At 62.1% G+C, this 168,893-nt stretch carries 157 protein-coding genes, 3 tRNA genes and 1 pseudogene (1 of these 161 running past the window's edge); 90 read left to right on the forward strand and 71 right to left on the reverse strand.

Annotated features, from left to right (window positions below; all coding sequences use genetic code 11):
- Positions 1-247, forward strand: partial view of a DUF354 domain-containing protein gene (locus tag AArcSt11_RS10175; RefSeq protein WP_434803499.1) — the 3' portion only. The gene continues 866 nt to the left of window position 1, outside the view; 247 of the gene's 1,113 nt are visible here — the last part of the coding sequence; the start codon falls outside the window, past its left edge; the stop codon is at positions 245-247.
- 48 nt (positions 248-295) lie between these two features.
- Here AArcSt11_RS10175 and AArcSt11_RS10180 read toward each other — a convergent pair whose 3' ends face one another.
- The 3 genes from AArcSt11_RS10180 to AArcSt11_RS10190 form a co-directional block, all read right to left on the reverse strand.
- The gene (locus AArcSt11_RS10180; RefSeq protein ID WP_250596825.1) at positions 296-1,861 is read right to left on the reverse strand and encodes an alkaline phosphatase family protein; all 1,566 of its coding nucleotides are present in this window, start codon (positions 1,859-1,861) and stop codon (positions 296-298) included.
- Positions 1,862-1,949: 88 nt separating this feature from the next.
- Entirely contained in the window at positions 1,950-2,954 is a 1,005-nt protein-coding gene (locus tag AArcSt11_RS10185; RefSeq protein WP_250596826.1) for a GNAT family N-acetyltransferase, read from the reverse strand.
- A complete protein-coding gene (locus AArcSt11_RS10190) occupies positions 2,951-4,558 on the reverse strand; it encodes an alkaline phosphatase family protein (RefSeq protein ID WP_250596827.1) in 1,608 nt (535 codons plus the stop codon). The genes AArcSt11_RS10185 and AArcSt11_RS10190 overlap by 4 nt, the downstream gene beginning before the upstream one ends.
- Before the next feature lie 326 nt (positions 4,559-4,884).
- Between AArcSt11_RS10190 and AArcSt11_RS10195 the strand changes: the two genes are divergently transcribed.
- The 10 genes from AArcSt11_RS10195 (at position 4,885) to AArcSt11_RS10240 (ending at position 17,101) form a co-directional block, all read left to right on the forward strand.
- Entirely contained in the window at positions 4,885-6,363 is a 1,479-nt protein-coding gene (locus tag AArcSt11_RS10195; RefSeq protein WP_250596828.1) for a flippase, read from the forward strand.
- Positions 6,364-6,870: 507 nt separating this feature from the next.
- On the forward strand, positions 6,871-8,712 hold the full coding sequence (locus AArcSt11_RS10200; RefSeq protein WP_250596829.1) for a hypothetical protein: 1,842 nt from the start codon (positions 6,871-6,873) through the stop codon (positions 8,710-8,712).
- Positions 8,713-8,790: 78 nt separating this feature from the next.
- Positions 8,791-9,000: a hypothetical protein gene (locus tag AArcSt11_RS10205; RefSeq protein ID WP_250596830.1), complete on the forward strand. Its 210-nt coding sequence runs from the start codon at positions 8,791-8,793 to the stop codon at positions 8,998-9,000.
- 232 nt (positions 9,001-9,232) lie between these two features.
- The gene (locus tag AArcSt11_RS10210) at positions 9,233-9,811 is read left to right on the forward strand and encodes an acyltransferase (RefSeq protein ID WP_250596831.1); all 579 of its coding nucleotides are present in this window, start codon (positions 9,233-9,235) and stop codon (positions 9,809-9,811) included.
- Positions 9,811-11,187 carry a nucleotide sugar dehydrogenase gene (locus AArcSt11_RS10215; protein ID WP_250596832.1) on the forward strand — a complete coding sequence of 459 codons (1,377 nt, stop codon included), beginning with the start codon at positions 9,811-9,813 and terminating at the stop codon, positions 11,185-11,187. The genes AArcSt11_RS10210 and AArcSt11_RS10215 overlap by 1 nt, the downstream gene beginning before the upstream one ends.
- 13 nt (positions 11,188-11,200) lie before the next feature.
- Positions 11,201-12,106 (forward strand): polysaccharide deacetylase family protein, encoded by a 906-nt coding sequence (locus AArcSt11_RS10220; RefSeq protein WP_250597044.1) that lies wholly within the window; start codon positions 11,201-11,203, stop codon positions 12,104-12,106.
- 70 nt (positions 12,107-12,176) lie between these two features.
- Positions 12,177-13,181 (forward strand): GNAT family N-acetyltransferase, encoded by a 1,005-nt coding sequence (locus AArcSt11_RS10225; RefSeq protein WP_250596833.1) that lies wholly within the window; start codon positions 12,177-12,179, stop codon positions 13,179-13,181.
- A gap of 16 nt (positions 13,182-13,197) precedes the next feature.
- The gene (locus AArcSt11_RS10230; protein ID WP_250596834.1) at positions 13,198-14,205 is read left to right on the forward strand and encodes a glycosyltransferase; all 1,008 of its coding nucleotides are present in this window, start codon (positions 13,198-13,200) and stop codon (positions 14,203-14,205) included.
- Between the two features lie 5 nt (positions 14,206-14,210).
- Positions 14,211-16,040 (forward strand): hypothetical protein, encoded by a 1,830-nt coding sequence (locus tag AArcSt11_RS10235; protein ID WP_250596835.1) that lies wholly within the window; start codon positions 14,211-14,213, stop codon positions 16,038-16,040.
- A gap of 80 nt (positions 16,041-16,120) precedes the next feature.
- Positions 16,121-17,101 (forward strand): NAD-dependent epimerase/dehydratase family protein, encoded by a 981-nt coding sequence (locus tag AArcSt11_RS10240; RefSeq protein WP_353617748.1) that lies wholly within the window; start codon positions 16,121-16,123, stop codon positions 17,099-17,101.
- A gap of 388 nt (positions 17,102-17,489) precedes the next feature.
- On the opposite strand, the gene AArcSt11_RS10245 is transcribed toward AArcSt11_RS10240, so the two are convergent.
- Both AArcSt11_RS10245 and AArcSt11_RS10250 read right to left on the reverse strand, forming a co-directional pair.
- Positions 17,490-17,570, reverse strand: a tRNA-OTHER gene (locus tag AArcSt11_RS10245).
- 108 nt (positions 17,571-17,678) lie between these two features.
- The gene (locus AArcSt11_RS10250; RefSeq protein WP_250596836.1) at positions 17,679-18,677 is read right to left on the reverse strand and encodes a glycosyltransferase family 2 protein; all 999 of its coding nucleotides are present in this window, start codon (positions 18,675-18,677) and stop codon (positions 17,679-17,681) included.
- A 283-nt stretch (positions 18,678-18,960) separates the two neighbouring features.
- Here AArcSt11_RS10250 and AArcSt11_RS10255 point away from each other — a divergent pair, with 283 nt between their 5' ends.
- Positions 18,961-20,178 carry a CARDB domain-containing protein gene (locus AArcSt11_RS10255; RefSeq protein WP_250596838.1) on the forward strand — a complete coding sequence of 406 codons (1,218 nt, stop codon included), beginning with the start codon at positions 18,961-18,963 and terminating at the stop codon, positions 20,176-20,178.
- 82 nt (positions 20,179-20,260) lie between these two features.
- Here AArcSt11_RS10255 and AArcSt11_RS10260 read toward each other — a convergent pair whose 3' ends face one another.
- Genes AArcSt11_RS10260 through AArcSt11_RS10270 form a run of 3 tightly spaced genes read right to left on the reverse strand, consistent with a single transcriptional unit; the run spans position 20,261 to position 23,730 of the window.
- Complete coding sequence (locus AArcSt11_RS10260) at positions 20,261-21,655, reverse strand: nucleotide sugar dehydrogenase (protein WP_250596839.1); 1,395 nt, start codon at positions 21,653-21,655, stop codon at positions 20,261-20,263.
- Between the two features lie 2 nt (positions 21,656-21,657).
- Positions 21,658-22,623: a Gfo/Idh/MocA family protein gene (locus tag AArcSt11_RS10265; protein WP_250596840.1), complete on the reverse strand. Its 966-nt coding sequence runs from the start codon at positions 22,621-22,623 to the stop codon at positions 21,658-21,660.
- A gap of 18 nt (positions 22,624-22,641) precedes the next feature.
- Entirely contained in the window at positions 22,642-23,730 is a 1,089-nt protein-coding gene (locus AArcSt11_RS10270; RefSeq protein WP_250596841.1) for a DegT/DnrJ/EryC1/StrS family aminotransferase, read from the reverse strand.
- 385 nt (positions 23,731-24,115) lie between these two features.
- Between AArcSt11_RS10270 and AArcSt11_RS10275 the strand changes: the two genes are divergently transcribed.
- Positions 24,116-24,661 carry a DUF7344 domain-containing protein gene (locus tag AArcSt11_RS10275; protein WP_250596842.1) on the forward strand — a complete coding sequence of 182 codons (546 nt, stop codon included), beginning with the start codon at positions 24,116-24,118 and terminating at the stop codon, positions 24,659-24,661.
- An 89-nt stretch (positions 24,662-24,750) separates the two neighbouring features.
- Here the strand turns inward: AArcSt11_RS10275 and AArcSt11_RS10280 are convergent, their stop codons facing one another.
- The gene (locus tag AArcSt11_RS10280) at positions 24,751-25,758 is read right to left on the reverse strand and encodes a DUF1616 domain-containing protein (RefSeq protein WP_250596843.1); all 1,008 of its coding nucleotides are present in this window, start codon (positions 25,756-25,758) and stop codon (positions 24,751-24,753) included.
- Positions 25,759-26,304: 546 nt separating this feature from the next.
- Between AArcSt11_RS10280 and AArcSt11_RS10285 the strand changes: the two genes are divergently transcribed.
- The 3 genes from AArcSt11_RS10285 to AArcSt11_RS10295 all read left to right on the forward strand — a co-directional run bounded on the left by AArcSt11_RS10285 (position 26,305) and on the right by AArcSt11_RS10295 (position 30,226).
- Positions 26,305-26,583: a winged helix-turn-helix domain-containing protein gene (locus tag AArcSt11_RS10285; RefSeq protein ID WP_238477071.1), complete on the forward strand. Its 279-nt coding sequence runs from the start codon at positions 26,305-26,307 to the stop codon at positions 26,581-26,583.
- 895 nt (positions 26,584-27,478) lie between these two features.
- Positions 27,479-28,129, forward strand: coding sequence for a rod-determining factor RdfA (gene rdfA / locus AArcSt11_RS10290; protein ID WP_250596844.1), 651 nt, complete (start codon positions 27,479-27,481; stop codon positions 28,127-28,129).
- Positions 28,130-28,264: 135 nt separating this feature from the next.
- Complete coding sequence (locus AArcSt11_RS10295; protein WP_250596845.1) at positions 28,265-30,226, forward strand: archaea-specific SMC-related protein; 1,962 nt, start codon at positions 28,265-28,267, stop codon at positions 30,224-30,226.
- A 410-nt stretch (positions 30,227-30,636) separates the two neighbouring features.
- On the opposite strand, the gene AArcSt11_RS17215 is transcribed toward AArcSt11_RS10295, so the two are convergent.
- The 3 genes from AArcSt11_RS17215 to AArcSt11_RS10305 form a co-directional block, all read right to left on the reverse strand.
- Positions 30,637-30,786 (reverse strand): DUF7563 family protein, encoded by a 150-nt coding sequence (locus AArcSt11_RS17215; protein WP_434803498.1) that lies wholly within the window; start codon positions 30,784-30,786, stop codon positions 30,637-30,639.
- Positions 30,787-30,909: 123 nt separating this feature from the next.
- Positions 30,910-32,169, reverse strand: coding sequence for a digeranylgeranylglycerophospholipid reductase (locus AArcSt11_RS10300; RefSeq protein WP_250596846.1), 1,260 nt, complete (start codon positions 32,167-32,169; stop codon positions 30,910-30,912).
- Between the two features lie 88 nt (positions 32,170-32,257).
- Complete coding sequence (locus AArcSt11_RS10305; RefSeq protein WP_250596847.1) at positions 32,258-33,037, reverse strand: sulfite exporter TauE/SafE family protein; 780 nt, start codon at positions 33,035-33,037, stop codon at positions 32,258-32,260.
- Between the two features lie 518 nt (positions 33,038-33,555).
- On the opposite strand from AArcSt11_RS10305, the gene AArcSt11_RS10310 reads away from it, so the two are divergent.
- From AArcSt11_RS10310 to AArcSt11_RS10340, 7 genes are all read left to right on the forward strand, one after another.
- Positions 33,556-36,225, forward strand: a complete 2,670-nt coding sequence (locus AArcSt11_RS10310) for a PD-(D/E)XK nuclease family protein (RefSeq protein WP_250596848.1) — start codon at positions 33,556-33,558, stop codon at positions 36,223-36,225.
- Positions 36,222-39,071 (forward strand): UvrD-helicase domain-containing protein, encoded by a 2,850-nt coding sequence (locus AArcSt11_RS10315; RefSeq protein WP_250596850.1) that lies wholly within the window; start codon positions 36,222-36,224, stop codon positions 39,069-39,071. The genes AArcSt11_RS10310 and AArcSt11_RS10315 overlap by 4 nt, the downstream gene beginning before the upstream one ends.
- Before the next feature lie 65 nt (positions 39,072-39,136).
- Complete coding sequence (locus AArcSt11_RS10320) at positions 39,137-41,173, forward strand: S9 family peptidase (protein WP_250596852.1); 2,037 nt, start codon at positions 39,137-39,139, stop codon at positions 41,171-41,173.
- Positions 41,174-41,225: 52 nt separating this feature from the next.
- On the forward strand, positions 41,226-41,885 hold the full coding sequence (locus tag AArcSt11_RS10325) for a queuosine precursor transporter (protein ID WP_250596854.1): 660 nt from the start codon (positions 41,226-41,228) through the stop codon (positions 41,883-41,885).
- A 90-nt stretch (positions 41,886-41,975) separates the two neighbouring features.
- Entirely contained in the window at positions 41,976-42,725 is a 750-nt protein-coding gene (locus tag AArcSt11_RS10330) for a pirin family protein (RefSeq protein WP_250596856.1), read from the forward strand.
- 100 nt (positions 42,726-42,825) lie between these two features.
- Positions 42,826-44,124, forward strand: a complete 1,299-nt coding sequence (gene hflX / locus AArcSt11_RS10335; protein ID WP_250596858.1) for a GTPase HflX — start codon at positions 42,826-42,828, stop codon at positions 44,122-44,124.
- 38 nt (positions 44,125-44,162) lie between these two features.
- Positions 44,163-45,233, forward strand: coding sequence for a CobW family GTP-binding protein (locus AArcSt11_RS10340; RefSeq protein WP_250596859.1), 1,071 nt, complete (start codon positions 44,163-44,165; stop codon positions 45,231-45,233).
- Between the two features lie 18 nt (positions 45,234-45,251).
- Here the strand turns inward: AArcSt11_RS10340 and AArcSt11_RS10345 are convergent, their stop codons facing one another.
- The 4 genes from AArcSt11_RS10345 to fdhF all read right to left on the reverse strand — a co-directional run bounded on the left by AArcSt11_RS10345 (position 45,252) and on the right by fdhF (position 50,904).
- Complete coding sequence (locus AArcSt11_RS10345; protein ID WP_250596860.1) at positions 45,252-45,404, reverse strand: hypothetical protein; 153 nt, start codon at positions 45,402-45,404, stop codon at positions 45,252-45,254.
- 317 nt (positions 45,405-45,721) lie between these two features.
- Positions 45,722-46,891, reverse strand: coding sequence for a glutathione-independent formaldehyde dehydrogenase (locus AArcSt11_RS10350; RefSeq protein WP_250596861.1), 1,170 nt, complete (start codon positions 46,889-46,891; stop codon positions 45,722-45,724).
- A gap of 175 nt (positions 46,892-47,066) precedes the next feature.
- Positions 47,067-48,770, reverse strand: coding sequence for an aldehyde ferredoxin oxidoreductase family protein (locus AArcSt11_RS10355; protein WP_353617749.1), 1,704 nt, complete (start codon positions 48,768-48,770; stop codon positions 47,067-47,069).
- Position 48,771: 1 nt separating this feature from the next.
- Positions 48,772-50,904: a formate dehydrogenase subunit alpha gene (gene fdhF / locus AArcSt11_RS10360; RefSeq protein ID WP_250596862.1), complete on the reverse strand. Its 2,133-nt coding sequence runs from the start codon at positions 50,902-50,904 to the stop codon at positions 48,772-48,774.
- Between the two features lie 167 nt (positions 50,905-51,071).
- Here fdhF and AArcSt11_RS10365 point away from each other — a divergent pair, with 167 nt between their 5' ends.
- A complete protein-coding gene (locus AArcSt11_RS10365) occupies positions 51,072-51,626 on the forward strand; it encodes a hypothetical protein (protein WP_250596863.1) in 555 nt (184 codons plus the stop codon).
- 30 nt (positions 51,627-51,656) lie between these two features.
- Here AArcSt11_RS10365 and AArcSt11_RS10370 read toward each other — a convergent pair whose 3' ends face one another.
- A complete protein-coding gene (locus AArcSt11_RS10370) occupies positions 51,657-53,522 on the reverse strand; it encodes a hypothetical protein (protein ID WP_250596865.1) in 1,866 nt (621 codons plus the stop codon).
- A 172-nt stretch (positions 53,523-53,694) separates the two neighbouring features.
- Here AArcSt11_RS10370 and AArcSt11_RS10375 point away from each other — a divergent pair, with 172 nt between their 5' ends.
- A complete protein-coding gene (locus AArcSt11_RS10375; protein ID WP_250596867.1) occupies positions 53,695-54,309 on the forward strand; it encodes a molybdenum cofactor guanylyltransferase in 615 nt (204 codons plus the stop codon).
- Positions 54,310-54,312: 3 nt separating this feature from the next.
- Here the strand turns inward: AArcSt11_RS10375 and yqeC are convergent, their stop codons facing one another.
- The 4 genes from yqeC to AArcSt11_RS10395 form a co-directional block, all read right to left on the reverse strand.
- Positions 54,313-55,059, reverse strand: a complete 747-nt coding sequence (gene yqeC, locus AArcSt11_RS10380; RefSeq protein WP_250596869.1) for a selenium cofactor biosynthesis protein YqeC — start codon at positions 55,057-55,059, stop codon at positions 54,313-54,315.
- A 6-nt stretch (positions 55,060-55,065) separates the two neighbouring features.
- Positions 55,066-55,554, reverse strand: a complete 489-nt coding sequence (moaC, locus tag AArcSt11_RS10385; RefSeq protein ID WP_250596871.1) for a cyclic pyranopterin monophosphate synthase MoaC — start codon at positions 55,552-55,554, stop codon at positions 55,066-55,068.
- Positions 55,547-56,989 (reverse strand): NAD(P)H-hydrate dehydratase, encoded by a 1,443-nt coding sequence (locus AArcSt11_RS10390; protein WP_250596873.1) that lies wholly within the window; start codon positions 56,987-56,989, stop codon positions 55,547-55,549. The genes moaC and AArcSt11_RS10390 overlap by 8 nt, the downstream gene beginning before the upstream one ends.
- Positions 56,990-57,142: 153 nt before the next feature.
- Complete coding sequence (locus AArcSt11_RS10395) at positions 57,143-57,418, reverse strand: acylphosphatase (protein WP_250596875.1); 276 nt, start codon at positions 57,416-57,418, stop codon at positions 57,143-57,145.
- A 162-nt stretch (positions 57,419-57,580) separates the two neighbouring features.
- On the opposite strand from AArcSt11_RS10395, the gene AArcSt11_RS10400 reads away from it, so the two are divergent.
- Entirely contained in the window at positions 57,581-60,235 is a 2,655-nt protein-coding gene (locus AArcSt11_RS10400) for a glycoside hydrolase family 31 protein (protein WP_250596877.1), read from the forward strand.
- Positions 60,236-60,241: 6 nt separating this feature from the next.
- On the opposite strand, the gene AArcSt11_RS10405 is transcribed toward AArcSt11_RS10400, so the two are convergent.
- On the reverse strand, positions 60,242-60,664 hold the full coding sequence (locus AArcSt11_RS10405) for a universal stress protein (RefSeq protein WP_250596879.1): 423 nt from the start codon (positions 60,662-60,664) through the stop codon (positions 60,242-60,244).
- Between the two features lie 133 nt (positions 60,665-60,797).
- Between AArcSt11_RS10405 and AArcSt11_RS10410 the strand changes: the two genes are divergently transcribed.
- Positions 60,798-61,862, forward strand: a complete 1,065-nt coding sequence (locus AArcSt11_RS10410; protein WP_250596883.1) for an NAD(P)/FAD-dependent oxidoreductase — start codon at positions 60,798-60,800, stop codon at positions 61,860-61,862.
- 18 nt (positions 61,863-61,880) lie between these two features.
- On the opposite strand, the gene AArcSt11_RS10415 is transcribed toward AArcSt11_RS10410, so the two are convergent.
- From AArcSt11_RS10415 to mutS, 3 genes are all read right to left on the reverse strand, one after another.
- Complete coding sequence (locus AArcSt11_RS10415) at positions 61,881-62,180, reverse strand: hypothetical protein (RefSeq protein ID WP_250596885.1); 300 nt, start codon at positions 62,178-62,180, stop codon at positions 61,881-61,883.
- On the reverse strand, positions 62,177-62,419 hold the full coding sequence (locus tag AArcSt11_RS10420) for a hypothetical protein (protein ID WP_250596887.1): 243 nt from the start codon (positions 62,417-62,419) through the stop codon (positions 62,177-62,179). Before AArcSt11_RS10420 ends, AArcSt11_RS10415 begins: the two co-directional genes overlap by 4 nt.
- A gap of 132 nt (positions 62,420-62,551) precedes the next feature.
- Positions 62,552-65,281 carry a DNA mismatch repair protein MutS gene (mutS, locus tag AArcSt11_RS10425; protein WP_250596889.1) on the reverse strand — a complete coding sequence of 910 codons (2,730 nt, stop codon included), beginning with the start codon at positions 65,279-65,281 and terminating at the stop codon, positions 62,552-62,554.
- 160 nt (positions 65,282-65,441) lie between these two features.
- Between mutS and AArcSt11_RS10430 the strand changes: the two genes are divergently transcribed.
- Positions 65,442-65,672, forward strand: a complete 231-nt coding sequence (locus AArcSt11_RS10430) for a hypothetical protein (protein WP_250596890.1) — start codon at positions 65,442-65,444, stop codon at positions 65,670-65,672.
- On the forward strand, positions 65,669-66,061 hold the full coding sequence (locus AArcSt11_RS10435) for a PIN domain-containing protein (RefSeq protein ID WP_250596892.1): 393 nt from the start codon (positions 65,669-65,671) through the stop codon (positions 66,059-66,061). Before AArcSt11_RS10430 ends, AArcSt11_RS10435 begins: the two co-directional genes overlap by 4 nt.
- Before the next feature lie 77 nt (positions 66,062-66,138).
- Here the strand turns inward: AArcSt11_RS10435 and AArcSt11_RS10440 are convergent, their stop codons facing one another.
- Positions 66,139-66,921 carry a mechanosensitive ion channel family protein gene (locus tag AArcSt11_RS10440; protein ID WP_250596894.1) on the reverse strand — a complete coding sequence of 261 codons (783 nt, stop codon included), beginning with the start codon at positions 66,919-66,921 and terminating at the stop codon, positions 66,139-66,141.
- Position 66,922: 1 nt separating this feature from the next.
- Positions 66,923-67,738 carry a diadenylate cyclase DacZ gene (gene dacZ / locus AArcSt11_RS10445; RefSeq protein WP_250596896.1) on the reverse strand — a complete coding sequence of 272 codons (816 nt, stop codon included), beginning with the start codon at positions 67,736-67,738 and terminating at the stop codon, positions 66,923-66,925.
- Positions 67,739-67,848: 110 nt separating this feature from the next.
- Here dacZ and AArcSt11_RS10450 point away from each other — a divergent pair, with 110 nt between their 5' ends.
- The 4 genes from AArcSt11_RS10450 (at position 67,849) to AArcSt11_RS10465 (ending at position 70,484) form a co-directional block, all read left to right on the forward strand.
- Positions 67,849-68,820, forward strand: a complete 972-nt coding sequence (locus tag AArcSt11_RS10450; RefSeq protein WP_250596898.1) for a deoxyhypusine synthase — start codon at positions 67,849-67,851, stop codon at positions 68,818-68,820.
- A gap of 40 nt (positions 68,821-68,860) precedes the next feature.
- A complete protein-coding gene (locus AArcSt11_RS10455; RefSeq protein WP_250596899.1) occupies positions 68,861-69,586 on the forward strand; it encodes a ribosome assembly factor SBDS in 726 nt (241 codons plus the stop codon).
- A 114-nt stretch (positions 69,587-69,700) separates the two neighbouring features.
- Positions 69,701-70,051, forward strand: a complete 351-nt coding sequence (locus AArcSt11_RS10460) for a transcriptional regulator (protein WP_250596900.1) — start codon at positions 69,701-69,703, stop codon at positions 70,049-70,051.
- A complete protein-coding gene (locus tag AArcSt11_RS10465; protein WP_250596901.1) occupies positions 70,044-70,484 on the forward strand; it encodes a type II toxin-antitoxin system VapC family toxin in 441 nt (146 codons plus the stop codon). Before AArcSt11_RS10460 ends, AArcSt11_RS10465 begins: the two co-directional genes overlap by 8 nt.
- Before the next feature lies 1 nt (position 70,485).
- On the opposite strand, the gene AArcSt11_RS10470 is transcribed toward AArcSt11_RS10465, so the two are convergent.
- Entirely contained in the window at positions 70,486-70,791 is a 306-nt protein-coding gene (locus AArcSt11_RS10470; protein WP_250596902.1) for an FUN14 domain-containing protein, read from the reverse strand.
- 131 nt (positions 70,792-70,922) lie between these two features.
- Between AArcSt11_RS10470 and AArcSt11_RS10475 the strand changes: the two genes are divergently transcribed.
- The 8 genes from AArcSt11_RS10475 (at position 70,923) to AArcSt11_RS17250 (ending at position 78,930) form a co-directional block, all read left to right on the forward strand.
- Positions 70,923-72,374: an ATPase domain-containing protein gene (locus AArcSt11_RS10475; protein ID WP_250596903.1), complete on the forward strand. Its 1,452-nt coding sequence runs from the start codon at positions 70,923-70,925 to the stop codon at positions 72,372-72,374.
- Positions 72,364-74,568, forward strand: coding sequence for a PAS domain-containing protein (locus tag AArcSt11_RS10480; RefSeq protein ID WP_250596904.1), 2,205 nt, complete (start codon positions 72,364-72,366; stop codon positions 74,566-74,568). The genes AArcSt11_RS10475 and AArcSt11_RS10480 overlap by 11 nt, the downstream gene beginning before the upstream one ends.
- A 53-nt stretch (positions 74,569-74,621) precedes the next feature.
- Positions 74,622-75,587 (forward strand): aldo/keto reductase, encoded by a 966-nt coding sequence (locus tag AArcSt11_RS10485; protein WP_250596906.1) that lies wholly within the window; start codon positions 74,622-74,624, stop codon positions 75,585-75,587.
- A 291-nt stretch (positions 75,588-75,878) separates the two neighbouring features.
- Positions 75,879-76,769 (forward strand): ATP-dependent ribose-1-phosphate kinase, encoded by an 891-nt coding sequence (locus AArcSt11_RS10490; protein WP_250596908.1) that lies wholly within the window; start codon positions 75,879-75,881, stop codon positions 76,767-76,769.
- Positions 76,770-76,811: 42 nt separating this feature from the next.
- Entirely contained in the window at positions 76,812-77,267 is a 456-nt protein-coding gene (locus AArcSt11_RS10495; protein WP_250596910.1) for a hypothetical protein, read from the forward strand.
- 68 nt (positions 77,268-77,335) lie between these two features.
- Positions 77,336-78,061, forward strand: coding sequence for a guanosine phosphorylase (locus tag AArcSt11_RS10500; RefSeq protein WP_250596912.1), 726 nt, complete (start codon positions 77,336-77,338; stop codon positions 78,059-78,061).
- A gap of 60 nt (positions 78,062-78,121) precedes the next feature.
- On the forward strand, positions 78,122-78,652 hold the full coding sequence (locus AArcSt11_RS10505) for a 50S ribosomal protein L16 (RefSeq protein ID WP_250596913.1): 531 nt from the start codon (positions 78,122-78,124) through the stop codon (positions 78,650-78,652).
- A gap of 143 nt (positions 78,653-78,795) precedes the next feature.
- The gene (locus AArcSt11_RS17250; protein WP_353617754.1) at positions 78,796-78,930 is read left to right on the forward strand and encodes a zinc-ribbon domain-containing protein; all 135 of its coding nucleotides are present in this window, start codon (positions 78,796-78,798) and stop codon (positions 78,928-78,930) included.
- A gap of 4 nt (positions 78,931-78,934) precedes the next feature.
- Here AArcSt11_RS17250 and AArcSt11_RS10510 read toward each other — a convergent pair whose 3' ends face one another.
- The gene (locus AArcSt11_RS10510) at positions 78,935-81,322 is read right to left on the reverse strand and encodes a disk-shape morphogenesis protein volactin (protein WP_250596915.1); all 2,388 of its coding nucleotides are present in this window, start codon (positions 81,320-81,322) and stop codon (positions 78,935-78,937) included.
- 137 nt (positions 81,323-81,459) lie between these two features.
- Here AArcSt11_RS10510 and AArcSt11_RS10515 point away from each other — a divergent pair.
- The 4 genes and pseudogenes from AArcSt11_RS10515 (at position 81,460) to AArcSt11_RS10530 (ending at position 82,919) form a co-directional block, all read left to right on the forward strand.
- Positions 81,460-81,530: transfer RNA gene (locus tag AArcSt11_RS10515), tRNA-Pro, on the forward strand.
- Between the two features lie 313 nt (positions 81,531-81,843).
- Positions 81,844-81,996 carry a hypothetical protein gene (locus AArcSt11_RS10520; protein ID WP_238478685.1) on the forward strand — a complete coding sequence of 51 codons (153 nt, stop codon included), beginning with the start codon at positions 81,844-81,846 and terminating at the stop codon, positions 81,994-81,996.
- Positions 81,993-82,381: pseudogene (locus AArcSt11_RS10525) on the forward strand (PIN domain-containing protein). Before AArcSt11_RS10520 ends, AArcSt11_RS10525 begins: the two are co-directional and overlap by 4 nt.
- Positions 82,382-82,559: 178 nt before the next feature.
- A complete protein-coding gene (locus AArcSt11_RS10530; protein WP_250596919.1) occupies positions 82,560-82,919 on the forward strand; it encodes a hypothetical protein in 360 nt (119 codons plus the stop codon).
- A 519-nt stretch (positions 82,920-83,438) separates the two neighbouring features.
- Here the strand turns inward: AArcSt11_RS10530 and AArcSt11_RS10535 are convergent.
- From AArcSt11_RS10535 to AArcSt11_RS10550, 4 genes are all read right to left on the reverse strand, one after another.
- Positions 83,439-83,762 carry a HalOD1 output domain-containing protein gene (locus tag AArcSt11_RS10535; RefSeq protein WP_250596921.1) on the reverse strand — a complete coding sequence of 108 codons (324 nt, stop codon included), beginning with the start codon at positions 83,760-83,762 and terminating at the stop codon, positions 83,439-83,441.
- Between the two features lie 41 nt (positions 83,763-83,803).
- Positions 83,804-84,910: a helix-turn-helix domain-containing protein gene (locus tag AArcSt11_RS10540; protein WP_250596923.1), complete on the reverse strand. Its 1,107-nt coding sequence runs from the start codon at positions 84,908-84,910 to the stop codon at positions 83,804-83,806.
- 136 nt (positions 84,911-85,046) lie between these two features.
- A complete protein-coding gene (locus tag AArcSt11_RS10545; protein WP_250596924.1) occupies positions 85,047-86,012 on the reverse strand; it encodes an acetamidase/formamidase family protein in 966 nt (321 codons plus the stop codon).
- Positions 86,013-86,184: 172 nt separating this feature from the next.
- Positions 86,185-87,942 (reverse strand): nitrite/sulfite reductase, encoded by a 1,758-nt coding sequence (locus tag AArcSt11_RS10550; protein WP_250596926.1) that lies wholly within the window; start codon positions 87,940-87,942, stop codon positions 86,185-86,187.
- 508 nt (positions 87,943-88,450) lie between these two features.
- Here AArcSt11_RS10550 and nasA point away from each other — a divergent pair.
- Together nasA and AArcSt11_RS10560 are read left to right on the forward strand one after the other, a co-directional pair.
- Complete coding sequence (nasA, locus tag AArcSt11_RS10555) at positions 88,451-90,505, forward strand: assimilatory nitrate reductase NasA (RefSeq protein WP_250596927.1); 2,055 nt, start codon at positions 88,451-88,453, stop codon at positions 90,503-90,505.
- Positions 90,506-90,714: 209 nt separating this feature from the next.
- Complete coding sequence (locus AArcSt11_RS10560) at positions 90,715-92,070, forward strand: MFS transporter (protein WP_250596928.1); 1,356 nt, start codon at positions 90,715-90,717, stop codon at positions 92,068-92,070.
- Between the two features lie 19 nt (positions 92,071-92,089).
- On the opposite strand, the gene rtcA is transcribed toward AArcSt11_RS10560, so the two are convergent.
- The 3 genes from rtcA to tmcA are packed head-to-tail and all read right to left on the reverse strand — an operon-like array spanning position 92,090 to position 95,948.
- The gene (gene rtcA, locus AArcSt11_RS10565; RefSeq protein WP_250596929.1) at positions 92,090-93,118 is read right to left on the reverse strand and encodes an RNA 3'-terminal phosphate cyclase; all 1,029 of its coding nucleotides are present in this window, start codon (positions 93,116-93,118) and stop codon (positions 92,090-92,092) included.
- A gap of 40 nt (positions 93,119-93,158) precedes the next feature.
- Positions 93,159-93,638 carry a DUF456 domain-containing protein gene (locus tag AArcSt11_RS10570; RefSeq protein ID WP_250596930.1) on the reverse strand — a complete coding sequence of 160 codons (480 nt, stop codon included), beginning with the start codon at positions 93,636-93,638 and terminating at the stop codon, positions 93,159-93,161.
- 39 nt (positions 93,639-93,677) lie between these two features.
- Positions 93,678-95,948 (reverse strand): tRNA(Met) cytidine acetyltransferase TmcA, encoded by a 2,271-nt coding sequence (tmcA, locus tag AArcSt11_RS10575; RefSeq protein WP_250596931.1) that lies wholly within the window; start codon positions 95,946-95,948, stop codon positions 93,678-93,680.
- Positions 95,949-96,451: 503 nt separating this feature from the next.
- Here tmcA and rpl7ae point away from each other — a divergent pair.
- The 4 genes from rpl7ae (at position 96,452) to ndk (ending at position 97,936) form a co-directional block, all read left to right on the forward strand.
- On the forward strand, positions 96,452-96,814 hold the full coding sequence (rpl7ae, locus tag AArcSt11_RS10580; RefSeq protein ID WP_238479440.1) for a 50S ribosomal protein L7Ae: 363 nt from the start codon (positions 96,452-96,454) through the stop codon (positions 96,812-96,814).
- A gap of 92 nt (positions 96,815-96,906) precedes the next feature.
- Positions 96,907-97,131 carry a 30S ribosomal protein S28e gene (locus AArcSt11_RS10585; protein ID WP_097007461.1) on the forward strand — a complete coding sequence of 75 codons (225 nt, stop codon included), beginning with the start codon at positions 96,907-96,909 and terminating at the stop codon, positions 97,129-97,131.
- Between the two features lie 2 nt (positions 97,132-97,133).
- Complete coding sequence (locus AArcSt11_RS10590; RefSeq protein WP_250596933.1) at positions 97,134-97,472, forward strand: 50S ribosomal protein L24e; 339 nt, start codon at positions 97,134-97,136, stop codon at positions 97,470-97,472.
- Entirely contained in the window at positions 97,469-97,936 is a 468-nt protein-coding gene (gene ndk, locus AArcSt11_RS10595; protein ID WP_250596935.1) for a nucleoside-diphosphate kinase, read from the forward strand. Before AArcSt11_RS10590 ends, ndk begins: the two co-directional genes overlap by 4 nt.
- Positions 97,937-98,002: 66 nt before the next feature.
- On the opposite strand, the gene AArcSt11_RS10600 is transcribed toward ndk, so the two are convergent.
- A complete protein-coding gene (locus tag AArcSt11_RS10600; RefSeq protein WP_250596937.1) occupies positions 98,003-99,283 on the reverse strand; it encodes an RNA-guided endonuclease InsQ/TnpB family protein in 1,281 nt (426 codons plus the stop codon).
- Positions 99,284-99,606: 323 nt separating this feature from the next.
- Between AArcSt11_RS10600 and AArcSt11_RS10605 the strand changes: the two genes are divergently transcribed.
- Entirely contained in the window at positions 99,607-99,858 is a 252-nt protein-coding gene (locus AArcSt11_RS10605) for a hypothetical protein (protein WP_250596939.1), read from the forward strand.
- Between the two features lie 45 nt (positions 99,859-99,903).
- On the opposite strand, the gene AArcSt11_RS10610 is transcribed toward AArcSt11_RS10605, so the two are convergent.
- Complete coding sequence (locus tag AArcSt11_RS10610) at positions 99,904-100,077, reverse strand: hypothetical protein (protein WP_250596941.1); 174 nt, start codon at positions 100,075-100,077, stop codon at positions 99,904-99,906.
- A gap of 92 nt (positions 100,078-100,169) precedes the next feature.
- Positions 100,170-100,439, reverse strand: coding sequence for a DUF7571 family protein (locus AArcSt11_RS10615; protein ID WP_238479437.1), 270 nt, complete (start codon positions 100,437-100,439; stop codon positions 100,170-100,172).
- 141 nt (positions 100,440-100,580) lie between these two features.
- On the opposite strand from AArcSt11_RS10615, the gene AArcSt11_RS10620 reads away from it, so the two are divergent.
- A complete protein-coding gene (locus AArcSt11_RS10620) occupies positions 100,581-100,787 on the forward strand; it encodes a cold-shock protein (protein ID WP_238479436.1) in 207 nt (68 codons plus the stop codon).
- A 44-nt stretch (positions 100,788-100,831) separates the two neighbouring features.
- On the opposite strand, the gene AArcSt11_RS10625 is transcribed toward AArcSt11_RS10620, so the two are convergent.
- The gene (locus AArcSt11_RS10625) at positions 100,832-102,517 is read right to left on the reverse strand and encodes an acyl-CoA mutase large subunit family protein (RefSeq protein ID WP_250596942.1); all 1,686 of its coding nucleotides are present in this window, start codon (positions 102,515-102,517) and stop codon (positions 100,832-100,834) included.
- A gap of 94 nt (positions 102,518-102,611) precedes the next feature.
- Between AArcSt11_RS10625 and AArcSt11_RS10630 the strand changes: the two genes are divergently transcribed.
- A complete protein-coding gene (locus AArcSt11_RS10630) occupies positions 102,612-102,842 on the forward strand; it encodes a DUF8142 family protein (protein WP_250596943.1) in 231 nt (76 codons plus the stop codon).
- A gap of 19 nt (positions 102,843-102,861) precedes the next feature.
- Here the strand turns inward: AArcSt11_RS10630 and AArcSt11_RS10635 are convergent, their stop codons facing one another.
- The gene (locus AArcSt11_RS10635; RefSeq protein WP_250596944.1) at positions 102,862-103,446 is read right to left on the reverse strand and encodes a GNAT family N-acetyltransferase; all 585 of its coding nucleotides are present in this window, start codon (positions 103,444-103,446) and stop codon (positions 102,862-102,864) included.
- An 89-nt stretch (positions 103,447-103,535) separates the two neighbouring features.
- Between AArcSt11_RS10635 and AArcSt11_RS10640 the strand changes: the two genes are divergently transcribed.
- The 3 genes from AArcSt11_RS10640 (at position 103,536) to AArcSt11_RS10650 (ending at position 107,082) form a co-directional block, all read left to right on the forward strand.
- A complete protein-coding gene (locus tag AArcSt11_RS10640; protein WP_250596946.1) occupies positions 103,536-103,904 on the forward strand; it encodes a hypothetical protein in 369 nt (122 codons plus the stop codon).
- A 68-nt stretch (positions 103,905-103,972) separates the two neighbouring features.
- Entirely contained in the window at positions 103,973-105,010 is a 1,038-nt protein-coding gene (locus AArcSt11_RS10645; RefSeq protein WP_250596948.1) for an NAD(P)/FAD-dependent oxidoreductase, read from the forward strand.
- Between the two features lie 68 nt (positions 105,011-105,078).
- A complete protein-coding gene (locus AArcSt11_RS10650; RefSeq protein ID WP_250596950.1) occupies positions 105,079-107,082 on the forward strand; it encodes an AMP-binding protein in 2,004 nt (667 codons plus the stop codon).
- An 8-nt stretch (positions 107,083-107,090) separates the two neighbouring features.
- Here AArcSt11_RS10650 and AArcSt11_RS10655 read toward each other — a convergent pair whose 3' ends face one another.
- The 8 genes from AArcSt11_RS10655 to AArcSt11_RS10690 all read right to left on the reverse strand — a co-directional run bounded on the left by AArcSt11_RS10655 (position 107,091) and on the right by AArcSt11_RS10690 (position 115,019).
- Complete coding sequence (locus AArcSt11_RS10655) at positions 107,091-107,831, reverse strand: long-chain fatty acid--CoA ligase (protein ID WP_250596952.1); 741 nt, start codon at positions 107,829-107,831, stop codon at positions 107,091-107,093.
- A 100-nt stretch (positions 107,832-107,931) separates the two neighbouring features.
- On the reverse strand, positions 107,932-108,414 hold the full coding sequence (locus AArcSt11_RS10660) for a DUF7504 family protein (protein ID WP_250596954.1): 483 nt from the start codon (positions 108,412-108,414) through the stop codon (positions 107,932-107,934).
- Positions 108,415-108,509: 95 nt separating this feature from the next.
- Positions 108,510-109,676, reverse strand: coding sequence for a molecular chaperone DnaJ (gene dnaJ, locus AArcSt11_RS10665; RefSeq protein WP_250596956.1), 1,167 nt, complete (start codon positions 109,674-109,676; stop codon positions 108,510-108,512).
- A gap of 73 nt (positions 109,677-109,749) precedes the next feature.
- The gene (locus AArcSt11_RS10670; protein ID WP_250596958.1) at positions 109,750-110,490 is read right to left on the reverse strand and encodes an NRDE family protein; all 741 of its coding nucleotides are present in this window, start codon (positions 110,488-110,490) and stop codon (positions 109,750-109,752) included.
- 37 nt (positions 110,491-110,527) lie between these two features.
- Complete coding sequence (locus AArcSt11_RS10675; RefSeq protein WP_250596959.1) at positions 110,528-112,108, reverse strand: class I adenylate-forming enzyme family protein; 1,581 nt, start codon at positions 112,106-112,108, stop codon at positions 110,528-110,530.
- A complete protein-coding gene (menC, locus tag AArcSt11_RS10680) occupies positions 112,105-113,181 on the reverse strand; it encodes an o-succinylbenzoate synthase (protein ID WP_250596960.1) in 1,077 nt (358 codons plus the stop codon). The genes AArcSt11_RS10675 and menC overlap by 4 nt, the downstream gene beginning before the upstream one ends.
- A complete protein-coding gene (locus AArcSt11_RS10685) occupies positions 113,182-114,132 on the reverse strand; it encodes a 1,4-dihydroxy-2-naphthoate polyprenyltransferase (protein ID WP_250597047.1) in 951 nt (316 codons plus the stop codon).
- Entirely contained in the window at positions 114,132-115,019 is an 888-nt protein-coding gene (locus AArcSt11_RS10690; protein WP_250596961.1) for a 1,4-dihydroxy-2-naphthoyl-CoA synthase, read from the reverse strand. Before AArcSt11_RS10690 ends, AArcSt11_RS10685 begins: the two co-directional genes overlap by 1 nt.
- An 86-nt stretch (positions 115,020-115,105) precedes the next feature.
- On the opposite strand from AArcSt11_RS10690, the gene AArcSt11_RS10695 reads away from it, so the two are divergent.
- Positions 115,106-115,489 (forward strand): hypothetical protein, encoded by a 384-nt coding sequence (locus tag AArcSt11_RS10695; RefSeq protein ID WP_250596962.1) that lies wholly within the window; start codon positions 115,106-115,108, stop codon positions 115,487-115,489.
- On the opposite strand, the gene AArcSt11_RS10700 is transcribed toward AArcSt11_RS10695, so the two are convergent.
- On the reverse strand, positions 115,486-116,037 hold the full coding sequence (locus tag AArcSt11_RS10700) for a PH domain-containing protein (protein WP_250596963.1): 552 nt from the start codon (positions 116,035-116,037) through the stop codon (positions 115,486-115,488). The genes AArcSt11_RS10695 and AArcSt11_RS10700 overlap by 4 nt on opposite strands.
- 109 nt (positions 116,038-116,146) lie before the next feature.
- On the opposite strand from AArcSt11_RS10700, the gene AArcSt11_RS10705 reads away from it, so the two are divergent.
- The gene (locus AArcSt11_RS10705; protein ID WP_250596964.1) at positions 116,147-117,049 is read left to right on the forward strand and encodes a DnaJ domain-containing protein; all 903 of its coding nucleotides are present in this window, start codon (positions 116,147-116,149) and stop codon (positions 117,047-117,049) included.
- 5 nt (positions 117,050-117,054) lie between these two features.
- Here AArcSt11_RS10705 and menD read toward each other — a convergent pair whose 3' ends face one another.
- Positions 117,055-118,848, reverse strand: coding sequence for a 2-succinyl-5-enolpyruvyl-6-hydroxy-3-cyclohexene-1-carboxylic-acid synthase (gene menD / locus AArcSt11_RS10710; protein WP_250596966.1), 1,794 nt, complete (start codon positions 118,846-118,848; stop codon positions 117,055-117,057).
- Between the two features lie 2 nt (positions 118,849-118,850).
- Positions 118,851-120,191 carry an isochorismate synthase gene (locus AArcSt11_RS10715; protein WP_250596968.1) on the reverse strand — a complete coding sequence of 447 codons (1,341 nt, stop codon included), beginning with the start codon at positions 120,189-120,191 and terminating at the stop codon, positions 118,851-118,853.
- A 112-nt stretch (positions 120,192-120,303) separates the two neighbouring features.
- Here AArcSt11_RS10715 and AArcSt11_RS10720 point away from each other — a divergent pair, with 112 nt between their 5' ends.
- The 3 genes from AArcSt11_RS10720 (at position 120,304) to AArcSt11_RS10730 (ending at position 126,112) form a co-directional block, all read left to right on the forward strand.
- Positions 120,304-121,833 carry a lipopolysaccharide biosynthesis protein gene (locus AArcSt11_RS10720; protein ID WP_250596969.1) on the forward strand — a complete coding sequence of 510 codons (1,530 nt, stop codon included), beginning with the start codon at positions 120,304-120,306 and terminating at the stop codon, positions 121,831-121,833.
- 110 nt (positions 121,834-121,943) lie between these two features.
- Positions 121,944-123,443, forward strand: coding sequence for a ribonuclease H-like domain-containing protein (locus AArcSt11_RS10725; RefSeq protein ID WP_250596970.1), 1,500 nt, complete (start codon positions 121,944-121,946; stop codon positions 123,441-123,443).
- Positions 123,443-126,112 carry a DEAD/DEAH box helicase gene (locus AArcSt11_RS10730; protein ID WP_250596971.1) on the forward strand — a complete coding sequence of 890 codons (2,670 nt, stop codon included), beginning with the start codon at positions 123,443-123,445 and terminating at the stop codon, positions 126,110-126,112. Before AArcSt11_RS10725 ends, AArcSt11_RS10730 begins: the two co-directional genes overlap by 1 nt.
- A 1-nt stretch (position 126,113) precedes the next feature.
- Here AArcSt11_RS10730 and AArcSt11_RS10735 read toward each other — a convergent pair whose 3' ends face one another.
- Both AArcSt11_RS10735 and AArcSt11_RS10740 read right to left on the reverse strand, forming a co-directional pair.
- Complete coding sequence (locus AArcSt11_RS10735; RefSeq protein WP_250596972.1) at positions 126,114-126,530, reverse strand: VOC family protein; 417 nt, start codon at positions 126,528-126,530, stop codon at positions 126,114-126,116.
- A gap of 70 nt (positions 126,531-126,600) precedes the next feature.
- Positions 126,601-126,996: a DUF7975 family protein gene (locus AArcSt11_RS10740; RefSeq protein ID WP_250596973.1), complete on the reverse strand. Its 396-nt coding sequence runs from the start codon at positions 126,994-126,996 to the stop codon at positions 126,601-126,603.
- A gap of 77 nt (positions 126,997-127,073) precedes the next feature.
- On the opposite strand from AArcSt11_RS10740, the gene AArcSt11_RS10745 reads away from it, so the two are divergent.
- From AArcSt11_RS10745 to AArcSt11_RS10770, 6 genes are all read left to right on the forward strand, one after another.
- Positions 127,074-127,709, forward strand: coding sequence for an adenylate kinase (locus AArcSt11_RS10745; RefSeq protein WP_250596974.1), 636 nt, complete (start codon positions 127,074-127,076; stop codon positions 127,707-127,709).
- An 86-nt stretch (positions 127,710-127,795) separates the two neighbouring features.
- Positions 127,796-128,698 (forward strand): DUF106 domain-containing protein, encoded by a 903-nt coding sequence (locus AArcSt11_RS10750; protein WP_250596976.1) that lies wholly within the window; start codon positions 127,796-127,798, stop codon positions 128,696-128,698.
- Between the two features lie 69 nt (positions 128,699-128,767).
- Entirely contained in the window at positions 128,768-129,343 is a 576-nt protein-coding gene (cmk, locus tag AArcSt11_RS10755; RefSeq protein ID WP_250596977.1) for a (d)CMP kinase, read from the forward strand.
- A gap of 3 nt (positions 129,344-129,346) precedes the next feature.
- Entirely contained in the window at positions 129,347-130,249 is a 903-nt protein-coding gene (locus AArcSt11_RS10760) for an RNA-guided pseudouridylation complex pseudouridine synthase subunit Cbf5 (RefSeq protein ID WP_250596978.1), read from the forward strand.
- A 37-nt stretch (positions 130,250-130,286) separates the two neighbouring features.
- Entirely contained in the window at positions 130,287-131,009 is a 723-nt protein-coding gene (locus AArcSt11_RS10765) for a YqjF family protein (RefSeq protein ID WP_250596979.1), read from the forward strand.
- Positions 131,010-131,052: 43 nt separating this feature from the next.
- Positions 131,053-131,829, forward strand: a complete 777-nt coding sequence (locus AArcSt11_RS10770; RefSeq protein ID WP_250596980.1) for an endonuclease/exonuclease/phosphatase family protein — start codon at positions 131,053-131,055, stop codon at positions 131,827-131,829.
- Here the strand turns inward: AArcSt11_RS10770 and AArcSt11_RS10775 are convergent, their stop codons facing one another.
- Positions 131,830-132,060 carry a DUF7573 domain-containing protein gene (locus tag AArcSt11_RS10775; RefSeq protein WP_250596981.1) on the reverse strand — a complete coding sequence of 77 codons (231 nt, stop codon included), beginning with the start codon at positions 132,058-132,060 and terminating at the stop codon, positions 131,830-131,832.
- Positions 132,061-132,253: 193 nt separating this feature from the next.
- Here AArcSt11_RS10775 and AArcSt11_RS10780 point away from each other — a divergent pair, with 193 nt between their 5' ends.
- Positions 132,254-132,901: a hypothetical protein gene (locus tag AArcSt11_RS10780; RefSeq protein ID WP_250596982.1), complete on the forward strand. Its 648-nt coding sequence runs from the start codon at positions 132,254-132,256 to the stop codon at positions 132,899-132,901.
- A gap of 171 nt (positions 132,902-133,072) precedes the next feature.
- On the opposite strand, the gene AArcSt11_RS10785 is transcribed toward AArcSt11_RS10780, so the two are convergent.
- Positions 133,073-133,145, reverse strand: a tRNA-Pro gene (locus AArcSt11_RS10785).
- Positions 133,146-133,339: 194 nt separating this feature from the next.
- Between AArcSt11_RS10785 and AArcSt11_RS10790 the strand changes: the two genes are divergently transcribed.
- Positions 133,340-133,747, forward strand: a complete 408-nt coding sequence (locus AArcSt11_RS10790) for a DUF7522 family protein (RefSeq protein WP_250596983.1) — start codon at positions 133,340-133,342, stop codon at positions 133,745-133,747.
- 2 nt (positions 133,748-133,749) lie between these two features.
- Here AArcSt11_RS10790 and AArcSt11_RS10795 read toward each other — a convergent pair whose 3' ends face one another.
- On the reverse strand, positions 133,750-134,571 hold the full coding sequence (locus tag AArcSt11_RS10795) for a DUF7504 family protein (protein ID WP_250596985.1): 822 nt from the start codon (positions 134,569-134,571) through the stop codon (positions 133,750-133,752).
- Positions 134,572-134,755: 184 nt separating this feature from the next.
- On the opposite strand from AArcSt11_RS10795, the gene AArcSt11_RS10800 reads away from it, so the two are divergent.
- The 5 genes from AArcSt11_RS10800 to AArcSt11_RS10820 all read left to right on the forward strand — a co-directional run bounded on the left by AArcSt11_RS10800 (position 134,756) and on the right by AArcSt11_RS10820 (position 142,587).
- Positions 134,756-135,952: a carboxylate--amine ligase gene (locus tag AArcSt11_RS10800; RefSeq protein ID WP_250596987.1), complete on the forward strand. Its 1,197-nt coding sequence runs from the start codon at positions 134,756-134,758 to the stop codon at positions 135,950-135,952.
- 66 nt (positions 135,953-136,018) lie between these two features.
- Complete coding sequence (locus AArcSt11_RS10805; protein WP_250596989.1) at positions 136,019-136,579, forward strand: NUDIX hydrolase; 561 nt, start codon at positions 136,019-136,021, stop codon at positions 136,577-136,579.
- A gap of 25 nt (positions 136,580-136,604) precedes the next feature.
- Positions 136,605-138,074, forward strand: a complete 1,470-nt coding sequence (tgtA, locus tag AArcSt11_RS10810; protein WP_250596990.1) for a tRNA guanosine(15) transglycosylase TgtA — start codon at positions 136,605-136,607, stop codon at positions 138,072-138,074.
- Positions 138,075-138,292: 218 nt separating this feature from the next.
- Entirely contained in the window at positions 138,293-140,044 is a 1,752-nt protein-coding gene (arcS, locus tag AArcSt11_RS10815; RefSeq protein ID WP_250596992.1) for an archaeosine synthase subunit alpha, read from the forward strand.
- Between the two features lie 359 nt (positions 140,045-140,403).
- Positions 140,404-142,587 carry a GH32 C-terminal domain-containing protein gene (locus tag AArcSt11_RS10820; RefSeq protein WP_250596994.1) on the forward strand — a complete coding sequence of 728 codons (2,184 nt, stop codon included), beginning with the start codon at positions 140,404-140,406 and terminating at the stop codon, positions 142,585-142,587.
- Here the strand turns inward: AArcSt11_RS10820 and AArcSt11_RS10825 are convergent.
- From AArcSt11_RS10825 to AArcSt11_RS10840, 4 genes are all read right to left on the reverse strand, one after another.
- The gene (locus AArcSt11_RS10825) at positions 142,584-143,369 is read right to left on the reverse strand and encodes an ABC transporter permease subunit (RefSeq protein WP_250596997.1); all 786 of its coding nucleotides are present in this window, start codon (positions 143,367-143,369) and stop codon (positions 142,584-142,586) included. The two genes, AArcSt11_RS10820 and AArcSt11_RS10825, sit on opposite strands and share 4 nt — an antisense overlap.
- Positions 143,369-144,274, reverse strand: coding sequence for an ABC transporter ATP-binding protein (locus AArcSt11_RS10830; protein WP_250596999.1), 906 nt, complete (start codon positions 144,272-144,274; stop codon positions 143,369-143,371). Before AArcSt11_RS10830 ends, AArcSt11_RS10825 begins: the two co-directional genes overlap by 1 nt.
- Before the next feature lie 72 nt (positions 144,275-144,346).
- On the reverse strand, positions 144,347-145,630 hold the full coding sequence (locus tag AArcSt11_RS10835) for a glycoside hydrolase family 68 protein (RefSeq protein WP_250597001.1): 1,284 nt from the start codon (positions 145,628-145,630) through the stop codon (positions 144,347-144,349).
- An 88-nt stretch (positions 145,631-145,718) separates the two neighbouring features.
- A complete protein-coding gene (locus AArcSt11_RS10840) occupies positions 145,719-145,871 on the reverse strand; it encodes a C2H2-type zinc finger protein (RefSeq protein WP_250597003.1) in 153 nt (50 codons plus the stop codon).
- A 285-nt stretch (positions 145,872-146,156) separates the two neighbouring features.
- Between AArcSt11_RS10840 and AArcSt11_RS10845 the strand changes: the two genes are divergently transcribed.
- Both AArcSt11_RS10845 and AArcSt11_RS16970 read left to right on the forward strand, forming a co-directional pair.
- Positions 146,157-147,227, forward strand: a complete 1,071-nt coding sequence (locus tag AArcSt11_RS10845) for an archaeosine biosynthesis radical SAM protein RaSEA (RefSeq protein ID WP_250597004.1) — start codon at positions 146,157-146,159, stop codon at positions 147,225-147,227.
- Between the two features lie 136 nt (positions 147,228-147,363).
- A complete protein-coding gene (locus AArcSt11_RS16970; protein WP_259371254.1) occupies positions 147,364-147,495 on the forward strand; it encodes a hypothetical protein in 132 nt (43 codons plus the stop codon).
- 2 nt (positions 147,496-147,497) lie between these two features.
- Here the strand turns inward: AArcSt11_RS16970 and AArcSt11_RS10850 are convergent, their stop codons facing one another.
- Positions 147,498-149,765 carry a PAS domain S-box protein gene (locus tag AArcSt11_RS10850; protein WP_250597005.1) on the reverse strand — a complete coding sequence of 756 codons (2,268 nt, stop codon included), beginning with the start codon at positions 149,763-149,765 and terminating at the stop codon, positions 147,498-147,500.
- Positions 149,766-149,989: 224 nt separating this feature from the next.
- Here AArcSt11_RS10850 and AArcSt11_RS10855 point away from each other — a divergent pair, with 224 nt between their 5' ends.
- From AArcSt11_RS10855 to AArcSt11_RS10885, 7 genes are all read left to right on the forward strand, one after another.
- Positions 149,990-151,567, forward strand: coding sequence for an ABC transporter substrate-binding protein (locus AArcSt11_RS10855; protein ID WP_250597007.1), 1,578 nt, complete (start codon positions 149,990-149,992; stop codon positions 151,565-151,567).
- 61 nt (positions 151,568-151,628) lie between these two features.
- Complete coding sequence (locus AArcSt11_RS10860; protein ID WP_250597009.1) at positions 151,629-152,618, forward strand: ABC transporter permease; 990 nt, start codon at positions 151,629-151,631, stop codon at positions 152,616-152,618.
- A complete protein-coding gene (locus AArcSt11_RS10865) occupies positions 152,615-153,610 on the forward strand; it encodes an ABC transporter permease (RefSeq protein ID WP_250597011.1) in 996 nt (331 codons plus the stop codon). Before AArcSt11_RS10860 ends, AArcSt11_RS10865 begins: the two co-directional genes overlap by 4 nt.
- Complete coding sequence (locus AArcSt11_RS10870) at positions 153,607-154,824, forward strand: ABC transporter ATP-binding protein (protein ID WP_250597013.1); 1,218 nt, start codon at positions 153,607-153,609, stop codon at positions 154,822-154,824. The genes AArcSt11_RS10865 and AArcSt11_RS10870 overlap by 4 nt, the downstream gene beginning before the upstream one ends.
- Positions 154,821-156,194 (forward strand): ABC transporter ATP-binding protein, encoded by a 1,374-nt coding sequence (locus AArcSt11_RS10875; RefSeq protein WP_250597015.1) that lies wholly within the window; start codon positions 154,821-154,823, stop codon positions 156,192-156,194. Before AArcSt11_RS10870 ends, AArcSt11_RS10875 begins: the two co-directional genes overlap by 4 nt.
- Positions 156,195-156,277: 83 nt before the next feature.
- Positions 156,278-156,469: a hypothetical protein gene (locus AArcSt11_RS10880; RefSeq protein ID WP_250597017.1), complete on the forward strand. Its 192-nt coding sequence runs from the start codon at positions 156,278-156,280 to the stop codon at positions 156,467-156,469.
- A 51-nt stretch (positions 156,470-156,520) separates the two neighbouring features.
- A complete protein-coding gene (locus tag AArcSt11_RS10885; RefSeq protein ID WP_250597019.1) occupies positions 156,521-156,913 on the forward strand; it encodes an SHOCT domain-containing protein in 393 nt (130 codons plus the stop codon).
- A 10-nt stretch (positions 156,914-156,923) separates the two neighbouring features.
- Here the strand turns inward: AArcSt11_RS10885 and purQ are convergent, their stop codons facing one another.
- Positions 156,924-157,604, reverse strand: a complete 681-nt coding sequence (gene purQ / locus AArcSt11_RS10890; RefSeq protein ID WP_250597021.1) for a phosphoribosylformylglycinamidine synthase I — start codon at positions 157,602-157,604, stop codon at positions 156,924-156,926.
- Positions 157,601-157,852: a phosphoribosylformylglycinamidine synthase subunit PurS gene (gene purS / locus AArcSt11_RS10895; protein WP_250597023.1), complete on the reverse strand. Its 252-nt coding sequence runs from the start codon at positions 157,850-157,852 to the stop codon at positions 157,601-157,603. The genes purQ and purS overlap by 4 nt, the downstream gene beginning before the upstream one ends.
- A gap of 207 nt (positions 157,853-158,059) precedes the next feature.
- Here purS and AArcSt11_RS10900 point away from each other — a divergent pair, with 207 nt between their 5' ends.
- The gene (locus AArcSt11_RS10900) at positions 158,060-159,043 is read left to right on the forward strand and encodes a formyltetrahydrofolate deformylase (protein ID WP_254714815.1); all 984 of its coding nucleotides are present in this window, start codon (positions 158,060-158,062) and stop codon (positions 159,041-159,043) included.
- Positions 159,044-159,054: 11 nt separating this feature from the next.
- On the opposite strand, the gene AArcSt11_RS10905 is transcribed toward AArcSt11_RS10900, so the two are convergent.
- Together AArcSt11_RS10905 and AArcSt11_RS10910 are read right to left on the reverse strand one after the other, a co-directional pair.
- On the reverse strand, positions 159,055-159,519 hold the full coding sequence (locus AArcSt11_RS10905) for a DUF7112 family protein (RefSeq protein ID WP_250597027.1): 465 nt from the start codon (positions 159,517-159,519) through the stop codon (positions 159,055-159,057).
- 65 nt (positions 159,520-159,584) lie between these two features.
- Positions 159,585-159,971, reverse strand: coding sequence for a 30S ribosomal protein S6e (locus AArcSt11_RS10910; protein ID WP_250597029.1), 387 nt, complete (start codon positions 159,969-159,971; stop codon positions 159,585-159,587).
- Between the two features lie 108 nt (positions 159,972-160,079).
- On the opposite strand from AArcSt11_RS10910, the gene AArcSt11_RS10915 reads away from it, so the two are divergent.
- Together AArcSt11_RS10915 and lipP1 are read left to right on the forward strand one after the other, a co-directional pair.
- A complete protein-coding gene (locus tag AArcSt11_RS10915; RefSeq protein ID WP_250597030.1) occupies positions 160,080-161,312 on the forward strand; it encodes an MBL fold metallo-hydrolase in 1,233 nt (410 codons plus the stop codon).
- A 37-nt stretch (positions 161,313-161,349) separates the two neighbouring features.
- Positions 161,350-162,303 carry a LipP1 family hormone-sensitive lipase gene (gene lipP1, locus AArcSt11_RS10920; protein ID WP_250597031.1) on the forward strand — a complete coding sequence of 318 codons (954 nt, stop codon included), beginning with the start codon at positions 161,350-161,352 and terminating at the stop codon, positions 162,301-162,303.
- An 84-nt stretch (positions 162,304-162,387) separates the two neighbouring features.
- Here the strand turns inward: lipP1 and AArcSt11_RS10925 are convergent, their stop codons facing one another.
- Positions 162,388-165,033 carry a methyl-accepting chemotaxis protein gene (locus AArcSt11_RS10925; protein WP_250597032.1) on the reverse strand — a complete coding sequence of 882 codons (2,646 nt, stop codon included), beginning with the start codon at positions 165,031-165,033 and terminating at the stop codon, positions 162,388-162,390.
- A 258-nt stretch (positions 165,034-165,291) separates the two neighbouring features.
- Between AArcSt11_RS10925 and AArcSt11_RS10930 the strand changes: the two genes are divergently transcribed.
- Positions 165,292-166,146: an aldo/keto reductase gene (locus tag AArcSt11_RS10930; RefSeq protein WP_250597033.1), complete on the forward strand. Its 855-nt coding sequence runs from the start codon at positions 165,292-165,294 to the stop codon at positions 166,144-166,146.
- A 1-nt stretch (position 166,147) separates the two neighbouring features.
- Here AArcSt11_RS10930 and AArcSt11_RS10935 read toward each other — a convergent pair whose 3' ends face one another.
- Together AArcSt11_RS10935 and AArcSt11_RS10940 are read right to left on the reverse strand one after the other, a co-directional pair.
- Positions 166,148-166,471: a DUF7521 family protein gene (locus AArcSt11_RS10935; protein ID WP_250597034.1), complete on the reverse strand. Its 324-nt coding sequence runs from the start codon at positions 166,469-166,471 to the stop codon at positions 166,148-166,150.
- Between the two features lies 1 nt (position 166,472).
- Entirely contained in the window at positions 166,473-166,817 is a 345-nt protein-coding gene (locus AArcSt11_RS10940; protein ID WP_250597035.1) for a helix-turn-helix domain-containing protein, read from the reverse strand.
- Positions 166,818-166,919: 102 nt separating this feature from the next.
- Between AArcSt11_RS10940 and AArcSt11_RS10945 the strand changes: the two genes are divergently transcribed.
- Positions 166,920-167,309, forward strand: coding sequence for a hypothetical protein (locus AArcSt11_RS10945; protein ID WP_250597037.1), 390 nt, complete (start codon positions 166,920-166,922; stop codon positions 167,307-167,309).
- Between the two features lie 48 nt (positions 167,310-167,357).
- On the forward strand, positions 167,358-168,224 hold the full coding sequence (locus AArcSt11_RS10950) for an aldo/keto reductase (protein WP_250597038.1): 867 nt from the start codon (positions 167,358-167,360) through the stop codon (positions 168,222-168,224).
- Here AArcSt11_RS10950 and AArcSt11_RS10955 read toward each other — a convergent pair whose 3' ends face one another.
- Positions 168,225-168,506, reverse strand: a complete 282-nt coding sequence (locus tag AArcSt11_RS10955) for a DUF6360 family protein (protein WP_250597040.1) — start codon at positions 168,504-168,506, stop codon at positions 168,225-168,227.
- A 48-nt stretch (positions 168,507-168,554) separates the two neighbouring features.
- The coding region (locus AArcSt11_RS10960; protein WP_250597041.1) for a pyridoxamine 5'-phosphate oxidase family protein at positions 168,555-168,893 on the reverse strand (339 nt) is incomplete at its 5' end.

The following is a 168,893-nucleotide window of genomic DNA, read 5'->3' on the forward strand; positions in this document are numbered from 1 at the left end:
GGGGAACGTACGGGAACTTCGCGAGGAGTACGAACTCGTTTACAGCTACGCCGATGGGAGCCGACACGCCGACGCGGTCGAGTGCGCTGTCGAGATCCTGGAGTCGGAGTCCGACGGACGCTGGGAGGAACGGCGTCAGCGATTGCTCTCGGAGAAGATCGATACGACGACGTTTCTCACAACGCTCATCGAGGACGGGCAGGTCGGCGCAGCGGTCTTCGAGAATCCACCGCCAATGGATCTCTGACCCCGAAGAACTTTCCAGCGTCGCTCACGACGGTGCGATTCCTCCGACTCACTCGATGTAGCCGAGGCCACGGAGCCTGTCCTCGACGTCCTGGAAATCGTCATCAGTCTCCGAACTCGGTCGCTCAGTGGACGGTTCGAGAACCTGCCGCTCCGGGGGCGAGTCGATCGTCAGTATCTCTTCGAGCACCCTGCCGTCGATCTGCTCGGGGATCGGTTCTCCGATACTGTGCAGGAGCGTGGGTGCCACGTCGTAGACGGTCGCGTCGTCGACTCGGGTGTTCGCCGCGATCGACGGCCCCCCCGCGAAGAAGATCCCCTCGTAATCGTGTGTCGCTTCCATCGCTCCGGTCTCGGTGACGAGCCTGTCGCTCAGTGCGGACTGGATGAGATAGCCCTCGCGACCCTTCACGATAAAATCCGGCGAACGGTCGTCCCGTGGGAACAGATCTTCGCCGTCGACCAGATCGAACAGCCGATCACCCGTCTCCGGATCCACAGCTGATTCGAACGTCTCCCGTAACTGGCGTTTGACCGTCTCGACGTCGTTCGGGTGAACTGTTCCGCGCTCGAACCGATCCGCCCTGTTCACGTACAGGTGACTGGTGCCGTGGAAGAAGGCGGTCGTGGCGTCGAAATCGACGTCGTACAGTGGGTGATCGCCCGGGACCTGTCTGGCGACGGCGTCGGTGAACTCATCGGGTAGCACCTCGACGAGTTTGGTCTGGTTGATACCGACCCCGTCGAGAACGCGCTCGACTGATGCCTTCGTAACCCCGAGTCGCTCCAGCACTCCCCGCCCGCTGTCGTCGCTCGCCCGGGCGAGGTATCCCTCGCGTTCTAGCAGTCTGTTCGGGTACGCGACCCGCGAGATCGGTCCGAAGCCGTGATCGGAGACGACAAAGAGGTTCGCGTTCTGGCGCTCGGTGTAGGCGATTACCTCGCCCAGGATGTCGTCGAGATATCGGTAGTGTTCGAGGATGACGTCCTCGTCCCAGTTGAGGTGCTGGAGCCGATCCGGCGCGGTGTACACAAAAAAGAACAGCCGCCAGTCGTCGGTGTTCATCAGCATTCGCATGAGTTCGCGGCGGTTCTCGACGTTCGCCTGCAGGTCCTCGACGAGTGCTGCCGGTTCGTCCGCGTACTCGGTCCACTTGAGGCCGATCTCGTACTCCGGAATCGAGCGCCGGATCTCGTCCCGTAACTCCGGTGGATGTGTGAACCCGTCGTTTTGCTCCGGCGTCATCATCCCGGTTACCATCTTGCCGTCGAACTCGCTGGCGGGATACGTCATCGGGACGTTCCCCACCATCGCTGGCGAGAGGTACTCCCAGAGTGCTGTCCCGCCCCGGTCGGCACTCGTCGCCATCCGATGTGTGTAGTTGTCCTGCAGTGTCTGAAAGTCGTATATCCCGTGTGTGTCCGCCCGAACGCCGGTTGCAATCGACGGCCAGGCCAGCGCAGTCTGCGGCGGGGTTGTACTCTCCAGCGGCCCCGATGCGCCCTCTTCGAACAGCGTTGCGAAGTGTTCGAGCTCTCCATCCTCCGCCCATCGTTCGACGAGGTTCCACGGAACACCGTCGAGTCCCAGCACAAACGCTTTGGTAGGCTGCATCTTTCACCTACGAGTCACTGTCCCGTTTCCCGGGTTTTGTAATGCCCGTCTTAGTCCCGTCAGGGATCGGGTATCTCCGCGCTACGGTTCACCGGAGCTGCTTGTATAGCCGCGAAACCAGCCCCATGCCTGGCGTATTGTGATGGATGCTGTAGTAGGTATAGAGGTCGGGTGCGAACTTCGCCTTGTAGCCACAGAGGCGCTGGTTGTTCGCGCCCACGAGGTCGTACCGATCCACCCCACGGTCCATCGCATCGGTCATGATATGCCAGTCCAGCCGATCGTTGATCGGGACGTCAGTTTCCGGTTTCGCGCCACCCTGCCACCGGTAGATCGTCCTGTCGTCTTCGATAGTCACGACGCCGCCGACGAACGCACCGTCGACCGTGCAGACGTATGGCCGCACCCGTTCTGCGCCGAGCCGTTCGTACAGCTTGGCAACGGTTTCTGGCGCCAGCTTGTAACTCTCACCCTGACGGGCGTGACGCTCGGTCACCTGTGTGATGATTCGCGTGAGAGCTCGCCGACTACCGATCGTTATCTCCACGTCGGCGTCGACCTCGTTGGTCGCGTTTCTCCGGGCATCGCTGCTGAACGATTTCAACAGCGTCTCCGGGTCTGGAGTGAGATCGACCACGTAGGTGTAGGCGATATCGACGTCGAACTCGTTCCAGCCGAACGGCCGCGGATCCTCGTACCATGGCCCGGTTCGTAGCTGTGTGAAGTTCGGATTCCACTCCGCGTCGAGGTACTCCACGCAGGCCGCGATGAACCCTTCGTGCCGTTGCTCCCCCTTGCGCCGCTTGAGCTTCTCGAAGTTGAGCAAGGCCGGGCCGAGGTAGCTAACTTTCAGATCGGGCGGCGGCGAGAACGCCGTGCTGATCGGCCCCCGTGAAAGCCCGAACACCGGAAGTATGCCGACCGGCTCCTGACCCTTGAACCCGACCAGCGGGTGTAGCTCGGTGCTGGAGTCCTCGGCGAGCACCTCCAGGGCCTCGTACCGGTGGAACGGAGTGCTGTGTGGCGAGCGCTCGACCAGCCCGTTCCATCGCCCACGACTATCGCTATCGAAGCGCTCGATCTCGATACTCATTCGATATACCCCAGATCGGCGAGTTGCTGTTCGACCTTGGCGTCATCCGTTCGAGTCTTCCCGTCTCGATGGTACTCTGGATACGCCTTCCGACCGGCCGGTTCGACACAGGGCATTGCGGAGCCGTCCATCCGGTCGCTGGCCGGGACATCCAGCGTTGCAAGGACCGTCGGTGCAATGTCGAACAGGTGGGCAGTCGCGGTTCCGGGCGCTTCTATCGCCGTGCCGGATACCGCGAAGCTCCCATCTATCTTGTGATTCCATGGCTCCTGTGGAGGGCCAAACTGGTCGCCGCGAAGGGACGCGGTCAGGAAGTGATCGAACTCCGCTGGAATCGTCACGATGTCCGGCGCGTTCTCAACGTGCTTGCCATGATAGAGCGACTCGCGGCGGACGACCGACTCGAACACCGGATCCCCGTTGGGTGTTTTGGCGCCTTCCAGCGCGTCGATGAGTCTCGTCCGGACGGTCTCGTACTCGCCGGGTTCGACGATCCCAGATGGTTCCCGTCCGACGAGGTTGATCCGGACGCCGAGCTCGATCCGGGATCGCATATACGCCGTTGACGACTCGAAATCGACCTGTTCGGCCGCTGCACGCGCGATGTCGCCGGGGACGCGTTTTGCGACGGTCTCTTTTAGTCCGACACGGTCGAGCGCCGCCGCGATCCGCTGGCTCGTCAGTCCGACGCTCGCGGCTGCTGACAGCGACCGCTCGAGGATCGATCGTTCGTCACTTTTCCCCGATTTTCCCTCCAGAAGCTCCGACTCCGCGATCGAGGACCACGAGGGCATTCCGCTTTCCCCGGCCGTGCGTTCGACGAACCCCTCGTCGGCGAGAAACTCGTTGACCCGGAACTCGTAGCCCTCGTACTCGCCGATCCCGTGGTCGCTGACGACGATTACGGTGTCGGGGTCGTGCTCGTCGATCGTCGCTCGCACCTGCTCGTCGACGGTTTCATAGATCCGCTCGACGACGTTCCAGTGGTCGGGGTACTCGTGAAATACGGTATCGGTCTGCTGGAATTGCAGGAAGCCAAAGTCGGGGTCGAACCGGTCGGCGAGGTAGCGAAATGCCTCACCGCGGCTTCGAGTCAACGAACAGTACTCCTCGATCTTTGCCTCTGATGGGGTCTTTCTGGCCGGGATCTCCCCGTAGATCCTGTACTCGCCGATCTCCTCACGGATGTCGTCTAGCAGGCCCTGGGGGTGACAGCGTGGATCTTCGGGAGCGGTGTAGCCGGGGACGATTGCACCGTCGATCTCGTCCGCCGGACCGGTAACCGGAACGTTGACCACAACGCTTGAGAACCCCTGCCGATCCAGCAACTCCCAGATGGCTAGCTCGTCCACGTCGGTCCGGTTGATAACGTCCCAGTCGTAGCCCTCGAACGTGAGAAAGCTAAAAGCCCCGTGTTGACCCGGGTTGACGCCGGTGTAGACGCCGGGCCAGGCACTCGGTGTCCACGGCGGGATCTGTGATTCGAGGGTACCGGAGACGCCCGACTCGAATAGCGATTCGAGCGTCGGTGTCGCCCCAGCCTCGAACAGCGGGTCCAGTACCCGCTTGCAGGCTGCGTCGATACCGACAAGCAGTGTTTGCATGTGCGATATCCTGGCGGGTGTAACTCTTTGTTATGGATCTCTTTCGGCATGTAGTATACCTCAACTAGTATCAGCTCGGCGTCGGTCCGGGGCCGCTCTGACGGTGGTCAGATTCGGCGCCGCGCCAGTACGTCCCGTAGCCGGTCTGTCCCACTCGTGTCGATCGATTTCTGGCAGTGGTTCGTTCGAGGTATCAGCGGTCGAGCAGTCGGCCCCTGGTTCTGTTGCTGGTAACAACGCTATAACAAAGCCCGTGAACGGCCCCGCTATCATAGAGCCGATCGGACGATCTCCAGCCGGCAGTCGCCGAACAGAACGACAGCTCAATGTCCCTTTCACAACGCATCTCCCGTGGTCTGAAAGCCACGCTGCTCTCACGAATCGTTCGGTCAGTCGCCAACGCCGCGATGATTATCGTCCTCGCGCGCTACTTGCTCGGCCCTGATGGGTACGGGCTGTTGTACTTCGCGCTATCTGTCATCGGCGTCATCGCGATCTTCGCCTCGGCCGGACTCCCGAAGTCGACGGCGCGCTACGTCAACACGTATCTCGAAGACGATCCCTCGCAGATCCCGCTGATACTCCGACAGTCGGCGACGTATATTCTCGTGCTCTCCGGAATAGTCGGGGTAGGCCTGTTCATCGGGAACGACTGGCTTGCGACGATCCTCAACGAACCTGCGCTGGCTCCGTTCCTGCTCGTCGGGATCGCCTACGTACTCTTTCGGGCATTCAACCAGTACTGTATACTCGCGTTTCAGGGATTCAACCGCGTCGACTGGAGCGCAGTGATGGGAATCATCGAGAGCGTCGCCCGGCTGGTGTGTGTCATTACGCTGGTCGTCCTCGGGTACGGCGTGATCGGTGCGTTTACGGGATATATACTCGGCTACGTTGCGTCCGTGGCGTTCGGAGTCGTCGGACTGTACGTCTTCTTTTACAGCCAGTTCGACGGGGCACCACAGCTCGAGCCTGGGCTTTCACGCCGGATACTGGAATACAGCATTCCGTTGACCGCCACCCGCGGTGCGAACGTCCTCGACAAGCGTGTCGATACTGTACTCGTCGGCGTACTCCTGAGCGCGACCGCGGTGAGCTTCTACACGATCGCGAGGCAGGTCGCCGAGTTCGCGGCGATTCCGGTCCGATCGCTCGGCTTTACCATCTCGCCGGCGCTTGGCGAACAGAAGTTCGCCGACGAGCCGGACGTCGCGGCCCGGATCTACGAGGAGTCCTTTCGGCACGTCTCCATGCTGTACATCCCCGGTGTGGTCGGGCTGGTACTGGTTGCGGACCCGCTGATCCGGTACGTCGTTGGTGCGGAGTATCTCGGGGCAGTTCCAGTCCTGCAGGTCCTCAGCCTCTTCGTCCTCGTGAACGCGATCAACCTCATCACGACGGACAGCCTCGACTATCTGGGGCGGGCGCGGATCCGTGCCATCGCGAAAGGCGTTACCGCCATTGCGAACTTCTTTTTGAACCTGCTGTTGCTCCCCCTGATCGGCGTTGTCGGGGCGGCGCTCGCGACGGTGATCACCTTCACGATGTACACGGCGATCAACGTGTACGTAATCCATCGTGAACTGGGCCTCGATTTCGTCTCGCTCGGCAGGAGCGCCGTCGTCGTAACCGGCATCTCACTGGTCATGGGAACGGTCGTCTTGCTTTCGCTCCCGTACGTTTCGGGATTGCTCACTCTCGCCGTCACGATCGCAGCTGGCGTGGCTATCTGGGCGATTCTCTCCGTTGCTGTCGGCCTGATCGATCCCGACGAGGCCGTCGCGTTTCTGGCAGAACGGAACTGAACGGCGACTGTGCCGATCCGGAGGAGGACACGAACTGTATCGATCTCGTGCGCCCCTCCGAAGCGCTCTCTGTCCGACGCGATCAGCCGATACTGGCGGCACCTGAGTCGGATGCTCACGCACCTACTGTAGTAGCATCTAACTGATAATCCGGTCCACTTTGTGTTCGTGTGCCGCCGGTAAGCACATCCTTACGGGCTATTTACGGCATCTGAACGCAGATTCAGGCGAATCCGTATTCTCCCCGCTGTTCGGACTGTAGGGTCAGGAAATATCCTCTTTCCACCTGCTTCCCGTGGTAAATACTGGCATATTTTCGGCAGCGCGGTACTGGTTGCGGCTCAGGTATCTCCCCTGCGAAGTGAGCGTATCTCACCTACTTGCATATGTAACTGGTATGTATTCATAAATATGGCTCGCTATCCGTAGTTAATCATCCTAATACTGGTACTACTACTGCTCAAATCGGTCAAAACCGTTATTATAGTAGGTTGTTCCTACCGGGACATGAGCGATGACCGATTGACCGATAACGACCGGCCGCAGCTGAACAGACGATCCTGCCTGCGAACTGCTGGAACAGTGGCGACTGCTCTCGGTACGGGAAGCCTACTCTCTGGTATGGCCACTGCAACCGAGATACATCTCGGCGAGGAAGGACTCCAGGAGGGCGATGATGCCGGTGCATATCTCGCAAATCATATCGGTGATAACAGGGAAATCGTCATTCCCGCGGGAACCTACCAGTACTCGACGAGAGCGTTTACCAGAGGGCACAGTTCGGGCTATGCCGATCTCGTCGTCCGTGGTGAAGGTGAGTTCGGAGATGTCGTTTTCGAGCATCGCGATGGCTACAGCTTTTCCGAGGTGATCGCCGCCAGCGGTGGGGACGTCCTCGTCGACAACATCATCTGGCGTGGCGTCGCCGGCGGTAATGGGAACATAACCGTCCGAGCGCACGGCGATGACGAAGTGACGCTCCGCCGGATCGCCCGCCCGGACGGAAACCACGACAGCGGTGAGGGAGTGTTCGTCCGGCCGAGACACGCCGGCGTTGCGAACTTCGAGCACTGCTGGCTGGAGAACTTCCCCGATAACGGTCTGTACGGCAGTGCGCCCGGGGGTTCGAACGGCAGCGACGGTGCGATCAACGTCACCGGTGGGCTCTACAAAAACAATAACATCGCGAACATCCGCGTGGGTGGCTCGAACTCGACGATCGAAGGAGCGACGGTCGTCCTGACCGACCAGCAACGTGGTCTGTGGGGATCCAGCCGGGCCGTCAACATGCGGGGGATCTGGATCCGGGAAGGGACGGCGAGCAATGGACACGACATTGCGATCCGCGACTGTGATGTATACAACGAACTGCCGTACGCATCGATCGAGATCAACCCACGAAACGGCGGCGGCAGCGGCGTCGTCGAAAACACTCGCGTGTACAACGAGGCTGACAACCCGGCGATCAACCACCGCGGTGGTGACTGGTCGGGACGGGAGAACCACGCGACAGGGTCCGGAAACCTCCGGATCGAAACTGGGACGAACAACTGTGAGGGGTCACAGTGTGATATGGCGTCGGATGTCCCCAGAGCACCGATCGGCGACCGCGGGGAGAGCCCGTCGACCAGCGAGCATCCGGAGATGGAGCCCCACCTCGTGACGTTCATCACGACGGAGGACGCGCCCCGCTCCGAGTACCGCTTCATCGCCGACGGACCGATCGAGCCGCTGACCGACTCGCCGTACGACAGCCCGAGCGGAAACGCCGTCGCGGCGACCAGCAACTACGTCATCGAGCGCGACGACGACCGGTACGGCGCGGAGGGGAGCTCCGGGAACGGCTTCGGCGACGCGTTCGAGGTGTACGGCGCGATCACCGAGGCCCGGGTCGACTCTCCCGATATGGTGATCGAACTCGACGGCGACCGCGTCGACGCGGACGAACTCGTCGAGCGAACCAAACCAGAGGAAAAAGACGATGACGAGAACGGGGGCGACAACGACGAGACGGAGGGTAGCGACGATACCGATGAGGACTCGTCACCGCCTGACGATGAGCAGTCCGACAGCGACGACGACTCGCTGTCGAACGTCATCATGGTTGACGGCTCCGAAAGCGACGACGTGAGCCAGTACGTGCTCACGGTTTCGGGAGAACTCGAACGGAGTGAAGCACATACTTCGATCGTCAACGAGGGGTTGGCGTGGGATACGCTGCCCTCGAACGTCTCCGGGGACAGGGCGATCGGTGTCGTCGGTCAGGGGACGGACGGCTATCGCTACTCCGGAAACGTCATCAGCGTCGAAGTCCGGGGCAATGCTGCGCTCCACATCGATCGGGAGTAGTGCAATGAACGGAACTACCACCCTTTCGACGGGACCGGCTCTCGATCTCCGTATGGATCTTGCGGGGGGTGCCTGATCGTGGCCTCGAACGAGTGGGAGACCGTCCCGATGGATCCCGATCCCGAATCGGATCTCGGCTACGACCCGATTGAGTGGGACATCGTCTCCACCGATACTGGCGGTCGCGAGCAACTGCTCTTTCTCCCCGCTGACGAGGACGCCCTCCGGTCGGACGCCTTCATCGTCGCCGAACGGTCGGCTGTGACCGACGTCGTCGAGAACCGCTGACGATCCGCGCCCTGTGGTTCGTTTGTCTCCAGCGGCTGAGACCAGTGTGCGGGACCGCGGTAACCCTGGCTTACCCGTCGAAACACGGCTATAACAAAGCGACGCCGTCGCCTCTCGCCGATAACGCCTCGGCGGGCGTGTGACCACGCATGGATCTACTCGACACTCACGCGACGAATGACAAGCGGCGAACGGCATCGAACCGGACTCCACGGCGATTCGAGGTGACCGAATGACCGGCACACAGTACGGCCCGGGTGTCGACGTTCAGCCCAACGTCACGATCGGGACACCCGGCGAGGAGGGCGACCCACCCGCTATCGGTGCTGACGCGACGATCCGATCCGGGACGATCATCTACTCGGACGTCCAGATCGGCGACCGGTTCCAGACCGGTCACAACGCAGTCGTGAGAGAGCGAACGGCAATCGGCGACGACGTGACAGTCGGCACGAACGCCGTAATCGACGGGAAAACGACGATCGGCTCCTCGGTCAGCCTGCAAACTGGGGTCTACGTCCCGCCGTACACTGATATCGGCGATCAGGTATTTCTCGGTCCCCACGCCGTCTGTACGAACGATCCGTACCCGGTTCGGCGTGACGACGGGCTTGTTGGGCCGACGCTCGAAGATCACGTCTCGGTCGGTGCGAACGCCGTGCTGCTCCCCGGCGTCACGATCGGCGAGGGCTCCTTTGTCGCCGCGGGTGCGGTCGTCACGGAGGATGTCCCGCCCGAGACGCTGGCGGTGGGTGCGCCCGCCGTTCACAGAGAGCTACCGGAGCCGCTCGACGGAGGGAATCTGATCTAATGAGCCGAACAGTGTCTGGGCTGCTGTACGATCCCGGTCGCGAGGACGCCCCGACCGAGGCACAGCGCCACGCGTTCCGGTCCGGCGAGATACCGGTCGCCGTCTACGGGCTCGGCAAGATGGGTCTCCCGCTCGCGGGCGTGTACGCCGAGACCTGCGGGAACGTGATCGGTGCGGATATCGATGAGGACGTCGTCGCAGGGATCAACGACGGGAAGAGCCATATCAAGCGCGAGCCCGGTCTCGACGAACTCGTGACGGAACTCGTCGGGGAGGACGCACTGCGTGCGGTTGCGGATCCGGCGGATGCGGCCCGCGAGGCCACGGTTCACGTCATTATCATCCCGACGCTCCTGACCGACGAGCACGTCCCCGACCTCTCGATCCTGCGGAGCGTCGTCGACGACGTGGCGACCGGGCTGTCCCCGGGGGATCTCGTCGTTGTCGAATCGACGGTTCCGCCCCGGACCTGCTCGGAGATGGTCTACCCCCGGCTGCAGCGAGAGAGCGGGCTGGCAGCTGGCGAGTTCGGCCTCGCCTTCTGCCCGGAACGCACAGCGAGCGGGCGGGCGCTCGAAGACATCCGGGGAGCGTACCCGAAAGTCGTCGGTGGGATCGACACGGAGAGTACGCGCGTTGCCGGACTCATCTACGATGCGATCAACGAGCAGGGGACGATTCCGGTCTCCGATACGACCACTGCGGAGGCGGTCAAGGTGTTCGAGGGCGTCTACCGGGACGTCAACATCGCGCTGGCGAACGAACTCGCCCGGATGACGGACGAACTGGAGATCGACGTCCGCGAGGCGATCGAGGTCGCCAACACCCAGCCGTACTGTGATATCCACGATCCCGGACCAGGCGTCGGCGGGCACTGCATCCCCTACTATCCGTACTTCCTGATCGAGGGGCTAGAGACCAGAAACCGTCTGCTCAGGACCGCCCGCGAGATCAACGACGAGATGCCCGCGTTCACAGTGAGAAAGCTCGCCGAGGAGCTGGCGAGCGACGGGAAGAACGTGGCAGAGGCCCGGGTCGCTGTGCTCGGGCTCACCTACCGTCCCGGCGTCGAAGAGACTCGCGCAAGCCCGGCGATGCCGATCACCAACCGACTCGCAGACCTCGGTGCGGACGTCCTGACGATCGATCCGATGCTCGATGACACGAGTGAGTTCGCTGGCGAACAGGTCCCCCTCGAAACGCTGTACGACCACGACCTCGATGCCGTGGTTCTCGTCACCCCTCACGATGAGTTCGAGGCGATCGACTGGACCGCCTTCGAGCGCCCACTCGTCGTGGTCGATGGCCACGCCGCGCTCGACCTCGCGGGGACCGATCACCGCCACTACGCGATCGGTACGGGACGCCCACGATGAGGGGACGACCGAGATGATCGACGATCACCCCTTCGCGCTGTGTCTCACGCACGACGTGGACCGCCCGTACAAGACGTATCAGTCGGCCTACTACGCGCTCGCCGATCGGGACCCCGGACAGCTGAAAAGCCTCCTCCCGGGCCGGAACCCGTACTGGCAGTTCGAGCGGCTAATGGATCTGGAAGATTCACTCGGCGTTCGTTCCGCCTTCTACTTCCTCGACGAGCAACACCTGCTGCGGGACCGTCCCGTCCGCGACTGGTTCGAGCCCGACAACTGGATGCGATATATGGGCCGGTACTCGCTCGACGACCCGGCGATCGTCGACGTGATCCACGAACTCGATGAGGGTGGATGGGAGGTCGGACTGCACGGCTCCTACGAGTCATACGACGACCGCGAGCGGCTTCGCCGGGAGAAAGCTCGCGTCGAATCGGTGCTCGGCAAGCCGGTTCGGGGCGGTCGCCAGCACTATCTCAACCTTGACGTCCCCGAGACGTGGCGACAGCAGCGATCGATCGGTCTCCAGTACGATACCAGTCTCGGCTCCAGTCAAACCTACGGCTTCCAGTACGGCGACTCGATCCAGCGCCCCTTCGACGACGAGTTCGTCGTCTTCCCGCTGACGATCATGGAGGTTGCCCTCCCGGACCCTTCAGAGCGCTTCGAGGAGGCGTGGGCCGAGTGCAAGCGGGTCCTCACGGAAGCAGCTGACCGCGGCGCGGTGATGACGATTCTGTGGCATCCGCGATACTTCAGCCGACGGGATTTCCCCGGCTGGGGTGCGCTCTATCGGCGGATCATCGAGGCAGCACTGGATCGCGGGGCGTGGGTCGGCCCCCCTGGCGAGCTGTACGACCAGCTCGACCACCCCACCGATGACACGTCCGAACCGGCGGTCTCCGACCCCGCCGAGTAGCCGCTCATGGTGCCAGTAAGAACGCGATAACAAAGGATAGCTGTGGTTGATCATAGACAGAATAAGCAGTATGCAAATTGAGGAGCTTACTCTCGATGACTGGAGTGGTGCCCTTCCCAAGGAGGGGATCGAAGTATTTCACACGCCGAGCGCGCTGTCGGTGGTTGCCGACCACGCGCCGGGAGAGCTACGACTGTACGGCGGTTACAAGGGAGAGCAGCCGGTTGGGCTCTTCCCCGTGGTCGTGCAGGATCGTTCGGTCGGCCGCGCCGTTTTCTCTCCCCCGCCGGGAATGGGGATCCCGCGGCTCGGTCCGATCGTCATGCCGACCAGCCCGAAACAGCGAAAACGGGAGCGGGTCAACCGCCGCTTTACCGAGGCGGTGCTGGAGGAGCTCGCGGTCGAGGACTCGCTGACGCTGTTTCGATCGATCTGTACCGCAGCGTACACCGATCCGCGACCCTACCGGTGGGCCGACATGGACGTCGAGACCAATTTCACCTACGTACTCGACCTCGAGGACCGCTCGCCCGAGGACGTCCGACGCTCGTTTAGCAAGAGTCTCCGCCGGGAAATAGGCGACGGCGAAGAGCTGGACCTTCGAATCGAGCGCGAAGGCGTCGAGGGTGCCCGCTCGGTGTACGACGCGACCCGACGACGCTACGAGGAGCAAGACCGGGCCTTTTCGCTCGAGTGGCCGTACGTCCGTGACCTCGTAACTCGACTCGAAGACCGAGCGCGCGTCTACGTTGCCCGGACGCCCGAGGGACGATTTCTCGCCGGAATCACCGTATTGTACTCGAACGACGCGGGCTACTTCTGGCAGGGCGGGACGCGAACGACCTACGAGAACGTCGAGATCAACAGCCTGCTTCACTGGCACGTTATCCGCGACATCATCGAGGACCCCCCGATCGATTCGGTCACCGGCTACGATCTGATGGGGGCCAACACCGAGCGACTCTGCCAGTACAAGAGCAAGTTCGGCGCGGAACTCGTTCCCTACTACGTCACGGAGTCTTCGGGGGCGGGAATGGAGGTGGCCAAACGCGCCTACCGGATGGTGGCAAAGTGAGTCAATGAGGCACAGTATGAGTCGACACGACGAGGTCGGGGTCGTTCCGACAACCGAGGAGGACAGCGAGCCGTCGGGACGGGCGGATCTCTCGGTATTGAATCTGGTGACGACTGCGGAGGCCCGCTTTTTCAAGCAACAGGTGTCGGTCCTGGAGGATCTGGGTGTCTCTTCGACGACTGTCGCAGTGCCGGACGAACGCGTCACCAGGGAGGGAGCGCTCGCCGGTCGTTCGGCGGTCGATTACTTCCGATTCCTTCCCCGGGCGATCAGGGAATCGTTTGGCGAGTACGATCTGGTCCACGCGAACTACGGCCTCACTGCGCCCGCAGCGGTGCTCCAGCCGAATCTGCCAGTGGTTATTTCGCTGTGGGGATCGGATCTGTACGGCCGGTTCGGCCCACTGAGCAAGCTCTGTGCTCGACTGGCCGATGCGACGATCGTCATGTCGGATGGGATGGCCACGGAGCTGGGCGGTACTCCGTACGTCATCCCGCACGGAATCGACCTGGATCGGTTCCAGCCTGCCGATCAGCAGGCGGCTCAGGAAGACCTTGGCTGGGATCCGGGGCGAAAACACGTTCTCTTCCCGTACGCAAAAGGCAAGTCGGTGAAAAACGCGCCACTGGCCGAGCGCGTCGTCGCCGCGGCGCGAGAACGGGTCGGCGAACCGATCGAGCTTCAGTTCGTGACAGGGGTTCCCCACGAGCGGATGTCGGTGTATATGAACGCGGCGGACGCGCTGCTGTTAACGTCCGATCGCGAGGGGTCGCCCAACTCGGTGAAGGAGGCGATGGCCTGTAACCTGCCAGTCATCGCGACGGATGTCGGCGACGTTCGCCAGCGACTGCGCGGCGTTCAGCACTCGTTCGTCGCTCACGACGATGCCGACCTCGTCGACTGTCTCGTTTCCGTTCTCGACGCCGATACCGACTCGAACGGTCGGGCGGTGATCGCGGAACTGCGGATCGAGCAAATGGGCGAGCGACTGCTCTCCGTGTACCGTGAGGTTCTCGATGGGTGATCCCAATGTCAGATAGAGTACCACGCACTGATCCAGCCGAAACACGTACGAGAAAAGTACTCCTGATGATCGGCTTTCTCGCGCTGACCGTCGGCGTCCTCGCCGCGCGCACCACTCCGGCAACGGGATACGAGATCGCGTTCTACGCCAGCACGCCGACCCTCTTCTGGATCGGTATCGGCCTCGCGGGACTCATCGGGACTGGGGTAGGATTCACATCGCCGCGGTACAGACGGGTACGGCAGGGATCGATAGTTCTCACCGGTGCCGCTGTGCTGAGCGTACTCTCGCTTCCCCTTCTCCGTAGTTTTCGGTTCTACGGCCCCGGCGACTCCATGAGCCATCTCGGCTGGGTCCGCATGTTCGAGGCCGGAACCCTCCATCCGGCGAGTATGCGCTATCCGGCCGTGCACTCGATCGCCACGATGCTCTCCAACGGTGCGGCACTCGCGGACACGCATGCCCTGATGCTGACTGTCGTCGTGTTCTTCGCGCTGTTCCTGCTGTTCGTGCCGCTATGTGTCGCCTCGATTACGAACTCCGGTCCAGCGATGCTGGTCGGAGTTCTCTCGGGACTACTGTTGTTGCCGATCAACAACATCGGTGTCCACACTACGGCCCATCCGACCTCGCAGACGATCATGTTCGTACCGGTAGTCTTCTACTTGCTCTTTGGCTACATGCGCGACCGCGGGGAACGTTATCCGATCGGGTCGGTCTCCGGCATTGGGTTACTGCTCGGACTCTCGGCTATCACGACGATGTTGATCCACCCACAGCAGGCCCTGAACCTGCTCGGAGCCTTCCTGTTGATCTCCCTGGTTCAGTATGGGTACTCGACGTTTCGGGATCCGGAACATCCGATCAACCGACAGCGATTGCTTTACGACCAGACTGCGCTCTTTACACTCCTGTTCCTGCTGTGGGTCCCACGCCTCGAACGGGTTCGTGTCGCTGTGGTCGATATCACGACTGGACTTCTCGCCGGTGGGACACCCGGCACAACCGTCGCCGGTCGGACGGTCTCGCTGGCCGTCCTCGGGGGCAGCCTCGAAGAGATGTTCGTGAAACTCTTCAGCGTTACCTTCCTGTACGTGATACTGGCGGGGCTGCTCGTTCTCGCGTTGCTGATCGGCCAGCTCGCACGGGTCGGCCCGAACGGTCGCGGGTTCTTGCAGTACCTGATAGTCGCAGCGATCCCGGCGAGCGTCTTTTTCGTTCTCTTCTTCGTCGCTGATGCAGGCGATCAGTACTTCCGGTACTTCGGGTTTGTGATGGTACTCGTCACCCTCATGGGCGCTGTCGCCATCACGATCTCGATCGATCGTCTCGGCACTCTCGGAGCGAAACCCGTCCTTTCGACCGGGATCGGGCTGCTCTTTGTCGTCTTCCTCGTCATGCAACTGATCGCATTCCACCCGTCACCATACATCTACCAGCCGAGCAACCAGATCTCCGACGGACAGATGAGCGGCTACGAGACTGCCTTCGACGACCGTGTAGAGGAGGTCCAGTTCGCCGGGATCCGCTCCGGCCCGGAGCGGTACGTCCATGCCTACTACGGTACCACCTCGCAGACGGCCGAGGAGTTCCCGGGTAGCCGTGAGGCGATCCCCGAAGACGCGTTCAACGACGATCTCGCGGGAGCCTACGACGACCGGACCTACGTACCGGTCACCACGGCGGACTACGACCGCGAAGTCGGCCTGTTCCAGGAGCTCCGGTACACCGAACGGGGCTTCCAACAACTGGAGCACCGGACAGAGATCGACCGCGTCCAGTCAAACGGTGAGTTCGAACTGTACCTGATCGATCCCGACGATACGGACGAGTAGCGTCCCGACAGCTGGTCACATCCGGTGTGACACGTCAGTAACGCGTCTATAACAATTCGCAACTCTCGCCTCGTACGCGTATGAACGGATCACAGGAGACACCGACCGGCACAACTCCGACAACAGGGGTCGACACGACAACGTCGATGATCACCGACCGGACCGTCCTCGTCACCGGCGGGGCTGGATTCATCGGCGGCCACATTGCGGCCAGACTGGTAGCGGACAACGACGTCCGGGTCCTCGATAATGTCTCGACCGGCGAGATTGATCGGGTCCCGGACGAGGTCGAGTTCGTTCAGGGCGATCTCCGTGACGGCTCGGCGCTCGACTGGGCGACCGATGGCGTCGACGTGATCTTCCACCAGGCGGGACTGGTGAGCGTCGACGAGTCGATCGAGGAGCCGGTGCGCAGCCACCGCACGAACGCAACCGCGACCGTCGAACTGCTCGAACGGGCGCGTCAGGAGGACGCACGGATCGTCGTCGCCTCCAGCTGTGCTATCTACGGCGACCCCGAACACACACCGATCGCGGAGGACGCCCCGAAGCGTCCAAAGTCGCCGTACGCAATCGACAAGCTCGCGATCGATCAGTATACCAGGACGTTCGCCGATCTGTACGATCTGGACGCCGTCCCGCTGCGCTACTTCAACGTCTACGGCCCAGGACAGACCGGCGGCGAGTACAGCGGTGTCATCACTGCGTTCCTCGAACAGGCTCGCACCGGCGGTCCCATCACCGTCCACGGAGACGGTGAACAGACCCGTGATTTCGTCCACGTTTCGGACGTCGTCGACGCCAATCTCGCTGCGGCGACGACCGACCATACCGGGCAGGCGTACAACATCGGGACGGGGACGAGCACGTCTATCCGTGAACTCGCCGAACTCGTCCGTGACGTGATCGGATCGCGCTCCGAAATCGTCCACCGCGACGGCAGACAGGGCGATGTCCGGCATAGCGAAGCTGATCTCGCGCGCGCTCGTGAACTCCTCGATTATAAGCCATCAGTTTCGCTCGAAGACGGGCTCGCCGATCTCGTCGCAGGCAGGCGATGAGAACGGTCCGCTCCTCTGTGGAGTTTTGACGTCGAGCTCCCACACGAACGCCTGGCTCGTCGTGTTCACGCACTGAAGCGGCAAACCGCTTCGAGCCGTCACCCACCCTGTTCGTGACGACCTCGCACAGGCGGACGGGGTGGGATTCGAACCGGAGCAAGACTCGCTTTGCTCGTCTTGCAGGGCTCGAATCCCACGAAACCGTGCCACTCCTCACGTCCGTTCACCGAAGCGACGTGTCGCTTCGAGCCGTCACTCTCCCTGTTCGTGACGACCTCGCACAGGCGGACGGGGTGGGATTCGAACCGGAGCAAGACTCGCTTTGCTCGTCTTGCAGGGCTCGAATCCCACGAAACCGTGCCACTCCTCACGTCCGTTCGTCGTGTCACGGAAGGGGTGGGATTCGAACCACACGAAGCCGTAAGGCCCCCACCGAGATGGTGGTGCTCTGCCACTGAGCTACCCTTCCAGTATGTCGCTGCGACATGGCCCCATGCCGCGGCCGCTATCAGATCTGTTGGCCGATCACTGTATTGTTATTCTGTGGATACTGTACGTATTCTCAGCGTACCGCCACTCAGTCGACCTCCCGCTCTTCTAGCTCTTCGTTTTCTACCATGTCGAAGATCATTGCGAGGACGAGCATCAGCGTGCCAAGCAACACGACTGGGAGCGAACTCTCGCGGTCGTGCTCGCGACGACGAACCACCCCGACCACGTTCCGAAGCCCCCTGAAAATTCCCACGAAGCTCGCCGCCGCACCGATCCCGTAGAGGAGGACAAGCGGGTGGAAGTCTCGTGTCAGGTACTTTACACGCAAGCGCCACAGGAAATTCGAGAGCAACATGAGCGAGACTCTCGGGATATACTCGGGGTAGGAGATGTGGCTCTCCTCGTCGGCGTATCGGCTTGGTACCGGGACGTCGGTGACTCTGAGATCGGCGGCGTTGAGCTTGACGAGCAGGTCGTTGCAGTAGCCGTAGTATTCGTACATATCGTCGATTGCGACGGTCTCCAGCGCGTGGAGCGAGATGGCGGTGTAGCCGTTCTGTGGATCGCCAATGCTCCAGTAGCCGCTTGCGATCTTTGTGAGGAAGGAGAGGATGGCGTTGCCGACGAGCCGGAACGTCGGCATTTCCTCGCGGTGTTCGGGATGTAGCAACCGGTTGCCCTTGACATATTCGGCACGCTCCTCGACGATCGGGTCGAGCAGGCGATCCAGCAGGTCGGGATCCATCTGGCCGTCGCCGCCGACGACCGTCGTGATGTCGACCTCGTCATCTCTCGCACGCTGGTAGCCGGTTTTGATCGCGCCGCCGACGCCCCGATTCACCTCGTGCTGGATCGGAACGACGTGTCGGTCGAACTGGACACCGCCGTCCGCGAGCGCCTGCTCCGTGTTTGCGTTGCGTCGGTCCGCGTGTGCCTGTATCTCTGCCCACGTTCCGTCCGTTGAGCAGTCGTCGACGGCGTACACCCGATCGACGTACTCGGGGAGTGTATCGATGACCTCGCCGACGAAGCCTTCCTCGTTGTACGCCGGGACGACGACGCCGATACTATGCTCTCGGTACATTCTGGTCGGTGGGGGGAACGGTAGTACGGACGATTCGGTTCATCGTACTCCTCACGAGGTGGGAGCGTCTCATTGTTATACTGACCTTGTGCCGGATACTGACACTCCGACAGTCGACACACCGCCGGTAGCAGAGTGAAGGTACGTCGGACGGCCCTCTTCGGGAAAATCGGCTGTTTCCGGCCGTTGTGATCCGTATCGTAATGAGAAGAACGACCCTACGAAACGAAAGTAGCGCTATAACAAAGGCGGCAAAGCGGGAATGGACCGTAACGAACGAGAGATGGATACGAACACCGCCCAATTTCTGAGAACAGCCCTGATTGTCCTCGTCTGCATCGCCTGTGTCACCGCGCTTGTCCCGCCCGGGGCTGCGGGGACGACAGGTGACGATGATACCTACGTGGTCACTCAGGGCGACGAAGAGTTCGAGATCTCACCGGTCGGTGACGGAACCCAGACCGCAGAGGAATTCTACGACTACCGAACGCCGGAGACCCACGACTACCCGGACTACCTCTACAGCTCGTACGGAACCACAGAGTTCCAGGAAGACGATACGAGCATCCTCATGCTCCACGAGGGCAGTGACGGACTCAGCCTCGTTCTCGTCCACGACAGAGTCGATGGGGACACACGCGGGGGATCGCTCACGATGCAGATCGACGGGTTGCCCCAGGAGGGCGAGTGGGTCGTCGAAGACGATGCCTACAGCGAGGGCCACTTCGGTGGCCCCCTCGACACGTTCGACCACGACGACACGTCGAGCCGGATCACCTGGATCTGGACGGAAGGGAGAACTGACGGTGGCGCGTTCACGGGAGGTCTCGACGATGGTGACTGGGAGATCACGATCGACCCGTACTTCAACGAGGAGGCGGACTACCGCTACGAGGATCCCGAGGGATATGACGGCCAGCTCGACGACTGGAAACTGATCTCCGGCGCCGGCAACTCCCACACGGGCACATCTCTGCCAAGCCTCGACGAGCCGATCACGATCACTCCAGGTGGCGTGCCGGAGCTTTCTGTCTCCAGCCTCACTGCGTTCCCGTCGACAGTTGCACCCGGTGAAACGGTCGAGATCCGGTCCACTGTCGCGAACGTCGGGAACGCCGACGGCGAGTTTGATGTCGAGTTCACTGCCGAGGGTGAGGTGATCGAAACAAAGACGGTTTCACTCGGGGCGGGTGAGAGCACGCAGTTGACGACCGAGGTGACGTTCGAGGAGCCCGGAAGCTACGAACTGGGTGTCGCCGGGACGACTACGTCCGTGCAGGTACTCGACGAGCCCTCGAACGGGACCGGCAGCGAGAACGGGAACGAAACTACTGGTAACGAAACCAACACCAACGGAAACCAGTCCGAGGGCAACGGTGACGGAACCGGCACCCAGGGTCAGACTGGGGATGACGGACTGCATGGCTTCGGCGTCCTCGCTGGCGTCGTCGCGCTGGCGGCCCTGATCGCTGTTAGCTACGCTCGTCGGTATCAGTCGTAGACCGAGAGCATCCCGCTCTCGTGAACTCTGTATCCAAAATCGAACAGGAGAGGATTCACTGCAACTTGATTCGGCAGCAGTCTCAGTTCGACGACGAGACGCCAAACCTCGTGACGTGGTGTGCGCCGAGGCTCGCGTCGGTCGACCCATCGAGGCACCCTCTGCCGTCGAGAACTACCAGTGGCGGATCGAAGGCTGACCAGTCGAACTCGTCGAACACATCGTGATCGGTGACTACCACCACGGCGTCGAGATCCATCTCCCGGACGTGATCTACCCCCGCGAAGTAGATGTTCTCGAATGCGGATGTGTCCTCGACGAGTGGGTCGACACCGACGACTGTCGCCCCGAAGCGCGCCAACGTGTCCGACAGCTCGATCGCCGGGGCGGCCCGCGTCTCGCCAACGTTCGGATGATGAGCCAGTCCGAGCAACAACACGACGGCGTCTTCGATATGGGTCTCGGTGGCCGCTAGCTCACGGACGAGCGTATTCGCGAGCTGTTCGGGCATCGACTCGTTAACCCCCCTCGCTGATTCGATCAGCGGGGTCGACGACGCACACTCGTTGATCAGATAGTATGGCGTGTCCGGGAGGTCGTACCCCCCGGTGCCTGGTCGCGGATCGGGGACGTCACAGCGCGGGTGCGTGTTCGCCGCCTCGATCGCACGGGGTATGTCGGTGTCAAGTTCGTCGGCCAGTCCTGCCAGTTCGTTCGCCAGTCCGATCGTGACGTCCCGGTAGACGCTCTCGACGACCCGGGCACACTCGGCGACTGTGCTGGTATTGACTGTGACGACCTCCGAGACCCGGAGTTCGTCGTACACCAGCGCGGCGGCGAGGGTACTCTCGGCGTCGACGCCGCCGACGATCTTCGGATAGCTGCCGCGCATCTCGCGGAGGGATCTCCCCGGGGTGGCACGGGATGGACAGGCCGCAACCCCGAACTCGTCGGCGTCGAGGTCGCTCCCGGCCAGCAGGATCGGCTGAACGATATCGCGGCACGTTCCGGGTGGAACGATCGATTCGACCAGCACGAGATCTCCGGAATCCAGAGCGGGTGCGATGTCCCGAAGCAGCGTCCTGAGCTCGGAAAAGTCCGGTGCATTATCCGATCTGATACCGGTTTCGGCAGCGATAACGTGAACACTCGCTTCCTTTGCGACCGCTCCTGTTCTGGTGGTCACCGAGAACGCACCTGCGGTTGTGGCCGTTCGGACGAGGGAGGGGAGCCGTGGTTCGTCGTCGATGGGACACTCCCCCTCGTCGATACGGGTAACACGCTCTTTGTCGCTGCCGACCCCGACGACACGACCTGTAGTGCTGGCATAGACCATCGACAGCGAGAGACCGAGCCGACCGAGGCCGTATACGGCGACCGGCACGTCGCCGGACTGAAACGCCGCACGCTGCTGGTCGGGTGTGGCGCTGCTGCGGTACAGCCGCGAACACTGGATGTCCTGGAGCGTCTTCGACATCGCTACTGGATGACCCGTTCACCCCCGAGCGCGACGGTTTCGATCTCGCTTGCAACCCTGAGAGCGTCCAGCCCGTCCGTTCCGGTAACGACCGGTTCGGTTCCCGTCCGGACCGCCTCGGCGAAGGCAGCGAGCTCCTTTTTTAGCGGTTCGCCGTTCTCGACAGTCGGATGCTCGACGATGTTCTCGTGTCGATAGCGAAGATCTCCGTTCTCCTCGATGTACTCCGGCAAGGAGTGGCGATGGATCTGAATCGACCGGGAGATGTAATCGACGAACACCTGACACTCGCGGGCTGTAATCGTCAGTTCGCGGACCTTGCGCTGGGTGATCCGACTGGCCGTCAATGTCCCCAGCACATCGCCGAACTCGACCGTTGCGGTAACGTGCTGGTCGTCCGCAGTTGCACTCGCGTGTCTGACCTCTCCCTTCTCGTCGAGCAGGGACAGCAATATGTCGATATCGTGAATCATCAGGTCGAGAACAGGACTGGTTCCCATCTCCCTGTCGAGCGGCGGCCCGAGACGTCTGGCGTCGACCGCGAGCACGTCGAGATCCGGAACGATATCGACGAGCGCCTGTATCGCCGGGTTGAACCGCTCGATATGGCCGACCTGCAGGACGAGGTCGCGTTCGCGTGCGGACTCTATGAGCTCCTGCGCATACTCCGGCGCGTGGACGATCGGTTTCTCGACGAGCACGTGTGTCCCCTTCCTGAATGCCGCCATCGCCGTCTCGAAGTGATACTCCGTCGGGACGGCGATCGAGACGGCATCGACTCGATCGAGGAGCTTCTCGATCGAGAGTGCGGTCGTTTCGTAATCCGATGCAATACCCGTCGCGGCCTCCAGATCGGCGTCAGCAACACCGATTAGCTTCGTCGTCGGGAGTTCCTGATACACCCGCGCGTGGTGTCGTCCCATGTTGCCAACGCCGATCACGCCGACGTCGATCGTATTCGTACTCATGATTGTGGTATCAAACTGTTATCCGTAGTAGGACTGCACAACTGTGGTAATGGATCGCACGTCATCGGTCGAGAGTCCGGGGTGAACGGGCAGGGCCAGCACTTCCTCGGCGGCCTGCTCGGCAACTGGTGCGTCCACATCGATGTGGTCGTAGGCTGGCTGCTCGTGGATCGGTGTCGGATAGTAGACACCGGTACCGATCCCCGCATCGTCGAGATAGGTCCTGAGAGAGTCCCGATTCTTGCATCGAATCGTATACTGGTGATATGCGTGTCTCGCGTACGCGGGCTCGAACGGCGTCGCGACCGCGGGCTGGCTCCGGAGTCGGTCGGTCAGCATTCGGGCGTTCTCCCGCCGCTTTGCGACGTACTCGGGCAACTTCTCGAGCTGAACGAGCCCGATTGCCGCCCCGATGCTCGTCATCCGGAAGTTGTGCCCGAGTTCGACGTGTTCGTAGGTATCGCTCCGCCCGTGATTGACGAACTGGGCGGCACGCTCGGCGACGTCCTCCCGATCGGTCGTGATCATCCCACCTTCCCCGGTCGTCATATTCTTCGTGGGGTAAAACGAGAAACAGGCTGCGTCGCCAAACGACCCAACCCGTTCACCGCTGTAGGTGGCTCCATGGGCCTGTGCGGCGTCCTCGACGAGCAGTAGATCGTGCTCGTCCGCGAGCTCTGCCAGCGGCTCGATGTCTGCAGGCAACCCGTAGAGGTGGACGGCGAGGATCGCGTCGATGGTCCCGCCCTGGGCGTCGAGTAGCTCTGCGACTGCGTCCGGATCGAGATTGTACGTTTCGGGATCGATGTCGGCAAAGACCGGCTCCGCTCCGGCCAGCCGAATCGCGTTTGCACTTGCCACGAACGAGAACGGCGTCGTGACGACCCGATCTCCTGGGCCAATATCAAGCGCCTCGAACGCCGCGTGCAGGGCGGTCGTCCCGTTCGAGGTTGCCACCGCGTGCTCGGCGTCGCAGTAGTCGGCGAACGCCGATTCGAACTGTCTGACGGTCGGCCCGTCGGCGACCATCCCACTGTCGATCACGTCGGCGACTCGTTCTGCCTCAACTCTGCCGAGATCGGGGTCTGCAATCGATATGTTCGCCATTACGGCACCTCACTGCACACTGGGGGTTCAGAGACCCTGCTGGTTGAACTGTCCAATACTGGGCTATTGAAAATCGATATGATGGTCTGTAGCATTGTTACTCCGGTCTCGGGAACTATGACATTGTTGCCGACCTGCTACCTTTGTTATAGACGGGTTGTACGTCAGGTAGCGCGTGTTTTCCCGGCAGGCGGTGGATCAGCGGGTGGCGAACTCTCCGAGCCCAATCGAGAAATCGGGTCGTCTCCCACCTGTCACGGTCAAAGACTGCATATTTTCCATCGATTCGTTTAGCCGGTCTGTAACAAAGTAACGAATAGCTGACCTGCAACTGTAGAGGGTCAAAAGCGCATGCGGGGGATATGACCAGTATGAGACGAAACTAATGTCCAGAGCCGACAGTGACAAGTTGTCACAAGATGTGGTGTTTGATCTGCTGAGTAGTCCACGGCGTCGATTCGTGCTGTACTACCTGAACCAGGTCGACGAACCCGTAACTATCGGCGATCTCGCCGACGAGGTTGCGGCCTGGGAGAACGAAGTCGACGTCGAGGAGTTATCGAGCCAGCAGCGAAAGCGCGTCTACGTCTCCCTGTATCAGACGCACGTTCCGAAGATGGACGATGCCGGAATCATCGAGTACGACTCCGATTCCGGCGACGTTGTACTGGCTGATCAGGCAGTCGATATCAGCGCGTATCTTTCGCGAGACGAGGAAGAACAACCGTGGCAACAGTACTACCTCGCGATTGCGATCGTCGGCGGGCTCTTTTATGGTGCGGTGGCGATCGGTCTCATCGGTGGGATCTCACAGTTCGCCGCCGGGTTGCTCATTATTCTCGCGTTCGCAGTCACAGCGATCGGCCATCTGATCACCACCCAGCGACGTGGGGACGGACTGTCCTCGGAACTGATCGACAAGCGTCAGTAGCCTGTTCTCTACTCGGTACGAACTGACGAGACGGAAAAGCAGTCTGGGGCCACGTGGTTGTCAGATCGCGTGAAGTAGAAAGGAGGAGCTCACACGCCGTCGACGGTAATCCAGAGGTGGTCATCTGCCGTCTCGGAATCGGCGTCCTCTGGTGCATCACCCTCGTAGAGGTAGTAGTTGAGCCGGATGTTCTCGCCCGCCATGGGTGGCGAGATCGTGGTTTCCTGGGTCGCACGCTCGCCCGGCTCCGGAGTGAGCTGTAGCCGACCGAGTTCCGCCTCCTCGAGGACGGCTAACTCGTCGCCATCTTCCTCGACATGCTGGGCCTCGATGACGACGGTATACGTCGACGACTCCGTCCCGTCGCTGGTAACGCCAATGATCATTTCGGCGCTCTCACCCGGTGGGATTGCCTCCGGATACTCTCCGGCGACGAGTTCTCCGTCATCGGTTTCAGTGAGCAGTTGTACCTCTGTCGAGCCCGCTTCCAGCTGGGGTGCAGCCAGCCCGTACGCGACCGCCCCCATCGCGAGAATGACGCTTGCCAGAAGAACGGCGTTGAGAACTCCGTCGACAGGACTACCCTCCGGGAACAGGCTGGTATCCGACGCGGCACCCGGATACTGAAACCGTTCTTCCTCGGGGAGCTGGACCCGCCGTGCGACCCCGCCGAGCATCACGACAACGATGAACACGGCCAGAGAGACAAGCACCGGGCCGGCGGAGAACCCCCACGGCGTTGTCGCCAGAACGAGACCGAACAGGGGCAAGAGTGCGACGCTCATCCCGACCGACAGGGCAAGCCGCTCGTACCACCCCGGAACACCGGTCGCGAGCAGCCCAACTGACGACTCTTCACTCCCCGGGGGCGGCCGTGTTTCGTCGGTCCCCCCCGGAAACGCGAGCGAGACGAGCGCGTAGCCGGGCAAGACGAGGAGGATGGGTAGTCCCAGAATCGTTCGAACGACTCCGCCGATGTCGGCAACATACAGGAGCGTCCCAACCACGCCGACGTAGCCGATGACGAACGTCGCGTCCGCGGAACCAGAGGTAACTAGCTCTCGGGCCCGCTCTGTGGTGGATTTGTCCCCACTCATCCGCGATACCACGGCTGAGAACAGGCTACTCGGCAGATTCTACACTCCCGCTGCACTGAACTGACTTCCCACATTGATCGCTCATCTGCGATGATGGCGACAGTGGCGTTTTGTTATTCCCCTCCTATGGATGGTCCCCGGCCGGTCACAGCGCCATGGGCTGGGTGATCGTTGTTTGATCGGGACCGTTCCCGTGGGTGTCGATCCTCACTGACCGATGACCTGTCTCCTCTGGACGGAGGCGTTCGGTCACATTTCGATCGTTCGATCCAGAGCAAGTATCGTTCAGACTCTGAAAATACCCAAAACCAACGGAGTGTACGATCAGGTATTACTGGGCTACCAGATAGTAACACAATAGCACACAGGATTATACAGTATACAATATTTTCTAACAAACAGTATAAATAGCTTATATCACGCGATCCACGAACGGATATAGTTTTACGAAGCTTAAAATATGATTTATTGGGGAATTCAGTTTTGACGATAGACATGTATTAAGCCGCCTGGCGTAGACCAAGCGATAGCAAGCGAGATCCAATTATGAATGATGAATGGGACGAGATCGGCTTCGTTATCAGCTCGCGGTATCGTGTGGAAGTACTTCGGAGACTGTCAGAGGGTCCGGCGACGCCGACCCAGATAGCCAGCGACTCCGGGGCGGGGATTGCCCACATTTCACGGGCACTCAGTAGTTTGCGTGAGCGAACACTGGTGGACCTGCTCGTTTCGGAGGATCGCAAAAAGGGCCGTGTCTACGGGATTACGGAGGCCGGAGAAGAGATCTGGGAACAGATCCAGGCCGAGAACATGGTCGAGTGATCGGCGACGAATCGAGCAGACTGTTGATCGACCTGCCGTGGCAGCGTGAGCGTTCTCGGAGGTGACTCTCTGGCTCTCTCCGCCACTGGAGTCCGTATGGCCTATCACCCGATAGTAGTGCCTCCGCAGGTCCAGTCGGCGTTATCCCCGACAGAACGGTCCCGTATCGGCGCTCTGGCTCGCCGTGGAGCGGCTCTGGTAGCGCGTACTGGTCGACTCGCCACTGACAGTGAGCGCGTAGTTCCCGGACTCGACGCGCTCTGGACTCCGCACGTGTCCGGCGCGGATGCGTTGATCCAGATCTGCTCCCCCATCGGGGCTGTAGCTAGCGCTATCCGGGAAATGCTCTGGCTCTGGAGGCTCGCTACTCGTCGTCTTCCTCGTCGTCGTCCGGTGCCAGCATCTCGGGGTCCCGTTTGTATTTCGGCGTCGCCGCGAACTCTGCAATACGCTCTCGATCGCTTTCTGATAGCCACTTCGGCATGGAACGTAAGTTCAGGTTAGCCGTATATACATCTGACGGGAGCTGTTAGAAAGTCATCATATTGATCTATCATTGACTACATGGGCGGCTCGACTCGGAACGACACCCTATCGCAGTCTTGCGGTTTGGCGTCCTCGAACCTCAGACGTATACTATCGCTGAAATGTGCTCCCGGCGTGTCCAGTTCTGCCCGCCTCTCGAGTAGTACTCGACCAGATAGTATCTAACACCTACTGTCGAGAGTCGTCGCATTACCGGCTGAACCCTTACTGCTGGCCACGCAGTAGGAACGTTCTTCCAGCGGGTAACACACCATTACCGGCCGAATGCTGCTCTCGACAAGTCACCGTGACGCCCGGTGGTGTCCACTGAAAAGAAAGTATTTATTTCACCACTACGTTGGGTAGAGATGTGAACTCATCCGACGAGCGGTTCGAAGACGTACCGTGTAACTGCAAGGTCGGTCGGGTCCTCGAGGAGTACGACCTCGCAGCGCTGAACGACGAACTGGTGGCCTACTGGACTGGACGTGGCGAGGAGCGGTACAGTTTACGCGAACTGGCGACGTACGTCAACCGATCGACCCTCCGTGCGGCGATGGACGAAGCCGGTGTCGCCTACAAGGACGGCGAGGTCGAGAACACCTACCGCCTGTTGACCGACGACGATGTAAGCAGCGGGATGCGAACCGAGACGCGCCGTGAACTCGAACACGATTCCGTGCCGGTCGAACAGGTCGAGAGTGATTTCGTCTCCCACCAGACCGTTCACAACCACCTGACGGACTGTCTCGACGCGTCCATGGTGACGCCGGACGACGAAGAACGCGTCGAGAGCGCGCGGGACAAAATCCGGGCGCTTCAGAATCGTACCGTGGCGGTAACGGACGATACGATCGACAGACTCGATCGATCGGACGTGATCGATCTCGGTGAGTACGACGTGCTGGTCGACGTCTCGATTATCTGTAGCGACTGTGGCCGCCAGTACACGGCGGGTGACCTTCTCGAACGCGGTGGCTGCGAGTGTCAGACGGACAGCGCCCCTGAGCGTAGTGAGTGACGACTGTTTCGCTGTCACACGTCCGCCTCCCGCGAGAAGTTTACAGATGTACTCGTGTAATACGTGGCTCACGAGACGGTTTCTGATTGCCGGGATGAACAACAAATAAGTAGGATGGCCGAGTCGTTTTGAATAATGGAATCAGGCGCTACTGTAGACGACGAGGTACTCCCCGAAACAGTCACTGTCCGGGCAGAGAATATCGGCGGGATCGACGAAACATCGGTGACGCTCGATCGAGGGATTACGGCGCTTACGGGCCGGAACGCGACGAACCGAACCTCACTTCTGCAGGCGATCATGGCGGCGCTCGGCAGCGACCAGATCTCGCTCAAGGCGGACGCCGATACCGGGCATGCCAGTATCGAGATTGGCGACGATGTCTACGAGCGGTCGCTCGAACGGAGCGGTACCGCGATCGTGACCGACGGCGACCCGTATCTGGAGGACAGCGAGATCGCGGATCTGTTTGCCTTCCTGCTGGAGTCGAACGAAGCTCGCCGTGCCGTAGCCCGTGGAGACGATCTCCGCGAACTCATCATGCGTCCCGTCGATACGGCTGTAATCCGGTCAAAGATCGACGAGCGCACCGAAGAGAAGCGACGGATCGACGACCGACTCTCGGAACTGGACGATATTTCCGCCAAGCTCCCGGGACTCGAAGAGCAACGAACGCGCCTCGACGGCGAAATAGAGGATCTGGAGTCCGAGCTCGCCGCTATCGAGGCGGAGATCGACGATGTCGACGCCGACGTGGAGACGTCGCGCGCCGAAAAACAGGAGCTCGAATCGAAGCTCGACGAGCTCCAGTCGGTTCGGTCGGAACGCGAACGCACGAGGCGGCGGATCGACACCGAACGAGAGAGCATCGACGCGCTGGAATCGGAATACGAGGAACTCGAATCGGAGCTGGCCGAACTTCCGGAGGACCGCGCCGCCGAACTCCAGCAACTGCGAAGTGAGATCGAGATGCTGGAGGGTCGCAAGGAGTCGCTGACGGCGGAGATCAGCCAGCTCCAGAGTACGATCCAGTTCAACGAGGACCGGCTAGCGGACGCACAGGCTGGCGAGCTAGACGCCGGTCGCTCGGACACCGACAGCGACGTCACCGACCAGCTCCTTTCCGAGCAGGATTCGGTCGTCTGCTGGACCTGTGGCTCCGAAGTCGCGCGCGAGCAGATCGAGACCACAGTCGAACAGCTCCAGTCCAGCCGGAAGGAGAAACTGGAGGAACGAACTGACGTGTCAAACCGGCTGCGCGAGCGACGACAGGACGCCGACGAGCTGGAATCCAAGCGGTCGGAAGTCGACGAGCTAGAACGCCGGATCGAACAGGTCGAAGGCGAAATCGAGGATAGAACCGATCGACTGGAGGGCTACGAGGAGCAGCTGGACGAACTTGCGGACGCTGTCGAGCAGCTCGAATCAGAGGTCGAGGCACTGGAGTCCGAAAGCTACGAGGAAGTGCTCGACAAACATCGGGAGGCCAACTCCGTCGAGTTCGAGATCGAACAGAAAGAACAGAAGCGGCGTGAGATCACCGAGGAGATCGAAGAGATCGAGTCACGACTGGACGAGCGTGACCACCTCGAAACGAGACGCGATGAGGTCGCGGAGGCCCTCACCGAACTCCGGACCCGGATCGACAGAATCGAGGCGGACGCAGTCGAGGCGTTCAACGAACACATGGAACGGCTGCTGGAGCTCCTGGCGTACGACAATCTCGACCGCATCTGGATCCAGCGAAACGAACGGGAGGTTCGTGAGGGCCGTCGAAAAGTGACGAAGAGCACGTTCGATCTCAAGATCGTCCGGACGACCGAGGACGGCACGGCCTACGAGGACGATATCAACCATCTCAGCGAGAGCGAGCGCGAGGTGACAGGACTGGTGTTCGCGCTCGCTGGCTATCTTGTTCACGACGTGTACGAGACGGTGCCGTTCATGCTGCTGGACTCGCTGGAGGCCATCGACTCCGACCGTATCGCCGATCTTGTCGCGTACTTCCGGGAGTACGCGCCCTACCTCGTCGTTGCCTTGCTGTTCGAGGACGCCGATGCGCTCGATATTGATCACGAGCGCGTCACCGATATCTGAGGGCCGCTCAGGTTTCTGGACGACCGGACTTCGATTCGTTCATCTCATACCTATCGGTGATCCGGGACGTACGAAGTACCGGTCCGGCGTGATCCACAGACCGTTTTCGGTAGCCGATTTGAGTGGCATCTATCGTGATCACACATTGTAGAAATTCTAAACATTGTGGCCAGTATTCCCGTTATCACGGCTCCGAACCACTGTATTCTGACCAATGTCACACTACCGGTCAAGTAACAAGTTCCTACCACTGCCGACTTCAAAGTCAGGCCAATCTCATCCTGAAGAACAACGATTCAGCCTTCGAATGCTCGCAGTGCTCCCGTGAGCGTCGACGCGATGGCGTCCCTGTCGAACTCTCTGGCCGACGCCACGTCGCCGACTCTCTAGATTGCGCCAGCGGGAACCACTCAGGTAGAGGGATTTGCGACGACGCCGCCCTCCCGGACAGCCGTCCGATCACAACAGCTCATACATCCCTGTACGTTGTCCTGGTTGTCGCCGAATACTCGAACGAAGTTCTGCGTGACGAAGCCGCCGCAGTTATCACATCGTGGCATGGTTCATCCATGCAATGTTCTCAGTACGGTATAGTTACTCACCGTATACCTGACGTTATATTCTCCTTAAAACATGTTAGAGCGCCTCTACGGCAGTTCTGGCCCGTTCGGCTTGTCTGACGATCAGGCGGGGTTCCACCTGTTTGAGGGATCACGGAGGCGTCGTTTCGCCCACGTTACCAGCTCCGGGATATCGCTGAGATGAAGGAGTTTACGGATCGCAGCTTTGTCGCCGTCGTTGGCTCTGGAGAGTGTTTCGTCGTCCAGACGGTTGAGATCCGTCATGAGCCGATCGTAGCGGTCGTTCGGCGCGAGATACAGGATTTCGGTCATCAGCAATCTAGATTTCATTTTCGGTGCGACCTGCTCGTGCCACAGGTCCTCGTATACGGAGAGTCGATCGGCGGAGGTATCCGGTTCTTTTGGCGTGAGCGCGTGGTCCGAGGCGATCGCCGCGGCCCGTCCCGACTGCATGCACTTGTTGATGCCTTCACCCCAGAGCGGATCGATCGTCGGAACAGTGTCGCCGATCGCCATGAAGCTATCAGTGTGCATCCTGCCGGGCATCTGGATGTGCGCGGAGCCACGCAGTACCTCACCGCCCTCGATCTTGCTCGCGTTCTCGAAGCGGGGGTCGGTGTCGAGCCAGTGTTGCATGTACCCGTCGATCGTCATCCCGCTTTTGGCCTTCTCGCGGTGGCGCTCGTTCTGGATGTAGCAGACGCCGACCTTCGCGGTATCCTCTCCGGTGTGGAAGATCCACGAGTAACCGCCGGGTGCGATGTCGTGATCCAGCCGGAGCATCATCGCGTCGTGGAGGTCACCATACCCCTCGTGGTCGAGGTCGATCCCCTCCATGTGGTAGTCGATCCCGATCGCCTGGTTCTCGCGTTCGAGCGTGCTCACGCCGAGTTCGGATGCCAGCGGCGCGCTCGGACCGGTCGCGTCGATGACGATCTCGCCGTACACTTCCCTGTCGCCGTCGAACCGAACGCCGACGATTTCGCCACCATCCATCACCGGCCCGGCGACCCGGGCGTCGAAGCCAAACTCCGCGCCGTTCTCCCGGGCCTCCGCAACAAGCCAGCGCTTGAACGCGGCAAAGTCGAGGACAGCCCCGGAGAGGTCGCGTGTGAAGTGCTCGTTTGGGGACTCCAGTACGACCGAATCGGTGTACTGCTGGACCACGTCGCCGGGGACCCCAAACGCCGACATCATCGACGGGAAGGTTCCGGCTGTGGATTTGTTGCTCTGACGGGGGAACTCCGCTTCAGGTTCGGTTTCAAGCACGAGAACGTCGTAATCCCGTGCGGCGAGATCCCGGGCACACTGACCGCCCGCGGGACCTGCGCCAGCGATCACGACGTCGTACTCGTCGTTCATATGCTGTGATTGGGTGTCCCCGTTATCAATGTTTCTTAACAGTTCATATCATGGAAAGCGTGTTATATATAACTGGGATGCAGACTGGTCATGCGATCCCTGCCCCACCCAGCAGCAGGCGAATTCCGATGATAGTCAGCAGGGCGAGCACGACCCGGCGACGCAGGCTCTCACCGATCCGATGACGGAGTCGCTTGCCGATCAGGACGCCAGCGACGGCAGGGACGGTTGCCGCGACAGATGCCAGAAAGACGAGGCTGTCGGGGTAGAGTCCGAGCGCTCCGGCCGTCCCCACACGCACGGCGTTGAGTCCCAGAAAGAGCATCGCCGTGACGCCGACAAACAGGCCATGTGAGAGGTTACAGCTCTTGAGATACGCGACCAGCTGGACGCCGACGTTCGTCGCACCGAAGAGGACGCCGGAGACGAGGCCGACAGCCGCCATACCGCCCGTAGACTCGACGAAACACGCCTCTTTTGCCCGGCTGACCGCAGGGATCGACACTGCTCGCTGGAGGCTCCCCACGAACGCGAGCGTCACGAGTCCGAGACCAACTCGCAACGGCGCGTCCGGCAGGGCGTCGAGAGCGACCATTCCGACGATCATCCCCACGAGCGCGGCGATCAGCAGCGGTGCGAACCGTCGTCCACAGGTTCGTAGCTGTTCGCCCGAGACCTCGCCGACGAGCGAGAGATTCACCCCGAGTATGGGGACGATCATGAACACGACCGCAGTCGCCGGATCAATGACAGTCGCAAGCGCCATCGTGGCAACGACGGCGAAGCCAAAGCCCGCGAGTCCGTTCACCGCACCGGCGAGGACGATAACGGCAATGAGGGCTGCCACGGAGGCCAGCGAGTCGATCATTACTCGTTCGTCTCGTAGCAGGTACATATCCCTGTGGTGGTTGTGTGTGCAGGATGCTCACAGATCGACAGTCGATCGTCGAGTGGCTGATCCGGAGAAGCAGCCTGCCTATATATAGGACTGTTGTACTATCGTACTAAATAACAGACTATTAATTGTTCCTGTAGCACCTCACGTGGAGAGATTGATGCGACACAGCACCGGTAACAGGTGAGGGTCAGACGTCTCTGGCATAATAAGTCTCCCAGCCCCTCGACCAGCTCTATACTGGCGAAAAACAGATCGTCAGACACTGAAACCGTATGTTACGGCTTGAAAAGGCATTTTCATCGAGATTCCACTTCATTGAGTGTTTCGTTACCTCGTTTCGGATCACGGCCTGCGCTTAACTCTCATATCTATAAACATACTCGTATCCTGTTCTTTGTGCAGGCTGTTCCTGGTTTCGGCACGACTTCGATCCCACACCAGTCTGCGCCAACCCCGAATTTATTATGGATGACGCGCCGAGTAGTACCGTGTCTTTCCCGCTGGCGAAACCCGTCGATCGATTGTACGAGGAGGTCGCAGGGTTCGACCTCGTGGTTGTACCGGATGCACCGCTTGCAAGCGCGCTGAATCGTCGGCTCGACCGTCCGCATCTCGGGACGTTTGCGACCACGCCGCGCCGGCTTGCGGCCGGGCGACGCGAGACTGCCGAGGACCGACTTGCCTTTCTGTCCGTGATCGAGGATGCCGATATCGGGTGGAAACCCGCAGCTCACGCGATTGGTGATATCCTCCAGTGCTGGGAGCATCAGGGCACCCGGGAGGCGATCCTGGCCTACGAGGAGCATATCAACGACGTGACGCGGGACGTGCTCGACCGCGTCGGCGCGCTGGAGACAACCTCGAAACGCCTGACGGAGTACCGAATCGAGAGCGAGAACGTCGCGGTCGTCGGCCTCGACCAGCTGACGCCGCTGGAACGGGCTGTCCTGCCGGAGTCCTACGAGGTCGTTGATCCGTTCAGCGACGATGCCTTCGAGCTCCCGCCGTTCCGGATATTCGAAACCACGACTGCCATCGTCGAGACGGTTGTCGAGGCCGCACAGTCCGGCGCTCCCGAGGACATCGCAGTCGTCCTCGATGCCGGAAGCGAGTACTCGCCGCTCATTGAATCGGCGCTGTCGGCGGCTGACGTTCCGTTCTACGGCGGTCCGGGATTCGCTGACGATCCTGATCATCGCGCGTTCGTCCAGCTACTGCGAACGCTCCACGGAAGCTCCAACGTGCGCGTGGGAGATGTCCGACCCGTACTTTCTCGGCTCGGCGTCGACGTCTCCCGTGAGCACAACGAAAAACGGCTTTCGGAACTGGACGAATCGGCTGCCGACCTGTCGTGGCTCCGCTCGCTTGCAGCGGCTGCCCACGAGTACACACTCGTCGACGTGCTCGCGGAGTACGAGGACCGGGCCGACTGTTCGCTGTCCGCGTTCGGGACGGAGTTAGGGCGCCTCGGACTGGCAGACGCCCCGGCGACCGAAGCGAACGTCGACCGGTTGACCTTCTACCTCTCGACGTACGAGATGCCGGTAGACCGCGAAAACGAGGGTGTCCTGCTCGCCGACGCGAAATCAGCGGCCTACGTGGACCGCCCCACGGTCTTTTTCCTCGGTATGGACGACCGCTGGACGCATTCGGCACCGCGGCGACCGTGGGTGGATGGGGCGGAGCAGTTCACGCGGAACATCCAGGACTTCCAGTTGCTGCTCCAGAGCGGCGTCGAGCAGCACTACCTCGTACAGGACGCGACTGGCGGCTCGCCCGTGACGCCGTGTCTGTACTTCGAGGAACTGCTCGATCGGGAGTACGAGCGCTTCTCGGACCTGCCGAGCGTGGCCTACGGGCGAATACGCGACGAAGAGACGCAAGCGATGGAGACGGACGACGGTACAGGCAGTTTCGACCGTGACCGACTCGTCGATGGCTCCGAACCCACTGCATCGACGCGCCTGCTGGGCGTCGACGCCGTCAGCCAGTCCTCGCTCGGCTCCTATGTCAACTCGCCGCGGGACTACTGCTTCGACACACTGCTTTCCTCGCCCGACAGGGAGTACTTCGCCGAGGGGAACCTGTTTCACGACTTCGCCGAGTTCTACGTGAACCACCCCGACTTTGTCGACGAGTCGGTCCGCGAATCGGTCGTCGACCTGCTGGTCGAGGAGACGCGCCCGTTCCGCCGGAGCGTCGACGAGGGGCGAAAACGAACCGAGTACCGTGTCGGCGTCGACACGCTCGTCGCGTATCTGGACGACGTCAGCCCCGAGGATACCGCTTTCCTGTCGCCGTCCGATGGGTGGGGAACGAACGCAGTCGCCGAGCACTTCGACAGGTCGATCGACTCGCCCGTGACCGAACGCTGGTTCGAGGACGAGGAGCTGGGCGTCAGAGGGAAGATCGACCTCGTCGCCGATCCCACACACCTCGTCGATTTCAAAAGCGGCAGCAAAAAGGGGGCAACAGCGGTCGTGGGCAACGCCGCGATCGACCCGCCCAGCGACACGCCCGACTTCCAGGCGCTGCTGTACCTCACCTACTGGCGCTCGCAGTATCCCGACCGCCAGCTATCCTTCACGTTCGTCCACTTCCTCGAACTCCTCGACGAGATCGTGACGGGCGAACTCGCGCTGGAGGACCTCGACGTCGAGGACGGCGAGCTCGACGACGCGCTGACCACGATCACCTACTACCCGAAGCACTTCTCCGAGTACGCGAGCTCCCGGTCGACGTTCGAGGCGCTCCGGGATGAGGGTGCGAAGAAGTGTCAGAAGACCCTCTCACAGGTCGAGTACCGGGACTACGCCGCGGTCTTCGAGCAGGTTCCGATCCACCACACGACGGATAGCGACGAACTCATCGAGTCGGCCTTCGGCGAGAGCTTCATCGACCGAATGCAAGCGATTGTCGGGGAATACAAGTACGTCGTGGCGGGCTGTAAACAGGCGATGCGCGAACTGACTCGGATCAGGGACCGGAACTACTTCGAGGGGGATCTGGACGCGTTCGAGACGTTCCTCGACGACCAGCTCGCGGAGCTAAACCGTCGCCACACCGGAGAGGAGCGGTTTCCGGTCGGCGGTCCCGGCGAGGAGCCAAACGAGCGCTATCTGAACCACCGGGATCTGCTGCTGGAGGGCGAACGATGAGCGAGTTCACGCCGAACCCCGGTCAACGAGAACTGATCGACAGCACCGAGGGGACCTACCTCGTCGACGCCGGTGCCGGGACGGGGAAAACATTCTCAATCACGCGCCGGTATGCCGGAATCGTCGATACGGAGGGAGTCGAGCCCGATGACGTGTTGCTCGTCACGTTCACGAACAACGCCGCCGGGGAGATGCGAGAGCGGATCGTCGACCGCTCGGGGTACGGGACGCGCGAACTGAAAGACGCGCCGATCCAGACGTTTCACTCGCTGTGTCACGATCTGTTGCTCGAACACGGCCACGATGCGCCGGGACTGCTGGGCATCGACGATTATATCACCGACTCGACGCGCCTGCTCGACGACGAGTTCGTCGAGCGGAGCCTGTTCGGCGAGTTCATCGACGGGTTCAGTGACGACCATCCCGAGTACGAGGACATCTTTGCCGCCCTGTCGGAGCCGACAGACCTGCTCGACCTGCTCAACGAACTCGCCGCGAAGGGTGTCTTTCCGACCGCCGAGGGCTGGTACAGGGACGGCGAGCGCCACCTCGATGGCGACTTCGAGGGCTTCAGAGAAATCTTCGATGAGCGCAATGAGCCACGCAACGGCGGCAACAAGCAATCTGCGCTCCGCTCCGCGCTCTACAGCTACGGCAACTCCGGGACGTATCTACCGGACGCTCCATCGAAATCCGAGATCCGCGGCGAGGGCAAGCAGGTGCCCGACGTACTCGCCAAGCACGCGTTCCACGAGGACCGCGAGCGTCTCAAATCGTTCGTTCACGACGTGTACTTGGGCTATCTCCGCTTCTCGCTTCGCCGGAACTACCTGAACTTCGGCTTCCTGCAGCTGCTCGCGTACGTGTTGCTCTGTGAAGACCATGCGCTGCGCGAGCGGATCGCTTTCGAGTACGTGATGGTCGACGAGTTCCAGGACACGAGCGAGATCCAGTTCAAACTCGCCTTGCTCTGTGCGGGCACCGAGAACTTCTGTGTCGTCGGCGACTGGAAACAGAGCATCTACGGGTTCCAGTACGCCGACGTGGAGAACATCGTCGCGTTCGAGGATCGACTGGGGCGGTTCGCCGCCGAGTTGAACCGCGACCACGACCGGGTCGGCTTCGAACAGCCGGATGTCGAGACAATCTCACTCGTCGAGAACTACCGTTCGACCGAGGCGATCCTCGACCTCGCAGAGGACGGGCTGGTTGCCCCGGCAACGAGCAAGGAAGCGGTGGACGCGGAGTCGATCCTCGAAGACGTCACGTCGCTCGACGCCGTTTCCGACTACGACCACTCCCGGATCGAGGCCTTTCAGAGCGAGGACGAACAGGAGGCGCTCCTCTCGCGGATCCACGATATCGTCGGGGACGAACGGTTTCCGGTCGAGGACGAGGGTGGCGACCTCCGAGCGCCGGAGTACGGTGACATCGCGGTGCTGACGCGCCGACGCGCGTTCGGCCGCGAACTGCTCGCGGCGGCCACCGAGAATGGCCTCCCGATGGCCTACGAGGGCGGCGTCGAGATCTATCGGACCGACCCGGCGAAACTGCTGCTCGCATGGCTGCGCGTTCTGGAGTACGATGCGGACCGTGGGTGGGCCCCGCTGCTCGAACGTGTGGGCTACTCGTTACCAGAGATCGACGCCATGCTATCCTCGGGGACCTACCCCCAGAACCTGGTCGGGTTCGCCGACGAACTACGCGACCGCGAGACTGTGGGTGCGATTGCCCGACACGTCTTCGAGCGCTACGGCTACGACGGCCCGGTCGCCGACGCTATCTTGCATGCCGTCCAGTCCGTCCACGATGCGACGACGATGAGCCGTGGCGACCTGCTCCGGTATATCGAGCGCGGCATCGAGACCGGGACGACCCGCGAAGTCCACGTCGGGGCAGGGACGGACGCCGTCACCGTCCAGACGATCCACGCGACGAAAGGGCTCGAACATCCCATCGTGATCCTTGCGGACATGAATCAGCACTCGTTCCCGCCCTCCGGCGGCGGGACGAGCGATATCACGTTCGGGGATCCGGTCGGCCTCCGACAGCGGACGGTCTTCGATGCCGAGGCCTACGACCGGCCACACGTCTTCCGGAACTGGCGCTCGGACGTCCTGAAGCGGACGCTCCCGCGGAACTACGATGAGGAGCGCCGTCTGCTCTACGTGGCGATTACGCGGGCCGAGCACCACGTCCTCTTTTCGGCGGGCGAGACACCCAGTGCCTTCCTCGAATCATTACCCGTAGCGGTCGAACAGATCGATCCGGACGTCGCAGGGGTGTCGGCTTCCACAGAGGCGAAACCGACGTTCACGCCAGACGTACAGGGTCGCGACGGTCCAGCGGCGGAAACTCCCCACACAATCATGCGCGACGATGTCTTCGAGGGCGTGGATGACGGACGCGGTGTCGAGTTCGGGAGCCGAGTCCACGAGTTCGCAGAAGCGTACGCGCTCGGCGAGGGAGTGACGCCGGAGGGGTCGGACGAACGCGCCGTTGCGGCGTTTCTCGATGGCCTCGACGGCGAACTGCTCGTCGAGGAGGACATCCATCTCCCCCTGGACGTCGACGGCGAAACGGTAACGATCACCGGCGTCGTCGATCTGGTCCACGTCACCGATGAGCGCGTCGACGTGATCGATTACAAGACCGACCGTGGCCGACACGCCGAAGATGAGTACCGAAAACAGTTGAGCGTGTATCATCACGTCCTCGAAGCTGTCTACCCCGACCGTGAGGTTACGACGAGTATCTTCTACACGGACGGGGGCGAGCGCGTCCGCGTGGAGCCGCTCTCGGAGACGGAGTTATCGAACGTCGTTTCGGCGGCGCGCGAACGCTGAGGCGGCAGTCGCTTCACGTTACACCGTGCAGAACACACTTTTTACTCGTCTCCCAAGGGGTTGTCATGAACCGCATCACTGCTGCGGACTACCACGATATCGTGCAGGTCGAGGAGCCACGGGTCGCGCCCGACGGTGACCGGGTGGCTTACGTCAGGAAAGTTCCGGAGGACGACGACTCCTACGAGGCGACGATCTACGTCGTTCCGACAGGAGGGGGCGAGCCGCGGCGCTTCACGATCGAGGAGGGCGTTGACAGCGAGCCACGGTTCAGCCCGAGCGGTGATCGGCTCGCCTTCGTTTCGACGCGCGGGGAGGACGACGACCGACCGCAGTTGTGGGTGCTACCAACCGACGGTGGCGAGGCGAGACAGGTGACCGCGGTTTCGGGTGGCGTCGGATCGATCGCCTGGCGACCGGATGGAAGCGCAATCACCTTTGTCCAGCAGGCCAGCGCCGAGGACCGGGAGGAAGAACGCGATCTCGAAGCGCCGGACGACTGGGAGGCCGACCCCGCCGACCCTCGCGTGATCGATCGGACTGTCTATCGGTCGACACAACAGTACTTCGACGGCAAGCGCAGTCACGTCTACCTCGCGGACCTCGAACGCGACGATGTCAACCGCCTCACGGAGGGCGACCGGGATTTCGCCGCGCCCGAGTGGGGCGACGCGAACACACTGTACTACACCGAGAGCGTCGGCGACGACCCTGACGACTCGATGGAGTACAACATCATCGAACACGATGTCAAAAGGGGGACATCCGCGGCGGTTCACACGGCGGCGGGCTGGGCGACACACCTCGCCGCGACGGCGGATGGTCGCGTCGCGCACCCGCACACTGATCCGGACCGAGCCACGCTCAACCAGACCGACCTACACGTCGTCGATGTCGACGCCGAGCACGTCACGACGCCGACGGCCGATCTCGATCGGACACTCGGGCTCGACGCCGCACCGCAGTGGGGGCCCGACGAGGAGCAGCTGTACTTCACGGCGCCCGACGAGGGGGCCGTCACGCTGTGGGCAGTCGGGTGGGAGGACACCGAGCCCGAGCGAGTCTTGCGTGAAGACGGAGCGAGTATCGACGGTGTCGATGTCGGCGCGGATGTCGTCGCGCTGGTCAAAAGCGAGTGGGACCATCCGGGCGACGTGTTCGCCATGACACTCGGCGGCGCGGAACAACACCGTCTCACCCGTGTCAATGCCGAATATCTGGACGAACGAGGGGTCAGTCAGCCCGACCCCGTGCGTTACGAGGGACCGGATGGCCAGGAGCTGGAGGGCTGGCTGCTCACGCCGCCGGATTTCGACCCGTCCGAGCAGTACCCGCTGGTCGTCGAGGTACACGGGGGCCCTCACGCGATGTGGACGACCAGCGGGACGATGTTCCACGAGTTCCAGACGCTCGCCGCGCGCGGCTACGTCGTTTTCTGGTCGAACCCCCGCGGGTCGGCGGGCTACGGCGAGGCGTTCATGTCGGCGATCGACCGCGACTGGGGCACAACGACCATGGACGACGTGCTTGCGGGGGTCGACCACGTCACGGATCGCGAGTACGTCGATGGCTCGCAGGTGTTCCTGACCGGCGGAAGCTTCGGCGGGTTCATGACCGGCTGGATGGTCGGCAACACCGATCGGTTCGAGGCCGCCGTCGCCCAGCGAGGGGTCTACGATCTCACCGGATTCTACGGATCGACCGACGGGGCGTACAAACTCGTCGAGGGCGACTTCGGAACGACGCCGAGCGAGGAGCCGGAGTTCCTCTGGCAGCAGTCGCCGGTTGCCCACGCGGACGCCGTCGAGACGCCGACGCTCGTGGTACACAGCGACGACGACTACCGAACTCCTGCAAGCACTGCGGAGCTGTTCTACCGACTCCTGCGGAAACACGGCGTCGACACCCGCTTCGTCCGGTATCCCGACGAGGGCCACGAACTCTCCCGAAGCGGCCAGCCCGCCCACGTCGTCGACCGGATCGAACGGATCGCCCGCTGGTTCGACGGCTACTCGGAGTCTCACGACGCACCCCCCGCACTCGAACGGGACGACGAGGCGGAACTTTCGGCGGGCGAGGGCGCTGACGACACGGAGAAATAAGATCCGAGTCTTACCGAAGGGTTCTTGAAATAGCACCGATTCACCAGTTCGTATGAACATCGACGATACGAAGGCGATCTTCACCGCGGTGTTCGCGGGGTCGGTCGTCCTCGCGAACGTACTGGCAGCAAAGCTCACCGGGTTCGAACTGCCGTTGATCGGCCCCGTGGCGATCCCCGCGGGTTTTGTCGCCTTCGGTCTGGCGTATCTTGCCTCGGACTTACTGGTCGAATATCACGGCCGGGAGTATGCCGCCGCGGTGGTCAACGGCACCGTCCTGACATTGGTGCTCTCGTACGCGCTCGTCTTCATGGCGATCTGGATGCCCACGGCCCCAGTCTTCGAGGAGCAGGAGGCGTTCGCACAGACGCTCGGGGACTCGGCGTCGATCATTCTCGCCTCTGTCGTCGCACTGGCGCTAGCACAGCACCTCGATGTCCGATTGTTCTCGGAGCTCAAGCAGCGAACGGCGGGCCGATATCGATGGGTCCGCAACTGCGGTTCGACCGCCGTCAGTCAGGGAGTCGATACGGTCGTGTTCATCACGCTTGGCTTTGCGATCTTCCCCGCACTGGGGCTGGGTGGTGACCCACAATGGGGCTGGGCGCTCGCCTCGATCGTGCTGGGCCAGTATCTCGTGAAGCTACTGGTCGCGGCGATCGACACCGTGCCGTTCTACGCGGTGACGGAAATCGTGGATCGGACGGCGTGAATACCACTGACCGTTCCGTCCCCAGCCGGTCCCTTCTTGCCCACAATCACGGCGGCGAGCCTATCTGTCTTCATTCCCTAATTCGCGTGTATGGACCCCCACTCCGCACAGAGCCTGTATAAATCTCCTCGAACTGATGTCTCGCAGAATCAGGGCAAGTTCCGGACACATTTCAATTTTCCCGGCCGGAACCATCCCGACCACGACGACCACGGCTACGGCCCCCTCGCGACCGTCGTCGAGTCGTTCATGGACCCAGACACGCTGATCCGGATGCACCAGCATCGAAACGAGGAGATAATCTCGTGGGTGCCCGACGGCGTCATGCGCCATGACGATGGTGAGGGGAATAAACTCGTCACCGACGCGGAGAACATGCTGGTGATGAACGCCGGGAGCGGCTTCTGGCACGAAGAACGCACACTTGCTGACGATCCACCGCTTCGCATGCTCCAGATATTCGTTCGGCCGCCCAGTCTGGAACTGCCGTCGAAGATTCAACACGAACCGATCCCAGCTCCGGTCGCAAACGAGTGGCGGCATCTGTTCGGCCCCGAGGGATCCGACGCGCCGCTGTTCGTGCGGAACGAGGTCGATTTCTACGATATCCGGCTAGGTGAGGGGGAAACCGTCGATCTCCCGTCCGCGTCGGGACGGGATACGTACTTCTACGTGTTCGAGGGCGAGGTGACGGCTGGCGATACCAGTTTCAGCAAGGCGGAAAGCGGCCTGCTCGTCGACGGAGAGCTCCCGGTTTCGGCGGCAACCGATTCGATACTGGTGGCGTTCCTGATCGATCCGGACGCGCCCGTGACTCGGCAGGGAACGATCGGGCGCTGAGGGCGGTCCATTGATCTCTCCTGTCTGTCCGATCGCACCGGACCGGCATTTAATAGGTATCGAGCGCCTATCGGTAGCCACAGCTGACAGGCCCACTCACATGAACGCGATAATCGCCAAACGCGTCGACTCCGGCACGCCCGACACGTCCGAAATCATCGACCTCGCCCGCGCGGCGGGCTATACCGTCGTCGGCGAGGTCACCCAGACCCGGACGGAAGACCCTGCCCTGGGGATGGGAGAGGGGAAAGTCGAAGAGCTGGCGGTACTGACGGCCGAGACCGACGTTGAGGCCGTGATCTTCGACAACCGTCTCGATCCGTATCAGACGTACAATCTGGGACAGAAGCTCCCGACCGGCGTCGAGGTGATCGACCGGTTCACGCTGATCCTGGATATCTTCGGCCAGCGCGCCCAGACGCGCAAGGCCCAGCTACAGGTCGAACTGGCCGAGCTCCGCTACGAACTCCCGCGCGCCGAGGCGAAGACGAGCCTGGCGAAACGCGAGGAACGCCCAGGTTTCATGGGCCTTGGCGAGTACGACGAGAGCCGCGAGCAGGACATCAAAAAGCAGATCAGTAACATCCGCGACGAGCTCGAACGGATCGAAAAGACCGAGGAGCACCGACGCCAGCAACGGCGGGAGTCGGGCTTCGATCTGGTCGCACTGGCGGGCTACACCAACGCGGGCAAGTCGACGCTGATGCGCCAGCTCGCGGCCGATCTGGACGTCGACGAGAACGAGGAGCTTCATCCCGACCTCGATTCCACCGCCGAGTCCGAGGATCGACTCTTTACCACGCTCGGGACGACGACCAGGAAGATGGAGGCGCGCCGGCGTGACGTCCTGCTTACCGACACGGTCGGCTTCATCAGTGATCTGCCTCACTGGCTCGTCGAGTCGTTCAAGTCGACGCTAGATCAGGTGTACCGCGCCGATCTCATCCTGCTGGTCGTCGACGTCAGCGATCCCGTCGAGGAGATCCGCGAGAAACTGGTGACCAGCCACGATACGCTCTACGAGCGCAACGAAGCGCCGATAGTCACGGTGTTGAACAAGATCGACAAAGTCGACGCCGAGGAGCTCGACGAGAAACGTGCAGCGCTGTCGGCGCTCGCGCCGAACCCCGTTGCAGTGAGTGGACAGGACGGTGAGAACGTCGACGCGCTGATCGACCGGATCGACGCCGATTTGCCCGACTGGAAGCACGAACGGCTCGTCCTGCCGATGACAGAGGAGACGATGAGCGTCGTCTCGTGGATCCACGACAACGCACAGGTCAACGACGTGAACTACGGCGACGACGACGTGCTCGTCGACTTCGAGGCCAGACCGACCGTCGTCGAGCAGTCGCGGTCGAAAGCCAGCGACCTTTCGCCGGCTGCCGAGTCGGCCTGACGGTTGGGGTTTTTGCAGTCGGGAACGAACTCGTACGTATGGGGGAGAACGACACGATCCCGGTGACGGTAGTCTGTGGCTATCTCGGAGCGGGAAAAACGACGCTAATCAACCACCTGCTGTCGAACCCGGGTGACCGGGAGATCGCAGTAATCGTCAACGACATGGGGGAAATCAACGTCGACGCCGATTTGCTCACCCGGGAGAGCGACGAGGAGGGGGTCGTCGACCTCTCGAACGGCTGTATCTGCTGTGAGTTGGGCGACGATCTGGCGACCGAAACAGAGCGACTGGCCGAAACCCGCGAGTTCGACGTGCTCGTCGTCGAGGCGTCCGGGATCAGCGAGCCGATCCCAATCGCGCAAACACTGGTCGAGGATACGGCCGACCGACTTGAACTTGACACGATGGTGACGGTGCTGGACAGTTTCGGGTTCTGGAACGAGTTCGACCCGGAGAATCGCCAGCCCGATGAGGACGTCGAACGGCCGCTCTCTACAGTGTTCATCGATGGCATCGAGTTCTGTGACGTGCTGTTGCTCAACAAAACCGATATGCTCCCGGACGATGCGCTCGGCGAGATCGAGGCGACGGTCCGTGAACTACAGCCACGGGCCCACATCGAGCGAACGGAGTATTCGATGGTCGATCCGGATCTGGTTCTCGGTACTGGTCGATTCGACTTCGAGGAGGCCAGCCAGTCACAGGGCTGGAAGCGCAGTCTCGCTCACGACCACGACGAGCACGAACGTTCGCCCGCGGAAGCCCACGGCGTTACCTCCTTTGTCTACCGCGAGACACAGCCGCTTCATCCCGAGCGATTTGCCGACTGGCTCGACGACTGGACGGGCGAGATAATCCGGGCGAAAGGTATCTGTCGGATTGCGGGTCGCGAGGAGGAGGTAATCGGCCTCAGTCAGGCCGGACCATCCGTCGAAGCCGGACCGATCGGCCGGTGGGATCCCGAGCGGGACGACCCGCGAACGGAGCTGGTCTTCATCGGTCGCTCGCTCGATGAGACGGGCATTCGCGAGGAACTCGACCGCTGTCTCGTCGAGGAGACGACGACCGGGGAGTGGGAGTCGGCGGGCGATCCGTTCCCACTATAGGCGCGATTGAACCTCAGCTCACCCCTCGAACGTCTCCCGAAGCTCGTCCCAGTCCTCGTGAAAGCCGTGTGTCGACTGCGTCTCGCTCGCCATCGCTGACTGGTAGACATCGTCGTATTCGAGTAGCTGCGACCAGCCCTCGTGGAAAGCGGCGCTGCAGTACTGGCACATACGCGTGGGTTCGACGGGCGCGTAGATAGGGTTTGTCCCGTCGCCTATTGCCCCACGCAATAACGGCGGAGGCCAACAAGTACTTATCCCTGTACTGGAGAGAGACAGCAACGACTTCAGCAGTCGGATAGCACAAAAATGAACTCGGCAACGTACATCGAACAGGACGAACAGTGGGTTGAACACGGTTGCAGCAAATGCGAATGGGCGATTTTCGCCGACTCCTTCCCCGAGGCGATTAGTGCGTACCACTCACATCTACGAGAACAACATCCTGACGCCTGGTTACAGGCCTGAAAAAACGAAAACGGGCCGTCCTACGGTTCGAGCAGGACCTTGATGACGCCCTCCTCACGCGCGTCGAACCGTTCGTACATCTCGGGAGCTTCCTCCAGATCGACTCTGTGGGAGACCACCCACGACGGGTCGGCGCGTCCCTCGATAATCAGGTCGCGTAGCTGCCGGTTGTACTGCTTGACGTTACACTGACCCGTCCCGAGCTTGAGACCCTTCTCGAAGAGCTTCCCAAAGTCGATTCCGAGGCGTCCCTGCGCGGCCATATCGTCCGGCGCGCCGGGGTCCTCTGGGACGTACAGTCCCGGGATACCGAGCTGTCCGGTCGGGCGGACCACCTGAATCAGCTGGTTGAGCACGACAGCCGGATTCTCCTTGGCCGGGTCGTAGGCGTAGTCCTCGGTATCCGTATCGACGTCTTTGGGATCGGTGGCCTGGTAGCCGACCGCGTCTACGCCCTTGTCGACTTCACCACCGTGCTGATCGATAATCTGCTCGACTGGATCGCCCTCGGTGAAGTCGATCCCCCTCGCGTCACAGTGTTTCTCGGCGAGTTCGAGGCGACTCGGGACCTGATCGACGACGTAAATCTCCGAGGCACCTTTGATACTGGCGCTGTAAGCGGCCATCAGTCCGACCGGACCGGCACCGAAGATCGCGACGGAATCACCCGGCTGCAGGTTCGCCAGTTCGGTTCCGTGCCAGCCGGTCGGGAAGATATCCGCGAGCAGCGCAAACGAGTCCTCGTGGGTGCGCCCCTCCGGTAGTTTGAGCGCGTTGAAGTCCGCATACGGGACGCGGAGTTTTTCGGCCTGTCCCCCCTTGTACGGTCCCATCGCAACGTAGCCGTACGCCCCGCCAGCAAAGCCCGGATTAACGTTCGTACAGAATCCCGTAAAGCCATCCTCGCAGTTCTGACAGAACCCACACGCAACGTTGAATGGGAGGACGATCCGGTCGCCCTCCTCCAGCGTGCTGACCGCTTCCCCGACTTCTGTCACGACCCCCATGTTCTCGTGTCCGAAGACGATGCCTGGTTCGGCTGCAGTCCGGCCCTCGTACATATGCAGGTCGGACCCGCAGATGGCCGAAGTCGTGATGTCGATCACCACGTCGTTCGGGTGTTGAATTTCCGGTTCCTCTACCTCTTCAATCGTGACGTCGTACTCCCCCTGATATACGACTGCGTTCATTGACATATGGTAACTCCCCCCGCAAGACAGGTTTCCACAGTTCGGCTATTATAGTTAATTCCGAACACCTGAGAGTATCATTCCCTCAGTATTAATTTCAAGACTATATTAATATAGTAAATATATCACATCTGCACCAGATACCGGGATCTGGCGGGAGCTCTGTAACCCCATATCAGTGAATATCCGACAGATCCAGCCGATCCAGCAGTGACCGAGTCGGCTGGCCATCGGCCGTCCACTCGCGGAGGTCGTAATAGTGATCCAGCATCGACTCGAACGAGTCTCGGTCGACCCCCTCCGGCCCGGCGAGCGGTTGTGGAAGCACGTCGTCGGTCCGGCCGAAGCCTTCGCGGACGTTGAACAGTCGGGTAAGTGTCCAGATACGCTCGCCGACGGTTCGCAGGTCGGTATCGGGCGCTACGCCGACAGCCGCAAGCCATTCCGCGCCGAGATCGTCGAAGACCGGGGCAACGAACTCGTCGATGACGAGACTCCAGAGCACCGATCGCCGGTCCTGCTCCACAGCGACCTCCCTTGCGACGCGTTGGGGCGTCCAGTCGCCCGCGAACGCCTCCCGTTCGATCGGGAGCGCCCGGCGGTGGCACGCGCCCCTGTCGCTGGTGGCGTATGCGAGCGCCATGCTCTGCGCTCCTCTGGGGTCGTATCCTGGCAGCGCCATCGCCTTGACGGTGGGAACGAGTTCGCCCCCACCAAACCGCTCAGCGGCGGCGTCCACGCCATCCGCCAGCGCGTCGCCGAGCGCGGCTTCTCGCAGTGCGATCTCCCCGAGCAGTTCGCGTGCTCCGTTCGGGTCACCGAACTCGATCTCCCGGTCGACGATCCCGCGATCGCTCGCCCGGATCGTCCACGCCACGGCGCTTCCGGCGTCAATGAGGTCGAGACCGAGTTCATCACACAGCCCCCCCAGTTCCACGACGGCGTCGAACTCGTCAATGCCGAGGCCCGCGCCGAGCGACATCGCGGTCCCGCCGCGGGGAACGTGCTCGCCGGACTCCGTCTCGACGCGGAAGTCGCCGGGCGAAACCTCGTCCGGGCGTTCGCGGCCGGTTGCGCGCTCGCGGATCGCCTCGATCCCCAGCGTGTCGACGTCCTCAACGCCGCGTCGTTGCCACCCTTCGGCGGCGAGCGCACCCACTGCGTCGGCGAAGTCGATACTTTCGACAGTGCCGCTCGCGCGGTGCCAGTCGGTCGCCGTGTCGGTCTCGTACCGGCGCTCGTACCGCTCCCGGAGCGTCTCTAGTCCGGTCGGCGGATCGCCGCGCGCAACAACAGCCTTCAGACGCTTTGCGCCCATTACCGCGCCAGCACCGCCCCGCCCGGCGTGATGCTCCCCGGCGTCCGACGCAATCGTCGCGTAGGCCACACGGTTCTCCCCTGCCGGGCCGATACAGGCGACTGATCCGTCGTAGTGTCTGGCGGTCGCGACCGTCTCTTCGCCCCAGCTGTCCGTGGGAACGACCGACGCCTCGCCGGATTCGACGTCGATCCTGACCGGCTCGCTCGCCGCCCCCTCGATCAGAAGCCCAATATGCTCGTCGAGCGCGCCAGCCAGCACCGCCGGGAACTCGCCGCCGGCGTACGAGTCCAGAAAGGTACCGGTCAGTGGAGACTTCGTCACGGCGGCGTACCGCGCATCGCCCGGTACGAGCCCGGTAAGCGGACCGAGCATAAACAGGAGCGCGTTCTCGGGACCAAGCGGGTCGGTTCCCGGCTCCAGCTCTTCGTAGAGGTAGCGCGCACCGAGGCCTTTCCCGCCGATGTACTGGCGGAGCCATCGCTCGGGGACGCGCTCGCTCGTCACGGTCCGCCTCCTGAGATCCACCCGAAGAAGGCGGTTTGGAGCGATCACAGCCACGTCAGTCGTCCGCCGGCGCTCCCTCTGCGGGTTCGATTCCGACGTCTATCTCGGCAGCGGCCGTCTTGTACTCGGGGATCTTTGCGCGCTCGTCGAGGACGTTGTTCGTCAGGACGTTCGCGGAGGCTTCGGCGAAGTGTGGTGTCGTCCACACCGATCCCTCCTTGATGTCCGTGGTGACCTGCGCTTTGAGCGTGATCTCGCCGCGCCGGGATTTCAGCGTGACGTACTCGCCGTCCTCGATACCGTACCGTTCGGCGTCGTTCGGGTGGACGTCGACGAAGTTCTCGGGGTGCTGTCGATTGAGCGTCGGCGACCGGCGACTCATCGTCCCCGTGTTGTAATGCTCTTCGAGCCGCGCCGTCGTCAGCGTCAGTGGGTACTCGTCGTCGGGCACCTCCGCTGGCGGCTGGTGGACCACGCCCTCGATCTGTCCGAGCCCGTTCTCGGTGTCGAACGAGTCCTCGTAGAGGAACGGATCGCCCTCGTCGCCGATCTCGTAGCAGGGCCAGTGCAGTCCCTCCTCACCGAGTAGCTCGTAGGTCATCCCGTAGTAGCTCGGGCAAACCTGCCGGAGCTCCTCGAAGACAGCCTCGACATCCTCGAAACGGAAGGTCTCTTCGTCGAAGAGCCGACTCCCGATCTCCATCAGGATCTCCAGGTCGTGTTTCGTGTTTTCATGCACTTTGTCGACGCCGCGCATCCGCTGGACGCGCCGGTCGGTGTTCGTGACCGTCCCGCTGCGCTCCGCCCAGGTCGTCGCCGGAAGGATTACGTCGGCGAACTCCGCCGTTTCGGTCATGAAGATGTCCTGGACGACCATGAACTCCAGCTCCTCGAAGCGCTCTCTGACCTCGTTGGCGTCCGGCTCGGACATCACCGGGTTCTCCCCCATGATGTAGAGGCCGTGGATGGAGCTCCCTGCCGCATTCGAGATTTCGACGTTGGTCAGACCCGGCTCCGGCGGGATCTCGAACCCCCAGACGTCTTCGACGCTCTCGCGGGCCTCGTCGTCGTCGACGAGCTGATAGCCGGGAAGAACGTTCGGCATCGCGCCGACGTCACAGGTCCCCTGCACGTTGTTCTGGCCGCGCAGCGGGTTGACGCCGGTCCCCGCCCGGCCGAGGTTGCCCGTGATCAGCGCGAGGTTGATCTCGTTTTGCACGTTGTCGACGCCACAGGCGTGCTGGCTCATTCCCATTCCGGTGAAGATGGCGGCGTTATCCGCCTTCGCGTACTTTTCGGCGGCGCGTTCGATCTCCTCCAGTGGGATGCCACACTGCTCGGCGGCTTCTTCCTTATCGAACTCCGCGAGTGTCTCTTTCAGGTCGTCGAACCCCTCGGTGCGCTCGGCGATGAACTCCTCGTCGATCCAGCCCGCATCGGGATCGTCCTCGTGCTTTTCGAGGATCGTCGTGAGGACGATGTTCAGCAGCGGGATGTCCGTTCCCGGATTTAACTGGAGATGCTGATGACGGTCGGTATCCTCGATCTCGAAGGATCTGGTCGTCTTGTTGGCGTGTGGGTCCACCTGAATGACGGTTGCCCCTTCCAGCACGGCCTGACGGAAGTACTGGCTGTTGGCGATCGGGTGCTGCTCGCCGGGGTTTGCCCCCTGAATCCACAGCAGGTCGGCCTCCTCACGCAGGTCGCGCATGCTGTTGGTCATCGCCCCCGCGCCCAGACTCGTCCGGAGCGCCCAGACCGTCGAGGCGTGACACATCCGCGTGCAGTTGTCGATGTTGTTGGTGCCATAGCGCCGGGCAAGTTTCTGGAGCAGGTAGTTCTCCTCGTTCATCACCTTCGAGGAGCCAAAAAAGCCCATCGCGTCCGGCTGGTACGCCTCGCTGATGCGCTCCATCTCTTCGGTGATCCGATCGTACGCCTCTTCCCATGACGCCTCCCGGAACTCGTCTCCCTCTCGGATCAGCGGCTCCGTGAGGCGGTCCTCGTGGTCGACGACCTCGGTCGCCGCACCGCCCTTGATGCAGATGCGCCCCTCGTTGACCGGGGCCTCGCCCCACGGCATGAACCGGACGTCGCCCGGTTGATCGCCTTGCTGTACCTTGATCCCGCAGCCGACGCCGCAGTACGGACAGATCGTTTTGACCGGTTCTGATTGCTCACTTGCCATGATCGGAATCCCCCACACGGTGTGGACTGTGTTAGGGAATGACGTTCGGAACCGGCATCAATGTAATTTACGCGATCTGAACGGTTCACCGATCGGAGGGAACTGCACACTGGTTCGAGACCGACAGGGGCCAAGGCTGACAAATGACCAGATCGATACCACACACGATGGAGCTATCTCCGGGTACTGTGGACCGACTCGCAGCGGAGTACGAACGGGAAGCACCGTTTCACACCGTCGAACAGGAGGCCATCGAGACGCTTCCCGCCGCGTTCGAGACGGGCGAGTTCGGTCGGCGGGACGCCATCTGGGTCGTCGAGTGGTACTACCGCCGCGAGATGGGGGCGATCTCGAACCGCGAGCGTCGCGAGCGCGAGGACGCGTTCGAGGGGAACGACCGCAGGGTAGTCAAACGGGCCATCGTCGACGCCGCCCACGCGGAATCGCTCGACGACGCGCTCGATACGCTCACCGCGCTCGACGGCGTCGGCGTCCCCGTCGCGTCGGCGTTTCTCTTTTTTATCGATCCCGACCGCTATCTCGCTGTGGGCGAGTGCGAGTGGACAGCTCTTCTGGAGGCCGGACAACTGGACGAGCCGTACCCGGATCCGCCGACGCGTGAGGAGTACGAACGGTATCTCGATAGCTGTCGGTCGGTGTCAAAAGCGATCGACTGCGACCTCTGGACGCTGTATCGTTCGCTTCGGCAACTGACCATCTGATATTCGTCAGAGAGATTCGCAATATCGCAGTCACTGGCCTCGGTACCGAGAGAACAAAACGGTCCCGAGTACTGCAAGGACGCCGATTATGATCCCAAATCCGGGGAGCGTTTCGTCATCGTTGCCGCTCTCTCGGTCCCCATCGGCAGTTTCGTCGCCGTTCGTGTCGTCCACGGACTGGCTATCATCGACCGAATCGGGCCCATCCGAGCTGTCGTCCCCCGACTCGGATGCACCGGGATCGGATACTGTGACCGTGCCGATCGGCTCACCGTTTGCCAGCAATTCGTACGTCCCTGGCTCGTCGAATGTGTGCTCGGTTTCTACATCAATCTCCGTAGCACCGGTTCCCATGTACTGTTGTCTTTCGATCTCTTCGCCGTTCGCGGTCACTGTCACCGCGTACGGACTCGTCAATCCTTCAGTGCTTTCCAGCTCGGCTTCGATCCCCACTGGTTCACCCGGCTCTACGTCGTCGGTCGATAGGTTGCTCTCGACGAGCCGGAAGTTTTCCACATTGTAGACGGTGAGATCCTCTAGCGTTGATCGACCGTTGACTGCGACATCGAGATCACCTCCGGCAGTCACCGTATGCCGGAGTTTCACATCACGGTCCTCGTACACATCGAGTTCGACCGTCCGTTCTTTGACCGTCTCTCCATTGATCGTCAGGTCGAGGGACAGTTCGCCGGGAGCCTCTCCTTCGTTGGTCACTGGGACTTCTACGATCAGTTCGTCCCCCTGATCGAGCGTCTCGTCGGAGAGGCTAGGAGATACCCCGAACGGTCCGATTTTCGTGTCCGCAAGCTCCTCCTCGGGTGGTTCCATCAGCAACTCCTGTTCGGCCACGTGTGTTTCCCCATCAACAGTTGCATACAGCGTGACGGTCTCGTCCGGTGTCGCGTGTGTAACGGTTTCTCCCGTCTTGTCGATCTCTCCGTCACCGGTCAGGTCCCATTCGTACAACGGGTCCGCGCCGTCGTACCACGATCGGTCGAGTTCCTCGATCACTTCCGGTGTCCGGGCATCGAACGTCACCGCTTCGTCGTCATCGTTCGGGGAGATGACATACGGCTCGTAGGTGAATGCCGGAAGGATCGCATCCCCGTCTTCCATTCTGGTCTGCTGTGTATTCGTCTGGGCGACGAAATCGTCCCGAATCTCATCGTACTCCTGGCCGGTAGCATTTTCCAGCTCGTTGCCGAAGCCGCCGCCATCCGGCCAGACCCAGCTCGTCGTGTAGATCACATCGAACGCTTCCCGATCGTACTCGTAGAGGAGATACTCGGTAAAGAGCGCGAGGTCGTCGTACTCGTCACCGCTCGCGTCTCTGTTCGTGAAGTACTCGTCCTCGTTGATCCGGTACGTTGCATCCTGGGCAATCTCGTCGTCAGGCGACTCAAGATAGCGAGCGGATCCTTCGACAGAGACTTCGAGCGGCGACTGGCCGCCCATCTCGAGAACGCCAGCATGCAGCTGGTGCAGGTGAATCAGCTCGTGGTAAAACAACGACGGATCGTCATCCGCCACGTAGATATGTCCCGGCGGAACCCGGAAGCAGCCATCAACCCCCTCAGAGCTTTCGCACGGAAGATCCGACATCGGACCGACTTCGACAACCTCGGGGTCGTCGGATGGTTCCGTGCCGAACTTCTGGAAGATCATCTCGTAGTACTCGTCGGCGAACTCGGCGATCTCCTCCGCCTCCGACTCGTAGCCATCGTGATATCTGATCTCGAAGTGATCAGTTTCGATCGCAGCGATCGGATCACCAGCAGTTCCGCCCTCTACAGCATGTACGGACGCCGCTGGCCCGATCGTACCGTCTTCGGTTCCGGTGTCGCCGACACTGGCACCTCCAACAGCACCAGCGGTACCAACCAGTAGTAGTGCCACAGCGGCCACCACGACTATTACTACCGCGTCATTCGTGTCACAATACGGAAACGACCCGCGTATCATATCCGAACTCTTACCTAATTGTACTTAATTTTATTCATCTCTGTCGTTTTAGAGCTATCGACTCCGAGGTCAAGGCGTTAACAATCAGGGCCGCCAAGGAACAACCATGTCCACCGCCGTCATCCTCGCAGGCGGACGCTCGACGCGCTTTGACGACCGCGACAAAGCCGTCGCCGACCTCGCGGGGACGCCGATGATCCGCCGGGTCGCCGACGCCGTCGACGAGGCGGTCGACGCGGTAGTCATTAATTGCCGTACTGATCAGCGAGCGGCGATCGAGTCGGCGATGACGGGCTCCCGGACGCCGGTCCGCTATGCCGAGGACGAACGGCCCGACGAGGGGCCGGTCGCCGGGATGCTAACGGGACTCCGCGCCGTCGATACCGAATACGCGTTCGTTGTCGCTTGCGACATGCCATTCGTCCAGACGTTACTCATCGAGTATCTGTTCGAGCGCGCGGCGGGCCACGACGCCGCCGTGCCGCGGCTCGACGACGGCTGGTTCCAGACGACACAGGCCGTCTACCGGGCCGCAGCGATGGCCGACGCCTGCGAGGCGACGCTGGACGCCAACGAGCGAAAGGTCACCGCGGCGCTCGACCGGATCGAGTACGTCACCGTGGGTGAGGCGGCGATCCGCGAACACGCCTCCCTGCGGACGTTCGAGAACATCAATACCCGCGAGGAACTCGCCGAGGCGGCCGCGACGTTCGAGCAGTAGGCGTCAGCGGTACAGCTCCTGAACCGGCTTCTCGGCGATCATCGAGGTGAGTGCAACTGCGTCGATCCGGGGTTCCGCGACGACGCGCTCGGCAATCTCACGAGCGCTATCGAGATCTTCCGCGTCGTCGACCATATTGAGGACGGCGACCACGGTCGCAGCTTCGGGAACCCCTTTCAGCCCGCCTGCCTCGCTCGTCAGGACCCGAGCCACGTCCCGCGGCCGGATCTCGTCGCCGACGGAGCGGTCGGTGATCGCGCTTACACGTTCGGGCCGGTGGACGTACTCGTCGATGAGCGGCTTGCCGACCGCCTGCACGCTGGCGACCGGGAGCACGGTATCCACGGTACTCGGGATCTGGGGTTCGTGCTCGTCGGGCGCTTTCAGCAGTCGGGTCCGTGCGCCGTCTGCTTTCACGAGCACCGACTCCGTGACGTCCGCCCCGGCGAGCGCGTCGACCGCCTCCGGTTCGTAGCCCAGATACCGATCCTCTCGCTCGCGTTCCGGGACGAGACCGAGCGGCCACGCGCTGGCCTCCCTGACCGTCGCCACCGGGTCGTCAGTGACGAAGACCTTGGTCACTTGTCGGTCGAAGATCGGGATCCGTACCGTTGCAGTCAGGATCGCCCGATCCAGCCGACTCGCCAGGGCGTACAGCGTCGTCTTCTTCCCTCCTGCACCGACGACTGCGACGAGCCCGGAACGAGCGGCGAGCGCATCCGGTAGCGGTGGTGGGTCGGGCGTTTCCATCCTCGCTCAGAGTCGCTCCTTGCGTTTCTGTACTACTCGGACGTTCTCGATCCGGGTGTCGGGATACTGGCCCTCGGCGTCTTTCTCCGCGGCTTTCACCATGTCCCAGACGACGTTCAGCCCGGTTGTCACGCCTTCGAGCGCTTCCATCTCGCAACCGGTCTTGCCCGTCGTCTCGACGCCGACCGTCAGCGCCACTCGGTCGCTCTCGACCTCAAACTCCACATCGACGTTCGAGACTGGGATCTGGTGGCACATCGGGATCGTCTCCCAGGTGTGTTTGACGGCCTGAATCGCGCCGATTCGGGCGGTTGCCAGCACGTCGCCCTTCTCGACATCGTTGGCACGGATCGCCTCGACCGTCGAGGGCTGGAGGTGGATCTCGCCCTCTGCGACGGCCCGGCGATCGCTGTCGGGCTTGTCCCCGACGTCGACCATCTGCGCCTCACCGGAGTCGTCGACGTGGGTTAGCTCGTTTTCACGTTCCTCACTCATCCCGATCACCCCAGAGCGCATCGGCGACAAGCGGTGGGAGTTCGGTCGCGACGAGCCCGTAGCCGTGGTCCTCGACCGCGAGATCACCTGCGCGGCCGTTCGCGTACGCCGCGATCCCCGCTGCCTGCACGGGGTCGTCGAGCGCCGTCACGAGCGCGGCGGTGATCCCGGCGAGCACGTCGCCCGTCCCACCGACGGTCATGCCGGGGTTACCTGTTCGATTCACTCGCGTTCGCTCGCCGTTACTTACGATATCGTGTGCGCCCTTCACGAGCAGGGTCGCGCCGATGTCTTCGGCGAAGGTCTCGACGGCGTCAGCCCGGTCACGCCAGTCCTCCTCGCGCGGGCCGCCCATCGCCGCCAGTTCGCCCTGATGGGGTGTACAGACGAGATCGGCGTCGGTCTCGACCCCGGGAACGGTCCGGAGTGGGTCAGCGTCGACGACTACCCGCCCATCGAACTGCCCGAGGAACTCGCCCACTGCGTCGAGGCTTCCCTCGGCGTCGCCCAGTCCGGGACCGACGAGCACGGCGTCGACGTCCTCCGCGAGCGCGAGCAGAGTATCGACGTGGACCGGCGCGAGCCGGTCACCGGGCAGCGCCTCGACGATCAGGTTCTCGGAGTAGCCCGCGACGGCGTCGGCGACGGACTCGGGCGTCGCGACGTAGACCAGATCCGCACCGGCCCGGAACGCCGCCTGCGCGGAGAGCGCCGGCGCGCCGGAGTAGGGGCCGCCGCCGACCACCAGCACAGTGCCGTGGTCCCCCTTGTGAGACTCGGGCTCACGGGAGAGCGAGCGCAAATCCCCGCGCTCGACGAACAGCTCGGCGGCCGCCGGGATGCCGATATCGGCGACCGTCACGTCGGCATCGACTGAATCAAGACCGGGCTTTTCGTCGTGGAAGGTCACGACGTGGTCGGCTTCGACTGCGGCCCCTGCAGCCTCACCGGTGTCGGCGTCGATCCCGGAGGGGATGTCGACCGCGACGACTGTGCCACTGCTCGTGTTGATCGCTTCGGCGGCGCTCGCGGCCGGTTCCCTGAGCGCCCCCGTGACGCCGGTGCCGAGCATCGCGTCCACTATCACGTCGGCCTCGGGGAGCGATAGCTGAGTCGAGTCCCGGACTTCCTCGATCTCGTACTCGCCCTGCTGGAGCGCCGTCCAGTTCTCGCGGGCGATGTCGGTGGTGATCGTTTCCGCGCGGCCCAGCAGATGGGCCGAGACGTCGTAGCCGTCCAGAAACCGTGCGGCGACGAAGGCGTCTCCACCGTTGTTCCCCCGTCCGGCCACGACGACGACCCGTGCGCCCGGTTCGGCGACGTCTCGGACGGCCTGTGCGACGGCGTTGCCGCTCGACTCCATGAGCTGTTTTCGCGGGACGCCAAGCGCCTCGGCGTTCGCATCAACCGCGGCCATGCGCTCGCTCGTGATCATATGCGGGCTTCGGCGCCCGACGACAAAACGGTGCTGGAGAGGTGGGTGGGACCAACTCGACGTGCTCGTCCGTGACTTCGAAATCTGTAGTAATATACTTCGTTAACTGTAGCTGTTCACTTCGAATACTGTAGTAATGGCGTCTACGCTTCCTCACCGCCGAATACGGAACCCGTCTTCGCCCTGTGGCTCCTCGTACTCCACGTCGACGTCCTCGACGCTCGCGGCGGGACTGCCGGTGTGACACCACTCGACCATCGCCTCGACGGCGTCCTCGTTCCCCTCGAAGACCGCTTCGACGCGCCCGTCCTCGAGGTTCCGGACCCAGCCGTGAACCCCCTTCGATTCGGCGGTTTCCTTTGTCGTTGCACGGTAGAAGACGCCCTGAACGCGACCCGAGACGAACACGTGTGCGCGAGTTCTGGACATACCCAACGATGGATTCCCCGTAATCAAAAAGGGTCGGGAGCCAGTCGACAGGGAACTGGACCGCATCGACAGCGCGTCGGTCGTTTCGACATCGAATCCGCGCTCCTCAACGGCCGGGATCGACCGGCAGAATTTAACAACCCACCAGTGTGGGATCGTGATATGGAGTTACAACCGCATCACGTGCCGGAGTTCGATCCCGTTGCTGACGAGGACGCGATCGTCAGGGCACCGAACTGCAGGGTTACGATACTCGCGCCGCGGCTGGTTCGGCTCGAATACGACTCCGAGGAATCCTTCGAGGACCGACCGAGCCAGCTCGTCTGGTATCGCAACCAGCCCGTCCCGGAGTTCGACGTCGAGCGAACCGAGACGGACCTCCGGATCGAGACCGCGGAGCTGACGCTCCAGTACGAGTTCGGTGAGGGGTTCACCGACGACCGGCTCTCGATCGAACTCGCCGACGGGACCGTCTGGCAGTACGGCGAGGACGAGTCGAACCTCGGCGGTGCGCTCCGGACGGTGGACATGGTCGACGGTGCGGCCGAACTCGAAGACGGCCTGTTCTCGCGGGAGGGCTGGGCCGTCGTCGACGACACCGACCGGCTCGTCTTCGAGGACGGCTGGATCGCACAGCGGGACGCGGGCGACGACTACGAGGATCTGTACTTCTTCGGCTACGGCACCGACTTCGAGGCCGGGCTGGACGCCTACACGGATATCACCGGCGACACGCCGATGATCCCACGATGGGCGCTTGGCAACTGGTGGAGCCGCTACTGGGACTACACGCAGGCGGAACTCCGCGAGCGCGTCGAGGGGTTCGCCGACCACGACCTCCCGCTGTCGGTCGCCGTGATCGACATGGACTGGCACGTCATCGACAATCCACATCACGACGGCTGGACGGGCTGGTCCTGGAACGAGGAGTACTTCCCCGATCCCGGCGGCTTCGTCGACTGGCTTCACGACAACGACGTGCGGACCACGCTCAACCTGCATCCGGCAGACGGCGTCCACCCACACGAGGACCAGTACGAGGCGTTCGCGGCGGACATGGGGATCGATCCCGCGAGCGAGGAGCCGATCCCCTTCGACGCCGCGGATCCGGCGTTCATGCGGGGCTACTTCGAGCACCTCATCGACCCGATCGAAGACGAGGAGGGGATCGACTTCTGGTGGATCGACTGGCAGCAGTGGGAGGAGTCCCCGGAGCTGGAGGGGCTGGACCCGCTGTGGGCGCTCAACCACCTCCACGCGCTCGACCGGACCCGCGATGACAAACGGCCGTTCATTTTTTCGCGCTGGCCCGGTCTCGGCGGCCACCGCTACCCAATCGGATTCTCCGGCGACACGATCATCTCCTGGGACTCGTTCCGGTTCCAGCCCACGCTTACCGCAACGTCGGCTAACGTAGAGTACGGCTGGTGGAGCCACGACATCGGCGGGCACATGGGCGGCACCATCGACCCGGTCGATTTCGGCGAGCTCTACGCCCGCTGGACGCAGTTCGGGGCCTTCAGCCCGATCAACCGGATCCACACGACCAAGTCGGCCTCGACCGACAAGCGGCCGTGGCAGTTCGACGGCGAGGTCTTCGACGCGCTGGCCGACGCGCTCCGCTTGCGCCACGCGCTCGTCCCGTATCTCTACACGATGGCGTGGCGCGACCACCGCGACAGCGTCCCGCTCGTCCGGCCGATGTACTTCCACACCCCCGACGCCGAGGCGGCCTACGAGACGCCACACCAGTATTACTTCGGCAGCGAACTGGTCGTCGCCCCACACACCCGCGAGCGCGACGACGACACCAATCTGGCTCGCCGGTCGGTCTGGCTTCCCGACGGCGAGTGGATCGACCTCTTTACCGGCGAGCACTTCGAGGGTGGTCGCTGGCACGCCCGCTACGGCGATCTCGGGGACATCCCCGTCTACGCCAGAGCCGGTGCGATCGTCCCGCTGGACGCAGACGTCAGCTCGAACGACGTGGCCAACCCCGACGCGATGCGGCTCGTCGTGGTCCCCGGTGCCGACAACGAGTTCACTCTCTACGAGGACGACGGCGTCTCCCGCGAGTACCGCGACGGCGAGCACGTCACGACCACGATCACCCAGCACGACGACGGGGATCGATCGACCGTCGAGATCGGCCCGGCCGAGGGGGCGCTCGATCTCGTCCCCGACAAGCGCACGTACTCGATCGAGTTCCGCGGCGTGGCCGAGCCCGGGACTGTCGAGGCGTCGATCGGTGAGCAGTCCGTCGAGGTGCTGGCGACCGAGTACGACGCCGACCGGGACAGGTTCACCGTCGACCTCCCCGCAGTCGACGTCTCCGAGCGGCTGACGGTGACGCTCGACGTCGACGATGCCACTCTCGCCCGGCGTGACCGAACCGACGAGCACGTCGAGCGGCTCCTCCGGTACTGCAAGCTCCCGGCGAGCGTGAAAGACCAGTTGCTCGAGGAGTCCTACGATCGGGCGGAGCTCGGCTGGCTCGCCGACTACCTGCAGGTCATGTCCGCGTCACAGCAGCGTGCGTTCTTCGAGACGCTCACCGGTGCCGGGATGGACCGGATCGATCACGACGGTGACGAGCGAATCGTCGTCTGGAACGGCGACGGTCGGTCGGACATCAGCTACCGTTACACCGCCTGGGACTACGATATTCACCCCTTCGAGCAGAGCGGCGAGTCGGAAACGGGTGTCGTCCCCGCCTTCGATCTGTTCGACGTCGACGACCCGGATCTCGACGCAACCGTCGCGATGCAGTACGGTGATCTCGCGACGATCGAACAGACGGCTCCGGCCGACGACTGAGGGCTCTCACAGCACCGAGCGATCCAGATCTTCCGGCACCACCGTCACCGGTACCTCGACGCCGTCGGCGACGACAAGCGCCGTGTGTCCCTCGGTGAACTTCCCTAGCCAGGACTTCGACCGGTGGCCGATTACGACGTGGTTGATCGAGACGTCGTCTGCGAGATCCGCGAGCTGGCGGCCGACAGCAGCGCTCGTCCGGAGTCCGGACCGGTTGACGTGCTCGATTGCCACCTCGAACGTGACGTCTTTCCCCTCGAACTGCTCCCGGAGGTCGTCTCGAACCTGTCGTTCGTGTGCGTTCGCGTACTCGTTTTCCGTGAGGTGAACGACGTACAGATCCTCGTCGAGACACAACCCCAGTTTGCTGGCGACATCGACGACGCCCGCAGAGACTTCGTCGTCGGCAACTGCGACGAGAACTGTCATATCGGTTCTTGTAACCGATCGGATTTGTAGTTACCGACGGTTCCCAGTTGGGTGCATACCTGACGGTCTCGGCTGTCCGAGAGGCCGTTCCGGAGAACGCAGGTTTATACGGATCTACTCGCTAGAACGGGTAATGAGTACGAGCGACAGCGACGAGTACGAACTCGCGGTCGTGGGGGGCGGCCCTGCCGGACTGACGACCGCGCTGTACGGTGCCCGACTGGGCCACGAGACCGTCGTAATCGACCGCGGCGGCGGGCGTGCAGCGATGATGACAGACACACACAACGTGATCGGCGTGACCGAGGAGATTTCCGGCAACGAGTTCCTCGAAACTGCCCGCGAACAGGTACGGTCGTACGGAGCCGATTTCGAGCGCGGCTTTGTCACCGACGCCGAGCAAACCGATGACGGACAGTTCCGCCTCTCGACGGGGAACGGAGAGATTCTCGCCGAGCGAGTCACACTTGCAACCGGCTTCTCCGACGAGCGTCCCGACCCGCCCCTCCCCCGGACCGGCCGCGGTCTGCACTGGTGTCTCCACTGCGATGCGTACATGTTCGTCGACGAACCGGTCTACGTGATGGGCCATGGTACGTCGGCGGCCTACGTCGCAATGATAATGCTCAACGTCACCGACGAGGTCGACCTGCTGACCCGCGGGGAGGAGCCGACCTGGAGCGAGGAGACCGCAACGATGCTGGAACATCACCCCATCGACGTCATCCACGAGGACGTGGCTGGCATCGAGAAGGATTCCGATTCGGGCTGGCTCGAAGCGTTCGAGTTCGAGGACGGAGAGCGCCGGGAGTACCGCGGCGGCTTCCCGATGTACGGCTCCGATTACAATACCGATCTCGCGGAGTCACTGGGCTGTGAGCTCACCGACGACGGCACGATCGATGTCGACGACCACGGCCGGACGAGCGTCGAGGGCGTCTTCGCGGTCGGCGACGTGACGCCGGGACACAACCAGATCCCGGTCGCGATGGGACAGGGTGCGAAGGCGGGTCTGGCGATCCACAAGGAGTTGCGCAAGTTCCCACGATCGGCGGCGGAGATCGAGGAGGACGGCCCCGTAACTGAAGAGGACGTCCCCGCTATCTCGCCAGAACTGCTCGCGACCGCGATCGCCCACGAGGGACACGCGGGCGGCCCGAGAGATGCCCCGGCTCCTCAGACGGCGGACGACGACTAACCCCGTCGACTTCCCCGGCTACTGGCCCGGTTTCGGCGTATCGAAGTAATCCAGCATGTCGAGGATCGCGCCGAGGAGAAAGCTGATGACGGCGACAACCAGGACGGCTGCCGTCAGGAGGTTCGAGATCGGCTCAGGAAGCGTCAGCTGAAAGGCGGCAACGAACACACAGGTGATGATTCCGACGGTCAGCAAGAAAGACCCGGCGTTGGGGTCTTCGCCCGTGATGAACACGATGTTCTCGAGGAAACTGGATCCGTCACCGACCTCGTCTTCGGCAAACTGTTCTTCGGGCTCGGAGGTGGCTTCGTCGGTCATGACTCTGCTGCTGCGGCGTTCTTCTGTTGAACCGCTCTGTGGACGACCCCGACCAGATGTGAGACCCAGAGCCCAGCGGTGAAGCCAAACAGCGTCCCGACGAGCGCGACCTGTGTCAACTCGGCCAGCGGTGCCACGGCGGCGAGCAGACACAGCCCCCCGAACAGGATCATCAACGCGTACTGGACGCGGGTGTCCATATCGATCTTCCCGAGCGACTGCGACAGGCTTGTGCTCATTACTGATACTCGTTAGTATCTATAGAATCATAAGCGTACAGGCTGGTTCGACGGTCTGGGTCGAAGACGCTTTCCACACGTTGGTGATGGATTTGTTTCGGGCACCCCTGGGACCCGGATCGGATATCGGGATTAGTTCGATGACGATCCGCCGTCGAGTTCGCGCTGTAACTCGTCGAGGAGCTGTAACGCCTCCAGCGGCGTTGTATCGGCGAGGTTCACGTCTCGAAGCGTTGCGAGGGCTGTGGCGTCGGTACGTCCACCGTCTCCGATCGCCGCCGATTCGTCGACTGCAGCGGAGATGCCGTCTTCTGCGGGCGGTTCGGCCGGTGAACCCTTCGAGTTCCCCGGCTGCCCGTCCTCGTCGAGTAACTCTCGTGCACGCTCGACGACTCCCGCGTCGACACCGGCCATACTGGCGACCTCGACGCCGTACGAGGCTGTCGCCGAGCCCGCAGAAAGTTGATGATCGAACGAGACCTCGTTGCCCGTCCGTCGCGCAGCGAAGTGACGGTTCACGACCCGCGGAAGTTCTCCGGCGATTTCGGTGAGATCGTGGTGATGTGTGGCAAAGAGCGTCGTTGCCCCGGTCCGGTCGTGGACGTGCTCGGTGAGCGCCTGTGCGATGGCGAGGCCATCCGTCGTGCTGGTCCCCCGTCCGACCTCGTCGAGCAGGACGAGCGAGCGCTCGGTCGCCGAGTCGAGAATTTCGGCGAGTTCGGTCATCTCGACCATGAACGTCGATTTCCCGCTGGCGATGTCGTCGCTCGCGCCGACGCGGGTGAACACTCGATCGACGAGTCGCAATTCCGCGTGTTCGGCCGGGACGAAACTTCCGATCTGGGCGAGCACGACGATCAACGCGACCTGTCGCATGTACGTCGACTTGCCCGACATGTTGGGGCCGGTCAGGATCGTGACGACCGCGTCCCCGTCGAGGCGGGCATCGTTCGGAACGAACTGTTCCTCGGTACGCTCGACGACCGGATGACGACCGCCTACGATGTGGATCCCCTCGCCGCCCAGTTCGGGACGGCTGTAATCGTGCTGGGCTGCGACCGTGGCCAGCGAGACGAGTGCGTCGAGTTCCGCGATCCGCTCGGCGACCGTCTGGACTCGTGCGGACTCGGCAGCCACATCAGCGCGCACCTCGGTAAACAGCCGATACTCCAGATCATCGGCGCGCTCCTCGGCGCTGATGATCTCGTCCTCGCGGGATTTGAGTTCGGGCGTGACGAATCGCTCGGAGTTCTTCAGGGTCTGTCGACGCTGGTAGTTGTCGGGTACCGCATCGAGATTCGGGTTCGTCACCTCGATGTAGTAGCCATGCACTGAGGTGTGACCGACCTTCAGGGAGTCGATCCCAGTGCGCTCGCGCTCGCGGGCTTCGAGGTCGTCGATCCACGCTTTCCCCTCACGTTCAGTCGCCCGGAGTTCGTCGAGATCGTCGCTGTACCCTTCACTGATCAGGCCCCCGTCCGTAACCTCTGTCGGCGGATCGGGACGGATCGACGCCCCGATGAGTTCGCGAACGTCCGCCAGCTCGTCGAGGTCCGTACGAAGATCGACCAGTGCGTTGGTCTCGACGCCGTCGAGTGCCGCCCGAAGGTCCGGAACCACGTCGAGCGTATCCTTGAGCGAGCGGAGGTCGCGGGCGTTCGCACGCCCCCGTGCGACCCGAGAGATCAGCCGCTCGATGTCGTAGACGTCCCGGAGCAGGTCGCGCAACGCCTCGCGGGTTCGGAGGTCGCCGACGAGTTCCCCCACGGCATCGTGACGCCGTTCGATCGCGTCCCGGTCGATCAACGGTCGCCGGAGCCAGTCTTTCAGTTCCCGGCTTCCGAGTGCACAGGCAGTCTCGTCCAGCACGTCGACCAGTGCTGGTCCGGCCTGATCGTGAGCGGTCCTGCGCTCGAACAGTTCGAGACTCCGGATCGCCACCCTGTCGAGCACCATGTACTCCTGTGGGTCGTACCGGGTGAGGTGGTTGATGTAATCGAGCGTGGCGTCCTCGCTGGCTTCGGCGTCGTCTGGCTGGTCTGTCTCCCGATCGGAGTCTTCCGCTGCGTGTCGCGCGAACGTGTCCGGGGCGAGTGCGGTGTGTTTCCCGCCACGGGTGTACTCGGCGTATGAAAGCAGTGCACCGCAGGCGCGGACTTCAACGTCCCCCGCGAGCAGGCGATCGGTGTCACCGAAGTATGCGCAAACTTGCTCGCGGGCCTGACCGTGGTCGAAGGTCCGCTCGTCGTGTGGCGTGACCATACAGCCATCGGGGAACGGCTCGGTGTCGGCGTTCGGCCCGACGATCGCTTCCTGTGGGTCGAACCGACTGATCTCGTCGCGGAGTGCAGCCGCAGAGCCGACGGCAGTCGCGTAGAAATCGCCCGTCGAGACGTCGAGCAGCGCGAGGCCGTACTCCCCCCCGTCCGCGGTCAGCGCGGCGACGAAGTTGTTGTCGTCGGTCCTGAGCAGTTCGTCCTCGGTCAACGTCCCGGGTGTGACGATCCGGGTCACCGCACGATCGACGACGCCCGACACCTGCGATGGCTCTTCGACCTGATCGGCAACGGCGACCCGGTACCCGGCGTCCAGTAGCGTCTCGATGTACGATTCGGCGTTGTCGATCGGGATCCCCGCCATCGGGTAGGTGCCGGTCGAATCCTCGCGCCTGGTCAATGTTATTTCCAGCAGGCGTGAGATAGCCTCGGCGGCCTCGCAGAAGGCCTCGTAGAAGTCGCCGACCTGAAACAGCACGAGTGAGTCCTCGTACTCCGAACAGAGCTCGTAGTACTGCGAGAGCATCGGCGTCAGCTCGTCGTCCCGCTCGGCCATCTTCTCGGGCGGTCCAAGCGCCGTGTCCATACCTATGGGCGGTGGCTCCGCGCAAAAATACTCTCCGCTTGCCAGTACCTGCTGAGAGAAGGGCCACGGTATGGTCGATAGGTGAGTGTGTGGTATTTCGATGGTAGCCGACAGATTCGCCCGAAGTTTGATTGTTCCGTATACACGAGTATACGACAGGATGAGTAAATCAGTCCGCATCTCCGAGGAGTTCCACGAATTCGTCTATGCACACAAGCGAGACGACGAGACCATGGAGGAGACCCTTCGACGTCTTATTGGGGGGCCGAATCCTGAGGATGTCGCCGGGATACTGTCGACCGAGACGGCAGCGATCATGCGAGACAATCTCGAAGAGAAGGAGGGTGCAGACGCCGAGGACAAACACGAACTTCGGAAACGGTTCGAATGATCCTCGATACCTCGTTTCTCATTGATCTCTTCGAGGGCAAACAGAATGCATTCGAGAAGGGTGTCGAGCTTTCAGACGGACAGACAGTTCAGCGGATTCCCTCGCCAGTCGTCATGGAACTCACCTACGGATCCGAGTTTGGAGACGAATCGGAGCGTCGAAAGGTCCGTAACGCCCTCGGAATGTATCCGGTTGTCGAACAGAATGAACGGATTGCACGCCGTGCCGGACAGTTACTCGCGGGTGCTGACAGGCGAGCCGGCAGTGACAGTGGAATCGACAAGGTTGATCCGATGGTTGCAGCGGTTTCGGACATCTACGATGAGCCAGTCCTCACCGCCAACGTCAGGGACTTCGACGCACTCGGTGTTGCTGTGGAGACGTATTGATCCACTGGCCGGATTCTCTCGGCGGAGCGACCAGAGTGGCTCGAAACCATCGGAGAACTGTCAGGTTTTGTGACGTATCAGTTCCGCATCCGGGCGATGCCGTCCTCGAACACGACCCGGTTGGGCACAATGAACTCGGCGTCGTCGTTCTCGATTCGCGTAGTCAACAACGTCATCTCCTGAACGATGCCCTGTCGGTCGCCGATCCGGACCTCGTCACCGATCCCGTAGGGCTGGTTGAGGAGGAGATACATCCCCGCGGCCCCTGATGATAGGAAATCCTTGAACGCTAGCCCGCCGATCAGGACGACGCCGAAGACGTAGACGGTCAACAGGACGAGCAACGCCGTCGTGTTGACGCCGACCTGTCCCAGCGCGATCAACAGGGCGATGTAGAGAACGCTGTACTTGACGATCAGCGGGAGGATGTTGATCTCGGGAAGCTTGACGTTTTTGAGGCGTTCGCCCACCGCCAGCTCGGCCTTGTCTGCGAGGATGAAGCCCGCGATCATCACGAGGACAGCGATAAACAGCCGCGGGACGAACTCGGCCACACTGAACCAGAACGTCGGCGCGTCGAAGATACCGGAAATGTGGATCGCGGTCAGGATCGTGACGCCGTAGATGAACCACGAGGTGACGCGTGCGATGAGCGAGACGGTCGAAGTACCGATGCTCCGCGCAGTGCGCTCGAAGGGCGTCCCCTCGACGGCGTCACCGATCCCCGCCGTCATGAGGATCTGTTTGTTGACCCGCCCGACCGCGACACCCAGCAAGAGACCGAGTACCAGTACCAGCAACCCGAGTACGATCGGCTGCTGAAGCAGGTGGCTAACCTCGACGAGCGTCTGGTCGAACATCTCAGTAGTTCTCCGGATCGATCTCCAGGATCAGTTCGCCGCCCTTGAACGCGCGCACCAGTCCGTCGCTCTCGCTCAACACGATCGCCGTCGCGTTCGTATCGCGGGTGATCGCTCCGGCCGCCATATGCCGTGCGCCGAGCCCTTTTGGGATATCGACACCCTCCGCAGCCGGTTCGAGATACCGGTAGGCACTGACGATTTTCCCGGCGTCGCTGATGACAAAGGCGCCGTCGAGCCGAGAGAACTCCTTGAGCATCACCGTCACGATCGGATCGCCGACGTGGACGTGGGACTTCTCGAAAGGGTTGTAGCTGAGCGGCCGGGACTTGTTCATCACCTTCCCGGCGTCGCCAACGACAAACAGTGCACCGACTGGTTTACCCTTCTGTCCCTTTTGCCCCAACTCGATAGCCACCTCGAAGACTGCTCGGATCACCGACGGCTCCGCCCGAGACTGGGTAAAGAGGTCGTAGATCCCCGAGTTCTCACCGGCGCTCGCCCGGACACGAGCGACCGTGTCGATATCGTCATCCGAGAACAGTTTTGCGCCGCAGATCAGCTCGTCTCCCTCCTCAACGATGTCGTCGTCAAGCGCCCCCTCGATGGCGAAGGTTAGCTGGTCGGCAACATCCTCGAACGCCAGTGGGAGTTCGACGAACCGGTCCGCGCCGTGCTCGTTGTCCGGCGCGGCGACGATAACGTCGAGATCCTCCAAGTCGGTAAACGTCTGGTAGTACGAACTGCTCGGCGAGAACAGGACGATCCCGTCCGCGTCGGTAAAAAGGCCCCCGAATAACTCACTGACATCCGACATTGCTCGTACCCACTCCGCGTGACGGCAAAAGGTTTTGGTCACTGATGCCCCGCGCTGCGCTTCTCGATCTAACTCAATCGATTCAAGGTCCGTCATTTCTTAGATCCGGTATGACCGACGACTCACGGGAGCACGTACTCCCCGATAGCGACGAAGAACTGGAGACCGCGGACGTCGAGGGATTCGATTTTACCGGCGACATCACCCTCGATACCGTCCTCGATTCGTACGCGACGACCGGCTTTCAGGCGACTGCACTCGCCGACGCCATCGATATCGTCGAGCGGATGCAGGACGATGAGGCGACGATCTATCTTACCTGCACCTCAAACATCGTCTCCTCGGGACTGCGCGAGATCGTCGCGGCGCTGATCCGCGAGGGGCACGTCGACGTCCTGATCACCACCTCGGGCTCGCTGACCGAGGACGTCATCAAGACCGCGAAGCCGTTCAAAATGGGCTCGTGGGACGCCGACGAGGCCGAACTTCGCGAGAAGGGGATCAACCGTCTGGGCAACATCTACGTCCCCTCGGATCGGTACGTCTGGCTCGAGGAGTATCTCAACGACTTCTTCGAGGACTTCTTCGCCGAGGAGCCGGTCCGGACGCCGACCGACTTTGCCGCCGAACTGGGTGCGACGCTCGATGATGAGAACTCCATCCTCAAACAGGCCGCCGACAACGACGTTCCTGTCTTCTGTCCGGCCCTGACTGACGCCGAGGTCGGTAACTTCCTCTACTACTACCGCCAGCAGGCAGAGGAAGATATCGGCATCGAGATTCTGGAGGACTACGAGACGCTGATCGAGGACGGCATGCTCGCGAACAAGACGGGCCTGATCGCGCTCGGCGACGGCGTCCCGAAACACCACGCCATCATGACGAACCTCTTCCGCGGCGGCGCGGATTATGCGGTCTACGTCTCCACCGGAATGGAAGGCGATGGATCGCTATCTGGCGCACCACCGGAAGAAGCCGTCTCGTGGGGGAAAATCAAGAACGCCGACAAGAACTACACGCAGGTCGAGGCCGAAGCGACACTCGTCGTGCCGCTGCTGGTCGCGCAAGCGTTCGAGTTCTGATCGGGAAACACCTTTTTATCCCCGCCTGCTACTATCAGCCATGATATCGCTCGACGAGGCAGTGACGGCACGGTTGGAATCGCACGGCGAACGCTTCGAGGTGCTCGTCGACCCTGACGCCGCCCTCTCGATCAAGCGCGACGAGTTCGAGGGCGATCTGGAGGACGTGATTGCGGCCGAAGACGTCTTCGAGAACGCCAGCCGCGGTGACCGACCTGCAGAGGGTGATCTGGAGGAGGTCTTCGGCACGACCGAGCCACTGGAGATCATCCCCGAGGTCATCAAACGCGGGGAGATCCAGATAACGGCCGACCAGCGCCGCGAGATGCAAGAGCGCAAACACAAACAACTGGTCAACCAGATCACGCGCAACGCGGTTAACCCGCAGATGGACGACGCGCCACATCCGCCGGATCGGATCGAGAGCGCGCTCGAAGACGCCGGGTTCAGCGTCGATCCGATGGAACCCGTCGAAGAGCAGATCGACGACGCGCTCGACGCCCTGCGCCCGGTTATCCCGATCCGGTTCGATGAGGTGACCGTCGCGGTACAGGTTCCCGCCGATCACGCCGGGAGCGCTCAATCGAAGCTCCGTGATTTCGGCGACCTGGAACGCGAGGAGTGGCAGGCCGACGGCTCGTGGATCGGTGTACTAACGTTCCCCGCCGGGTTGCAAAACGAGTTCTTCGATCGTGCGAACGAGGTCACGAGTGGCGAGGCTGAAACCCAGATTATCAGGGACGAAGACGATATCAAGACGCGGTAGGTCGCTCCCGGCTAGCATCGAAATTGTCGCGCTTTCATCGAATGGTATTGTTACTACCAATTGGCTGTGTCAGTACCCAATAGGCTTATCAGGTCACGGAGTAAATTCGGTACTATGGGATCACGCGATCGCAACGACCAGGGCGAATACGCCGAAACGCTAACAGAACGGCGCGTCCTTGGCGTGTTCGAACGCGTCGATGGACCGGTGATTACGTCGAGCGATGTCGCGGACACACTCTCGTGTAGCACAGAAGCCGCACGACGCAAACTTTCGGGGCTGTACGAGCGGGGAATACTCGGTCGTCGTAAAACTGGCCGGACACTAATTTACTGGCTCGTTGAGCAAGGGGAAGCGACTCCGATCGATGCCGAGGATCCCTTCTTCGCTGCGGAGCCAGCGAGAGAGGGTGGTCCCGGTGATGTCGCCGCGAACGTCGACGAACACCTGTACGATAATGTCTGAACCGCGCCCACCGCGGCCGCTGTTTCTGGACACGGGCGCACTCTACGCGCGATTCGATGCCGATGACGAACGACACGGTCGTGCACAACGTCTGTTCGAGCGAATCCGATCTGGAAAGCGTCGGTTCCGTCCGCTGTACACGAGTCGGTTCGTCATCGGCGAGCTAGCGACGTTGCTGGAACGGAAAACGACACATGCCGATGCCGTCCGTGCGGTGAACGCAATCCGGGAGTCAGAGGCGATTCTGATTCTTGACCTGAGCGACGAGGGGTTCGACCGCACTTGCGAATCCTTCGCAAAGTACGACGATCAAAGTATTTCCTTTGTCGATCACACGACTGCAATTCTGGCAGCTAAATACGAAATAGAGCACGTTTTTGCCTTCGACAGCGATTTCGAGACGCTGGGATTGACGACAGTTCCAGAGGGATGAGTCACCCACGCCGGTAACCGACCCAGAAACCGCCGACGAAGCCCGCACCGATCGACAGCGTCGATATGATAGGCACGATCCAGCCCGGATCCTGCACCTGGTCGCGCGTCGCAACGAGTCCGTACGTTAGTCGATCGTAGTCGACTACCACAATACCCTTCGACTCAAGAAAGCGAAATAGGGCGAGTTGAACGCCGATAATAACCGCCAGTAGCTTGGCGATCCGCTTCGTGGCGTAGCCGATAATCCCACCGATCAGCGCGCCGCCACCGAACTCCATTGCCAGTTGCTGGGCCTCGATCTCCATACAGCAATGGAGGTAAGCCGATCATAATAAGCCCTTTGTGCCGGATCAGTTCGACTTTCCGCACGGGATCGGAAAACGAATCGGAGAATCGGTCGAACAGATTTATGCTGGTACTAACCTATTCCATAGTAATGACTACCGAAACGCCGCGCGTGAGCACTGGGATCGATGGTGCGGACGATGTGTTGCACGGCGGCTTCGTATCCAACTCGTCGACGCTAGTCCGGGGTTCGCCGGGAGCAGGAAAGACGATTTTTGGGCTGCACTTTCTCGCGGAAGGCGTCGCGGGCGGAGAAGACACACTCTATATCAATCTGGGCGAGCCAAAGGAGTATCTCCGGCAGACTGCAGCGGCTTTCGGCCTGGATCTTGACACGGTAACGTTCCTCGACCTGTCCCCGTCTGCGGATCAGTTCCGGAAGTCGGAATCCTACGACCTCTTTTTGTCGAGCGAAGTCGAACAGCCAGCGCTGATAGATACACTCCGCAGTGAAGTCGAGTCAGTATCGCCCGATCGTGTCGTCGTCGATCCGGTAACCGAACTCAAATATCTCTCCTCGGAGGAACACCAGTTTCGGACACAGATTTTGAGCCTGCTCGATCTGCTCAAATCGGAGGGCGCAACCGTCCTGCTCACCTCGCAGGCCGCGCCCTCTGTTGCGGACGATGACCTACAGTTTCTCGCCGACGCGGTTATCAACCTCCACACGGAGAATGGTCGACGCCGACTACAGGTGCCGAAGCTTCGTGGCTCCGGATCGGAACGGGGACCTCACACAGTCACGATCACCGGCACCGGAATGCACGTCTGGCCGCGGCTAGCACCGGCCGATCACGGTCGCGACGCTCCCCTTGGTCGACTTGCCTCGGGCGTTGACGGGCTCGATGGCTTGATAAACGGAGGTCTCACGACTGGGACAGTTACGTTCTTGAGCGGTCCCACAGGGGTCGGAAAGACGACACTCGGCCTGCAGTTCCTCACCGCCGCAGCGAGGGGGGACCGACGGGCAGTGCTCTATAGCTTCGAGGAAGCGCGCAAGACGATGCTCACACGGGCCGACGAGATCGGCATCCCAGCCCGTGAGATGGTGGAAGAAGGACTGCTCCGTATCGAATCGGTCGATCCCGACGAGCTCACGGTCGATGAGTTCACGTCGCAGCTCGAGACCCACGTCACGGAGGGGGACACGGAAGTCGTCATGATCGACGGTGTTACCGGATTCGCCCGGTCCCTTGGTGGGGTTGACGACGACGGTACCGAACAGCTCGTCAGGATCGGTCGCTATCTCCGAAATATGGGTGTCACCGCGATTATCTCTAACGAAGTCCACCAGATCACCGGATCGTTCCGGGCGACTGAACAGCAACTGAGTCACCTAGCGGACAACATTATCGTTCTCCGGCACGTGGAACACGACAGCGAACTTCGGAAAGTGATCGGTGTCTTGAAGATGCGAGCCAGCGACTGCGCGCCAACGATCCAGGAACTGATGATCTCCGAGGACGGTATTTCCGTCGGTGAGCCGCTGTCGGGCATGCGTGGGATCCTGACCGGAACGCCGGACTGGGACGATGACGGCTGATCAGCAACCTCCCGAGTGGACGGGGCTAGCGACAGGTCTGCAGGATACGTCGCCACCGCTGATCTACCCACTGCTGGCCGATAGCGGGAACGAACGAGTGCTGCGGCAGTGGCTCGACGAGCACGATGAGTACCGGGCTGTGGAGCCGGATGTCACGCTCGAGGACGCCGAGTTCGATCTCTGCATCGTCGACCATCGGGCGCTGCAGCGAAACGAGGAGAGCCTGCGGCGGCTCAAGTCGGCTGCGAACCCGGTATTACTTCCAGTGCTCCTCTTGCTTCCCGACCGCCGACTGGACGTCATCGACGTGGACGGCGGAGAGATCGCCGAGAACGTGTTCCAGACGACGGTCGACGAGATCGTTTCGCTGCCGATCAAACAGGCGGAACTCGGCTGGCGGGTGCAGGCCATGTTACGGCTCCGCAACCAGTCGCTGACTGTACAGGCACAGGCAAACGCCCTTCGACGGTTCAGGGAGGCCGTCGAGGCGTCCGGGCACGCGGTGTACATCACGAACTTGTCGGGCGAAATCGAGTACGTGAACCCGGCGTTCGAGGAGGTCACAGGCTATAGTGTCGACGAGGCAATCGGTGCCACGCCGGAACTCTTCCACTCCGAGACGACCTCCGAAGCCTACATCGAGAGTATGTGGAATACGATCCTCGATGGCGACGTGTGGGAAGAAGAGATCGTCAACGAGCGGAAAGACGGGAGCACATACACAGCCTATCAGACGATCGCCCCAATCGTGAAAGGGGGTGAGCCGGTCGCCTTCGTGAGCGTACAGGCGGACGTGACCGAACAGAAAGAGCTCCGACGGGAGCTCGGTCGATCCGCCGCAATCATCGAGCGGCTCGACGATCCGATCATGATGCAAGATTGCGAGGGGAGGTTCAAGTTACTAAATGAGGCTGTGGCCGAGTACGCCGGGCTCTCGAAAACAGCACTACTGCGTAACGACGAAACGAAATTCATGGACGAGGCCACTGCCGCGACAATCGAAGCGAAAAAATCCGAGGTACTCGAGACGGAAACGCCAGTCCAGTACGAGCTTTCGCCCACATTCCCGAGAACCGGTCGAGAGCCGACCTTTAGCACGAAGCGGTTCCCCTACTACGATCCGGACGGAAACCTCGCCGGGACAGTCGCGATCTGTCGTAATGTGACGGATCTGAAACAGCGCGAACGGACGCTCCGACAGTACAAGCGTGCGATCACAGAGGCAAACGACCTGATCGCCGCGGTCGACCTCGACGGCGAGTATCTCTTTGCAAACCCGCAGTATCGCGAGTATCACGGGCTGTCCGCTGCAGAGGTATCCAGCCACTCACTGTCGGAACTGTTCGATGATGAGGAGTACGCCACGATCGTCGATTCGATCGAACGGACTCTAGATGGCGAGACCGTACAGTACAGAACGGTCAGACACCATCCCTCACGAGGAGAACGAGTGCTGGACGTACGCTATCATCCGCTTCGAGGGGAAGATGGCGAAGTGATCGGCGTCGTCGGCGTGCTCAGAGACGTAACTGAAAACGAAGAGAAGACCACACAGCTGCGGGTCGTCGATCAGATCCTGCGACACAACCTGCGGAACAGCCTCCAGCTCGTCCGAGGGCAGGCCGAACGCATCAGTTCCGCTGGCGACGAGGATGTGGCCGAGATGGCAGCGGCAATCGTCGAGTGGTGTGACGAGCTACTCACGACTAGCCAGAAGTCGCGTGCGATCACCGAGAGCCTGAGCAAAACCGTGTCCGTCCGGGAAACGGCGGTCGACGAGGTCGTCGAGACGGCAGCGGCATCGGTCGCCGAATCGTATCCGAGTGCACGGATCGATCTGGACATCGAACGGCCTGCCACCGCCGCCGCGACGGAACAGCTCAATTCGGCGATCACCGAGCTGATCGAGAACGCAGTCTTCCACAGCGATCAGGAGGAGCCAACCGTTGAGGTGTGCGTCGAGCACGAGGGAGAGCGGATCCTGATCCACATCGAAGACGACGGACCGGGGATCCCGGCGATGGATCGTGACGTGCTGGAGACCGGGAAGGCGACGGAGGATCTGTACCACGGTAGCGGGCTCGGATTGTGGCTCGTCTACTGGATCCTCAGGCGGTCCGGTGGCTCCGTCAGTGTCGAGAACAGAGAGCCTCGCGGGAGCGTCGTCACGATCAGCCTCCCTGCCGTAGAGTGACTGCCGGTTGCGAATTATGAAACTCTTAAGCCGGGCCTGTACGGAGTGCCTGTATGCGGACCACACCACTTGGGACGACCGGCGAAGAAGTCAGTTCGATCTGTCTCGGCCCGATGATTTTCGGCACCGAGGTCGACCGCGAAACGTCGTTCGAGCTACTCGATCGATACTACGAAGCCGGGGGGCGGTTTCTCGACACCGCAAACAACTACGCGACGTGGATCAAGGGGTACGACGAGCCACAGAGCGAACCGCTGCTCGGTGACTGGCTGGACGAGCGCGGCGTCCGCGAGGAGATGACCATCGCGACGAAACTCGGCTTCAACTACGGCGAGACGTCCCAGAGCCTTGCGCCCGAGATCGTCGAGCAGGAGATCGCTGGCAGTCTCGACCGGCTCGGGATCGATCAGATCGACCTCCTGTACGCCCACGTCGATGACTTCGATACGCCACAGGAGGCGACGATGCGAGCGTTCCAGCGAGCCATCGACGCCGGTCACGTCCGACATCTGGGGGCGAGCAACTTCCTCGGCTGGCGACTGGCGCGAGCGAACCGGATCGCCGAGGAACAGGGGCTGACACCCTACCAGTGTGTCCAGCCACGCTTTTCGTACTACACCCCGAACCGCGGCGCTGATTTCGGTGGACAGGTAAGCGGAACCGACGAGTTACTCTCCTATGCCGCCCACGACGATCTCACTGTTCTGCCGTACTCACCGACCCTGGGCGGCTGTTACGGCCGTGAAGACCGCGGAGTTCCCGAGGGCTACGTCAACACCGAGAATCGGGTCAAGCGCGATATCGTCGACGATATTGCCGATGAAAAGGATTTGAACGGCAACCAGATCGTTCTTGCGTGGCTGCTTGGCCGCGACCAGCCCACCGTACCGATAATCGGCGTTAGTACGCAAGAACAACTCGATCAGAACCTCGCTGCACTTGATGTCGAGTTCACGGCCGACGAGCGTCGTCGGCTCGATTCCGTCGAGCAGATGGGGATCTTCCCGTGGCGCGACTGAGGGGGTAGTGTTCAACGCTTTTGCGTGGGAGATTGTTGATCCAGTTGCGTTGCTCGTATAGCTGATTGAGAGCCGCGTGTATAGCGGCTCCTGATCGATGACTCGAATCGTCGCAACCAGCGTGAATCGGCTCGGGGCTTAACCCCAAGGCGTTGCACGACGATACAACCCGATTAACACAGCAGTTTCTGCAGGAACTCCGGGAGAATCACGACATCGAACATGCCGTAATTCTTTCTCGTCGCAGTCATACTGTGTGTATATGAACAGCCCCCACAACCACGATGATCTATGACCCGAGTACTGAGTGCTGGCCACGTCAACTGGGATGTGACGCTCCGACTCGACGAGTTACCGGAGCCGGACGGTGAGGCCCGGATCAGCGCCCAGTCGAGCGGCGGTGGGGGTAGCGCCGCGAACACGGCGGTCGCGCTGTCGAGTCTCGACGTCGAGGCAGGAGTCCTCGGAAGCGTCGGCGATGACGAGAACGGTCAGCGGGTTCGTGACGAACTCGCCCAGCGCGGACTTGATCTATCCGCACTCCGGGAGATCGAGGGGGGAACGACGGCAGTCAAGTATCTCCTGATCGCCGCGGATGGCACCGTGGCGGTGCTGGGCAACGACGGCTGTAACGAGGCGGTACGGCCGGACGACATTGATCCCGGCCGGCTCGACGGGGTCGATCACCTTCACCTGACGAGTCAGCGCCCCGCAACGGCGCGTCGACTCGCCGAACTCGCGCGTTCCAGTGGTGGAACCGTAAGCTTCGATCCCGGTCGGCGGCTTCCCCACCGTGACTTTTCGGGTGCGCTCTCGCTTGCCGATCTGGTGTTCTGTAACGACCGCGAGGCCAGTGTTGTGGGCGAACTGGAGCCGGAACTACGGGCGGACTGTACGCTCGTCGTCAAACAGGGAAGCGAGGGGGCTCTGGCCATCGCGGGAGAGGAGGAGTACCACCACGCGGGGTTCGGTATCGATTCAATCGACACGAGCGGCGCGGGAGACGCGTTTGCCGCCGGATTTCTCACAGAATGGCTCGACGGCGACGATATCGAGCGATGCCTGGCTGTCGGGAACGCCTGCGGTGCGCTCGCGGCAGAGCAGCAGGGGGCCAGAACGACCCCGACGCAGGAAGCAATCGAACAGCTACTCCATCGTGAGACTGGATCTGTGGATGAGTGAGGACTTCGGACGAGTTTAGTATCCCCTGTCCCTGTTAGGAATATGCTCGGACTCGGTGCACCCTTTATGACGCTCTGGCTCTCGATAGCTGGCGCACTTATTGCTGCCGTAGCGCTGTTGCCGCTGCTGTACTTCATGAGTGAGGGACTGACACCCGCCTACGTGCTGGCAGCGCGGCGACGTGGCTGGTCGATCGAGGAGGTCTCCCTGCTACAGGCACTGTCTGCATACGTTCTTGCGACAGGAGTTCTTGGCGTGGTCTTCGGCGTCGCATACCTGCTTGTCGCCGCAACCGGGATCGCGTGGCTGATTCCGTCCGTTGCGGCTGCAGCGACTGTCACGTCAGTGGCGTACTTCCTGTTTACCCGACTGGCGTTGCCCGACGCGGACCTCGAACTTCGTCGTGCCCGCCTGCTGAAGATCCAGCTGCTCTCGACCGCGTTCCTCTACGGGCTGGTACTGATGGTCCTCGTCCCGTCGCTCGCACTCGGCGTGTGAGTGAGGTCGTATACTCACACCCACCGCGATAGCGCGCGTTTTTTGACGGCCGTTGACGAACAACCGGTATGGCAAAACAGCCCCACTTGCTCGTCGAACCGGGCGACCTGAACGAGATCGCGCTCCTTCCGGGCGATCCGGGCCGTGTCGATCGAATTGCAGGCCAGTGTGAAAACTCCGAAACTGTTGCGGAAAACCGCGAGTACAAACTCGTCAACGCCGAGTACGGCGGTACAGCCGTGACCATCTGTTCGACCGGGATTGGCTCGCCCTCTGCCGCAATTGCCGTCGAGGAGCTCGCCGCAGTCGGCGTCGAGACGTTCATCCGCGTCGGGACGACTGGTGCACTCCAGTCCGGCATCGAGATCGGCGACATGGTCGTCGCCACCGGCGCGGCCAAAGACGAGGGAACGACCGGGCGCTACGAATCGGAAACTGTGCCAGCAGTCCCCGAGTACGACGTTCTCTCGGCACTCGTTGACGGCGCGGAAGCGAACGACGAGGATGTCCACATCGGCCCCGTCGCCACGGACGACGCATTCTACGCCGAGACCGAGGAGTACGTCGAGGCGTGGGAGTCGGCGGGCGTCCTCGCCGTCGAGATGGAGGCTGCTGCGATCTTTACCCTCGCCCGACGGAAAGGACTCTCCGCGGGGGCGATCTGTACTGTCGACGGTAACCTCGTTGAGGGTACACAGAAGGGCGAGACCGACGACGACGAACTCCCCGAGAAAGCGAAAAACAACGTCGAGCGCGCGATCACGATTTCGCTCGACGCCGCGACGTCGCTGTAGACCGCTCTCCGGGTATCGAAGCCCTTATGGCTGCACTGGCCGTTCGTTGCCGTAACAACCATGTCCGAGAAACCCGCCTCTATGTATCGGCAGATAGACAAGCCCTCCTACACGCGCCGCGAGTATATGGGAGGAATTCCCGGCTCGAAGATCGCCCAGCATCAGATGGGCGACCTGCAGGCCGATCCCGACGACTACCCCGTCCAGATCAGTCTGGTCACCGAGGAAGCCGTCCAGTTGCGCCACGGCGCGCTCGAAAGCGCCCGCCTGTCGGCGAATCGCCACCTCATCAAGGAGTTCGGCGAGGGCAACTACAAGATGACCCTGCGCAAGTTCCCCCATCAGGTCCTGCGGGAGAACAAGCAGGCAACCGGTGCCGGGGCCGACCGTGTCTCCGACGGGATGCGCCAGTCCTTCGGCAAGATCGTCGGCACCGCCGCCCGGATTCCCGAAGGCGACCGCATCTTCACCGCCTGGTGTGACGTCGACCAGGCTGCCGAGGTCAAAGAGGCCTTCCGGCGATCCTACAACAAGCTCTCGCCGCCGTGTCGCATCGTCGTCGAGCGCGGCGAAGAGGAACTCGTCTCCTGAGATCGGTCGGCCGGTTTTTTGTGCGAAACAGTATCAGTAACCGCTCCCTTACAGAGCTATCCCTCGCGTAATCAATCGCATAACTAATCGGTGGGTGATCATGTGTTGGAAACACGTGACAATAGATGTCGATGCTTGGCCGAATGGTTGGGACGTTGCGCACAACTCGGGAACATACTCTGTTCTGTGAGTGCCGACAGTGCGGCACGACGCTTGATCCGACCGATCTAACCTGTCCCGAATGCGGAAGCAGTGATCTCGTGACCTACGACCTGTGAGCAGTCACCGGGATCTCACGAAAGCGCCGAAACAAACGATCGCCAGTGCTGCAAACACGCCTGCCAGCACGAGCGCGTCAGCGACGGCCGCCCCGCCAGCGGCGAGCAGACCGAACGTCCCGGCACCTCCGAGAGCAGGCGCGAGCACGTGCTCGCGAGCGACGTCGCTAGCGATCTCACGGACCTCGTCATCGCTCGGGCCGTCATCTACGTCGATCACCGACTCGACCTGTGACTGCAACTTGTTCAGGTCAGAACGAAGCGCATCGACGTCGTCATCGTATCGTGTTTCCATCTCGTTGAGTGTGCCCTCCAGTTCCTCGACACGGTCACCCGTGCTTTCCAGCTCCGCAACGCGATCGAGTGTGCCCTCCAGTTCATCGACGCGCTCGTTGATCGTCTCCAGCTCCGCGATCCGCCGGTCCGCGTCTGCAAGTGAGGACTGGAGCGAGTCGAGCCGTTCGCCAGCGTCTTCGAGGGAGTCGGACAGATCATCGACGGTCGCGACTGCCCCTTCGATCGACTCGACGCGCTCGTCGATCGCTTCGTTCGACAACTCCACTGCCCCAATCCGTCCAGCCTGTTCGTCGACCGTCTCGTTGAGGTCGTCGACGCGATCGTCGGTCGAAGACGCTTCCTGCTCGATGCGCTCGATCCGGGACTCAGTCTCCGAAACCCGTTCGCGTACAGTTTCGGTGTCGGCTTCGACGTCGTCGAGCCGCGAGACGACCCCGTCGGTCCGCTCGATCGCGGTATCCGCTCGCGCTTCGACGTCGTCAAGGTGCGTTTCGAGGTCTTCGATCCGCTCAACGGCGCTGTCGAGGTCATCTCCAGTAGTTACAAGCGACTGATCGAGGGCCGCTACCTCCGACTGCAGGTCCTCCCGTGAGTCGAGCGTCGCTTCGATATCGTCGATCCGATCGAGGAGTTCGTCTGCAGGCTCGGTCACATCGGTTTCGAGTGCTTCGATTCGTGAGCGGCTCCCGTCGAACTCCTCGCGAAGCGCCGACAGCGCGTCGTCGAGCTCGGCGACGGTTTCCTCGAGGTCGCTGTCGGGTGTGTCCTCGAGTCGACTGTCGAGCGAATGCTGTCGTTCCGCGAGGTCGTCGTGGCGCTCTCGAAGCTGCTCGACATCGTCGGCTACCGCATTCAGCTCCGAAGACAGCGATGCGAGCTCCGCATCTTCGATCTCGGCAAGCCGGGCATCGAGTCCATCGACCGCCTCGCCGAGATCAGACATCGCGGTCTGGTCGGCCTGTGCGTCGACGCGCTCGCGGAGGTCCGTGATGCGTTCGTCGAGGGCTTCGACTGTCGTGGTGCGGTCGGGTGGTACGGCGTTCTCGCCTGGGGGGCTGTCCGATCTGTCGCCTCCCGAATCGCTGGACGCCTGGCCCGAAGAAGTTGTTGCCGCCTCGCTGGCACTCCCCGACTCGACTGCAGTGGCCGTTTCCACGGACGAACGCTCGACATCCGGAGCGAGGCGCGCCCCGCGGGCGACCGCAGTGATTGGGTCCTCGAGGACGCGGAGCTCCTCGATCTCGAACGACAGATCTGCCCCGGTGAGAAGTTCGTCAAGCGTCTCGCCGATACCCGCTGGCCGGGCCGCCGAACCTGCGACAACGACCGGCAGCACCGCACCGTCGATCTCGGTGTGTTCGAGCACCGCGTCTACGACGTACGAGAGGAGGTTCTCGTAGTACATCCCGAGAACGTCGCCGTCTCCGGTCGTGAGATCGTACGTCTCGCGTTCGTCGGCGACCGTGCTCGGATCACGATCCGTCGCATCGGCGACCTGTTTGTCGATCCAGTTGCCGCCGCGGCCCAGGCCGAACTGAGCGACTGGCCGCCCATCGTCCAGCAGACAGACTTCGCTCGTCCCGGTGCCAAGCACCACCGCCACTCCGGTCGGCGCGTCGGTACCAAAGCCCGCGTAGCCTGCGGCGACGCCGCGCGTGACCGACTCCGATTCGTAGCCAAGCGACCCGAGTCGACTGTCGATCGTCCGCCGGTGAAACAGCATGTCGACGTCCCTGTCGACCGGTTCGGACGGCGCGGCGAACACTGCCCGTTCTTCCTCCTCGGCCGCTCCAAGGACCTGCTCGATCAGTAGCTCGGCCAGCACGGCGTCGACGTCGCGCTCACCGGTGAGGACGCCACCCCGTAGCAGTGACTCGACTGGTGCGTCGAACATCCCCGCGAAGTCGGTCGCACCGTTGCCGACTGCATACACCGTCCCATCACGTTCGACGTACTCGACCTCCCCGCTTGACAGCATATCGAGCACCATCTCATCGTCCGGTAGTTCGACGAAGTTCGTTCGCTCGGTCGTCGGTTCGACGCCGTCCCGTGCGACTGTGGTGAAGCGGTCGTCGATATCGAGTCCGATCGTCATTCGTGTCCGTGGTTCTCAGGGGGCCATTATGGGTGTTGTGCCGGTCGGTGGCTCACCACACGCGACCACCACCGCGTCCTGCGGTCGCGTCGAAACGAAGCCCTTAACACTCGAACTCTCCTCAGTCCGAATGCACTGGGACCGTGGGGTAGTGGTATCCTCTGCGGATGGGGTCCGTAGGACCCGAGTTCAATTCTCGGCGGTCCCATATTCTGTCGCGAACAAAAACGTGAGCGACAGTACTGTGGATGTCGACGAGAATTGAGCACGCAAGTCGCAGCCGACGAGTGACAGCGAGAATCGGCGCTTCTTGGCCATTCGCTTCTCGCAGATCGTGCCGAAGTGGTTCGCTCGTTCACTCCGGTTCATTGGTGGCTCTCCAGCGGTGATCGTTCCGAACGGTCGCCCGGACCACCACGATCATGAACCAACCCAGCACGATCGAAGCGACCCACTCCCCGGAGACCGCGGATGTCGGTATCACCACCAAGCTTTTGCAGACTCCAGAGCAAGCAGTATGTATGAGCCTCACCACCGACGATTTCGCCGAATTCCTTGCCGAGGATCCGGAGGACGATACCGATGTCCCGCTCGGAACGGCACTGAGCGAGCTGGCTGTTGATGTTGAGACTGACTCTGTCGAGGCGGTTCGAGATGTCCGCGAGCGGCTATGAAGCTCTTCCTCGATACGAACATTCTCGTCGCAGCCGTCACTGACGACACTGATCGATCCGAGCAGGCAACGAACTACTCGACGAGTTCGATGACATCTTTGTATCCGTTCTGAGCCTCATGGAACTCCGGAGCGTACTGACGAAGAAAAAGCAGTTCGAGCGCGAGCGAATTGAGCAGATAGAAAACCGCATCACCTCCCGTGCTACCATCTCGTTTCTCGATTCCTCCGACGTGATGGATGCAAACCGTCTCCAGTCCGAGACGCTACTGTACCCGATGGATGCACTTCTTATCGCAGCTGCGGACGCCGTCGATGCGACACTGATTACGTTCGATAGCGAACTTCTCGAACACGGAGCAAAGCGACCACAAGACGTGGTATGAGTTAGAAGATGTCGCTGATCGCAATCTTCGACTGATCCGTCCCGCGATAATCCCCGCTGCCGTGCTGGACGTCGCCAGCACGAACAGCGGAGCCAGCACTGCGTCGATCAGGTCGATACCATCCTCACGTCGGACCCCGTCAGGGATCCAGTTTGCATAGCGACGAGACCGGCCACGCGTGCCGCCGAAAAACGTCGGATTACCCTGGTTTGACCACCGTCTACCCGCTGGTTACAGCGCTGAGATCGTATTTATCGACGAGTACCGCGAGAGTTTCGACGTCCCCGAGGATCGGTACGATGAGTGGATGGCGGTGATGGAAGAGCAACGAGAAGAGTGCGAAACTGGTGCGAACGGCAACGGGAGCGGCGACGATCCGAACGGGGACGACGATGGTCCAGATGAGAACGGGAACGACTCCGACGACAACTCACAGGACCAGATGCCCGGATTCGGACTCGGTGCTGCAATAACTGCAATCGGCGGTGCTCTGGGTGCGAAACGGTATCTTTCTCGTAGAGACTCCGAACAGGAGTGACTGACCACCAGAACGGGTTTGGATCGTTCAGCCCGCCACGCGGCTGCGGTGGCGTGCGCTGGCCCGGTTGGGGTGGCCGAGGCGCTGTCAGGCCACCTGAAAGGGCGGTGATTTCCGAGGAGTGCACGATCGAACGAATAGTCCACATCGTGCCAGAGAGCATGCCGAGTGGTTTCGAGAGGATGGCCCTCGGCGGAGGCACAACTCGCCCAGGGGGTCAGTCCCTGCCGCGGCATGGATGTGACGTTGTAAATAATGTCACAATGTCACATTGTGTACGGATATCTACCCACCAGCTGTTTCGAGCAGCAGGGCAAATCGAACCACTTGCGAATCGTTTGATGGCACACTTGACGGCCGAATCCCGCTGAGCGACATCTCCAGTTTCGACGAAAAGAGTGCTTGAACCGCTGTCGGGGGTCCGGGCTGTGACACTGCTCGAGTACAAGTCGAAGAGCGGTGCCACTCGCTAGTTCTTTTTCTCTCAAAATATTCGAGGATCCGCTCGTGCCCTTCGATTCACTGCAACGGCTCTTCTATCGTAACTGTCCCTGCGCTTGAGACCGTGATCCGACAGCCCTGATATCGGAACGAAACGTCGACAGAGCTATCACTGGATTGTGGCGAAGCCATTAGATCGGCCAGCGCTCCGGGGTTGACGCTGTCGTATAGCGGGGGTAACTCCGTGACATCCACGTCGGTGAGGTCGGCAACGTGCTCGACGATAGTGAGAACAATATCGCTCTCCGGGTCCCCGGTCTCGTCGAACGGTATGGTCGTCTGATTCAGGGTGTCGTCGGATCGTGTGGGTTTGGATTCCGAGCGAATCATTTTGTTGCTCATGGAAACGCTACAGGACCGACCGGAATAAGGACAGAGACTGACTAGTCAGTTTCACCAGTGGCGGACTTCTCGAAGAGATGTCGGAAGACCTCCTGCTGGGCTTTTCGGAGGTGTTGATTGAACGTCTGCCGGGTGACGCCGAAGCGCTCTGCAAGTTCTTTTCCGGTGCTGGTTCGTGGCGAGTCGAAGTACCCGCTAAAGTACGCCGCATCGAGGGTTGCAAGCTGGCGGTCGGTGAGGGCAGCCTCAACAATGTCATACAGCAGATGTGGCGAGTAGACGAGCTCCTCCGAGACGAGTTCGATGTCCGGGTGAAACTCCGCAATGCCGTCCGCTGCCAGCCGATGGTCGACATCTCCGGGAAGCACTCCCGAAAATCGGACCTCGTCTCTCATCACCACGATATCCAGGGGCCGTCCCCCGAGCGACTGGAAGACTTCCGCGACCGTCGCGGACTCCGCACGCGCCTCGATGCGACTGTAGCCGTCGATCGTACTGAGTAGACGAACGTCGACGTAATGAGGCACTTCCTCGACGGCAGTGACGAAGTCACTTGCCGGCAGATCCGACGTGCCCATGTACTGAACCGTCGCACCGTCGGGCAGCGAGACGATTGATTCGACCTCGAACTGGTGCTCGCCGCGTTCGACCCGGAGTGACGGCGGCACTGCCGACCGGCTGGCTCTGAACTCGACGCGTTGCATGTGCTGGCTGCTGAGCCGCTCCTCCCGGCGTTTCAGCTCCGTGATGTCCTCGAATGCGACGAGAACGTACTCGACCGCTCCATCCTCCAGCAGCGGGGTCGCGTTGTGTGTAATCCAGCGCTGTGACCCGTCGGGACGTCCAATTCGATGTTCGTAGCCGTATTCCGGGTCACCGGTCTCAAATACGCGCGTAACTGGATGGTTGTCAGCCGAAACTGGCCCGCCGCCCTGATAGATCTCCCAGTCCGGGGAATGGTACGTCCGACCGACCAGATCTCCCCGCGCGGTGTTGAGTATCTGCGTTGCGCGGTCGTTTGCGAACACGACTTCGCCGCTCCGTTCGATCACTGCGAGGCCGATTGGGCTCGCGAGGAATACCTGGCGAGCGAGGTCAGCAGGGAGTGCGGCGTCGTCGAAAGACGCGTTCTGTGGCGTGTCAGTCATACGGATATCCTGGCCATCCGCGCTTGTGTGCGGATACATCGCGGTACGAGTTCGCTGTACAAGTGCGTTTCACCGGGGTTGCAAAGCGGTCGACCGGGAGGGCTGTCGACAGGTTCTGGCCCGACCGGCCCTGTGATCACTCTGTCTGGAACACTCGCTCCGGGAGGTACGCCGAAACCGTCCAGTTCGGCGCATTAACGATCTGGTTGATTTTCAGGTCGACGGCTGCAGAGCAGAGTACGTACGCCTGCTCGCGCGCGAGGCCCCGCTCTTCGTGAAGATGTTCCACCATCGCGCGAACCGCGTCGGCACTCGCGGTGTACAGGTCGTCGCCGACACCCGTGGTCCCGAACATCCGTTCGTCACGCCCACTCGGCGTAAACGGCCCGTCGGTCTCGAACTGTGGCGCGTCGGTCGATCGCCCGGTCTCGACGTCGAATCGACAGGTAACCGACATCGGTGCTTCGATGCCAGTCCCACAGACCTCGCCATCGCCCTGTGCGGCGTGACAGTCGCCGATGCTGAACAGGGCGTCCTCGACGTCGACAGGGAGGTACGCGGTCGACCCCGGAGTGAGGTGTTTGATGTCGATGTTACCACCCGTGGGCAGCGGGGGAAACGTCTCGAACGATCCCGACTCGGCCGGAGCGACGCCGAGGATTCCCGGAAACGGGTCGATCGGCACCTCGATACCGTCGACGAACCGGGCGACGCCGTCGTCGAGGTTCCAGATGTGGAGCATCGGCTCGGGGAACTCCTCGGCCAGCAAACCGTGTTCCATCTCCCCTGGGAGAACGAGGGTGTAGCCCCAGCCCTGATGGGAGATGTCGAGAATCTCGATGGTCAGCACGTCGCCGGGGGCAGCCCCCTGTATAGCCACCGGCCCGGTCAGCGCGTGAACCTGTTCGATATCCAGCCCGGCGAGATCGGCGACCGTCGAGTCGGCGTCAATCTGTCCGTTCGTCGCATCACGACACGAAAATTCGACGACTTCCCCGGGTTCGATCGTACAAACGGGAGAAATCTCGTTGTTCCACGAGTGATGAACGCCGTCTTCCTCGGGTGTGATGCGATGATCGGTAGTCCTGTCGTCCTCGTCCATATGGCAGCACTACGCCGACCAACAGTAAATACACTAGTTGAATAATTGAACTGATGGTGCAGTCGACTACAGGAATAGCTCGGGGGCGACGTCGGCCGAGACGTGTTCGTTCGTCGCCGACTGGGGCGGCCTCTCGGACGAGGTAGCAGTGCCAGCCCCGTCACGGGTCGGATCAGTCATCCGCGGATGCAGCACCCCGTGCACCCTCGGCGTCCTCGTCGGCAAACGGATACCAGGACTGCTTGGCGTCGGTCAGACACGGATCTTCGTAGGTCGTCTCTTCGGGCTCGCTGAGTTCGATGAGCGCTTCCGATCCCGTGGCGTCGACCCACTGGCGGAAGGTCTGTCCGGGCTCCCGATGGGCTGCGAACGCTTCGACCAGATTCTTGATCGCGCCGGGGGCCTCGTCGGCGGGGATCCGCTGTCTGATGTACTCGACAAACGATGGGTTCTCGCCGATGCCGCCGCCGACGCCGAGGTCGACCGCTTCGACCATTTCGCCGTCCTTGCGTGCACGCATGCCGAGCAGGCCGATATCGGCGGTGTTTGCGTGCCCGCAGTCTGCCGTGCAGCCGGAAAAATGCATCTTCAGCTGTGTTACGTCCTCGGGCAGTTCGACGTTGTCCCGAAGCCACCGGAGCATCACCGCCATCCGGGCCTTGGTCTCGACGAGGGCCAGCGAGCAGAACTCGGTGCCCGTACAGGCCATCCCGCCGCGGACGAACGGGTTGGGTTCGGGCTTGTGTGTTTCCAGCAGTGGCTCGTAGAGCAGTTCGTTGACGCGGTCGGCGTCAACGTCGACGATAATGGGATTCTGGCGACGGGTCAGCCGAACCTCGCCGGAACCGTATTCGTCGGCGAGGTCTGCGAGTTCGATGGCTTCCTCGGCCACGAGTCGCCCCACGGCGACGTTGATACCGACGTAGTAGTCCCCGTCGTTCTGTTCGTGGACTCCGAGGTAGTCGTGGTTGCCGTCCTCGGCAGGACGACCGGCGTTGTACGTGTACTCCTCGCGCATGTCCTCGCCCGCAGTCCGCAACTCGAAGTCGACGTACTCCGCTTCGAGCAGGTCGCGGATCCAGTCGGTTCCGTGCTCGTCGACGAAAAACCGTGTGCGGTTCTTCGAGCGGACCTCCCGATCCCCGTGTTCGTGGTAGAGTTCGACGAACCCACGGACAACGTCGAAGGCTTCGTCCTCGGTAACGAACACGTCGAGCGGTCGGGCGACCCGGGGCTCGTGACCACCGAGTCCACCGCCAACGCGGACGTTGAACCCGATGACATCCTCACCATCGATCTCCTTTTCGGCGGGTTCCAGCCCGATGTCGTTGATCGAGTCCTGTGCGCTCCCGTCCGGTGTCCCGGAGATGCTGATGTTGAACTTTCGGGGCATATTACAGAGCGCATTGTCCCCGCGGATCTCCTCCTGAAACCGGTCGAGCAGGGCCAGCGTGTCGACGACCTCGTTTTGTTCCTTGCCCGCGACGGGGCTACCGGTGATGTTTCGCATGGTGTCTCCACCTGCCGACCGGGATGTAACGCCGACCGACTCCAGTTTCTCCCAGATCTCCGGGATATCTTCGAGCTTGATCCAGTGGAGCTGGATCGACTGGCGGGTCGTCAGATCGATCCAGCCGTTGCCGTACTCCGGATTCGAGACGGGGCCCTTCGCGTAGTCCCTCGCGACCTCTCCGATCGCGCGGAGCTGTCCCGGTTCGAGGCGGCCGTTGCAGTTGGTGAGCCGCATCATGAAGTAGCTCTCCTGCCCGGAGCGCTGGTGGAAGACGCCACAGAACTTGAACCGGGAGAACCACGCCTCGCGCTCGTCCTGGGGGATCGATTCGAACCCCTCCTCGGCGAACTCGATCAGTTTCTCGCGAACCTCGTCGCTGTACAGTTCGTCTTTGAACTTCTCTTTTTTGTGAACCATCAGCGGACGCCCCGATGTTCCAACTGTAATGATTCTCCCAAACTACTGAACGAATGTGCTGTTGACATGGGTTTTGATTTGCATACGGGAATAAAAAGTTGGCTGTTTAACAAATTCAAAAATATTGGTTGGAGGAACGCGTCCGACAACATCCGCTGGTATCTGCCACATATTCCAACCAATCGAAGACGAAATTTAAATGCACAAGAAAGAGTCGCGAATTACTCGACAATCGGGAACTCGTGGTAGAACTGTAACATTTGTTCAGACCTCACCAAATACGCGTGTGAACGAACGCGCACGTTATTTCGAAGAATAGCTGATATTTTTTAAATAATGCACTCATCGGAACAGTTATCCCCATCAGTTCCGCATATTCGTGCAAGACCAGTACAGTAATGAGGAGGATCATACGTCGGGACGCCGATGCGATCGCGGATCGGGACGTCAGGGGTAGTACGAGTAGCAACGTGGGCAGGAGTACTCATCTCGACGAGCAAGATAGACGATGAGTCGCTGGATACCGACCACCTGTATGCGGTGTGCGGTCGGCTGTGGACATCTGCAACGAGGGGTAGATAAAGGGTACGGACTGGATACGGTCCGTGGGGATGCCAGTCATCCGGTTAATAATGGTCTTGCCTGTCAACGTGGGGTCAACGAAACCGCGAACCCGGATGGAGAGTGGTTAACTCGGCCGCTAATTCGGAAAGACGACGAACTCGTCCCGACCAGCTGGGATACAGCACTCGGCGTGGTCGTCGAGCGGTTCCGCGCCGCGCTCGATACCAATCCGGACGGTATCGCCGTTCTCGGGAGCGGCCAACAGACCAACGAGGCGGCCTACGCCCTGGGGAAACTGGCCCGGGGCGGCTTCGGAACGCGGTACTACGACGCCAATACGACGCTGTGTATGGCCTCGGCGGTCACAGCCTACTATCAGGCGTTCGGGAGCGATGCGCCCCCGCCGACCTACGATGACATTCCCGAAGCGAAGACACACCTCGTCTGGGGAGCGAACCCGGCCGCGGCCCATCCGGTAATGTACCGCTGGATCGCCGATAGCGCTGCGGACGACGACAGCCAGATGATCGTCGTCGATCCTGTTGCGAGCGAAACTGTCGACGACGCTGACGAGCACGTCCAGCTGGAGCCCGGGACGGACCTTGCCTTTGCCCGGGCCATCCTCGCCCAGCTCGTCGAGGACGACGCGATCGACGAATCGTTCATCGAGTCGGCGACGGTTGGCTTCGACAGATTGCGCGAGGAACTACCTCCCGTGGAGAGCGCTGCGGCCACCGCAGGCGTCTCGGTCGAGACGGTCGAGCGCGTCGCGGCGGCGTTCGAGGATCCGACACTCGTCTACTGGGGGATGGGGATCAACCAGAGCGTGCAGGGAACCGCCACGGCACGGGCGCTCATCGACCTCTGTCTGGCAACCGGTAATCTCCGCCCGGGGAGCGGTCCATTCTCACTGACCGGACAGGCCAACTCGATGGGGACCCGACTCTGTTCCTCGAAGGGGACGTGGCCGGGCCACCGTCCATTCGACGCGCCGGAACACCGGGAAACGGTCGCCGAGACGTGGGGCGTACCCGTCGACCGGCTGCCGGATGATCCGGGTCCCGGGCCGGTCGGCATCGTCGACGCACTGGCCGAGGACGGTCCGGAGGCCTGCTGGACGGTGGCGACGAACCCCGTTGCGGGGATGCCCGATGCCGACCGGGTCAACGAGACGCTCTCCGACACGTTCCTCGTCGTCCAGGACGCGTTCATGACCGAGACCGCAGAACTCGCAGATGTCGTCCTTCCAGCGGCGACGTGGGGAGAGTCGGAGGGGACCGTCACCAACATGGAGCGGACCGTCTCGCGGGTTCGAGCAGCGACCGAAACACCCCCGAAAGTGCGGCAGGACATCGATATCATCGCGACCATCGGCCACCGGCTCGACGACGACCTGTTCGAGCGACCGGTTCTCGAACCGGAATCGGCGTACGAGGAGTTTCGAGAGCTGACGGCGGACACTCCCGCGGATCTTTCCGGGATCACGTACGAGCGTCTGGAGTCCGAGTTGGCTGTTCGCTGGCCCGCTCCCGGGACCGATTCGCAGGGCGGCTATCGGTACTATTCCGAGGACGGCTGGAGGTTCCCGACCGACTCGGGGCGGGCACAGTTCTCTACCGGTATGCACGGTGGGCTTGCAGAGCCGGCCGACGAACAGTATCCCCTGACACTGACCACCGGCCGAGAGCCCGACGCATACAACACCGGCGTCCGAACCCGTGGCGAGGAGACCACAGACCTACCGGTCGCGCGGATCCATCCGGAGACGACGATGAGCCACAGCGAGGCCTTCGAGCGCGGGGAGACTGTTGTCGCCTCGCGCCGGGCGTCAGTGACAGTCTCGGTCCAGCCGGACGAGGGCATCCCGGAGGGCGTGATCTGGCTGCCGATCCACCATCCGGCGGTCAATACGCTCACGCTCCCGACCGTCGATCCGGAGTCCGACGAACCGAACTTCAAACAGTGTGCTGTTAGATTGCGTGCACCAGCTGACAACTGAGAGTCCGTATCGGATTCGTCTTTGAGGGCAGTTTGCCTATTTCTCTGCCCACGGGTATGTTCGACAGCTCGGGACAGGAGTTTACCTGTCGCTCTCTGGAAGCCAGGAAGTCAACCCGAGAGTCGGAAGGCTCATACCGAACGGATCCTGACCGGAAAATCACACGCCAACGAGGGAGCAGCAAGCTGCCTACGCGAGGGTGATAGTGTATGAAACTCACGTCGTTACTGTACGGTAAGTACCGGAACCTGCTACTGGCGACGGCGATGTTCAACCTCGGGTTCGTCATCTGGTTCTCCTTTGCCCCGTTCACGGGAGAGATTGCCCAGGAGTTCGATCTCTCAGTGGCGGATCTGGGCATCGTCGCGAGCGCTGCAATCGTCGCCGTCCCGCTTGGCCGGATCATCATCGGCCCGCTAACTGACAGGTTCGGCGCGGACGTGACCGCAAGCGTTACGCTCGTGACCGTGGGAACGTTCGCGATCATCAGCGCGTTCGCACAGAGCTACGAGGTGTTCACGGTCTCGCGGATCATCGCCTCGCTGGCCGGGATCACCTTCGTAATCGGTATCCAGCACGTCGCCGAGTGGTTCGAAGAGGAGAATCTCGGGACTGCAGAGGGGATTTTCGCCGGTGTCGGCAACGCCGGGGCTGGCCTGGGCGCGTACTTCACGCTCCCACGGATCTTCGGGGAGGGGTACACTGACCCGATCTTCGGCTCGGCGTTTCTCGCGACGTCCTCGAACTGGCGCGCCGCCTTCTTTTATACTGGCGTGCTCGCTATCGTGCTCGGAATCGTCTACTATGTGTTCGGGGACGCCGCAAAGTCAAAGGAAAAACGCGAGGCGACCAGAGCCGGAATCAGCTGGGACCAGTGGAAGTTCATTGCGACCCGCTACGGCGCGGTTGTACTCTCGGTCGCATACATCATGACCTTTGGTCTTGAACTGGCAATGAACGGCTGGCTCGGTACCTACTACCGCGAGGCGTTCGGCCAGGGAGACATCGTTATCGCGGCGACGTTCGCGGCGACGTTCTCGATCGCTGCCGGATTGCTCAGACCCATCGGCGGCTACGTCAGCGACCTCGTCGCACGCAAAGAGGTGGACATCCTCCCCTGGTTCGAGGGCGAGTACCGCAACCAGTGGACGTTGACGACGCTTGTCTTCGTCATGCTGACGATGTTTGGGATGACTCTCGCAGGGCTCACTGGAAACATCTACATCGCCGTCGTTGCGGGCTTTTTCGTCGGGATGGGATGTGCTTTCTCCGAGGGGGCGATCTTCGCACAGGTGCCCGCGATGTTCCCGAACAACTCGGGGTCCGTTGCGGGAATCGTCGGCGGCGTCGGTACTGTAGGCGGGGTCGTCTACCCACTTGCCTTCTCGGCAGCGTTCCTCCCGAACTACCACGTCGGCTACGCCATCGTCGGCGCGTCGATGATCCCGATCATCGGACTGACTGCGTGGGTGTTCCAGCCCAGGATCTCAGAAGTCGCCAACGAGGCTGGCTTCCTCGTCAGTACTGACCCGCGCTCTCCGAAGGAGATCCCTTCGGACGACTGATCAACGACGCGAATTCGTTTTATTTTTGTCCCGAAATCGGGTCATCGATACGGACTGTCGTCGCTTCGCCGGCGTCGTCTACTCGACACTCGATCCCGAACCGCTCTAGCAGTTCAACGCTCGATTTGACGTGATCGGTCGTCTGCGGAATCGTAATACTGCCGCCCGCGATGGCCATCGGGAGCAGTAACTGATCCGCGAGGTGTTCGCCAACAGCAGCGTCGCTTCGCTCGAACTCCCGAAGTGCAGCCACGGCGTCCGAGCCGACCTCCTCTGCGGGTTTTCCGCGCTCGCCGAACGCTGTGAACCCTGCGCATCCATTCTCGTACGCCGCAGCGATGACGGTTGCTGATCCCGGCGAATCCGCGGCCGCAACCGTCGAGACGCGCTCGGCAACCGACGCGTCCGCAGGAAGCGCCTCGCTCACTGTCTTTGCCTGTCGCGGTGCCACGTCGGCGTCGTCAAGGTGCTCGGAGGCGACCGAGTAGATCCGAATGTGACGGCGCTCACCCCGATTGGTCGCCCGGATCGGTGCAAGCGTTGACGGCGCAGTACGGAGCCGTGCTCTCCCGCCGCCTGCGGGATAGAATCCGCGCCGAGCCGGGTCGATAGCTGCCTGCAATCCATACCGACGGAGGAACGGAAGTTTCACCCGCCGGTAGTAATCGAGCGGCGGCGACCACTTCACGTCGGTTCCGCCGCCAACCGTGACCGAGAGCGGCTCGTCGATCACGGTAGCGAGCGGCAGTACCGTGTCGAACACGAGCGTGATGCTCCCGGCCGTCCCGATCATCGTCTCGTAGTCGCCACCCGAAACTCGTCCGGGATCGAACGCTATCCCTGTTGCGCCGAGCTCCACCCCCGTGACGTCGGCAGCAGCGATCTCCGCAGCGAGCTCGACCGCACTGCAATGCTGGTGTTTCAGACCGGGATTCGGACGATCCCCCCGGACATCTTCGATTCGGATCGGCGTGTCAGTAAGGATCGAGAGAGTGATCGACGAGCGAACGATCTGCCCTCCGCCACGGCTCCCGTCGATATCGATCATATCGGGCGTACGAGTGCCAACAAAATAAGGGAGGGGAAAATCAGGCGACAGAGAGGACGAATCCGAGGAGTACCAGAAACGTCAACAGTACCTGTGCGATCGACGACCCGAAGATCCCGATCGTCGTGTACGTCGCCGCCTTCACCCCCCGTGAGACGTCGTCGTGGCGACGTAGTTCGAGCAGGAAGACCAGCAGACTCACACCGACGATCATCAGCAACGGCCCAGTGACAAAAAGCAGTGCAACGCCTGCAACACCGGCGATTCCCGTAACCCGCCATGACGCGCCGCCTGCTCGGGCCGAAAGCGCACTCGCGACGAACTCGACAACAAAGGCCAGCAGCGCGACGACGATCAGCCCAACGAGGGCGAGCGTCGAGGGTTCAGCGTAGCCCGTCGACCACCAGTAGCCGACAACCCCCAGGATCGAGAGAAAGGGACCGGGGATCATCGGGACGACGCTGCCGATGATGCCCGCAATCAACAGGGTGACGGCGAGGGCGAAGGCGAGGTCAACCATACGATCCGTTAGCCGTGTCTACAAATGTCGGTTTCGACGTCAGTCCCTGTATCGCGCCCGCTCTTCGAGCGCCGTCTCGGTACCGTACCGGTCGACGAGGGGCTGGAACACCGCACCGACAGCGCGTTTGCACTCACCGGTCGAGTGATAGCCAAGTCGTTCCGTGACCGTCTCCCAGTCGGTGGCCTGCAGGACACGCAAGACCAGCAGGCGCTCTTGCCGGTCGGCCAGTCGTGCCGTTCCAGTCGGTGACTCTACGAAGTACGCGAGTGCGAGACGGCGGAACGGTCGCGGGGAGACGTCGTAGAGCCCCGGCCCGTATGCCGCACCGACGACGACGCGCCACTCCCAGTCAGTGAGGTCAGTCGAGACTGATCCCGGAATCGTGCGCAGGGTCGCCCGCACGATATCGGGATCGGCGTCGTCGAGCGCATCCGAGAGAACACTGGCGATGCGCCCGCGGAATCGCTCCGCCGTTCGATCACGAAGTGCGTGCCCTGCCTCCGAAAGCGGGTCGATCATGATCGCGGAGTGCTCGCCGCTGGTGTCGTTTCTCGTCGTCGAGAGATGAAGCGTCGAGAACCCGTTGGTCTCCCAGAAGTGGAGAAGTTCGGGTGTCGCACCGTAGGCGACACCGAGCCAGTCCAGCCCCTCGTCGATCGCGTGCTCCCGAACAGCATCGAGCAGCGCCGAGCCGAGGCCACGGGATCTGGCCGCGTGGTGTGTGGCGATCCGGAGGACTCGCCAGCCGGTCGGCACGGCAGCATGCTCGTCGCGCAACTGGGTCGTCACCAGGTCCGGTAACAGATTCCCCCGGACACGTTCGCCGTCGTACATTCGCGCTCGTTGCTCGGCCGACAGCCCGCCCTCCCGCGCCAGAAGGGCAACCGAGACGACGTGTCCGTCGAAGAGGAGGGCATGAGCGGTCAGGTTCGGCGCGTCAAGCAATCGCACGAGGTCGCTGGGCTCGGTCCGGTAGTGAGCCAGCACCAGCAATCCGAACGTCTCCCGGAACAGTATCTCGTCAGCCAGAAGCTCCGTGGCCGAGAGCGCCCGGTGTTCGACACGCTCGGGCGTGGCGTCCCCTGCAAGCGGATCGACCGCGGGGCGGGCGTCGAGCAACAGGGCGTCGAATGCCCACACTTCCACAGGATCGCCCGGCGCGTACCTGATCGGATCGGTCAAGGAGACGTCGGTGACCTCGTGGACGCTCTCGTCGAGCCGGTCCCGGAAGCGAACCGAAAAGCCCCGACCAGCACCTTCGTAGCCGTGCACCGTCGTCGCGAAGGCGACCCTGTCGGCCGCGAGGAACCGTTCGAGGAGTCCGACTGGGAAGGCGGCTGCTTCGTCGACGACGAGGACATCAGCCGTTTCCGCGCGCCCGGCGGCCGTGGTTGGGTCCGCGAACCGCAGTGATCCCCCCTCGTCGAGGTCGATCCGGCGCGGCACGTTGCTGTGGGTGGGCGCATCCCGCGGCTCCCTCTCCACCCCCAGCACGTCGAGTAACTCGCTCGCCCGCGCGAACAGCTCCTCCGCACTCCGGAACTCGGGAGCTGTAACGAGCACGTCATCACCCTGCGCTGCGAGACTCCCGGCTGCCAGTCCTGCAGCACTGGACTTCCCGCGACCGCGGTCCGCCTCGACGACGACTGCCTGTGACGCCTCAGCAAGGGATTCGAGGCTCCGGACGGCGGCAGCCTGATCGTCGGTCAAACAGGCATCGTAGGCACCGTCGGGGAAGACGTCTCCACGCGGAGTGGTTCGCTCCCGTGAGTCGACGAGCCGTGGAGCCGTGTCAGTCAACCCGTCGCACTCCACATGCCCAGTGTCGACGTCAAGGATGGCGATGCCGCGGTGAGAATGGGATCGCTCGACGAACCGCTGGCGGAAGTTCCCCGTGACGTCGTCGGCGCTAAAGGGCGGGACAGCAAGAGCCTCGTCGAACGGATCCGGTTGGGTCGGCCAGTCCTCGAGCGGCGGCGTACAGAGCACGAGAAGCCCGCCACCATCGACCGCGCCCACGATTCGGCCGAGCGCGTTCGGCGGCAGTCCGTCGTGGGCGTCGAAGACGATCGCCTCGCGGGTCCGGCCGAGCAGTTCGTCGGCGTTCCGGTGGGCAACGCGTTCACAGCCCAGCGCATCAGCGGAGCCGACGAGCGTCGTTTCGCTACGGTGTATCCCGGCTGCGTCAAGCGCACTCGCCGCGGCGTCGTGACAGGCGGACTGCTCCCCGGAGAGCACCAGCAGCCGGCGCTCGTTCGTCTCCGTCGCCTCGCGTCGCAATGCACTCGCGACCGCTCCCACGTCCATAGGATCCCTCACTTCGGGACGTACATAGGAGTTCGTTCCCAGTAGTTCGAGCGATCGGCCGCCCCATGGAATTGTGAGACCGTCGAAAAAGCGGGTCCTGATAAACAGAGTGTCTCCTTGCAGGCGACCGGATGTTACTATCCATCCGCATCTGAGGGCGCGGCTACGCGCTCACAATGTGTATCACGATACTTTCGACGAACCCCATCGGAGCGCGTCTACTACACGTCGCGATTCGTGTGGGAGTTCGAAGACACGATACAGACGATCCGGAACCGCGTCGAATCGGAACACTCCCTGTGAGGGCTCACCACACCCTCAGACGTTTGAAAGCGCTTTTATGGAGTGGTGTGCAACGGATGTGTACAGCCTGCGCGGGGTTGATGATGCTCCTAGCTATACAGGACTTTCGCCGGTCGCCGTCGGGTGATCGGACCGGGTGCCCAAACAGGGCGGCCCGGACAGCAGGGGAGCGCGAGCCCACGTGCGGGAGGTGACTAACAATGCCAGTATACGTAGATTTCGACGTACCAGCCGACCTCCAGGACGACGCCGTCGAGGCCCTGGAAGTCGCACGAGACACCGGAGCTGTAAAGAAAGGAACAAACGAAACCACCAAAGCGATCGAGCGTGGCAACGCCGATCTCGTCTTCGTCGCCGAGGACGTCCAGCCCGAAGAGATCGTGATGCATCTTCCCGAGCTCGCAGACGAGAAGGGCATCCCGGTCATCTTCATCGAGACGCAGGACGACGTCGGCCACGCGGCCGGTCTCGAAGTCGGGAGCGCCGCCGCGGCGATCGTCGACGCTGGCGAGGCGTCCGACGATGTCGACGAGATCGCAACCAAGGTCGAGGACCTTCAGTAGAGATCTCCCATGAGTACGAGAAGACATTCCGGCTCGCTTCGCATCGCGGGCTGTGACTTCCCTACTAATGCTCGCCACGCGGGGTGGCTCGCATGAGCGCAGAAGAGTCTGAAAGCGGATCCACGCCCGCAGAAGTCATCGAGATCGTGGGAAAGACCGGGATGCACGGCGAGGCCATGCAGGTCAAATGCCGCATCCGGGAGGGCGAAAACCAGGGCCGGATCATCACCCGGAACGTTCTCGGCCCCGTCCGAGAGGGCGACGTCCTTCAGCTCCGTGAAACTGCCCGCGAAGCCGATTCGATCGGAGGTCAGTAACAATGGTGCAGCACCGAACGTGTGATTACAGCGGTAAAGAGATCGAGCCCGGTACGGGTATCATGTACGTCCGTACCGACGGTACCGTGCTCCACTTCGCCGACTCGAAGTGCGAGAAAAACTACTTCCTCGGACGCGAACCGCGCGACCTCGAATGGACCAGAGAAGGCGGTAACTGGGCCGACAAGGAGGACGCCGAGGAAGATGTCGAGGCTGAGGAAGACGCCGAGGCTGACGAGGCCGAAGAAGTCGAGGAAGACGTTGAGTCCGACGAAGACGCCGAAGCTGAGGAAGATGTCGAGGCCGAGGAAGACGCCGAAGCTGACGAGGACGAACAATGAGCGAACAGCGCGAGCGAACGTTCGTAATGGTCAAACCTGACGCGTTCCAGCGGGGACTCGTCGGCGAAATTATCGGCCGGTTCGAGGATCGTGGCCTGAAGCTCGTGGGTGCGAAAGTCACTCGACTCTCCCAGAAGCAGGCCGAAGACCACTACGGCGAGCACGAGGACAAGCCCTTTTTCGACGACCTCGTCGAGTTCATCACGTCCGGTCCCGTCGTCCCGATGGTCTGGGAGGGCGAGGACGCGACGCGACAGGTCCGGCAGATGATCGGTGCGACTGATCCTGCCGAGGCCGCGCCCGGAACGATCCGCGGCGACTACGCCGTCGACCTCGGGCGCAACGTCGTCCACGCGGCCGACCACGAGGACGAGGGTGCCAACGAACGCGAGATCGCGCTGTTCTTCGACGACGACGAACTCGTCGAATACGACTTCCACGAGTCGACCTGGCTCTACGATTGACATCCTCCCCGCGCTGAAGCGCGAGGATTCCCACGGCTCCGCACCGCTGGGTTGGGATATTGTGGTTTACGACGTGACCTGTTCTTGAGGCGTGAATGCGCCAGTTTCCTTGTCAAATAGGAACGTCGATGGCTGTGCCAACCAGCCGTTACTCCTATTCACCGACAGATTCGGTGAACTCGGAGATACTTTCTGCCGAATGTTCTCGGCTCCGTTCACGTCTGCGTTCGCCGTCGTTCCGCACTCGTCACAGACGTACAGTCCCCGCTCGACACGATTTGCATCCCGCTTGCGACCGCAACACGAACACGACTTCGACGTGTCACGCTCAGACACCTGCTTAACCGTGATGCCTTCCATCTCGGCTTTGTAGGTGAGCAGCTCGGTGAAGCGGTCGAACGCCCACGAGTGGAGATCGAGGTTCCCGTGCTTACCCCAGTTCTTCGACTCCTCGGTTTCATCGTCCTCGCGGATGTCAGAGAGATCACCGATCACGATTGTCCCAACGCCTTCCTCAGCACACCGCGTTGTGATGTGCTTCGAGAGCGTGTGGAAGTAGTGTGTGCGACGCTCTGACTTCTTCTGGTTCAGCCGCGTAGCTTGCTCGGAGTTCGAATCGTCACACCGAGCGATCCGCTTGCTGAAGTAGTAGTCGTCCTGCTTCAGACAGTTCAACGGGTACAATTCGCTGTGACCGTCCTCGTAGGCGAGCGCGGCGAAGTTGTTGATCCCGAGATCAATACCGGCGGTCTTCTCGCCGGGCGACTCAGATACCACAACCTCAACCTTACAGACGAAGTGAAGTTCCCACTCGTCGCCTGTCCAAACCGCCTTCACTTGTTGGACGTTTTCCACGGCGGAGAGGTCAACATCAGGCCGTGTTTGGAATTTGCAGAGGATGAAGTCTGACCAGTAGTCCTTGAGGTTTGAGCCTTGGGAGAGTCGAACGCGGTTGTACTGGGCATCGAGTTTGAAGCCAGCGACTTTGAACGTCACCGTCGAACGTGGGTGTTCGTCGCCGTGTTTACGGTAGCCGGGCGGGTTCGCTCTCATGTCTCCGTTGCGTCGTTTACCGTACCAGCCGTTGAACGCCTCAGCGAGTTCTTGAAGGACTCGCTGGCTTGACTGAGAATGTAGGTCATCATAGCGTTTGTGCGACTTCAGGTACGCGGTGAGTTCGGCGTGATTTGGAACGTGACCGATTTCGTCCCAAATCCGGCTGCACGTCCACCGTCCGACGTTCCAGAGTTTCGAGGCTGCGAACCCGAGGGCGTCAAGATCGTCAGACACCCGCTGCTGATTCCGAATGGAAGCAGTGTAGGTGCGTGTGACGACCTGTTTCGCCATACATAACCTATGACAATACTCCTACTTAAACGCGGGTATGGCGTGGCGTGGAATATCCTGCCGTGCTATCAGGCGGTGGAATGTGGAGGAATTGTCGGATTCATCCCCGCGCTGAAGCGCGAGGCTTTCTCCTTGATTCTCCGTAAGTCGACTTTCGGTTTTCTGTCTCTCCCGCAGATGCTGGTAGGCGCACAACCGATTCACCAGCACGTGCTGTAGTTCTCGCGACGACCATGACCTGTTGATCCCCGGTCAAGAAGCAGTAATGACTGAAACCAAGAATTACGTGTAACCGTGATGACGTACAATCGGGGACAGATTCAATGAGCACACTCCCGCAACTGAACAGATACGGAATACTGTTTGCGCTGAGTCTACTCGCCGCCCTTGGACTTGCGATAATTGACGGATTCGGCACGTCGGCAACGGCGGCAGCCGTCTTCGCTGTGTTCGTCCTCTCCGTCGCGATGTATCGGAACGACAACGAGTCCGAACCAAACACCTCCGACCGGGACGACGGAACATCGGACCGTGACAAGGAAGCGATGGTCGGCCCCGCAGAGGGGGACCTCTAACACCTCAGATAGCCCGACGAGTACCGTCGGACGCGACGCGTCCTTTCAATTTGCCAGGGCAGCGCTAACACCGACGAGCCCAATCAACAGGCTGGCAACGATCCAGATGAAACTCTCGATACTCGTTCCAAAGACCATCAGCTGAATCGCGAACAACAGGACAACGAGACACTGGAGGTCGGTGTGGAGACGTGCAGGGTAGTTGTCAGTTCGGCCCATGATCGAAACTGCGTACGACCGGATTTCAATCTTTACAGGCAAGGGAGATAGAAAAAGGGATCCAGAGTCGTGTCTCCGAATTCTGGGGCTGTTCAGCCGGAGATTCGGGTCGCCCGCCAGCCGGGATCCTGACCCGTCCGATCGATCATCTCCGCCCGGCAGGCAGGGCAGTAATCCGGACTCTCCGTTTCGCCGTCGGGAACGTAGACCGCGCCGCCGCATTCGATGCACTCGTTGTCGACGACCGTTACACACTCCGCACAGAGGTTGAAGTCGTCGACTGTGAGTTCGCGCAGGGGTTCGAGTTGTTTGTCCAGTATGTACTCGTCAATGACCGCCTGACAGCTGTGGCACGGTTTCATAGCGATGCGGATGGTGGTATGTGATCACATCACAAGTATCTGTCCCCGATGGCAAACACCGCCAGTCGGGTGCGGGACGGCGTGTCGTGGCAACGTTGCTTCGCAAGTGTTATCAGGCATACGCTCCTCGGGTAGTATGTAATGGCAGAAGGTACGGTCGACTTCTTTAACGACACAGGCGGCTACGGTTTCATTTCGACAGACAGCGACGACGTCGACGACGACGAAGACGTCTTCTTCCACATGGAAGATGTCGGCGGTCCCGACCTCGAAGAGGGGCAGGACGTCGAGTTCGATATTGAATCATCCCCCAAGGGACCCCGCGCGACGAACCTCGTCCGACTGTAGACGAGCGTTACCGAGACGGGTTTGATTTTTTAGCGCACCAATCGTCAGAGAGCGCCAGCGCCGCGATACTCGCCGAACTCCTCTCGAAGGACGTCACAGATCTCGCCGACGGTTGCGTAGGCTTTGACCGCCTCGATAATCGCCGGGAGCAGGTTCTCCTCACTCTGTGCGGTCTCCCGGAGTGCATCGAGGGTCGCCTCGACGGTAGCCGCGTCGCGCTCCTCCCTGAGCGATGCTAGCCGTTCTTGCTGTCGGCGTTCGTCTTCCTCGGTGACTTCCTCCAGATCCATCTCCTGTCCCCCCTCGTCGATCTCGAACTCGTTGACGCCGACGACGATGCGATCGCCCGACTCAGTTTCCTGCTGACGATCGTAGGCCACGTCCTGAATCTGGCGCTGGACCCACTGGTCTTCGATGGCCCGGAGCATGCCACCCCGTTCGTCCACCGAGTCGAGGATCTCCAGCGCTTCCGCTTCGAGTTCGTCGGTCAGCGACTCGACGTAGTAACTCCCACCGAGCGGATCAACAGTATCCGCGGCTCCCGACTCGTGGGCGAGGATCTGCTGTGTTCGCAGGGCGGTCCGGACCGACTCTTCGGTGGGGAGTGCCAGTGCCTCGTCTTTGCCGTTCGTGTGCAGACTCTGGGTCCCACCCAGCACCGCAGCGAGTGCCTGGTAGGCTACCCGGACCACGTTGTTGTCGACCTGCTGGGCGGTCAGGGTCGAGCCGGCTGTCTGCGTGTGGAACTTCAACTGCTTCGAGGCCGCTTTCTCGGCCCCGAACCGTTCGTCCATGATCCGGGCCCACATTCGGCGGGCGGCGCGGAACTTCGCGACCTCTTCGAGGATGTTGTTGTGCGCGGCAAAAAAGAAGGACAGCTGTGGGGCAAAGTCGTCGACGTCGAGGCCGGTCTCGACGGCTGCCTCGACGTATTCGATCCCGTTCCCGAGGGTGAAGGCTAGCTCCTGGGCGGCGGTTGCCCCCGCCTCGCGAACGTGATAGCCGGAGATCGAAATCGTATTGAAATTCGGCACCTCCTCGGCACAGAACTCGAAAATATCCGTGATGAGCCGCATCGAAGGTTCGGGCGGGTAAATGTAGGTGTTCCGGGCGATGTATTCTTTGAGTACGTCGTTTTGAATCGTCCCGCGAAGCTCCTCGCGGGGGACCCCTTGCTGGTCGCCGAGCGCGATGTACATCGCGAGCAGCACCGACGCGGGGGCGTTGATCGTCATACTCGTCGAGACGTCATCGAGCGGGATGCCGTCGAAGACGGTCTCGAAATCCCGCAATGAGTCGATCGCGACGCCGGATTTGCCGACCTCCCCCTGTGCCATCGGGTTATCGGAGTCATATCCCATCTGGGTCGGCAGATCAAACGCCATCGAGAGCCCGGTCTGGCCCTCGTCGAGCAGGTAGTGAAATCGCTCGTTGGTCTCCTCGGCCGTTCCCATTCCCGCATACTGGCGCATCGTCCAGAGCCGCCCCCGGTACATCGTCGGGTAGACGCCCCGCGTGTACGGCTCCTCTGCGGGAAACCCGAGGTCCTCGGCGTAGTCGTGGTCGGGGATATCGGCGGGCGTGTAGAGCCGGTCGACCGACTGCCCCCCCGTATCCGTGGTAAACCCCTCTCGACGCTCTCCGAAGCGGTCGAGCGTCGGCCTGACCTGCTCGCGTTCCCACTCGTCCTTTCCTGAGCGGATCGCCTCCAGCTCCTCGGGGTCGAACATCGTTTCCCACGTTGGGGGCGTCGAGTATAAGAGTTGGCGACGACGTTCCGTAGACCGCGTCGTTTTTGATCGTGTGGCACGGATCCCGAACACGATGAGTGCGCCCATCCCCGAGACTGACGACGACTCGCCGGGAACGAGCCGGCTCAGGGCAGCCCTCTACATTCTTCCCTTCCTCTTGCTCGGGATCGGGAACATTATTCTGGTCCAGATCTGGGGTGCAGAACCGCTGTGGGTATTCGTCATGCTCCCGCCGATCATCTTCGTCACCGTGATCGGCTGGATCGCGTTCAAATACGGCGTCGGCGAGAGCCACGAGGCGTGATGTTCAGGGGGCGGTACACCTAGCTCGTGTCGTACTTGTAGGTCGCAGTATCGGGATCGATCCCGAAGTCCTCGGCTGGTTCGTCGGCATCGTCAGGCTCGTCAGCACCGTCTTCTCGCGCGGTCTTGAACCGCTCGCGCAGGTCCGCCGGCATCCCGAACTCGCCCACCTCGATCGCCAGCGGGACGGCGTCGGGAGCGATGTTGCCTCGTTTCGTTTCGAGTCGGTCCTGTAGCTTTGCCGGTAGTTCGTCGGTCGAGATTCCCCGGAAGCCAAACTGTGTGAGATAGCCCGGCTCGTCGGTGAGGCTGTAGACCCGCTCGAACCCCTCATCGCGAGCGTGTTCGATAAGTCGTTCGACGACGTGCGCACCGACGCCCTGTCCGCGCCAGCCATCGAGGACGCCGATGCTCGTTAGCTCGCAGAGTTCGCCGCCCTCGGTTCGGTGGATACGGATCCGACCGAAGCCCGCTTTCGTCCCGGATTGCTCGTCGAGTGCGATGACGTAATCCCGCGAGCGAAACGCCGTCTCGTCCAGTCCCATCGCCTCGATATGGTCCAGTAGCCAGACCTCCTCTCGGTTTTTCGCGTCCCGGACGTACATATCGGTTCCTAGCCGGTCGCCGGGTAAATGCGTTGTGTGCAGCCAGTCCGTATCGCAAGTTTGGTGCCGACCGGGGATCATCGATATGTATGACGTCGCAAAATCGGAGTACGCTGGCCCAGTCGGTGGCGTTGTTGGCCACCTTCTTTGCAATCGCGGTCGTCGGGATTTACGCGCTGGTGACGGGCGAAGAATGGGCGGTACGGACGGCTCGTGGACTGATATTCGTCGGTGCAGCGATTCTGGGTCTGATGGAAGTAACCCGCGGCGAGTCGAGCTACGAACTCGTCGGCGGCGGGATGTTATTCATCGGGAGCGGCTACGGCGTGGTGCTCGAACTGCTCGGCACGAGCGGCTTTAGCAACACCGCCGTGGCCGTGCTCGTGTTCTTCGGTATCGCACTCACGTGGCTGGCCCCAACCATGGAGGGATCCGACGACGATTCCGGGGGCGAGTAACGCTCTGCTCACGGCACCGGGGCTCGTCAGGGACGTGGTTTTTCTTCGGTCGACCCCTAGAAGCATTGATGACAGATATCGGTATTGTCGGCGCTGGCGCGGCGGCTGCGGCGGCGGCCCACGTGATCGACGGCGCGCGGCCCGATGCGGACGTAACGATTCTCGAAAAGTCCCGCGGCGTCTGCGGACGCGCGGCGACGCGTCGCCACGGATCAGTCACCTACGACTACGGCGCGAACTACGTCAAATCCGACGACGAACGGGTCGTCGAACTCCTGACCAATACCCTTGACGACGAGGGGCTGGTCGACATCGCGGAACCGATCTGGACGTTCACCGAGGACGGGGAGATCTCGGTGGGTCGAGACGCTGACGAGCACAAGTGGACATACCGAGCCGGACTGACACAGATAGCAAAGCGACTGCTCGATGGGACCGATGCGACGGTTCACAACGAAACGCGTGCCGAAACGCTCAGCCGGGACGAGGACGGCTGGCGAGTCATCGACACGGACGGCAAGTCCTGGGGGCCGTTCGACGCTCTCGTGCTGAACCCGCCAGCGCCACAGACCGCGGACCTGCTGGAAGATGCCGACTGGGACACTGATGTCCACGCCGACCTCCTCGATGCGGTCCGTGACGTCGACTACAGTTCCGTCTGGACCGCCGCCCTGCACTACCCCTTCGAGATCGACCGCCCCTACTACGCGCTGATCAACACCGACAAAGAACACGAGATCGGCTGGGTTGCTCGCGAGGAGTGCAAGCTGGGCCACGTCCCCGACGGCGAGTCACTGCTCATTGTTCAGGCCGGTCACGAGTGGTCGGCCGACAACTACGACGAACCGGCCGATCGGAACGTCGAAGAACTGACTGACCTGACCGCTGAGCTGTTCGAAGACGAACGACTCACGGAACCCGACTGGACTGACCACCAGGGCTGGCGGTACGCACTACCCGAACAGGGCGTTCTCGGCGGGCCGGTGCAGTCGGCCGAAGATCACGGGCTCTACTGCGTCGGTGACTGGGTCGCAGGCGAGGGACGAGTCCACGCCGCCCTGCGAAATGGGATGGATACCGGCGAGCGAATCGTTTACGGGATCTGACGCCGCGACGAACCGTCTTGATCGTCCCGCGGCGAACCTTCTTAATCGTTCGTGTAGAATCGCGGAGTATGCCGTCTCTCAGCGACGTCGACGAGATCGTTCACGAGCCCTCGCCGGAGTTCGTCGAGTCGACGAACGTTACCGCCTTTATGCACGAGTACGGGATCGACGACTACGAGGAGTTGATCGCCCGAACGACCAGGAAGATCGAAGGCGAGCCCAACTCGGGCGTCGACTGGTTCTGGGACGAGCTCGTCGAGTATCTCGACATCGACTTCTTCGAGCCCCACGACACGGTCCGGGACGACTCGGATGGCCCCCAGTTCACCGACTGGTATCCCGGCGGGCGCATCAACGCCGCGCACAACGTGGTGGACCGGCACGCGGCCGACGAGGCGTCCCGCGAGGACACCGCGATCATCTGGGAGAGCGAACCGGGCGAGGGTCGCGAGATCACCTTCGAAGAGCTTGCTGTGGAGACAGGGCGTGTCGCGAACGCTCTCGACGACCGGGGCGTCGACCCCGGTGACACCGTTGCGCTGTACATGCCCATGGTACCCGAGGTCGTTTCGATCCTCTATGGCTGTCTGGCAGCGGGTGCGATCGCCGTCCCGATCTTCTCCGGATTCGGCACGGACGCCGTCGCGACGCGGATCGAGGACGCTGACCCTGACGTACTGTTTACCGCCGACGGCTTCTACCGGCGCGGCGAGCCGGTGGCGCTCAAACCGACCGCGGACGATGCGCTTTCAGAGACTGACGGCGTCGAGACCGTGATCGTCCACGATCGGCTGGGCAGTCGGAACGACGACGGACTGGATCTGTCATGGACCGACGGGCGTGACGAATGGTGGGACGACGCCGTGATGTCAGCGGATGATGAGTACGAGACGAGATCGCCCCCCGCCGATCACCCCGCGATGCTGTTGTACTCCTCGGGGACCACCGGCAAGCCAAAAGGGATCGTCCAGACACATGCTGGCGCACTCGTGCAGTCGGCCAAGGAGATATACTTCGGCTTCGACCACCAGCCCGACGACCGGTTTTTCTGGCTCTCGGATATCGGCTGGATGATGGGGCCGTGGACCTTGCTCGGCAACCACACCTTTGGCGGGACGGTCGTGCTCTACGAGGGTGCGCCCGATCATCCGGAACCGGACCGCCTCTGGGAACTGATCGACCGCCACGACGTGACGACCTTCGGTATCTCGCCAACGGCGATCCGTGCACTCCGAAAGCACGGCGATGAGTGGCTCGACGACCACGACCTGTCGAGTCTACGGCTGCTCGGCTCGACCGGGGAGCCGTGGGATCCCGAGTCCTGGCGGTGGTTCTACGAACGCGTCGGCGGGGGGGAGTGCCCGATTATCAACATATCCGGCGGGACCGAAATCATGGGCTGCTTTCTCATGCCGATGCCGATCCAGCGGCTCAAACCCTGCACCCTCGGTGGTCCCGGGCTGGGGATGGACATCGACATCGTCGATAGCGCGGGCGACTCCATTGCCGACGAGCACGAACGCGGCTATCTGGTTGCCCGCGATTCCTGTCCCTCGATGACGAAATCCCTGTGGAGCGGCGACGAGCGGTACATTGAGGAGTACTGGTCGACGTGGGAGGGCCTCTGGGACCACGGCGACTGGGCGCAGATCGACGAGGACGGCTTCTGGTTTCTCCACGGGCGGGCCGACGACGCGCTCAACGTCGCCGGACGAAAGGTCGGTCCTGCCGAGGTCGAGGGGGCACTGATCGACCACAATGCCGTCAATCAGGCTGCTGCCGTCGGCGTCCCGGACGAGACGACGGGGCAAGCGGTGGTAGCGTACGCCGTACTCGACGCCGACGCGGAGCCCAGCGAGGAGCTACAGGCGGTGCTCCGCGAGCGCGTCGGCGCGGAGCTGGGGAAACCGTTCATGCCGCGAGAGATACTGTTCGTCGAGGAGTTTCCGAAAACACAGAGCGGCAAGATCGTCCGTCGGGCCATCGCAGCCGCCTACACCGGCGAGGATCTCGGCGACCTCGAAAGCGTGGAGAACCCCGAAGCTATCGACGCCATCGAAGCCCCACGATAGCGGCCCGTTCAGAGATCGATATCTGAGATATCGAGCCACCGGTCGGTGGCTGGCTCCTCGTCGGCCACGATTTCGGCGTCGGCGTCCGATCCATCGGCACCAAGCTGGACAGCTCCCCCGGCGAGCAACGGTGCGAGCACGCCCGCAGCGACGGTTCGGGGATCGGCGAGCGGTGCCCGAACCGCGACCATCTCGCCTGGAGCCAGCGAAAGCCGGTCGACCGTATCGAAGGCCGTGCGGAGCAGGCGTTCGTGGCTATAGGCAGCGTCGTCGGTCACGAGGACAGCCGCTCCGGGATCCCGATCCTCCGGCGGGACGGTCGGGTTCTCGCTCCAGACGTTCTCCTCGAAGTAGCGAACGGTCGGCTCGTTGGGGTTCGCCCCGTAGCCAACTCTCTGGCCGCCTGGCGGGAGTTCATACAGATCGATCCTGTCGGTCGGAGCGAGGACGACTCTGGCATCGATCGCTTCCGGCGGGTCCAGCCGCACCTGTGCGCCGAGCAGCGCCGCGCCGAACAGTCCGAGCAGGGGCTGGGGGCGCGGCTCCGCGACGATACCGACGGTAACACCCTCACGAACGCCCAGATGCCGAAAGAAGTTCCCCGTCTTCCACGCGGTCGTGAGAAAGCGCTGGTAGGTGTAGACGTGATCGGTGTCACCGTCGGCACGGACCGCGACCGCCCCCGACCGCCGCTCGCGGGGGAGCAGATCGCCGAGCGTCCGCACCGTGTCTTCGTCGAGCCGTTCCATGGACTGGGCTATGGACCCACCGTTCAAAAAGACGGAGTTTCGTGTGTGTCGTGTCGGTTTCGTGTATTCCGCGTGGAGTGGCCGACACGGCACCCATAGGCTACGGCGACAGTCCTCGGGCCGTTCGCCAGTCGTGGCTCGTCTCGAGCCGAACCGTCCGATCGACCAACTCCGTGAACATCTGTCGGACGGCCGGATCAGCCGCCTCGTCGAGGGTGCACACGAGCCGACCGCCCGTCGCAGTAACGCGGTGGCGGACCAACAACAGGAACCTGAACACCGGTAGCGGAACGCCAGACTGGCCCGAGCCAAGTCGCGTCAGGTCGAGCAGGACATCCGGCGCAGTGAGCTCATCCACCCGACGTGAGAGACCGATCCCCACCTCGGTAAGCGCTCTGGTGTCCCCCTCGATCGCTGGCACGACGCTCGACGCGTCGAGCGTGGTCGTTGAAATCCCCTCAGACGGGGCGATCACCGTCGGTCCAGGTCCGAGTAGCTCTCCGGCCCGGTCGTACCGGTCCGGTGCTGGTCCCGTCACGAGAATACTGTTACTCCCTACGAGGCTGTCGCAGTCGGCATCCATCGTCGTACGTGCACCCGATACGTTCCGAGCAGGTGGAGTACCTTGGTTACGATCCGTTTACTTGCTGGTAGGTACTGTTTACTTGCCAAGCGGGCTCAAAAGGAACTCTTGATCTTCTCGAAAAAGCCCTTCTCGACGTCGATCTCCTCGCCACCGGCCTCGGCGAACTGTTCGAGCGCCTCCCGCTGTTCCTCGTTGAGGCTCCCGGGAGTAACGACCTGCACCTGCACGTAGAGGTCGCCCTGTCCGCGCCCGCGGAGTCGGGGCATCCCTTTGTTCCGCAGGCGGAACGTCTCGCCACTCTGTGTCCCTGCGGGCACGTCCATCTCGACGTCACCGTCGAACGTCGAAATCTCGATCGTGTCGCCGAAGACGGCCTGCGGGAACGAGATGGCCTTGTTCAGTTGCAGGTCGTCGCCGTCGCGCTCGAAGTCGGGATGGTCCGCGACCGATACCTCGATCAGCAGGTCGCCGTTGGGTCCGCGGCCCTCGGAGGGCGCGCCCTCGCCGTCCATCCGGAGCGTCTGGCCGTCCTTGATCCCGGCAGGCACCTCGACGGTCAGCGTCGCTTCCCTGTTGACGCGACCGTCGCCGCCACAGTCCGAACACCGCTCCGAGTAGATCTCACCATCACCCTCACAGCGGGGGCAGGTCTGGGTCTGTTGCATCCGGCCGAGTGGGGTCTGTGAGACCTGCGTGACCTGTCCCTGTCCGTTACATTCAGGGCAGGTCCGCGAGTCGGCATCCTCGGGGTGGCCCTCGCCGTTACACGTCTCACACGCCTCCGGACGGCGGATCGTGATCTCTTTGTCGACGCCCTCGTAGACGTCCTCGAGGTCTAGCCGGAGCCGCGTTCGGAGATCCGATCCCTTGCGATCTCGACGGCTTCGGCCGCCCTGTCCACCGAAGAACTGCTCGAAGATGTCTCCCATGCCGCCTCCACCACCTGCGCCGCCGAACGGTCCGCCAGCTCCCCCTCCGAACGGACCTCCTGCGCCCCCTGCGCCACGGTTGCCGTCGAATCCGCCGCGTTTGTTTGCCTGCTCGAACCGGTCGTGACCCATCCGGTCGTAGGCCTGTCGTTTCTCCTCGTCAGTGAGTACCTCCTTGGCTTTCTGGAGCTTCTTGAACTTCTCCTCGGCGTTCGGATCGTCGCTCACGTCCGGATGATACTCGCTCGCTTTCTTCCGGTAGGCCTGCTTGATCTCGTCCTCGGTGGCATCGCGGCTCACACCGAGTACGTCGTAGAAGTCCTCGCTCATTCGTTATGCCGCAGTAGTCGGTTGAGACACTTGAAAAGACCGGGTTCGACCTGCGGTAGCTGTCACTGCGCGCTCAGTTCCCGATATCGACGTCACGATACGTCGTCTCGCAGGGCGGACCATCGGCGAATCGATAGGATGCACCGTCCTCCCCGAGCGCGATGATCGACGACGAGCGCGTCCCGAAACCATCGCCGTGGATACAGACGCCGTACTCGTGGTTGCCGAGGACGGACTCGGCACGCGACCGCCATCCATCCAGACCCTCTCCCGGCGCGACCGAGAGTACCTCACGGATTCTGTCTGCGTTCTCGGCCTGCTGCTTGCCCGCCGATTTTCGGTCGATCGGAATCGTGTACCGACCGTCAGCGCCGACGTTCACCACGACGTGGACGCCCGGTTCAAACTGGCGAAACTGCAGTCGGCCGTCCCACTCGTAGTAGAGCGCACTGTTCCGGTCGACAACCACGAGGTTGAACCCGGCGTACTCGTGATCACGAACCGTCCGTTCGACGTATCGGGCCGCGGCTTCCGCGGACTCCCGGTCTAGCGCGTCCCGGACGAGCAACCCACGCGAGCGCTCCCCGGCGAGGTCGGCGTCGTTCCAGCGGTTCGTGATCCCGACCACCACACCGTGCTCGTTGTAGCCGATCCACGTTCCCGAGGCCTCCTCATCCTGCGGGGCCACGATCTGTGGATCGGTGTCGAGCACACCGGGGGCGGCCGAGGGACGATCGAGCACCTCGTCGCGGTTCGCAGCCACAGCTACCGGCGCGCCCTCGAAGACCTGCCATGCGAGCGTCAGTGTGCACACGTGTGTTACTTGGAGGGATCCGGAATAAAATCGCGGGTTACTCCGGGTTTCCGAGGCGCACCTGTACGGCAGTCCGGTCGACGGTTCCCGACGGCGTTCGCGGCAACGCGTCCGCAAACTCGATAGTACGTGGGAGCTTGTAGCCTGCCAACCGGTCGCGACAGTATGCTCGAAGCGCCTCGGAGTCAGGGCGCTCCAGTTCCGCCGTTTCTCCGTCGCTCACCACCACGAGCGCGCCGACACGCTCGCCCCACTCCTCATCGTCGAGACCCACCACTGCGGCGTCCGCGACGGCGGGATGGGAGCAAAGCGCCTCGCGAACCTCCACCGGGTCGACGTTCTCGCCGCCGGTGACGATCCGATCGGATCGCCGACCGGTGATCCAGAGACGGTTCCCGTCGTCCCGATAGCCCAGATCACCGGTGTGTAGCCCGCGAGGGCCGAACGATCGCTCGGTCACGGCGTCGTCCAGATAGCCCGGCGTCACGGTCGGTCCCGAGACGACGACCTCGCCGACGTCGCCCGCTTCGACCGGCGTCCCCTGCTCGTCGACGATGGACACGTCGGTGCCGAGGAGTGGGCGACCAACCGTACCTTCGTGGGCAACTGCCTCGGCGGGCCGCGCGGTCGCGATCTGGGACGCTGTCTCGGTCATCCCGTAGGTAGGACAGACGGGGACGCCCGCGCTGTCGGCTCGCTCGACAAGTACCGGGTCGGCCCGCCCGCCTCCGAGGAGAACGAAGCGAAGACTGTCGGGGAGGTCGGCGTCCCCATCGAGGATCCGCGCCAGCATCGTCGGGACCAGCGAGAGGCCGGTCACCTCGTGGGTGCGGGCTACCGCAGGCGTATACTCCGCGTCGAACGTGGACTGCAGAACCACGCAGGTGCCGTACAGCGTCGAGCGGAACACCGGAGCAAGGCCGCCCATATGGTACATCGGTAACGCACAGAGCCACCGATCGTCGGGGACCACGCCGAGGCGGAACGCTGATCCGACGGCTGACGCGACCAGATTGCCGGTCGTCAACGGGACCGCTTTCGGCTTCCCCGTGGTCCCCGACGTAAAGAGGACGAGTCGCCGATCCGCAGGCGAGCGCTCGACTCGGGGTAGCGAGTCAGCAGGGTCGTGAGACCAGACGCGTACCGGATCAGTGTCGGCGCTCTCGCCGTTCCCGTGTTCGTCGTCCACGCGTCCGATCGTGAGGTCGATATCGAGTTCCTCGGCAACTGCCGTCGCCTGCTCAACTTGCTCGGCGTCACAGAGCAGCGTCTCGACGCCAACGCGCTCACAGTGCCCGCTGAGTTCGCCGCCGGTGAGCCTGACGTTCAGCGGGACTAGCACCGCACCCAGTCGACCGAGCGCGTGGACGACCGTGATGAACGGCAGGCCCGTATTGAGCAGTGTGGCGACGTGAGTACCGGGACAGACCCCGAGCGTCGAGAGTCGGCGTGCGAGATCATCGACGAGGGCGTCGAGGTCGGCATAGGTCAGTCGGTCGGCATTATCCGGCTCGTTCCGTGACGCCGCCGACCCATCGCCCGCATGGATCACCGCGAGCGCCTCCGGCGACGTCGCGGCCCACACCGCGAGCAGATCCGCATCCGGCCAGCCAGTCACCGCCCATCACCTCGCTCCCACGGCCCCCGCGTTCCGACCCCGGCGTCCCGGGGAACCATCGCGTTGCCGTCCTCGATCGGTGCGGGATCCGTCGCGAGGTCTTCGGCGAGCATCCCACCCGTCGCCAGCCCACAGGCGTCGATTCCCGGGAGAGAGGCGGCGAGATGTACTGCACCGGTCCGGGCGACGACCGCGTCGATAGTCGTCGTGACCACCGGACGAACCCCCTCGCGCCGGGCGTCCCGCGCGATCCGTCTGGCACGGTCGAGTCCCCCGAGCGCCATCGGCTTGAGAACGAGCGCGTCCGCGGCGTCTTCCTCTCGAATCTCCTCGAAAGAGTGACTCGCCAGCGATTCGTCGAGCGCGATGTCGACCCCGGTCACGCGCCGTAGTTCGGCGTGGCCCGTCAGGTCTTCGGTGTCGATGGGCTGTTCGACGTAGTCCAGCATCGTCCCCGAGAGCAATGTCAGCGCGTGCCGGGCCTGCTCGCGACCCCACGCGCCGTTCGCGTCGACGCGGAGAGCGACGTTCGGACCAACCGCTTCCCGCACCGCCTCGACGCGTTCGACGTCCTCGCCGATCGACCGATTCCCGACTTTCAGTTTGATCGTCGTGAACCCTTCCGTAAGCGCCTCGCGGGCCGCCGCCGCTGCATCCTCAGCGTCGTCGTCCCCGATGGTCGCGTTGACTGGGACGCGTGTGGTCCGGCCAACGCTCCCGAGCCACCGGTACAGAGGCTCGTTGCTCTCGGTTGCACGCAGGTCAGCGAGGGCAGACGAGACGGCGTGGCGGGCTGCGGGCTGCCCCTCGACGGCGGCGAGGGCACCGGCAGGGTCGTCGTCGTTCAGTCGCTCAAGCGCGTCGAAGAGGCCATCCCGACACTCCGCAAGGGACTCGGTCCAGACCGGTAGCGGAGTTGCCTCACCGACGCCCACGGCACTCCCGGTGTCGACGCCCGCGTCTCCATCCGACTCGATCCGGAGCGCGACTCCCTCACGACGCTCGATCGTCCCCGCTGCGGTCGAGAGCGGCGAGGAAAGCGGGAGATCGAACTCCGTGGACTCGGCGCGCATTCAGATCACCATTCCGAGTGCGAACAGCACTGCAAACCCGGCCAGCAGTTTCCCGGTCTGTTCGAGCGCAGGGTTCAGCGCCTCGCCGTCGGTTCGCGTAAGCATCGTGTGCGTCACCAGCCACGCGTAGGGCAGCGTTGCCAGCGGCAGGAGTATTGCCGGGCCGAACTCGCCGCTCGCGAAAAAGTACGCAGGGACGGCGTACGCAAGCGAGAGCAGGGCGACGAACTCGACGCGGCTCCACCGGTAGCCCAGGATAACCGCCAGCGAGCGCTTTCCGGCCTCGCGATCGGTTTCGAGATCCCGGACGTTGTTCACGACGAGGATGTTCGTCGAGATGCCAGCGATCGGCAAGCTGGCGAGCACCGCTGTCGTCGTGATCGTCCCTTCGGGTATGGTCGTCGCAAGCGGGGCGGCGATGACGTCCGCGGCCTGCACGTAGAAGGTTCCGACGACGGCAATCACGCCGAAGAAGACGAACACGAACAGATCTCCGAGGCCGTGAGAGCCAAGCGGGAACGGGCCGCCGGCGTAGGCGTAGCCGCTGACGAGGCTCGCTAGCCCGATCACGAGGATCGGCAGGCCGCCGACGTAGACCAGATAGGTGCCGACGAGCAGCGCCGCGGCGAAGGTGAGGACCATTGCGCGCTTGACCTGCTCGGCGGGGATCAATCCGGAGTTGGTCACCCGCGTGAACCCCTGTCGGTCCTCCGAGTCGACACCCTTGACCGCGTCGTAGTAGTCGTTCGCGAAGTTGGTGCCGATCTGGATCAACATCGCACCGACAAGCGCGGCGAGAGCGGGCCAGACGGAGAACAGCCCTGCGTCGTAGGCCAGTCCGACGCCGACGATCACCGGCGCTACGGCTGCCGGAAGCGTCTGCGGACGGCTGGCGATCAGCCACGCCTTCACGCGGGATATCTCGGGCTCTTCGGTTGCTGTCGCCGTCATCAGTAGCGCCACGGGACGTCCTCGAAGTCCGGTTTCCGGCCCTCGACGAAGGCGTCCCGTCCCTCCGCGGCCTCGTCGGTCATGTAGGCAAGCCGCGTTGCCTCGCCAGCAAACACCTGCTGGCCGACCATGCCGTCCGAATCGAGGTTGAACGCATACTTGAGCATCCGCATCGCGGTGGGGCTCTTCTCGTTGATCCGCTCGCCCCACTCTACCGCATGCTCTTCGAGTTCCTCGTGGGGAACCGCCTCGTTGACCATCCCTATGTCAGCGGCCTCCTCCGCGCTGTAGGTTTTCCCGAGGAAAAAGACCTCGCGGGCCTTCTTCTGACCGATCTGTCGGGCGAGATAGGCAGATCCGAAGCCGCCGTCGAAACTGCCGACGTCCGGATCGGTCTGGAGGAACTTTGCGTGCTCCTCGCTGGCGATAGTCAGATCGCAGACGACGTGGAGGCTGTGGCCGCCGCCGACCGCCCAGCCCGGAACGACTGCGATGACCACCTTCGGGATGTGGCGGATCAGCCGCTGGACTTCGAGGATGTGCAGGCGGCCGTGCTCGCTTGCGGCCTCCTCGTCGCCCTCGTACTCGTAGCCGTCAGCGCCGCGGATGTCCTGATCCCCACCCGAGGAAAACGCCCAGCCGCCGTCTTTCGGCGAGGGACCGTTTCCGGTCAGGAGGACACAGCCCACGTCTGTCTGGCGCTTGGCATGATCGAGCGCGTCGTACAGTTCGTCGACCGTCTTCGGCCGGAAGGCGTTCCGAACCGCCGGTCGGTCGAACGCGATCCGGACGGTGTGTCCCGACACGGACCGGTGGTAGGTCACATCGTCAAAGTCGAATTCCTCGACCGCCTCCCAGCGATCGTCCTGCATGAGTTCCGAAACCATTTGTCCGAACTCGGGCCGTCATGGTGAAATAGGTTCCCGTCGCGCGCCGGACCAGCCTTTTGTCAGCTGCCGCCGAACACGGTCATGTGGAAAGTGAACAGATTGCACGCAAGCTGACAGGTGCCGTTGCCGGAGGGCTCGGCGTCACACCGGATTACGAGCGCGGACGGGTCCCGTGCGCGTTATGTCGAGCCGAAGGGGACGCCGCGCTTGCAGCCGGAGACCGCGTGACAGCGGCGCTTCGAAACTATGAGGGCCACACCTGGGAACCGGTCGCCGTCTACTGTCGATCCCACGGCATCGACCAGGTGACGGACGTGATGGAGGTCCTCGCCGAGGAGCAAGTAATCCTCGCGGCCACCCTCGAACCGACGGGCTATCTCGATCCGCTCTCCGGATACCATCCGAACGCGCTCTCCTTTGGCGGCGTCGAGTTGCTCGATTACAGCCCCACCGCTGCGGGGTACTAGACGGACTGTCTCGCGCCGTTTCGCTCGCGTCCCCGGTCGCTCAACAGCTGTGTGAGCGTCTGTTTGACCCGCTCGGGATTGGGGACGCTCCGGAAGGTCACGTCCTCGGTACTGGTCCCCGCGGTGTAGATGTTCACGTCGCCGTAGGAGAGAAACCGTTCGGGGATCGACTGCTCGTAGGCAGTGTTTTGCACCCGATCGAGCCGGATCTGTGTGACGTCACGGCTGATCAGCCCGTGTTTGACGTAGATCTGCTCGTCCGTGATCACGTACAGCAGGCGGAGCCAGTCGAGATAGACCCATATTGCCCAGCCGATGCCCGCGAACATCACGACCAGCGGTAGTGCACTCGCCCAGCTCGGCAGGTCCGTCCACGCCGCCAGCAGCGCCGACGCCCCAAAGCCGAGTACGGTGACAAGTGCCGCCAGCCCGAGCGCAACTGCGATTGTGAACTTCGATGGCCGTCCCGTCCAGCGGATCTCCTCTCCCTCCCCCAGATGGAGCCAGTCGGCATCCTCAACGGTTTCCGCGAACAGTGAACTCCTCATATGTGACTATCCGAAGCCTCGCTTGTATACCTCACAGGTGGGTTGAAACCTGCCACCCCACAGCCGAACGCTTTTGTCGATCCCATCGAAACTGTCGCCGAACAGCCAGATGGCAGAGGATTTCTACGACGTGCTTGACGTCTCCGAGGACGCCACCCAGGAGGAGATCACCGCCGCCTACCGCGAGAAAGTCAAGGAGTACCATCCAGACCAGAGCGACCGGGAAGATGCCAGCGACCGATTCAAGGAGGTCGTCGACGCCGAGGAGGTGCTCGGTGACGAGGACGAGCGCGAGCGCTACGACCGGATCGGCCATGCCGCTTACGTGGGTACTGAGACCGTCGAAGAGACCACGCCGACCCCGGAGGACGTCGAGTTCGATGGCGTGGACTGGGAAGCGGCCAGTCGCGACCCCTCCGATGGCTGGTGGGAGAGCCACCACGCGAGACATCGACGACGGCGTGACCGACAGACATCGGCATGGGAGTGGGCAGAGCAATCGAGCGGTGCGACCGCCGGAGCGTCGACGCCCGGTGCGAAGACAGGCGGATCGGCGACCGGCGGCACGGCGTCAAATTCGGCCCGCGGGACGGCAACTAGTGGGGCCAACCCTCGACAGGCCGGTGGGGGGAGTTCGTTCGCGGTCACCGATTCGAGCACCGATCCGTCGAGTGGCGGCTTCTTGACACCAGCGCTCACACAGGAGACGGTCTTTCTGGTCGCCGTGTCGCTGCTCATCTACCCGATGCTACTCGTGTCGACGATCGTGGATCTCTTTTTGTTCCCGATTCGTGTCACCACCGGGGTGTTGTTGTTCCTCACCGCTGGCTACCTGCTGACGGTCCCCGGCATCGGCGTCCTCGTGTTCGGCACGCTGAGCGTGTTCGTCCCGGCGATACTGTTCACGACCGGACTACTGTTCCCGCTGACGATGCGGGTCGTCTTCGCTGTGTTGCTGATCTGGATACCCTTCGGGTACGCGGTCGCAGTGGCAAGCGTCGTGGGGCGCTGAGCCGTTCAGGCCATCCGGCGTAGCCGTTCACAGACCGACTCCTGAAGCGCCGCCCGTCGGTCGTGGCTTTCCTCGCTCCCGATCCGGAACTCGATCACCTGCGTGCCGTCGCTGTCGAGACTCGCCCCGTACACGTCGGCGAACTCGTCCAGTCGGTCGACGCTGGCAAAGGAGAGACCGTATAGCTCCGCGGTCGGGGCAAAGTCCAGCCCGTGGGGGGTCCTGAACTGGTCGGTAAAGGGCGGGTCGAACGACTCAATGGGGAGCATGTGGAAGATGCCGCCGCCATCGTTATTAATGAGAACGATCGTCGCGTCGACGCCACAGCGACCGAGCGCGAGCAGGCCGTTCATGTCGTGATAGAAGGCCAGATCGCCGGTGATCGCCACGAGCGGCTCGTCGGTCGCGCTCCCAGCGCCGAGTGCTGTACTGACGATGCCGTCGATCCCGCTCGCGCCGCGGTTTCCGAGCACGGTCAACTCGGCAGTTGCGGGACGCGCAAAGCGATCGAGATCACGGACCGGCATCGAGTTCGAGACGAAGATCGTGGCGGGGTCGGGCGCGCCCTCCACGGCCGTGGCGACAACCGCCCCCTCGAATCGCTCGCCGTTTCTGGCATCCTCGCGGGCCGTCCCGATCCGGTCCCAGTAGGCCGCTTCGGCGTCGAGCCAGCGCGAGCGCCAGTCGGGGCTGGCCCCCGCCTCACCGCCCAGTCGGTCGACTACCGCCTCGATGAGCGCGGTCGGGTCGGCTTCGAGCAGGTCTGTCGCGGTGAACTCAGCTTCGCGCCACCCTCCGGCGGGATCGACAATATACTGGCGTGCGCCAGTCCGTGCGAGATACTTCCGCAGCGGCTTCGAGGTCGGCGACGCGCCAACCCGGACCACGACCTCGGGGTCGGGCCAGTCACGGGTGACGCGCTCGTCTAGGTAGGCGTCGTAGCCACCGATCACGGGGGTCTCGGCGACGTGCTCGCCGAAGCGAAGCCCGGAGAGGGGATCGGCAAGGATCGGGAACCCGGTCGTATCGGCGAACGCAGCGAGCGCCTCGCGATCGATATCGGGGATGGGCGGATCCGAGGGACCGGCGACGATCAGCCCGCGGGAGGATTCGCTGACCGTTTTGGCGAGGGTGGCAACCGTCGCATCATCCGGTTCGATCCGCCCACCGGACGTCCGAACGAACGGCCCCTCGCGCCCGTCTGCCCCCAGCGGGGCTCGCTCCGCGAGGTCGTCGGGGACATCGCCCGGAACCTCGACGGGTTCGAGCGGTTTGCGAAACGGGACGTTCAGGTGAACAGGCCCCGAGGGATGGCCGACTGACTTCGCAACCGCGCGGGCGGCGTCGGTACGGAGTCGCCGGAGCTTTCTCCCGGTCGGCTCCGGCTCGGGCAGGTCGCGGTACCACCGCACCGCGTCGCCGTAGAGCTTCTCCTGATCGATCGTCTGATTTGCGCCGCTGTCCCTGAGTTCGGGTGGGCGATCAGCCGTGAGTAGAATCATCGGGACGCGGGCCTGATTCGCCTCGATCACTGCGGGGTGGAAGTTCGCCGCCGCAGTCCCGGAGGTACAGATCAGTGGCGTCGGTTTGCCGGTCCGCCGGGCGCGACCGAGCGCAAAGTAGGCTGCGGAGCGCTCGTCGAGATGCGAGAAGACGGTCAGATCGGGATGGCTCGCGGCAGCGACGGTCAGGGGCGTCGAGCGACTCCCCGGCGCGACACAGGCCGCCTCGACTCCGCTCGCGACGAGTTCGTCGATCAGCGTCTCCGCCCAGAGCGTGTTGCGGTTGGGTGCAGTCATCGTTACTCCAGTGCATCCAGCATCGGGCCGTACTTGAGCTGTACCTCGTCCCACTCGCGGTCCGGATCGCTATCCGCAACGATCCCAGCGCCCGCAAACAGCGTCGCCCGGTCGGCCTCGGCGACCGCGGAACGAATCCCGACTGCGAACGCTCCGTCGCCCGCAGCGTCGAACCATCCCACCGGAGATGCGTACCAGCCCCGATCGAACGCCTCGGTCTCTTTGATCGTTTCCCAGGCGGCGTCCGGCGGTAAGCCGCCGACTGCGGGTGTCGGATGTAGCGCTTCGACGAGTGTGAGGACGTGTTCGGCGTCGTCGAGTTCGGCCGTGATCGGCGTCTGGAGGTGCTGGACCGTCGGCAGCTTTCGCACCGTGCGCTGGCCAGTTTGCACCGAACTCGCGTACGGCGACAGCTGCGTCCGCACGGCATCGGCGACCAGTTCGTGTTCGTGGATATCCTTCTTGCTGTCGAGTAGCTCCGCGGCGAGCCACTCGTCTTCCTCGGTGGTGTCACCCCGGCCGGTCGACCCCGCGAGCGCAACTGTTTCGACGGTTCGACCGGACACCGAAACGAGCCGTTCCGGGGTCGCGCCGAAAAAGACCGGCCCGTCTCCTGGCTGGACGAGGAACCGCTGACAGTCCGGGTAGGCGATGTCAAGCCGGGCGATGACGTCCGGCAAGGAAAGCTCCCGCTCCAGCTCGACCGACAGCGACTGCGCGAGAACGACCTTCTGCAGGTCGCCGCCGCTGATCCGGTCGATGGCGGCCCGAACCTGTTCGCGCCAGCGCTCCCGTGACGGGCACCGCTTCCGGCTAGTGACTCCCGGCGGCTCGGAGATTCTGCCGGACGGAGTCGCATCCTCGATCTCGGCGAGCGCGTCTTCGACCCGGTCGTCGACGGCGGCCGGATCGTCCGGACCGACCGCGTTCGCAGTTAGCCAGGCACTATCGTCGGTCCAGGTCAACTGTAGCTGAGGCAGTACGAACCGTGCACTGTCGAAGCCGGTCCACGGCGGGTCGGGCTGGTGGGCATCGTGAAACGAGATGCCTCCGACGAGCCGTGGTCGTGTGCCCTGTGGCGCATCGTCGGCGTCAATGTGGGCGAACAGACGGTCGGCCGATACCTGTAGCTGCGTTAGTCGGTTCCGACCGTCCGCCGACAGCGTCGCCGCGGCACCCCAGCCGACAAAGGACGGGTCGTCCGGCGGCGTCCAGACCGCCCGCGGTGGCCCGAACGCGTCGAGAACGGCTCGACGCGAGACGGCGTCAAGTTCGCGGCGTCGCGTCACAAGCGGCGCGTCACCGCGTCCGCTGGCGTCGCCCCCACTGCCCAGGGATTCCATTGATAACCGTTCAGGAGCGCGGGTTCTTCAGCCTGTCCCTCTCCCGTAGCGGGGCAACAGCCGGCAGCGCAAGCGACCGATTTTTGTCCCGGCACTGCCCGAGAGGTGACACGTGTATCGAGACGACGAGTCGATTCCGGACGACGAACGCGAGGCACTCCTGACGATAGCGCACGGCGCAGTCGTTACCTCAGGCGGAGTCTCCGCGCAGCGTGCGCTGATCTCGGCTGTCGAGATTATCCTCGCACGGGGGCTGGGACCTGCCGCGTACGGTGTATACGCCCTGGCGTGGCGCATCGCCCAGGTTCTGGTCCGGCTCGTCACGTTTGGAAGCGTCCCGGCGCTCCAGCGGTACGTCCCCGAGTACGAAAGTGATCCACGCCGTCGATCCGCGGTCGTGGGGCTGGCCTACGCCACGACGGTCGGCTTCGGGGCCGCGCTCGCGGTCGGCGTCTGGCTGGCCGCGCCACGGATCAACGAACTCACTATCGAGCAGGCCGCGTTCGTCCCGACATTGCGCGCGTTTGGACTCCTGGTGGGACTCCTGGGCGTCATCATGATCGTTGCGGGCGTCTTCCGGGCAGTCGGCTCCGCGCGGGGAGAAGTGGTGTTCAACAAGCTGCTCCGGCCGGGCGTCCGGCTGATCGCGGCGGTCGCCGCGCTCGCGCTGGGCTACTCCGTGGTAGGCGTTGCAGGCGCAATCGTCGTCGGAACGGCGATACTTGTCGTGGTCGCCGCCCCCCTGTCTGTTCGGTCGACCGGGATTCGACCCTCGCTACGAGGCACGAAAGGAGAGGCCGGACGCTTCTACAATCATGCTGGTCCGGTCGCGATGAGTAGTTTCGGAAAGGTGTTCCAGAACCGGGTCGACGTCCTGCTCGTCGGGGCGCTCCTGAGCGCGGTCGCCGCGGGCGTGTACAACGCCTTGCTCGTGCTGGTCGCGATCGCGTGGATCCCGTTGTTGTCGTTCAACCAGCTGCTTCCACCAGTCGCTTCCGATCTCTACGCCAGCGACCGGACGGCGACGCTCAATGCGATCTACACTGCCGTAACGCGGCTGATCATCACGACTGTCGTCCCCTTCCTTGCAGTGCTCGTCGTGTACGGTCAGGAGCTACTGGGCCTGTTCGGCCCGGCGTATACTGAGGGATACGTGCCGCTGGTCGTCTATCTCGGCGGCGTCTTCGTCGGGAGCGCGGTCGGCGCGACCGGCTGGTTGTTGATGATGACCGACCACCAGTACGCGCGAATGATTCTCGACTGGCTGCTCGCCGTCCTCAACGTCGTTCTGACGTACACGTTCATCGTGGAGTTCGGACTGGTCGGAGCGGCGCTCGGGACCTCGCTCGCTATCGCCGTACAGAACGGGATTCAGGTAGTACTGTTACGACAGTTCGAGGGCCTGTGGCCGTTCGACCGAACGTTTCTCACACCGATCTTCGCGGGCGGGATCGCCATGGTGGCGATGTGGTTACTCGGCACCGTCGTTTCGGGCGGTGTCGCGGTCATAATCGGCGTCCCGCTCGGGCTCGCCGTCTACGTCGGGGCGCTCCGGCTCATCGGCGTCGATCCGCGCGACCGGTTCGTCGTCCGCGAACTGTACGCGAGCTATCGGTCGAACCTGCGGACTCGGATCGCGTGAGAGAGGCTCCTTCATTACTATCGAGGAGAGTGATCCGTAGTGGTGATTCGATCGCCGACGATACGGTCCACAGATTTAATTCGTCTCCTCCCTTCCATCAGAGCGACGCAATGGCTTACGGTACGTCGCTCGATCTCCTCTCGATTCCCGGAGCGAGCAGCTACCTCTCCGCCACCGCAATAGAAGATGCACTCGAGTATTTCGACCCGGAGGTGATCTGTCTTACCGGCGAGTTCGATCCCTCGCTGTACGGTGGTGTCCGCACTGTCACGGACGTCCCGGTAATCGCCCCATCGGCAGGGATGGGAGACGTCACCCATCATCGGCGACTGGATGACGGCTCAGTTGTGGAGGCAAATACTATCGATACCCCCGGGGCGACGCACGATCTCCTGACAGTTCGAGATCGACGCGTTCTCGACGACCTTCCGGCGGAGTTCTCGGATGGCCAGGACTCGGCGGCCGACACTGCCACAGTTCTCGTCGTTCCCAATCTCGGCGTCGAGTACGATCCGACGACTCTGAGTGCTCGATTGCCGGGGATAGACGCACTGGCAGCGATCCAGGAAGCGGCTACCGGACCGTTGACCGTCCTTGCTGGCCGACAGCCTGCGAACTATCATCACGTCTGGGAGAGCGACTACGGCGCGCCCAGAGTGACTGTACACGGAATGGGGGCGGGGACGGAGAAGGAGACTGAATTGACGCTGCTTTCCTGTACGGAAACCGGCACAGCCGCCGGCGAGTCCGTTGCGGCCGACAGCTTCGGTCTCAGTGCGATCCAGGGGATCGGATCGAAGACGGGAGAGACGCTCCGTAACCGGGGCATTACGACCCGAACCGATCTCGTCGAAACGTCGATCTCCGCGCTATCCGAACTTCCCGGTGTCGGTCGGGAGTCGGCCGAGACGATGCACGCCCACGCGGACGTGATCGACACCGGCGATCCGTTACGGTTGACAAACGAGTCCCTCCCTGCGGCGCGAAACGGCCGGTCACCGATCTGTCTCGACATCGAGACAGACGGGCTCTCGCCGACCGTGGTCTGGCAGTTCGGAATCTACAATCCCGAGACTGACGAGTACACCGCGTTCGTCGAGGACGAGACGCCGACCGAGCCCGGCCGGAACGTCCGGCGGTTCTGTGACTACCTCTTTGGCACTCACGCAGATCGGACGCTTCTGACGTGGAACGGCGACGGCTTCGATTATCCAGTCATCGAGCGGTTTCTCCGCCAGCATGCCCCCGAGTACGTCGACGCGTGGGACGACCTCTGGAAACACGATCTCTACTCGTGGGCGGTCAGAGAGAGCAACGCGCTCTTGCCTGGACGGACAAACAAACTCGACGATGTGGCCCGCGCGCTCGGGTACGAGGACGCGGAGACGGGACTGACAGGTGCACAGACGGCCGCAGCATACCAGCGATTCATGCGCACGCCCGACGATCCGGCCGCGAAACCCGACTGGGAGCGCCACCGACGGTACTGCGAAGACGACTGCCGAGCGCTCTGGCACGTCTGGCAGGCGATCGAAGACGCCAGACGCCGCGACCCGAGCGACAGTGCGACCGACACCGGCGGCCAGCAGACCGGACTCACTGAGTTCTAATGACTAGCGACCCATCCACAACGACCATCGATATCGAGCGCCTGATCGAGACGTTCCCGCGAGAGGGTGTCTCACTCGACTCGCAGTCTATCACGTACCGGCCACTTCCGCCCCGTGAGGCCGATACAGTCCCGGCAAGCGAGGTACTCCGCCCCGGTCTCTCCGACCGATACCCCTACGAGCCGTTCAGTCATCAGGCGGACGCGCTCTCCCTGCTCGACAGCGGTGAGAACGTCACCGTCGCCACATCAACGTCATCGGGAAAGACCGACATCTACGCGCTGCAGATCGCCCGGAACCTACTGGATGCTGGCGTGATCTCGCCCGATGGTTCTCGAACCGGTGAGGACGGCGCGACGGCACTGTGTATCTACCCGACGAAGGCGCTGGCGGCCGACCAGCACGAGGCGCTGGAGGATCTCTACGACGAGATGGACCTCGACATCCGGATCGGGCGATACGACGGGGACACCCCGCAGGCCGACCGCCGGGAGATTCGAGGGCGGGCAGACGTGATCCTGACGAACCCGATGGGCGTGAGCACGTATTTGCACGACCACGACCGCTGGAGCCGGTTCTACTCGGGACTCGACCTCGTAGTACTCGACGAATCCCACACTCATACCGGCGTGCAGGGGATGCACGTCGCCTGGATACTCCGGCGTCTTCGCCGCGTCGTCGACCACTGGGGCGGGAACCCACAGTACGTGTTGACTTCGGCAACGATCGGTAACCCTGCGGATCACTCCGAACAGCTGCTCGATGAGTCCGTGACGGTCGTCGACGAGGACGGCTCGCCACGCGGACCGCGCGACCTGTTACTGTGGAATCCACCACCGACAGATGGCGGCGATACGCACAGCGACGGGACGGTCTTTGCAGCGGACGAACCGCCGACCGCGCCGGGCGTCGACGGTGGTATCGCTTCACGGCTCCCCGCCTCGGTCGATGCACCGCGCGTCTGGAACCACCTCACCTACCACGGCGTCGACTCCCTGTTGTTCTGTCCGAGCCGAAAGCTCACCGAGATTGCAGTTCAACGGGCCAATGAGCATCGAGAGTCAGCCGGGAGCCAGTACGCGCCGCCACGGCCAGAACTTGCGGCGTACAATGCGGGGATGGGCCGGGTCACGCGTCAGGATCGGGAGGCGTCGTTCAAAGACGGCTCAATAGCTGGTCTCGCGACCACTTCTGCACTGGAACTCGGTATCGACATCGGAGACCTTGACGGCGTCGTCCTGCTCGGCTATCCAGGCCAGCGCCAGCGGTTCTGGCAGCGGATCGGCCGCGCGGGACGAGCGGGGTCCCGAAGCATCGGCGTGCTCGTGGCCGACCACCGCACTCTCGACCAGTACGTTATCGACAACCCCGAGTACCTCCTCGATACCGATGTCGAGGATGCAGTCGTGGATACCGGCAACGACGCCGTCTTCGCTCAGCATCTACTCTGTGCGGCCGACGAGATTGCCCTGGACGAGTCGGATATCGGCCCGTTCGCGGGTGAAGAGCGGCTCCGCGCTGGCGTCAGGATGTGGCGACGCACCGGCCGACTGACCGGCTATCTCGACGCTGTGGTCCATTACGCCGGTGCGCGCCGTCCGCAGACCGAGGTGAGTATCTACGGGACCGGTGGGGACGAGTACGAACTCCGACTCGCAGATGGGGTCGACGAGTCGGCAGTCGTCGAGTTCGATGCCGAGAACGTGGCCCAAAATCGCGCGTACCGGGACTACCACGAGGGCGCAGTGCGGCTGTTCGACGGCGAGCAGTTCGAGGTCACGGGGGTCCACGACGACCGCCCCCAGCCCAGCATCGAACTCAAACCGGTCGACCGGGAGTACTACACCCGAACGCTCACCGACGTGAACGTCGTCGATGCCGAATCCGAACAATCCCGCGAGGTCAACGGGTTTCGGCTTCACTTCGGCACCGGGACCGTCCTCGTGCATCACCACTCTTACGACCAGGTGTATATCGAGTCCAACGAGCCAAAAGAGCGGATGCTCCCGACCAACCGCCCACCAATCTCTATGGAGACACAGCTGTGCTGGGTCGAAGTCCCCGAGAACGTCGAACAGGGTCTGCTTGCGAAGTACCGCGAGTCCGGCACGGAGACAGGAGTCGATCTCGAGCGTGCGGATGCACCCCAGATCGGCTACGTCGCCGGGCTGCATGCCGCCGAGCACGCGATGATCAAGGCCGCGCCGCTCGAACTCCTGGTCGATCAGAACGACCTCGGGGGGCTCTCGACGCTCGTGCTCGACAGCCACTACGCGAGTCCCGAACACGACGAACTTGGAGCGACCGCGTCCCAGTCCATGGATGCGGTCGAAGCGGTCATCGCCAACCGGGCCGCTGAGTCGGATGGAACCGCCTCCGGCTGGTTCCTCTACGACGGCGTCGAGGGAGGGATCGGCTTCGCACGGGCAATCTACGAAGAATTCGAGACGCTGTCTGCCCACGCCCGGGATCGGCTCGAAGACTGCGAGTGTGGCCGCCCCGACGGCTGTCCAGCCTGCACGTACTCGGAGAACTGTGGGAACGACAACGCGCCGTTGCTACGCGACTCGGCCATCGACGTCTTCGAGCACTTGCTGGGCGAGCGGTCGCCTGAGGACCTCGACGAGGGCGACGAGTCGGAGCGACGGCCCGCGCTGTTTTACGCGTGAGTCACTGTTCAAGGATTTCGACGAGGTTCCCCTCCGGGTCGCGCAGGAAACAGATCCGGGTCCCGCTTTCGGTCGTCTGGGGCGGGCTGATCGTCTCGACGTCCTCGGGAAGCCTCTCGTAGAACAGATCGATGTCGTCGACTTCGAGTCCAAGATGGGTCGCGCCGGGACGGTTGAGCGTGACATCCTCTATTATCTCCTCTTCAGGCTCGTACTCCACGAGTTCCACACGGATGCCGTCGGCGTCAAGATGGGCGAAGTTACCGGTTGCCCCCTCGACACCGACGCCGGTTGAAAACGCTTCGCCGGTAACAGTAAACTGAGAGAGGATATCCAGTCCAAGGACGTCCCGGTAGAACGGCAGGACGTCGTCGAGTGATGAGACGGTGATGCCGACGTGATGTGCGGTCGCAGTCATATGCGAACGAGCGCGTGCCTGTCGCAAAAGCCCATCGGAGAAGCGAGTGAGATTGTCTATGCGATCCGAGCTACACTTCTGCAGCCCAGAGCCGATAGTCCTCCCCGCGATCGTAGACCTGGCGGAAGACGTCCTCGACGAACTGTGCGATCCGCTCGTCGTCGGTACGGGCAAGCACGCGCGCATTCGTTCCTTCAGCCTCCTCGGGGCGGACGAGCTCGTCGACGCTGAACGAACGGTACTCGTCAAGCAGGGACTTGAGCCGGTCGAGTTCGGCGTCAGTGCAATCGAGGTTCAGGGTGTCCTCGGAAAGCTGGATCCACGGTGGGACGGCGTCCTCACCCGCACTCTCAGGGAGTTCCGCTTCGAGTGTGAGGAACGGACTCGTCCGCTCGCGGTGTGCGACAATAGCGTCCTCAACGAGTGCTCGGCGTTCTTCGGCGGTCTCGGCGTCGAATCGGGTCATGATCGTAGGTTTTCGCCCGGCGCTCAAAGTCGGACCGGTTTCTTCAAAGCTTTAACTCGGGAGGCTAACCTCCCAGTATGGCCAGTCCAAACGTACTGCTACTCGGAGCCCCCGGAGCAGGTAAAGGTACACAGAGCACACGAATCCACGAGGAGTTCGATGTCGAGCACGTCACAACCGGTGATGCGTTGCGCGCGAACAAGGGGATGGACATCAGCCATCTCGATACGGAGTACGAGACGCCGGGCGAGTACATGGATCAGGGTGAACTCGTCCCCGACGAGGTCGTCAACGAGATCGTCAAGACAGCACTTCAGGAAGCGGACGGCTACGTCCTCGACGGCTATCCGCGCAATCTCGATCAGGCCGAGTACCTCGACGAGATTACCGATCTTGACGCCGTTTTGCTGCTCGATGTCGGCACTGAGGAGCTGCTCCGGCGGCTCACCGGTCGCCGTGTTGACCCCGAAACTGGTGACGTCTACCATACCGAATTCGACATGCCCGACGACGAGGAGGTCCGCGAGCGACTCGTCCAGCGCGAGGACGACACCGAGGAGACCGCTCGCGAGCGCCTGAGCGTCTTCGAGGAGAACACCCAGCCGGTAGTCGATCACTTCGAGACGGAGGGGACGCTGGTCCGGATCGACGGCGAACAGTCTCCCGACGAGGTCTGGGCGGACGTCGAAGCGGCCATCAAGGACGCAGTATAGCCGGCTCTGTTTCGCGTCGAACGCAAGGCCCACTGCCCAACTGGATCACAACTGTTGAATACCCCGCCCCGCCTAGTTGCGAGCAAATGGTTCGGACAGCGGAGAAAGTAGAGTCTCTCGTCGAGGAAGACGAGAGTTTCGCGGACGCCATCGCGGCGATCAAAGGCGTCGCCGACGAGAACGGCGGCCACGTCGAGTGGACCGACGTCGAGGACGATGTCACCAGCGGCCAGTGGGGTCGTCTCATCGAGAAGGGAGTTCTCCGGAGCAGTGACGATGGGTTCGAGTTCTCCGATCCCGACGGCGTCGAGGACGTCATCGACGAAGACGGCGATGTCTCGTTCCCCGACGCGGATACTCCGGAAATCGAAGAGGAGAGTTCCTGGACACAGTGGGACAAGATAGCCGGCCTCGCGACGATTGCGATGATGGTCGGCTACTACTTCGACCCAGTGCGAGACATTATCGGTGGAACGATCAACCTCTTTCTGGGTCCGATCGACGCCGTCTTGCCGTTCTATGCAGTGATCCTGATTGCTGCGATGCTGACCGGGATGTACTCGACGCTGCTGCAGGCCAACCTGATGGACATGGAGAAGATGTCCAAGTACCAGGAACAGATGAAGGCTCTGCAGGACCGTCGTGAGGAGGCCAAAGAGCGCGGCGACGACGAGGCGCTCGAACGCATTCAGGAAGAACAGATGGAGGCGATGGGCGACCAGATCGGGATGTTCAAAGAGCAGTTCCGCCCGATGGTCTGGATCATGGTGCTTACTATCCCGATCTTCCTGTGGATCTACTGGGCAGTCAACGCGGGACAGCTGACGGCCGCCGAACAGACCATGATCATGCCCTTCGCCGGCGAGGTGACCCTCGCCTCGGGCATCGTCGGTCCGATGCAGTCCTGGATCGTCTGGTACTTCCTGTGTTCGCTCGGATTTACCCAGCTGATCCGGAAGGCGCTGAATATCAACACGACGCCGTCCTGACGACCCGACCGCCCGCCAGAACTGACCCAAGTTCAAAACCTCTTTTACCGGCAATCACCGAGATGGGATATGTTACTAACAGTCTCCGGCCCGCCGGGGAGCGGGAAGAGCACTACTGCGGCGGCGCTGGCCGACGAGTTCGGCATCGAGCACGTGAGTGGCGGCGATATCTTCCGCTCGCTGGCCGATGAACGAGGCTACTCGCTCGCCGAATTCAACGAACTCGCCGAGGAAGACGATCAGATCGACCGCGATCTCGACCGACGACTCCAGACGATCGCTCGCGAACGCGACGATATTGTGCTCGAATCACGGCTGTCCGGCTGGCTCGCTGCCGACGAGGCTGACGTCCGAATCTGGCTCGACGCACCACTCCATGTTCGTGCTGTCCGGATCGCCGACCGGGAGGACAAATCGGTCGAGCAGGCCAAACGCGAGACGGAAGAACGGGAGGCCAGCGAGCGCGAACGGTATCTTGACTACTACGATATCGACATCGCCGATCTATCGATCTACGATCTGAGTATCAACACCGCTCGCTGGGACGAGGCGACGGTGTTCGACCTCCTCGTCGAATCCGTCGAGGGGTATGACACCGCGAGCGACGAAGGCAAGCTACAAATTACCGCCGACTACGAGTTCTAACCCATGCGTGGTCCGCCAGCGGAACGATCGCCCGCCGAGTTACTTAGCTTCGGCGTCATTAATCTCGACAAGCCTCCCGGCCCCTCCGCACATCAGGTGACCGGCGACCTCCGGGATGCGGTCGGTGAACACGTCCCGGAGGACGCGTACGCCGGTGAGTGGGGCGCGGCCCACTCGGGGACGCTTGACCCGAAAGTAACCGGCTGTCTGCCGGTGCTACTTGGGGACGCGACCCGGCTCGCACAGGTGTTTCTCGAAGGAAGCAAAGAGTATGTCGCGGTCCTGGAACTTCACGACGATCCGCCCAGCGATATCGAGGCTGTCGTCTCCGAGTTCGAGGGACGACTGTACCAGAAGCCGCCGAAAAAGAGCGCCGTCTCGCGTCGTCTGAGAGTTCGTGAGATCTACGATCTCGATCTCCTGGAGGTACGAGAACGACAGGCACTCCTGCGGATCCGGTGTGAGAGCGGAACCTACATCCGCAAGCTCTGTCACGATATTGGGCTAGCTCTGGGAACCGGCGGACATATGGGTCATCTTCGCCGGACAGCTACCGACCCGTTCGACGACACCGATCTACACACCATGCACGATCTCGTCGACGCGCTCGCGGCACTCGATGAGGGCGAGCAAGAGCAGCTGCGCGACGTCATCTCGCCAGCAGAACGTGCCCTCACTCACATCCCACGTGTAACGATTGCTCATTCTGCCGCTCAGGAAGTAGCAGAAGGCGCACCGGTGTACGCGCCTGGCGTGATCGATGTCGACGGTGTGGATGAGAAGACGGCGGAGCCACTGGTCGCGTGTTACACGCCGGACGGTGCGGCGGTCTGTCTCGGACACCTGGTCGGCGATCCCGACGCCGAACGCGGGATCGTGGTCGAACTCGAACGCGTCCTCGTGTAGGCGACAGGTTTCAGTAGCTCGCGTCCCGAATTCCAGTATGACCAATCGACCGACTGCGCTGTCGATGCGCTGGGAGGACGTACTCTTTGCTCACTGGCCGGTCGAGCCTGCTCTCGTCCAGCCGACGCTCCCGGACGGCCTCGAAGTCGATGAGTTCGAGGGGCAGGCGTATCTGAGCGTTGTCGCGTTCGTCATGAGCGATATCAGCCCGCGGGGCGTCCCGGTCGGGCTCTCCTTCCCCGAGCTGAACCTGCGTACCTACGTTACCCACGGGGAGGGACCACCGGGCATCTACTTCTACAATCTCGATGCCGACGACCGGATCGGCGTCCCAGTTGCCCGCACACTGTTCGGGCTCCCGTACTACAGAGCCAAGATGGACATCGCCCGGTTTCACGAGGGGATCCGATTCCGAAGCCGCCGAACTCACGACGGCGTTCCACCCGCATCCTTCGACGCCACGTATCGACCGACCGGAGAACCATATCAGCCGGGGGCGGGAACGCTGGAGAGCTTCCTGACCGAGCGCTATCGGTTCTACGCGGTTGGCCGTGATCGACTCCCAGCGGTCGACCTCGGCGGTGATCAGCTGTACGCCGGGGATATTGCACACGGCCCCTGGACGCTTCGGGACGCCGACGTCGAGATCGATCGGAACGACCTGTTCGATGCCGCCGGGTTCGACGTCCCGGAAAGCGAGCCGATCTACCAGTACGGTCCCGAAATTGACGTCACAGCCGGTCGAGTGCGGCGGCTGTAGACGGACCGGGAGACTCTTGGCCCGACCGGACACACGGCAAGCTATGAACACGCTGTGGGTCATGAGCTACAACGTCCGGTACGATACGTCGGAGGATGGTGAGGATTCGTGGTCCGAGCGCCGGGACGGCGTCGCGGAGATCGTCCGTACGCGTCGTCCGGATCTCGTGGGGTTTCAGGAGCCGCTTCCCCACCAACTCGCCGACCTTCGAGATCGGCTTCCGGAGTACGAGATTCTCGGAGAGGGACGACGGGCGGACGGTGGCGGCGAGCACACGCCAATCGGGTTCAGGCGTGATCGGTTCTCGCTACTGGATCGAGAGACGTTCTGGCTCTCCGAGACGCCCGACCAGCCTGGTAGCGTCGGCTGGGATGCCGAGCTGCCACGGATCGCGACCCGCTTCTGGCTGCGCGACGAGCAGACCGGACAGACACTCACGCACTGTAACACGCATCTCGACCACGTGGGGGAGCAGGCCCGACGCGAAGCAGCGGCGCTGCTCGTGCGTGAACTCGACAGCGACGGGCCGACGATTCTGACAGGTGATTGTAATTGTGAACCTGATTCTCCGCCGTATCGACTGCTCGCAGACTCCTCGTTGCGTGACGCTCGTGCTGTGAGTACCACGCCACCCTTCGGCCCCCCGACCACCCGGACGGACTTCGAGTCGCTGCACGACACGTGGATTATCGACCACATCTTCGTCGACAGCGCGTTCTCCGTCCGACAGTCTGGCACCTGCTCAGAGACGGATCGCCGGCATCGCTACCCCTCGGATCATCTGCCGGTACTCGCGGAGCTACAATACGGCAACCATTGATTACCAGTCCTTGCAGTCAGTACAGACGAGCTGGCCAGCGCTGGTCCAACGACGCGTGACCGTTTCCTTGCACTCCGCACAGTGCCCGCCGTCACCGCTCCACGTGAACGTCACTGTCACCGTATCGTCGTTCACGTCCGGCGACTGCGCTCCCGTTTCGTCCTCGGGCGATGTCGATGACTGATCGTCAGCCGTCTCCATGTACTCGGTCAGCGACGAGTCTTCAGGCACAGGAACTGCTACACGGGGGTATTACAAATTCGTTTCGCGGGTGTGCGATGCAGACCTGCTCCCCTACGTTTGTGATCGAGTCCACGGTCTGTATTCGTGATGGCCATGACGCCGACAGGAGTTCCCGGGAAAGGCACAAATGCTCGCTTGAGTTTACGACACCAATATACTATTACACCCCCACAGTACGGGTATGATTCGACGTTCGTTCCTGGCTTCAACTGGTGTCCTCGCCGCCCTCTGTGTCTCGGGCTGTCTAGAGTCCGATGTGCGAGCACCGGGAAATGGGGACGAGACACAGTCGGACGACGACGCAAATTCCAGCGGCGATGACGACCCTCAAGAAGATATGTATCCACTCATCGAACCCGACCCACTCGACGGTATCGACCCGCTCGCCTACGACGTTTCAATCACGTCGGAAGCGACAACTGACTCTCCGCTGACCATCGACGTTGCGCTGACGAACACCGGCGAAGAAACCATCACGTATGGTGAACGTCGGGATGCGATGTTCTGGACGGCCGGGGGTGATGACGACTTCTCACTCTATCCGAAAGGCAGCGTCGAGGACCAGTACGAGTACGACGACGTCTGGTGGCTTCCGGATGGGTTCGCGACGACGATGGACTACCAGACGGCGACAATTGAACCGGGCGCGACACATACGGAAACGCTCGCGCTACTGCACGGCCCGGTCGATGATACCGAGGAGCTCCGAGCGCTCCCGCCGAGCCTCGACTTCGGCGTCGAGTTCGGGTATTCCGCAGATGAAGACGATACGATGCCAAACGGGACGGATGTCTCGTGGGGGTTCCACCTCCGTCTCGGCGAGGAGTAGGTCATTTTTCAGGTCTGGTTGCCGACGCGGTCATCCGCTTCGAGGCTTCGCTGTGCGCGACTGGCAGGATTCAAATCCGGCGGGTATACTATTCGCTCGTCACGTCCGTTCACCGGAAACTACGTTTCCGAGCCATCGCTCACTGCGTTCGCGATGACCTCACAAAATCAATGGGGCCGCTCGGATTTGAACCGAGGTGGCGAGCACCCAAGGCTCGAAGGATACCAAGCTACCCCACGGCCCCGTATAGACAGATTCGAGTGGCTGTATCTAAAGGGTTTCGTTCTCCGTGTGCCCCGTGCTGTGTAGTGACACACCACTTGATCAGCTGGCCGCCAGCTCTCTCGAACTCCGCCTATCCCACTTGCCGAAATTTGTGACAACCATTCTGTACCATGCAATAATACTTATCAACTACGAGGCTGCAAAACATGTGGTATGGCTATCCGGAACGACTCGGTCCTCACCGATTTCAACGCAACAGCCGCACTTCGAGCAGTCGAGGACCGGGTCGGTGACGATATTTTCGTCTGTGGTGAGTTCACCCCGGACGACTTCCATATTCTCTACGTCAGCGATAGAGCACTCGAACAGTACGATAGCGAGACTGATATCTGGGTCGTGGGAGATGTTATTCACGAGTACATGAACGTCGACTTTCTCGAACGGGAGCTGTTTAACGATCTGTACCCGCAGGTCACCGAGACGAACGCATTCGTTACATACACTGATTATGCAGCAATCGTACGGGTGCTCCAGGGCGAGGAAGGATTCTATCTCTCAGTCGATCCGCAGGCACCGGTTTCCGAGATCGTCAATGAACTGACGGCGATACTCGACCAGTAAGGCTATTCGTCAGGCTCGGTACTATCGAGCTCGTCCAATTGTTCGGCGATGTCGTCGTCGGTTGCTTCCGTGGTCGCGGCACGTCGACTCTGTGTGCTGTTTTCCTGTGTGCTCGGCTGGTCGTTCAGGCGGTCGGCGATGTCATCATCAGAGGCCTGTGACGATCCAGATGTCGCCGGAATACCGTCACTGAGCGATGGCTCAGTGTCCTCCGTCTCGTCTTCGAGGTCCGACTCGTCGAGTAGCTCTCCAGGATCGTTCGGATCAACGACTTCGTCGAACAGCGACGAGAACGTGGCGATCAGTTGCTCGTCGTGGCTGTCAGGGTCGATATGGAAATGTGAGATGGTATCCACGCCTTCGAGCCGTTCGAGGAGCGTATGCAGGAACTGAAAAACGACTTCCGGATCGGAGTTCTCCAGGAGTTGTGTGATCGAATCGAAACACAGGACGATCCGGTGATCGCTCTTCGACCATGTCTCACAGAACTTGCTCACAGACGTTCCAATCTCAGTCAGATTGTCGGAGTCTTCGACGATATCGGTCGCGACTGGTGCATCGAAATCCGGATCCGATGACTCTGCGGACCGTAGAACGTCACCGACAGTGATCTGTCCATGCTTGTTCGGCTGTCGTCCAGTCGTTCCCGTATCGAGACGAGTTCGATCAGTTATATCCGCAGGAAAGTTCACACGTATCTCGGCTCTGTTGGCTGCTGGACCGACATCCAGAAGTGTGTCACAGCATTCCTCAGTTACCGATCCTGAAACACCTAGCAGTAATACCGATCCACCTTCCATTACGTCGATCGTGTCATCGCTCATTACTCGTTTGCTCCTAGTCCCTAACTGGCTCAAACCAGTCTCTAACGTAACCGTACCTTCTCACACAACCGTTAATACTTTTGTGTCAGACTCACACCGCCGCCACTACGAAAATTAGGTATACAGCGCTCGGCCAGAGGGGTAACCCCATCATACTAATCAGGGAGTGAAAGGAGTAGCGAGTATGTCCACGGACGAAGATTGGGATAGTGCACTGATACCAACGGGGTTCGATCCCGGCAGTTACTCGTGTGTCCGGTCACTGTCTCGCTGCGGGATCCGAACAATCGTTGCCTCGGAGCACGACGATGTTCCCGCTGCGGGATCACGATTTTGTGACGAGTTTCTCCATATCCCGTCGCCACACGAGGACCTGCTGGACTACCGCGACGCACTCTTGGGAATTGCAGCCCGTGACGACGTCAAGACGATTCTGCCGCTCAGGCCGCAGGACACGTATCTGTTCTCGCTATACGAGTCGCTGTTCGAAGATTACGTCTCACTGGTGACGCCACCGATGGAGACACTCAGAACGGTCCACGACCGAGTGTTGCTCGTCGAGGCGGCGAAATCGGCGGACGTCCCCGTCCCTGAAACCCGTCTCCTTTCCGATGTCGAACACGTCGACCGTGATCTGATCGTTAAATCACGGTACAACTTGCTCGCGAGCGAATACCTCGACTCGTACTCGGAGCGAGAATCGGCGACCGCAAAGTCCGTGAGTCACTACCGGCCGGGGGACGAGTTCGACCGTGATGCGCTCACCGAGGAGATGGGCCACGATCCCATCGTCCAGGAGTACATTCCCTCAAGTGCCGAGTACGTCTTCGGAGCGCTCTACAATCACGGCGACGCAGTTGCGACCTTCCAACACCGCCAAATTCGTGGGAACTCCTACACCGGCGGCGGTGGCGTCTACCGAAAATCGGTCGATATCTCAGAGCTCGAACGTGTCGGACGGCAACTCCTCGACAGCATCGAGTATCACGGCCTCGCTTGCATCGAGTACATGCGTCACGAAGAGACCGATGAGTTCGTCCTCACCGAGATCAACCCCCGGCTCTGGCAGTCGCTGCCCTGTGCGGTCCGTGCCGGTGCTGATTTCCCGTGGTACTACTGGCTACTGGCGACAGGCCAATCCGATCTGATCGACCCACACTACGAGGTCGGCGTCGGGTCGCACCTGCTGTACGGCGAATTCGGGCACCTCCGGAGCGTCTTCACCGACGAGTCACCGATCGTCCCCCGTCCTTCTGCGCGGGGAACGGCCTGGCAGATCGTCCAGTCGTGCTACGATGATCCACACTTCGATAACCTCCGATTCGACGATCCACGACCCTTCGTTCGTGGTCTCGGACACGTCCTGAAAAAAGGGAAGTGAACATGTCTGTCGCCGCCGGAGGCATCCAGCGCGGGGTTTTTGCCCGCTCCGTCGCAACCGTCTGGTGTGACTGACGATAGCCTCTCGTGGGAGACCATCGACTCCCGGATTTCCTACACGTGTCCCGGCTTCGACGTCGTAACCGACGACGTCCGTCTGCCCGATGGCACTGAAACGACGTTCGACTATCTCTCGGAACCACCAGCGGTGATCCTACTACCGTTTACCTCGGACGATGATGTTGTCATCATCGAGGAGTGGCGACAGGCAGTCGGCCGCATCAATCGCGGACTGCCGGTCGGGAGCGTCGAAGCGGACGACGAGTCGCTGATTGCCGCCGCCCGCCGGGAACTCCGTGAGGAGACCGGCTACGAGGGCGATGAGTTCGAGCAGTTGACCACGGTCGAACCGATGAACGGGGCCGCAAACAGCGTCTATCACATTTTTGTCGCGGAGGGCTGTGAACCGACCGCCGAGCAGGACCTCGATCACAACGAAAGTATCCGCGTCGACACAACGACGTTCGAGGCACTTCACGACGCCATCGCCAACGACGAGATCCGCGACGGGCGGACGGTGCTAGCGGTCCTCCGGTACGCGCTGGTCGCCGACGAACGGAATCCTTAGGCCGACACCTGCCCTCGTCCCGAGCATGCGCGACAATTTCGAGCTGCGGGACGCCGACGCTGCGGGACGGATCGGGGAGCTAACCGTCCCGCGGGCTGGCGTCACCGTCGAGACGCCGGCGCTGTTGCCGGTGATCAACCCGAACCTCCAGACGATATCGCCAGCCCGTCTCCACGAGGAGTTCGGCGCGGAGATCCTCATCACCAACTCCTACATCATCCACAACAACGAGGACCTCCGCGAAAGCGCCCGCGAGAATGGCCTGCACGACCTGCTCGATTTCGACGGCGCAATTATGACCGATTCCGGCTCCTTCCAGCTTTCCGAATACGGCGAAATAGACGTCACGACTGACGAGATCCTCCGATTTCAACACGAGATTGGCTCTGACATCGGGACACCAGTCGACATCCCCACACCGCCGGACGTCTCACGCGAGCGCGCGGAATCCGAACTTGCGACGACACAGGAGCGTATCGAGGCGGCTGAATCTATCGACACTGGCGAAATGCTCGTGACGGCCCCCGTCCAGGGGTCGACGTACCCAGACTTACGCGAGCAGGCGGGTGCACACGCTGACAGCACCGACCACGACGTATTCCCGATCGGTGCAGTCGTCCCGCTGATGAACGACTATCGATACGGCGACATGGTCGATGTTGTGGCCGGGGCCAAACGCGGTCTCGGCGTCGATGCTCCGGTACATCTGTTCGGGGCCGGCCATCCGATGATGTTCGCACTTGCGGTCGCGATGGGTTGTGACCTGTTCGACTCTGCTGCCTATGCCCTGTACGCCCGTGACGACCGCTATCTCACCGTTCGCGGGACCGAGCACCTCGACGAACTGGACTATCTCCCCTGCTCGTGTCCAGTCTGTATCGAGCACACGCCCGCCGACCTGCGCGCGCTCGACGATCAGGCGCGCGAGGAAGCCCTCGCAGCGCACAATCTCCACGTTACCTTCGCGGAGATCCGTCGCATCAAGCAGGCCATCCGAAGCGGTAATCTACTCGAACTCGTCGAGGAACGCGCCCGGAGCCACCCTGCGATGCTCGACGGCTATCGCGCACTATGTGATCACACAGACCAGATCGAACGCGAGGATCCTGCCTCGAAGAGCACGTTCTTTTATCTCTCCCACGAGAGCGCGCGACGGCCGGAGGTCCGGCGTCATCACCGTCGTCTTGACCGACTCGATCCCGAGGGGACGGTTCTCCTGACGGAGGGGGCCAGCTCGAACAACTACGACGAATCGTGGCGGATCGTCCCGCCCTTTGGCCCGTTCCCCCGTGCACTCTCGGAAACGTATCCGCTAACTGCTGAAGTCCCCGACCGGCTCGATGCGAGCGCGTACGAGGCCGCCGCCGACGGTGTTGCCCGTGTCGTCGAATCGAACCCCGAGACGGAGTTCTCGCTCGGCCACTGGGACTGGCCCCCGTCGGCGCTCGACCGCGTCCCCAGTCGGGTCGAGTCGTTCGCCCTTGGCGAAAAGTAGCGCTCGCTCACATCCCTGTCAGCTGTCCACACCCTTATCAACGATCGAGCGGCCAGCCCCACCCATGCACTGACATTCGCCCCGGAACGGTTCGCGGCTGTGCGACACGCCGCTTCGGGAACAGCAGATGTCGCCTGCTCGCCAGAACGCCCTCGTCTTCCAGCGCCGGGACGATCCGGGACCGATAGCCTCTTTCACACACCACGACAGGGCTAGGTATGACCGACTACTTCGAGGTGCTGGAGCGTGACGGGGCTGCCCGGATTGCCCAGCTCCGCCTTTCCGATCCGGTAACGACGCCCGCCCTCGTCGACGATGTTGTCGAGGATGCCGGAAGCCTCTGGCCCGAGGAGCGGGAATTACCCGACGGTGACGAGAGCGCCCTCACAATCCTTCCCCACCGTGGCCTTCCAGCCGGGACCGCCGACGAGGTGAAAGATTCGTTTGCTGTCGACTACCCCGAGGTCGACTACCCAAGCGCCGCGGTCGTGACGCCTGATACCGCCGCCGATTACGGTGCCGACGCGTACGTCCTGTCCGATGCGCAGGGCTGGATCGGTCACGGGAGCGCGTTCCGCGACGCCATCACCGAGACGAAAGAAGCGATTCCCGCCGACAGCGCGCTGTATCTCTCCGGCGTCGCCACGCCAGTCAACGTCGCCACGCTCGTCTACGCAGGCGTCGATCTGATCGACGAGCATCGGGCGGTCGTGAAAGGACTCGAAGGCAAGTACCTCACCAACGAGGGCGAACACTTCCTCGAAGATCTTGAGGAACTCCCCTGTGCGTGCCCGGCCTGCCAACAGCCTGTAGCTGAGTTCGACCGTGAGGATTGTGCAGACCACAACGTCCACGCGCTCCGTGCCGAGATCGCTCGCGTCCGCGAACGGATTCGCGCTGGTCGCCTGCGTGATTATATCGAGGGACAGACCCGCCACGAACAGTGGTGTACCGCCGCGTTCCGAGAGTTCGATCAGCAGTGGTCGTATCTCGAACAGCGAACCCCCGTTCTCAGGCGCTCCGAACTGGTCTCGGCGACGGAGGATACAATCCGGCGCGTCGAGATCCAGCGCTTCGCGGATCGCGTGACCAGCCGATATCGGAACCGCTTTTCGAACCCGCTCGTGCTCGTCCCGTGTTCGGCGACGAAGCCATACAGCGAGTCACAGAGCCACGGCCAGTTCCACGAGGCGAACGGCTTCCGTGGCCACGTCGTCTCGATGACCAGCCCGATCGGCGTCGTCCCACAGGAGCTGGAGTGTACCTATCCGGCACAGCACTACGACTCCGTAGTCACCGGGCGATGGTCAGAAGACGAAAAGCGGTTTGTCGCGAACGTCCTGCAGGCCTATCTTGAACGCAACGAGTATCCCGCCGTGATTGCACACGTCCCCGAGGAGGGGTACCGAGATATCTGCGAACGCGTCGAAAATGCGCTCGGTCTGGAGTTCACTTACACTGTCGACGAGCACCCGACCGACGAAACCTCGCTGGTCAACCTCGCTGGCGCGCTGGAGGGTGAACTGAAGTACTCCAAACGCGAACGCGAACAGAATACTGTGAGAGCGATTGCCGACTACCAGTTCGGTGACGGCGCTGGCGACGCGCTATTCGAAGACATCTCGATGCAGAGTCGCTACCCGAAACTGCGCGTGCACGACTCGGAGGGCGACCAGCTCGCCGCGATGGTCCCCCAGTATGGCGTCCTCTCGTTCACTCTCGCGGGTGCGCGCCAGTGGGTTGAGAGTGACGCACCGACCAAACGCGTCGAGATCGACGCGTTCGTTCCGCACGGAGACGTGCTCGCCCCCGGTATCGTCGATGCAGACGACGATATTCGAGTTGGCGACGAGGTCGTTATCGAGGGACCGAAGGCATTCGGCGTTGGTCGCGCGGAGATGAGCGGCCCGGAGATGGCAGAGAGCACACGCGGAGTCGCGACGTCGGTTCGGCACGTCGAAGAGCAGTAGCCGGAGGCCACCGGGGCTCCCTCCAAAGATAACATCCGCGAGAGTCCGGACGCTTCGCGTAGACGAGTGGCCGAGACGGTGTGTGACTGCTTCTGCACGATATTTCTGTCACGAACGGCAAAGCGATCATATTCGGGATGTGACGCCGACCGTAGTCGAGAATCGAATGACGGTGAGTAGTTAATTATTACACCTGTTGTTAAGGATTCTATCACGGGGAGATAGCCCGGAACGCGGGTGATCATATGCGACCGGCTCTGACTGATTCACGGAGATAACCGTCAGATGGGCGGATAGAGGGCCTGAAACCACAATTCGTGTCGTTACATCTATTAGCCTCTGGTAGAGAGAACCACTAGATGACCGATCTTCCGGATTCCGTCGGGTTCCTGCTGGCGGACGAGGCGTCACCCGAACAGCGTGCCGCGCTGAACTGGGCGACCGATGCCGGGATCGATACCGACCGGGTCGGACCCGACGAGCTTGCAGAGGGTACTGTTCCCCTGTCACGCTACGATGTCCTCTGGTGGCACCGCGACAACCCTATCGACGCCGTCGGCGGCTTGGACGACTGGCTGGGACACCTTTCCGAATGGATCGAGGCCGGGGGCGGAGTCCTGCTCACGTTGCGGGCACTCGAAGCGATCGAACCACTTGGCATCGATCCGATCGCCCCAGATACAACCGGCAATGTCGAGCCGGAACATGAGCTCGGCCTGCTCTGCAAATCTATCCACGCTGACGGCCCGGTGTTCGAGGAGTTCGACGCACTCCGCATCCCAACCCGCGCCGCACATGGTATCCAGCAGTTCGCGCGCTACGATGCGGTGTTACCCGAACACGGAGAGGTGTTAGCGAGCACGATCCGTGCTGGCGAAGACGTCCCAGACCAGCCTGCACTGATCGGCTGGCAGTACGGTGATGGCGACGTCGCCGGGCTCGGTACCGCAGTGACCTTTGCAGGGGCAACCAACGACCGCTGTGTTCACAACCGGACACGGCTATTTCGTAATTTGCTATCGGTCCTGGCTGGCGAACAGCGACTTACCGAGGGTCGGCCAAAAGACGTCAATCAACTGAAGACGATGCGCAAGAATCTGTCGGATGACCGTCATCGTCCACAGTATCACATCACCGCGCCCGCGAACTGGTTAAACGATCCAAATGGCCTCATTCACTGGAACGGCGAGTTCCACGTATTCTACCAGTACAACCCCGGCGGCCCGTATCACGACACGATCCACTGGGGGCACGCAGTCAGCGCCGATCTCGTACACTGGGAGGATCGTCCAGTCGCGCTTACTCCCTCCCCTGATGGCCCGGATCGGGACGGTTGCTGGTCCGGCTGTGCGTTCGATGATGATGGTACGCCCCGGATCATGTACACCGGCGGCCGCGGTAAGCTGCAGCTCCCCTGCCTGGCGACCGCCGCAGACGCCGACCTGAACACCTGGCAGAAAGATCCCGAGAACCCGATTATCGACACGCTCCCGGTGGATCCGCCGCTCCGGTCGACAGAACACTGGAAAGCCGAGTTCCGGGATCACAACGTCTGGCGGGAGGGCGACACCTGGTATCAGCTAATCGGCTCCGGTGTCGAAGGAGGTGGTGGAACCGCCCTGTTGTACTCGTCGGAGGACGACGAGCTACGTCAATGGTACTACGAGGGACCGATCCTCACAGGCGATCCCGAACCGGACGGCGCGATGTGGGAGTGTCCTGAACTGCTGGATCTCGGCGAGAAACAGCTGTTACATATCTCTAACTACGACGAGGTCCGGTACTATCTGGGCTCATACGAGAACGGCGAGTTCGAGACTGAGCAAACAGCCCAGCTCGATTACGGTGACTTCTACGCCCCACAGTCGCTCCGGGCCGACGACGGCAGGATATTAACCTGGGGCTGGATCTGGGAGGCCAGAGACGAGAGGGCTCAATGGGATGCGGGCTGGTCGGGAGCACTCTCGCTCCCCCGTGAACTTGACCTCAACGACCGTGGCCTGCTCCGCCAGCGACCGGCGAGGGAACTCGAATCACTGCGTGAACGTCACGTCCATGAGGGGAGTCGCTCGCTCCACGACCAGTGGCTCGACCTCGATACCGATGGACTGAGCTACGAGCTATCGGCGGAAATAAAACTGGACGACGCCGAAGCTTTCGAGATCGTGGTCGGCGAGTCACCTGATGGAGAGGAGCGAACGCCGATCCGGTACACCCGGGATAGCGAACTCGTCGTCGATCGAAGCCACTCCAGTCTGGATGAACGTGCCTCGAAGGCACCGGACCGCATGCCGATCGCACCGGTCGACGAGCCGCTTTCACTCCGGTTGTTCGTCGATGGCTCGGTTGTAGAGCTATTCGCGAACGAACGCCACTGCCTGACGACACGGATCTATCCCACACGGGGAGACAGCGATAACCTGTCGCTCCACGCGAAGGGTGGTACAGTAGAGCTACTGGACCTCGACGTCTGGGAGCTCGGCCGGGCATGGACCGAAAGCGAAGAATTGTCAGGCGAACAGGCGCCCGGTCAAACCGACTAGACGTCTTTTCTGGTGAACCAGACTGCGCTGAGCCCGACGAGGACGAGCGTCATCAGGATCAATGTTGCAGCTCCAGCGAGGTCGTAGGAACTCTCCAGCAGGATTTCGTTCGGATCGAAGTACCGCATTGGTGCGACTGCCCCGGCGGCCTCGTAGTCAGTGCCATTGAGTAACGATTCGAGCAGGAACAGCGCGAAGGTTCCACCGAGCGCGACCCGCTGGGCGATGCCGGTTCGATCGAACGCGACCGAACAGAGGAGCCCGATCCCGGCACAGGCGAAGAGATACGGAATCGAGAGCAAGTGGATCGCTGCCAGGTCGGCAATCGACATCGACTCGCCGATCAACTCGACGCTTGCGAGGACGACAGGCGGAACGAGCACGTTGACCAGGAGGATCGGTACGGCAAGCGACGCGAACTTCTCGGTGAGGAGCCGTCGTCTGGTCACTGGCATGGCCAGTAGCGTGTCCATCCGCCCACGATCGATATCGTCGGCGATGATTCCGGCTGCACTGTATGCCAGATACAGGCCAAGCAGGATGACCCAGCCGAAAACGTACAGCTCGAAGGCCAGAAACCCCTCGATCGAGGCCATCGTCTCGATGTCGAACAGCTGAATGAGCTGGGGTGGGTACGCCTCCAGCAGTTCGTCCTCGTCGAAGGAGTCGCTAAAGGAGGGATATACCCAGATTACGACCGCAGCCAGTACCGCCATCCCGGCAGAGAGATAGACACTCCCTTTGATTCGCTTCCGTCCGTCGTAGCGCAAGAACTCGAACATCAGCTCTCACCGTAGAATTTCAGGAAGACGTCTTCGAGCGGGGCCTCTTCGATAGACAGATCGAGCAGATCGTACCTGCCAAGGCGAGTCATCAGCGCATTGATGTCCCCGGTAAACGTGAAGGTGCACTCGGTGAACGTGTCGGATTGGTCTCCGTCGAACTCGCCGAACTCCGGATCGTGGATCCCGTCGACGTCGAGTGCGTCGGTCGGAATCGGCTCATTCGTGTTGACGGTCACCGATTTGCCCGTCCGCTCAAGGAGGCTGTCGATCGGTTCGACCGCCGCCAGCTGCCCATCGCGGATGATTCCGACCCGGTCACAGAGCCGACGCACCTCGCTCAGCACGTGAGAAGAAAAGAACACCGTTACTCCGTTGCGTTGCTCGGCGCGGAGGAACTCCGCAAAGCGTTGCTGGAGGAGCGGATCGAGACCGCTGGTTGGCTCGTCAAGTACGACGAGATCGGGGTCGTGCATGAACGTCGTCACGATGCCGAGTTTCTGGACGTTTCCACGAGAATAGTCCCGCACTGGTCGGTCGAGCGGGGGCTCGAACAGGTCGAGAAGTTCGTCACGGCGCTCGTCGCCTTTCACTGCGGCGTGCAGATCAAGGATCTTCGTCCCCGTCGCATCCTCGTCGAACCCCGGTTCGTCCGAGAGGTAGCCGATCCGGCGTTTGGCCTCAATGAGTGCGGGTTCATCGGTGACGTCGTAGCCGAGCACCCGTGCGGAGCCACTTGTCGGAGAAATAAAGCCTAGCAGGGCCCGGATGGTCGTCGTTTTCCCGGCCCCGTTCGGCCCGAGATAGCCGAAGATCTCGCCAGTCTCGACCTCGAAGGAGAGATCGTCGTTGGCGAGGACGTCGCCGTAGTCCTTCGTCAACCCATCGAGTTTGATAGCCGCCATACCGGTGGCTACTCCCGGCATGTATTTGATTGTGAGGGTGGACTGACAGAACGCGCGGAGGTCCGGTAGCTTTCAGTACTCGCCGCGGTCCTCGCCGGGCAGGCGGTACTCGGAGAGGAGTTTGGGGAGGTCCTCCCCGGGGAGCGGGAGATGCCCGTGTTCGAGCGCACCGATGATCCGCGTCTCGGTTCCCGCGAGTTCGATCCGGAGGGTGGGCGCGAGCGTTCCGCCGAAGCGCCGTTGCTGTTCTTTGGGGGGAAGCCCGGCGACATCGTCGAGGGAGAGTCCCCGGAGATCGTAGTAATTGAAGAAGCTACTGACCAGAATTTCCTCGCGGTGGGGATAGGCGAGCCAGGAGTAGGTCTGGAACGGCGCGCTCGCGGGGTTGGTTGCGACCAGTCCGCTCCCGTTCAGTGGCTCGTACTCGCCGCGCAGAGAGTCAGCAACGAAGCCATACAGCGCGTCGTACCCTTCGAGCCCTGGTGCGAATGTGTGCTCGTGACTGGAGATGAAGAGGTAGTACGAGCCGTCGCGGACGATCAGGTGCGGTCGTTCGAGTTCCTGGTTCGTACAGACGCCTTCGAGTAGCGGTTCACGCAGGTCCCAGTCCGTCGGATCTCCGGTCCCCGAGACGGCGAGGCCGACGCTGCCGTTGAACTCCTCGTGAACCGGGTCGCAGTCATAGGTGTTTTCGCCCTCCGGGACGGGTGTGTTGGCCTCGAAGAGCAGACAGGTTTCGCCGGTTGCGGGATCCTCGAAGAACCACGGATCTCGAAAGGTGTAGATCATCCCGCGGGACTGTGCTTCGCGCTCGTAGTACTCGCCGTCCGGTTCGAGGATGATCTCGTGTGACCACGGCCCCTCGATCGACAGGCCACCTTCGTTAGTCTCGATCGTACCCCCAGCGCCGACCGCAATACGCTGGTGGTAACTCAATTCCTCCTCGCCGCGGTAGCCCGCGGCGGTGTAGTAGAGATAGACGGTACCGTCGTCGTACAGCGCCGAGCCAGCCCACTGTCGGGAGCCAAAGGCCTCATCGTCGAAGGCGGTCCCACCGCAGGTCCAGTTCTTCCCGTCGGCCGAATAGAAATAGCGGATCGTCGCGACGTCGTGACGCTTGCCCGGCAGTAGCTCTTTGGGCGCGCTCAGCGAGAAGATGACGCGGTAGCCGTCTATCTCCGCGATCGATCCGTCGCGGTTCCGCAGGAGCCACGTATCCCAGATATGGACATCGTCGTCTGTCTCCTCCTCGGGCGGGTAGACGATGGGGCCGACCGAGGCGTCCGACCGTTCGATCGTCGCCGCCTGCTCCCGGGTCCACCGCGGCGTCGATTTGCCGCTCGTCTCGTCAGTCATACCCACATATGGGTGGAGGGGTGAAAAAACGATTCCGCTTTTTTGCTATCGATAACAACTGACGTTGTTAATGCCGCTCCAGCGCCAGTTAGTGGTTCTCGTGGATGTGTTCGCGGAGTGCGTCCGTCTCGTCGAACGTGGTATCACATTCAGCACAGGTGTTGTGATGCAGCGCGACGTGCTGGGTGACGCCGGCTGCCGAACTGAACTCCGAATCGCAGCTTGAACAGGTGTATGCCATTACGTTAATAACTCAGGGATCAGGGCTTAAAAAGAGTTGCTAGGAAACTGCTGCCGGACGTTGTTATTCGCGGCTAGCTCTCCGGGTGGAGCGTTAATAACGTGGACATTCATCTGGGCTATCTGGCTCCATTGGTCCGACCATGACTCGGCTCCGGCTGTTCTCCGTCCTACGTACCGGTCACCGGTACGATACCGAGCGCTCACAGGCAGCTACAGCGATCCTCACCCGTCTCGACTCGTCAAGCCGAAGCCGCTTTACCGCCCGCACCGCTACGACTCCTCAATGAGCAAGCCGAGTCCCGAAGTCTACGAGCAGGGGAAGGGAATGGACGCCCACAACAAGGTGATGCGGGAGATCCGTTCGGAGAAAGACGCTACCTACGACCCACACGAGCCGACGCGCGTCTGGATCGACGAGGACAACACGCCCGACGGCGTCTACCAGAGCCTGACGATCATCCTGAACACCGGCGGCTGTCGCTGGGCGCGGGCGGGCGGCTGTACCATGTGTGGCTACGTCGCCGAAAGCGTCGAGGGCGGGAGCGTGAGCCACGAGGCGCTGATGGATCAGATCGACGTCTGTCTCGATCACGAGGAAAACGAGGCCGAGGAGCGATCCGGCCTGATCAAAATCTACACCAGCGGCTCCTTCCTCGACGAGCGCGAAGTCCCCGCGGAGACCCGTCGGGCCATCGCCGAGACGTTCGCCGACCGCGATCGGATCGTCGTCGAGAGCCTGCCGGACTTCGTCGAACAGGGAAAGATCGAGGACTTCACCGGGCAGGGACTGGAGACCGACGTTGCAGTGGGACTCGAAACCGGGACCGACCGCGTCCGTCGTGACTGCGTGAACAAGTACTTCGAGTTCGAGGACTTCATCGCGGCAAGCCAAGAAGCCGACGCCGCGGGCGCAGGGATCAAGGCCTACCTGCTGATGAAGCCGCCGTTCCTCTCGGAGTCCGAAGCGATCGAGGATATGATCCGCTCGATCGAGAAGTGTGCGGAGTACGCCCACACCGTCTCGATGAACCCCTGTAACGTCCAGCGATATACGATGGTCGACGAGCTTCACTTCCGTGGTGGCTACCGCCCGCCATGGCTCTGGAGCGTCGCGCATGTGCTCGAAGAGACAGCAGACGCCGACGCCATCGTCGTCTCCGATCCGGTCGGTCACGGGAGCGACCGCGGGCCACACAACTGTGGGGACTGTGACGACCGCGTCCAGCGCGCCATCAAGGATTTTGACCTGCGCCAGGACCCGAGCGTCTTCGGGCAAGTGACCTGCGAGTGCGAGCGCACGTGGGAGGCTGTTGTCGAACGGGAAACGACCTTCAACGGTCCACTCACGCGATAGCTACTCAGAGTATCCAGTGGCTACGGATTGCTGTCGACTCTTTTCCGAGCAGTACGCGTTTCGTTCGATCCGGTATGGGGCGTGTACTGAATACAGCTCTTCGTCGAGTGGCTACTGTGCTACGAGGTGGACTGCAGTGACACAATCGGAACCGGAACACGCGGAAGTCGAACTCGTCTATCATGCAGACGGTGGCCTCGAACTCCGGGATGGCGTCGACACGGATCGGTGGATCGCGACCGACACGCCAGTCGAAGTCCGACAGTAGTGTTACTTCGGTTCGACTTCGTGTTCGGTCATCGCCTTCGGCACCGTCAGGCGAACGCGAGTCCCGTCGATCCCCTCGGTCTCGAACGAGAGCGTCCCGCCCGACTGTGTGACAACCCAGTTTACCAGCCACAGCCCCAGTCCACTGGCGTGGCGTAACTGTGTGATCTCGCGATCCTCTTCGAGTAGTTCTCGCTCTTCCCGTGGAATCCCCGGCCCATCATCTTCGACTGTCACCGTCACTTGCTGGGCGTCGTCATCGACGCTGACTGTGACATCGACCACTGGGACCTCGTTATCGTTGTGGACCACAGCGTTATCGAGGACGTGATAGATCGCCGTCCTGAGCATGTTGTCCGATCGTGCGTGCGCGCTATCGGGCGTCGACACGGTAAACTCCACGTCCTCATGCTCGCTGTGGATCCGGGTCACCATCGACTCGACGCCCTCGACGACATCGACCGATCCGAGGTCTCGTTCGTCGTGTTCGAGCGTCTGCTCGACGGCACGGGTCTTCTCCGCGAGCGAGATTAACTCGTCGGCACGTCGTTTGATCGTATCCGCGTAGCCGTACCCGTCTCCCGTGTGTGATTCGAGCATCTCGGCACAGCCTTTGACGATGTTCATCCCGTTTCGCAGGTCGTGTCTGAGTACCCGATTCAGCACCTCGACCCGTTGTTGCTGGCGTTTCCGGTCGGTGATATCGGTGTAGACGGCGTAGGTGAGCGGACTGGCTTCACCGAGCTCGACCGGCACAACGGTGAGCAGGAACTCGCGTCGCCCGCTCGATGTCTGGCGCTCTACTTCCGTTTCGATCAGTTCTCCACGTCGCCCGCGCTCGTTGAGTTCGTCCGCCCGGTCAGTGCCATCCGGTGGCACAACGAACCGATCGATCGATTCGCCCCGGAGCTGGTCTGCGTCGTAGCCGAACGTCCGCTCGAAGGCGGGGTTCGTATCGAGGACGATCGGCTGGTCGCCCTCGTATCTGATGCTCGCGACGGGATCGGGGACGTTCTCGAATAGGGCGGCAAAACGGTCGCGCTCGTCGACGAGTTGGGCTTCCGCTTCGATTCGTTCGATCGCGTTCGCGACGTGAGCGAACAGCAGTTCCGCGATCTCGGCGTCGTCGTACCCGAACGCATCGGTGTCCAGAATGCCAGCCTGAAAGAGGCCGTTCTCGCCGACGGGCACGCTGAGCAGGGACCGGATATTCGTCTGTCGAATCTCATCCCTTCGCTCGTGGAGATCGTTGACGACAAACGTCTTGTCTCCACGTACTGTTCGCTGGTGAATCTGTTCGTCGAGACAGCAGGTCGGAAACTCCTCGATATCGATCCGTGGATCGGTAACGTGCCAGCGTGGCTCGCCGTCGCGGGTGGTCTTGAGACAGCACACGTCGATATCCAGAACATCGATCACCGCGTCGAGCGCGATATCGTCGATCGTTTCGATCGCCCGCGTGTTCTCCAGTTGCGTCGCAACCCTGTGGACGCTCTCCACGTTGCGCTTTCGCTCTCGTAGTTCCCGCTCCAGTTGTTTTTGCTCCCTGATGTCTCTGACCGATCCCACGGTCCCGTTAAAGGGTTTCTCGCCCGGTAGCAGGGACATGATCACTTCGCAGGGAATGCGCTCGCCGCTTCGCGTAACCAGTTCGATTTCGTAGGTCGTTACGCTCGGCCCTTCCTCGTCAAGCATCTGCTTGATGAGCGTTCGTCCCCGTTCGACGTCCTCGTCGGTCATGATCGTCGAGACGTGCTCGCCGAGGAGTTCCTCGCGAGAGTAGCCCGTCATCGAGGCAACTGCGTCGTTGACCATCGTGTAACAGCCCTCGGTGTCCAGCGAATAGACGCCATCCGCGACGGTTTCGATAATCAGGTCCCGCTGTTCGAGTTCCTGGCGTTCAGCCGACTGCCGTGTCGAGTCGGTAGTTACGACGGTACGGATACGCTCGACGAGTTGAGATTCGATCTCCTCGGGACGAACGTAGGCGTCGACACCGGCGTTGATTGCGCCTGCGAGGGTGGTTTCGTCCTCGGGTCCACAGAGCACGCTCGGGAGTGAGCTATCGTTGCCGCGCGGCTCCTGCCACGGCTCACCAGCTTCGGTCGAAACGTATACGATACACTCGGCGTGCGACAGACCGTCCGATGTATCCGTCTCCGGCTCTTCGGCCGCAATGGTGATGCGACGGGCGTCTTCGAGCGTCCGAACGACCCGATCGCGCAGTGGCGAGGAGGCTCCGACGACCGACACGGTGAGTTCATCTATCATACGACAGTCCTGCTCTGCATTCGTCAAAACACCCCACTATCATTAATCTTTAATCGGCGTCATCGTTCTCAGATATTGTCTACACATGTTTTCTACAACTATCTGTTAAGAAACCGCCACTGAAATCATGTACTCTTCGTTATTTTTTATAATAACCCACTAATCAATTGTATATTTTACTATCGGGGGCGTAAGGATTTATTAGCAGTTTCGTATACAGACATATGCCACACGGTACCAACAGGCTCGGCCGGCGGACGTTTCTCAAGTCGGGAGTAGCAGCCGGGACACTCGTAACCGTTGCGGGCTGTCTCGGAGAGGACCCGGACCAGGACGAGTTCACCATCACACTCTCACAGTTCCCTGATACGATCGATCCGCTGGATCATATCACGGGCGACTACTTCGACGTGTACGACCACATCTACGAACCGCTCTTTGACTTCGAGCCGGGAGAGGGGATCTTCCCCCGCGTCGTCGATGAGTGGGAAGCAACGGAAGACGGCGTCACCGAGCTCCAGATCATCGACGACGTGGTGTTTCACAACGGCGACGAACTGACTGCCGAAGACATCGCCTGGACGATCAACCGGACGGTCGATCCTGATCTGGGTGTTCCGAGTCCGATTGGCACTTTCGGGCTCGGCTCGATTACGGGTGCGGAGGCCGTCGACGATACGACACTCGAAGTGATGCACTCCGCGTCAGCAGGCCTCGCGGAGTTCGAGTACGGAAACTACGCCCGGGCGATTCCGAGAGACTGGGCGATCGATAATCACGACGCGGAAAACGAGGCGATTAGTGGCTCCGATGCCGAGGACTTCAATGGAACTGGTCCGTACGAGGTCGTCGATTTCACGTCGGGCGAAGAGATCGTTCTGGAACGGTTCGACGACTACTGGGGCGACGAACCGCCGTTCGAGCGCGTGGTCTTCAATGCCGACGGGGAATCCAGTGGACGTGCCGCCGCGCTCGAAACGCAGGAAACCGATCTCACGATCAACATCCTGCCCGAGGACGTCGACACGGTCGACGCCGCCGATGGCGTCGAGATCCGGGACGTCACGAGTTTCCGGACGGTCTTCTGCCCGATGAAGAACACCGTCGAGCCGTTCGATAGTCAGGAGTTCCGGCAGGCGATGAACTACGCGGTCGACAACGAGGGGATCGTCAATACGGTCCTGAGCGGCTTCGGTGAGGCCAGAGGACAGCCTGTCTCGCCGGGGATCAACGGATTCAACGACGAGATCGAGCCGTACGCTCAGGACGTGGGACTGGCCGAGAGTCTGGTCGAGGACAGCGGGTACGGCGGCGCTGAGATCGAGCTCCAGGCACCACAGGGTCGCTACCTCAACGACGCCCAGATCGCCGAACAGGTCGCCGATCAGATCGACCAGCTCGACAATGTCGACTGTAGCGTGAACATCGGTGACTTCGAGGTCGTCTCCGACGCCAACCAGGCGGGCGTCGATCCCGACGAGTTCGAGATCCCGTTCTACATGATCGGCTGGGGCGTCATCACGGGCGACACTGACTACGGAGTACAGGGATTCTTTACGATCCCGGACAACCCCAACCGGACCTTCGAAGACGAGGAACTCAGCGACGCGATTCTGGAGAGCCAGCAGATCGACGACCCGGACGAGCGTCGCGCCCAGCTAGAGGAAGTCAACGCGCTCGCCCACGAGAAAGCGCCGTTCGTGTATCTCCACACACAGGAGAGCATCTACGGCATCCGAGAGGAGATCCAGTGGGATCCCCGCGAGGACGAGACGGTCTACCTCTGGGAGATGGAGCAGTAAGTGACGCGGCGTTCCCACACCGACATCTCGTTCCCGCAATGACAGCACCAGCGGTGTACCCATGACGAGCGCCAAGTTCCTCGTACGACGCCTACTGCAGGGTATCGTCGTCATCTGGGGGGTGGTGACGATCATGTTCGGACTGCGGGCAGTCTCGCCCGGCGACCCGGCGAACCTGATGCTCGCAGAGGGGGCCAGCGAGTCGCTCATCCAGCAGGTCCGACAGGAGGAGGGGCTTGACCAGCCGATCTACGTCCAGTACTTCGATTACGTGCAGGGACTGCTCGTCGGCGACTTCGGCTACTCGTGGCGCTCGAACAGGGAAGTCGAACTCATGGTCATCGAGCGGATTCCAGCGACACTCGAACTGGCAATCGCCGCAACGATCGTTGCGGTCGTCATCGCCATCCCGCTCGGCGTGATCTCGGCGACGCGCCGCAACGAGCCGGCGGACTACGGTGCGACGCTGTTTTCCCTGCTTGGCATCTCGACGCCGAACTTCTGGCTCGGACTCATGTTGATCCTCGTGCTCGGCGTGTGGGCCGGGATCTTCCCGACGGGACGACGACCGGTCGGGCTTGCGGAAGCGACGATGACGTTCGTCCAGTACGGCTACGCTGGTGATCTGGTGACCTGGGTTAGATACATCACGTTACCTGCGATCACGCTTGGCACCTACTTCACGGCGCTGATCACCCGACTCACGCGGAGCGGGATGGTCGACGAACTGGGCAAACCCTACGTCACGGCCAGTCGCGCGAAAGGACTCCCCAACGTGCTGGTCCGGTACAAACACGTCCTGCGGAACACCATGATCCCAATTATCACCGTTCTGGGTCTCCAGCTGGGGACGCTGATGGGTGGGGCAGTCATCACCGAGACCGTCTTCAACTGGCCGGGGCTGGGACTGCGCCTCATCGACGCCTTGCGCATCCGCGACTGGCCACTCATGCAGGGGATCGTCGTGTTCATCGCGATCGCCTTTGTCTCGATCAACATCTTCGTCGACGCGATATACGCGTCGCTGGATCCACGGGTTGGTGACGAATGATCTCTGATCGTGTCCGATCGAATCTCAGATCGACGTTTTCGGAGAGTCTGCTACCAAAGATCGGACTCCTGTTGCTGGTTTCGATCGTCCTCATGGCGGTATTTGCACCGATGCTCGCGACCCACGACCCGACGCGGACCGGCCACTACAGCGATCAGGGCGCGCCGTACCCGCCGCCAGGGTTCGACTACACTACGCAGATCTCACAGGATGGCGAGATCCAGGAGATCGAGGTTGAACCGACGAGTGAGCACTATCTGGGGACGAACACTGCCGGTCAGGACGTCTACTCTCGGTTCGTCTATGGGGCGCGTGTCTCCCTGCTGGTTGGTTTTACAGCCACGGTGCTTGCGCTCTGTATTGGCGTCCCAGTCGGGCTCGTAGCAGGCTATTACGGCGGCCGCGTCGACGACGTCCTGATGCGGGTTGCGGATACGATGCTCGCGTTTCCGGCACTGATACTTGCACTTGCACTGATCGGGATCTTCGGCGAATCCCCGATATGGGTGGCCGACCCGATCGTAGTGGCCGGACTCGCACCGGGGATGCCCGAATCGATACCCATACCCGGAACGGTAACGCTCGTTGCCGCGCTCGTCATCTGGGTCTGGTTCGCTCGCGTAGCGCGCGGCGAAGCGATGTCGATCCGTTCGGAGGGCTACGTGCAAGCCGCACGGAGCTTCGGCGCGAGCAACCGGCGGATACTGATCGATCACGTCCTGCCGAACAGCCTCACGCCGATCATCGTCCTCGCGACGATTCAGGTCGCAGTGATCATCCTGCTGGAGGCTTCGCTCGCGTATCTCGGCTTCTCGGGCACGACGCTTTCGTGGGGGTACGAGATCGAACGCGGGCAGGACGTTCTCCGAACTCGTCCGTGGGTTGCAATGTTCCCCGGAATCGGGATCGTGCTGGCGGTCATTAGCGTCAACCTGCTCGGCGACTGGTTCCGCGACGCGCTGGACCCGAACATCGAAGGTGAAGGACATTGACACGAGATCTACTTCGCGTCTCCGACCTCTCGACGCGGTATTTCACACAGGAGGGACAGGTAAACGCCGTCTCGGATCTCGATCTACGGATCCAGAGCGGCGAGGTATTCGGGATCGTCGGCGAGAGCGGGAGTGGGAAAAGCGTCACCGCCCGCTCGCTCGTCGACCTGATCAACCCGCCCGGGCGGATTACCGGCGGTGAGATCTGGTACCGTAATGACGACCTCGCGGAGGGGGTCCGGGAGGACCACCCCGACGCAGTCGACGGTTCGTTCGTCGACCTCCGGGGAATTCCCGAGGGGATCAGAAACTCCCTGCGTGGGACCTCGTTTAGCATGATCTTCCAGGATCCCGAGAGCAGTTTCAATCCGAGCCTGACGGTGGGCGAGCAGCTTGCGGAGGCAGTCGAGGTCCAGCGCCGAGCGAGCCCGAATCCGCGATCCACCCGCGCGCGAACGAAGTCGGCCGAGTACTCGCTGGGGTCGTACGCGCTGTCGACAGTGATGTCGTCAAAACGGTACGTCTCGCCCGAGAGTCACGACCGTGCCGTCGAGTTGCTGGAAATGGTCGGGATCCCCGATCCGGCCAAACGCGCCGAGGAGTATCCCCATGAGTACTCCGGTGGGATGCTCCAGCGCGCGATGATCGCACAGGCCATCGCGGGCGAGCCCGACGTGTTGATCGCTGACGAGCCGACGACCGCACTCGACGTGACGATTCAGGCGCAGGTGCTGAACCTGCTCGACGATATCCAGGCCGAAACCGGGATGACGATCCTGCTAATAACCCACGATCTGGGCGTGATCGCCCGGATGTGTGACAGAGTAGGCGTAATGTATGCCGGCGAACTCGTTGAGCGGGGGACGCTCGAAGACGTCTTCGACGAGCACGTCCATCCCTACACTACAGGTCTTCTCGGGAGCGTCCCCGAACTCGACTCGGCAGGCGGCGCGCTGACCCCGATCGAGGGGAACGTTCCGAGCCTGCTCGACGCCGAAATGAAAAATCGCTGTCACTTCGCGGATCGGTGTCCGAAAGCGATGGACGACTGTCTCTCACATCCGCCCGAGTACGACGCTGACGGAACGGATCATCACACTGCTCGATGTGTCCTCGCGATGCGGGAGTACAACGAGGCCGATGCACTGCCGCCGGACTACTTCGATGCCAGCGGAGATACCGACGAACCGACGCAGATGGAGGCTGACGAATGAGTTCAGACGATCGCAACTCCTCGGTACCGGGTGAGACCGAGATCTTCGGGGCGGCCCCCTCGACGGAGGAGGGACGACCGGAGCCGCTCGTCCGGGTCCGAAACCTTACCAAGTATTTCTGGGAGCAAGACTCCCTGCTGGACCGACTGTTCGGCGACGAGCCGGTGCCGGTTCGTGCCGTCGACGGCATCGACTTCGACGTCTACCGCGGGGAGACGCTCGGACTGGTCGGCGAGTCCGGCTGTGGGAAATCGACTACCGGCGAGACGTTGCTCCGGCTCCAGGAACCGACGGACGGTCGTGTCGAATTCGAGGGGAAGAACGTCTTCGACCTCGGCGGTGAGGAACTCGCCAGCTTCAGACGCGGCGCACAGATCGTCTTTCAGGATCCGTTCTCCAGTCTCGACCCGCGAATGACGATCGGTGACACCGTCCGGGAGCCCCTCGATATCCACGAAGTGGGGACCGACGACGAGCGCCGCGAGCGGGTCCGTGACCTGCTGGAGCGCGTGGGCCTGTCGGCGGACCAGCTGGATCGCTACCCCCACGAGTTCTCCGGTGGCCAGCGCCAGCGTATCGGCATCGCCCGTGCGCTCGCGCTTGACCCCGACTTCCTCGTGCTGGACGAACCGACGAGCGCGCTCGACGTCTCGGTGCAGGCGCAGGTGCTGAACCTGCTCGACGATCTACAGGACGAATTCGGGCTCACCTATCTGCTGGTCTCACATGACCTTTCGGTGATACGGCACGTCTCCGACCGAGTCGCAGTGATGTATCTCGGCGAACTCGTCGAGGTCGGTCCCGCGGAACGGATTTTCGAGGAGCCGAAACACCCGTACACGCAAGCGCTACTGGAGAGCGTCCCCCGGGCGAGCACCGACGAGCAGGAGCGGGACATCCGCACGCTCAAGGGGGACGTCCCATCGCCACGAAACCCGCCGAGCGGCTGTCGGTTCCGGACGCGCTGCCCGAAGGTGATCCCGCCTGACGATGTCGACATCGAGCAAGCGGAGTTCCGGGCGATTATGAACGTGCGCGAGCGTATCGAGGACAGATCAGTCGAGGTCGAGGAGCTCTGGGAGCAAGTCAGCGATGGCGGCGCAGGAGATAGCGATGGACCCCGTGACCAGTATCAGGCGGAGTTCCTGGATCGCCTCGCCGATCGCCTGCTCGACACGCCCCTCTCGGAACCGCACCGATCGCGGGTCGAGGAGGCCTTCTCTTCCCTCGCCGACGAAGAGTGGGAGGCTGCCGAAACCCTGTTACGCGAGCACTACGAGAGCATCTGCGAGACGACGACACCGCAGTTACAGGCCCAGCGCCACCCCGTCGCCTGTCATCTCTACGAGGGGGCGACGCCGGACGAGTGATACTATATTGTCGTCAATGTGTTTTAGGAATATATGGATATAAGGTCAGAACGCTTATATTCGAGTGAGTATCTTTCACATACATGAGCACGACGGATGCCAGAGTTGGATCGGAGATTCCTGACGAAACGGGCGATCAATCGGTCGAGTTCCTGCACGACGACCGGGTCGATCCGGACGAAGTGACGCTGTTTACTCCCGGAGGAGACAGCATCGCGACCGAGTGGATCACGGCCGATGTACGTACCGCGGTTGCACTCGACGACGCACGGTGACTGGTCTCTCCGGTCGAAACGTATTTTCAATACTGAGCCGAACAATGGCATATGGTCGCCGATCCCGAGGAGGGGCTCGTCACCGATCTCATGCTCGGCATGATGCTCGTTTTCGGGTTCGATGTCGTACTCCTGCTCGGCGTGTTCTGGATTGCCGGACTCGTTTCGGGTACCGCATTCTTCACCGTTACGACGATAATCGTTGCCTGTTACGGCGTCTGGATCGGATATCGCTGGTGGGGACTCAGGTCTGCCGAGTCTACCGAACCGGAGCCGCTCGACGAACTCAAACGCAGGTACGCCGCCGGCGAGCTCACGGAGGACGAATTCGAGGCGAAACTGGAGACAGTGATTGAGGAACCGAACACAGGCGACAGTACTGGTCGAGGCGAGAAAACGGCAAACCGACAGCAACAGGAACCCGCGGTGGAATCCGAACAGTAGCTCCGTGCTACTACTCGGCGGCGAACCCTTCGAGGACCCCCTGACCATCGGTCGCACCGACGTCCGGGAGCGTAGCGCGCTCGGGATGAGGCATCAGCACGGCGACGTGGTCGCCCTCGCCGAGAATCCCCGCCACGTTGTCCTTCGATCCGTTCGGGTTCGCTTCCGTCGTCACGGTCCCCTCGGCATCACAGTACCGGAAGAGGACACGATCGCTTTCGCGCAGTTCCGCGAGTTTCTCGTCGGTGATCTCGAAGCGCCCCTCGCCGTGAGCGATGGGAATCTCGATCACGTCGCCTTCCTCGTACGTCGCAGTCCACGGCGTGTCGGCATTCTCGACACGCAAATGAACGTGCTCGCACTGGAACCGGGCGCTCTCGTTGGTCGTGAACGCGCCGGCGGTGAGGCTCGATTCGGAACCGATCTGTGCGCCGTTACAGACGCCGAGTACGGGCGTCCCCGACTCGGCTGCCGCACGGACGTCGTCCATGATCGGCGAGCGGGCGGCCATTGCACCGGCCCGCAGGTAGTCCCCGTAGGAGAAGCCGCCAGGGAGCATGACACCCTCGGTGTCTTCGGGCAGGCCGTCTTCGTGCCAGACGATTTCGGCGTCGATGCCGAGATGGTCCAGTGCGCGGATGGCATCGCGGTCACAGTTCGAGCCGCCAAAGCGGATTACTGAAATTGTCATCGTTCGTCGACGTCGACCTCGTAATCGTGGATGGTCGGGTTGGCGAGCAGTCGTTCAGCCATCTCCTCGGCCCGCTGGGCGGCGTCCTCTGCCGATTCGGCGTCGAGATCGATCTCGAACCGATCCGCCGAGCGGAGTTCGGCCAGCTCGAAGCCGAGGCGTTCGAGCGCCTGCTTGGTCGTTTCCGCTTCGGGGTCGAGCACGCCCTGCTTGAGCCGCACCGTGACCGTGGCGGTGTAGGCAGTCATCGGGTAAACGTGGCCGTCCGTGCGCAAAAACACTTGTGAATTGCCTTGCGTATCCACGAACGTGGATAGGTTCCCGGGGACGCCTTTCAGACGAAGATCCCGTGAACACGGCTCTGTCGCTAGAGACCGCCGAAAACAAGCCTTTTTACTGCCGCCGCTCAGGATCGATATGATGGACGTAGCTGATCCTGCCCGGAGGTGGTGGCGATGACGAACGACTTGACCGAGATCACGGTGATTGGAGACGACGCCACCGGACTCATCGCGCAGTTTACGACGCTGATGTTCGAGCGCGGGATCAACATCGAGGATCTCGATCAGGCAGTCCGGGACGGCCTGTTCCGGATGACGATGACCGTCGACACCGAGGAGATGGTCTGTACGGAGCAAAAGCTCCGACAGGACCTGCAAGAACTCGCTGACGAACTAGACGTCGACGTGCAGGCCCGGTTCCCCGCCGATCGGGAGACCCAGCAGATCGCCGTCCTCGTCACCAAGGAATCCCACTGTCTCGAAGCCCTCTTCGAGGCGTGGGCAAACGACACGCTCGGCGCGGATATCTCGGTCGTCATCGGTAACCACGACGATCTCCAGCCACTGGCCGAGCAGTACGGTGTCCCCTTCTTCGACATCGGCGACGAGAAGGGCACGCCGGACGAGGAAGAGCTTCTGGATCTGCTCGCCGAGTACGACGCCGACCTGATCGTGCTGGCGCGGTACATGCGGATCCTCAGCCCGAACGTCGTCTTCCGCTACGAGGACCGCATTATCAACATCCACCCGAGCCTGCTCCCCGCGTTCCCCGGGGCTCGCGCGTACGAACAGGCCATTCAGGAGGGCGTCCGGATCGCTGGCGTGACCGGCCACTACGTGACGACCGACCTCGATCAGGGACCGATTATCACCCAGCGCGCCTTCGACGTGCCCGACGATTCGACCCGTAAGGAGCTCAGAGAGCGCGGCCAGCCGCTGGAAGCCGATGCTCTGATTGAGGCGGTCCGCTTGCACCTGAACAACGACGTGTCGGTCCACCGCGGCCGGACAAGTCTCCGCGAGAAAGCCGAGGACTACCAGCTTGGCCTCACTGAGAAAGCCCAGAAGGCCAACCCCGACCGTCCCGTCGACGGTCTCGGCGAGGCCGTCGCCGGCAAATCGGGTGTGGACGCCGAAAGCGAGTCCGCAGACGACTGAGTCCTCTCTACCTACCGGTTCTGTTCGACCTGTTTTGCGATCGACGCCAGACTGTCATCCGGCGATTCGGTCGCCTCGTAGACCACGCGCTCGCCGGGTGCTCGGAGCCCGTATTTGAATCCTGGTTCGATCTCGTCGACCAGTACCGAGCCGCCCAGCTCCAGCGCTGCCGCCTCGATCCATTCGACGAGTCGGTTCGGGGCGGAGCCGGGGTCCCGCGCGAAGGACGGGTCGTCGTAGACGCCCGGGATCCGGAGTCCGCTTGCGGAGTCGGTGACCCTGGCGTGTCGCTCGTCGCCGTCGATGACGACGCGAACGACCTCGTCGCTCGGGTACTCGACCGACGAGTCGGCGGGCAGTTCGACGGCCGGACGGGAGGTCCCGCCGCGACGAACCAGCGTTGCACGGTCGGTCGAGATCGAGTCGTGATCGGAGGGAAGCCGGTCTGCCATTGCCCGGTACTCCGGCGGCATCATATATAAACTCCGCGTGGATAGCGCAGTCGCTCTGCGGGGATGGGTATCGGGAAAGAAGTGGTGCGTTACTCCTCGTCCGCAAACAGCTCGTCGACGTCTCCGTCGCCGTGTGCGCTGATCTTGGCGTTGATCTGGGCGACTGCGTCGCTGACCTCGGCACCGCGGACAGTGACGCGCTTTCGCTCGCCGTCACGGGAGGGCTCGTAGCCAACGCCACCGGTCAGGAGCACTTCGCGGAGGTTCGGTCCGGAGACGTCCCCGCGCATCGGTCGCCCGGCATCGTCGGAGCCGCCGGTGAGTTCGAGCTCGAAGCCATCGAGGCCGACTGCTCCGCCGTCAACGGTTTCGCCGAGGGATTTGCCGAGGAATCGGTTGGCGTCCTGTTCGTCTACGTCGCGCTGATACGTCGCACCCGTCTCGGGGTCGGCGACGACGACCTGAAAGTTTGCCATACCGGAAACCAATCGGTGGTGACTCAAAAGCGTATTGAAACGGCGTTCGGAACACGACCGACCGACGAAACGATGGACCCAACCCTGCCCAGCGAGTAGCTGGATGCAATGGATGTCCGTTTTCTCGGCGGCGCGGGCGAGGTCGGCCGCAGCGCTATTCTCATCGACGACTCGCTGTTGCTCGATTTCGGGATGCTGACCGAGACGCCGCCCCAGTTCCCGATCGAGACGCCCACGCCCGACGCCGTCGTGGTCTCACACGGCCACCTCGATCATGTCGGGACGCTTCCGGCGCTGCTCTCGGGAGACAAACGCCCCCCGATCCACTGGACGCCGCCAACTGCGGAACTCGCAGGGACGCTCGCGCGGGATACATTGAAGCTGCATGGCGGAACCCTACAGTGTCCGTTCACCGAGACCGACATCCAGCGCATGACGCAGGTCTCGGAGACCCACGGCTACCGCGAGCCCTTCGAGGCGGCGGGCTACGAGGTCACGTTCTACAACGCCGGACATATCCCCGGCTCCGCGCACGTCCTCGTCGACGACGGCGACACCCGCTTGCTCTACACCGGTGATTTCCACACGGACGACCAGCGGCTCGTGGCCGGGACGACCGCACGACCCGACGCCGACGTCGTGATCTGTGAGAGCACGTACTCCGACGTCGCGCACGATCCACGCCAGGAAGTCGAAGAGCGGTTCGTCGAGAGCGTCGAGACGACCCTGTGGGAGGGCGGCACCGTGGTCGTTCCCGCCTTTGCCATCGGCCGGACACAGGAGATGCTCCTGATCTGTGCGGCCCACGACATTCCCTGTTACGTCGATGGGATGGGCAAAGCGGTCACGAAAATGCTCCTTCGGCATCCCGCGTTCGTCCGGGACGCCGACGCACTCCGTCGGGCGAAATCCCACGCCCGCTTCGTCACCGGACGGGATGGTCAGCGAAAACGGATCACAGACCAGAAGGCAGCGATAATCACGACCAGTGGGATGCTCTCCGGCGGTCCCGCGATGACGTACATCCCCGAGATTCGGTCGAACCCGACGAACAAGATCACGATGACGGGCTATCAGGTGGAGGGCACGCCCGGCCGCGAGCTGGTCGAGACCGGGAGCGCGGAGATCGACGGCCGGATCATGCCGGTCAGCGCACAGGTCGAGCAGTATGATTTCTCGGCGCACGCGGATCGGGGCGGGCTCCGGGAGTTTCTGCAGTCGTACCGTGACGTCCCAGTACTGATCAACCACGGCGACCGCTGTGAGACCTTCGCCGCGGAGCTTCAGGACGAGGGGATTCAGGCGAGCGCGCCGACGCTCGGCGGGACGATCGAACTCTGAGCGCCGGGCTTTTCCCCCGACCGACCCCAGCGAGCGTATGGAAGCCGACGAAATCCATCCCGACGTCCAGCGGATCCTCGCCCGCCGCGAGCGCGTCGAGCCCATCCTCATGCCGGTCCGATCGGCGCGCTGGATGCGCCTCGTCATGCGGGGGCTCAACTGGGTTCAAAACCGAAACCCGCCCGCTGTCGGGGCCACGACCGACCTGACGATCGACGGTCCGGGTGGCGATCTGCCGCTCCGGATCTACGAGCCCGAAACCGAGGGGCCGCACCCGACGCTGGTGTTCTTCCACGGTGGGGGTCACGTCCTCGGCAGTCTGGAGAGCCACGACCTGCTCTGTCGGCATCTGACCCGGGAGAGCGGCTGTGTCGTCGTCGCAGTTGACTACCGCCTCGCTCCCGAACATCCGTTCCCGGCGAACGTTGAAGACGCGTACCGTGCGATCGAGTGGGCCACGGCACACGAAGAGCAGCTGCACTCGACCGGCGAGCTTGCCGTGATCGGGGACAGCGCGGGCGGCGCGCTCGCAGCCGTCACGTCACTGATGGCGGCCGAACGCGATGGCCCGGAGATCGATTATCAGGTGTTGATCTATCCCGGTATCAACGTGCGCGAGGAGCAGGACTCGGTGCAGGAACACGCCGGAATCGTCCTCGATGAGGCCGATCTGGAGTGGTTCCACGACTGTTACTTCGGCAGCGATGTCCACTTCCGGAACCCCTACGCGAACCCGACCATGGCCTGTGACGTCTCGGGGGTTCCACCGGCGACTGTGATCACCGCCGGGTTCGACCCCCTGCGCGATGGCGCGACGGTCTACGTCGAGCAACTGATCGACGACGGCGTCTCGGTCCGGTATCGCAACTACGATTCGATGGTTCACGGCTTCATTACGATGCTTTCGGGGGCAGAAGCAGTCGACGTGGCACACGACGCGATCAGCGAAATTGCGGACGATCTGGATGATGTGTTCGACGGCACCAGCTGACCCCGATGCCTACTGCGATGTTACATTGTAACATTGTAAACAATGTAACGCCAGGAGGGCTTCACCGCCGAATCGATCCGCTGCTCAATCCTCTCTTTCCTGTTCGGTGAACGCAAACATCGATTCGTCGGCCGCTGTGGATTCTTCGTCCTCGGTATCGGTCTGTTCGGCTTTGTCCCGTTCTTCCTCCGCTCTGTCACCGTCTACTGGCCCGACATCACTCTCACCGTCAGGGCTATCATCGGCTTGCTCCTGGCTCACCGAATTGCCCTCCGGACTACCGAAGTCAGGAGATTCCATCGTATCGTCGCTCGTCGTGTCGTCGGCTGCCGGGAGCGCCGCACCGTCGGGGGTCATGGATCCATCTCCCGTAGAGTCCGTCTCGAAACGATCGAGTGCTTCGGAGAGTTTGCTGGCCTGAGCGGTCAGATCCGAGGCCGATCGCGACACTTCGGTGAGCGCTGTCGTCTGTTGTTCGGCCGCAGCAGCGACGTTTTCGGCCTCCGCGGTCGTCTCCTCGGAGATCGTTGCGGCCTCCTCGACCATCGTGACGACCTCTTCGGTCGAGGCTGCCTGCTCTTCGGTGGCCGCAGAGATCTCCTGTACGCCAGTGTTGGTCTCCTGTGCGTACTCGGCGATCTCGTCGAGGGCGTTTGCGGCCTCGCGCACGGAGTCGGTGTGGCTGGTGATCTCCTCGCTGGTCGTCCGGACTTCCTCGACCGTATCGTCGGTCTGGCCCTTGATGCGTTCGAGTCGGTCCTCGATATTCTCGGCGGCCTCTTTGGTTTCCGCCGAGAGTTCTTTGACTTCCTCGGCGACGACGGCGAAGCCTTCGCCGGACTCGCCCGAGCGGGACGCCTCGATGTTGGCGTTCAGCGCGAGCATATTCGTCTGCTCGGCGACTTCGGTGATGAACTCCAGCAGTTCGTCGATCTGTGCGACCTCCTGCTGGAGCGCCTCGATCTCCTCGACTGCGTCCTCGCTTTCGGCCTCGATCGTCGCCATCCCCTCGATTGCTCGCTGGGCGGCCTCGCGCCCCTCACGACCCGTCTGTGCGGTGCGCTCGGCGATGTCCGCGACATCGTTCGACGACGACGCGATCTCCTCGGTGGTTGCGGACAGGCCGCTCATCTCCCCGCTGACCGTCTGCAGGGATTCGTTCTGTCGCTCCGCGCCTGCGGAGATCTCCTGGATCGATTCGGTGACCTGCTGGCTCGCGCTATGGACCTCCTCGCTGGAGGCCGTCACCTCCTCGCTTGCCGTCGCGACGTCCGTGGCGAACTGCTTGAGTTCCGCGACGGTTACCTCGATCTCACTGAGCATCGCGTTGAAGTCCTCGCCGATCCCCTGCATCTGCTCGTTGTCGGTGTCGACGGCGGCCCGCACCGAAAGGTCACCGTCGGCCGCCTGCGCCATCACGCTACAGTACTCCTCGGCGGACGCCTGCAAATCCTGATTGATCTGCTCGATCCGTTCGCGTTCTGTCTCGGCGTCCTCGCGCGCCTCCTGGGCGTCGCGTATCTGCTCCCTGAGAGCGTCGCGCATGCTCGCGAAGCCGCCGTACAGCCGACCGATGTTGTCGATCCGTTTCGTTTCGAGATCGACGTTGAGATCGCCCGCTTCCATCCGTTCGGTTTTGCCGGTCAGCCGATCGATCGCGGTGGCAGTGTTCCGACCGAGTGCGAGCCCGATCACGCCGATTAGGAGCACGCCTCCTGCAGTGGCGAAGGCACCGTACGTCGTCAACGTATCGGCGAAGCCAAACGCCTGACTGGATGGGGCGTGGACCATGACGACCCACTCGCCGTCGGAATCGGGATCGCCGCGCTCGTTGATCGGTGCGTACCCGACCAGATGTTCCTCACCAGCACCCGCGCCCATCGATGGCACGTATTCGGCATCGACGAGCATCGATTCACGGGTAGTCCGGGCCGGCAGCTCTCGCGCCTCGGCGAGTGCCGGGCTATCGGACGGATACGTCTCCCCGACCGCCGAGCCCAGGTCAGTGTCGTACATCGTGATTCTGTCTTCCTCGTCGACAACCATCGTGTACGAATCGTCGAGTTCCTCGTTCTCGCTGCCGGACAGGATGACCCCGCCGATCGCTTCGAGGTCGTGGACGGCGACGATTCGTAGCTCTTCGGAGATATCCTGCGAGAAGGCGATTGCATAATAGCTGTCACCGGTCGTTCCACCGCTTGCCCCCTCGGCCTCGTATGGCTGTGATACGTCGACGTTGTTCCGGTCGAACTGTGGGTCCTGCAGCCAGCCGACCGCATCCTCCTCGAAAACCTCGCCCATATCGGCGTTCCGCGAGGAGACGACCACTTCGTTCCTGTCCGTATCCACGAGGTGGATCTTCTGGAGTGTGGATGGCCCCTCACGGTCGCTCGTGAACGATGACAGGTAGCTCTGGAGTTCGTCCGTTTCATCCTCACTTATCGTATCCGAACTGCCGTCGGTGGCCTCTTCGACTCGTTTGTCACCCGCAACCGTTCGTACCTCCACGGCGCTCGTCTTGAGCCAGTTATCGACCGCCTGTGCGTCGGCCGTCGTGGTCGCTTCGAGGTCAGCCTCGGCGCTCTGTTCGACTTGCTCCGACATAAGCGCGGTTGCCACACCGCCGATCACAGCGACGGACAGGGCAAGAAGTATAACGATGATACCGAACTTCGCTGCGTAGCTCCGTCTGATTCTATCAGGGATGATCATCCGCAATCCATCAAACATATGGATGGGACTATATGGCAAGTAAATAAATGTAATGAATGGTAAATATCTGTGAATTTCTATATAGACACTATCTATGTGATGCAATTATAAACTAACAAAAATTCTATAACAATATCAGTTATTAACTCTTTCGGTATTGTGGGTACAACGGATGTTGATAACGACCATCCGGACGGTCGGTATCGGCACCAGTGTCTCGACGCCCTCGCCGCCGCTACCCGTACTAATAGGTGGGTGAAGTCCGAACCGGCTGTCATGGTCGAAAATCGAAGCGACACGTTCGAGATCGGCGGCGAGGAGACAGTCCATCGGCTGGGCTATGGGGCGATGCGGATCACTGGCGAGGGGATTATCGGCGAACCGGAGGATATCGAGAACGCTCACGAGGTACTCCGGGCCGCTGTGGATCTCGGTATTGACTTCATCGATACCGCCGACTCCTACGGGCCGGGGACCAGCGAGCGCCTGATCCGTGAGGCCCTCCTCTCGGATCCCGAGTACCGGGACAGGGTGCTCATCGCCACGAAAGGCGGACTGCTACGACAACCGAGTACCGAGTGGCTCCCTCGCGGGGATCCGGAGTACCTCCGAAACGCACTCCTCTGCTCGATCGATCGGCTCGGTGTCGAGCAGATCGACCTGTACCAGCATCACCGTCCCGACCCCGACACGCCGTTCGAGGACTCGATCAACACGCTGGCGGAGTTACAGGACGACGGCTACATCAAACACGTCGGCGTCAGCAACGTGAGCGTCGAACAGCTAGATCAGGCCCGTGAAATCGTCGATGTCGCGACAGTCCAGAACGAGTACAACATAGTCAACCGCAACGACGAGGAGGTACTCGCAGCCTGTGAGAACTACGATATCGGATTCATTCCGTGGTATCCGCTTGCTGCTGGTGACCTCGGGGAGAAGGCGGATGTTATCGAGTCTGTGGCTGACGAGCACGACGCGTCTCGGTACCAGATCGCGCTCGCGTGGCTGCTCGAACACTCCGACGTGACGCTGCCGATTCCGGGGACGTCTTCGATCGAGCATCTCGAAGCCAACGTCGCCGCCTCTGCCATCGACCTGACCGACGAGCAGTACGACCGGCTGACGTCGTAGCTCAGGGACGCATCCGAAGCGCGTACAGGATCATGAGCAGACCGGCGAGCTGGCTGCTCATCTGGACGACGTACAGCGGCTGTGCAAGATGTCCAGGCAGTGTCAGTACCAGCGGAAACAGCACGAACGGGACGCCGAGCGCAAGCCCGAAACCGGTGGCGACGTACAGCATCGGTCGACTGTCGTTCCGCCGATACCCCCGGTACGCGACGTAGGCAATCAGAATGCCGATGATCCCGCTGAGCAGACTCGCGACCTGTCCGAATGCTAGCAGCCACTCCGGGAGTTGCGGTTCCTCGATCACCTGTAGCGGGAGCGGTTGCATCTCAGATCCCCTCCACGAGCCTGGTAAAGCGATCTGCCATCGTTTCACGTCGGTCGATCTCCAGTCGGAGCGACCCGTCTCCAACTTCGACGACGATCCGATCCAGATTCGTCGCATACAGCGTGTGGTGGTGCCCACCGGACGGATCCGGCTTCGTCGTCTCCTCGAGCAGGTCACACTCCCGGAGATCGTCGAGTCGACGATACACGGTCGGTTTCGACGCCTCACAGCGCTCGGAAAGATCTGATGCGGACATGGGTTGGCTGCTGATTTCGGTGAGGATCCGTCTCGCCGTCTCGTCTTCGAGCAAAGCGGCAACCGCTTCGAGATCGGAGTCCTCACTCACGACAGGAACACAGTCACCCACCGGTAATAAATCGGTTTCGGCGACTTCAGTCAGTGAAGTCCCGCTCAGGATGCTATACTCCCTGCCCCCGTAGTGGTGGCTATGTCAGTCCACGACCGCACAGATTCGCCTGAGATCGATCCGGATCGACTCCGAGTGCTGGACCGTTCATCGACAGTGGTGTCGATTGGCTTGTTGATAGCGATGATGGTTGCAAGCGCTCTCGCGTACGCCACCCTTCCCGGCACAGTCACGATTCACTGGCAGATCGGTATCGATGGAGCACTTTCCACCCGGACGGTGGGGCGTACGATCGGCGTCACGATCATGCCCGTGATCGCCGCGACGGCCTGGGTAACCCTCGAAGCACTGGGCAAGCGGCTACGCTCCCGGGACGAATTTGCCGGGGTGCTCTGTTCCGTCCTTGCCGCTGCGGCGGTCTCCGTCGTTACCCTTGCTCACCTGCTCGTGCTGGGCCTCAATCTGCTCTGATCAGCGCGGGATCGCAAATCACTACCCGCAAGCGGGTAAACCTCGAATATGGTACGTGCCAACGAGAGCGACACGTTCGAGATCGGCGGCGACCTGACAGTCCACCGGCTCGGCTTCGGTGCGATGCGTCTCACGGGCGAACACGTCACTGGCGAGCCAGACGACGTCGAGAACGCCCGCGAGGTTCTCCGTCGGGCGGTCGATCTCGGCGTCGATTTTATCGACACCGCGGATTCGTACGGCCCCTCGGTGAGCGAACGACTGATCGGCGAGACGCTCATGACCGATCCCGAGTACCGCGACGAGGTCGTCGTCGCCACCAAGGGCGGCCTGATCAGACAGGTCGACGAAGGATTCGAGTGGGCACGTCACGGCCATCCCGGCTATCTCCAGCACGCAGCCTACACCAGCCGCGACCGACTTCGCGTCGATCAAATCGATCTCTACCAGCTCCATCGCGTGGACCCCGAGTATCCGATGGCCGACCAGCTTCACGCGCTCGCCGAACTCAAAGACGAGGGTGTAATCGGTCACATCGGGCTGAGCAACGTGAGCGTCGACCAGCTAGAGGAGGCTCGCGAGATCGTCGACGTTGCGACGGTCCAGAACCAGTACAACGTCGCGAATCGCGAACATGAAGACGTCCTGCAGGCCTGTGAGAACTACGAGATCGGCTTCATGCCGTACTCGCCGATTGCGTCGGGTGAGCTAGGCGAGTACGCAGATCTGCTTGACGACATCGCCACAAAACACGATGCGTCCCGATATCAGATCGCGCTCGCGTGGCTCCTTGAACGCTCGGAGAACCTCTTGCCGATTCCTGGCACGTCCTCACTGGAGCATCTCGAAGCCAATATCGTGGCCTCGACGATCGATCTCAGCGACGAGGAGTTGGCACGGCTCGATACCATATAACTACTGGTCGGCTGCTTCTACTTTGTCGGCGTGTGTCTCTAGATCGCTCGCCAGCGTTCTAGCCTGCTCCGGCGTCAGATGAACCTCTTCCATATGGGCAGGGAGATGCTCCTCGCTCATGTTGTCGAACTCCAGCTGAAGTTTCACCTCGTCGGGGTTCTTTCGTGGCGATGTCGCGTTCAGGACGGCAAAGGACTCCTCCTCGAACTCGTGGCCCGTTACCGTCGCATCGATCAGGTCAAACGTCGTGTAGGCGTTGACTGTCATCAACCGATCCGGCATGTCTGTGGGATGGCAGCGGAGCTACTTAGCTCCGCGGTCCTCGTATTGCTACGCCTCGATCATGCCTTTCATACTCGTGATATTGATCCGGACCGTCCGAAACTCGATTTCGTTAGTCGGTCGGTCGAAAACCCGTACGTACGGGATATCGAGCTGTTCTCCGTGCTCTTCGAGTGCCGCGTCGAGTGTATTGTCCGATGTCTCTTCGAGGCGACCTTCTATCACGACGCTTCTCCACCCCTCATCGGTGTCGTCGTAGACGACAAGCGATGCGTGCTCGGTTGCCCTGGCATACCGTCGCTTCTGGCTCCCTGACGCGTACCCCAGCCGGAGTTGACATCCTCCCCGCGCTGAAGCGCGAGGATTCCCACGTTGGGATATTAGGGT

It is taken from the genome of Natranaeroarchaeum aerophilus, assembly GCF_023638055.1.
Lineage (GTDB): Archaea > Halobacteriota > Halobacteria > Halobacteriales > Natronoarchaeaceae > Natranaeroarchaeum > Natranaeroarchaeum aerophilum.

Excerpts from the sequence above, each read along its gene's own strand:
- AArcSt11_RS10180 (WP_250596825.1), bottom strand. The coding sequence starts at position 1,861 with ATGCAGCCTACCAAAGCGTTTGTGCTGGGACTCGACGGTGTTCCGTGG.
- AArcSt11_RS10185 (WP_250596826.1), bottom strand. The coding sequence starts at position 2,954 with ATGAGTATCGAGATCGAGCGCTTCGATAGCGATAGTCGTGGGCGATGG.
- AArcSt11_RS10190 (WP_250596827.1), bottom strand. The coding sequence starts at position 4,558 with ATGCAAACACTGCTTGTCGGTATCGACGCAGCCTGCAAGCGGGTACTG.
- AArcSt11_RS10195 (WP_250596828.1), top strand. The coding sequence starts at position 4,885 with ATGTCCCTTTCACAACGCATCTCCCGTGGTCTGAAAGCCACGCTGCTC.
- AArcSt11_RS10200 (WP_250596829.1), top strand. The coding sequence starts at position 6,871 with ATGAGCGATGACCGATTGACCGATAACGACCGGCCGCAGCTGAACAGA.
- AArcSt11_RS10210 (WP_250596831.1), top strand. The coding sequence starts at position 9,233 with ATGACCGGCACACAGTACGGCCCGGGTGTCGACGTTCAGCCCAACGTC.
- AArcSt11_RS10215 (WP_250596832.1), top strand. The coding sequence starts at position 9,811 with ATGAGCCGAACAGTGTCTGGGCTGCTGTACGATCCCGGTCGCGAGGAC.
- AArcSt11_RS10220 (WP_250597044.1), top strand. The coding sequence starts at position 11,201 with ATGATCGACGATCACCCCTTCGCGCTGTGTCTCACGCACGACGTGGAC.
- AArcSt11_RS10225 (WP_250596833.1), top strand. The coding sequence starts at position 12,177 with ATGCAAATTGAGGAGCTTACTCTCGATGACTGGAGTGGTGCCCTTCCC.
- AArcSt11_RS10230 (WP_250596834.1), top strand. The coding sequence starts at position 13,198 with ATGAGTCGACACGACGAGGTCGGGGTCGTTCCGACAACCGAGGAGGAC.
- AArcSt11_RS10235 (WP_250596835.1), top strand. The coding sequence starts at position 14,211 with ATGTCAGATAGAGTACCACGCACTGATCCAGCCGAAACACGTACGAGA.
- AArcSt11_RS10240 (WP_353617748.1), top strand. The coding sequence starts at position 16,121 with ATGAACGGATCACAGGAGACACCGACCGGCACAACTCCGACAACAGGG.
- AArcSt11_RS10250 (WP_250596836.1), bottom strand. The coding sequence starts at position 18,677 with ATGTACCGAGAGCATAGTATCGGCGTCGTCGTCCCGGCGTACAACGAG.
- AArcSt11_RS10255 (WP_250596838.1), top strand. The coding sequence starts at position 18,961 with ATGGATACGAACACCGCCCAATTTCTGAGAACAGCCCTGATTGTCCTC.
- AArcSt11_RS10260 (WP_250596839.1), bottom strand. The coding sequence starts at position 21,655 with ATGTCGAAGACGCTCCAGGACATCCAGTGTTCGCGGCTGTACCGCAGC.
- AArcSt11_RS10265 (WP_250596840.1), bottom strand. The coding sequence starts at position 22,623 with ATGAGTACGAATACGATCGACGTCGGCGTGATCGGCGTTGGCAACATG.
- AArcSt11_RS10270 (WP_250596841.1), bottom strand. The coding sequence starts at position 23,730 with ATGGCGAACATATCGATTGCAGACCCCGATCTCGGCAGAGTTGAGGCA.
- AArcSt11_RS10275 (WP_250596842.1), top strand. The coding sequence starts at position 24,116 with ATGTCCAGAGCCGACAGTGACAAGTTGTCACAAGATGTGGTGTTTGAT.
- AArcSt11_RS10280 (WP_250596843.1), bottom strand. The coding sequence starts at position 25,758 with ATGAGTGGGGACAAATCCACCACAGAGCGGGCCCGAGAGCTAGTTACC.
- AArcSt11_RS10285 (WP_238477071.1), top strand. The coding sequence starts at position 26,305 with ATGAATGATGAATGGGACGAGATCGGCTTCGTTATCAGCTCGCGGTAT.
- AArcSt11_RS10295 (WP_250596845.1), top strand. The coding sequence starts at position 28,265 with ATGGAATCAGGCGCTACTGTAGACGACGAGGTACTCCCCGAAACAGTC.
- AArcSt11_RS17215 (WP_434803498.1), bottom strand. The coding sequence starts at position 30,786 with ATGCCACGATGTGATAACTGCGGCGGCTTCGTCACGCAGAACTTCGTT.
- AArcSt11_RS10300 (WP_250596846.1), bottom strand. The coding sequence starts at position 32,169 with ATGAACGACGAGTACGACGTCGTGATCGCTGGCGCAGGTCCCGCGGGC.
- AArcSt11_RS10305 (WP_250596847.1), bottom strand. The coding sequence starts at position 33,037 with ATGATCGACTCGCTGGCCTCCGTGGCAGCCCTCATTGCCGTTATCGTC.
- AArcSt11_RS10315 (WP_250596850.1), top strand. The coding sequence starts at position 36,222 with ATGAGCGAGTTCACGCCGAACCCCGGTCAACGAGAACTGATCGACAGC.
- AArcSt11_RS10320 (WP_250596852.1), top strand. The coding sequence starts at position 39,137 with ATGAACCGCATCACTGCTGCGGACTACCACGATATCGTGCAGGTCGAG.
- AArcSt11_RS10325 (WP_250596854.1), top strand. The coding sequence starts at position 41,226 with ATGAACATCGACGATACGAAGGCGATCTTCACCGCGGTGTTCGCGGGG.
- AArcSt11_RS10330 (WP_250596856.1), top strand. The coding sequence starts at position 41,976 with ATGGACCCCCACTCCGCACAGAGCCTGTATAAATCTCCTCGAACTGAT.
- hflX (WP_250596858.1), top strand. The coding sequence starts at position 42,826 with ATGAACGCGATAATCGCCAAACGCGTCGACTCCGGCACGCCCGACACG.
- AArcSt11_RS10340 (WP_250596859.1), top strand. The coding sequence starts at position 44,163 with ATGGGGGAGAACGACACGATCCCGGTGACGGTAGTCTGTGGCTATCTC.
- AArcSt11_RS10345 (WP_250596860.1), bottom strand. The coding sequence starts at position 45,404 with ATGTGCCAGTACTGCAGCGCCGCTTTCCACGAGGGCTGGTCGCAGCTA.
- AArcSt11_RS10350 (WP_250596861.1), bottom strand. The coding sequence starts at position 46,891 with ATGAACGCAGTCGTATATCAGGGGGAGTACGACGTCACGATTGAAGAG.
- fdhF (WP_250596862.1), bottom strand. The coding sequence starts at position 50,904 with ATGGCAAGTGAGCAATCAGAACCGGTCAAAACGATCTGTCCGTACTGC.
- AArcSt11_RS10365 (WP_250596863.1), top strand. The coding sequence starts at position 51,072 with ATGGAGCTATCTCCGGGTACTGTGGACCGACTCGCAGCGGAGTACGAA.
- AArcSt11_RS10375 (WP_250596867.1), top strand. The coding sequence starts at position 53,695 with ATGTCCACCGCCGTCATCCTCGCAGGCGGACGCTCGACGCGCTTTGAC.
- yqeC (WP_250596869.1), bottom strand. The coding sequence starts at position 55,059 with ATGGAAACGCCCGACCCACCACCGCTACCGGATGCGCTCGCCGCTCGT.
- moaC (WP_250596871.1), bottom strand. The coding sequence starts at position 55,554 with ATGAGTGAGGAACGTGAAAACGAGCTAACCCACGTCGACGACTCCGGT.
- AArcSt11_RS10390 (WP_250596873.1), bottom strand. The coding sequence starts at position 56,989 with ATGATCACGAGCGAGCGCATGGCCGCGGTTGATGCGAACGCCGAGGCG.
- AArcSt11_RS10395 (WP_250596875.1), bottom strand. The coding sequence starts at position 57,418 with ATGTCCAGAACTCGCGCACACGTGTTCGTCTCGGGTCGCGTTCAGGGC.
- AArcSt11_RS10400 (WP_250596877.1), top strand. The coding sequence starts at position 57,581 with ATGGAGTTACAACCGCATCACGTGCCGGAGTTCGATCCCGTTGCTGAC.
- AArcSt11_RS10405 (WP_250596879.1), bottom strand. The coding sequence starts at position 60,664 with ATGACAGTTCTCGTCGCAGTTGCCGACGACGAAGTCTCTGCGGGCGTC.
- AArcSt11_RS10410 (WP_250596883.1), top strand. The coding sequence starts at position 60,798 with ATGAGTACGAGCGACAGCGACGAGTACGAACTCGCGGTCGTGGGGGGC.
- AArcSt11_RS10415 (WP_250596885.1), bottom strand. The coding sequence starts at position 62,180 with ATGACCGACGAAGCCACCTCCGAGCCCGAAGAACAGTTTGCCGAAGAC.
- AArcSt11_RS10420 (WP_250596887.1), bottom strand. The coding sequence starts at position 62,419 with ATGAGCACAAGCCTGTCGCAGTCGCTCGGGAAGATCGATATGGACACC.
- mutS (WP_250596889.1), bottom strand. The coding sequence starts at position 65,281 with ATGGACACGGCGCTTGGACCGCCCGAGAAGATGGCCGAGCGGGACGAC.
- AArcSt11_RS10430 (WP_250596890.1), top strand. The coding sequence starts at position 65,442 with ATGAGTAAATCAGTCCGCATCTCCGAGGAGTTCCACGAATTCGTCTAT.
- AArcSt11_RS10435 (WP_250596892.1), top strand. The coding sequence starts at position 65,669 with ATGATCCTCGATACCTCGTTTCTCATTGATCTCTTCGAGGGCAAACAG.
- AArcSt11_RS10440 (WP_250596894.1), bottom strand. The coding sequence starts at position 66,921 with ATGTTCGACCAGACGCTCGTCGAGGTTAGCCACCTGCTTCAGCAGCCG.
- dacZ (WP_250596896.1), bottom strand. The coding sequence starts at position 67,738 with ATGTCGGATGTCAGTGAGTTATTCGGGGGCCTTTTTACCGACGCGGAC.
- AArcSt11_RS10450 (WP_250596898.1), top strand. The coding sequence starts at position 67,849 with ATGACCGACGACTCACGGGAGCACGTACTCCCCGATAGCGACGAAGAA.
- AArcSt11_RS10455 (WP_250596899.1), top strand. The coding sequence starts at position 68,861 with ATGATATCGCTCGACGAGGCAGTGACGGCACGGTTGGAATCGCACGGC.
- AArcSt11_RS10460 (WP_250596900.1), top strand. The coding sequence starts at position 69,701 with ATGGGATCACGCGATCGCAACGACCAGGGCGAATACGCCGAAACGCTA.
- AArcSt11_RS10465 (WP_250596901.1), top strand. The coding sequence starts at position 70,044 with ATGTCTGAACCGCGCCCACCGCGGCCGCTGTTTCTGGACACGGGCGCA.
- AArcSt11_RS10470 (WP_250596902.1), bottom strand. The coding sequence starts at position 70,791 with ATGGAGATCGAGGCCCAGCAACTGGCAATGGAGTTCGGTGGCGGCGCG.
- AArcSt11_RS10475 (WP_250596903.1), top strand. The coding sequence starts at position 70,923 with ATGACTACCGAAACGCCGCGCGTGAGCACTGGGATCGATGGTGCGGAC.
- AArcSt11_RS10480 (WP_250596904.1), top strand. The coding sequence starts at position 72,364 with ATGACGGCTGATCAGCAACCTCCCGAGTGGACGGGGCTAGCGACAGGT.
- AArcSt11_RS10485 (WP_250596906.1), top strand. The coding sequence starts at position 74,622 with ATGCGGACCACACCACTTGGGACGACCGGCGAAGAAGTCAGTTCGATC.
- AArcSt11_RS10490 (WP_250596908.1), top strand. The coding sequence starts at position 75,879 with ATGACCCGAGTACTGAGTGCTGGCCACGTCAACTGGGATGTGACGCTC.
- AArcSt11_RS10495 (WP_250596910.1), top strand. The coding sequence starts at position 76,812 with ATGCTCGGACTCGGTGCACCCTTTATGACGCTCTGGCTCTCGATAGCT.
- AArcSt11_RS10500 (WP_250596912.1), top strand. The coding sequence starts at position 77,336 with ATGGCAAAACAGCCCCACTTGCTCGTCGAACCGGGCGACCTGAACGAG.
- AArcSt11_RS10505 (WP_250596913.1), top strand. The coding sequence starts at position 78,122 with ATGTCCGAGAAACCCGCCTCTATGTATCGGCAGATAGACAAGCCCTCC.
- AArcSt11_RS17250 (WP_353617754.1), top strand. The coding sequence starts at position 78,796 with ATGGTTGGGACGTTGCGCACAACTCGGGAACATACTCTGTTCTGTGAG.
- AArcSt11_RS10510 (WP_250596915.1), bottom strand. The coding sequence starts at position 81,322 with ATGACGATCGGACTCGATATCGACGACCGCTTCACCACAGTCGCACGG.
- AArcSt11_RS10520 (WP_238478685.1), top strand. The coding sequence starts at position 81,844 with ATGAGCCTCACCACCGACGATTTCGCCGAATTCCTTGCCGAGGATCCG.
- AArcSt11_RS10535 (WP_250596921.1), bottom strand. The coding sequence starts at position 83,762 with ATGAGCAACAAAATGATTCGCTCGGAATCCAAACCCACACGATCCGAC.
- AArcSt11_RS10540 (WP_250596923.1), bottom strand. The coding sequence starts at position 84,910 with ATGACTGACACGCCACAGAACGCGTCTTTCGACGACGCCGCACTCCCT.
- AArcSt11_RS10545 (WP_250596924.1), bottom strand. The coding sequence starts at position 86,012 with ATGGACGAGGACGACAGGACTACCGATCATCGCATCACACCCGAGGAA.
- AArcSt11_RS10550 (WP_250596926.1), bottom strand. The coding sequence starts at position 87,942 with ATGGTTCACAAAAAAGAGAAGTTCAAAGACGAACTGTACAGCGACGAG.
- nasA (WP_250596927.1), top strand. The coding sequence starts at position 88,451 with ATGAGTCGCTGGATACCGACCACCTGTATGCGGTGTGCGGTCGGCTGT.
- AArcSt11_RS10560 (WP_250596928.1), top strand. The coding sequence starts at position 90,715 with ATGAAACTCACGTCGTTACTGTACGGTAAGTACCGGAACCTGCTACTG.
- rtcA (WP_250596929.1), bottom strand. The coding sequence starts at position 93,118 with ATGATCGATATCGACGGGAGCCGTGGCGGAGGGCAGATCGTTCGCTCG.
- AArcSt11_RS10570 (WP_250596930.1), bottom strand. The coding sequence starts at position 93,638 with ATGGTTGACCTCGCCTTCGCCCTCGCCGTCACCCTGTTGATTGCGGGC.
- tmcA (WP_250596931.1), bottom strand. The coding sequence starts at position 95,948 with ATGGACGTGGGAGCGGTCGCGAGTGCATTGCGACGCGAGGCGACGGAG.
- rpl7ae (WP_238479440.1), top strand. The coding sequence starts at position 96,452 with ATGCCAGTATACGTAGATTTCGACGTACCAGCCGACCTCCAGGACGAC.
- AArcSt11_RS10585 (WP_097007461.1), top strand. The coding sequence starts at position 96,907 with ATGAGCGCAGAAGAGTCTGAAAGCGGATCCACGCCCGCAGAAGTCATC.
- AArcSt11_RS10590 (WP_250596933.1), top strand. The coding sequence starts at position 97,134 with ATGGTGCAGCACCGAACGTGTGATTACAGCGGTAAAGAGATCGAGCCC.
- ndk (WP_250596935.1), top strand. The coding sequence starts at position 97,469 with ATGAGCGAACAGCGCGAGCGAACGTTCGTAATGGTCAAACCTGACGCG.
- AArcSt11_RS10600 (WP_250596937.1), bottom strand. The coding sequence starts at position 99,283 with ATGGCGAAACAGGTCGTCACACGCACCTACACTGCTTCCATTCGGAAT.
- AArcSt11_RS10605 (WP_250596939.1), top strand. The coding sequence starts at position 99,607 with ATGAGCACACTCCCGCAACTGAACAGATACGGAATACTGTTTGCGCTG.
- AArcSt11_RS10610 (WP_250596941.1), bottom strand. The coding sequence starts at position 100,077 with ATGGGCCGAACTGACAACTACCCTGCACGTCTCCACACCGACCTCCAG.
- AArcSt11_RS10615 (WP_238479437.1), bottom strand. The coding sequence starts at position 100,439 with ATGAAACCGTGCCACAGCTGTCAGGCGGTCATTGACGAGTACATACTG.
- AArcSt11_RS10620 (WP_238479436.1), top strand. The coding sequence starts at position 100,581 with ATGGCAGAAGGTACGGTCGACTTCTTTAACGACACAGGCGGCTACGGT.
- AArcSt11_RS10625 (WP_250596942.1), bottom strand. The coding sequence starts at position 102,517 with ATGTTCGACCCCGAGGAGCTGGAGGCGATCCGCTCAGGAAAGGACGAG.
- AArcSt11_RS10630 (WP_250596943.1), top strand. The coding sequence starts at position 102,612 with ATGAGTGCGCCCATCCCCGAGACTGACGACGACTCGCCGGGAACGAGC.
- AArcSt11_RS10635 (WP_250596944.1), bottom strand. The coding sequence starts at position 103,446 with ATGTACGTCCGGGACGCGAAAAACCGAGAGGAGGTCTGGCTACTGGAC.
- AArcSt11_RS10640 (WP_250596946.1), top strand. The coding sequence starts at position 103,536 with ATGACGTCGCAAAATCGGAGTACGCTGGCCCAGTCGGTGGCGTTGTTG.
- AArcSt11_RS10645 (WP_250596948.1), top strand. The coding sequence starts at position 103,973 with ATGACAGATATCGGTATTGTCGGCGCTGGCGCGGCGGCTGCGGCGGCG.
- AArcSt11_RS10650 (WP_250596950.1), top strand. The coding sequence starts at position 105,079 with ATGCCGTCTCTCAGCGACGTCGACGAGATCGTTCACGAGCCCTCGCCG.
- AArcSt11_RS10655 (WP_250596952.1), bottom strand. The coding sequence starts at position 107,831 with ATGGAACGGCTCGACGAAGACACGGTGCGGACGCTCGGCGATCTGCTC.
- AArcSt11_RS10660 (WP_250596954.1), bottom strand. The coding sequence starts at position 108,414 with ATGGATGCCGACTGCGACAGCCTCGTAGGGAGTAACAGTATTCTCGTG.
- dnaJ (WP_250596956.1), bottom strand. The coding sequence starts at position 109,676 with ATGAGCGAGGACTTCTACGACGTACTCGGTGTGAGCCGCGATGCCACC.
- menC (WP_250596960.1), bottom strand. The coding sequence starts at position 113,181 with ATGCGCGCCGAGTCCACGGAGTTCGATCTCCCGCTTTCCTCGCCGCTC.
- AArcSt11_RS10685 (WP_250597047.1), bottom strand. The coding sequence starts at position 114,132 with ATGACGGCGACAGCAACCGAAGAGCCCGAGATATCCCGCGTGAAGGCG.
- AArcSt11_RS10690 (WP_250596961.1), bottom strand. The coding sequence starts at position 115,019 with ATGGTTTCGGAACTCATGCAGGACGATCGCTGGGAGGCGGTCGAGGAA.
- AArcSt11_RS10700 (WP_250596963.1), bottom strand. The coding sequence starts at position 116,037 with ATGAGGAGTTCACTGTTCGCGGAAACCGTTGAGGATGCCGACTGGCTC.
- AArcSt11_RS10705 (WP_250596964.1), top strand. The coding sequence starts at position 116,147 with ATGGCAGAGGATTTCTACGACGTGCTTGACGTCTCCGAGGACGCCACC.
- menD (WP_250596966.1), bottom strand. The coding sequence starts at position 118,848 with ATGACTGCACCCAACCGCAACACGCTCTGGGCGGAGACGCTGATCGAC.
- AArcSt11_RS10715 (WP_250596968.1), bottom strand. The coding sequence starts at position 120,191 with ATGGAATCCCTGGGCAGTGGGGGCGACGCCAGCGGACGCGGTGACGCG.
- AArcSt11_RS10725 (WP_250596970.1), top strand. The coding sequence starts at position 121,944 with ATGGCTTACGGTACGTCGCTCGATCTCCTCTCGATTCCCGGAGCGAGC.
- AArcSt11_RS10730 (WP_250596971.1), top strand. The coding sequence starts at position 123,443 with ATGACTAGCGACCCATCCACAACGACCATCGATATCGAGCGCCTGATC.
- AArcSt11_RS10735 (WP_250596972.1), bottom strand. The coding sequence starts at position 126,530 with ATGACTGCGACCGCACATCACGTCGGCATCACCGTCTCATCACTCGAC.
- AArcSt11_RS10740 (WP_250596973.1), bottom strand. The coding sequence starts at position 126,996 with ATGACCCGATTCGACGCCGAGACCGCCGAAGAACGCCGAGCACTCGTT.
- AArcSt11_RS10745 (WP_250596974.1), top strand. The coding sequence starts at position 127,074 with ATGGCCAGTCCAAACGTACTGCTACTCGGAGCCCCCGGAGCAGGTAAA.
- AArcSt11_RS10750 (WP_250596976.1), top strand. The coding sequence starts at position 127,796 with ATGGTTCGGACAGCGGAGAAAGTAGAGTCTCTCGTCGAGGAAGACGAG.
- cmk (WP_250596977.1), top strand. The coding sequence starts at position 128,768 with ATGTTACTAACAGTCTCCGGCCCGCCGGGGAGCGGGAAGAGCACTACT.
- AArcSt11_RS10760 (WP_250596978.1), top strand. The coding sequence starts at position 129,347 with ATGCGTGGTCCGCCAGCGGAACGATCGCCCGCCGAGTTACTTAGCTTC.
- AArcSt11_RS10765 (WP_250596979.1), top strand. The coding sequence starts at position 130,287 with ATGACCAATCGACCGACTGCGCTGTCGATGCGCTGGGAGGACGTACTC.
- AArcSt11_RS10770 (WP_250596980.1), top strand. The coding sequence starts at position 131,053 with ATGAACACGCTGTGGGTCATGAGCTACAACGTCCGGTACGATACGTCG.
- AArcSt11_RS10780 (WP_250596982.1), top strand. The coding sequence starts at position 132,254 with ATGATTCGACGTTCGTTCCTGGCTTCAACTGGTGTCCTCGCCGCCCTC.
- AArcSt11_RS10790 (WP_250596983.1), top strand. The coding sequence starts at position 133,340 with ATGGCTATCCGGAACGACTCGGTCCTCACCGATTTCAACGCAACAGCC.
- AArcSt11_RS10795 (WP_250596985.1), bottom strand. The coding sequence starts at position 134,571 with ATGAGCGATGACACGATCGACGTAATGGAAGGTGGATCGGTATTACTG.
- AArcSt11_RS10800 (WP_250596987.1), top strand. The coding sequence starts at position 134,756 with ATGTCCACGGACGAAGATTGGGATAGTGCACTGATACCAACGGGGTTC.
- tgtA (WP_250596990.1), top strand. The coding sequence starts at position 136,605 with ATGCGCGACAATTTCGAGCTGCGGGACGCCGACGCTGCGGGACGGATC.
- arcS (WP_250596992.1), top strand. The coding sequence starts at position 138,293 with ATGACCGACTACTTCGAGGTGCTGGAGCGTGACGGGGCTGCCCGGATT.
- AArcSt11_RS10820 (WP_250596994.1), top strand. The coding sequence starts at position 140,404 with ATGACCGATCTTCCGGATTCCGTCGGGTTCCTGCTGGCGGACGAGGCG.
- AArcSt11_RS10825 (WP_250596997.1), bottom strand. The coding sequence starts at position 143,369 with ATGTTCGAGTTCTTGCGCTACGACGGACGGAAGCGAATCAAAGGGAGT.
- AArcSt11_RS10830 (WP_250596999.1), bottom strand. The coding sequence starts at position 144,274 with ATGGCGGCTATCAAACTCGATGGGTTGACGAAGGACTACGGCGACGTC.
- AArcSt11_RS10835 (WP_250597001.1), bottom strand. The coding sequence starts at position 145,630 with ATGACTGACGAGACGAGCGGCAAATCGACGCCGCGGTGGACCCGGGAG.
- AArcSt11_RS10840 (WP_250597003.1), bottom strand. The coding sequence starts at position 145,871 with ATGGCATACACCTGTTCAAGCTGCGATTCGGAGTTCAGTTCGGCAGCC.
- AArcSt11_RS10845 (WP_250597004.1), top strand. The coding sequence starts at position 146,157 with ATGAGCAAGCCGAGTCCCGAAGTCTACGAGCAGGGGAAGGGAATGGAC.
- AArcSt11_RS10850 (WP_250597005.1), bottom strand. The coding sequence starts at position 149,765 with ATGATAGATGAACTCACCGTGTCGGTCGTCGGAGCCTCCTCGCCACTG.
- AArcSt11_RS10855 (WP_250597007.1), top strand. The coding sequence starts at position 149,990 with ATGCCACACGGTACCAACAGGCTCGGCCGGCGGACGTTTCTCAAGTCG.
- AArcSt11_RS10860 (WP_250597009.1), top strand. The coding sequence starts at position 151,629 with ATGACGAGCGCCAAGTTCCTCGTACGACGCCTACTGCAGGGTATCGTC.
- AArcSt11_RS10865 (WP_250597011.1), top strand. The coding sequence starts at position 152,615 with ATGATCTCTGATCGTGTCCGATCGAATCTCAGATCGACGTTTTCGGAG.
- AArcSt11_RS10875 (WP_250597015.1), top strand. The coding sequence starts at position 154,821 with ATGAGTTCAGACGATCGCAACTCCTCGGTACCGGGTGAGACCGAGATC.
- AArcSt11_RS10880 (WP_250597017.1), top strand. The coding sequence starts at position 156,278 with ATGAGCACGACGGATGCCAGAGTTGGATCGGAGATTCCTGACGAAACG.
- AArcSt11_RS10885 (WP_250597019.1), top strand. The coding sequence starts at position 156,521 with ATGGTCGCCGATCCCGAGGAGGGGCTCGTCACCGATCTCATGCTCGGC.
- purQ (WP_250597021.1), bottom strand. The coding sequence starts at position 157,604 with ATGACAATTTCAGTAATCCGCTTTGGCGGCTCGAACTGTGACCGCGAT.
- purS (WP_250597023.1), bottom strand. The coding sequence starts at position 157,852 with ATGACTGCCTACACCGCCACGGTCACGGTGCGGCTCAAGCAGGGCGTG.
- AArcSt11_RS10900 (WP_254714815.1), top strand. The coding sequence starts at position 158,060 with ATGACGAACGACTTGACCGAGATCACGGTGATTGGAGACGACGCCACC.
- AArcSt11_RS10905 (WP_250597027.1), bottom strand. The coding sequence starts at position 159,519 with ATGATGCCGCCGGAGTACCGGGCAATGGCAGACCGGCTTCCCTCCGAT.
- AArcSt11_RS10910 (WP_250597029.1), bottom strand. The coding sequence starts at position 159,971 with ATGGCAAACTTTCAGGTCGTCGTCGCCGACCCCGAGACGGGTGCGACG.
- AArcSt11_RS10915 (WP_250597030.1), top strand. The coding sequence starts at position 160,080 with ATGGATGTCCGTTTTCTCGGCGGCGCGGGCGAGGTCGGCCGCAGCGCT.
- lipP1 (WP_250597031.1), top strand. The coding sequence starts at position 161,350 with ATGGAAGCCGACGAAATCCATCCCGACGTCCAGCGGATCCTCGCCCGC.
- AArcSt11_RS10925 (WP_250597032.1), bottom strand. The coding sequence starts at position 165,033 with ATGTTTGATGGATTGCGGATGATCATCCCTGATAGAATCAGACGGAGC.
- AArcSt11_RS10930 (WP_250597033.1), top strand. The coding sequence starts at position 165,292 with ATGGTCGAAAATCGAAGCGACACGTTCGAGATCGGCGGCGAGGAGACA.
- AArcSt11_RS10935 (WP_250597034.1), bottom strand. The coding sequence starts at position 166,471 with ATGCAACCGCTCCCGCTACAGGTGATCGAGGAACCGCAACTCCCGGAG.
- AArcSt11_RS10945 (WP_250597037.1), top strand. The coding sequence starts at position 166,920 with ATGTCAGTCCACGACCGCACAGATTCGCCTGAGATCGATCCGGATCGA.
- AArcSt11_RS10950 (WP_250597038.1), top strand. The coding sequence starts at position 167,358 with ATGGTACGTGCCAACGAGAGCGACACGTTCGAGATCGGCGGCGACCTG.
- AArcSt11_RS10955 (WP_250597040.1), bottom strand. The coding sequence starts at position 168,506 with ATGCCGGATCGGTTGATGACAGTCAACGCCTACACGACGTTTGACCTG.